The organism is Bacillus sp. FSL R5-0820 (genome assembly GCF_038593385.1).
Classification (GTDB): Bacteria; Bacillota; Bacilli; order Bacillales; family Bacillaceae; genus Bacillus; species Bacillus altitudinis.
In genome coordinates this window covers 590,435-821,120 of sequence record NZ_CP151991.1, presented here as the reverse complement: position 1 = coordinate 821,120, position 230,686 = coordinate 590,435, and the positions used below count along the sequence as shown (strand labels likewise).

Genomic DNA, 230,686 nt, shown 5'->3' with positions numbered 1-230,686 from the left:
AATCGCAAGTAGGCGTTCAGATGGCTGTCCGCTACATGGTGAATGAGCTGACGAACGGTCCATCCTCCTGGCCGATATGGGGTATCCAGCTGATCATCTGTCAATGGGACAACTGCCTCTTCATACTTTTGAGGAATGAGTGCCAGCTCATCAATCCATGCCTCCAGCTGCTTTTTCGTTTGTTGGTCCACCGGTTCATATAAGCCAATCGGATATTGTAATGATGTCATCTACTGCCCCTCCTTAAAATCCTTCTAGAACAAATTTACCTATCATCTTCCCTTGCTCAAGTGTTTGATGTGCCTGCTTCAAATTAACTGCATTGATGGGGCTGAGCACCTTTGTTAATGTATGTTTTAACTTCTTCTCTTCAAATAATGTACTCGCTTCTTTTAAAAGCTCGTGCTGCTTCAGCATATCCGAGGTTTTGTACATCGGCCGTGTGAACATGAATTCCCATACAAATGCAGCACTTTTATTTTTGAGTAATTGAATGTCTAAATGGTGTTGATTTTCAACAATGGTACAGATCGTCCCTTGAGGTTTAATCGCTTCTGCCATCCCTTTGAAATGGCCATCTGTATCATTTAAGCATAAAATGTAATCCACTTCGCCAATCCCTTTTTCCTGAAGCTGCGCTAAGAGCGGCTCGTGATGGTCAATGATATGATCAGCCCCTAATGAGAGACACCATTCATTTGTTTCAGGTCTTGAAGCAGTGGCGATCACAGTTGCTTTCGCTAATTTGGCGAGTTGAATGGCAATGGAGCCTACTCCGCCTGCACCACCGATGATCAGCAGGGTCGAGCCTTCTGCATTCCGCTTCATATGCATTCGGTCGAATAGCGCTTCATATGCCGTAATTGTTGTAAGAGGCATGGCAGCTGCTTCGGCAAAAGAGAGATTTGCAGGCTTTTTCGCCACAATTCTCTCATCCACAAGCTGGTATTCACTATTTGAGCCTTGTCGCGTGATATCTCCTGCGTAATAGACGTGGTCACCAGGCTGAAACAACGTACACGCTTCGCCCACTTCCACCACCGTACCGCTTGCATCGTAGCCAAGAATTTTCAGTTCTTCTTCTTTCTGATTCTTCGGTGACCTCACTTTTGTATCCACTGGATTCACCGACACGGCCTCTACTTTCACCAAAATATCCCTGCCAGCTGCTTTGGGCTTTGACACCTCCTGATCGATCAAGCTTTGTTCATGCTCAATTGGCAAATACTCAAATAATCCAACTGCTTTCACTCGCTCGCACTCCCTTTCTCCATGCTTCTTTTCCACATTTTATCATACATTTCTGATGCTGATGGATCAGTCAGCAAGCGATTGCACATTTAGGATTTCTTCAAAGCCCTTCGTTCCCTCACGATGTAAGAAGGACGAGCCTTTTGTAAAGAGAGGACATAGGTGAACCAGCCGCTCGATTTAAAAAAGTACTGAACATAATAAAACTGAATGTGCTGCAAGAAAACGACGATGAACAGAAAAATTGTGAATGATAGCGTTACAATGTCTCCCTGCATCCATCCACTGATCAATAACATCACAAAACCGAGCATCATGAGCTGTTCGAGCCTCTGCACGATCTGGACAACGAGATGTCCCCGTTTGGTTAGGTCACCTGATTGGCGCTTTCGAATGTTTCTCGATTTATAAAACCATACGATACTTGTCACTAGATGATGAATGATAAAAAGAGCGATCATGACCATAAATAAAGGAGTTGATTCAAAAAGGTCTTTTATAATGAATGGGATCACCAAAAAATAAAATGCGGTAAATACGTGTCTAGCTGATAAGAGAAATAGTTGTTTTTCTATGTATCGCTGCATGTGTCTCACCTCTATATGTAGTACGTCTCATTTGTCATAAGGTTCCTTCTGCCTATCAAAAAAGGATGCCCTGAAAAAGGCATCCTTCATGAATCAAGCTTAAAATGCAGCACTCAGTACGACAGGACCTTGCGGAAGCTTGTTATCCTTTTTTGGTTCAAGGGTTACAGCCACAGTATCCCATGATTCGTTTGCTTCTTTTTCAGATAACGCATAGGTGACGGTGCCCTCCCCTTTGCTATCTGTTTTAAAGGCACCGGCCGGAACAGGCTGATCTCCTTTAATGAGCCATACTTGATAAACAGCTGATGAATCAAGCTGATCTTTTAATCCGTCGGCACTCACGACAAGCTCTTTTTTGCCGTGATGCTCAATCACTGAAAAAGCACCCGTTGTTTTTGCTGATTCGGCAGATGCCAGTGATTTTGTCGCAACAACTTTGATAGATTCTTCTGCTTGATCTGTTCCATTTGTTAAGAAATACACGTTCCCAGCTGCAGAAATGAGAAGCAGTGCGGCAACGAGAGGCAAAAGCCATTGATTTTTTTTCTTCATTGGCGGTTTCATCTCATTTGCATCACGAACTATTTTGAGATCTTGAGGCGGGTTCGATGTTGCAGCGATTGTTGTCTCTCGTATCTCTTCTTCAAATACCCTGGATAAAATGCGGTCTTTCATCCCTGCGGGAGGCGTTTCGTCCTCTGCTAGAAACGGAATATCAGACATGAGCGATGTCAGTTCTTCAAGCTCTTCTTTGCAATCCGAGCAATGTTTGATGTGCTCTTCAAACTGCGCCTTTTCTTCTCCTTGTAAATGCCCGTTAAAGTAATCAATGACTTGATGTTTACACTGAGTCATGCCTCTTCCTCCTTTCCTCCGCGAGACAGTTTCGTTCGTAAATGCTTCAATGACAATCGAACTCTTCCCTTCACCGTTCCAATAGGAATGCCAAGTTTTTCCGCAATGCTCTTTTGTGTCATTCCTTTAAAATAGACATCTTCGATGATGGTTTGCTGTTCTTTCGACAATGTTGATACTGCTTCACGTATGATTTGTTTTTCTTCGTTCCATTCTACTTCTTTTGACACATCTTCTTGATGATCTGCCAAGTATTCAATATGCTCATCTTCAAGAGCTGTTTCATTTCGGTGTTTCCTTAATAGATCAATTGCCGTGTTTCGTGACATCATAAATAACCATGAGGAAAATTTCCCTTTATCTGTATTGTATTCTCCTATGCCGCGCCAGAGCTTGATAAAGACTTCTTGAAGCACTTCCTCCGCTAGCTCACGGTTTCCAGTCATTTTATAAATAAACGAATATAACACACGTTCATAGCGATCATACAATATTTCAAGCGAGGGCTTGTGTCGATCATGTTTGATCTTGTGATACAGCTCAAAATCCTTCAGTGTGTCCATGGTCATCTCCTTCCTTTTTCATGAGAAAGAGCATTATGCATTCATCATGAAATCTTCACGTATGGCTCATCACTCAAATTGCTGAGATAAGCCTCCTTTGTACTTTACTCTTTTTTCAAGGAGAAAAAAAGAGCGCTGAAAAAGGAAATGTGTTCCTCATGAGAATGTACTTACTAAACGGATGGATTGACCATTTGGATCACCCACCTCAAGGAAAGTCAAGAATGCATGTGTTTCATTCACTGTTCAGTTGATTTTAGCAAACTCTCGTCAGGCTCTCAATTTACATCAGGTAGAACGCATCCTTTCATCATGTCATAATAGAACGAAACAGGAGAACTGGAGTGTCCGAAAATGATTGTAACGATTGTTCTTTTTTTATTAGCTGGTCTGGCTGAAATAGGCGGCGGTTATCTTGTCTGGCTGTGGCTGCGTGAAGCAAAACCCGTCAGCTACGGAATCGCAGGTAGCCTCATCTTGGTCGCTTACGGCGTCATTCCTACATTCCAGCAGTTCCCGACCTTTGGGCGGGTTTATGCGGCCTATGGCGGTGTTTTTGTCGTTCTCGCTGTGTTTTGGGGCTGGTGGGTCGATCGCAAAACCCCTGATCTGTACGACTGGGTGGGTGCTTTGATCTGTTTAGCTGGTGTCAGTGTGATGTTATTTGCCCCCCGCAGTTAATGGTCGGATGATGATCACACGCTAAAAAGCCGGCAATATGCCGGCTTTTCCTCTTTTACATTCTAAACTGTGTTTCATACAAACGCCGGTACATCCCGTCCATTTCCAGCAGGTCTTCATGCCTGCCTTGCTCCTTGATGCCCTCTTTTGTCAAAACCACAATCCGGTCAGCATGCTGGATGGTCGCTAGGCGATGCGCAATAATAAACGTGGTTCGTCCTTCAGATAGTTCTTCAAGTGAGCCCTGAATAAAGGATTCTGTCTCCGTATCCAGAGAAGATGTGGCTTCATCTAAAATAAAAATTGGCGGATTTTTAAGAAAGATACGTGCAATGGAGATACGCTGTTTTTGTCCGCCAGATAACATCATTCCGCGTTCACCGATGATCGTATCAAGCCCATTTGGCAAGCTATTTACAAGATCCTTCAGTTGGGCTTTCTCCACTGCCTGCCACACTTCTTCATCAGATGCATCGAGTTTTCCGTATAAAATGTTTTCTCGGATGGTCCCATGGAATAAATAAATATCTTGCTGGACGACACCAATTTGTCTACGCAGCGAAGGCAGTGTCATCTTTCTTGTCTCTATGCCATCAATTGTAATGGTTCCCTCCTGCCATTCGTAAAAGCGTGGCAGTAAACTGCAAAGCGTCGATTTTCCAGCACCAGAGGGACCTACGACCGCAATGGTCTCTCCTTGTTTCACCTCAAGATTGATGTCATGAAGAACCGGTTTGTCTGATTCATATTGAAAAGACACGTGCTCAAAAACGATATCCCCTTTTAACTGATCAACTTCAATGGCATCATCCGCGTCCTTTTCATCAGGTGATTGATCGATGAGTGATGCAAATCGTTTAAAGCCCGCTGCACCTTTTGGATACATTTCAATGACTGCATTGATTTGTTGAATGGGGCCTAAGAAGATGCCTGTTAATAGTACAAATGACACAAATTCCCCATACGTCATATTTTTTTGCAGCACAAACCATGCGCCGCATACAAGGCCAAACACTGTCACACTCTTAATAAGAAAATGACTAACAGCGGTATGCACAGCCATCATTTGATATGTGGTTAGCTTTGTCTTTCTAAATTGCTCGTTATGTTCAATAAATCGGTCCATTTCATGTGATTCATTTCCGAATGCTTTCACAACACGTATGCCACTAATGTTGTTTTCCACACGTGAATGGAATTGACCAATACTCGAGAACATTTTATCAAAAGCAGCAGACATTTTTTTCGTAAAGTAGACGGATAATCCGATCAAGAATGGAACGACAATAAATGTGAGAACTGCCAGCTGCCAATTAATCGACAGCATCAAGCCAAAGGCACCCGTAAGTGTCATGATAGCGATAAATAAATCCTCCGGGCCATGATGCGCAATTTCTCCAATATCCATTAAATCATTTGTCATACGGGACACGAGTTTTCCCGTTTTCTTTTTGTCAAAGAAGCGAAAGGACATTCTTTGTACATGAGAAAATAGCTGATTCCTCATATCCGTTTCAATATTAATGCCTAATTTGTGCCCAAAATAGGTGACGACATAATGCATCGTAGAGCTGATCACGTATAAACTGAGGAGCAGAATGCCCCAAAACCAAATGGCATCCCAATCACCATTTGGCAGCAAATCGTCCATCACTTTACTGATGGCAAGGGGAAAGGATAATTCGAGTAAGGCTGCCAGTACTGCACAGGAAAAATCTAATATAAACAGCCCCATATATGGTTTGTAGTATGAGAAGAAACGCTTTAACAATTGACAGACCTCCTACCGATCAGACATTTCTGTCAATATGTCAGCAAACTCTTCCGCTTGATTGGCTACTGCAATCGGATCGTAAGGCCAGAAGAACTCTGTATCCATTTGATAGGTCTGCTCTTTTTTGACAGATTCTAGACTCTTCCAAATAGAATTGTTTTTATCAAATGTTCCGCCGTTGCTTTCATCAATGAAAATGTAGTCTCCTGCATATTCAGGAAGGGTTTCATAAGAAATGACTTCATACCCTGTTTTACTTTTTAAAATTGTATCTCTGACCTGTTTTGGCGGGTTTACCTGTAATTGCTCATATAATGCCTGCCCGCCTCGGTAAATTCCGTTACCATATACATAGACATCATTTTTAAAAGCGCCCATGATCGAGACCGTTTCATTCTCTTTTAAAGCAGACTTCACTTTTTTCCTAGCAGCCTCAATTCGTTGATCGAAGGCGGTGAGAAATGCTTTTCCTTCCTCTTCTTTATTTAAAATTTTTGCCAGCGTCGTTAATTCTTCATGTGCATCTTTGAAAGAACCGTAAGGATACACGATGGTAGGGGCTATTTTTTTGTACACATCATAGACTTTTTCATCCTGTACCGCTGTGATAATCAGATCAGGCTTTAAGCTAAGTGCTTTTTCAGCTGAACGCTCGTCACTGATGTCCTCTATTCCTTTTATCTTGCCCTTTAAGTGTACGTTCTTTAAATCCTGCGTTGTCGATCCAACAGGCTGAACGTCAAGTGCAATCACACTCCCTAAATATCCATCTACGAGAATTCGTTTAGGTTCAGCTGGAATCTCTATCTTTCCTTTCACTGTTTCAACCGTTTTCGTTTCTTGCTTTGATTCTGCTGTTTTGGCCTGTTCTTTATTGCCACAAGCCGTCAATATCATTAGAAGAATGACAGCACATATCCAATACGTCTTTTTCATCTCCATATTCCTCCTTCATTTTCGCCACTACAAATGAGAATAGTTATCAATTACTAGTCTCATGTATTCTATCAACCTCATCTGTCGTGGTCTATGGAGGATTCTCGCAACTTACATATGGACAATTGTTGGATAGGCTGGCTGTGTCAATTGAGAGACAAACCGGTCCATCAAAAGAAGTGCACGCTCTCCTTCATCAAATCGAAACTCCTCCAGTTTTACTGGATAAAAGGTACCATTTTTCACAGCCGATAATTGACGAAGAACATCACTTTCTTCCATTCGCTTGTCCATTTGCTTATACCACCCATATTGGTCAGAGACAATAAAAAACATATGATCCGCCTCGTATTCTCCAAGTCTCTCTAAAGGAATGACTGTATGTTGATTAGGAAGAAGAACTTCTTCTAAAATGGCTTTTGGAGGTTTTAAGCCAAGCGTTTCGTAAAGATAGAAGGCGCCTCTTGCCTCATAGGACCACATATACACTTTGTCATGTCCTCTCATTTCATAGATCGCAACGGTCTCGCCTTTTTCTCTAAAGGAAGACAGGTTGTTTCTTGCCTGTTGACTAAGCTGTTCAAATCGCTTCACCCAATCGTTTGCCTCATTTTCTCTTCCTAAAAGGCGTCCAATAGACAGTACCTCTTGTACAGCATGATGACCGGCGTATGGCAGAACAAGAACTGGTGCGATTTGCTCCAACCGCTTGATCAATGCAGGTTTTGAATAATAATAGTTAGGGACGATGATGACATCTAATTGAAGTGATTTAAAGACGTCATCAGGCGTATGTTCATTTATGACGAGCGAACTGGCCAAATGTTCTTTGAGTATATCTGAATGGAGATCGGTTTCTTCGTCAATACAAACAGGCTCAATGCCAATTGCGACCAATGACCCGACAAATTGAAAAGCCGCAATCCGCTCTGGTCTTCGGTTCATTCGAAACTGACTGGGCGTTCTTCCTGTTTTTTGACGGAACTTCCTGCTGAAATATAAACTGTCTGCATACCCGACTTGCCGTGCTATGATTTGAATTTGATCGTCTGTTTGCAGAAGACGTTTTTTGGCTTCGTCTATTCGAATTTGTGTAATGTATTCTGTCACACTCATCCCCATACTTTGTTTGAAAAAGGTAGAAAAGTAACTCTCATGAAACCCCATCTTATGAGCTAAGTCTTTTCTTGTTAGTTTTTGATCATAATGCGCAGCCATATACTGCAAGATCATGTTAATCGAATAATGCACTTTTTCGTTGTATGGCTTGGATTGTTTGCGGAAAATGAACATGATTTCTTCCAGCCATTTCGCCTGTTCTTGTACGATTTGGCTCGTCTGTATTTGTTTGATGTAAGAAAAAAGGACGGCAGAGCCTTTCACCACTTCCCCGTTATCAGGGAGATGATCGTGATTCACCTTATAGACCAATTCATTTTGTGCATCATGGGCCAGAGTGAATTGGTCAAATGTGACCGTATAGATCACTACTTGCTCGCTGGACAAAGATTGAATCATGACATCTATACCTGAGCGGATCAATACACTGTCTTTGGCGTTTAGCTCATATCGAATTCCTTCCATGTCAAGTCTCACCGCACCGTCCGTTGTCAAGAACATAAGTGAAGATGTTTGCCATGAGTCCGTTTGTTTCACAGAAAGAGATCGTTTACTGCTTTCTTTCATGCGAAGAATTGTATGAGTATAGGCGGTCATTTTCTCTTTCTCCTTCCATATAAAAAAGTGCTAAAATAAACCATTTTAGCACTTCAATGTCTGACTGAATGGTGATTATCGCGCTCCAGCCGTTTGTAATTCTTTGTTTTTCTCTTTAAAGCGTTCATTATGTGAAGACACGTACGCTACTTTTTCTGCTTCTGGTTCGATGTATAGCTTTGCGCTATTGAGTGCATTAACTCCATCAACAAACGTACCGGCAATTAAACGCACTTTACTTTTATGAGTGCATAAGTCGCCAACTGCATAGACGCCAGGTAAATTGGTTTCCATCTTTTCATTGACCTCGATGAGTCCCCACTCACCTTGCTTGAGTCCCCATTCTGATAGAACACTTAAATCACCTTTCATGCCATGGTTCACGATGACAGCATCGGTTTCGATTCGTTCGATGTCGCCTGTTTCTAAGTGCTGTATGGTGACGGCTTCAATTTTGTCACCTTGACCATGAAGCTCTGTGAGTTCATGCGGTGTGAGAATGCGAGCACTGGATGCTTTCATGTTGGCGACGTTTTTTTCATGTCCGCCAAACATATCACGACGATGCACAACGGTCACACTTTCAGCAATTGGAACGAGGGCATTTGCCCAATCAACAGCTGAATCTCCGCCTCCAGAGATGACTACTCGCTTCCCTGCAAACGTCTTTAGCTCCTGCACGGTGTAATAAAGGTTTGTTACCTCATAACGGTCTGCATGCTCGATTTCAAGTTTTCGCTGAACTGGAATTCCGTGACCCATGGCTAAGATGAGGGTCTTTGTCAAATGACGATCGCCATTTTCAGCCGTCAGCAGGATATGACCATTCTCATCCCGCTCGAATTGCGTGATTTTTTGATTCAACGCAATCTCTGGTTCAAATGTTTTCGCCTGTGTTTCTAGCTGCTGAATCAGCTGTTCACCTCTTGTTGGCGGCAAACCGCCCACATCCCAAATGACTTTTTCAGGATATAGAAGGATTTTTCCGCCAAGACTTTCGTTATACTCCAGTACCTTCGTCTTTAAATCCCGCATCCCACTATAAAAGGCGGTGTACATTCCTGCTGGACCGCCACCAATAATGGTGACGTCAAACAATTCAAGCTGATCTGTCATTTGAGTCCCTCCGTTTTTCATTGAATGATCTATTTATCGTTGATATTGATTCTCATTATCATATGTATCTATTGTAGTCTACTGTAGCGAAGGGAATCAATAGCTTTCTATAAAAAAAGAACAGGACGAGCATTTACTCGTCCTGTCAGCGTGTAGACAAACCCTCGCATCCTTTGTCAATCCTGCGTTCCGGTGCTCACGAATGTCAAATTCGCTCCGCTCCAGTACTCGTCCTTCCTAGATTGCAAAGGTTTTCTATCACGCTGAAACGAAGACAAAGGGCTAAAATAAAGTTCATTTTAGCCCTTTGTCTTCGTTACACAATCGTTAAACCGAGGTCCTTTAGTTCAAGAGAGACAAGCCTTGCAATCGCATCTGCCCCTTCTTTCGTAAAATGTGTGCGATCCTCAATGCCTGTCGACAACATGAAGAAAGACGTCGTTTTCTCTATGCCGGAAATTTGATAAAACTGGAGACTAACTGTATTTAAATCAACGAGAAGAACTTCTTCTTCATCGGCTAGTTCTTTCATCGCGGCACAGTAATCAGGAAAATCGTTGATATATTCTCCGTCTTTCTCATGAAAACGTCCGACAGGGGTTAACAAAAGCGGTGTTGCCCCTTTTGCCCTTGCTCCATGAATATATTGTGACAAGTAACTTTTATACGTTGTAAAAGGCTCTGTATGACGCTCTGGCTTCTCCTTGGAAGCATCATTGTGTCCCATTTGTGTGAAAAGCCAGTCTCCCGGCTGAATGACGGACAATATCTGATCAAGGCGTCCTTCTTCAATGAATGTCTTTGAACTTCTTCCACCGATCGCCCGATTCTCGACTTTGACATCATGCGCTGTATAACGGTGTAAAAACTCTCCCCACCCTCCTTGAACAGGACGATCTGGGTAAGATGAAACGGTTGAATCACCAGCTAAATAGATGGTTGTCATGTTCATACGCCTCCTTTTTCATTGAGCCACCTCTTCAAGAGCGATGCAGACGCTAGTGGCTACTGAAAAGATATGAAACCATTCACATCGCTTATTCAATGATTCTCTTTTTTGTGCTGAAAACCCTGCTTACGAGGAGATATGAGTGTATGAAATATGCGGCGGAAGTTCTATTTTTGTCTCAGTCGCTCTCTTTAATGCCTGAAGCATATAGCCAATGCCTTGATAGGGAGCGAGCGGATAATTCGCCTTTTGGTGAGGCTGTAATAAAGGATCGATCACTTTCCGATATTTCTTTCCGCCTAGTATGACTAACTCATCATATGCGGCGAGATTTTTTTCATCAAATTGATGACTCAGTTCTTCTCGTGTCACCTGTTCTTTATGCGGTTTGCCAAATGCCACATCATAATTTTCATGAATCATGTCCCCCGCCTTTAGGAATCCGTGCTTTGCGGATAAAATCATCCAGTCTGAAAAGAATGTTTGAGCATAGATTTTTGTTCGCTGATGCAGCGGACTCAAGTAGACGAGACCCGCTGGCTGGCTTCCTGCCTCTGAATTCACGTCCCATATTTTCTTGGCGCCGCACGGGATGATACATATTCGCTTCATCTCTTATTCTCCTTTCTTCGCCGGTACGTTACATAGACGATACAGCCTAGTGCCGTTCCAAGTGTATTTAAGATCATATCATCTATATCACTGCTTCTTGTAATCATACCAGATTGTGAGAATATCCATTGAAGGATTTCGATGATCGCTGACAAGATCAACCCAGCCAGCACCGCCTTTTGAAAGCGACATGTCCGAAAGGCTTGATATAGAAAAAAACCAAGCGGCACAAATAAGAGAATGTTCCCTGCCAAATTTAAAAAGACAAGGTTTGGATAGCCATGCTGAAAGGCGTGTAGGTTTTGTTGAATGGAGTGGAAGGGAATCAGATTGACGCTCACTTGATCTTTTGGTGCCGAAAAGCGATTCGGAAAGACCGTTAAATAAAAGAGAACATTCGTATATACAAATAAAAAAGCAAGGACCATTTCTGTTCGTAAATAGATAAAACGTTGCTGCTTTTTTGCCAGTCTATATCTCATATATAGATAGAACGGGACGAGCAGAAGGAAATAAGCCATTGAAAACATAGCACTGGATGTCATACAAATAGCTGCCCCTTTCTCACGTCATGCTTGACCATATTACAGGTTATTCAAGCTTTCCTGTATCTATTCATCACTTATTCTCACAATCCATGCGATATTGACAAATCGTCATTTTCTCGGTATACTGACTGACATTCAGTCATTTTAAGGTCGGTGATCCTGTGTCAAAACGAGAAAAAATTATGCTTGCTGCGATTGATGCCTTTAAAGAAAAGGGAATTGAAAAGACGACCATATCGGATATTGTGAAAACAGCAGGTGTTGCGCAAGGGACTTTTTATTTATATTTTCCTTCAAAGCTGTCTGTCATGCCTGCCATCGCTGAACATCTGATCGCACAGATGGTCCCTGCCATTGAAAAGGAACTCACTCAGCATGCGGATGTACTTGATCAAGCAGATGCGCTAGTTGAGTTTATTTTCTCTTTCACAAGGCAATACCGTGATGTCCTTGCCCTGACCTACTCAGGCTTAGCCGCCACCGAGCATTTAAAGGAATGGGAAGATATTTATGAACCGATTTACAAATGGGTCGCTTCTTTTTTAGAAAAGGCAAAACAGGACAAAAGAGTACGTGCGAACTTGAACTGTCAATATGCTGCGAAATTCATTATCGGTTTACTTGAATCATCAGCTGAGCAAATGTACTTATTTACAGAAACAGATACAGAAGAGGTTCTGATTCAAAAACGAGAGGTCAAGCAATTCCTTCTTTACGCACTCGGCATAGAGACACCTTAACTTAGTACAGCACTTGCTGTACGCTCTTTTTTGGCTTCAAAATGACGAATCGTCAGTTTTAAGGTTTAGGAGGAAATACGATGAAAAAAAGCTGGATGTATGTTGCACTCACATGTTTATTTGAATTACTTTGGGTGTTTGGTTTAAATAGAGCTGATGCTGTGTGGGAGTGGGCGATCATCATCTGCCTGATTCCGGTTGATTTTTATTTTTTAATGAAAGCCTGCGAGAAGCTGCCGACAGGGACTGTGTACGCCGTGTTTGCAGGAGTTGGAACGATTGGTACATCTTTGATGGATTATGCGCTGTTCGGCGGTTCGTTTTCATTAGAAAAGCTTTTATTTATGGGCATTTTAATTCTCGGAATTATTGGACTGAAAGTGTCTGATGGAGATGCACATGAGCAGAAAGGAGAAGCGGTATAAATGGGCTGGTTTTTTGTACTGTTGGCCTCTGCCTGTGAAATTGGCGGAACCATTGGTCTCAATATGTTTAGTAAGAAAAAACAACTCACGACAGGTATTATATTTGTCGGCGGATTTGCCTTATCCTTTTTGTTTTTGTACGCCTCGTTCTCTTCCGTTCAAGTCTCCGTTGCCTATACGGTCTGGATTGGACTTGGAACAGCGGGCTCTGTCTTGTTTAATATGATTCTATTTAAAGAACCGAAAAACATGATTCGTATCCTCAGCTTGCTGCTGATTGTGATTGGCGTCGTTGGGCTGAAGTTGTTTGCGTAATAGAAAAAGCAATGGAAAATCTATTCCATTGCTTTTTAAGTTAATTTATATACTTTTCTTGGTACGCTTTAAATTGTTCTTCGTATTTTTGTAACTTTTTCACATCGACTTTTGAATTTAATTTCGGTTTCCGCTTTCCAATCACCATCACATCTTTATCTACAATAGGACTTGATAAAAAGATGTATGGTGCAAAACGATCACACTTCGTATTTGGAAGGGTGACGGATAATCTAGCATATTCTTCTGTCGGGAATTGGTTTGAAATGTCAAGTTCCTTGAGTCCCTCTAATGCCGATATTGGCTCTAAAGACTCGTCCTTCACTTTTATATTTGATAAGCACAGATATTTTAAATTCTTAAGGTATCTTAAAGGTTGTAGAGTATTTAAATTTAATGAATTCCAAATCCCACCTGACAATTGCAACCATTCTAAACCAGTGTTTTTTTGCAAAGGAGCTATGTCATTCAACTTTGAAAAATCTGTTAAGGATAAAGATTTTAAAAAAGTGTTTTTTGATAGATCCCATAAACTTTGTGCCTTTGTATTCCATTCAAGTGCCAATACCTCAACATCTTGAAGAGAACTGATGATTGATAAATCTTCTACTCTCAGTTCACGCATATAGAGCATTTTAGGGTTAACTAAGCTCAAGATCGTATTGAATTCTTTTGGCCCACTTTGTAAATCCACAATTTCGTCAGGTTAGAGAAAGAGTTCAACCTTTCAATATTTTTTGTTTTTCCTGTGATTACTAACTCAGTGGCATTTTCATCTACGTCGGCTAAATCATGAACAGCTTCTGGTCGTGCATCATGACGAAAAATATATTCAGGGTCTTCTTTTAACATTCTTTTACCTCCACACCTACTAATGATGGATATCTAAATGAATTTTATCAGATTTTTTCCGAAGAAACAGGGAAAGGGATAAAATCGAGATGGTCTTCTTTAGTCCGTTTAACCACAATCCGCCGATGATTAAGTCTATTTTCAATCCATTTTATAAAATCTTTATCATCTAAAATATGGAGCAACAACATATCAACGACTTCGCTTTCACTATACTCCATATATTCTGCACAGGTCTTGACGATAGCTCGTACTCTTTCATATAAACAAATAAAAGAACTCCAATTCATATACGAATTAGAGTCCTCATTATATGACTAATACAATTTTCCCACCTTAAAACCGAACCCGTTAATCAAAGCCCTTCCTTTTTTATTTCTCGTTTAATGTGGATCATGCTGCTCAAGCAAGAGATCCATTGCGTAAATCGATTCGCCTTTTTCATCCAATAAAAAGTATACAATCAAAGGCTCTCCAAAGGACCCTGTCTGCTGCGTGAACAAAACACATGTGAATTTTTCAATACCTATCGGAATCTTTCTTCTTAATAAAGGATGAAGAATAGGCGAAGTCCGAATTGTATCTATATCCACATCCCAACGTTCGTTTTTTAAAGTGGGATAATGCTCTACTAACAATTGGTGTAACATGTCGGTCGTGAACGCTGCTTTTCCATCAAACTCATCATCTATTATGTTGGTGTTATACATCCGACGGTTGCTTATCCTTTGAAGCATTGATTCTTATTCCTTTTAAGACAAATCGTTTCTGGCCATCAAGAGTACAAGTGATCAATGTCAGTTCATTTTTCCCACGATCCTTTAGTACATCAACATCCGTCGGTTCTATCGTAGCTGAGCTGACAATTTTGTATTCGTATGTTTCTGCTTGATGATGTAAGACGACTTTTTCTCCTTTAGGCACCTCTGGCAGCTGTCGGAAAAGCCGGTCGCCTCTATACCCTCTATGGCCTGCAATCGTGAAATTTCCTTCACCTGGCATTTGATGAGATTTGATTTGAGTCAGTGCAATACTTAAATTTTCTTTTGATGTAACAGGTAGCACTTTTTCATTTAAATCAATTGACGGTATCTCAAGCTCCATCGTATCTCGCAGGTCTTCTTCTGACACAGTTAAATGTGGAATAGAAGAAAGGGCATCACTGTCATTTTCTTCAATCATTTTCAATGCCTCTTCCATGGCTGCTGCCTCTTGAGACGTTCGCCACTCATATAGAAAAGGAACGGAGATGAGCATTAGTCCTGCGACCACCAAAAAGCTGCCTAATAAGGTTCTTTTTTTCATCAATACACTCGTTCCTTCCTTTTACTGAATGGTCCTTCTTCTGACTACAAGAAGAACAGTTCCAGACACTACTAGTAAAATCCCTGCATACATCAAATAACGTAGCCATTCTTCTCCCGTCTTCGGCAATTCACCGTTTGAATCATGAGGCGGATGTTGATCCCCTTGATCTGAGGCTGGGGGATTCGTGTGGTCCTCTTCATTCTTCATTGGAGCATTTTTTACAATCAATGTCTTGATCTCCACTTCGCCCATTTGAATTGTAAAAGCGAGTGGTTTTTTTAATGCTACATAACCATTTGGCGCTTTCGTCTCTGTGAGTGTATATTCACCAGGTTTAAGCCCTTTGACAATGGCTTCTCCGTCTTTTCCTGTTGTCACAGATTTGATGATTTTCCCGGCTTTTGTACGAATGTCAAAGGCTGCACCTTTTAAGGTTCTATCAGTCTGCTGGTCTACCTTTATGATACGCAGACTTCCTAAAATCAAGTGATTCTTCGCTGTTACTTGAAGAGGCTTCTGCTGATTTTTCTCAATCGTAAACCGGATCGGCTGATCATCTAATTCATAGCCGTGAGGCGCTTTCGTTTCAACGAATTGATATTCTCCCGGTTTTAGATCGTTGATGTGAAGCTTTCCTTTTTGATCCGTTACAAGTGATTTCTTCAGCGTTTTCCCGTCTTTACTCTGAAGAGCAAACTCTGCGTTTTCCAACGTGTGTCCTTCAGCATCCACTTTGGTCAGTTCCACTGCTCCCGGCGTCAGTTTGTTGATCATTTCTACTTTTGCTGGTTTGTCTTGACCTAGACGAATCGTAAATGAGACAGGTGTCTGATCCAATTCATAGCCGGCAATGCTTGCTGTTTCGACAAATTGGTAGGTTCCTGGCTTCAGTTGATCGACTGTCAGTTGACCGTTTTTGTCTGTCTTTAAGTCTTTCTTCACACGCTGATCGTGCGCATCAATCAGGTCAAAGGTCACGCCAGCGAGCAACTGACCATCCTCCCCTTTTTTCTCAAGCTTCACAGCACTTGTCGTCCGAATATTTTCTTTCGTCACTTTCACCAGTTGATTTGGATTGAAATCAATCTTGAAGTCTACTGGTTCTGCATCAAGTTGATGTCCAAAAGGAGCCTTCGTTTCAACCAATTGGTAAGCGCCTGGTTTCAAATCGTTGACAGTGATGATGCCTTTTTCGTTGGTTGTTAAACCTGACATCAATTCTTTACCATCATCATTGAAAAGGGTAAATTCTGCGCCTTTCAATCTTTCTTGTTCTTCCCCTATTTTTGTGAGTTCTACAGAACCTTTCTTGAGCTGATTGATGGCTTCCACTTGAATCAATTCTTTTTGACCTAATTCAACTTCAAAGACAAGTGGTTTCGCACTCAATTCATAGCCTTCAAGACTCTTTCTTTCAACAAATTGATATTCCCCAGGTTTTAAACCTGTGAAGGTAATCTTTCCATCCTGATTGGTTGTAATCCCTTCTCCTCCTGCCACAATCTTTCCTTTGGCATCAGATAGATCAAAGACAACCCCTTCTAATGATTTCCCATCTTCACCTTTTTTGTGTAACAGCACTCCGCCAGTGGTGCGGCTATTTTCTTTTGTCACACTGACCAGCTTCTCAGGGTTAAATGGAATAGCAAAAGTGACAGGTGTTTCGTCAAGCTCATGACCGAATGGCGCCTTCGTTTCAACAAACTGATAGGTTCCAGGTTTCAGATCGTTGACGATGATTTCTCCGTTCTCATCTGTGACGAGACCTGTTTTTATCTCTTTTCCATTTGCATCTACTAGCTTGAATTCTGCTGCTTCAAGCACATCATTCTTTTCACCGAGTTTCGTGAGCTGGACAGCTCCAGTTTTGAGATCATTGATCACTTTGATCTCTGCCGGTTTTTTTTGTGCGATTTCGATGGTAAACGGATAAGGTTTATTTTTCTTTTGGTAACCATCAACACTCTCTGTCTCCACAAGCTGATATTTGCCCGGTTTGAGGTCATCGACCAACAGCTTCCCATCTTCATCTGTTGTCAAATCTTTACGCACGACTTTGTCATTTTGATCCAAGACTTCAAATTGAACACCTTGAAGCTTCTTGCCATCTTCCCCTTCTTTCATCACTTCTAATGCATTTGTTTCATAGAGGTTCTTTTGTGAAATGACGACTGGTTCCTTTGGATCAAGTGGTACTTCAAATTTAATTGGCATTTCATCTAATACATAACCGTCTGGTGCGTTTGTCTCAATGAGCTGATACGTACCCGGTCTTAGTTCGTTGATCGTGATCTTGCCATCTTTTCCTGTGACAAGCGCACCATTTAGCTCATGCCCATCTTGGTCTAAGAGCTTGAACTGTGCACCTTCTAGTCTCTCTCCGCCTTCACCTATTTTGCTCAATTCTGCAGAGCCTTTGATGATGTCATTTACTGCGGTGACAACCGTTGTTTCTGTTTGATTTTCTTTAATGGTGAACGGCCATTTTTGCTGATTTAATTGATAGCCTTTCGGTGCGTTTGTCTCAACAAAGTAATAAGAACCTGGCTCAAGATGTTTGAAAAGGATTTCTCCTTTTTCATCCGTTTTCAAATGGGTTTGAACGGTATCTCCAGATTCATTTCTCAGTTCAAATTCTGCATTTTCTAATGCCGTACCCGTTTCTTTGTCTTTTTTCGTGAGCTTCACATGCTGGCGGATTTCTTGGTTTTGCACCGTCATGCTGTTTCCTATTTTCGTTTGATCTCCTGATTCGTAAGGCTGATCAATCGTGACATTGATCGGTTCCTTCGTTTTCAAATAACCATCAGGTGCTTTCTCTTCTGTCACGATATAGTCACCATACAGAAGACGATCAAATCGAAGAGCTCCTTCTTCATCTGTTGTCTTTGTTCCAATGACGATACCACTCGCAGCATCTGTCAGAGAAAAGGTTGCTCCTTTTAGCGCTTTTCCACTACTCGCATCTACCTTATGAATGGTTAAAGCGCCAATCGCTCCTGTGCCATCTCCCATGCCAGCGGTACGTTTGACCACAATTGAGGCTTCGGATTCCTTTTTGATTTCTTTTACATTTTCACCTCTAAACGTTACTTCGTTTTGAAGTGTACTTCCCACCTTATCTAAAATGAGAGATTGGTATTCTAAAATATAGGGTCTCGTGATTTCTTCTTTAAATTTGATTTGAAAAGAATCTGGATCGAATTCAAGATCTAGTTCATAATCCTTCCCTTTTTCCAGCTCTTCCTTTTTGGTCACTTGCCCCTTTTCATCTATTGTTGTCGAATACAGATGAAATGAGTTTTCTATTATGGCTTGGTTACTGCTCGGATGGTCGATAATCGTCGCATCTTGGACTGTTGATTGACCAAAGTTGATATTCAGTTTCCAATCAATGACTTTCCCTTGTTGATTTCCTGATTTGCTCGTGTATTTCCCTCCATTTGGAATGGACACCACAGCATTCACGTCTGATTCTTTCGTCTTTCCATCATAAAGGGTTGCTTTATTTTCGTAGGTTTTCTGTACTAAATCCATTCCTTCAACACTTGTTTGATACGTGATTTTGTATGGGGAATCAATGGCATGTTTGAAAATGACTTCGAAGCCTGATTCTCCCTTTTCATTTTCAAGGAATTTGATGTCATAATGTTCTTTTGCTAATACCTCTTTTTCTTCTGCTCCATTTTCTCCGCCTTGTAAATCAAGCGAGTAGACGATAATTGAATCTTTAAGCAAACGCTGATTTCCTTGAATGAAATCCTCGATTTTCGCCTCTTCTAGATGTTTCAAATTATAGTTCACACCAATATTCCATGTGATCTCTTTTTTCTTTGCATCATATGTTCCATTCTTGAACCCATTTGACTGCGTGTATGTGTCAGGCGTAAAGACAGATTGGTTTTCCTTCGTCAAATCCTTGCCATCTTCATTTACCCATTCAAGTTTTACATGGTTACGCAGGTTCTTTTGATCTTTATCTGCTCTTTTTTCATAATCAAAAGACGTTGTATATGTGATGGTATGTTCTGTCTTGATTTCTTTCGTAAATTGAATATCAAATCCATTTGCATGTTCAACGATTTGATAATCTGTGCCTTCTTCAAGCACTGTATTACCTGTCGTCACTTTTAAACTATCTTTTTGCAGCGTCAATCCTTCGTTTGTAAACGTATCTTTTAATATTACGTTGTTCATGGTTTGTTGATCTTTGTTGAAGATGATACGCCATGGAATGGTCTTGTTCTTGTAATCCGGTGTTCCGTGGTCTTTCGTTAGGATTTGCTGATCAATTCTTTGCTTCCCTTGTTCGCTCTCTTTGCCAGCTGTTACAGTATTGATAATGTCTTCAGCTTCGAAAATTCGCTCGGTTGCTTTTGTTTGATATGTGATCAGGTAAGCCGATTGGATATCTTGATTGAATTGCAAGGTAAACCCGTTTTGTTCATCCTTTTTTTGAGGTTGAACCACATAATCTTCAAACGCTTTTGTTCCTGATTCTTTGCCATTCTCATCAATTGTGACTTCTTTGACTTGAATTGAATCAGATATTAGCGACTGTGTACCGTTAAAGAAGTCTTCTATTAAAGCATCCTTTTGAGCCAGCTTTTTTTCGTTATAGTTATACCGAATTTCCCAAGTAATCGTTTGAGTGACTGGATCGTAGTGGGCGGCTTTTTTATTTAAAGGACTGCCTCTTGTCACATTCACTGTTCCTTCTGCTGAACTAATCTCTTTATCAGCAGAGACAAGGGACGCTTTATTACGAAACACAGACTGATCTTGATTCGTAATGTCCGTTTCATACATTAAACGGTAAGCGAGATGCACGTCATCTTTAAATTCGATCGTGAAATCTTGACCATCTGCTGTTTGGCCGATGGTGTAGTGATTTTCGTCAAGCAGCTGTCCAAGCGATGTTTCACCATTTAGCTTTGTATCTACACGATAAAGCTTGATTGAATCTTTTTTTAACGCTTGACCTTCTTGAATCGGATCTAACAGTTTCGCTTGTTTCACATCATCTAAGTCCATATTAAAATCGACTGTCCATTGAATGGTTTCAGCATTGTAAGATCGATTGGGTTCTCCCTTTTTAGAGACATTTGGACCATTTGGAATGTATTGAATCGGAATCGATATCGTATCTTTGCCTTCAATCGGGGTAATCACCACTTCTTTTTCTTCAGTGATCACTGTTTGTTTATCTAATTGTGTCCATACTTGAAGTGTTCCTTGGATATTTGAATATTGTTTAATAAAATCTGTGAACTCGATGGAGGCATTTCCGCTTTCATCTACAGAAAAATAACCGATGATCGATTGATTAAATTTCATCTCGAGACGATCGATTTTTTCGTAAATGACTAATTCCTCTGGAACCTTGAAATGGAATTCATCCCCGCCATTATAGTTATGACCATTCGGGATGGCCCACTTATAGTTAATGGAAATCAGTGAGTTGATATCAGGCCTTTCTACTGAATTACCTTCCTGATCTTCAAAAATTAATTTCGCATCAGTAAGGAGATTTTCTTGTATCTGCATTTGTTTTGAAACACTTTGCAGCCCTACACGCTTAGACACGTTCACTTTGTTTTTTAGTAACTCATCTTCATCACTTTGTTTCGTTTGAGCGGCTTCTTGATTCTTATCTTCTTTTTCAGATAAGGTTGAATCATCTTTTGGAAGGCTTTCTTCACGCTCGTTTTGCTTTGTTTTTTCTTTTTGCTCAGCTATACTGGTGACATTGATGTCTATTGATCCTTCTAAATTTGGATTAATCTCAACATCGTCTTTAAATATGACTTTCACTTCATTTTGTTTTGAAACAGTATACTCGCCAACAATGATGTCATCCACTGTAATGGATTCCTTTTGCTCCTTCTCTACCTGTATGGCTGAAGGAAGAGTGTGAACATACGGATATTGTTTTTTTAGATCTATTCCTTTAATCGACCAATGCACAATGGCCTTTCTAACTTGCTGATCTTCTATGTTTGATAACTTGTTTCCTTCGCTATCAGCAAACTCAATATCCCCATAGATATTCTCTTGAATGTCTTTAGCTTGTGCCCCTGCTAAAGGCAAGATTCCTAATATACTAGACTGTATGACTAACACCGCAATGAGAGCCAATGACAATATTCTTTTCAATACATCCACCCTTTTCTAAAATTAATTTTCAACAATGATAAAAAAATCAGTTGTATACTGTCAGATCAATCACTCCGCTTCTGATCAAATATTTTCTAAAAAAAATGCACCTTAAGACCCTATGAATAAGATGAGTTGATCAATCATGAATTGAAAGGAAATCATGAGTAGTGGGAATAGTAACTAGATAGGGGTCTATAGAAATGGGGAATAGTGAGAGGGATCGTGAAAAGATTAAATGTGAAATTTTCTATTTATACTGGAATGAACAACAAATGATTATTACATGCATATATAAGCATGTATTCACATATAGAACGTTCATATAAAACAAGCATGACTCATATGGTATGTATGGTGAGATAGTTCAGCATCATATAGATCGCATTCCTTCTACTCCCTTCCATATGGTAATCAAAAAGCCGATGCTTTTTATTCTTACTTTTACCGTTTGAGCAGCAAAAAGATAAACAAAATGATCCATTTTTATGGGATTCATGGCATACTTATCATCTTTTAAAAGAAAGATATGGAGAATCAGGGTATAACATTTGTTTTCGTCTAATTTTTTTCTCTTTTATTATGAAAAGTGAAGACAAAACGATTTAGCCTAAACATTACAATCATTTCATGCCTATTTTGAGAATCAAATGTTCTTTAAGTGAACTTCATAATATAGAGGCAAGCTAAAGGAAGGAGTTAGTTGTTTGATGGAGCTCATTGATAATAAATCAAAGAGATGGATAAACATTTTAAAATTGCTTGTATCCAAAAATAAGTGGTGGAGCCTTCAAGAGATATCGAATGAACGTATCGGCTCGGTTCGTGCGATTCAAAGCGATTTAGAACAAATGAAATCGTTCCAAACAGAGAATGGAGAACCGTTAATCCACATAAAGCCAAGACAAGGCATATCCATTTGTAATACGCAGACGATACGCGTGGATTACTATATCAAAGAAATTCTAAAGGATACGATTGAAATTCGATTGATTGACGGCATTTTTTTTGAAGAAAACAGATCTTTCTATGAATGGATGGAAACGCTGAATATCAGTAGATCCACATTGTATAACACGATTCATAAAATCAACTCGATCCTTACATCCTATGACATCGAGTTACGCCCAGATAGTATGCAGTTTCATGGAAATGAGAAGGAGATTCGTCAATTCTTTGTTGAATTTTTATTTGAAGTGTATGGAAGCCGCCTTTGGCCATTTGATGATATTCAAAAACAAGACGCAGTTCATTTATTACAAGAACTATTTCAGGTGCTCGAAGTCAATGTACCAGATGTCGCGATAGATAAATACTGCCTGTGGTTCGGCGTTTCCATTCACCGAATGCGAAAAGGTTTTACAATCAGCCGTAAATATACGTACTCAATGAATGAAGAAAAACAAACCTCTACAGCTAAAGGGATCTATGATCAAATCAAAAGATGGGAAGAGCACATCTGTCGAATGACCAAAGACGTATTTGATGTGACGCTGGATCACCATGAATTTGTCTTTTTGCTATTGATCGAACCAGCTATTGGGCACTTTAAATCAATTGAAACTGTCGAAGAAAAATTGACGTTCTTTCAGTCACATACACCACGCCTCTATGATGCCATTCATTCATTTATCACCCAGTTGGAGTCGATTTTTCATCAAGAAATAGCGAATCGTAAGGTGATGACACTCGTTCTTCTCCAATATTATGTGTATTCCAATGAAATTACCGTGAGAGATGGATTCCTTTTCAAAAAGAAATCGAGCTATTTATCAGAGGTGAAAAAACAGTTTCCTTACTTCTATTCGAGGATTAGTCATATCATCCAAGAGTTAAAAACAGACGATATCCTCGCTTCTTTTGTGAAAAATGAACGGGAATTGATTCGTATGATTACATCTTCATGGAGAGGACTTGTTCATTTGGAGATGGAACGGAGAAACGCGCTGAACATTTTTGTTACTTCAACATTAGGCTATTATCATAGTTTGTTTATTGCTGATTTAATTAAATTAAGTGTGCCTCCTCTCATTCACATTTTCACAAGTCCAGAAAATACGTTAAATGATGTCACGATGGATCAACTTGGGATTGATATGATTGTGACCGATACTGAGCTTCCTCTTCAGTTCGGGCGATCCACGCTGCTGATCAGCTCTTTTCCAACAAAAAAAGAATTGGACAACTTACACCGAAGATTGGTTGATATGACAAACTAATGTTCATCATAAAAAAAGCTGCTGAGACATTCTCAAGCAGCTTTTTGGTTCTGTATTAATGAAGCACGATTTGTTCATTCATCAAATCAATGGCGTAAAGCGATTGCCCATATTCATCTAATAGAAGGTATACTTTGAGCGGGGCAGTGGTTTGATCTGTTTGCTGCGTGAATAGGACACAAGTGAATTTTTCAATCCCATCTGGCAGCTTGCTTTTCAGAAAAGGATGAAGAATAGGAGAGATTCGAAGGGTATCAACATCTTTCAGCCAAAGCTCATCTTGTAACGCAGGATAATGGTCAACCAAAAACTGACGAAACACTTCCAATGTACTCAAGGTAGATATCCTCACTTTCTTCTAACTTGGCTTCAAACTCACCTAAAAACAAACGGAACCAACTCATCATATGATCTCGGTACACGTATTTTCGCATACGGCTTGAGACATGATCACTCACTTTTTAGACTTGATACTGTAGATCAACTGTACTGTCACGAATGTTTAATATGTATAACGTTTCCTATGTCTTCTCATTGACTCCACCACGAATCCAAACAATGGACCTATGATCATATTCTTACCTGTTTTCTTTCGTGATGAAACGACAACTTCCTGCTACAATATTCCATTTTTCTGCAAAAAAGAGGGAGTTGGGACAAAAAAAAGAACAGCACTGACTGTTCTTTCAATAGCGTAAAGTGCCAATTCAAATATCCTGTAAAGGAATGACTTCCCCGCTCACTGCATCCACTCCATCATGACAATCTAGTTTTCCACATAAGACATACTGCTTTTCTGTAAAATCATATACATAGATGGGGGTCAGCTCTAACCGATCTTTTAATTTTTTGAAGGCTTCTTGTTTTGTCATGGTGATTTTACCAGGAGGTTGGAGTTCATCCAACATGCCACACTCCTTAAACATTTCTTTTCTATCTATGTAATTAACGGCTTCAAATGTAAGGGCATCAATGAATATCAAGATTTTATCTGTAAGCAAGCTTCTCTCTTGTCTATTTGCTTTTACTGTTGCATGAATGTAATGATCACGATGAAGAGAGATGCAAACCCATTTTCCGGTGTCATTAGGATATTCCTGCCTCAACAAGGTTTGAACTGCTTTCAAACACTTATCTTTTTCTTCCTCTGTTATGGGCATTGTATCTGGTGAGGGTTCAATTGAAAAGGCTTGGTCATCTGAGATGTCTTCTTGAATATTTAATTCCTTTCTTACAAAAGGTTCCGTTATTGGTTCATCCCATTTGATGATTTGGTTGATATTGAAACATTGATGTTCCTGTATCGTACCTTCAAACGGGAGGATTCCGGTTCCATCATTCTTTACATACACTTCTTCTAACGCATAAATTGGACGAATTTTATTCTGATCAAAGGAAGGCCATTCGATTCGTTGCACTTGCTGAAGGGCTAAGCTTTCAATCTTCTCAATGAGCAGCGTATATTTTTCAGCCCTGTGCTTTTTTATAGAAACAAATGGGCCGTGAAGAACAAAGTAAATGAGTTGTCCATGTTCATCCCATTTCACATCAATCATGCCCGAAGGGGTCACTGGTACACCAGCAATTTTTTCTTCAAAAATAAGCTCCCCTTTTTCCTCTTTATGCAAGTGAAAGTGCTCTCCATATATCAACCCTGTTTCTTGTTCAATCCATTTGATGGCGCCATTCTGGCCGCTATCAAAGCACACACCCTCCTTTGCATATGTTTTACCCATGACAAAAACAGCACTCTCAACCTTTCCTGTATTCAAATTCACTTCTATCACGGCTGTGCCATCCGGGTTTAAATCTTCGTCCACAGGTGCCGTTTCATGTGGAGGAAACCATTCCATACACAATTTATAAATTGTTTCATTAAACATATTGACATTTCGGTAATACTCGTATTTTTTTAAACGATAATCATCTAAGCCGAACTTCTTTCTTGTATCATCTATTAGATGCTGTAGAGTTTCATTCATTTGTTTCACCTCAATCTGTTAAGTGATTATCTTATGGAAGGACGAAAATAATGATAAAGCCGAATAGGATGATAGCTGATAAAAGGCCTAAAACCAAACCCATCATATTTGATTCCTTTGTATACCCTTTTAATTCGTGTTCCTCAGTAGATCGATCAATTTTTCTAAAGCGAAAAAGCATGCTTACATTCATAATAACTAGAAACATAGCCACTAAGAAAAATAGAAATGCAGGTTGTATTTCAAAGAATGGGTTCGTTACATCTCGGAAGCTAAATGACTGAAAAAACATCAGACCACTCAACACTACTCTCGAAATATTTTCTGTTCTCTGTTCTTTCTCCCACTCTTTTCCTAACTTCTCTTTTTCATAAATAGCTACCTGCTCAAAAATGGGAATGAAAGATTTTGTTGATTTCCTTTTAAAAAATCCTAAAATACTTTGAAAGAGCATGACAATTCCTAGACAAAAAAACAAATGAGTTAATTGAATATGTAAGAATTGAAAAAAGATTGAAAACGTCACGATCATGATGCCAGCTATTAAATTACATGTGACTAATTGGTTTGTTCTCATTTTTTTCAGTGCTACTTGTTCCATACAATACTCCTCTCCGTCTCTATTGGTTCTAATAAAAGCTCTATCTGTACTACGTTTTTATCGAAAAAATGTTTCAATATTTTTCCTTTCTATTGTGAATTTGGTTTTTCACACGAAAAAAGTAAAGAGTAATCCCCTTTACTTTTTCGCTTGCCTCTATGGGTTTAATCCTATTCTCAAACCGCTGAATTGACTGCTTACTCATTTTCATGAACTGTCTAATCAGTTGATATTAGTGTTCAAAAATTCCCCTTCACAATCGTTCTTTTGGCTTTCTTGACAATTCTGCTAGTTGCTTTTGTATCAGAATCTTTTAACCACTGTTCACACAGGTTTATGACCCAATTTGGTTGTGTTTTACTAGCGTCATTGAGCCAGTTTCCTACAGAATCTTGAACATATGTTGATGGATCAGATTTGAGCAAGTCTAGAATAGGCTGTGCCCTCATTGGCTCTTGTTTTAATGACTCAATATGCTTTGTCCAAACACCTCTTGGACGAATAGCTTCTACTGAGAATCGGCGAATATTTTCATCTTTACTTTTAGCCCATGCTGTTAAATGTTCTATACTTTGATCGAGCTGATCCGTTAGACTTTCTCTCACTGACATCCACGCAATTTCTCGAACTCCAAAATGATGATCAGCTGCAAATGGCTGAATGTACGCCAATTTCTCTTCCAAAGTTGATAAACGGTGTTTGTTCATATAAGCAGCCCAACAGCGAACGCTATCAGATATGTGGTGAGTAAACGCATGTAGCACTTCCGCTTGTTTTTCCCCATTCTCTTTCTGTAACACTTCATCTAACAATTGACCGATGAGACGAATTGCTTTCATTCCAGACTCAGCCTTTTGTTGAGTGATCTTAGATGTTAAACCGTCTAAATGATGGTCTAAACCAACGGATGGCAACACATGATGTAATAACGTCAGATGATTGACAGCCAGCCATTCAGTTAAATTCACACTCTCTATTTTCCCCTGATTCAAAAGGGTCAAGACGTCGTGAGGGATATCGGCCCCCTTTCGAGCGCCTTTTCGATTGATGATCTCTTCGCTTATTTGCATTTATTTTCTCTCCTTGTCTAGTGGTTCTTTTGTTTGATATTCATCATTTTTAAAAGAAATATATGAATCCCTTCAATCTTTGGATATTGCTCCCTATTGTATCAAATAAACAACTTTACTGGTGCATTCTTCAAATCAAAAAGGAACTACCTGAAATAAGTAGTCCCTTCCATACAAAATTGAATTTAAGTTACCTTCCTTGCAAGATCACCCTCAAACTCTTATGTTGAGAAAATCGGTCAAACGCCACCATGAGAATGGTCATGAGTAACGCAAGGAAAACCGTACCGGCGCTGAGCCAGCTTAGGTTCAATACAGAGGTTCCGTTTAACACAATCCCCCCTAAACCCGATCCTAAAGCAAATCCGAATTGAATAAATGATGTATTAACACTTAATGCGATATCAGGAGATTTTGGAACAAGGGTTACAAGATATAGCTGCTGAGCTGGTGATGTACTCCATGTTGCGATCATCCATATCATGATAACACCCACCATGACCACGGGATTCCCTGTGACAAATGCTAGTAGCATGAGCATCATGATTTGCAAGATGATGCCAGAAAAAATCGTGAAGATGGGTCCTTTTTTATCAGCTGCAACCCCTCCAAGGCTTGATCCCAAAAAGCTGCATATTCCCGCTAGTAATAAAATGCCACTGATTTCTGTGATGCTAAGGTTTGCTGATGCTTGCAGGAAGGGCGTTAAATAGGTAAATAACGTGGAATATCCCCCTACATAGAATAACGTGACTGCCACTGCAAGCAATATTCGCTTGTCTTTTAAAATCGATAATTGCATACGAAGCGTCACCGATTCTTGTTCTTTCATAGAGGAGATTCGCCTGTACACAACAATCAGCGGAATAAGCGTGATCACTCCAATGGCTGCGAATAATGCTTTCCATCCGATCATACTGCTTAGAAATGTCCCGATTGGAACGCCTAAAACCAAGGAGCTGCTTAATCCCATTAAAATGATGCCAATGGCTGTTCCTCTTTTTTCCCGTTCTACAAGACGAGTTGCAACCGCCATCGCCACTACAATCGCTGTTCCCCCACTGATTCCTTGTAAAATTCTTGTGATCATGACCATTTCAAACGAATGGCTGACACTTGTGATGAAGTTACTTAAAATAAAAATGATCAGCATCCATGTTAATATTTTTCTGCGGTCCATATTGATGGTTAGTGCGATGACAATCGGTGCACCGATTGCGGCCGAAAGTGCTAAAGATGTGACCAATAAGCCAGCAGTAGACGTTGTGACATGTAAATCATGTGCGACCATTTGAATAATGCCAGTAATGATGTATTCGATCGTTCCGATTAAAAAAGCTGCTAAAGCAAGTAAATAGACAACGGTTTTATTTTGCATCGTGACGTTTCTCCTTTGGGCCATGTTTACGATTTGATTTCATTTTTAATAGGAATTTGAATTTCAATGAGTCTGCCTTCTTCATTTTCTGACAATGGATAATAGATTTCTCGTCCCGGCTGATCATCTTTCACGCGGTATCCGTTATGTTCGATCCATGTCGCCAGGTCAACACAAGCAGTTTGTGCGGATGGAGAATGTGAATGAAATAAGAGTGTTGCCATGGTGTCTTCTGAAGGTAACGTGCGAATTGTCATTCCCTGAGGAAGCGAGCATCTTAACGATTTGACGGAATACCCCACCTCAAATTCGAACTCACTTTCTTTATCCAGTGATTCTCTCCATAGCACCACTTGTGGTCCCGAGATCGATTCTTGTTGATGTTTATGTAATAAATGATGAAACATTTGGAAGAATGAAGGGATTTCGTCAACAGTTCCGTTGGATTGAAAAGACATGATGCGTTTGCTTTCAACAGATTTGATGATGACCTCCTGTTCTTTTTCAACACACCCCTCTCGTTTGATGAGGTGCATCCGCTCCTTAATACGGGCTAATTTCTGTTGTTCTTTTTCGATCAATTGCTGAATCTCACTCTCTTTCAAGAGAAACATGCCCTGAATTTGCTCTACTGAGATATCTTCACGAAGAAGCTGCCCCATTTGTTTTAACGTAAAGCCTAATTCCTTATAAAGAAAAATTCGATTGACCTCAAGCAGCTGCTCAGCTGAGTAATAACGGTATCCCGAATCTTGATCGATCTGCTTAGGCTTTAATAAATCAATTTGGTCATAATACCTTAAAGATTTGACAGGCACTTTACTTAACATAGAAAAATCGCCGATCTTGAACATCCTGCATCTCCTCCGATTTGTTGATCTGATCACAGTATAAACCTTTCAGTTAAGGGGAAGGTCAACATGAAGTTGATTAAATTTTTCAAAAGCACGAAAAAACCTAGATTTCTCTAAAATCTAGGTTTTGCTCATTATCCTACTATTTTTTCTAACAATCCCATCTCTTCAACAATCTTTATATCATCCATAAATCGTTGCAAACTTACTTTATGCTCTTTCTTTTGTAAATCTGTTGAATAACCTAAGCATAGATTAAAGATACAATCTAACCTTTGTCCGACTCCACTATAAAAATAATTCGTCAATATTCCATTATTTTCACTTGCAAGAACCACAACTGTAGCGATCTCTAATACATATTCTATATCTTCTATAGAAATCGTTCGATCCTTTTTCTTAGCAGACATGAATTCATGACTATGAATAGAACGAATCCTACCTTCAAGTAAATTGAGTATAGACTTCTTATAAATAACATACACACTGTGAATATGATGTTTATCAGGACAATAAGGATCTTGTAAAATGAATTTTATACGTTCATCTTCTTTTTCAATTTTTATTGCATCAAGATCATATAATAAAATATGATCAATTTCTTCTATTTTCATAGGAGGAAACATGTGGGCTACATCTGTTTTGTTTTTCATTTGATCACCCCGAAATCTAGTCTCTCTTACTCCAAACGTTCCAATCTTTCAAGCCACTTGACAATAGTTCCTTTTGTAAAGAAATCGAGTATGACACCCTCGCAAAATCGTTCAGCTCTCAGAACCCCCATGATGAGAGCCAGTACACACTGCGCATTTACATTTGAGGTGTCCACATTCTCCATATCGTTCGTTCCACCCTCAATGCCATTTTCTTTGAGGATCTCACTGTAGCGGGTAAGCTCCATTTCTTGATGTTGTTCTGCAAAGGTATAGACATCCTCGATAAAACGACGAACCGTTTCGGAATAATTCACAAAGGGCATCTGAATCGGGTGTTCTGCTGTTCCATCATTTTCTTGATCTATGACCCATTCACCAATATCATCGCCTTGAAGCATAGAGATATAGTTTGTTAAAACTTTAAATTGACTCAATCTCATCCTCCTCCATTTCATGAATTAAAAATTCTTTGATCGACCTCTCTGAATAAGTTGATAAAAAAAGTCCGTGATGATCCTACAAGCTAGAAGCCAGTATTCAAATCACGGACCGTTTTATTCATTTCACTTTTTATACTCTAACCATCGATACCACGGTCTCCACATGCGCCGTATGCGGAAACATATCCACTGGCTGCATGTATTCGATTTTGTAGTCTTTTGACATGTATTCGAGGTCTTTTGCTAGTGTAGATGGGTTGCAAGAGACGTAGACAAAGCGTTTTGGTTTGACTTGTTTGACGGTGTCTAAGAAAGTGCGTTCACAGCCTGTTCTTGGCGGGTCGACGACGATGACGTCAGGACGGAAGCCTTCTTTGACCCATTTTGGCAGCCAATGTTCAGCTGTTCCTGTGACATAGGTCGCGTTTTTCATGCCGTGTTTTTTGGCATTTTTCTTGGCATCATCAATTGATTCTTTGATGACATCCATTCCTCTTACTTCTTTTGCGCCATCTGAGAGCCACATCCCAATTGTTCCAACGCCGCAATACGCATCGACGACCTTTTCTTTGCCAGTCAGTTTGGCCGCTTTTTTCGCTTCATCGTAAAGCTTTAGCGTCTGCTTCGGATTCAATTGGAAGAAAGCCCGTGCACTCAATTCAAAGGAGACGTCTCCTAAAAATTCTTGGATGACCATGTTGCCAGCTAGGTACGATGTTTTATGCCCAAAGATGACTGACGTTTTTTCGCCATTGATATTATGCATAATGGACGTCACTTCAGGCAGACGTTTTTGAATGGCTTCGGCAATTTCTTTTTTCTTTGGAAACTCAGGTTTTGATGTGACCAGAACGACCTGTACTTCACCTGTTTCAAAGCCGACACGCACAACAATCGAGCGTACGTCGCCTTTTCTTGTTCGTTCATTGTAGACCGATACGCCGAATTTCTCTAAAATTTTGCGGACAACGCCCGTTGTTTTGTTTGTTTTTGGATGCTGCACGATACATTCCTTGATCGGTACAAGCTTATGAGAATTAAGTCCGTAAAGTCCTGCAATGATGTCTCCGCTGTGAGAACGTCCTACTTGGAACTGACTTTTGTTTCGGTAATGCCACGGGTCTTCCATGCCGATCGTTAGCCTAATATCAAGCTTTTCAACCGATAGCTTTGTATGGCGCTCCATTGATTGAATGACAATATCACGCTTTTCATTTAGCTGCTGCTCATACGCCAAATGCTGAAGCTGACAGCCGCCGCACTGCTCGTATACTGGGCACGGCGGTTTCACTCGATGTTCTGAGCGCTTGCGGACTTTCCTCACCGTACCTTCTGCATATTTTGCTTGTACATTCGTTGCTTCAACTACTACTTCCTCACCTGGAAGTGCACCTGGGACAAAGACTACTTGCTTTTTAAAATAACCGACCCCTTCCCCATTAATGCCAAGGCGTTTAATGGTAAGCGGGAACTGCTGTCCCTTTTGCAGAAGGGCTCCTTGCTGTTTTTCTTTCACGTTTATTCTCTCCGTTCTATTTAAACCTTTATCGGTTGTCCTCATTTTATTCCATCTGAATAGTATATCACGACTTGGACGAAGAGCGAAAATGCCTTTCAATTATTTATCTGTCTCTATACTTCTCCATAAATAAAGGGAGGCGTAGCTTAAATACGGTGCCCACTCCTTGCTTAAAACTGCCATCTCTTCTTTTGTTGGCTTTTCTGGCAGGTCAAAGTGACGTTTGATCGCATTTTGAATCCCGATATCTGCCATTGGAAAGAGATTTGGTCTTCCAAGTCCATTCATGAGGACATTTTGAACCGTCCAAGGTCCAATCCCTCTAATCGGAAGCAGACGTTCTTCAATTTCAATATCCGTTAAGTCGTGTAATTCTTCTAAATCCAGAGAGCCGCTCACTATTCGCTTTGAGACATCAATCACATATTCCGCTTTTCGCTGACTGAATTGCAGTTTTCTCAAATCATCGGTTTCAAGTGATGCAATGGTTTCCGGTAAAGGGTCAAACCAGACGCCGTCGATTTGCTCACCATACGTATGAACAAACCGTTTCGTCAGCTCATAAGCAAATGCAAGATTGAGCTGCTGATGAATGATGCATTTCATCAAGCAATGATATAGATGGAAATCCAGCATAAGCGGCGTTCCGATATGACGTTCAAAAATGGGCGCAAGATTTGTTTGAGCAAAATGGTCATGCACGGCATGTAATTGATGCTCCATGCCAAATATCCGCTTCACCTCAGAAAGGATCGCTTCCTCCGGCCCGTTAGCCTGTACCCGGAACGAAGGCGCTTCTTTTGTTCCTGTCGCTTGAACGACTGCAACGTACGGTTTATGATTCAGCCTCATCGGTACTTTGATTTCTCTTTTATCCAGATCGACCGCCTTTAATGGATCGCTCGACAAACGTCTCAGCACTTGATCGAAGTGATAGGGCGGTTCAACCAATAGGTGTTTTTCCCACATGTTTTTCCTCTTCCTTTCTGTCAACACACGCAGATGTGATTGTTTCACTTTGCATGAATGATTCTCTATATTGAATACTTTTAAATATAAAGAGTACAAGAATTTATCAGTTATATCTTCCTTATTTATGGTCATTCTCCTTTTGGATAGATGAAAATTTTTAGTCGAATTTAGCTAAAATTCGACAGCAATCTTCAACATTTTAGGATCATTTTCCTTAAATTAGAAATAGAACCTATGGGTGATATCTTCTATTCCAAAAATATTTGTATAATTATGACATATCAAGGAGGTGAACAAAGGAATTAGCGGATTAGGCAATCATTTGTTTCATCTTGCAGGAACATATTTACCTCATTGATAACCGGCTTCACCTAGTTTCACGTTTTACTAAAAGAAGACCCAAAATTTAAAAACAAAGGAGATCCGACCAATGAAAAAAACAATTCTTTCTGTTGCCCTTGCCACTGCTGTTTCTTCGACACTACCAGTATTCGCTGACGCTGCTGAGCAAAAAACTGCTCCAGTTTCAACAACTATTCAGCAAACTGTGTTAAACAAAGCTGCTGAAGGTAAAGCAACGACAAATGCGACAAATGTTAACATTAACTTTGACGTACTTGGAATTGCCAATGCATTAATTAATGCTGCAAATGCTAACACAAACCGTGAAGGCTTTGTCAAAGGATTAATGGAGTCTGCTTTCTATGCTGCTGGCGCAAAATACAATGTTATGGTATTTAACTTAAGCCAAGGCTATGAGACTCGTTTCAACGGTGTTAAAACGTTTGCTACTGTTAAATACGGAAGCATTACGTACGGAGTTTGGGTATTTGAAAATGGATCTTTCACAAACAAAGGTGATGGCGGTTACATCAACTGGGCATTTAGAGGTTGGTTCGACCGTAACGGTGGTTTCGTCAACTTCCGTCGTCCTTAATTCTCGCTTTATCCATCAATCATACACGCACATTGGACCGATCTCAGCGATGAGATCGGCTTTTTTATGGTGAAAACGTATAAGTTCACCGCTGCTGCTTCATGATATAATGCAAGTCTGGAGGGGTGCACATGCTGAAAAAACTTGCAGTGACAAAAAACGGCGACTTGATTGAACATGCAACATTGCAGCAGCTTTCAAGCCCCGATATTGCCTGGTATTGGATTGATTTTTATGCGCCAACGGAAAAGGAAGCAGCACTGTTAAAGGAATTTTTTCAGTTCCATCCGCTTGCGATTGAAGATTGCTTCCATTATTTACAGCGGCCGAAGCTTGATTTTTATGAAGGGTATTTATTTTTCGTTCTTCATGCCCTCAATCAAAAAACACTTCGATCTGAGGAAGTCGACCTGTTTGTTGGAGAAAACTATATCGTTACTTTTCATTTGAAGGAAGCACCCTACATTGATCGAGTCATTCGAAAGCTCAAAGGGTCTGATAAAGCACGAGAGAGCGGTCCAGAGCATATGGCTTATATGCTGATTGACCAGCTCGTCGATGATTATTTTCCTATTATTTATCAAATTGAGGACAGGCTCAATGAAATCGAGGATGAAGAAGGGCATAAAACGTATGGTACATTAATGAACGAAGTATTCGGGATTAGATCCGATTTGCTCAAACTGCGCAGAACCATTATCCCGATGAGGGACCTCTTATATCGAATTGTGAACACGAATATGATGAAAAGCGATGCAAACCGGCAAGCATATTTTAATGATATTTATGATCATTTATTGAAACTAACAGAAATCGTTGAGTCAAACCGTGATATGACCGCCGATTTACGAGACAGCTATCAAACACTAAATTCCAATCGAATGAATGCCATCATGATGACACTGACCATTGTCTCGACGATTTTTATTCCACTGACCTTTATTGTTGGGGTGTATGGGATGAACTTTGATAACATGCCTGAATTACACTGGAAATATGGCTATTTTGGCGTACTGATTTTCATGGGTTTGCTTGTCTCAGGGATGCTTTTGTGGTTTAAACATAAAGGATGGTTTAGGATTTTCAAATAGTTTTTTGAGAGAAGTACTTGAAAGGGAGATACTATGGAAAACTGGATTCCACTGACAGACAAAGAACTAAAGTACGCATGGAAAACATTTGATCAAAAGTTTAAATTTAAACCAAGCATCTCTCGCTTTCCTGTTTTTCAAGCACCATCTCCTTACATCACATATGATATCTCTGCTTATTTCGAGGACCCTTCTCTTCTAAGTGCGGATGAAGATCTTGAAAAGAAGGCACTGCTGTCTTTTCAGGAGAATATCACTGGAACGGACGAATATATGCAGGTACTTGATTGGCAGCACGAATGCTATTGGATCACACCATACGGCTCATTTGAAAAAGATGAATTTGGAGAATGGAGAGTTCCTGTGCTCCCAAATGGGGATTACTATTTCTTTTTATCAAAAGAGATGACCTGGGGTTTACTAGGACACCCTTGGGAGCAAAGCATCACGATTTTCGGTGAGGGCTTGATTGACTCCTTTACTCGTCATCGCCCCCTTTTGTTCCAGCGTAAAATAAGAGAAGGATAAGTCAAAAAGCTTGCAGATGTCTGCAAGCTTTTTTCTATAGCTGAGGGAGATGCCATACTTTTTCAAGCATGAGATCGTCTAAGCTTTTAAAGGTATATCCTTGTTTTTTTAAAGCAGTGATGGCATCATCAAGTGCCTCGGCATTGTCCCTTGAAACGGTATGAAGTAAGTAAATGGCACCCGGATGCGCCTGTTTCATCATTTGATTGTACGCATACTGTTTTCCTTTTTGATGGTGGATGTGCCAATCTACAAACGCTACTGACCAGAAAACGCTTTGGTAGCCAAGCTGTTTCGTTTCCTTTAGTACCCTTTCACTGAACACCCCGCGCGGTGGACGAAGGTAGAGGTTATCTTGTTTTCCTGTGATTTTGTATACCGCTTCATTGACACGATCCAGTTCTTCTTTGATTTCTTTCGTGCTCTTTGTTGTTAAATCTGGATGGTGATAGGAATGGTTGCCAATAATATGACCTTCCTCTGCCATACGTTTGACGAGCTTGGGCTGGTCCTTTACAAAGTGCCCAGTCACAAAAAAGGTGGCGGGTACTTGATGTTTTTTCAGTACGTCCAAGATTTTGGGTGTGTACCCATTTTCATAGCCATTATCGAAAGTAAAATAAATCTCTTTCTTTTTCGTATTTCCTAAATAGAAAGCATCATATTTCTTTAAGAGTGTCGTCAGTTCCTTGCCGGCATCTGCTGGCTTGTGCCCTTTGCTTTTAGCAAATCCCCAATGAATCGGCTGATTAGACACGGCTTCTAGTTTTGAAAAAGGCATCGATACAAAAAGCGCACATAAACAGATCAGTATGCATTTTTTCATTTACGTCACTTCCCGGTTTTTCTTCTATTGTGCAGATTATACCGGGTACTCATACACTTTTTGACCTGCCAATTTAAAGAAAAAAGCCCGCATCAGCGCGAGCTATTCTTCCTTCCAATCGGTTTTAAACCGTTCATATTTCGCTTCTAGGTCGTCAATCATCTGGATCAGTCTGTCTATATCCTCAACGTCTGTGGATTCAGGATCTAATGAATCAATCACATTCATAAACATATCTAATCGGTTCTTTAAATAATCAACCTGCTGCTCTTTGCTGTCTGCTGCCTTGCCCATAGATACACTCCCTTTAGCATTTGTTTATAGCTTATCTTTTTTTCCTTTGTAAATCAATTGGGTCCCCTCTTGCGTATAACGGTGATGGGGCTTAAAATTAACTGTTGGCGGGTCTATGTTTGCCCGAATGAAAAGGAGATAGATACCATGAACCAAAAAACAGCACTTCGTCCGATTACACCTGCATTCGACCCTTGGGAAGCCTATCTCGATGTGCAGGATTACGGAGAAATGAAGCTGACAAATATTGAATTGACGACAACGACGTTGTGTAACATGAGATGTGAGCACTGTGCGGTTGGCTATACGCTTCAGCCTAAAGATCCGAATGCACTGCCACTCGATTTACTGCTTCGCCGTTTAGATGAAGTACCGCTCTTGCGTTCCCTTAGCATTACAGGAGGAGAGCCGATGCTGTCTCTGAAATCTGTACGGGAATATGTCGTTCCTTTATTAAAGTATGCCCATGAACGCGGCGTCCGTACCCAAATTAATTCGAATTTAACGCTTGATTTGGCTCGATATGAAGAGATTATTCCATACTTGGATGTCCTACACATTTCACATAACTGGGGAACAGTCGAAGAGTTTGCTACGGTTGGTTTTGCAATGATGGACCGAAAGCCAACCTTTGAGCAGCGTGAGAAATTGTTTAACCGCATGATTGAGAATAGTCAAGCACTTGTGAAAGCGGGTGTAACCGTATCTGCTGAAACGATGCTGAATAAGCGTACGCTTCCTTATATTGAACACATCCATCGTCAAATCGTGGACGAGATGAAATGCCAGCGTCACGAAGTTCATCCGATGTATCCAAGTGATTTTGCCAGCGCCCTTGAATCATTGTCGCTTCCGCAAATGCGGGATGCGATTCATCAGCTGCTCGATGTTCGTGATGAGAACACTTGGATGCTGTTTGGCACATTGCCATTTTATTCATGCAGCACAGATGAAGAAGACCAGCGCCTCTTGACTCGATTGCGTCAAGCGAAAAATGTGACAGTACGAAATGACCCTGATGGCCGTTCACGGTTGAATGTGAATATTTTTGATGGGAATATTATTGTGACAGACTTTGGCGATACACCGCCATTAGGAAATATTGAAACCGATACGTTGCAATCAGCTTATACACGCTGGATGAACACAAAATTGGCAAAAGAACTGAATTGTCATTGCCCAAGTGTGCAATGCCTTGGTCCGAATGTTCTTGTGAAAAACAGTTATTATCAAGATGTTGATTTTACTTCTCGTACAGCCAGGGGGTAACCGATAGATGGACGAAACATTTCTGACAGTGGTCAAGAACAAATACATTGAAATTCTCCTTGTTGGACTCATTCTTTGGCTTGCCGTCTTTATGATCAACAAAGCGCTTCAGATTTTCTTTAAACGAACTGAATTCATTGAAGATAAAAAGAAAAAAACGATTGAGAGCTTGGTCAAATCGGTTTCAAAGTATACAGCTTCCATATGTTTTGTCTTATATGTGGTTTCTCTATTCTTTCATGACTTTGGGAAAATCCTTGCGGGGGCTGGTGTTGCTGGAATTGTCATTGGTTTTGGTGCTCAGACCTTAATTCGTGACATTTTAGCTGGCATCTTCCTCATTTATGAACGTCAAATTCATAAAGGTGACTATGTGACGGTCAATAATCTTTTTAACGGAACCATTGAAGAAATTGGTCTCCGGTCTCTGCAAATTAGAGAATGGAGCGGCAAGCTGTTAACCATTTCAAACGGAGACATTCGTCAAATCCAAAACTACAATATGCACTACATGCGTATCACAGAGTCAGTCTTGATCAGCGCAAACCAAAATCCTGACATTGCTTTCAAGGCGCTAGAAACAGCATGTGATCAGTTAAATCAAATGCATCATGATTTACTGAAAAAAGATGAATTCCAAAACGCCATTGAACCTTTTCAGGTTCATGGCATTATGGGGCTCAATAAATTGAATCGCGGGATTGAGATCACCGTAAAAGGAATGGTCGAGGATGAAAAATACTTCGAAGCCGCCCTCGCTGTGCGAAAAGAAATGATCACACAACTTCATCAGCATGATGTGAAATTGCTTGAGGATCTCGTCTATCCACAGCCTGCAAAATAACCTCATTTGTGATGGGGTTATTTTTTTTGATCACTTTTTGTTCATCATGCATTTAGTTCGCCAGTTAACTAAATACCGGGATCATTTGGTGTGATGAGCTGACTAGACCGCATGAGAAAAATAAGACGCTTGAACAACTTGGACATATCAGCTAAGGAATTCTTTTCTTTTCAGCCCTCTTACTTCTATCCTCTTGACTGATTCATGTATAATAGAAAGCAGATTGATTTCATGCAGCATGGGGACCCTCATACTGTGTATTTACTAAGTGAAAGAGAGTGAATAAGATGGGTCGTAAATGGAACAACATTAAAGAAAAGAAAGCATCAAAGGATGCCAATACAAGTCGTATTTACGCAAAATTCGGGCGTGAAATCTATGTGGCTGCCAAGCAAGGTGAGCCAAATCCAGAATCAAACCAAGCACTTCGTTTTGTCCTAGAACGTGCAAAAACATATAGTGTCCCAAAACACATTGTGGACCGTGCGATTGAAAAAGCAAAAGGCGGCGCAGAAGAGAACTTCGATGAGCTGCGTTACGAAGGATTTGGTCCAAACGGATCTATGGTGATTGTTGATGCCCTGACCAATAACGTCAACCGCACAGCGTCTGATGTTCGTGCAGCATTTGGGAAAAACGGCGGAAATATGGGCGTCAGTGGATCTGTTGCTTACATGTTTGACCAAACAGCGGTGATCGGTGTCGAGGGGAAAAGTGAAGAAGAAACGCTTGAACTTTTAATGGAAGCAGACATTGATGTACGTGACATTATGGAAGAAGATGATACGGTGATCGTCTACGCTGAACCAGATCAATTCCATCAAGTTCAAGAAGCGTTCAAACAGGCAGGCGTAGAAGAATTTACTGTAGCCGAAATCACAATGCTGCCTCAAAACGAAGTGACATTAGATGATGAATCGAAAGCACAATTTGAAAAACTCATCGATGTATTAGAAGAGCTTGAAGACGTGCAGCAGGTTTATCATAATGTGGATTTAGGGGAATAATCAGCTAAGCCATCGTAGTTGTTGGATTCATTCAACTTCTGCGTTGGCTTTTTTATTGTCTAGGTAAGGTTTACGTTCTACTCAAGACCATGTAATATGAAGAAAGAGTCGTTTCCACAAATAACCAAGGAGCTGAGTTTCATTTTTAAAACATGGTGGTTTTCGTATTATGGCTTTATGATCCTCCCTTTTATTGGCCTATGCTTAATTTTCAACAATTTGACGATATTCACTAAAGTCTTTCTCTTTCTTTTCTTTGTATGGTTTTTATATAACGCCTTTGATTTTTACATTCATGAAATGAAAAAGAAAAAAGATAGGACATCTTAATCAAAAAACAGTCATCTCCCCTTGGTAAGAGGAGATGACTGTTTTTAATTCATCCCTTGAAACCCAAACGTCAGGTGATCTTGAACAGGAATCCAAGCGCCGATTCCTTGTGAGGTCACATTTTTCACGACAAGTTTGCGTTTATTTCCCTTGAGCACAAGATACACTTCTCCGTAAGTAACCTTTCCTTTTTCGTTAATCGCTGGAGCGTATGCATGCAGGGTTGCTGCTTTTTTCGGAGATACGTGGTAGGACTGATCTCGCTTTGTTCCTGCACCAATCACTGTGTCGAAGGCGAGCGGAAGTTTTGTTTTTTGGATGGCTTTTTGCATCATCAATGTTTTCACATCTTCTGGGTTTGGTACTTTTGCTGTGAGCCCTCCACTTACTTTTACTTGTTGCTTTTGCACATATTTGCCGATGGCTGTTTTGTTTCCGCCTCTATTATCAATGTGATTCGTGTTCACTTTTTTGTATTCCCAATTGGCGACGGTTTCGTTTGAATCATAGCTGAGTGCCCATCTTCCAAGAAAAATCGTTGCCCTGTAGCCAACTGCTAGCGGTGTACCTGAGATACTGGATTCATTCAGCATTTTAATTAAATGTGTATTTTCAATTGGTACACTTGTTGTTTTAAATAATTCGGCCGTCAGCTCGCTTGGCTGTAGCAGCGGTTGATCTTGTGAAGCATTTGGATACGTATTTTCCTTTGAGATACTGGCGACAGACGATGGCACCTTAAACGGCTTTGCTGCCTCGGCTGGAAAGCTGTATAGAAAACTTAAGGTTAAGAGAACAACAAACATGATGCGGGGCATCTTTTTCATATCATCACTCTTTCTCATTCATTTTTCCATAGTATTTTCCCGAAAGACGTCCCTTATCCACAAAAGATTATAAAAGGAAAAATCCAATCGAAATAATGAAATAGGCAGCGAGCAATGTAGCACCTTCAAACCAGTTCGTATCCCCATCATTTGAGAGGATGACCGTTAGTAATACAGAGGATGCCATGGCAATGAGCTCTGGTAATGAGAAGATCAGTGGCATTTGCTTTTCAAAAAACAGAGAGCTGATCACAAGGATCGGTGCGACCATCATGGCGACTTGAAGCGTAGAACCGAAAGCAATTTCGACCGCGACATCCATTTTGTTTTTATACGCCATGATGACGGCAGATGCGTGTTCTGCTGCATTACCGACAATCGCAACAATGATGACCCCGATAAACAGCTCACTCCAGCCAAACTGTTCTCCGACTGTGTCAAATGTATGGACGAGCCGCTCTGAAATATACGCCACAGCAATTGTCGCAAGGAGTAAAATCGCCGTGGCAAACTTCCCAGACCATTCTGGTGTTTCTTCTTCCGTCGCTGCTTCCCCTTCCGCAATTTCCTGCTTGGCAACATACACACCCCTGTGGCTGACCAGTTTGAAATAGAGTGCTGCGACATAAAGCAAAATCATCACGATGCTAATGCCGATACTTAAAACAAATTGACGATTTTCTGCCATCCCTATGGAAAAGACTTCTGGAATGACAAATGCCACAATAATCGCAAACATAAGAAGCCCAGAGTTATGCCTTGCATCGTGGACATTGAACTCTTGTCGTTTAAATTTCAATCCGCCAACGAAAAAAGACAGTCCAGCCACGAGCAGTAAATTGCCGATCACTGAGCCAGTGAGTGAAGCAAGGACAATAGCGGTGAGTCCTTGTTTTAATGCAAAAAATGAAATGATTAATTCCACTGCATTTCCAAAAGTAGCGTTTAATAACCCACCAATTCTTGGTCCCGCTATAATGGCAAGACTCTCTGTCGCTCTTCCCATAAAACTTGCAAGACCGATGATGGCGATACAATAGACGGCAAACATGACAGCCTGCGGAAAATGAAGAAAACTGCCAATTACAGATAATGGAACACCGATTGCGACAATCACAAGAAACAAACGATTCATACAGCCAATCTCCTTTACATCATATCTGACTGTTATTCTTTCGTGAGTGCCGGCATCATATACATTTAGATTCGTTCGTGTGAAAGGGTGATATCAATCGTTCCTTTCACGGATTGCACCATGGAGCAATGCTTTAACGCAAGTTTCATTACTTTTTCCAGCTGTTCATCAGAGGTGCTGATGCTTTCAAAGATCATATGTAAATGAATATGAGTGATTTTGTTTACAGTTCCTTCTCTTGTCGTTTCAGGTGTAATGGTCAGCCCTTGATAGGATATTCGTTTTTTCCGACATACATGAATGACCATTTCTCCAAAACAGCCCGCAATAGCCGAGGTGAACAATTGATACGGCCTGTATCCCGCTTCTTCATTTCCCGAAATAGGCAGCTGCCTATGATCAGCATTTGCGACCCACCGATCATTTTCGTATATCAGCTTCATTCCTTTTCCACCTTTCTATTGAAACCCCTATGGTTCCATTGTACGATGAAAGCATGAACTTGTAAGGAGCTTCTTATGTCGAGAATTCATTTTATGATTTTAATTTTACTTGTATCCGTATCTGGTTTTTCGCAGGGAGCGTTACTGCCAGTTATTTCGATTATTTTCGAACATGCCGGCACTTCCCCGACGTTAAACGGACTGCATGCCACCGGCTTATATCTCGGCGTGCTGCTTGCGTCTCCTTTTATGGAAGCGCCGCTGCGCCGCTTCGGATTTAAACCATTGATCGTCATTGGGGGCGCTGCTGTCTTTTTAAGTTTATTTAGTTTTGTCTTTATTGAATCTTATGTCGTCTGGTTCTTCTTGCGGCTGATGATCGGCATCGGTGATCATATGCTTCATTTCTCCACACAGACGTGGGTAACCTATGCCTCTTCATCTAGAAATCGCGGGCGAAATATTTCATTGTATGGGTTATCCTTTGGACTCGGTTTTGCCGCTGGCCCTTTTTTAACACCACTCATTGAAATCAATCCATCCTTGCCGTTTATTGTGTCTGGTGCAGTTAGTTTGTGTATTTGGCTGCTTGTGTTTGTTTTAAAAAATACATATCCTGATACAGGTGAAATGCAGACGTCAGAGCAGACAAATAGTTTGAAGCGCTTCAAGAAGGCGTTTCAATTTGGCTGGGTAGCGTTTATGATGCCGTTTTGCTATGGCTTTTTAGAAACGACGCTCAATAGTAACTTCCCTGTGTATGCGCTGAGAAGCGGGGTGACGATAGATGCTGTTGCGTTTATTTTACCTGCGTTTGCGATTGGGAGTATTGTTTTTCAGCTTCCTCTCGGGATGCTGAGTGACCGTTTCGGCAGACGACGCATGATTTTAGTTGTGACACTCGTCGGTTCATTCTTTTTCCTTTTAGCAGGGATTTTCATTCAGTCCGTTTTGGCTGTTGCGATCTGTTTCTTTATCGCAGGTATGGCTGTAGGTTCGACCTTCTCACTTGGCATCAGTTATATGACAGACTTATTGCCAAAGCATCTGCTGCCTGCTGGGAATTTGATGTGCGGGATGGCGTTTAGTGCAGGAAGTATTCTCGGTCCGGTTCTTGGCGGATTCTTTGTGCAGACGTTCGAGGGCATGAATTTACTTTACCTTGTCAGCATTGTGATTTTATTTGTGTTTTGTTGTGTTCGATTTGGGAAGACGCTGGCAGTGGTTGAAAGTAACTAAATGGAGGATCTATTTTGTTTACATTTAACATTTCAGATGACTTAAAATTGGCGTGTTTACAAGTAGCCGATGCAGAGGCATTATTTGCACTTATCCAGCAGAATAAAGATCACTTGGGAGAGTGGCTACCTTGGGTGAATCACTGTCATCGCATAGAAGATGTTCAATCATTTATTCAATCTGCCCGCACTGCCTATGCTGAAAAAAAAGATATAGAAGCGGGTATCGTATTAAACAATCAATTAATCGGTGTATTCCGCATGACGTTTCAGCATCGGATAGGCAATATTGGATATTGGATTGGTGAAGATGCGCAAGGGAAAGGTATTGTGACCAAAACAGTGAAATGTATGACAGATGCCTTTGCTCCTGAAGTCGATGGATTTGAAATCTTTTGTCCTGTTGGGCATGTCAGAAGTGAACGTGTTGCGATGAAAGCAGGCTTTCAGCTCGATCCAAACTATCAGCCAAAGCCTGATGCAACTTTTCTCCTGAAGCGTTATATACGGAAATTGAATCATTAAAAACTCCCCTGCACCTATGCAGAGGAGTTTTTTCATCTAGTGATACCCATTTTGCCCATTCGCACTTCCACTTGTTTTGTGCTTTGGCTGATGGCCTTTGTTTTGTTTTGTGTTGCTTCCGCCTTTTTTCGATTGTTTAGACATTCGGTATTCCCCCATCCATTAAGATTGAACAAGTTCGTTCTTCTTTAGGATGCCCGGTTTTTTTCACACCTTGCCTGGTACGATTTTACGCTTATGTAAAAGCGCATTGAGCTCGCCGCCGAGGATGATCATAATGCCGGTTAAATAAAACCAGATCATTAATATAATGATTCCCCCAATGCTTCCGTACATCGCACTATAGTTGGCAAATTCGCCTACATAAAATGAGAACAGCATGCTGACGAGAATCCAGCCAACAGATGCGAATATGGCCCCCGGCAGCACAAATTTCAATTTCAGCCTGATGTTGGGGGCAAAATAATATAGGGATGTAAAAACAATCAGTAAAATCAGTGGACTAATAATCCATCTCATGGCGGTCCAAATGGTGAGAAACGCATCTGACTGCCCTACTAATTTGGCAACGAATAAACCAAGCTCTTTTCCAAAGACAGGCAACATCAAGGCAAAAATAATCGTAAGCACCATCGCAATGGTTAAGATGATTGATGTTAAACGTACGAGAATGAAGGAACGATTTTCTTCAACTTCGTAAGCGTGGTTAAATGCTCTGACCACCGCATTAATGCCGTTGGATGCAGACCAGAGTGCCGCAATAATCCCGAATGACAACAATCCGCCGTTACGGTTATTCAGCGTCTCTTCGGCAATGGATTCAATCATCGAAAGCGCTCCCTCTGGCGCATAACCAGAAATGACGCTTAGAACATCCTTTGATGTCAGCGGCAAATAACCAACAAGCGTCAGCACGAAGATGAGAAACGGAAATAATGAAAGCAAAAAGAAATACGCAAGTTCAGCTGATTTTGCCGGTCCTTCATGCAGCAAAAAGCGTCCAATTAACGCTTTAACAAAACCCATACGCCTCATCTCCAATGATCAATCTTTCTGTTTCTTTTGAAAGTGATCCTTTGTTTCTTCAATAATCTCTAATACCTTTGGTGTTGTTTCCTTTAACTGATTCACCTGTTCATTCAGAAAAGACAAATCATCTGAGACCGTTCTCATCAATTGCTTCGTTTCTTCCATTTTTTCCTTCACGCAAGCAGACATCCTGCCAGGCTCCAGGCGGTATTCATCCAGCTTTTGCTGGCAGTCATTCCATTTTTCTTTTAATGCAATCCTTGTTGGGCGATGAAATAATGTCAGCAATATGCCGCAGGCTGCGCCTATAACAGCTCCCCGAAGCACGATTTGATTGTTCTCTTCCATCTCATCTGATCTCCTTTCAGTTAAAGGTGTTTCTCTTTTTTTACATACGTCAAAAAACGATCAATTCCTGTTTCGATTAAATCATGTACTTCCTCAAAATTCCCAGTGTAATAAGGATCTGGCACATCGTCTCGATCGTCGTCTTCTACAAAGTCAAGAAGACGGCCAATAAAGTGATGTTTTCCATAGCCGGCTAAACTGCGGAGGGCGCCAACATTTTCAGCATCCATCGCAATGATATAGTCGTATGTGGTGATATCCTTATCCATGATTTGTCTTGCAGTCATTCCTTCATAGCTGATACCCTTTTCATCAAGCAGCTTTCGTGTTCCTTCATGCGGAGGACTGCCTTGATGCCAGCCGCCAATGCCTGCTGAATCAATCACAAAGTGTTCACTCAGCCCTTCGTCTTCGACTCGTTTTCTAAACATCGCCTCTGCCATCGGTGACCTGCAAATATTGCCGAGGCACACAAATAATACATGAATCATCCTTCTTTCTCCTCCTATCTTTTCCCTAAGAGTCCCTTTGGAAAACCTTTTCTCTATCATATCAAGCCCTTTTTCTTTTGGAAACTTTGCAAGAAAAACTTCCATCGGCATTGACAAATTACACAAAAACAGGAGAAACTTTAGGAGAATTACACAAACAAAGGGGGACATTAGATGGGAATCATTGAGCAGTTTGTCACGACGATGAACAATTTTTTGTGGGGGCCTCCCCTGTTGATTTTAATTGTTGGTACTGGAATCTACCTCACCTTTCGCATTCTCTTCATTCAAATTAGATTACTTCCTTATTCTTTAAAGCTCGCTTTTTCAAAACAAGACAAAACATCAGAGGGAGATATCTCCCATTTCCAAGCATTAATGACGGCTCTTGCTGCAACTGTCGGTACAGGGAATATAGTCGGTGTTGCCTCAGCAGTGATTGCAGGTGGTCCTGGAGCTGTATTTTGGATGTGGTTTGCCGCATTTTTCGGAATGGCCACCAAGTTTGCAGAAGCAGTTCTTGCTGTGAAATACAGGGTCAAAAACGAAAAAGGCGAAATGTCTGGCGGACCTATGTATTATTTAGAGCATGGCTTAAAACAGAAATGGCTAGGGGTGCTATTTGCTGTTTTCGGTGCCAGTGCTGCCTTTGGGATCGGCAACCTGGTACAGTCTAATTCCATCTCAGGCGTCATGAATTCTACTTTTCAAATTCCAACATGGGTAACAGGTATCATCATTACTGCCTTTACGGCACTCGTGATTTTAGGCGGAATTAAAAGTATCGGCCGAGTGACATCTATTTTTGTACCAGTCATGGCTTTATTTTACGTCATTTGTGGTCTGATCATTCTTGTCATGAATGCTGATCTTGTTCCAGGCGCAGTTGGGCTGATTTTTTCAGATGCCTTTACAGGTCAAGCCGTAGCAGGTGGTGCGATTGGAACCGTCATTCGCTGGGGTGTGGCACGAGGCGTCTTCTCGAACGAAGCAGGTCTTGGTTCCGCACCAATCGCCGCAGCTGCTGCCAAAACGGATTTGCCTGCCCGGCAAGCTCTTGTGTCTATGACACAAGTATTTATTGATACAATCATTGTTTGTTCCATTACTGGCATTACCATTGTCATGGCAGATATGTATTTAACAGAAAAAAGTGATGCGCTGACTTCGTTATCCTTTGCTCACTTCCTCGGTCCAGCTGGCTCAACCATCGTGGCAATCGGGCTGCTCCTATTTGCCTATTCAACCATCATTGGCTGGTCCTATTATGGAGAGAAATGCTTTACATATTTGGCGAAGGATTCGTACGTCATGTATTACCGCATCGTGTTTGTGATAGCTGTCTTTTTCGGTGCCGTGTTTAAGAATGACTTCGTCTGGGGCGTAGCAGATATGCTCAATGGGCTGATGGCCATTCCAAACTTAATTGGCCTCATCGGTTTATCAGGTGTTGTGGTGTTTGAATCCAAACGAATCATTGATAAGATCAAAGAGGAGAAAAAGGAAAAAAACATTTCAGTGTCGTCATAATAGCCCTTTTATTCTTTTGCTTTTCTGTTAAAATAGACATATTATTCGACACATGCAGGAAAGGACGTGCCGCCCTTGTCACAGCAAAAAGCGGCTGAAGTCAATCAGCTGATTGAAGACATTTCGCAAAAGCTCAATATGCTGAATATTGGAGTCATCAAAGCCGAAGACTTCAGTCCAGATAAGTATGAAGATATTGAATTTCTTCACCAAATAGTGATGAAAAAATCTTCATTCAGCCCAAGTGAAATGCAAGCCATTGCAAGCGAGCTGAAAAGCTTAAGAAAATAATCGTGCACCTGATACTGAATTGCGGTTGACGCCGCTTTCTTACATCCATGCACAGAAAAAGCCAGCACCTCGCAAGGTGCTGGCTTTGTTTATCCTGTCAAAACTACTTATTTTGCGAGCAGTTTTAATGATTCACGGTTAAATGCTGGAATGTCATCAGGTGTACGGCTTGTGACAAGCTGATCCTGACAAACGACAACTTCTTCATCTTTGAATTTGGCGCCTGCGTTTTCCATATCTACTTGAATGGATGTATAGCCGGTCGCGCCTCTTCCTTCCAGCGTCTTCGCTGTAATAAGCAATTGCGGTCCATGACAGATCGCAAATACTGGTTTTTTCTCGTCCATAAAGGCTTTTGTGAATTGCACGTAGCGATCATCCGCACGCAGAATGTCTGGTGAGAAGCCGCCAGGAATCAGAAGTGCATCGAAGTCTTCTGGTTTCACGTTATCGATAGACGCATCGACTCTTACTTCTGCCTCTCCTTGCTTTCCTTTCACTGTTTTTCCTTTTTCGTTTTCAATGACTGTGATCTCATGGCCTGCGTCTTTAAAGGCTTTTGCAGGCTCGGTGAATTCAACATCCTCAAAGTAATCTGTTAAGACAACTGCAATTTTCTTACCCATGTAGAAACCCTCCTGCTTGATTATCGTTTACACTACACACTATACCCCCACCAATTGAAATCAAACATCCTATCCCTATGAGAAAACCCCCTTTCATAAAAATAAGCATTTAGACTCATTCACATTCCCTTAACAAGGTAATTCGTATGATTTATGTTATCTTTACAATAATCTGCAAAAAATAACTACAAAAGTTAACGAAACATTTCTACAATAGGTATTGTGGTCAAAAAAATTAGAAAGGCGGAGATCAGGTGAAGAAGCAAGCACATAGGTCTAAACGAAGGAAAAACCTGTCTATTCTGCTCACTTCCATTATGTTGATTAGTCTCATTCTCCCAGCAGTACCTACTCATGCAGAAACAGAAAGCGGCAGTGCCGTAAAGGTCAGTATCTTAGCCACAACGGATGTTCATGCGAACATGATGAATTATGATTACTACAGTGACAAAGAAACAAATGAATTCGGTTTGGCAAAAACAGCCGAGCTGATTGACAAGCACCGTTCACAAAATCCCAATACACTCCTTGTTGATAACGGAGACCTGATTCAAGGAACCCCTCTTGGAGAATACGTTTATAAAAATGAAAAAGACAGCATCATCAATCAAACAAAGGTTCACCCCATTATTCATACACTCAACAAATTAAAATATGATGCAGGTACACTCGGCAATCATGAATTTAACTACGGTTTATCTTTTCTTGACGGTACCATTGCGGGCGCCAACTTCCCGATTGTCAATGCGAACGTCAAAAAGTTAAACGGAGAACACCGATTTACTCCTTATGTCATTCAGGATAAAACCTTTAAAGATGCAAACGGAGCCTCCCAAACTGTGAAAGTCGGTTACATAGGATTCGTACCACCACAAATTATGACGTGGGATAAGAAACATTTAGATGGACAAGTTCAAGTGCAAGATATTGTGGAGTCTGCCAATGAAACCATTCCAGAAATGAAAGCAAAAGGCGCAGATGTCATCGTCGCTCTTGCTCATACAGGAATTGAAAAAACAGCTTCACCTAAAGGATCAGAAAATATGATCTTTGACCTTGCCACGAAAACAAAAGGCATTGATGCGATTGTGTCTGGCCACCAGCATGGCACATTCCCAAGCGCTGAATATAGCGGCGTTGACAAATTTGATGTCGCAAAGGGAACCATTAATGGCATTCCTGTCGTCATGTCAAAAAACTGGGGAAGCTACCTCGGGGTCATTGATTTAACGCTAGAACCAGACGGAAGCAACTGGAAAGTCACAGACGGAACAGGCAAAATCGAATCCGTTGCCGGGGTGACATCTCAAAACAGTACAGTGAAAAATGCCATTCAAACAACTCACCAAAACACCCTAGATTACGTCAGAAAGCCAGTTGGAAAAACAGAAGCAGACATTAACAGCTTTTTCGCTCAAGTGATGGATGACCCTTCTATTCAAATCGTGACAGATGCCCAGAAATGGTATGCACAAGAAAAAATGAAAGATACTTCGTACAAAAACTTGCCGATTCTCTCTGCGGGTGCGCCATTTAAAGCCGGCGGACGCAACGGTGTGAACTATTATACAAATATCGCAAAAGGTGATTTAGCGATTAAAAACATCGGCGATCTCTATCTTTACGATAACACCGTACAGATTGTAAAACTAAAAGGCAGTGAAGTAAAAGACTGGCTTGAAATGTCTGCTGGTCAGTTTAACCAAATCAAACCAAACACTTCAAATGAACAGCCTATTTTAAACGAAGAATACCGCTCATATAATTTTGATGTAATCGATGGTGTGACGTACCAAGTAGATGTCACACAGCCTGCTAAATACAGCACAACGGGCACACTTGTTAACGCTAGTGCGAACCGCATCAAAAACTTGTCTTACAACGGAAAACCCGTTTCTGACAATCAAGAATTTTTAGTCGTGACAAACAACTACCGTGCATCTGGCGGCGGAGGCTTCCCGCACCTCACACAAGATAAAGTCGTGCTTGCCTCAGCAGATGAGAACCGCCAAGTGCTGATGGATTATATTATTGAACAAAAAACCATTAACCCAAGCGCAGATCAAAACTGGTCCATTGCACCGATCAAAGGCGCAACCGTCACTTTTGAATCTTCTCTTTTAGCCAAACCGTTCGCAGAGAAATCAAGCAGCGTCGACTTTATTCGGAATGCCAGCACAGACGGACTTGGCGTGTACAAGCTAGCGTTTAAAGATGATGGTACAACAGAACCACCTGCAACAGACAATTGGCATTTAACGGTGATGCATACAAACGATACACATGCCCATCTGGATGATGCAGCAAGACGCGCAACCAAGATCAAAGAAGTTCGCGCCCAAAGCGAAAACAATATTTTATTAGACGCTGGAGATGTCTTCTCTGGTGATCTCTATTTCACAAAATGGCAAGGACTTGCCGATCTGAAACTGATGAACTTAATGAAATACGATGCCATGACGTTTGGGAATCATGAATTTGACAAAGGTCCATCTGTCCTTCGTCAATTCCTGACAGGTGATGCATCCAGCGTAGATGCTCAAAACCGTCATCAGTTTGAAAAACCGAACTTCCCGATCGTGTCATCAAACGTGAATGTCTCTAAGGAAAAACAGTTAAGCGACTTAGTGAAAAAACCAGCAACATTTAAAGCTGGTGAGAAAAAAGAAGCTGGCATTTACCCTTACATTCTGCTTGATGTAAATGGTGAAAAGGTCGCTGTATTCGGTCTCACCACTGAAGACACAGCCATTACATCCAGCAGTGGTCCCAACATTCAATTTCAAGATGCATACAAAAAAGCAAAAGAAACAGTCAAAACCATTCAAACTGAAGAAAAAATCAATAAAATTATTGCGCTCACACATATTGGCTATAACCGTGATCTAGAGCTGGCTCAAAAAGTAGATGGCATTGATCTCATCATTGGTGGTCACACCCACACCCTTGTTGAAAAATTAAAGGTCATCAATAAAAAAGAACCAACGATTGTTGCACAAGTAAAAGACTACGGACAATTTTTAGGAAAAGTAGACGTGGCCTTTGACAAAAAAGGCGTCGTACAGCCAAAAGAATCTACTTTTGACCTCATCACGATCGACGACTCTGTGAAAGAAGATGCGGACGCAAAAGCGATTCTTGATCAGTACAAAGCAGATATCCAAGATTTAAAAACCGAAAAAGTCGGGACGTCAGATGTCTTCTTAGATGGACAGCGTGAACACGTCCGTGCAAAGGAAACGAACCTTGGAAACTTTATTGCAGATGGCATGTTAAAGAAAGCACAAGAATCTGCTGGGGCTGACCTTGCCATTACAAACGGCGGTGGCATTCGAGGCAGCATTGAAAAAGGAGATATCACATTAGGGGATATTTTAACCGTGATGCCTTTTGGAAACACACTATATGTCGCAGATTTAAAAGGCAGTCAAATTAAAAAAGCGCTTGAACAAGGTCTTTCAGGCATTGAAGAAGGCGGAGGCGCATTCCCTCATGTAGCTGGCATTGAATATACGTTTACACTGAGTAAACCGGCTGGCAGCAGACTGATTGATGTCAAATTGAAAGATCAAAAGGGCAATCTGACTGACATTGATGATCAGAAAACATACCGCGTGGCGACTAATGCATTTGTCGGCACAGGCGGTGATGGCTACAGCGTCTTTACAGAAGCGTCTCATGGTGAAGACTTAGGCTATGTTGACTATGAAATTTTCAAAGAGCAAATTGAACAGGCAGACGGTCATATTTCTCCAGTCATCGACCATCGAGTGAAAGAAGTATTCCTTCCTCGCTTGAAAGGAAAAGGCGCCTATGACATTCAAGATGATGAGAAATTCCAAACGTATGTGCAGCATACGAACAAAGCATTGCTCTATTTAGACAAAGCAACCGAAGCGAAAAAGGTTCAATTGTCTCTATCAAAAGGGCAAGTAGCTGAACTGAAGAAACGAGAGCAAGATCCAAACGTCACCATCTATCATGACAAAGTCGGTCTAGCATTACCGCTCTCCAATTTGTCAGAGCAACAAGCAGATATATCAATGGCAAAAACAAATAAGGTGAAAAACGCATTAACCGACACTTACGATTTCCAAATCAAACAAGATCAGAAAAATGTGTCTACCTTTAAAGATCCCGTCACACTGTTCTTTACATTAGATGCGCCTGAAAAAGCGAAAAAACCAGGTGTCTATTATGTCGATCGTGAGAAAAACCACTATGCCAAAACAAGTAACGGTTCATTCGAAAACGGGATTGTCTCAGGTAAAACGGAGCACTTTAGTGAATACACCGTACTCAATCAAAGTGAAGCGGCTGGAACAGCTCCAGACCAAAATGGCGGAGACGGTGGAACTTCTGCTCCAGGCGGTTCGAATCCAAATCAGGATGGAAGCAGCTTACCAGGCGGCACACTGCCGAATACCGCAACAATGATGTATACAGCGGTATTAATTGGCTTGCTCATGCTCGCCTCAGGCGGTATCCTTTATTACTACCAGCGCAAGCGCACACGAGACAAAGTATCATCTTAATAGAAAAGGACAGAGCATTGGCTCTGTCCTTTTTCCATCTCACTATCAATCTTGGGATAAATAAATCCAATGACGGTTATCAAATTCTTTCACATCATCTGACCCTATATGACGCAGCATTCTATTAAAGAACGTGATATCATCTTCATCATCAACGGCATATAAATCCTCTTGAACATATTCTCTCGTAATGAAATTCGTTAAGTTCGTGTTATTCACAAATTCAGCAAAGTACGATTTCACAAGGGTTAAATCTTCTTCATTTAATGTTTCATCACTGATAATTGAAAGATGAAACACATTCAAAGTCGCTTGAATGTCTTCTTCATCCATATAACATAACGGCTCTAATTTTCTATCTTCTTCCGTAAACGGTTTTCGCGTGTCTTCAATGATGACATAACATAAAATCCTGTGATCTTTCATCACGCTAAAAATTTCTAAATCTCTTAATTTTAATGGTCTATTCAGTCTGATCATTTGTCCTCCTAGAATGTTGCTCTTGTTTCCCTAAAACCTGAAATAGACAGAGCCTCGGCCCTGTCTACTTCTCTCTTCTAGCAAAATCCACGAACCTGAAACGATCTAGGCGGTGGCGGCTTTCTGTGTATTGGAATAGACTCGTATCCTCCAAGAACACATAATTCTTCACCACTACCACATGATCAAACCCGTTCAAATCGAGATACCTTTCATCTTCTTCAGTACATGGCTCGACCACAAATTCCTTTTGAGCATAACTAATCGAGACCCCAAGTTCTCCTTCAATATACTCGTAGATCGATCCTTCACAAATGTCCTTAGACAAGAACGGCACATGTTTTTGCAAGAAGTAATCTTTGTCTAAAATGACTTCTTCTCCGCTAATATTGCGAGAGCGAATGACTTCCCAAACGTCCTCCTGCCCACTGATTTTCAGCTGTGACTGAATATACTGATCTGGCTTGATTAAACCGAACTCATGAACCGTTGTTACCGTCTTTCGCCCAAGCGTTTGGGAAAGCTCTTTAAAGCTGACAAGACCCGAAACTGGGAACTGCATTTTCTCTCGATTCAGCAATACTGAGCCTTTCCCACGAATTTTTTGGATATAGCCATTTTGCACAAGGATGTTTAATGCCTTTCTCACCGTCTCACGGGATGTGTCATACATGACAGACAGCTCATGTTCTGATGGGAGGATGCCTTTATCCTGCCATTCACCTTGTTCAATTCGTCTTGCGAGCTGATCATAAATCACTCGAAACTTATTCTCTTTCATTTTCCTTCCGCCCCATTTACTAGCGTTTGGTTAAATGATAAACGATTGACTCATATGGACGCAACGTAAATCCCTTGATATCTGCCGGCACATCCTCATAATTGGACAGCAAGACTTGCCCTTCCATTTCATTGACATCCTTTGCAAGCTCATCTGGAAGTGTAAAGTCCGTCTCGCCTGCATAAAAATGGTTGATCACGAGAATCTTCTCATCTTTGCCTTCTCGGACATATGCAAACACCTTTGGATCATCTGAAAGCAGTAAAGTAAAGCTTCCATAGGTGATTACATCAAGTTCCTTACGAAGCCTACAAAGGGCTTGATAATGATAAAAAATCGACGTCTCATCTTTTAAGGCAGCTTCTACTGAAATGCCGTTTTGAGCTGGTTCAATCCAAGGCGTACCTTTTGAGAACCCCACATTTTTTTCCGACGTCCATTGCATAGGTGTCCTTGCGTTATCTCTTGATTTGACCTGTAAAATCGCCAAAGCTTCTTCCTTTGTTTTCCCTTTTTCAAGCATGACTTCGTACATATTGAGTGATTCGATATCGCGGTATGACGAAATGTCCTCAAAACGAGGATTCTTCATCCCAATTTCTTCACCTTGATAAATATAAGGAGTGCCTTGCATCAAATGAATGGTGGTCGCCAGCATCTTCGCTGATTGCTGATGGTACGTGCCATCATCACCGTATCTAGACACGATGCGTGGCTGATCATGGTTGCACCAAAATAGTGCGTTCCAGCCGCCGCCCTCATGCATTTTCGTCTGCCATTCTGACAGAATTGATTTCAACTCTAGAAAATCAAATGGCGCAATGGCCCACTTTTCACCGTTAGGATAGTCAACTTTTAAATGATGAAAATTAAACGTCATATCCAGCTCCTGCCGATCAGGTCTTGTATACCGAATGCAGTCTGCAATATTCGTTGAAGACATTTCCCCCACGGTCATGCTATCGTATTTCGAAAACACTTCCTGGTTCATTTCATGCAAGAATTCATGAATTCTCGGCCCATCTGTATAGTACATACGCCCGTCACCTTGCACTGATTGCCCGGCATCATCTAAAAAGCGTTGATCCTTTGAAATGTTATTGATGACATCCAGTCTGAATCCATCGATCCCTTTTTCAAACCAAAAGTGCATGATGTCATATACTTTCCTGCGCACTTCATCATGTTCCCAATTGAGGTCTGCCTGGGTAACATCATATAAATGAAGATAATAGTCACCTGTCGCTTTATCTAATTCCCACGCTGGCCCGCCAAACTTTGACTGCCAGTCATTCGGAGGAGAGCCGTCCGCTTTCGGCTCCTTCCAAATATAATAGTCTCGATACGGGTTCTCCTTCGACTCTCGGGAGGCTTGAAACCACTCATGGAAAATCGACGTATGGTTCACGGCTAGATCCATGATGACACGGATCCCTCGTTCATGTGCTTCTTTCAGCATGTGTTCAAAATCAGCCATTGTGCCGTACATGTCATGTATTTTTGTATAATCACTAATATCATAACCATTGTCATGCTGTGGTGACTCATACATTGGGGTCAGCCAAATACAATCCGCCCCTAGCTCTTTGATATAGTCGAGCTTTTTCGTCACGCCATTGATATCACCTGTACCAGAGCCTGTTGTGTCTAAAAAGCTCTTCGGATAGATTTGATAGACCACGGATTTTTTCCACCACGGTTCGTTTGTTTGTTGATTCAATTTCCTTCACCACCACTAGTTAAGTTCTTGTGATACATCCTTCTTCTTAAGTTTTGCATATAAAAGGGTACCAATGAATGGGACGATCAGCACAATCACCATTCCGATGGCAAATGCACCCCAATATTTCGGAATGATCGAGAAGATTCCTGGAATGCCTCCAACGCCGACTGAACTTGCCAGTACCCCTTGTGAGGCAATAAACATACCAGCTATCCCTGAACTGATCAGGGCAAAAATAAACGGGAATCTATAGCGCAAGTTCACCCCAAACATCGCCGGTTCAGTAATGCCCAAGTAAGCAGAAATACTTGATGTCAGCGAGAGCCCTTTTTGCTTTTCATCTTTTAAGACAAACATCATCGCAAGTGCCGCCGACCCTTGAGCAATATTAGATAGCGCGAGCATTGGCCATAGGAACGTGCCGTGCAGTTTTGAGTTAATCAGCTGAATATCGACTGCTAGGAACGTATGGTGCATGCCTGTAATGACTAACGCTGCATACAATCCGCCATATAAAAGACCACCAAGTGCTGCGAATTGCTGGAATACAGTGACGAGTCCAGATGTTAATACGTTTCCGATCGCAAATGTAACGGGACCAATGACGATAAATGATAAAAATCCAATGAGTAGTAATGTAATTGGTGCAACAACTAACAGCTGAATACTTTCAGGTGTCCTTTTTGTTATAAATAATTCGAGCTTTGCAAGTAAATAGGAGGCAACGAGTATCGGAAGAACCTGTCCTTGGTAACCTACCTTTTGTACTTCAAGTCCAAACAAATTCCATACAGGTATGTCACCTGTCTTTTCCGCCGCTCCATACCCCCACGCATTCAACAGATCTGGATGTACAAGCATCAGTCCGAGGACCATCCCTAAAAGCGGATTTCCTCCAAACCGCTTGACAGCCGACCAGCCGATTAATGCTGGCAAAAAGGTAAAGGCAGTGCCTGCAATCAAGTTGATCATATTTGCTAAATCCGCCCAAGCCGGATACACATCCACAATGGATTTTTGATCAAAGAAAATATCAGGAGCTGTTAAAATATTATTAATCCCCATCAATAAACCGGCTGTCACGATAGCTGGAAGGATTGGAATAAAGATATCTGCAAGCGTTTTCACCGCACGCTGAAGTGGGTTTAATTTCTGATCAGAGGCACGCTTGACGTCCTCTTTTGTCGCTTCGCCGATTCCCGTCTGTTTGACCATTTCGGCATAAACCCGATTCACCACTCCTTGACCAATGACCACTTGGTATTGGCCATTCGCTGAGAAAGATCCCTTCACTTCATCAATTTGTTCTAGTGCTTTCTCATCCACCTTACCTTCATCTTTTAGCACAAAACGAAGTCTTGTCACACAATGTGTGGCTTGATCAATGTTTTCTTTGCCTCCAATGGCTTTCACAATCTGATCTGCCGCTGCCTGATAATCAGCCATGCTATCCCCTCCGAGATCGTTTTTTTATAAGAAAAAAGAATCAAAACTTGTATATACATGTTCACTTCATATTTTATATTTGTATATACATGTAGTCAACAAGAAAATGTAGCGCTTTCATAAAAAAAGCTCCCTCAATGTGCTCAGAGAGGCAGCGTGTCATCATCTTTTTTTATGCTCCGTTAGTTTTTCATAGACCCTATTCTTATAAAAGGAGGAGGCTGGACAAGCAAATGTTTGGCGCTTGGATGTGAGTTCATCGAGGCGTTTTTGTTTTTCCTCACATACGAGAGAGAGTTTTTTTCTTTCTTCTCCATCTATACTCGTTTTCAGTAACTCTTTGACCGTCATTAGTTCTTTATTCAAAGCGGTTTCTTCCCCGGCAAAGCCAGCATTTTTCATGATTCGATAGGCCATCCTCAGTTCTTCTGGTACATGAGCAGCATCATCCTTTGGCAGAGGTTTCCCAAAACCTGCTAGTCCTTCAAAAGCTCCATGGTCCATCGCCTTTTTGATCCGTTCTTCTGACAATCTCTGCGCAAAATCCATGACACGTCTCCTTTCAGATCGTCTGTTATTTTGGTTAAGCATAGCAAAAAAGCTGACTCTCTCACAAGAGCCAGCTTTCTCGTTATTTTTTGTCGATTTTAAAAGTAGATACCATTTGTGCCAAGTCCTCTGACATGTCAGAGAGCTGTTCAATCGCACTTGAAATTTGCTGCATGCCAGCACTTTGTTGTTCTGTTGCTGCCGCTACTTCTTGAGAGCTTGCCGCATGTTCTTCTGACACGACCGAAATTTGTTCAATCGATGTAGAAATTGTTTGATATGCTCGTTCTACCTGCTTAATAGATTGAAGCAAATTGTTCGTTCTGCTTGCAAATTGAGACACTCCATCATAAATACCAGCGAAGTTCTGCGAGGTGCCTTTCATTTGCTCACGGCCTTCTTCCACAGCTTTACTGCTTTCCTCCACGCTTTCAAGGACACGCTGACTATTTTCCTGTGTGCCAATGACTAAGTCTGAGACCGTTTTAGCTGCATCAGCTGACTGTTCAGCTAACTTACGGACTTCATCAGCCACAACAGCAAATCCTTTTCCTTCTTCTCCTACACGGGCGGCTTCAATAGAAGCATTCAGTGCAAGCAGATTCGTTTGCGCTGAAATGTCCGTAATAATGGAGATGACACTTTCAATTTCTGTTGAATGTGATTGCAATTCTTCTGCCGCCTGCTTTGAGCTTGTCATCATGTCGTGTAACATGTTGAGATGTTCAAGCACATGCTGCACTAATTTTTGACCAGATTCTGACTGCTCTTGTACTTCTGATGAAACAGATTTCATTTCATCCACTTCTTTTGTCACGCCTTCGATTTGAGTATCGATTTCCGCAACAGATGTTGTGCAGTCTGTAATGTTTGTGACTGAATCATTGATTCCTTCACTCATATTCGTCATCGCTTCTGACACTTGTTGTGCACTTTGACTAGATTCTGTTGTCACTGTGCGAAGCTGTGAAGACATTTTCGACACTTCACTTGATGAGTTTGAGATCTTTCCAATAAGCTCTTTGATCCGTCCCTGCATTTTCTGGAAGGAAGCTGCTAATTGACCGATCTCATCTTTACTTTGAACTTCTACCATGCCAGTTAAATCACCATCTGCAATTCGATCTGCTGATTCCATTAATGAACGTGCTGGTTTTGCAATTCTTCTTCCCATGAAGAATGAGAAGAGTAATCCACCGATGAGCACAATCGCAGATGCTACTGTGATATAAATTGTCAACTTTTTCGTTGTTGCTGGAACAACAGACGCATCTAAGTCAATTCCTAAAATCCCCGTGAGTTCACCGCCTGAATCTTTAATTGGTAAAAAGACGGATTTATGAGTCCCATACGAATCAACGTAAATGTCACTTTTGACCATTTTATCTTCAGAAAGAGCTTGTTTCATTTCATCTGAAAAGACATAATCTTGATCAAAATCATTGTCTTCCCCTGTTAGTACGATGATTCTTTCTTTGCCGCCCTTATTTGATAACACGTATAAGTTCTCAAGCGTATGATCTTTTTGTAGTTCTGTGAATTTCTTTTTGATCTCCACATAAATAGGATCATCCTTCCCGCTAATGCTAAGGACATTTCCATCAATTTGATCGATTTCTTTTTTCGCTGTATCAATATCTGTTGTTAATCGATAATCAAATTGCTTTAATAATTGGGAAGATAAATCCTGGCTAACTAAATAAAATGTTAGAACGAATAATGCAACGGTTGCGAGTAATGTTACGACAACGACTGACATGATTTTGGAGGATATCGTAAGTCCTCCAAACTTCCTTTGTTTCGCCATTTTTTTCTACATCTCCACTCTCAATTTTAATTTAAGCCTCTACACTTTCAAATTGTCCACAAACAGATGCAATCACATCTTTTAAATAAGATACGATATGAGGGATATGCTCCGGTAACGTATAAGGTGAAATCACAAAAAATTTACTCACACTTAGATAGAATTCTTGACCTTCTTTGGCATTGACTTGTAAAAACTTCGTTGTATCGCCAAAGAACATTTCGTCTCTTTTCTCTCCAAGCTTTTCAAAGAGGATTTTGTTCAAATCATTGTTGCGCTCAATTTCCATAGCAGTTGCTTCTCCAGACACTTCTTCCTTAAAACGAGGAGAGCCGTCTAGGTAAATTCTAAACAATGTAGCCATTCCGACATTGTCATCATTGACGACTTCTGCTTGTGGAATTTCCTGACGAAGTGCTTCTCTAAATGCAAGGTTCACCTCTAAAAATTGACCGAGCAAGCGCTGGTATCCTTCAATTCCAAACGTTAGCAGCACACTTAGCATGCTGATGGAGCTTCCCATTCTTGAGCATTCCAGTGTATAACCGGTATGGTATTCCCCGTATCCTCTATGTCCAACGTATGGTGTTTCTTGTTCTTCTAGGTCCAAGCGCTTTAAGTCAGCAGCGTTTTTCACCAAGAATAAACTAGATGTGTACGGTGTTTGTCCGAGCTTTTGAAAGTCAAAGCACATCGTGTCAGCAAGAGAAAGATGCTGGAATTTCGCTTTGATTTCTTTTAGCATACGAAGAACACCGTCTGAGAATTGCAGCGGGTTTTCAGATACATCATACTCATTAAAGAAAGCAAAGAATCCACCAAGCGCCGAATCCGCATGAATATGCGGCACCTTGAGACCATACTCCTCAGCAATGGCTTCTGCCGTTTCACGTACCCCTTTTACATCATCAATTGCAATGGCATCTGTTGTTCCGGTTGTTGCCACAATATAAACGGGAATTCCGCCATTTTGGGCAACACGTTCCATTTGACAACGCAAATCTTCCATATCCATCGAATGATCTTTATTCGTCTTAATTCTGATTAAGTTGTCTGTGCCAAGCCCTGTTGCTTCCATTGACTTAAATAAGCTGTAATGTGCTGCATCAGAACAAAACGCATAAAGATTTTGCGGGACACCTTTTCGTAATGACTCCGGTGCAACTTTCGAAATTGCTAAACGAAGCCCCGAGAAAATAGCCCCTTGACCTCCCCATGTTGTGTAGCCCCCGCTCACATTTGGATCATATCCGATGAGCTTAGACATCATTGAGACCACTCTGACCTCAGCTTCTGCGCCTGCTGGTCCATACACATCCCATAGGTTGTTTCCGTTAACCAGCATAGCCGTCAGCATGCCTAGAATTCCTGGTGTACTTGCCATTGGCAAAATGTTCGTGAAGAAATACTTCGTGTGGTATGGATGATTATGTAAAAGCTTCAGTAATTCTTCATTCACAAGTTCCGCTTGTTGTCCGTTCATCGGAATTTGACTTGTTTCAGTGAGCTTTTTGTAAAAGTCCTCCTCACGATTCTTTTCACCTTTTAGGTGAGCACGGTTCGGATCCTTCAGGTCATCGACCCCTGAAATGATCTGTTCCATTAATTTAATGAGTTCTTTCCGCTCTTCTGCATTTCCGTCCTCACTCGGAAACCAGTTCTGAACGAGGTTCTGTGCTCGTACAGTCATATACTATCAATCCTTTCAATGGAAGATTTCCTGTCACTGTCTATATCGACCCCGTTTCAAAAGTTTATAGTGTCGAACTGTTCGCTTAAGTATATTTAGATAATTTGTTCGCTCGTCAAAACGAATAAAACCCTTAAACTACACATCAAAACCTTTATGTTTATGAAGCAATAAAATATATCAATATATTTTCATGAAGGAATTATTATCCAGTGATTTCAACCATTCATTCCCTCATTTTTTATACTTAACCTGCATAAACATTAATAAACACTGGAAATTCACCTAAAAGCACCATTGTAGAAATCAAATTAATTCTTTAGACTTGTGTCTTTTTACCTGTTTTATTGATATAGCAACAGGAAAATACCAGAATTTTCTGTCAATAATAGGATGAATTTCATAAAAAGTTTTTCGAAGATCGAACATTTCCGATGTCTTCCCATTTTTAGCGCGGACAGGCTGCTTTACCGGCTCATCGGTTATGACTTTTCTATTTGTGCATTTCATGGTATATTCTAATGGTTCGTTTTCTTTCGTTCCGCCTCTTCCGTTTAACGGAGAAAAGGAGTGTTTAAATGAAAACATTTATTCAAAAAAGAGGCCTCGGCTTCTTTGTAATTGCAGCCATCTTGTTATGGCTCAAGACGTATACAGCTTATTTAATCGAATTTAAACTTGGTATATCAAATGTGCTTCAGCATATTTTGCTTTTTGTGAATCCTATTAGCTCCAGCTTGTTCTTTCTTGGCTTTGCTTTATTGTTCAAGAAAAAATGGCAGCCTGCCGCTATCATTGTGATTCACTTTTTCATGTCTTTTTTACTTTACGCAAACATCGTGTACTATCGATTCTTCAATGACTTTATCACGCTGCCTACAGTGATGCAGGCAGGAACGAATGGCGGACAATTAGGTGATAGTGCATTTTCACTCATGCGTTGGACTGATATGTTTTACTTTCTCGATACCATCATCTTGATCGTACTCGCAGTCCGCATGAAAAGACAGCAGCAAACAAGTACAGCGACTGTACCTGTTCAAAAAACAAAATCGTTTAGACTCGTTCTTGTGTCCTCTGTTCTGATCTTTGTTGTCAACTTAATCGCAGCAGAAATTGATCGCCCAGAGCTTTTATCAAGATCGTTCGACCGCAATTATTTAGTCAAATACTTGGGTGCTTATAATTTTACGGTGTTTGATGCCATTCAAAATGTGAAATCAAACAGCCAGCGTGCCCTGGCAAATTCAAGTGATGTAACAGATGTAGAGAATTATCTAAAGGCGAACAGCGCTGATCCTAACCCAGCTTATTACGGGAAAGCGAAAGGCATGAACGTCATTACGATTTCTCTTGAATCACTGCAAAACTTTGTCATTGATTACAAGGTGAATGGAAAAGAGGTCACTCCTTTTCTAAATTCATTAGCCCATGACAACAAAACGTTTTATTTTGATAACTTCTTCCATCAAACAGGACAAGGAAAGACATCTGATGCGGAATTTATGATGGATACGGGGCTTTTCCCATTATCACAAGGCTCTGTGTTTATTAACAAAGCTCAAAACACATATCAGGCGCTTCCTGGCATTTTGAAAAAGGACCAATACACGTCCGCAGAATTCCACGGGAATACGAAAACGTTCTGGAACCGAAATGAAATGTTTAAGTCCTTTGGATATGACAGATTTTACGATTCTGAATACTACGATATGAATGAACAAGATACGAAGAACTATGGATTGAAAGACAAACCGTTCTTCAAAGAATCCATGCCAATGCTTGAAAATCTGAAACAGCCGTTTTATTCAAAATTCATTACGCTGTCAAACCACTTCCCATTTGGTATGGATGAAGGTGATACTGATTTTGAACCTGGCGACTTCGGAGACTCCGTCGTTGATAACTACTTCCAATCTGCTCATTATTTAGATGAAGCCATTGAACAGTTCTTTAATGACTTGAAGACATCTGGTCTCTATGACAATACCGTCGTCATTATGTACGGTGACCATTACGGCATTTCAGAAAACCATAATGAAGCGATGGAAAAAGTGACTGGCGAAAAAATTGGAGACTATGAAAATGCCCAGCTTATGCGTGTGCCGCTCTTTATCCATGTGCCAGGCGTAAAAGGCGGACAGATTCATAAATACTCTGGTGAAGTCGATGTTGCGCCTACTCTTCTCCACCTGCTCGGAGATGATACGAAGAACTATTTAATGTCTGGTTCTGATATCTTATCGAAGAACTTTAAAGAGCTTGTGCCATTTAGAAATGGAGACTTCGTGTCTAAGGACTACACGAAAGTAGGCAACAACTATTACAGCAACAAAACAGGTGAAAAAATCGAGCCGACTGAAAAGGCATCACAAGAAAACGAAACGGTGAAAAAGATGCTAGAGACATCTGATAAGATTGTCACGGAAGATTTACTCCGTTTCTACAAACCTAAAGGCTTTACACCAATTGAACGCAATGATTATGACTACACAAAGAAAGTACAGGATGAAAAAGATTCCTCTTCCGCCAAAGATGAATCCAGCTCGTCTTCCAAATAACTTTTTCATTTAAGGCCCCAGCCGATCCAAGATCAGCTGGGGCTTTTTACGTTTGATCCACATGGCACCGGGTATAGTTGAAGAAGGAGGGATTGATTAATCATGAAAAAAACAGCAGCTTTTGTCGTGACCGCTTCACTCGCTTCTTCCACCTTATTCGGTTTTAGCCCGGCGATTTCAGCGCACGCCTTGACCCAAACGCAGGCAGAACAGTCCATTCCTCAAGGGCCGAAAGCAGCGCTAAACAGCATTTATCAGCTAGCACATCAAGGACAAATGCCATACTATGCAGAAGGACTCAAAATAGGGGTTCAAACAAAAAAAGACGTTCGGCATAAACTAGGACAGCCTTATCCAGAAACCGGTCAAAGCGGCTTTGATTTGTATCATGCTGAGATGGGCAACCCTGGATTTGCTTTTCACTATGACAAAAAAGGCAAGATTAACGAAATCCGTTATTTTGGAACAAATGTAGAAAAAGAAACGAATATCGGAGGAATGACTCCTTCCCTATTAAAGAAACAGCTTGGACCAGCAGATTCAGTCAGCACCATCCCACAAACAAAAGAGAAGAAATACGTTTATCAGACCGGTGATTATGAGCTCGAATTTATCGTCGGACATGATCCAGATATCAGTCAGCACGAGCTGACTGTGGTGCATATTAACCTCATCAAAGCCAGTTCCTAAATAAAAAGCATCCTGAGTTTTCGCTCAGGATGCTTTCTTTTATTAAGATGCCACTTCTAAATGCGGCTTTCTTTTCAGTTTTCGCTTAAGGACTGGACCTGCTACATAATCAAGGCCAAGTTTTCCGGCATTTCCTTTCGCTGCCATAATGAAGACGGCGATCAGAAGAAGAAGCGGGTTAACAGAAACGGTTCCAGCTAGTAAGAAAGAGACATTCATCACGCTTCCAAAAAAGGCTGCTGTTGTTGTGAACAATCCAACAATTAGTCCTAGACCAACTAAGATTTCTCCCCACATGACCATGGCACTGAAGAGTCCGGCATTTGGCAACGCGACATTTTCTAAAAACCAGACATAGAACGGATAAACAAGATGTCCATCTTTCACAACAGGTTCAGCTATGGCAAATTGCAAATATCCTGATGCATCGAATCCGCCTGTTAGTTTTCCAATACCAGATGTCAGCCAAGTCCATCCGATATAAAGTCTTGCTGCCAAAAGGATAACCGCTGCCCATACATTCGTTTGTAAGAATTTTGTAAACATGATGATGCCTCCTTTTAAATTATGTGAAATATTTCACATTTTCTTTATGATCTTATTATACTACTTAATATACATTTGTGATCCTTTTCACATATATATTCACAAATTGTTCATGAATATCTAGTCGAGGCAAACTTTTCCCTTGTTATCACCGTCTAAGTTATTTCAGACAGTGAAAAGGGGTTACATTTTGTATGAAAACATTATTGCAGAGGCTGGGATCTGATCTGGATTGAAGATGATGAGGTAACTAATGAGACTTTTGAAGTCATTGCGCATTGGCTGTTGGTATCAATAATTAAATAGTTGCTAAGGAAAAGCAGGCTGACTGGAGCCTGCTTTTTTGTCTTTGATAACAAAGATCTTATTAATTAAGATTTACTATGTTTTTTTCTTTTATTTTTATATTAGATGACTTTTCAGAATCTTGATTTTTCCACTCTATCTCTATTTCTAATTTGTGTCCTTTTATTTTTTCTTCTGGTATGAAATCAAATGTTGTTATATGATCTGGAGCATTTTCAGATTTATCTGTGGCATATTCCGCCAAGTCATAGTTCTCATTTTCTTCATATACTTTTCCATCTATTTTTAGTTTTAATGTTTTAATTTTTATTTCTTTTTCTATATTTTTGTTTCCTTTCCAATAAAGTTCCAAATAATAGTTTGGGCCTATACTTGTCTTGTCACTTCTCGTTAGTTCTGCTTTCCAATACTGATCTTTACTTTCACCCATGAATTTTGGGTAATTGTTTTTCGCATAAATTATTACGCATGTTGCGGTAATAAATAGAATGAATATGGTTGATAGAAGAATGACTTTTTTAATTTTCATATTTTTCTCCTTAAATTTAATCAAAATAAATACAAATATACCAAAGTTATATTTAAAATATAAGGGTGAATGAGATTTTTTTGCTCCTAATTGTTGAATATCCAAAAACAGCCGTTTCCTTTCAGGTCGGTTCATCGACCTTTCGCATGCCGCTTGTTATCTCGTTTTTGCTGATTGGCTTTTTTATTTGGGTGGACGAAAATGTCACGACCTTTTTAGGAGCATGGCAATATCCAAATCAGCAGCATGCTTGGTCTCTCGTCCATCTTGGTAAAATCAGTTCATGGTTTTTACTTGTTGTCATCAGCATTGTACTGGTGATCGAACAGCGAAAACAAAAAAACGTTCAGCCCATTTGATCTGGCTGAACGCTTTTTTTAGTCCCGATCGACTTCCTTGCGAAGATCATCGGCGACAAATTCGACATTTGTTCCAATGATGATTTGTACGGAAGTTTTTCCTGACGTCAGTACCCCTTTGGCACCTGCTTTTTTCAATGTACCTTCATTTAATAAATCGGTATCTTCTACTGTTAAACGAAGACGGGTCGCACAATGGTCAATTGTGGTGATATTGCCTTTGCCGCCTAGTCCCTCTACGAGCATACTTGCTCCGGCAGTATGTGTATCATCCCCTGAAATATCTTCGATGTCATCATCTTCCCTGCCCGGTGTTTTTAGCTTTAACAATTTAATCAGGAAATAGAAAACAACAAAGTAAATCACGCCATAGATGACCCCAACCACAAGTAACAGAATGGGTTTTTGCGCAATTCCAAAACTTAAAACGTAATCAATCGCACCCGCTGAAAAAGCGAAACCGCTATGAATGCCTAAGGTGTTGACAATAAAGAGCGAAAGACCAGTTAATATCGCATGAACACCATATAAAAGTGGAGATAAAAACATAAATGAGAATTCAATTGGTTCTGTGATTCCTGTAATAAATGACGTCAGTGCCATTCCAATCATTAGACCGGCTGTTGCTTTTCGTTTTTCAGGCTTTGCGGTCACAACCATCGCGAGACATGCCGCCGGCAGCCCAAACATCATCACTGGGAAGAAACCAGTCATAAAGACACCTGCACTTGGATCTCCTTTGAAAAACCGCGCTAAATCACCTGTCGCTCCGCTGAATTCACCGAATTGAAACCAAAATAGATTATTCAACACATGGTGAAGTCCTAATGGAATGAGCAAGCGGTTAAAGAAGCCAAACAGCCCGGCACCCGTTGCTCCAAGACTTAAAATCCACTCCCCTAAATCATTGATCACACTTTGAATTGGAGGCCATACATAACCAAAAACGGCTGCTAATAGAATGGTAAAAAGTGCTGTCATAATAGGCACAAGCCGTCTTCCACTAAAGAAACCTAAGTATTCAGGCAGTTTTGTGTCCTTAAATTTATTGTAAACGTAACCTGCCAAAAGTCCGCACAAAATACCACCCAATACCCCCATATTGTTGGTCGAATTGATCGACGTGGTACCAGCTGACAAAATAAAATAAGAGATCGCTCCAGATAACGCCGCTGCTCCGTTACCATCCTTTGAAATACCAATCGCTACACCCATAGCAAAAATTAAAGCCAAATTCGCAAAAATTGCATTTCCTGCCGCATGAATAAACGGGATGTTGAATACATCTTCCCGCCCAATAGCCAAAATGATACCCGCTGCAGGAAGCACAGCGATTGGAAGCATAAATGATTTTCCTAACTTTTGAAAAAACTGAAACACCATCTTATTTCTCCCCCCTTCGTCATCATCATGAACAAATCTCTCATGATGTTCATAAAAAATATATCATATGCACATCTAGTTATCTATACCAATTTGTCCACATCTCACCCAAATCTCAGCCTTTACTCTTTTGGCGTAAAATGTGGTAAGCTATTGAATAGAATGAAGTTATAGAAAGCGGGAATGAACAGTGATTGTCAAACATGATCATGAGTTAGAAGCCTTAAAAAAAGTCGGCCGAATTGTCGCTTTGGCAAGAGAAGAAATGAAAAGCCAAGCGAAACCAGGCATGTCTACAAAAGAATTAGATTTGATTGGGAAAAAAATATTAGAAGAGCATGGAGCCAATTCAGCTCCTGAAAAAGAATATGATTTCCCCGGTACGACTTGCATCAGTGTCAATGATGAAGTCGCACATGGCATTCCAAGTGAAAAAACCATTTTACAAGAGGGCGACCTTATTAATATTGATATCTCAGCAGAGCTTGATGGATATTATTCCGATACTGGGATTTCATTCGTTTTAGGTACAGGAGATGCTCGTCTTGAAGCATTATGCCAGTGTGCAGAGGATGCATTCCTTGAAGGATTAAAGCACGCGAAAGCCGGAAAAAGACAAAATCAAATTGGCCGTGCAGTCTACAATACAGCCAAAGAACAAGGATTTACCGTCATTAAAAACCTGACAGGACACGGCATTGGGAAAAGCCTGCATGAAGCACCTAACCATATTTTGAACTATTATGATCCATTCGATAATGCTTTGTTTAAGAATGGGACAGTCATCGCCTTTGAACCTTTTATTTCAACAAATGCTGAATCGATATATCAAGCGGATGACGGCTGGACATTTAAAACACCTGATAAGAGCCTGGTCGCACAGATTGAACATACGATTGTGATCACAAAAGACGAACCGATTATTTTAACAAAGCTGTAAGCAAGCGGGTCCCTTCCTTCACTGGAGGGGATTTTTTCATGCCCGTTTCACGAATCTGTCACGACTAAACAAAAATGCCTGTGGTAAAATAGGCAAAGATATGCGAAAGGGGTCTTATTTGATATGTGGTTCATCATCATCGGTATTATCTTCTTTATTGAAAGTATTATTTTAACGGTTGTAGGTATTAAGAAAAAACAATCCATGATGACCTACCTCGGGATTGTCATCATGATTATGACAGTCGGCATGATCATCGTTACCCTCAACCCGCCAAATTCATAAATGATTATTTCCAGCATATACATGGATCATAGGCAGATAGAATCAGTTTTCATTTCTAAACACCTGCACACTTTTCACGTCCTTTTTTGAGATGTTACAATGCAGGCAGTTTCCATTGAAAGGAGTTTTCTATCATGCATTATGGTAGCAAAGGCTGGTATGTCGAAGAATTAAAGAAGCTTGGTGTGACCAAGCATGAAGGAAGAAAGCTTCAAAGCTTTAAAACTTATTTCCTTGCAAATCTTCTTGAGCAAAAGAAAACGAGCTCTTAAATGTTGAAAAGCCGTACATCCATATCAGATGTACGGCTTTTTTATATGGGCTGAACACGTTTTTCTAAAGACTTCCTGACCACATCTGCTAAGGCATCTACGTCAAGAACTGCTTTCAGCCTGTTTTGATCTACTTGACGGTATTTAACTTCATTGACTTCGTGGACAGTGATGGGATGGGGCGCTTTTTCGACTAACACAAGAGCTTCATCAGGAGAGACCATTCCTTCTTTCAGCACACGCAAATAAAAACCGGTATATCCCGTTTGCTGCACTTCCTTCACAAGCTTCATGTTTCCATGCTTAAGAGAGAGCTTCACACATGGCTGTCTTGGCTGACTGACCTCAACAATCGCTTCCCCAAACTGAAATACATCTCCAATACGGACTTCTGTCTCTACAAGCTGATGCACGGTCACGTTCTCACCGAAAGCTGCCTCCTGTAACGACACTCCTAAAAATTGCTCAAAATAAGTATAGTGATCATATGGAAAGACGCAAATGGCTTTATCATCACCTCCGTGATGGACCAAATCACCCTGACCATCTCCATCAAAATTGAGCTTACTCAAATAAACAGGCTCGTGAATACGCTTTTTGTTGATGGCTGTTTTGATTTCTTTACCATTCACATAGGTGGTGATAGGTTGTCCTACTTGAATTCCTTCGATGTCGTACCTTGTCTGCCCCACTCTCGCCATCTCCTTTGATTGTCTGATTGCTTTTATTTTACATGGTTTGACAGTCAAATCATAGTCGGTACGTGAAGGAACGAGACAGGTTATGGTACGATGAGAAAAAAGGAGAGATGACATTGGTTCATTATCACGCTATTGTAAAAGGACGAGTTCAAGGAGTCGGTTTTCGTTATTTTGTTCAAGGAGAAGCCGTCAATCGAGGGATAAAAGGCTGGGTACGCAACACAGATGAGGGTCACGTGGAGTTAAAAGTAGAAGGAGAGCAGCAGGAAGTTTTTGACTTTTTAGAGACCGTCCGTAAAGGCAGTCCTTTTTCAAAAGTCACACATTTGGACATGGAGCCGCTCACCGAGTTCGCCCATTATCAAGACTTTCGGATTAGAGGATAGTTGATGTGTACTCTTTATTTCACAACAGTAAATGGGTTTGCAACATCATAACCAATCAAGGTTGTACGTGAAGCATCTTTGTAGAGACTCACATGAACATCATAGTTGGCTGACCCACTGTTAGGAAGTAATAAACGAGTAGGTGCTGCGAAAGCGTTTTGTCCAGAGATAGACCCTTCGTGTGTAAAGACTGGTGTCACTGGGAAAGTAAGTTTTCGAATAGCAGCTGTATAATAAAGTGTTTCATTTGTTGTTGCGGTCATGTTGACGTTGACCTGAGGATGGAGCGAAGTATAAGTTGAACGATCGGTTGTCACCTTTAAATCGATGACATTCTGAACCATTGTTCCAGTCGTTGCTTTAGCTCTTTCATTACCTAGTGGTAGAAATCCGTTGAAACTGAATACAGCCAAAAATATGAGCAACGTTATTTTTTTCATCTATATTCCCCCTTTTTGATTTCACCGACATTAAACCATCATTTTCCAAATTAAACAACATTCAAAAGACTCATTTCATACAAAAAAACCTAGCTTTTCGCTAGGCTCTTTCCGTCCCGTGGTATGGTTTTTCCTGATAAAAATAATTCGGTTTCACGATCGTATTGTCATAGTGACGATGGAAGATATGCGTAGCAGCTGGTGATACTGGCGGAATCAGCCATGTCCAATCACCAGTCAGCTTACGGTCAGCCTTTTCTTCCTGTTTTTCAAATTGTTTGAACTGATGGGCAGCTGTATGATGATCCACAATGGTCACCCCTGCCTCGCGATAAGAGTGCAGAACCGCGACATTCAACTCGACAATGGCTTTGTCCTTCCAAAGTGACGCATTCTTTGTCGTGTCCAGTCCTAAAATAGAAGCGACTTTTTTCAGCATATTGTAGCGGTTTTCGTCAGCTAGATTTCGTGCGCCAATTTCTGTTCCCATATACCATCCATTAAACGGTGCCGCATTGTAATGAATGCCGCCAATTTCTAATTTCATATCAGCAATAATCGGAACAGCATACCATTTCAGTCCTAAATCACCGAACCCATCATATTCAGGATGAGTGATCTCTACCTCTTGAACGATCTCTTTCGGAAGATCATACAGAACCGGCGGCTGATCTTTTAGCTGAAACATAAGTGGCAGAAGGTCAAAATGCGTGCCTTCGCCTTTCCAGCCATGCGCTTCACACAACTTGGTTAATTCAAGTGATGCCTCGTCCCCAATGATGCCATATTCCGACTCATATCCCGCATAACGAACGAGTTGATGATTATAAATAACGACTTCCTTCCGTCCCTTATTCTCTGGTGGGAAGATGGTAATGGACGGTTTGATTTTACCCCCATTTGTCGCATACTCAATATGATGAAAGAGTGCCTCTTTCACCTCATCTTCTGTTGTCACGTGCCGGCAGTCATGCACATGCAGTGTTGACCAAAACAAGCGCCCAATGCACCGGTTGCTGTTGCGCCATGCCATTTTTGCCCCGTGAGCTAATTCTTCCTGCGTATGAGTATACATACCGTCAGACTCAATTTCTTTTTTTATTTCATGCAGACGTGCTGCTTTTTCTTCATTTGACTTGCCTAATTCTTCATAGCATACAGAAATAAAAGCTTCTGCTTCATTCCACAACGCTTCTTGGTTACTCAAACATACTCGCCTCACTTTAATACGAATATATCCATTGTAGCGGTTTCTATTAATAAATTCACTTGTTTCAAACCATTTTTTATCATATCGTGCGACGATTGTCCTTAGACAATGGATGAATCAATGACTTCAAGGGTCTTTTGGAGCCAGCGAACATACCCTTTTTCCCTTTCAATTGCTCTTGTCAGCACTAAATAATGCCCGAATTGTGTTGAATGCAGTGATTGGGCAGATGGATCTTCTTCTGTTAAAACGTTCAGTTTCTGTTCAAGCATCTCTACTTTCTTTGTTCGCTCCTGCAGCTGATGTGAGAAAAGACCGGCCGCTTCTTTTTGATCCATAGATGAGATAAAGAACGTTTTTAACATAAATTCATCTTTTGTTGTGTCTGGAATCGGGCATTTTTCCCTTAACCACTCATGCAGTTCTCTTTTTCCTGCATCAGTGATTTGATAAACCTTCTTCTCTAGCTTCTTTCCTTGTATGTGAATATCAAATTCAATAAAACCCTCTTCTGTTAGCCGCTTTAATTCAGGGTATATTTGACTATGCTTCGCACTCCAAAACTGTCCAAGGGAATCTTCAAAGTGTTTCTTCATATCGTATCCCGTCAGCTCACGCTGATCTAGTAAGCCAAGAATGGCATATTTCAGTACTCTCATGACATGCCTCCAACGCATATTCTTTGACAATAGTATACCATACACCCTAAAATAAACATGTAAATCATGACATGTTTGAAACAACATCATTTTAATTGAAAGAAGGAATAAACATGGATCAATTCGTTGGACTTCATATGATTTATACGTATGAAAATGGCTGGGAATATGAGATTTACATTAAAAATGATCACACCATTGATTACCGCATTCATAGCGGAATGGTTGGAGGCCGCTGGGTTCGTGATCAAGAAGTGAATATTGTGAAACTGACAAAAGGGGTATACAAAGTTTCCTGGACGGAACCGACTGGGACAGACGTGTCTTTGAATTTTATGCCTGAGGAAAAACGCATGCATGGCGTCATTTTCTTCCCAAAATGGGTGCATGAACGTCCAGATATCACCGTTTGCTATCAAAATGACTATATCGACCTCATGAAAGAATCCCGTGAAAAATATGAAACCTATCCGAAGTATGTCGTACCAGAATTCGCAGACATTACGTACATCCACCATGCTGGGGTAAACGATGAAACGATTATCGCAGAAGCACCGTATGAAGGTTTGACAGATGAGATCAGAGCTGGACGAAAATAGAAAAAGCGGCACGCACTGTGCCGCTTCTAGGGTGGTTGACAAAGGGCTAAAATGAACTTGATTTTAGTCCTTTTTATTTATACCTAACGTCTTTTGAGATAACAAGAATCGGTAAACTGGTAGTTCATCGCCTACTTTTGATGCAATAAAACCTGATGACATATAGCTGTCTTTTGATTCTGGTTCAAGGGCAAGTGACAACAAATTGGTCTCTGGCTGTGCAGTCACATATACCTTTGTTCCTTTTGGCAGTTGACGTTTCTTTTCAACGAGCCTCGTTTCAAGCTGAATATCTGTTTTGCTTGTTTCCACTCGTTTTGTCACCTCATAGGCTTGAACTGGCACTTTCATGCCAACAGGCAATGTCACACTTTTTAACCCTAAAGTTCTGAGCTTTCTATCTACTCCTTCATGTCCTGGGAGAATAAGATAAGCTGTCGGCCGTTCTCTTGTCAATACAGGAACCGCATCACTTGCACTATGAAAACGTACCGGGACATTGGTGGTTTGTCCTTTCTCAATATCCACCATTTCAAGTGAATCGTTCACAGGCGCCTTGAAAGCATCTTGAATGACTACTTGATCATCATCATTTGGTTGAAGACCTTTTTTCACAAGTTTCAGCCGCTCCGTCACCATTTGCTGCTTCACCTGCTTAGCATGCTTCACTGTTGTCTCAATGATTTTTTCATGAGTGGTGACTTGTGCTGCCACGCGCCGGGTAAAGTCCTCTCTGCCAATTCCAATCCCCCTACTTTCTACAAGAAATGAAATAGCTGGTGAAAGCGCTAGGGCATTTCGGCCAATTCGTGCATCAGTTCCGCCTTCATAAAGATCGATTTTTCCGTCCTTCCCTCTTGTGTTTGTATAATATAAATCGTTGGAAAATCCCTTATTCGTCAATGTTTCACGCACTCCGTTGACGTACAATTCATTTGACGTGAAACGAATACTTTCAGGAATGTTCAAATTCTTACCGGATAATATCAGCAAATCGTGATACTTGAGTGCACCTGATGCACCGATGTCTTCAAACTGCTTTTGACCAACATCATATTCATGGGCATCGATGACGACCTCGGGCGCAAAGCGATTAAATTCTTGATGAAGGGCTGTCAGCTCTGGAGATTCTAGTGTCATGTGGTCACGGTTGCCATCCATTCCGTTTGCAAGCCTGCGGTCAAATGCATAAGAACCATCTGGATTGATTCTTGGAACAATGATGACGTTGACATGGCTCAGTATACGCTCTCCTTCATCACCTGCTAGTCGTTTGGCGATGACAAGGGCAGATTCACCGGAGGCTGGTTCATTTCCGTGTATTTGTGCTTGAAGCCAGATCGTTGGCTTTTTTGACAGTGGAGAGATGTGACGATCCTTTGTAAAATAGAGGGCTGGAATGGATCTGCCTTCAATGGATGTTCCAATCTGTTTCTGCGTGGCGTAAGGACTTTTACTGACAATGTCACGTAAAAAATCTTGAAGCTCTTCTTGTGTGGTAAATGCTTTTCCTTTTTTCTGAAAAGCAGGGGTATCAAACGTTTCGTCAGGCTCAGGATACAGTTTTTGAACCGTGGCTGGCTGCTCATAGCTTTTTCCATAATAAGGGGTCTCTGCATTCGCTGAAGCTGGTGTCACCATCGACAAACTTCCTGCCATGAGGCATATAGCAGCAAAAAGAATGGTACTTTTCTGTTTGGACATGCTATCCTCTCCCTTCGTTGATTTGCATTATAAAGAAAAAAACAGCAAAAGTGTCAGCATTTTTCAAAAATATATCTTTTGGAGGAATCATGCATGTCTTTATATAGGGCAAATGAATGGATGTTGCCCTGCAATAGGACCTAAAGAAGAGCGCCTGCATGAGCAGCAGACACTCTTCTCATTACCAGATCGAAATGGCCCCAATGAGAACCGCCATCACTGTCATGGCGACGACTGCAAGAACCGCCCATTTCATGCCAAATTTCTGATGCTGATCTAGTGATACCCCAACGAGTCCCACAAGTAAATGAGTCGATGGAACAAGTGGGCTTAACATATGAATCGGCTGACCAATGATAGATGCTCTCGCAATCTCAATTTTATCGACACCGTATGCTGCCGCTGTTTCTGATAGGATCGGCAGTACCCCATAAAAGTATGCATCATTCGGCATAAAGAAAGTGAAGATCCCGCTTGTTAGCGCGACAATGACTGGAATAAACCCGCCAAGCTGCTCTGGAATAGCCGAAACAATCGAAATCGCCATTTCATCAACCATTTTCGTCCCAGTTAAGATGCCTGTAAAAACACCTGCCGCAAAAATCATCGAAGCAATCGCTAAGACGTTGGTTGAGTGAGCCGCAATCCGCTCACGCTGCTGTTCAAGGTTCGGATAGTTCACGATAATGGCAACACAGAAGGCAAGAACAAACAGAACCGTTAAGCTTACTTTTCCAGACACAAGCAAGAGAACCAAAAGCAAAGTCAGTGTCAGGTTAAACCACCAAAGTTTCGGTCGCTTAATATCATCTTGCAGCGCTGCTGCCATTTCATTTGCATGAATCGGCTGTTCGAGCTCAATAACACCAAGACGTTTTCTTTCAGACTTCCCAAGAAAGTATGCCACCACAATCATGCTCAAAACCCCTGCACCAATGACTGGAATCATCGGGCCAAATAAAAGTGATGGATCAACGCCAAGTGCACTTGCCGCTCTAGGTGTTGCCCCTCCCCATGGAATCGTATTCATAATCCCCATGCCGACTCCGGCGATACCCGCTAAAATAATCGGACGAATGCCAAGCAGTGTAAATAGTGGAAGCATGGCTGTTGTTGTAATCATGTACGTTGTGGTTCCATCACCGTCAAGTGCGACAAGCATCGTCAGGACGGCTGTTCCGACAACAATTTTTAATGGATCGCCTTTGACGATCTTTAAAATTTTCGCCACCATTGGATCGAATAAACCTGCATCAATCATAATCCCGAAGTACAAAATGGCAAACATGATCATGACCGCCGTTGGAGCAACTTGCTGTACACCTTTGACAATCATGTCTGAAATTTCTGTAAAATGAAAACCTGCAATAAGAGCAAATGCAATCGGTGTTAATACCAATGCCGTTAAAACAGACATACGTTTCGTCATAATTAAAACCATAAATACAATCATCATAAGAAATCCTAAGATCGCTAACATTTCGTTCACCCCTTATGTTGTATACGCTTTCATTAAATGTTGGTATCCCATTTCCAACCCTTTCTGTCATGATATCTGACGCCTGAATTGAAGTAAATATTATGAATTTTAATTCTTTTTTGGTCGATAAATGCTTTTTGTTCATTTTGTGCAATTGTTGTTGTTTGTTGGTTCCATGAAAAAAAGCGGTCTCATTTGACCGCTTGCTCTCCTTGTATAAATTGCTCATAACGCCTTAATTGATCTTCCATAAAGACCTTTGCTTCTTTACTATTCATATAACGGCCTGTCCAGCCTTTTTGTTTTAACTGCTTTTTCCATGACTTCGTTTGCGTCATTTTTTGAAGAAGCTGATCCCATGCTCGAATGTCGTGCTGATTCATTTGCTTTGGTCCCATCACACCACGCCAATGAGAGAAGATGAGCGGAATCCCTTGTTCTTTCCAAGTGGGCACGTCTTTGAATCCTTCTAAACGCTGATTCGTTGTGGTTGCAACGAGCTTCAACCTTTTCTTTTCATAATCATGGCGAACCTCTGTAATGGTTGTAGTCGCCGCATCTACCTCATGGTCAATGAGTGCTTGAAATAAATCATCTGCACTGTCAAATTTTAAAAACTGAATGCGGTACGGATCTATCCCTGCCATTTCGGCAGCCCGTGCGAATGAGATTTGATCATCATTTCCAAAGTCCGGGGCAAACCCAATTTTTAAGGAATCCGGTTTCTTTTTTAGTGCGTGTAATAGCTCTTTTCCATTTGAGAAAGGAGAATCAACTGGCACTGCGACTACCTGCCACTCTTCCGCAAGAATAGCGAGCGGGGTAACATCATTCATGGTCACGTTACTGCTGCCCAGCAAATTACGGCTTAATAATAAGCTTGAATTTAAACTGATATAATTGGCATCTCGCTCCATCATATAGGTCCATCCTTTATCAACCGTTCCGCCTCTTTGATAAAGAATATGCACAGGCTCTTCCACTAGCTTTTCTTGTTCTAGCACGGTTTTCATCACTTGAGCTGTTTGGTCAAATCCGCCGTCAGGTACACCTGATACCACAATGTATAATGGGCTGTGCTCCAGGAAAGAATCTTTTGCTGTTTTTTCATTAAAGGTGAGCGTTGTACAAAGGCAGACCAAAATGAGTAAGAGTATTCCTTTTTTCATTTTTATGACTCCGTTTGTTTTTTGGCGGGATAATATTTTCGTTCTGGTCTACCAATGATTCCATACGCCAGCTCTGCCCGGCATTCTCCCGTTGTCACAAGATACTCTACGTATCGTCTTGCTGTTGTGCGTGATGCGCCCATTTTTTCTCCGAGTTCTTCCGCTGTAATTCCGTTCATCTCTGCTGCCATGAATGTTTTCACTTTGTCCAAAGTTAATGAATTAATGCCTGTTGGCAAGTCTCGTTCATCCTTTTGCTGCGATTCTTCCTGTATTTGACCAAAAAACAGATCAATCATCGTTTGATTGACTTCATCTTTTGAATTGATTAACTCTCTCTTCTCTTTATATTCGGTTAAAACCTGCGTGAATTTTTGTGCGGTCACTGGTTTGATTAAATAATGAACGACTCCATAATGCAGTGCGTCTCTTAACAGCATCGTTTCCGTTGCAGCCGTGATAATGATCACATCCACTTCAGGATGGCGCTCTCTTAACAGCGGCAAAAGGTTCGTGCCGAGCTCATCAGGCATGTAGACATCAAGCAAAATGAGATCCACTTGTTCTTTTTGAAGTGCCTCCCACAGATCCTTTGCACTCTTTGCCTTGCCGGCCACTTGAAAGCCTTGTACCTTTTGTATATAAGATTCATGAATCGCAGCGATTCGAAAATCATCTTCCGCAATGAGTACCTTTATCACAACCTATTCCCCCTTTGTGCCTTTCGGTATGTAAACAGTGAAGATGGCACCGCCTTCTTTTTGGTTCGCAACTTCAATCCAGCCCCCAAGTTCATCTAGCACTTCTTTGACATTGGCAAGTCCATAACCTCGCCCTTCTCCCTTTGATGAATGTCCTCTTGTGAAAAGTTGTGAAATGGCTCCTTCATCTACACCATCCCCTGAATCAGATACCTCTATGATAATATCAAATCCAATATCTGTGATGAACAAGCTGACTTCTCTTTTCTCCTTATTCAATACAGCCTCAAACGCATTGTCTACGAGATTGCCAATGATGGTAATAAAGTGAGATAAACTTAAATGGGCTGGGAGCGGCTCCAATGAACTATTTTCATCAATGTGAAAATGAACCTTTTTCTCAGATGCCTTTCCTAACTTCCCAAGTAAAATGGCTTGTATCTTCGGAGAGCGAATTTGCTTCATGAGTAAATCATGCTGGCGATTTTGAAGTGTATACTCTTCTTTAATTAACTCAATGGCTTCATCCACTTGTTTCAACTCAAGCAAGCCTAAAATAGCGTACAGCTTATTCGAAAATTCGTGTGTTTGTGCTCTAAGGTCTTCTGAATATTGACTGACCTCTGTCAATGTATCCAGCAGCTTTGTCAGCTCGGTTTTCTCCCTGAAGCTCACAATTCCTCCAAATACCCGATTGTCCTGCACCACTTTTTTGACATTTAGCACGAAGGTTTTATCATTGACGACTGATTCTATGTTAGGTTCAATCGTCTCTACCTTTAGATAGGAAAGAAGATTGGCATTTGGCAACACTTGATCAATATGAAGAGGCAGCGTTGAAGAGACGCGCAGCATCTGTTCAGCTGACGTATTCATCATCGTAATGGCACCTTTACGGTCAAATGCAATGATTCCCTCTTTAATCGCATGCAGCATCGCTTCTCTTTCTCGATATAATGAAGCAATTTCATGCGGTTCAAGCCCTAATATATCTTTTCGAATACTCCTTGTTAAAAAAATCGCTCCAAAAACCCCAGGCAAGAGCACAAGAAGGGCAATATAACTTAATTTGAATAGTTGATGAGCTGTCGCTTGGTCGATATCTCTTTTTAAAAATTCGACACTGACTGTCCCAATAATCTCTTCATAACTGCCAGTTTCTTTCATGATCGGAGCACTTCCTCTGACAACGGTTTCACCATCAGAATCACCCGTTGATATGGAAGTTCCTCCAAATAGCAGTGTACTTCTTCCTTCCGACACACTGATGGTTTTCCCTACATCCTCATGATTCGTATGAAAAAGAACCTTTCCTTTTTGATTGGTGATAAAAATGGCATGCGCTCTTACTTGCTCTTTCATTTGCTCAAGCACAGCCTGTTCTTCATTTTGCGAATCTCCCGTGGCCACCGATGTTTTAATGGGCGGCATATAAGATATCGTTCTAGCAGTTTGCACCGCCAGCTGTTCAGCTTGGTTCTGCCTTTCTGATGTCTGCAAAAAACCAAAACAAATGGTTAATAAGGCAATAACAACAAGCAAAAGACCAATAATTAACCCCAAAATTTTTGTTTGTAAAGTGACTTTCCTTTTGCCCATCCTCACCGCCACAACCCCTAATTCAGTAGATTCACCCGAATAGACTCTAAGAAAATCATATCATTTTTTCTCATGAAGTTAAGAGAAAATTCACACAGACAAAAAAGGATGACTCAGTATTGAGTCATCCCTGTGTGCCTATTACGTGATGGATAAACCAGCACTTGCATAGCCTGCTACAGTATTCACTAAGGAAAGACCAGTAGCTGTTGCCGAGAATACAACAAGCAATCTTGTTTGCGGTGTGACTGGTACATTTAAACCAGTAGCGATACCGTTTGTAATAGCCCCTATCGTTAAAACACCGGTTAACGCTGGAGCCAATGTAACGCTCGCTACTTGAGTGAAGCTGTTATCTGGTGTTGGTGAAGCAAACAGACTAGCAGTTACAGTAATACTCGTGCCAACTAAAGAAAGGGCTGCAGTCGTGCTAAAATAGCCAGCAAATGACGTAATGGTTCCAGCTCTTGGAACGGAGAATGCCATGTTTAACAATGTTCCTGCTGCTCCGGTTAAATCAATGATTCCTCCTACAATACTGACACCAGTGGCTGAGTTACCGAATCCGACCAAGCTAGATGTTCCAACTAGACCGCCTGCGATTGTGGTTAAAACAGCTGGCGTACCAGATGCAAATGGAATAATCGCACTTGATCCTGTCGCACCTGTGGCGCCTGTTGCACCGGTTGCTCCCGTGGCGCCTGTTCCTGTAGCCCCTGTTGCACCCGTATCTCCTGTTACACCTGTGGCGCCTGTGACTCCGGTCGCTCCTGTTGGACCTGTATCTCCGGTGACACCGGTTGCTCCCGTGGCGCCTGTCACACCTGCGGCTGCCAATAACGTATAATCTGGAGACGTATCTGGTGTGCCGGTTGGTGGTGCTGTATTTACGACATAAGTTCCACCTTCATATGTCACCACTTGACCTACTGTATAGGTTGGAGCTGTTGCTGGGTCAAATGCCAAAATACCAGCTAACCCTACTCCGGTTGCTCCGGTATCTCCCGTTGCACCAGTGGCTCCGGTTACTCCAGTCGCTCCCGTATCTCCTGTTGCACCTGTAGCTCCGGTTACTCCGGTCGCTCCCGTATCTCCCGTAGCACCAGTGGCTCCGGTTACTCCAGTCGCTCCCGTATCTCCCGTTACACCTGTGGCTCCGGTTACTCCAGTCGCTCCCGTATCTCCTGTTGCACCTGTAGCTCCGGTTACTCCGGTCGCTCCTGTATCTCCCGTTACACCTGTGGCTCCGGTTACTCCAGTCGCTCCCGTATCTCCCGTTGCACCCGTGGCTCCAGTTACTCCGGTCGCTCCCGTATCTCCCGTGGCGCCTGTCACACCTGCGGCTGCCAATAACGTATAATCTGGAGACGTATCTGGTGTGCCAGTTGGTGGTGCTGTATTTACGATATAAGTTCCACCTTCATATGTCACCACTTGACCTACTGGATAGGTTGGAGCTGTTGCTGGGTCAAATGCCAAAATACCAGCTAACCCTACTCCGGTTGCCCCGGTATCTCCCGTTGCACCTGTGGCTCCGGTTACTCCAGTCGCTCCTGTATCTCCCGTTACACCTGTGGCTCCGGTTACTCCAGTCGCTCCCGTATCTCCCGTTACACCTGTGGCTCCGGTTACTCCGGTCGCTCCCGTATCTCCCGTTGCTCCTGTGGCTCCGGTTACTCCGGTCGCTCCTGTATCTCCCGTAGCGCCCGTGGCTCCGGTTACTCCAGTCGCTCCCGTATCTCCCGTTACACCTGTGGCTCCGGTTACTCCAGTCGCTCCCGTATCTCCCGTTACTCCTGTGGCTCCGGTTACTCCGGTCGCTCCCGTATCTCCCGTTGCACCGGTCGCTCCGATTGCTCCTGTCGCTCCTGTATCTCCCGTTGCACCCGTGGCTCCTGTTCCTGTTGCCCCTGTGGCACCCGTATCTCCTGTGGCTCCGGTCGCTCCAGTAGCACCTGTATCTCCAGTAGCGCCGGTCGCTCCTGTTCCTGTTGCCCCTGTGGCACCCGTATCTCCTGTGGCTCCGGTCGCTCCGGTTGCGCCTGTATCTCCAGTAGCACCGGTCGCTCCTGTTCCTGTTGCTCCCGTGGCACCCGTATCTCCTGTGGCTCCGGTCGCTCCAGTAGCACCTGTATCTCCAGTAGCGCCGGTCGCTCCTGTTCCTGTTGCCCCTGTGGCACCCGTATCTCCTGTGGCTCCGGTCGCTCCGGTTGCGCCTGTATCTCCAGTAGCGCCAGTCGCTCCTGTTCCTGTTGCTCCCGTGGCACCCGTATCTCCTGTGGCTCCGGTCGCTCCAGTAGCACCTGTATCTCCAGTAGCGCCGGTCGCTCCTGTTCCTGTTGCCCCTGTGGCACCCGTATCTCCTGTGGCTCCGGTCGCTCCGGTTGCGCCTGTATCTCCAGTAGCGCCAGTCGCTCCTGTTCCTGTTGCTCCTGTGGCACCCGTATCTCCTGTGGCTCCGGTCGCTCCAGTTGCGCCTGTATCTCCTGTTGCTCCTGTTCCTGTTGCTCCGGTTGCACCCGTATCTCCTGTCGCACCCGCAGCGGCTAGAAGCGTATAATCTGGTGATGTATCCGGTGTACCCGTTGGTGATGCTGTGTTTGCAAGATACGTTCCACCTTCATATGTCACTACTTGACCCAATGGATATCCTGGTGCCGCTGCCGCATCAAAAGGAACGACTCCAGTTAGACCTACACCAGTGGCTCCTGTTGCACCCGTCGGACCTGGATCTCCGGTGACACCTGTTGGTCCTGTACCTGTTGCGCCCGCAGCTGCTAAAAGCGTATAATCCGGCGATGTATCAGGCGTACCTGTTGGTGGTGCTGAATTTACCACATACGTACTGCCATCATATGTCACCACTTGACCTACTGGATACGCCGGGGCTACCGCTGGATCAAATGCTACAATCCCTGTTAACCCAACGCCTGTTGGGCCTTGTGGACCTGCCGGGCCGGCTGGACCCGCTGGGCCAACTGGACCCACTGGACCTGCCGGACCTGCTGGGCCTCTCCTTCCTCTTCCCCCTGGCGGTCCTTGAATGACACACACACAAGGATCTTTTCCACAGCATGGATTTTTTACTGGTTTCCTTGGTTTGTCTGATTTACCTTTCTTACAACTATCACATTCCCAGCCATCATCCTTATACGCATCATACCAGCTTCCTTTTTGGTAGTGGTCTGTCGAATGAGTTGGGTATATCTTTCCGCATTGTCTACATTTTCTCATAGAATCACCCCAATCCATCGTATTCATCATGATCGATAAAGGTGTATGTACAATTTTATTTTTATCAAAAAATTTGAAAGGCCTTGCACTCTACGTGCAAGGCCCTCTCTCCATCGTTAAAATGTCATCGTCATTTTTAAATCTTTTCCTACCATACTATATTCAATATCCGCTGGACGGATCGCCTTTTTTAGTTTTTTTACCCCTTCTCCTTCAAAAAAAGTAGGTGCATCTTTCCCTCCGATTAATAAAGGTGCCATATAGATAACAGCTTCGTTCACAAGGGATGCTTCTAAAAATGACGCACTCACACTGCCCCCTGCCTCTACAAGCACTGACATCACAGAGCGCTTCTTCAACATGTGTAACACATCCTGAAGATCTGTCCGGTGTTCTCCGCTTGTAACAAATACTTGATGACCTTTTTGTATCAACTGTTGATACTTTTGATGATCATAATCTTGTGATGTACAAATTATGGTTTCTGCCCTATGATCTGTTAAGCATTTGGCATGAAGCGGTATCCTTAATGTTGAATCTAAAATGACACGAATGGGCTGATGGTTGAATGAATCCTTTACAATTAAGCCGGCATCATCTTGACTAATCGTTTCCACTCCTGTCAGCACCGCATCTGCTTCTTGACGTAAGCGCTGCACTTCTGTTCTCGCTTCTATTCCAGTGATCCATTTGCTTTCTTGATCAGCCGTGGCAATTTTCCCATCTATCGAAATAGCTGATTTTAAGATGACATAAGGAAGGTTTGTTTGCATCAAATGAAAAAAAGGAGCATTTAAACGATCTGCTTCGTGTTTACATATACCTTGCTCCACTTCAATTCCAGCCTTTTTCAAAAAGGCAATTCCTTTACCTGCAACAACCGGATTCGGATCTTGGGTGGCAATCAACACTTTCTTCACACCACTTTTGATGATCGCTTCGGTGCAAGGGCCTGTTTTTCCGTGATGTGTACAAGGTTCGAGTGTCACATACATGTCAGCTCCCTTCGCCTTTTCTCCTGCCATTTGCAGCGCATGAATTTCAGCATGAGGCTCGCCCGCCTTCATGTGCGCACCAATCCCAACAATCTCACCGCTCTGAACAATCACTGCACCAACAAGCGGATTGGGTGAGGTTTGTCCTTTCATCGCCTTCGCGTTGGCAATCGCCAGCTTCATATAAAAAACATCGTCTTTCATCTCGGGCTCCTTTCTTCTCTCAAGGGAAAGAACTCCTTCAGAAAATGAAGGAGTTCTATTCTCATGTGCTATACTTTCTCAAGCCGTTTCTTTTCAGATCGATCATAGTAAGGCAAGGAATAAAACAGTTTATATGATGCTCGTTGTTTACAAAAACAGCATTTGCGACATTCATATTTATTAATGAGGAGCACATGCGGACAATTGAGTACAGTCAGACCTTTTTTCATATGTTCCTTGCAAACACTTATCATGAGAATCCCCCGCTTACATTCTTTTTCTTAATGAGAGATTACTTCTTTCGGAAATTGTTCAAATAAGCGCAGTACTTCCGTATGTGTGCCATCTTCTCGAATATGATAAATACCACCGTCATATGAGCTTGCATACACATCATTTCCTAGTTGTCTAATGGCACTAATACCATTCTTAGCAATTCGAATCGGACCTGTATTGACATCTAGCTCTGGATTCCATACCACAATATACCCCCAATAGTCTCCGCTCACAATATAGCCAGAGTCTGTCACAGTGATGGATTTAATGGAATATTGATGCTCGTTGTGCTGATTTAAAATTCTGCCTGTATGCAAATCAAACAATCGGACGTTTTTATCACGGCTGACAATGGCAATACGATCTCTTTTGCTATCAATAAATACATCATTTAACAGCTCTGTCGCCCCGATATATTCTGCTGTTAAGGACAAACTCTTTTTATCGAGAAGACAGATGGTTCCTTCAACTGCCGCTGTGATGATATGATCTCCTTCTACCTTTAATGCTTTGACCGCGCAATCATGTGCTTTAGAACGGCCGATTTCCTTTAAGTGTTCTGTCGAAATGACATGCACATAACCGCCATAAGTGCCGATATAAAATTGACGATCCTCCTCATGGAAATACACACTATTGACAGGACCTGTGTTGAGATCAAAAGAGACCATTTGCTGCAATGACTCGTGTACAATATGCACCTGACTCGCATGATCGCCCCATGCATAATAGCTTCCATCCCGTGCAACAGCCACTCCATTTGTGAGAACACCTGTTGACTTTGCGATTTCGATTCCATTTTTTCTGAATTTTCCGTCATCTGATGCAGTGATAATATCACCCGCTTCAGTCAACGCAATATCATTAATAGAAGGTGTCGCCAATTCCTGCTCATCAGAGATCACTTTTCCTTCTTGAATGGACCATTCACAATACGTTTTCCCAAAGCTGGCTCCTAAAATGGCCTGCTCATCTTCTGTCCAAACAAGCGAGCGCTCCCATTGATATTTATGAGGCAGCAGCGTATCAATTAAATCACCGGTTTCATAATTCCAGAGCTTAATTAAATGGTCATATCCCGCTGTGAGCAAGTAGTTACCGCTCGGCGAAAAGTTTACACGTTTCACACCTTGTAAATGAGCTTTAATGATTTTTTTCTCCTGTAATGTAGCGGCATCATAAATGATGACCGTGCCATCGTCTCTACCAAGGGCGAATACTTCTTTTTGATTGCTGCCGCTGATGGTATCCAGCTCATAATCAAACGGGCCAATTTCACCTACAATTTCTCCTGTTTCATAGAGCCATACAAGGACATAGCCATCGTCACCAGTTGTATAAGCTTTATCCTCATGAATCCATACAGCTAATACATCCTTGCTATGTCCATGAAATTCTCTTAAAATGGCTCCCGTTTCAATATCCCAAACTAAGCATCTTCTGTCTCTGGACACTGATACAAGAAGCGTATCCTGCTTTGCAAATGCGACAGCTTCCACATCATCCGCATGACCATATAGCGTACGAATTCTTGTATGTGTGCCAGTATCATATAATTGAATGGTATAGTCTGACGATGCACTCGCTAAATACGTTCCATTTTCCGAAAGGGATAAAGAGTTGATGATATGCTCGTGACTGCCAATGAATGTTCCTTCTCCCGTGGCACGGTCCCATTTATAAATACAGCGGTCATAGCCACCTGTGTAGACAATTTGGTCATGCTGAGTTGATAAAACGGATGTAATCGGTCCTCTATGCATGGTTTTACACTCCCACCTTTATATGTTGTTTTTGACGAGTAACTACACGAAAACCAGTAAATCGAAAAACAGGGTCTGGGTGTTTACCGTGTCTTCTTGCGACTCTGCATAAATCTCCGCCTCTTGCGAAGGAGCCACCTTTTAAAATGTAGTAATCACTGCCGAGTGTCTCGGTTAAATCATCTACAACCTCAATTCCGCCTTCATATATGTGATACTTGGTGTTGACCCATTCTTCGACATTGCCACCCATATCATATAGTCCAAATAGAGATCTTCCTTTTTCGTAATGACGGACAGGTGTCGTTTTTTCAATATTTGATTCGTGTGTATTACAGTAAGAGGGGTTAAACTCATCTCCCCAAGGATATTGATGTCTCGTATTGCCCCGGGCAGCATATTCCCATTCTTCCTCAGTAGGAATCGATACCTCATATCCAAGCTTCCCGCTCAGCCACTGACAAAATGAGAAAGCTTCCTCGATGTCCATGCCCCAAGCTGGATGGTCTTTTCCCCCGCCAAGTTCTAGGTTCGTCAAGCTCTCTGGATAAGGCTTTCCTGTCTCGTCGCAATAGCTTTGATACCATTCATTGGTGACGACCGTATCTGAGATGAAAAATTCACTCATATACGGCTGATAAGATGGAAATTCTTTGTACAGCCATTTTTGAAATTTTTTCTCACGGCCATAGGCTGGATTCAGAAGTTTGTCCTTCCAAAATTCTGATGCCTTTTTCATATCTTCTTCATTACTTCCAATCGTCGCATAGCCGCTTGGGATTTGAATCCAATTGATATCAGGTTTCACGCTTTTCTCCCGCCTTCTTTAAATAAACTCATCTACTGATTAATTAATTTCTTCTCATCGACCATATGCCCTGATGCTGCTTTTGCCTTTAAATATGCTTCATTATATAGAGAGGCTTCTACCGTATGATCAAACCGTAAAACCGGAAGACCGTAAGCAGCAATGGAATCGACTTTATCTGGATTATTGGTTAAGAGATGCAATGGTTTCCCTTTGTTTAAATAGTGCAAGACAGCCGCTGCTTCCTCGTAATGCCGATCATCATCTCCGCAGCCGATCAACCTGTTCGCCTCAAATGTATCTAGTTTCATTTCCTGTAATTTATACGTGAAGGCTTTGGCCATTAACCCAATAGAGCGCCCTTCTTGATTGGCCATATACACAAGCATGCCTTTTCCGTAATCGGTGATTTTTTTTAGCGATGATGCAAGCTGTGGACCGCAATCACATTTCAGTGACCCAAACACATCCCCTGTTTGGCAGACACTATGAATTCGCACAAGCGGCGGCACTTCATTTTCAAAGTCGCCAAAAAGGAGACAAGAGGAAAATGTTTGCTGCTCGGTACTCATTTGTACAATAGACTCAACCGTTGGCGTTGTATCAGCTTCTACAGACGCAAAGGCATACCATGTAAACTGCACTTCTTCATGTTCAATAGAGATCGGCAGGTTCACTGGCCCCACGAGCAAATAGTGTTTTTCTTGAAATGTAAAATGATGAATCATTGATTGTAGTTCAGCTACAAACTTGTTCATTTGTCTCCCCCTATTCATCACTGCACCCCATTGAACTCTCTCAGCGCAGTGATGGCGTGATGAATATGTGTATGCACTCCCTTTGCATCCTGAGCACCGGTTCCAGCTAGAATCATGGCTCAGGAGAAATTTCCTGTCATACTGGCTGAATAGATGTGCGATGCCAATCATCCATCAGTACCTTTCATAAAGACTCTTTTTAGACTGTCACTTGTCCAGTACAAAGGAGCAGAAATCGAGCTTCATACGCTGTATTCTCTGTAAGAGAGCAACACCATTTGATGATTCTTGAATGGAAACTGACATGCTCTTTCTCTAAAAGAATATCTCTGCTAGCTTCGAGCTGCTTTCTCCTTTACTAGAAGCTCTGGTTCTTCAAATGCACGTCATCCGGTTGTACCCTTTGATTGGATGAATAGTCCGTACTTCAATTCAGCTACATTGATTGAAGCATGACACCCGCCTAGGTATGCACCAAGAACCATCACATCAAACATCGCGTTTATCCTCCTTTGCACTAGATTTTGACAGCAATGACATGATGCTGGCTGATCCCAGCCTTCGCTTGTAATGGTGTAATCGAAACGAGCTCAAGTCCTGATGTACAAATCTTTTCTCCAAGCTGAGTATCTGAGAATGAAAAATGGAAGCGTCCATCTTCTCCGATTAAGCCTGTTTTCCACTCTTCTCCCCATACAACAAGGGAAAACACACCACCTTCATGAAGCAGCGAGGAAATCTGCCTTAAGTATCGTTCGTGGTCATCAGGGTGCTGATGGTGAAAGCAGCCATGATCTAAAATCAGATCAAACGTCAGCTCGCGCCCTTGATTCATCGACCAGGACATAAAATCTTGATGATAAAAATGGACAGGAACCTCTTTTCTCTTCTTTAATCCTTGCCATTCCTCATGCTCATAAAGATCAATGCCGGTATATGCCGACAGTCCTTGTAAATGTTCAAGAGCCCTGCCGTTCCCGCAGCCGATATCCAGCACAGAAGCAAGTGCATCCTTTTCCCTGGAACGCCATGCCTTCAGAGACATCACAGCAGCATCTGTTAATGATGGATCAGTGGACCACATATCTGTTCTTTGCTCATAGTGTTCTTGAAAAGCCATACGCATTTTTTCTAAATACAACCCGCTGTCTTCATGATACAAAGCCTTTTTCATCACGTGACCTCCTTCAATTCACAATCACCTTTCCTAATAAAGGTGGTTTTCAAGCAAAAAGCCTTATGATAAAATGAAAGATGGATTTTTTAGGAAATCTATTTTCTGAAAAAGGAGAGAAGCATCCCACATGTCACTCTTCTTTTTCAACACTCATCTTCACATACAACCACAGCCATTCAACTGTTACAGCGCCTCAGTTTGTTATACATTTTCTTCATATGGGTTCACCTCCTTAACAGCGTTTAGAAAGCGTTTTCTTTATGATGATCCTCTGAATACCCTGAATCATATCATTGAGAAATAGGCATAGTAGAAAAACGAATCTACCATTCTAAGTTATCTATCATCCATTTCTTTTTGTCTAATAGATATTTCTTCCGTATCGCTCTGCCTCAGAAGCGCTCTCCCTTAGGTCTTAATGCATCATCATTTACCGAATTGATCCTGAAATCCACCTATCGAAAATTTAACAACTACTTCCATAATGACTTGATTAAGCCAAATATATTGTTTTTAGATTATTTTGTCAACAAATTATTTCCTAAACATTAGAATGATTTTCTAATTGAAAATACAGGTATATTTCGTGGTTTTTTGACCTTAAAACACTTATTTCTACACAAAAATACAACTTAAACCAATAGAACTAAGAAATTTATCTACTAAATTACACAAGATTTTTATTTCATTTTGAAATAAAAATAAAGATATCATAATTATTTCCCGAATGGTTTTTTGTGATATTTTCACTACTTTTTTCATTTTTTTGATGGTATCCTTTGATATTTCTATATTTTCAATTAGACATTTTACTGTTTATCCCAATTTTTTAACCTTTCTTATTATAGTGAAAAAGACAGATGGTAGATTTTAATTATCGCAGCATGAAAAAAAGCCCCTTACAAAAGTAAGAGGCTTTTTACGATGGCGTTTATGCCCAATTTTTCACTTTTTCATGGTCAGTCACAAAGAGAAGAACTTTTCCTTCGTCTAAATGTTCTTCAAATGTCTCAGCTTCTTCTTTTGAGAAACCAATTTCGTGAATCTTATTGCGGAGTTCATCTCCCTTTTTGCTAAAGATGTTTCCAACCGCATGCTTGAGTCCAACTTCTTTTGGACCTATCGTATTGGCATCTGCGTTGCTTGCAATACGCTCAGTTCGATCATCGTCATGGGACAGAACATAAATGTCCTCTCTTGCAACACCGAGTTGTTTTAATTGCTCCACATCTCTTTGAAGTGTTTCATCATTTGAATACTCTCTTACAACAGGTTTCATTTATTATTCCTCCTTTAACGTCTTACGAATCTTTTACCCGTCACTTTTGTCATTAAACCTTCCTCCAGCACATCCATTTTTACTCTGTGAACTTAGTGCGTCTATGGACTTATTTTTGACAAAAAGACTGTGAATATGACTAAATTTTCTGAAAAATTGTATTCATTCCTTGTCATTTGTTGTACAATTCTTATACTGGAGGCTAGAAATGGGGTGGAGCTGATGTATTATTTTTCAGCTGAGCAGCAGTTTAATGCATGGGTTGTCAGTGATTTGGTGAAACAGCTTTTTCAAAAATGGAATCCTGAAGAATCAAAAGCAAAGCCGCTTACTTTGTTTGCTGAACAGCACTTTCACATCTGCATCGATTATCTTTTTTCTATTATTATTAACATTGGAGATATCGAGTCAATCGAACAAGATCCACAAGACCTGTTATCCTCATATTTAAATATCCTTTTTCCTTTTGTGACGCACGATATGATGAAAGCCTCCATGCAAAATGCAAATGAATATTTGTTAAAAGAACGTGATGCGGATGAGTATCAACTGTTTGGTTGTCTCCCGCCGCTCCTTTCTGTCTCTCTTCAAAAAAAGTAGTCCCCTTCTTTTAGATGGTGGCTGCTTTTTTGTATGTGCTTGGAAAAGACCGTATGTTTTGAACGAAAAGAAGCATCATGTTAATGTAAATCTAGGTTGCAAGTGAAAGGGAGGATTTGACATGAGTCAACAAAAACAAATTCAATTAGCAAAACGTCCAAAAGGGTTACCTACTAAAGATGTTTTTCATTTTGAAACAGTTGATATACCAACGCCGCAAGATGGCGAAGTCTTGATTCAAACGAAATATGTGTCTGTAGATCCTTACATGAGAGGACGAATGCAAGATACAAAATCCTATACACCTCCGTTCAAGCTGAATGAAGTCATTCAAGGTGGTGTGGTCGGAGAAGTCGTCGAGTCCAAATCTCCTCAATTTGAGAAAGGTGATTTTGTACTTGGATTCCTTGGCTGGCAGGAATATTCTACTGCCAAAGCAGAGTCTCTGACAAAAATTGATCCATCCATTGCGCCGTTATCTTATTACTTAGGGATTTTGGGCATGCCAGGACAAACCGCCTATTTTGGACTTCTTGCGATTGGTCAGCCAAAAGAAGGCGAAACGGTTGTCATTTCTGGAGCCGCAGGTGCCGTTGGTTCTGTTGTCGGACAGATCGCTAAAATCAAAGGTGCCCATGTCGTTGGAATTGCCGGATCTGATGATAAGCTAGCTTATTTAAAAGAACTGGGCTTTGATGAAACCATTAATTATAAAACAACAAATGATTTAGATGACGCCATTGCAAAAGCCTGTCCAAACGGTGTCGATGTGTATTTTGACAATGTGGGCGGCGAAATCTCTGATGCCGTGATGAATCATTTGAACCGTTTTGCACGTATTCCAGTCTGCGGCGCCATTTCTTCTTATAACATTAGTGCAAGCGAAGATATTGGGCCTCGTGTGCAAACAAAACTCATTAAAACAAGTGCATTAATGAAGGGCTTCATTGTTGCCAACTACTCTGATCGTTTTGAAGAGGCGGCAAAAGATCTCGCACAATGGGTAAAAGAAGACAAACTGACTTACAAAGAAACCATTATCGAAGGTTTTGACCATATTCCAGATGCATTCCTTGGACTATTTAAAGGGGAAAATGTCGGAAAACAACTTGTCAAAATTTCATAACAAAAAAGGACCCTGCCAATTATGGAGGGTCCTTTTCTTATGCCTGCTTGGGTGCAAGGTGCAGCTGACCTTGCTTATAAATAATTTCCTGAAGCGAAAGATTTAGCTTTTTCGCCATTTTTTTAAGCATTGAATGCTCTTGAGGTGTGACTAGGCTGATAACAGCCCCTTCTTTTCCTGCGCGGCCGGTTCTGCCTGAACGGTGGATATAGCCTTCTTCGTTTGGCAGGTCGGCATGGATCACGTAAGGCAGATCGTCAATATCGATCCCTCTTGCTGCGATATCTGTTGCAAGAAGAAGCGGGAATTCACGCTGTTCAAATTCCTTTAAGATGATAGCTCGCTCTGCTTTTTTCGCTTCACTGTGAAGCACACCAAGGTCGACATGGTGATACGCTAATTTTTCTGCATAAATGCTCAAATTCGTAATATCTCGCACAAAGACAAGTGCCTGCATGTCCTCAAGCCGTGATAGCTTTTGCAGTAATTTCACCTTGTCACGCTGATCACATAACAGGTAATAATGCCCTACCTTCTGCGCTTCTTCTTGGCTTCTGCTAATTTTCAATACTTCTGGTTTAGATGCAATGTCTTTAATCTGTTGAACGGTTTCCTCTTTCAACGTCGCAGAGAAACAAAGGATTTGTCTTTCTTTTAATGTGGATTTAATGATCGCTTGGATCGTTTTCATATGCTCTGGGACAAGAAGCTGGTCTGCCTCGTCTAACACGATCGTTTTCACTTCATGCATTTTCAGTTTCTTGATTTTGATTAACTCTTGTACGCGACCCGGTGTCGCCACCACGATATTCGGGTGTTTTTTTAGCTTTTCCTGCTGCTTCTTGATGTTTGCCCCGCCTATTAAGGAAATAGCTTTGATGTCTGAACCTTGTTTGAACTCTTGCACGACATCAAAAATTTGCATCACAAGCTCTCTTGAAGGTGCCAAGATTAAGACTTGCGGGTGTTTGATACTCACATCAATTTTATTTAAAAGCGGCAGAACATACGCTAGGGTCTTCCCTGTTCCAGTCGGTGATTCTGCGATCACATCGCGTTTTTCCGTAATCCACTCTGCTGTTTGTTCTTGTATCGCTGTTGGCTTCTCAAAGCCAGCCGCTTCAAAGTTCTTTTGAATAAATGGCTTTGCTTCTTTCAAAAATGCCCAATTTTCCGTCATGTTGATCTCCTTTATCCTCATTCAATCTATCCTTAAGTATCTCAAAATCGGCTTTGAAACGCAATTTTTCTTTTGATGCTTTTATCGAGCCGGACAGTTCGATATAATCATGAGAGGCACTAGCCGTTTTGAATCTATTTGAGGTGTAAAAAATGATATTATCTGTTAAAGATTTAAGTCATGGCTTTGGCGACAGAGCCATTTTCCACGAAGTCTCCTTCCGGTTATTAAAAGGCGAGCATGTCGGCTTGATTGGCGCCAACGGTGAAGGAAAGTCAACGTTTATGAATATTATTACTGGCAAGCTTGAGCCAGATGCAGGAAAAGTCGAATGGGCAAAAAATGTCCGTGTCGGCTACCTCGATCAGCATACCGTGCTTGAAAAAGGAAGAACCATTCGTGAAGTCCTTCAAGATGCATTCCATTATTTATTCTCAATGGAAGCCGCAATGAATGACATTTACGAAAAAATGGGTGAAGCAGATCCTGATGAGCTAGAAAAGCTTTTAGAAGAAGTAGGCGTCATTCAGGATGCCCTGACGAACAATGATTTTTATATCATTGATTCCAAGGTAGAGGAAATTGCAAGAGGTCTTGGGTTAACAGATCTCGGGCTCGATCGTGATGTGACAGAGCTGAGCGGCGGACAGCGGACAAAAGTACTGCTTGCGAAATTGCTGTTAGAGAAGCCTGAAATTCTTCTTCTTGACGAGCCGACCAACTATTTAGATGAACAGCATATTGAGTGGCTGAAGCGCTATTTGCAGGAATATGAAAATGCATTTATCCTCATTTCACATGATATCCCGTTCCTAAACAGTGTCATTAACTTGATTTATCATGTCGAAAATCAAGAACTCACGCGATACGTTGGTGATTATGATCAATTTAAACAAGTATACGAAGTGAAAAAGCAGCAGCTAGAAGCAGCGTATAAAAGGCAGCAGCAAGAAGTGGCTGAACTAAAGGATTTTGTTGCAAGAAACAAAGCACGTGTCAGCACTCGAAATATGGCGATGTCCCGTCAAAAGAAACTGGATAAGATGGATATGATTGAACTGGCGGCCGAAAAGCCAAAACCAGAATTCCACTTTAAACCGGCACGTACGTCTGGGAAACTGATTTTTGAAACGAAAGATTTAGTCATCGGTTATGATGAACCGCTCTCCCGCCCATTGAATTTGAAAATGGAACGTGGTCAAAAAATTGCGTTATACGGTGCCAACGGTATCGGAAAAACGACACTGCTCCGAAGCTTGCTTGGAGAAATCTCCCCCATTTCTGGTGAGGTGGAACGCGGAGAATTCCTGCATATTGGTTACTTTGAACAAGAAGTAAAAGAGCAAAACAGCAACACTTGTATCGAAGAGGTGTGGAGCACCTTCCCATCGTACACACAATATGAAGTCAGAGCCGCCCTTGCCAAATGCGGTTTAACGACAAAACATATTGAAAGCCGTGTGTCTGTTTTAAGTGGTGGTGAAAAAGCGAAGGTCCGCCTTTGTAAGCTCATTAACGAAGAAACCAATTTGCTTGTTCTCGATGAGCCGACAAACCACTTGGATGTCGATGCAAAAGAAGAATTAAAGCGCGCGTTAAAAGAATATAAAGGCAGCGTCCTATTGATTTCCCACGAACCTGAATTTTATCAAGATGTGGCCACTGAAACTTGGAATTGCGAATCCTGGACAACCAAAGTATTATAACGACAAAAAAAGCCTCATATCTTTTCAAAAGATATGAGGCTTTTTTCTATTAATGACCTGGTTGGATATTCACCAGATGCTTACGGCCAAGAAGCAGGATGACCATTCCTAAGAGAACAACTGCCGCCCCTACATAATAAGGGGTGCTTGCTGTGTAAGTTTCAGCGAGAACTCCCGCAATCCAAGGCGCAATCGCACCACCAATAAATCGTACAGCACTGTATGAAGATGATGCAATTGAACGCTCAACAGGAGCTGATCCCATCACAGCCGTCGTCAGCACCGTATTGATCATGCCGAGGATTCCCCCAGCAATGACAATACCGCAAATGACCACGACCACATGTGATGTCCATATTCCAATGCCGAATAAAATCACAGCAAATGAAGCAAAGAGAACAACAAGAGCTGTTAATGTACCCAATTTGCGATGAATGACCGGCGCTGAGAAGACAGATGTCACAGCCAAAAATAATCCCCATCCAAAAAAGACATAGCCAAGACCATGCTCATCAAGATGAAGCACAAATGGCGAATAAGCTAGAAGAACAAAGAATCCAAAATTATATAAGAAAGCAGCAGATGCCATCGTTAAAAGCCCCTTATATTTCAAGGCTCCAACAGCTTCAAATAACTTCACCTTTTTCTGCGGCTTTTGTATAGGTGGAAGCATAAAAATAATAGCTAAAAGAGCAACGAGCATTAACACTGCCACACCAAAGAATGGCCCGCGCCAAGAGATCGTTCCAAGCTCACCGCCAAGGAGCGGCCCGACAGAAATCCCAAGACCTAGTGCCGCCTCATATAAAATGATGGCTTTCGCACTTCCTCCAACAGACACACCGACAATCACTGATAATGCCGTTGAAATAAATAAGGCATTCCCAATGCCCCATCCGCCTCTAAAACCAATTAATTCATTAATGGTTGAAGAAGTACCGCCTAAAGCAGAAAAGACAATAATAAAGATGAGTCCTAATAATAACGTCCATTTGGCACCAATACGACTAGAAATAAAACCGGTAAAAAACATCACAAAGCCGGTGACAAGCAAATAGCTCGTAAATAAAAGAGACACCTGACTTGGAGATGCATGTAATTGTGATGCAATGGCTGGCAAAATCGGGTCTACAAGCCCTATTCCCATAAATGAAATCACACAAGCAAAGGCCACCGCCCAGACGGCTTTTGGCTGTCTAAGCAAACTCGTACGCTGTTTCAATACTTCTTCTTCCTTCATTCCATCAGAACCTTTCCTACAGTTGATTAACAAAATAAAATAAACACGCTGAGGTGTTTATTTTATTTTGTTGACAAAGGGCTAAAATGAACTTTATTTTAGCTCTTTGTCTTCTTTTTCAGCGTGATAGAAAACCTTTGCAGTCTAGGAAGGACGAGCACTGGAGCGGAGCGAATTTGGCATTCGTGAGCACCAGAGCGCAGGACTGACAAAGAATGCGAGGGTTTGTCTACACGCTGAAATAAACACGCTGAGGTGTTTATTTTTGTAATTGCTCAATGGCATGAGCCGCTCTTTCTTTCATCATTTCAAGATCCTTTTTAAAGGATTGAATCGTTTCTAGCTTTTTTGTAATCAATTGATGCTGCACAGTCAGCTGCGCATCAATATCTAACAGTTTCTCTAATCGTTCCTTCGGGTCAAGAGATAACAGGTAGCCTTCTTTATTCAGCTCAAGCTGTTTTCCTATTTCCATAAACGACTGAAGCTCTTGTAAAGAAAAGCCAAGTACTTCTTTGGCCTGCATCACTTTCTCCAGTTCTTCCATGTCATCCTCTGAGTAAAGTCTGACTCCGCCCTCTGTCCGCTTTGGTGCTGATAATAAACCAATCTCTTCATAGAAACGAATGGTCCGTTTCGTCAGACCGCTTCTTTTCGCCACTTGATCAATTTTCATCCATTCCATCACCAGTGCCTCCTGCTCATCAATTCATGTTTTATTATACACCTTTGTGACCTTAACGTAAACGTTAATGTTTGATCACTTGATTTCTATTGTGGTTTGATGCAGAATAAATAGGAATCATTACGTTTTAAAGGAGGTACCCTATGTGTTCATTTCCATCCAAAAAAGAACGACACGCACAATTCGGTTCTGTCCCGCCAAGCGCTAGAACAAAACCTTGTCAAAAAGAGGACATGATAGACATCCAACAAACCGAACAGGACTTTTATTTTGATCTGGAACAGGTCGGAATTTGCCGTGTGTCGTACCCTGTACATATTTTGTCTAAAACGGCTCCACAGCACCAAACCGCTTCCGCTGATTTTACGCTGAGTACATATTTGCCAGCTCATCAAAAAGGCATTCATATGAGCCGTCTCACCGAGCAGCTTCACTCATTTTATGAGAGCGGAAAGCCGGTTGATGTGGATTCCTTAAAAGAATTGACAGCACAGCTTGCCAAGCATATGAATCAGCCATCTGCCTCGATTCAAGTTTCCTTTCCGTGGTACATGGAAAAAAAGAGTCCCATCAGCGGAAAGTCCGGTTTGATGCATGCAGACGTGCAATACGACATCCACTTTCATGAAGAAAACGGATGGATTTGTCATATTGGCTGCACTGCTCAGGTGACAACGTTATGTCCTTGTTCAAAAGAAATCAGTGAATACGGCGCACATAATCAGCGCGGCACTGTATCGATTCAGGTAGAGCTGTTTGAACAAGGTCAACTCCCTGATGACATGAAAGCAGATCTACTGCAGATCATCGAGTCTAATGCGAGTGCGCCTCTTTACCCTGTACTCAAAAGACCAGATGAAAAACAAGTGACAGAAGAGGCCTATGAAAATCCACGTTTTGTAGAGGATGTTGCGAGATTAATTGCAGCAGAGCTATATGAACAAAACTGGATCAAAGGCTTTCAAATTGAGTGTCGAAATGAAGAATCCATTCATCAGCACGATGCTTATGCCAAATGTTCTTATCAAAAAAAACTGTAGAATGTCTCTACAGTTTTTTTGCCAACCTTTATTTTTCATTACTTTCTAATTCTTCAATCATCATCGACAGTTCTGTCCAGCGATCCATCGCTTGTTCTAATTCTTCAGCGACGGCTTTTTGCTTGTCCATCAGCTCTTGAATTTTCCCAAAATCACTGCCAGCCTCTGCAATGCTGGCTTCGAGCTGCTGGTGTTTGTCCTCTAGTGCTTGTATCCGATCTTCAATCCCATCCCATTCAAGCTGGTCCTTATAGGATAGTTTTTTCCTCTTTTTCGGTGCAGCTTCTACTTGTTTTTCAGCTGGTTTTGTCTCTGTCCGCTTCTGTTCTTTTTCTTGCTCCATGTAATCGCTGTAAGCACCTTGGAAGTGTGAAATACGTCCATTTCCTTCAAACACAAGCAGACGATGGACGACTCGGTCTAAGAAATAACGATCATGCGACACGGTGATGACTACGCCTGGGAACTGCTCCAAATAATCCTCTAAAATGCTCAGTGTCTCTGTATCCAAGTCGTTCGTCGGCTCATCTAAAAAGAGAACATTCGGCTCTTCCATCAAAACCTTCAATAAATACAATCTGCGGCGCTCTCCCCCTGACAGCTTGCGGATAAACGTGCGCTGCATGGATCTAGGGAATAAAAATCGCTCCAACATCTGCTCTGCTGTCACAATGACGCCATCTGCCGTTTTGACAATTTCAGCTGTTTCTTTAATGTAATCAATGATATTCAGCTCTTCATTCATTTCGTTATGGTCCTGCGTGTAATAGCCAATGCGAACTGTTTGTCCAATGGTCAATTGTCCATTCGTCGGTTCTATTTTACCCGCCAGGCAATTGAGTAAAGTCGTTTTGCCCACTCCATTCGGTCCGATAAATCCGATACGATCCCCTGGCACGACTAAATCGCTGAACTGGTCCACAAGGGTTTGACCAGCAAATGTGATGCTGATCTCTTCTGCCTCAATCACTTGTTTTCCAAGCCGGTGAGAACCGATCGCAAAATCAAGCTCTCCCTTTGCATCAGGTCCCTTTTGATCCTTCAGCTCTTCCACTCTGCCGATACGTGCTTTTTGCTTTGTTGTTCGAGCCTTTGCCCCTCTTCTCAGCCATGCAAGCTCACGTCTAAGCAAATTTTGACGTTTCGTTTCTTTTACTTGAGCTTCTGCTTCTCGTTCCGCTCTTTTTTCTAAAAAGACTTCATAATTTCCTTTATATGTGTAAAGCTGCCCCTGATTTAATTCATAAATCCGATTGGCGACACGGTTTAAGAAATAACGATCATGGGTTACAAGAATGACAGCCCCGCTGTATTGACTCAAATATCCCTCAAGCCATTCAATGGTTGCGTTGTCTAGATGGTTTGTCGGCTCATCTAAAATCAGCAAACCCGCAGGCTGGATTAAGTTTTTGGCGATCGCCACACGCTTTTTCTGTCCGCCTGATAACGCATGAACAGATCGGCTCACATCTTTGACACCAAGCTTTGTCAAAATCGTTTTCGCCGAAAGGTTCGCATCCCATGCGTCGTCCTGATCCATTTTATTTTGCATACGCATAAGCGCTTCTTGTTTTGCCTCGTTTTGTGGATCATGCTCTAAATCAGCCAGCGCCTGTTCATAGGCTTTCATCGTTTGAATCATTGGTGCTGTTCCTGAAAAAATATAGTCGAGAATCGTTTCATCTCCGCTCATTTCAGGATCTTGCTCAAGAAATTCGATATCAAGTGTCCCTGCCTTTGTAATGTCGCCTTCCTCAAATGATTCAAGTCCTGCAATGACTTTTAAAAGCGTTGACTTCCCTGTTCCATTCGGTCCAATTAACCCGATGCGTTCCTTTGGTTCTATATGAAAAGAGATATGATCAAACAGCGTTTTTTCGCCATAGGTTTTATATAATCCTTCTACATTCAATAAACTCATTTTATCAGCCCTTACATAGATTCTTCCTTTATTTTAAATCAGCCAGTAGCAGAAAACTAGTTTTAAAAAAACCCGCTGCTGAAAAGAATGTTTCCTTTTGATGCTCGATACACTATGAAGAGGTGATCTAAAGATGATAACCATTAGTTTATGTATGATTGTGAAAAATGAAGAGGAGGTTTTGGCTGACTGCCTATCTTCTGTTCAAGACATTGTAGATGAGATGATCATTGTTGATACAGGATCAACGGATCAAACAAAGGACATTGCTCACTCCTTTTCAGCAAAGGTGCTCGACTTTGAATGGGTCCAGCATTTTGCAAAAGCACGCAATTTCGCTTTTTCCCATGCGACAAAAGAGTATATCTTATGGCTGGATGCCGACGATGTCCTACTTGAAGAGGACCGGCAAAAACTGCTTCAGCTCAAACAGACGCTAGATCCCGCAGTAGATGCCGTCTCGATGTTTTACCACGTTGGATTTAGCGAGGACGGTCAGGTGAATTTTAAATATAGAAGAAATCGGCTCGTCAAGCGTGCCTTGAACTTTCAGTGGTATGGGGCCGTTCATGAATTCCTTCAAGTGTATGGCAACATTTTTCCTGCTGATATCGCCGTCACCCATCAAAAGCGTAAGAAAACAACCGCTGGAGAGCCTGGACGCAATCTGCGCATTTATGAAAACATGCTTGCAAAAGGCGAAGAGATGACGCCTCGTGATCTCTTTTACTTCGCCAATGAATTACGAGATAACAAGCAGCATGTGAAGGCGATTCGCTTTTATCACAAATTTTTAGCCACAAAACAATGCTGGATTGAGGATGAAATTCGCACATGCCAAAATTTAGCTGACTGCTATTATGCAGTCGGTTTTGAGGAAGCCGCCTTATCCTCCTTATTGCGATCCTTCTTATATGATCAGCCCCGTCCAGAATTTTGCTGCCGGATTGGGGATCATTTCAAAGCACAAAATAAATACAAAGCGGCCATCTATTGGTATGAGCAGGCACTGAAGGCACCTGAAATCGAAACAGCCTTTACACTGACACAATATAAAACATGGTATCCTCACCTTCAGCTTTGCTATTGTTATTATCAGCTCGGTGATTTGGCTCAAGCCAAAACCCATCATCTTGCATCCTCAGCCCATTACCCAACCCATCCGAGTGTGCTGTACAATGAAAAAATATTTGCAGAACAAACGTAAATCTCCTGTTATCACATCCGCCTGTCACATGACGGCGGATGTCTTTTGATACACATTAGACTATTGTGACATTTAACACTTTAGTGATTTAAAGCGTTTTTCAACCAATTGACTAAATTGTCATTTACGCATATACTAACATTCGTCTTACGAAAAGATTTATCCATTAGGAGGTCAACATGAGTTCTTTATTTAGAAAAAAATCTCTCGATCAGCTCATGCTTGAAAGTCAAACGAAGCGGCTGAGCCGTTCTTTGAATACATTTGATTTAATCTTGCTTGGCATTGGCTGTGTGGTCGGGACTGGAATTTTTGTGATAACGGGGGTTGCGGCTGCGAAAGATGCGGGACCTGCGATTATTATATCTTTTATTTTGGCTGCGATCGCATGCGCCCTTGCTGCTTTTTGCTACGCTGAATTTTCCTCGTCCATTCCAGTGTCAGGAAGTGTCTATACGTATTCTTACGCAACACTTGGAGAATTCCTCGCCTTTTTAATGGGCTGGGATTTAATGCTTGAATATGTTGTTGCGCTCTCTGCTGTGGCAAGCGGATGGTCATCCTATTTTCAATCACTGCTCAGTGGATTTGGTCTGCACATACCGAAGGCTTTATCGGCTGCACCCGGAGCCGCTGATGGGGCCATCTTTAACCTGCCAGGCGCACTCATTATTTTACTCATTACCTTTATTGTCTCAAGAGGCGTAAAAGAGAGCACGAAGCTGAATAACATCATTGTGCTCATCAAAATTGCCATTGTCCTCCTCTTTATCATTTCAGGCTTTGCTTACGTTAAACCTGAAAATTGGACACCTTTTATGCCAATGGGCTTCCATGGCGTGATTGCAGGAGCGGCAACTGTCTTTTTTGCTTACCTTGGATTTGATGCAATCGCTAATGCATCAGAAGAAGTCAAAAACCCGCAAAAAGCGATGCCAATCGGAATTATTGGCGCGCTCGGTGTTTGTACAATTTTATACATCGGGGTATCCTTTGTCTTAACCGGCATGGTTCACTATACGAAACTGAATGTCAGTGACCCTGTCGCTTTTGCTTTACAAGTGGTTGGACTGAATAGTGTCGCTGGTATTATATCGGCAGGTGCTATTATTGGGATTACGACCGTGTTAATTGCACTTGTCTACGCTCAGGTTCGTTTAACCTTTGCCATGAGCCGAGATGGACTCATGCCAAAAATCTTTTCAAACGTTCATCCAAAATCGAAGACACCGGTTGCCAACACTTGGCTGACAGGCGCTGTTGCGGCATGTATCGTTGGTTTCGTCAACTTATCAACACTTGCTAATTTAGTCAGCATCGGTACACTTGCGGCCTTTACGGTGATCTCGATCGCTGTGATCATACTCCGGAAAAAACATCCGAATATGAAAACAGCGTTTAAAGTACCCTTTGTTCCTGTTCTTCCCATCATTAGTGCGGTCATTTGTATGATCTTGGCTGCCACACTGAAATGGGAGACATGGCGAGCCTTCCTCATCTGGGTAGCCATTGGTGTCGTTGTGTATTTTACCTACGCAAGACGCAAAAGCCATCTGAATCAAACACAATAGAAAAGAGACACGGGGAATCCCGGTCTCTTTTTTTGTTTAAATCACACTGTTTTTCACTGAATTCGAGTCCACCATATCTGGATCGAGTACGCTTGAAATCGGAATGACAAGCGGTGAACAATCTCCATTGTCCTCACCAAAACCTTGGTTCAATTTCATCGAGAGAAAATAATCGATCTGCTGATAAGGTCCTAGCGTCAGTGATGCCCCCCGATCCATTGCATTGATTTTAAAAGCACCGACATTGACGACTGAGGGTGAGAATAACATCACACATCACTTCCTTGGAATAGGTTTAGCTGCTGGCGAAAAAGAGGCAGGTGAGTCCACTTGATCTCGATCATCTACATGGCTCTTTGTTCCGACAAAACCGCTGGCATCTCCAAAATTCTGTCCGTACCCCTGATTTTTTTTATCTGAGTTTTGCCACTCTGCTAACAAATTTTGTCCGACATTCACCGCCGACGCATTTTCAAAGGAATTAATTTTTAACATGAAAATATTAATATTGATATACGGAGTTGGTTGAACCACAGATAAACCTCCTTTTTATAGGTATATGCGAGCACCCATCAAGTATGTTAACAGGAGGTCTTCACATGGACTTCGAAAAAATGAAGCAGTGGATGGACATTGCCCAGCAAATGCATGGAGATGATTTTTGGAAAATGATATTCGATGATGAGCAAAGATCTCCCTTTATGGCAAATGGTCCGTCTCCCTTTACATTCTCGCAGCAAGATCAGCGAGGAACAGATGCATCGTTTCCACCAGTCGACATTGTGGAAACCCCTACTGAATTTCAGTACTTAATTTATCTGCCTGGCTACCGGAAGGAAGATGTTCAGGTGCTGTCATATGGTGAATATTTAGTTGTAAAAGGACAGCGTTTTTCCTTTTTTAACGAACAAGATTTTCGCCAAAAACAAGGAAAGTATGGTCCGTTTGAAAGAAAAATTCGGCTCCCAGATATGATTCTTGGTCAAATGAATGCGGCCTTTAAAGACGGCGTGCTATACATTCGTCTGCAAAAGGATGAAGGAAAAGCAACTGCGATTATCATAGATGACGAATATTAATACTGACTGCGTCTATTAGATCACGATCATCAATCGTTTCAATCGGCAAGATCGTGATCACGCCATCGGCATTTTGTTCACCAAAACCATTGTTTCTTTTGATCGTCGAGCAGTGATTTCGTACGATCGTCGAACCGAATGTCATCGAGGACCCTGTACCAATCGTATTCGTCTTCATATGGGTAATCTGAATGCGTGTAGGCAGCATGCCCTTCTCCCCCTTCATGTATCTCTATAAGTATATACTTGGTAGCTTTTCCATAGACTAGAGCAAGGCGAAAGAAAAGGTTGTGGTCCACTTGAAACATTTCATTCAATCACTCTTTAAAAAAACCGAAGCAAGTCCATCCCCATCTGTCGTCGAGCTGGAAAAAAGACTCACCGCTCTTGAGCAGAAAATGTCTGCACCTGCTCCGCCTGTCTCGGAGGATACGCACATTCACATTGAATCACTGCATGTGGACAAAATTGACTACCATTTAGAGTTTGGTGAGCTTTCCATTGATCAGCTTAAAGGCAGACTCAACATTGGAGCCACCTATTACACGCCAAAGGACCCGCACCTCAAAAAGGCAGCTTCAGTACCGAAGCCAAAAGAAACAAAAACACCAAAAGTCTCCATTCGATCAAAGTCTTCATCTCAGCACGACCGGAAGCCAGAAATAAACCGCAAGCACAATCGCTACAATACTGATCACATTTAGCCAAAAGCCAGCCTTGACCATATCAGATATTTTCAGCACGTCCGCACTAAAGACAGCCGCATTTGGCGGTGTGGAAATTGGCAACATAAACGCACATGAGGAAGCTAACGCAGCCGCAGCCATTAAGCCGTACGGCTCCATGCCAATTGCAAGTCCAAGCCCTACTGTAATCGGAATGATCATGTTCGCAACTGCTGTATTGGACATAATTTCGGTCATAAATAAAATAGAAGCCGTTAAAATAATCAGCAGCATGAGATACGACAGCCCATTTAAATGCTGTAAATTTTCCCCGATCCATCCTGTTAGATTCGTTTCCGCAAATCCTGTAGCGAGCGAAAGCCCGCCTCCAAACAAAAGCAAAAGCCCCCACGGCAACTGCTTCATATCCTGCCATTCTAGTATTCTCTCTCCATTTGTCGCTGGAATGAGAAATAACAGCATCGCCCCAAAGATTGCGATCGACGTATCCGAGACAGGAAGCCCGCCAAACAAAAAGATTTTAAAGATCCATAAAAAAGCCGTCATAAGAAAAATAGCAAAAACCCATTTTTCTTCTTGTTTCATTTTGCCTAAATCCTCTAAACCCTTCCGTATAAACGCTGCTCCCATTTCCCCTGTGTGCTCTACCTTGAATTGTATCTTGGTCAAATACAGAAATAAGAGAATAAGCAGGACAGCCGCTACCGGAAAACCAAACAAAAACCATTCAAAAAACATAATTTCTCGATCCAACAGCTTTTTTGACATCGCCGCAAAAACAGCATTTGGCACAGACCCAACGAGTGTCGCCAGTCCGCCAATTGAGGCTGAATAAGCGACCGATAATAGGATGCTTTTACTGAATCGGTCAAGAGATGCACCAGACAAAATATCGTTCGCCTTCACCTCTTTAATCACAGCCAGTGCCACCGGCAGCATCATCAGTGCTGTGGCTGCATTTGAAATCCACATAGATAGAAAAGCCGTTGCCATCATAACCCCTAATACAATGCGGTCACTTCTTGTGCCAATGATGTTTAAAATATGTAAGGCCATTCTTCTATGTAAATTCCATTTTTCAATGGCAATGGCAATCATAAATCCGCCCATGTACATAAAAACAATCGGGTCTCCATACGCTCTTGATGTTTGCTCCATCGATAGCCCGCCAAGTGTAGGCAAAAGGATGATGGGCAATAAAGAGGTCGCCGGTATAGGCAAAGCTTCTGTGACCCACCATGTCGCAGTCCAAGCCGTAACGCCCAGTACCACTCTTGCTGCATAGGTCAATTCACTTTCTGGAATGAGCAAAAAAATAAGCAAAAAGAAGATCGGTCCAAGAACAAATCCAGTTAGATTCACTTTTTTATAAACGATCACAATTCCCCCTTCATGAAAACGCTTTTAAAATTTTTCTAATTTTTCACATTCGATGATCACATAAAAAATCCTTTAAATCATAAGAAAAAATGAAGAGATTCTTCAGCAGCAACTGTGTCTTGCTTCATATTTCCACTTCATGTCTTAGTCTATTTTCATAGGAGAAACTATACAAATCCTACACAGTAACTGTAAACTATAGAGGATCTAATCAAAAATTGAGGTGTTTTCATTGTATACAGATCAACGAAAATCATTTTGGAAACAGAAAAAAGTCATCATTCCCCTTCTTAGCATCATCGTGATTGCTGCTGCTCTCTTTTTCTTAAAAGATTCGCTTTTCTCAAAAGAAAAAGAGGCGCTGAAAGCCGCTGAATCCTTTACGAAACATCTGGAGAAAAAAGAATTCACGAAACTGGCAGATGAGGTCACAAGTGGCTCTCTGAAAGCCAGTGACTTTTCTAAAAAACAACTTGCCGAAAAATACGATAAGATCTTTAGCGGCATTGGTGCAAGTGATCTAAACGTCTCAAACGTCAACGTAGAAAAACAGGACAAAGGAAATGGGTATCAATTCACCTATGAAGTCACGATGAAAACGTCACTTGGAAAGCTGAACAAACTCTCTTACAAGGGCGTTCTCTCCGAAGAGGATAACGAGTGGAAAGTAGACTGGAAACCAAATCTCATCTTCCCGCAAATGGAAACGGGTGACACCATCAAAGTGACAACGGATCCTGCGGTACGCGGAAATATTGTAGATCGAAAAGGGCGCACGTTAGCCGAAACAACTGGTGGACACGCACTTGGCATCATCCCTGGAAAGCTCGGGACAGGTACGGAAAAAGAAAGCAACATCAAAAAAATCAGCAACGCTTTTGATATAGATGAAGAGCTGATTCAAAATCAGCTGAAACAAGCATGGGTCACAGATGACACATTTGTCCCGCTAAAGTCTATGTTAGAGCAAAAGCCGATTCCAAAAGACATAAATGGCGTCACCTATCAAACGAAGGAAATGCGCTACTATCCATATAACGAAGCCGCTGCCCATCTGACAGGCTATGTGGGAAAAGCAAATGCGGATGATATCAAAAGAAATCCAGCTTTAAAGGCGGATCAAATCATCGGCAAAACCGGCCTTGAATTCACATTTGACAAGAACTTAAGAGGACAAGATGGCGGAAGCATCCTCATTATCCATGATGAAACAGGTATTGAAGAAACATTACAAAAAACAGACCGAAAAGACGGAAAAACAGTCAAGCTGACCATTGATGCATCTTTACAGAAAAAAGCCTATCAACAGCTGAAAGGTGAAAAAGGGGCTGTCACCATTATGAACCCATCATCAGGTGATTTATTAGCGCTTGTTAGCACCCCTTCTTACGATGTCAATTTAATGACCAACGGGATCACGCCTAAACAATATCAAGCATACAGTGAAAATCCTGATCTCCCATTCCAAGCTCGGTATGCGAGCAGATATGCACCAGGATCCACATTCAAAACCATTACAGCAGCGATTGGACTGGAAACAGGTGTCACAAAACCTAATAAAGTACGCACCATTCATGGACTGAAATGGCAGAAGGATCAATCTTGGGGAAATTATCGCATTACACGGGTACATGACAAAGAACAAGTCAATATGGTCGATGCCCTCGTGTACTCAGATAATATTTATTTTGGACAGGAAGCCCTTGAAATCGGCAAAGATACTTACGAGAAAAAAGTGAAAACATTTGGATTTGGTGATGATTTAAACATGCCGTTTACAATGAAACCGGCACAAGTGTCTAACGACGGAATCAAATCAGACATCTTACTTGCCGACTCAGCATATGGCCAAGGAGAATTACTCATGTCACCAATTGAACAAGTACATGCCTATTCACCATTTGCAACAGGAGGAAAGCTTGTGTACCCTCGAGTCATTCAGGATGAAAAAACCGCATCACCAAAACAGATCATCAAAGAAGATACAGCAAATACGGTGAAGGATGCACTAACTCAAGTCGTCACCAATTCAAACGGAACCGCTCACTCGTTGCAAATAAAAGGGGCTGATATAGCCGCTAAAACCGGAACAGCGGAACTAAAGAGCAAACAAGGTGCGACAGACGGGACTGAAAATGGATTTTTACTTGCGTTTAATCCTAAAAAAGAAGATTATGTCCTCGTCGGCATGATTGAAGGTGTGAAAAACCGTGGAGGCAGTGGACTTGTCATTCAAAAAATGAAGCCTGTCATCGCTTCTTTCTATAAATAACCCTTAAGAGACACACGCTCCATCAAGCGCATGTGTCTCTTTTTTTCTAAATCATGACAATTTGCTATTGTTTTATAGTTCACCTTATGAATAAAATGAGGAGAATGAAAAAAGAAACAAGTTGAATGAAAGGAGGAAGTCTCATTGGCTATTGCTGCTCAAACAAAGAATAAACCTCAAAAAGCGGTCACCGGTTCAACGGTTTATCCTATTTTATTGATTATTGGTATTTGCCATATGCTCAACGACACATTGCAAGCCGTGATTCCTGCCATGTTCCCTATTTTAGAACGCTCAATGGGGCTGACCTTTACTCAATTAGGGCTAATCGCCTTTACATTAAATATGGTCTCCTCTGTCATGCAGCCTGCGATCGGGTGGTACACAGATAAACGGCCGATGCCCTATGCACTGCCTATCGCATTATTTTCAAGTGCTGTCGGCATTTTCGGCCTTGCGTTTGCACCATCATTTGCGACCATCCTACTGTGCGTCGTCTTTATTGGACTCGGCTCTGCGATTTTCCATCCAGAGGGCTCACGGGTTGCCAACATGGCAGCTGGTCCTAGACGGGGTCTTGCTCAATCCATCTATCAAGTCGGCGGAAATACAGGTCAAGCCTTTGCTCCGCTAATCGCTGCATTAATGCTCGTCCCTCTCGGTCAGCCAGGTGTGGCTTGGTTTACGATTGTTGGAATGATTGCTGTCGGTTTCCTTCTTTATATTTCAAGGTGGTACGCAGGAAGACTTCAAACCATTCGAGCACAAGCGAAAAAAGCGCCTGCAAAAGCAGCAAGATCTGAACTTCACCGCAAGTCAGCGCTCACAGCACTTGGCATTATCGTCTTTCTTATTTTCGCGCGTTCTTGGTATGGAAATGCGATCTCGAATTTCTATGCGTTTTATGCGATTGAACAATATGGTTTGACGATTAAAGAATCACAAACTTATATTTTCTTATTTCTTATATTGGGTGCGATTGGGACATTTTTAGGCGGGCCGCTTGCAGACCGCTTCGGCAAGAAAACCGTCATTTTAATTTCCTTATTAGCATCCTTTCCGCTTGCCCTACTTCTCCCATTTGCCGGACCAGTTGTTGCTTATGTTTTACTTGGACTTATTGGGATCATTCTGACTTCAAGCTTCTCTGTCACCGTAGTCTATGCCCAAGAACTATTTCCCGGGAAAATTGGCACAATGTCTGGTTTAACTGTTGGACTTGCGTTTGGTATGGGAGCGATTGGATCCGTTGCCCTCGGCTCATTAATTGATGCAGTCGGTTTAACGCCTACCATGATCGGTGTCGCCTTTTTACCGATATTAGGCATCCTAGCCTTTTTACTGCCAAGCGATCAGACCATAGCGAAATGGAATGAATCATAAAAGGTAAAAACCGCTCAATAAATGAGCGGTTTTTTCATAACTTATAAAAATGCGTGTCAGGAACATGCTTCTTTGCAATAAACCCCTGCTGAAAGTCTGGAAAGACCTTTTGCACCTGTTTAATTTTCAGATGAATCAAATCCGCATACGGAATATACAAATGATCCACAAGAGTGTGTTCTGTCATATAGTAATACCAATTCAGATTAAAGTTCTTTTCATCAATGATCGTAAAGGCAGAAAAATGATAGAACAGCAGTGGACATTCGTCGAGATACATATCTCCTTTCACAACGGAGAGCTTATAGTTTTCAATATTCCAAATCGCTGCATTGGCACCTTTAGATGCCACCACATGGACACCCTCAAAATCATCGACCCATCTTTCAACATACCGCTGATCACCATATGTCTTTTTTTCCGTATCCATTTCTACTGTACAGTGCGCAATGCAGTTCTCTTTCCACTGCGTCACAGCCCGTTTGGCCACATCTGTGTTTCGACAGCCTACAAAGCCAGTATTAAAACGGCCGGATAATTCATAAAAGTGATAGAATCGCTTGGAATTCATATGATCTGTCAAAAATACATGAGCGAGTGGATTTTCTGCAAATATCGCCTCTGGATCATGATAAAAATACAAATCCGTATCCAAATGAGCGAGATAATCTGCATCAGAGGACTCAAGAATTTTGAGTAGAAACGCAGGCTTAAGCGTCCAGCAATACTCGTGGAACGTACGATCCGCCTTTGCTTTTCGCAGCGAATCATCTTCCACATCTTCAAGCTGTTCATATTGGACATGTGGATGAGGAAACTGACTTAACACCTTGTAAGCCAAAGGATCAGCACATAAGACAGAAAGTTTGTATGATTGAGCCGTCTGCTCAAGTGAATGAATCAGCGCCAGCAGCTTAAATACATGGGTATTGGACACAATGGTTGTGAAATGATAGGATGCCATCTACAACACATCCACTTGGAACAAGTCAACATGCAGCAGCTCTTTTGTGAGCCCTTGAATGGCTTCTACCAGCACCGTGCATCCATGTTCCTGTTTGGCAAGCTGGGCCGCCTCTGACAGCTTTTTCAAAGGGAAATGCTTTGCCGTCAGCACGTCCTTTTGATCACGTTTAATGCCCACATTCCGCTCTGTGATCATATGAAGTAGCTCCAAAAAATAAGCAAGCAGATCATCATATGCTGCATTCTTACGCAGCTGGCGAATGTCTTTCACGATATCATTTGTCACGGTATGAGAAAATGGTCCAGAGAAAGCCAAATGAACATCAATCGAATCAATATTGTTGTACTTCTCGCACATATACAAAATGTTATATTTGATGTCATCGAATGACGTTAAATTACTTGGATGTTCCTGATGCACACTTAAAATATCCTCACGCAGCTCAAATGAGAGGCCAAGCTGATGCAGACGAATGCCTAAATCATAATCCTCAAACCCGTATCGAACGATTTTTTCATCAAACATCCCTAGTTCCATGACATGCTTTCGCTTGACGGAAGAGTTATTTGTGATAAAAAATCGCCACGGCAATTGATAAGAACTTAAATCATAGTCGTACGTGTTTAAAATGTCTTTCAGAATATCAATAAATTCGGACTGCAAGTCGAAGCTTCTCTCTAGAAATGCTCCGTTTTTTATTTCCTCCATCGACACAAGAGACGTTTTGTCTTTCATTTTCCGCTGATACAGCCCTTGTTTTTTTAATCGCTTCACATGATCTTTATCAAAACCGGTGTAAAAATAACGGTAGATTCGCTTCCAGCATACACCGCAAATGACACGGTCCTCATGATCAGCATGTGCCTCTGCGTGCTTTTGAATAAATTGGGGCTCTGCCAGCATATCGCTGTCATGGAATATTAAGAGGTCTCCCTCTGCCTCATGAATGGCATGATTGCGCCCCTTGGCAATTCCTTGATTGACAGGAATACGCACCTTTTTGAATGGAAAGTTCACCTCAATGTTTTCGAGCATTTCCATCGTGCCGTCCGTTGACCCATTATCAGCAACAATGACCTCAAATGGAATATCGGTTTCCTGAAGCGTTAAGGAAAAGAGGCTCCCTTCTAAACGCTCTTTCGCATTATAACTCGGAATAATGACGCTGACCTTCGGCTTTTCATTCATGCGCCATCCTCCTCCAGTTTGGCATAGCCGTTAAACATCGGATTGACTTGTTCTACCGATTCAATCACATGACGCAGCACTTCCCGATAGGCTTCTTGGAAAAATGGCAAATCATCTCTTCCTTTTTCATGGATTTGCTGCATATCATCTTTGCTTAAGATCCGAAAACCACTGAAATGATAGCAAATGAGTGGGCTTCCATCCTCAAGCAAAATACGTCCATTCTCTTCCTGATAAGAATGCTGGCCATAATTCCAGTGACCAATATTCACACCCTTTGTTTGAATATCTTCTACTTTTTCAAACAGCATCGGCATATGATCCAAATACCCTTGATCGCCAAATTTCCCCTCTCCAGGCGCATTTTTGCATTCCTTTAGACATTCTTCTTTCCACCAGCTCAGGCACTTCCGGCCGGCTTCATCTCCTTTAAAATGGAGGAATCCTGAATTGTAGCGCCCTAAAAGTTTCTGAAGCATCTTCACTTCCTCTGGATCAAAGCTTGGAATGACAATATCCCCTCTTGATAGAAGCACAGACGCATCAGGCTGGTTTTGAAAAATCACTTGCGGACGCTCATAAAAGAACAAATCCGCATCTAGATACGTCACTTCCTCCGCCTGGTCCTGCTTAAATAGCCACTCAATCCAAATCGGTTTTAATGTCCAGCAATATTCCGAATCATTTCGTTCCTTTTTGATCTCTAGAAGCTCCGGCGTTTCAAGCTCACGCACATGAACAAGATCGACATGCGGGAAATTCATTTGATGAAGCAAATCAAATGCAGCATCATCCATACATAACGTCTTGATGACAGCATCATCTTCTACTTGCTTCAACGATAAGAAAAACGCAATGGCTTGATAAAGTCTTCCACTTGATAGAACCGTACAATATATGCTGTTCATCTGTATACACCTCTATTTTTGAAAGAATTCGCGATACCATTCAATTGTCTTTTCTAACCCTTCATCAATGGAGTAATCAGGCTTCCAATCAAGCAGCTTTCTCGCCTTTTCTGCTGATAAATATTGATGCTTAATCTCATGCGTTCCTTGATTCAAAATACGAGGTTTTAGTTCACTGCCCATCGCCTTTAAGATTTTATCAACGAGCTCAAGCACGGTCAGCTGAATTTCATTACTAAAGTTAAATGCTTCTCCTGCAAGCCCTTTTTCCTCCATTTTTTCAGCTAGCAGTAAATAAGCCTTGACCGCATCTTCAATATAGAAATAATCACGGATAAAGGTTCCGTCACTTCTAATTTCTGGCGCCTTTCCCTCTAACACAAGCTGGATGGTTTGCGGAATGATTCGGTTAAAATTCAAATCCCCGCCTCCATATAAATTACCGCAGCGCGTAATACAAACCGGAAGACCATATGTGTTGTAGTACGTGTGAGAAATTAAATCTGCACAGCTTTTTGACACATCATATGGATGCTTGCCGTTAAGCGGCATGTCTTCATCATAAGGAAGCTGCTCTTGATCCCCGTATGCTTTATCACTCGATGCCACAATCACTCGTTTGATAAGCGGCTGTCTTCTGCATGCCTCCAGCACATTCCATGTTCCTAAAATATTGGCTTCAAATGTAGAGACCGGGTGACGATTTGCGACCCCAACAATCGCTTGGGCGGCCAAATGAAAGACCGTATCAATCTCATATTCTCCTAACGCACGTTCTATCGTTTGCATGTCCTCAAGTGCGCCTTGGACGACATTCATCTTTTCAAATTGACTGCCTTGATATAAGTTCGATCTTGGCACCTGATCACGTACAAGCCCTGTTACGTTTGCTCCTTGATCTATCAATTCCTTGACGAGGTAACTCCCTAACAATCCCGTACACCCAGTCACAAATACGTTTTTCCCATTCCAAAATCCGCTCATGCTGTCACCAAACCTTCCATGGTTGTTTTCCTTCATTCCACATGCCGTTGATTTCTTTCAAGTTTTTATACGTATCAATTGCTGTCCAAAATCCGTGGTGCTCATATACTGCAAGCTCGCCATCATTCGCCAAGTTCTGAAGAGGCTCTGCTTCAAAGACGCACTGATCATCATCTGTTAAATAATCAAAAACCTTTGGAGACAACACAAAAAATCCTCCATTGATCATCCCGATACTGTCTGTCTTCTCAGAGAAGGATTGTGCCATCCCGTTATACACCTTCAGCGTGCCGTACTGTGATTTCTTTTCAATTCCTGTGACAGTGGCAGCTGCTCCAAGCTCTTGATGGCGCTTGAGCAAATGAAACATATTGATATTGGCAAGTCCGTCACCGTACGTCATCATAAATGTCTCATCACCAATATAATCCTGTACCTGCTTTAACCGCCCGCCTGTCATCGTATTCTCACCCGTATCTAAAAAGGTGATTTTCCAATTCTCCGAATTCCCTAAAAGCTTCATTTCCCCTGTCGACATATCCAGCTGCATGCTGTGATGCCGCCAGTCGTAGTTGAGAAAATACTCTTTGATTTTCTCTCCTTTATATCCAAGCAATAAGATAAACTCGTCTACACCGTAATACTGATAGATTTTCATAATATGCCATAGAATAGGCCGGTCTCCGATCATAGCAAGTGGTTTAGGAAGCGCTTGTGTGACCTCACTCATTCTCGTTCCCTTTCCTCCGCAGAGAATGACTGCTTTCATCTTCTCCCCTCATCTCTCTATGAAAATTTTTGATTGAAAACCCTATCTTCATGCGGAAAATCAGTACATGTACCCTTATACTTTGTCCGACATCAGGTTTTGAATCTACTCTATTCATATGTCGGAATAAGAGAGGGTGCCACCTAGCATTTAACTATTTTTACAAACAAAAAAGAGCGAGATTTGCATTCTCGCTCTTTCAAAGTTTAAATTGTATATTTTCAGGGTAGATGGTATGATAAACATGTGCATATACAGCACAAACAGACTCTTTCGATAAAGAGACTACTAGATTGAATGAACTCAAGTGGCAGCTTGCTTCATTCTTAATATGAATCACGGAGGTGAATTCCCATGGCACAAAATGTACTTTGTGAAGTGAACTCTTGCCGTTTTTGGGCTGACAACAGCTGTACAGCCTCTACAATTAAAATTGGTAAAAGCACAATGACTGACGTGACTCGCAATGCTGAAACGGATTGCGAAACATTTGAAACAAAATAATACATGATTTTCTGAGATGAAGGAACTGGCAGGTTCCTTCTTTTCTTTTATCATTCTATCAAGAATGATAATTATTATCAAGCGTTTTTCACGAAACATTTCTCGGGAAATAATGACACGATATTTCTCCATTCGTTGACGATTTTCACTCCTTTTTCTATACTCAACATATCCAAAGAAGAAAAAGTGGTGACCAATCAGTGGATTTTACGATACGATTTCTATCATTCTATGTCGTTGAAATAGAAGGCAAAGAGGAACAAGCAAATAAACGGTTTAAACATTATCAAACATTAGACCAAGAAGAATTTGAACAAAGTGAGCTGAAGGACTTTCTAGACGGTGAGCTTAAAAAAATCGTCAAACGAAAAGTGGACAGACACCCTAAGTCTGAGCAAGTACCGACTAAAATTGGCCGATTTATTGTCGAACCCGGGCATGAACTCGATTCAAATCCAAACTACAATTTATTTCATCAGACGAGATTTGCAGATACAAAAGAAGTATTTAACGAATGCAGTGAACAATTTGTTCGCACCTATTTAGATACAAGTGCTGTAAGAGGCGGCGTGTTTTTGGTTGCATCTGCGGCTCCTAAAAAGTATTTCGATGACTCTTTTGTCTTTATCATGAAATGCGATTTTGAACAGAAAGTCGCTTCTATTGCTGATACATCTACCTTGATCAAAAAAGTAGAAATGGCGATTACAACAAAAAACATGAAATCGATTCAATACCCGTTTATGCCAGAAGAGGGCATGACAGAGGAAGCCGAAGTGAAAATTCACCAATCCTCACACGCTCGTTATTTTGAAGACTTTCTGAAATTCGTCGAATACGGGGAATCGATGCCTGAAATCATGAAATCACAGGTCATGAATATGGTGCAGGAACATGTATTTGAAACATTTCAGGATGAAAGTGAAGAATTAAAACAATTTGAAGAGGACCTTGAAATATGGGAAGCAAGTGAAAAACGGGAGATTCGGGAAACACTCGATACAGAACAGGTCACGCTAGCAGCTTCTCATATTGTGGAACAAACCCCTGATATCACGATGAAGATGCGTCTAGGCGAAACAGAAATTAAAGGACTTTTAGCCGACTTCGGCCACTCGATTCATATCGCAAAGGTCAACAATCGATATGTCGTGCTCGTTGAAGCAGATCAAATTGTATTTGAAAAAGGAAGCACACCTGTTGAATTCCATAAACCCAATGGATTGAAAGAGGTCGTCAGCCAACTCACGCAAAAAGCCTATGATTCAGACTTAGAATAAGAGAATATGACTGCCTCCTGCGATCAGCTGCATGAGGCAGTTTTTTATATAACGCTTTATTTTTTACACTGCACTAGAAGAAACATGCTACCCGCTTCTTATCCACATGCTGACGAGCATTAAGCTTATGATAAGCATCAGCCAAAAGACGCTGTTTGTTCCGAAAAACTGGATCAACGTATACCCACACAAAGGTCCTAAAGCAGCCCCCATATCTTGAACAAAAGAATAGCTGGCGAGAAAGCGGTTCTTATCTGTTTGAGCAGAAGCTTTTTGAAAGGCAAGTGTATCGGTGAACGTTGTGACTATTGTTGCCATCAGCTGCATCAAAAGCAGCATCAATAGGAACCAGCCGCTTACCTTCAGCATGATCACAAGAAAACTGAGCCCTCCAAATGAAAGAAACATCCAGCTTAACATTCGTTCCTTCATCACAAGACGATCAAACCATTTACCCGTTCTCGGTGCGAGAAATGGTTCCCATCCCCACCTGAGCGCTTGAATAACACCGCTTAAAGCCGAAGCTCCGATGACAAAGCCAAACAAAGTCAATTCATCTTGGTCAATCTTTGCTTCAATGACATGACTCAGCGTGGATGCGAATAAACCTTGGATGATCAGTGCGATCAGCATGCCTGTTATCAGTACTTTTACCACATCTCGTGTCAACCACTTCTGTTTGATGCCATGATACACCTGCGTGCCTTCTCTCTTTTCAATTTCTTCTAACGATACATAAAAAATGCAGCCCATTAATGTGAGTAAGCCAAAGACAAGCGTCATGGACTGAAAACCGATCAAGCTGGCAAGGATTCCACCAAATAACATGCCAAATAAACTGCCAAGCCGGTAAAGCCCATTATAAAGACCCGTCAAATGTCCTTGTGAGCCTTCGTCCATTTCAGCCAAGACCCTCATCCCACTCATACGGAGTAACGTCCAAGCGAGACCCCATGCACAGCGGCAAATCAATAGCAGCCAAAATCCACTCATACCATATAATATCGTGGTCACTGACGCGATCAAAATTGCGATCAGTACACCGGTCTTCATTGGAATATATCGATAAAGCCACCATACGACAGGTGCTAGCGGGATACGAATGAATCGGTTGATAGACAGCAGTAACCCCACCTCCCAAATGGATGATAAACCAATCTCTTTCCAATAGACCGGGAGAACAATATAGAGCATTGAATCCCCAATAAGGGCAAATGCTGTGATGAGCGCAATTGACACCACTTGCTTTTGACGATGATCCATTTTTCTTCCCCCTTCGCTACCTTTACGATAAGGGATACCTTATAATAAATCTAATGAATGTTTTTGATTGAATCATCAAAATAATTGATAGGCGGTGCAAAGATGAATTTACATGCCCTCCGTATTTTTGCAAAGGTAGCCGAAACAAAAAGTGTCACTCAAACGGCAGACGTGCTGTCTTTGACGCAGCCTGCTGTGACGGCACAATTACGAAGCATTGAACGAGAGATCGGCTTTCGTCTTTTCAAACGAAACGGCCGGGGGATTACATTGACGGAGATGGGAAAGATCCTGTATCCATATGCCCGGCAAGTATTCGAGGCGGAAAAAGAAGTAGAATATCAGATCACCCTTCTGCAAAACGGAAAAAAAGGAAGACTCAGAATTGCTTCTACCTACGTACCACTTAACTTTTTGCTGCCTGATTGGCTTGCCTCTTTTAAAACAGCATCGCCACAGACAGACATTGAATTAAAAAGTGGAAACTCCGCTCAAGTGATCGAAAGCCTGCTTCAATATCAATCAGATGTGGCGATCGCCGTAATAGAGGATCTGCACCACGAAGATCTTCACACCTCTCACTTAACTGATTTAAGTTATGACTTTATCGTGCCTGTGGATCACCCGTTAAATGGACAAACCGTCCCCCTAGAACGCCTAAGCCATGAACCCTTTTTAATGCGAGAAGAAGGCAGTTCGACGAGAGACAAGCTTTTTTCCCTTTTTACCGCTAAAGGAATTAAAAAACCGACCGTTGATTTACAATTCAGTGGTGTCCACGAAGCCATTCAAATGATCAAAGCTGGCTATGGCATTACCCTTGTTCCTCGTGACGCCGTTCAGCGAAGCTTAGAACGTGGAGAAATTGGGCGTGTGTATATCGAAGGAATTGACATTATCAGGCCTGTTGTGGTCTGCAAACGGGCGAATGACCTTGAGGAAAATAGGACGGTGAATGCTTTTCTGCAAATGAAAGACATCGGACCCTTTACAACACCTGACTCCAATTAAAAAAGTGCCTGCTTCAGCAACAGGCACTTTTTTCTATTCGGATGGCTGAACAAGATCAAATGGGACCGCCTTTGAGGCTATCACTAATTGTTCTGGTGTGATGAGGATTTCATTTCCCCATTCTCCTGCTCCAACGCCTAATATCTCTTCTTCTAATAGCGATGCTTCGATAATCGTGCGGAACCCTTCAGGTTGCCAACAAAATGGCGGAATAGAGCCAATCCGATAGCCCGTCACTTCAAGCACCGTGTCAGGTGAAGCCATTTTGATATTACGAGAGCCGGCGGCTTTCTTTAGTTTCCCTGATTTGATGTGCTGGTCAGCACCAACCATCACAAGCAGCTGCTCCCCTTCCCCTGTTTCAAAGATCAATGTTTTGATCATTTGTCTTTCTCTAAAACCAAGAGCTGCCGCTACATTCGCTGCGCCCTTCTCTGTGTCGGCAGAAAATGTTTTGATGTCATACGGGATGCCATGCTTGTCCAAAAAGTCATGTGCTGGTAATTTTTTCAATGGATTGAACCCCTTTCCTTACGATGTTCTTTCATTTAGCTTATCACAATCCTCTCATCCTTAAGATGTATTTTTCAATGGAAAACCTCTGCACACTTCGCCAACATGCTATACTGAACTTGTTTTTGAAAAGGAGTCGGTTGGATATGGGAAATAAGTTTTGGTGTTATACAGGCAGTAAAAGCCTTCTCATGCTAAGTGATATTCTATTTTTGATGACAGTCACATTGGTTATTTATCAAGATACACAATCTGTCGCCTATGCGGCTGTATTTCCGCTCATAAGAACACTATGTCAGCTATTGGCTGGGCTCCTCTCTCCTGTTTTGACAGAACTCTTTCAAGCCAAGCGTCTATTGAAATGGGTCCCTCTTTTACGTATTGGAATGCTCGTCGTATTCACGACCCAATTTGATTTCTTTCAGCAGCACCTGATCTGGCTGTTTAGTGCGTTCGTTTTGATTTCCATCACAGGTGGGTTCATCAGCCCTTTATTACAGGCCATCATGCCGATACTTGTGCCAGAAAATCAGCTTGTGAAAGCGAACAGTACAGCCTCCGTTTTTTATCAATCTGTTCAAATCGCCGGCTATTCGTTTACTGGAATGCTCGTCCTGTTGATTGGTCCATCTTATTTAATGTGGGCCTCTTGTTTCATGATTGTGTTGTCCTATCTATTGATCATCCCTGTTTTTTCTCTACTCAAGCAAGAAGACACGGTTCAAAAAGAAAATAAGATGAACGGGTTCAAAGATGGCTGGAAGATCATTTGGACAAACAAAACGGTTCGCATCCTGACTTTCATGGATGTTAGTGAAAATATTGCAGGTGCTTTGTGGGTCGGACCAGTTACGCTTGCCTTTGTCACACTTGTTTTAAATGAAGGTGCGGAATGGTGGGGATATATCAATGCCGCATATTATATAGGTGCCATTATAGGCGGACTCATGGCTGCATGGCTAAGTCAGTTTATTCAAAAACAACTTCTCCTCTTTATGGCAGCGGGCTCTTTTATTTATGCAGTGCTGACGATCCTATTTTCACTAAACAGCCTGCCATGGCTTGCATTGCTGCTCTGTATTTTAATGGGGCCTGCCTATCAAATTCGAGATGTCTCTCAGCAAACCATTCTCCAAACGGAAACACCAGTCCATGAGTTATCAAAGGTGTATTCGGCTCAATACGTGCTCTCTTCTATGTCTGTCAGTTTATCTATTTTCTTTGTTGGATTAATTGCGGATACATTCGGAGCGAGATTTGTGTATTTGTTAGGCGGACTGTTTGTACTCATCTGTTCCGGGATTGCCATCACCGCTTTCATGATGCAGAAAAAAAGAGCCACTGTTTAAGGCAGCGGCTCTTTTACTTTTCTTTTAACATCGCAAACATGTCACGCGCCATTGCTTCTAGGATATACACAACGGGTGTCTGTGTGGTGATGTTGGCTCTATGGACTCGTTCGTCTGTGACGTAATAAGCAATATTCAAGTCAGAAATACGAGAAATTGTACAGTGCTGATTGTTTGTAATACTAATGATCGTGCTGCCTTCTCTTTTTAGTTTCGAAATATGATCAATCGTAATACTGTTCTCTCCTGATACCGACAGCACAATGGTGACACTATTGTCTAAATACTGCATATTCATCGGGAAAAACGGATCGTTGATGTAGAATGAAAATTTCTCAAGACTTGAAAAGTACCTTGCCCCATACTGCGCCAAAATACCAGAACTGCCCGTCCCAATAAACAGCACATTCTTTGCATCCGCAATGAGCTTCGCTGCCTCTTTAATCTTCTCTTCAAAATCTCCTTTAAGTGTCCGTTCGATAAATTCATACAGGAAATGCTGCGTGCTTTTCAAAGAAGGTGTTTGTTCTGCTTCTAAATACATTTTGAGCTTCACCTTAAATTCTGAAAAGCCTTCACAATTCACTTTTCGACAAAAGCGAAGGACAGATGAGGTCGATATATGTGCGGCATCTGCCAAATCACGAATTCTCATATAGACGACTTTTTCACTGTTTTCCATAATGTATCGGTATAAAGCGCTTTCTAGTTCATTAAAGCTGGAAATGACCTCACTTGAAAACATCTGACTTCCCCTTTCTCCAACAACATGACACAAGACGTTTCTTTTATGTAACAAATCTCTAAATAGGGCACCCTTGCCTAAAGACGCTGAAACCGTTTACGCACAAGGTACTCTCACGATAAGCTATAAATGTACAAACAAATGATAAAAGATTGATTCACTCTATTATAACATTGTGCGTTACATTATTCGGAGGTGCAGAACATGACAAAAGGATTAAAGGTTGTCACAATCGGCGGAGGATCAAGCTATACACCAGAACTTGTCGAAGGATTCATTAAACGGTACGATGAATTTCCAATTAGCGAACTTTGGCTCGTCGATATCGAAGCAGGTAAAGAAAAGCTTGAGATCGTCGGAAATCTTGCAAAACGCATGGTAAAAAAAGCGGGACTTCCAATCGAGGTTCATTTAACTTTAGATCGCCGGAAAGCACTGGTAGACGCTGATTTCGTCACAACACAATTCCGCGTCGGATTACTGGAAGCACGTATGAAGGATGAACGCATTCCTTTAAAATATGATGTCATTGGTCAAGAAACAAACGGTCCAGGCGGTCTATTCAAGGGTCTGCGCACCATCCCTGTCATTCTTGAGATTGTGAAAGACATTGAAGAATTATGCCCGGATGCTTGGCTTGTGAATTTCACAAATCCAGCTGGTATGGTCACAGAAGCCGTACTTCGCTATTCAAACCACCGCAAAGTCGTTGGCTTATGTAACGTACCAATCGGCATTCGCATGGGCATCGCCAAAGGACTTGATGTCGACGCAAGCAGAGTCGAAGTCAGCTTTGCTGGATTAAACCATATGGTCTTTGGACTGAACGTGTTCTTAGATGGCAAAAGCATCATGGATCAAGTGATCGAAGACATGGCAGATCCAAACTCCACCATGTCCATGAACAACATTCAAGCGATTCCGTGGGATGCAGATTTCTTAAAAGGGCTTGGTGTGATTCCTTGTCCGTACCACCGCTACTATTACAAAACAAGTGATATGCTGGCTGAAGAGAAAAAAGCAGCAGCGAATGAGGGAACTCGTGCAGAAGTCGTCCGTGCACTAGAAAATGACCTGTTCGAGCTTTACAAAGATCCTGATCTTGATATTAAGCCACCACAGCTTGAAAAACGAGGCGGTGCTTATTACAGTGATGCAGCATGTAACTTAATCGCATCCATTTATAACGACAAGCATGACATTCAGCCTGTAAACACCATCAACAATGGCGCCATCAGTGACATTCCAAATGATTCTGCCGTTGAACTGAACTGTGTCATCACAAAAGACGGCCCAAAACCAATCGCTGTTGGTGAAATGCCGGTCGCTGTCAAAGGACTTATTTCTCAAATTAAATCTTTTGAACGTGTAGCCGCTGAAGCAGCCGTGACAGGTGACTACAACACAGCACTTGTCGCCATGACCATCAATCCGCTCGTCCCATCAGATGCCATTGCAAAAAGCATCCTAGATGAAATGCTAGAAGCACACAAAGACTACTTACCACAGTTTTTCAATAAAGTAGAAGCATAAAAAGAAGCCGCACTTGTCAAAAGTGCGGTTTTTCTTATTTCCCGGCAAACAACTGATCCATCTGAGCACGGTCATAGTCTAAGAGCCAGTGCTGTAAACCTTCATAAACTGGACGCAGATGTTCTGGATCTGCCGCAATAAGATCACAACCTCGATCATCATATAAGTGGAAAATCATCTGTTTTGAGAGATTGATGAGATAAATGTCATAACCAAGCTTTCCTTTCAAGATTTGATTCGGTTTGTAGAAATCCTCTTGGCATATGGCTTGTAATAGCGGGCGCAATCGAATATCTTGCAACTGACACTTGAGTGTAAATCTCTCTATTTTCATTGTTTCTTCTTGTTTTGGTTGTATATAGGTCAAACGCTCGTGACGCAATCGATGACGCACTTGTCGGTCGGCATATTTCTGATAAACTAGGAGCTTTTGCTTCGTTAATTCATGTTCATGCTGCGTATAGACATCCGTGACAAGTAGAATATCGTCTTCTGGATCAAAAGCATATCTGATAATTTTTAAAGCCCGATCGCCTGCTTTTTCTAATACAACCGATTCTTCTCCTAATGACCAATCTGCCACTTCAAAGCGAAGACCAAAAGGCCACTTATAAAAAAGAGGCGGCGCGAGGACAAGTTCAGGAAAATGACTTTTTAAAAAACGATTGGTTTGATCGCTCATCTCATGTCCTTCCATTGGTTTTATTTCTTATTTTACCGTTGAAACTGATGGAAATTCAATTGGAAATAAACTGTCATTTCTTATATGATAGAAAGAGATGGAGGTGTGACCAATTGAAAAAATGGTTTTTACAGGTGTTCCTCACCGCATTGATCACGATGTGGATACAGGCTGGACTTGATCAGGCGAACATCATTCAAATCAACAATGTATGGGTCGATGTCAGCAGCTGGATCCTGATCTTCTTTGTCATCTACGCACTTTTTGAATGGACTGCTCACGTCTTAGCAAAACGGAAAATCGCTCATCGCTGAACATCTCTTTTTACAGAGATGTTTTTTGTTGAAACTCTTCCTGCACAAGTTCATGAATCACGCCCATTCCTGCCTGACTTCCAGCTGCTGCTGCAAGAACAAGCTGAGCAGGCCCGCCTAAATTATCACCACATGCAAAAATACCGCTGACGGTTGTACGCCCAAGAATATCTGTTTCAATGCCCCCATTTTTCGTCATTTGACAGCCTAGTTTTTCAGCAAAAGGGGTTGACTGCTTGAAATCACTTGCGACAAATCCGCCTTCTCTTTTCACCGTTTCCCCATTCGCAAGGTGAAGAGAGTGAAGCTGCCCATTGTCATGATTGATCGCTACAATTGGTACATCAATGACTTGAATAGAATGCGCTGATAGCAGTGCTTTCTCCTCTTCAGCTAACACTTGCTGTCCATTTGTAAACACAATCAAATCCTTTGTCCAATTGGAAAGAAGTTTCGCCATATGCAAAGCGCGCTGGTTCTCAGCAATCAGAGCCAGCGGCTTGTCCTTTAGCTCCCAGCCATCACAGAAAGGACAGCTAAACAACGTCTTTCCATACACTTCATGAATCCCCTTCATTTCTGGCAGTATATCCTGAAGTCCTGTTGCCAATATGATTTTCTTCGCTTCGAATCTTTCTCCCTCTTGTGTCAGTAACGCGAAGTTGTCCTCATGATTTTGTATCTCCACAATTCTGCTTCGTTTGATTTGGATATTGGGGTAGTTTTGAAGATCCGCTTCTCCCGCTTGTCTGATCTCAAACGGTGTCATTCCATCGTTTGTAATAAATCCATGTGATTCCTGAGTCACTCGATTTCTTGGCATCTCATCATCGAATACCATGACCTGTTTTCTGCCCCGCCCCACAACAAGAGCTGCATTTAATCCGGCTGGCCCGCCTCCAATAATGGCACAATCTAATAACATATAAATCTCCCCTTTTATCAAAGACTTTAAAGACTCTTAATATCTATAATTAATTCAAAAAAATCACATGTTGAAAAATGGATTTTTTTCTGTCTGCTCTATTTGGCTTGCAATATCAACTAACCGCTTTTGACTTAACGTCTCCTGCATTTTCATTTCAACATCCTGCATGACTTGTTCAATCAAACAGCCATCGTGAGGCATGAAAGAATCATGTTCTAAAGAACAACGAAATAAATGGGTTTGTCCTTCTACCGCCTGAATGACGTCTAGAAACGAAATGTCCTCCTTCTTTTTCAGAATGGTGTAACCACCTTTTGCGCCAGGTGTTGATTCAATCAATCCCGCCTTCACAAGCTTTGTTAAAATTTTGGATAAATAAGTGGGTGAAAGATCTTGCATCTTGGCGAGAGGCTCAACGCCTATTGCTTTCCCCTTTGGTGCAAGGGTTAAAAATACCATCGTATGAAGCGCATAGTTGGTCGCTTTAGAATATTTCATAGAAACATTCCTTTCTATCTATTGTAGACCTTTTATATCTGTAAATGATCATAAAAGATTCAAGAAGAAAAAGCAAGTATTGTGGATCTGCTTCTTTTTTCATTCCACATTTCGCATTTCCTTCCGATAATAGAAGTAAGCACGAATAAAAGCTTGATGAAGACTAGAAGGAGTGAAAAAAATGTCAGATCAACAGCACAATGCAGCACACGAAGAAGAAGAGGAATTTAACGTATACGACATGCTTCCACCCGCAGGAACAATCATTGGCGAAGCAACAGAAGAAGAAATGGAGGCTGCGGCAGCATTAGAAGTGAGACATTACGCCTTTATGCGTCTGCAAGACTCGTACATTCAATTTGATGGATCTTCTTATAAAGAATTGCTTAAAGACTTTCAAGAAATAGAATTTGATTCTGCAAAGTTTTGGAGAGCCATCGCACGACGCCTGCAAGTCCCATACGAATGGCCAATCCGAATCGACCATGCAAACGGTCCTATTTATATTGGTGAAACAGAAGATAGCCGTGATGTTGAGGAGAGTGCGGAGTAAGTTATAAACTATAGTAAACACCTTATGTTAAATATGACTAATGTCTAATAAACTTAAGGTGTTTATATATGAAATTTTCAACTTAGATACGCCTGTTTTCATTACTGATTTTATTATATTCAATAATACAATCTTTAAGTAAGTCACTTAAATAATATCTTCTATCCATGTTTTTTTCTCTATTCCTCACATAAAGAATGTAAAATACGCCAAGTATCACAAATGCAATTAAAATCATATAGAGTGAAAGTTGAAAGACCGGTGAAGGGTCTAGACTCTTTAACCATTCAAATAGCTCATCTTTACTTATTTTTTCTTCCCCTAAATGATTTTTAAGAAGGGTATTAAACATAGTAAAAGTCACAGTAATCATTCCAATTATAACTGTAGTTAATACTGGCAAAAGTACTGTTATAAAGTTGAAAACAATATTATGGAGAGGCTGTATATCTTTGGCCCTTTTAATTTGAGATTCTGAACGTCTTAACATTCTTTTTAATTCAGACTTATCATGATCTAGTATTATTGATTCTCTCAGTTCTTTTTGGTCTTTAAAATTCAACTCATAAATTTCTCCATACCTAGCACTAAGATAATTTGAAACGTATTTAGATTCTCCGTAATCTCTAGTCATTTTTTTCACCTCCAACCTTTATATCGACAATCTAGAAAAAAATCAAAATTAATAAAATCTCATTTTGAATTCATTTGTGTCCCAAAATGGTTTCAAATAAAATACCTCAAATTGTTATTTCTATCTCATTTTACCATTTGAGAGAACTAGTTTAATAGTCCTATTCATAAAAAAGAGAAGGGTTCCCCTCCTCTTGTTGATTATGATTGTTCCTGATTTCTCGCCTCAAATTCATCTAGCATTGCACGCACTTCATCTGTTGATGATGTGTTCATTAATTGGTTTCTTAGGAAGCTCGCTCCTCTGAATCCTTTTACATAAATCTTAAAGAAACGATGCAGTGCCTTGAATGGACGCAAGCCTAATGAGGAATATTGATCATGAAGATCAAGATGCAACCTTAAAAGACCTAGCAGCTCATCACTCGTATGCTCCTTCGGCTCTTTTTCAAAAGCAAATGGGTTATGGAAAATCCCACGCCCAATCATCACACCGTCCACTCCATACTGCTCAGCGAGCTTTAAACCAGTTTGACGATCAGGAATATCACCATTGATCGTTAAAAGCGTATCTGGTGCTACTTCATCACGCAATTTCTTAATCTCAGGAATGAGCTCCCAATGCGCATCCACCTGGCTCATCTCTTTTTTTGTGCGAAGGTGAATCGATAAATTCACAATGTCTTGCTCCAAAATGTGTCTGAGCCAACCACGCCATTCATCGACCTCTGTAAACCCTAGTCTTGTTTTCACACTAACAGGTAATCCCCCTGCTTTTGCCGCTTGAATCAGCTCTGCGGCAACATCTGGACGAAGAATCAATCCACTACCCTTCCCGTTTTGCGTGACATTTGGGACAGGACAACCCATATTAATATCAAGCCCCTGAAATCCTAACTCCGCCATTCCAATACTCATTTGTCTAAAGTTCTCAGGCTTGTCTCCCCAAATATGAGCAACAATCGGCTGCTCATCCTCTGTAAACGTTAAACGGCCTTTCACACTTTGAATACCATCAGGGTGGCAGTAGCTCTCACTGTTCGTAAACTCTGTAAAAAACACATCCGGTCTCGCCGCCTCACTCACAACATGACGAAACACAACATCTGTCACTTCTTCCATTGGTGCTAATATAAAAAATGGCCGTGGTAAATCACGCCAGAAATTTTTACTCATCTTTCATCCAATTCCTCTCATGACATAGCGCCTAAAGGGCATGTCCCTCTGTAAATTCTTTCAGCAATTTTTATCATTATATACTTTAATATGAACTAGGCAAAATTGCAAAAAAGGAATTTGGTGATGAAGTAGGGTTTAATGCTGATTTGATCATTAAAATATTGGTTTTATGACTAAAGACTACAAAAAAAAATCCTGATTTGGAGGACCCCCTAAAGACGCGATTTTTTATGAGACAGCTTTCGGGGGGCATGAGTTCGATATTGTACCGGACTCATGCCTTTTAGTTTGGTCTTTATACGTGTGTGATTTTAGTAGTCAATATATTGTTCAAGTTCTTGCTTGAAGTGTTCGATGTTCTCAAATTCTTTTAGGTATAGAAATTCAGACTTTAAGATACCGAAGAAGTTCTCGATAACTGCGTTATCGTAACAGTTCCCTTTTCGGGACATACTCTGTGTAATCCCACGCTTTTTAAGGCGTGTCTAAATTGCTTCATTTGGTAATGCCATCCTTGATCAGAATGTATCATTAGTTTCTCCTCTTCATCTAAACGGTTGAACGCCTGATGAAGCATCGTTGGGACGAATAAACAGGTCTTAAACCGACTGTATAGGTAATGATTTCACCATTAAATAGATCTAAATCAGCTTGAAAATGACGAGCCAAAATATTAGGCGCTATTTTGTTCACTGTGCCTCTGTATGAACGATATTTCTTCACTCGGACCAGCATTTTAGTCCTAGAGCTTTCATGATGCGCTGGACTTTTTTGTGATTCACCTTTTGTCCCCGGTTGATTAGTTCATCACGAATCCGGCGATATCCATAACGTCCTTGATGTTCCTGATAAATGGTTTGAATCATCTTTTTCAGTTCGACATCCTGATCAGGACGAGCTAAATGCTTGATCAAGTATTAGTAAATACTGCGCAGAATACATGCGAGCTTAAGAAGTAATTTCACCGGATACTGATACCTTAAATCGTAGACTACTTGCGCTTTGTCTTGTTTGGTGATTGTTCCTTGTTTTGAACTAAGGCATTCAACTTTTTTAAATACTCATTTTCCATGCGCAAATGTTCTACTTCTGCCTGTAACGCTTCCATTAATCCTTTCATTATTTCTTGTTTTCCAGTTTTCTTTTTCATAGACGGACGCCCCTTTTTCTTAGATTGAAGGGCGTCTACTCCTTGTGTTTCCAAGATGCGCTTCCAGTTCCAAAGCGTGGTATCAAAAGGCAGATTAAAGAGTACAGCTGTATCCAAGATAGACGTCACATGTTCATTCATATAATCAAGACGTCTAGTTTATATTGGACTAGATAATTTGTATATGACTTTGAAAAAGCTTTTTCTCTTATAGCATTTATAAATTCCACTCGGAATTTTCTTATATTATTTTCATATGTTCTATACGTATAGCAGATTGATTAATTAAATCAATTTGCCAACGTTTCCATTTAAAATTAAGATTACCTATCATTGCAACTCTATGTACTTTATTAATATCAACTACGTCTTTATTTCCCCCTCTGTAAATTTGTGTTCTATATTTCCATTGCCCAAGTTTATTCAAAGTCCATAATTTTAATAGATAATATTTGTAACTTTCCCCATCATCATTTACTTTTTCTTTTTCAACTACCTCTAATTTTACTTCCCCATAAAATAAATAAAGATTCGTTCCATCAGACTCATCAATCCAACTCGATAAGCTTTTTCTTCTGAGTGATTTTAACTCAATAACATCTTTTTTTACTTCAGGAATTAACATTGGACTAGAGTTGTTTTTACTATTAGAGATATTTTTTTTAATTAAGATATTAGATTTTTGATTTTTCACTTTAAATAAAATATGCATAATAGAATTTAACTTATCTTGGATTTGACTATTAGTTAATCCTTTAACATAATTTTGAATAGTTGTCTTAGAAGCATATTCGTATATATATGAGCAAGTATCGTCATGAGAAGATGACGGTTTCTTTTTTAAATGCGCCCTTTTACCAGACGTTTCTCTCACTAAAAACAATTCTGCTTTTTCGCACTCTGGACAAAACATAGCCCCTTCAAAAGGAGTGTAATTACCGTGATTTTTTTTTGAATAATCCACTACATCTTTAACATTACAGGTCCTACCCGTCTTACTATAATAAAATTCTTCAAAGCTTTTAGGTTTGGCCATTATATCACCTTATCGTAATTATTTAAAATGCTTCATTCCTTAAAATTACAAATGTTTTTTATCTTAACTTTTTCAGTTGCACTAATAATTCCTACACTATATTTAGCCCTTGTTAGAGCAACATAAAATTTAGCTAAAGTAGTTTCATCTAAATCTAACTCCCCAGATTCCATATACTTCTCCATCTTAACCGTAGGTTTTATAAGCACCCTATCAAATGTTAAACCTTTTGAATCCCCAAAATTAATCGCTTTGGGTAAGACAGTTCTAGCGTTGTATCTTAAACACTGTGGATTATATCTTTGAATATACTCTTCCAGATTATTTGGATGAACAATAAATACGCCATCGTGTCCAGTTCGTTCTTCATTTGTTGATACCGTACTAGCCATACTCTCGAATAAACTATCAGCGAAATCACATATCAACTGATTGCATCTGTGGCTAATATTTAAACTTTGATCAACCTCACAGATGTTTGTTCTTTCTAAAAAGTAATCAATAATATTTATGCCTTTATATTTTTTGTTCTTATTAGTATTATTTGTAGCATAAGTTGCTTGTCTAATATCACCTACAAATAATACATTTATAGTAGAATGCATTAAAAAATTAAATATCTCTAAATCATAGCCAGCCATATCTTGTACTTCATCTATATAAATAGAGTCATATAATTCGCTAATACGATTAATATTCTTATACTCAGTATTTTGCGCAATTAACTCTGCTAATTCAGAAAGTCTATCCTTGTTAACCTCATTTTTTGCATTTAAAAAATAAGCCTTAATGTTAGTTTTCGTTGCAAATCTATTAATAGGTCCTGCAGGGAAATATACACCTTCTATAAATTCTTCATAAACGAAATTTTGATATGGTCTTATTAAGTCGGATAATAAAAATGTATACCAGCTTTTCACCATAATATGATTTGGTATAAATCCATATAACTCTATAATTTTTTTCTCAATCTCTTCACGATTCTTATTAGTATAAGTAACAATCAAAGTCTTTTTGGGAGTATTATTAAGAGCTTCTTTCACTATATATGTTGTTTTTCCGGAACCAGCAGCTGCGACAATTACTTTATTCTTCAATTGCATCTAATATATACCTCGGCATTTGAATAATTTGATCAGATTCAAATATCTTTAATGCACACTTTGTTTTATTGTTTAGCATATACTCTAACAAACGTTCATCTGTGTATTCAGGATGAGCTAAAATCTCTTTAATTATTGATAGATTTTGTTCGTTTGCCTCAACAATATTTGGCTCAAGTGTTTTTAGCGTTTCATCTGAACCATAGTAGATTTTCACTAAATTATTTGATGAATATTTTTCGTACTTCTTATGAATATTTTGTTCAATGTTTCCATCATTATCTGTAATTATCGTTATTTCTTTTTGAAGGTTAGCGGATATCTCTATAAACCTTTTAAAGGACAAACCATCTATACAAAATACATCCACACCATCTTCTAAAGGTAATTTCCCATACAAATCTTTATAGGCTCTTTGTACTATTAAATCTTCAGATGGCCCCTCTACTAAAATAACTTTTCGGCTTAAAACAAGGCGCAGCGTATCATATCCAGGCAACCTAATAAAGAACTCTCTAGTTTCCTCTTCAAGATCATTGAATGTTGTAATTTTCTTATCGTTTGATAGTAAAATCATCTTTCCAATGTCTAATTTATTTAAAATAAAACTACTATGCGTTGTAATTATTAATTGTTTATTTTTATTCTTAGTTTTGATTACGTTTAATAATTTATTTAAATTTGAAAGTGATAAATGATTTTCTGGCTCTTCAATTAAGACTACCGCTTCTACATCTTTATTTGCTTCTAATGCTAATTTCATTTTAATAGCACTTTGTTCGCCTTTCCCTATGTAATCAAATGGAACTTCATCTAAATATGCAGTAATAATTTTGTCCCAATTAGATTTGCTCGAGATATCGACCGATACATTTAAATTTTTATCAGTAATATCTCCCTTCTTTTCATTTAAATTTTTATTTATTGTTGAAATGGATTGGTTTTCTGAGAACGTTTCTTTTAACTTTCTATAATGAACAGTTAATTCAGTGCGTTGTGAAGGTTCTAAGGAGTCATTTAAAATCTTGTGCAGGTATATATCTGTACCATTTTGATATTTCGAAGTGGATGTATCTATTAATGTAGATCTGGCAGGTATACTTCTAGAAGTTAGACTATTCCCAGCGAAAGATCGCCAAACTACTTTGTAATATTCAATTGGTAACGTTTTAATTGTACTTACATCTTGAATATAAGCTTCGTACTCAGCTTGGTATGTTGAATCAAATTCAATGCTTATAGAGACCCCTGGAGTATCAATTCTTAATAAGTTATTTGTGCCTTTTAATTCACTGTATATGTTGTTTGGGTTATCAAAATATAATTCAACATTGATTTTAGGTAATTCGGCTTGTGGATTTGTTAATAATTGCTGTAAATACGATCTTACGCTATTAATGTTAAACAGATATGGACTTAATTCGTTGTGAAGCAGCCTATTATTCAATTGACCTGTCAAAGCTAAATTTATAGCTTCTAATAGTGTTGATTTACCAGTTTCATTATCTCCAATGATAATATTTAAATCAGGATTTAAATTTAATTCAAAGTCCTCGTAAGATTTGTAATTCTTGATTTTCAATTTATTAATCATTTAAACACCTCAACTTAACCTAAACATAATCACTATTATATCACCTAAAACAATAATCATTAACAAATTTTGTAATAATATGAAAATAAATTATAACACATATAAGTAGACCAATATGGATGACTTTCTAAAATTTCATTTAATTTTCAGGAGGTTTTCGATGGTAGGATTAAAAAATGATGCATGTGGAGTCAATCCAGTAATTCGAATAAGAAAAAGTGTGTGTTAATCTTTAAGTATAACTACTTATTTATTTACTTTTTGCCTTTTTGTTTAACGATGTCTTAGGTTCTTTGGGAACCACCTCATTTTTAACAATCCATTTTTCATGGGTGCAGACGGCCATTAAAGGTGCATTATCGCACTTCTAAACCGTCTGCTTTTTATGTTTAAACAAATATCAAGTTAGTATTTCAAATCCACATCCGAGTATTATACATGTAAAAAACATGTTTAACTTAGGATTTGTCAACTAGTTCAATTAACGCACAGCACTCCACATGACTCGTATGCGGAAACATATCCACTGGCTGCACTTCCTCCGTCACATACCCACCATCTTCAAGAATACGCAAATCACGAGCTAGCGTCCCTGGATTACAGGACACATATACAACACGGTTTGGTTTCATCTTTAAAATCGTATCAAGCAGTGCTTCGTCACAGCCTTTTCTTGGTGGATCAACCACTAGCGTATCTGCTTTGATGCCTTCTTTGTACCAATTTGGGATAACGATTTCTGCTTCGCCGACTGCGAATTCAACGTTGTCAATCCCGTTTAAGGTAGCGTTGCGTTTTGCATCTTCAATTGCTTCTGGCACAATTTCCACGCCATATACTCTGCCTGCTTTTTGTGCGAGAAATAAGGAAATTGTACCGATTCCGCAATACGCATCGATCACGGTTTCTTCTCCTTGCAGCTCGGCATATTCAAGGGCTTTGTCGTAAAGCACCTTTGTTTGAGCTGGATTCACTTGATAAAACGAGCGGGCTGAAATAGCAAATTTGATGTCGCCAATCGTGTCATAAATGTATTCTTCTCCCCATAAAACGGTCGTTTCGTCTCCGAAAATGACATTTGTCTTCTTTGAATTCACGTTTTGCACAATTGACCGAACGTGTGGGAAGCGTGCTATAATCTGCTCAATCACTTGTTGCTTTTGCGGAAAATCAGACGTTCTTGTGACAAACACAACCATCATTTCACCTGTTGCCATGCCGTAGCGAACCATGACATGACGGAGCCAGCCTTTATGCCGCTCTTCGTTATATGCTTTGATGCCAAACGCATTGCAGATGTCTTTTACTGCTTGTACCACTTCGTCATTTTCTGATTGCTGGATCAAGCATTTTTCCATATCAATGATTTCATGGGTACGTTGCTGATAAAATCCTGCAACAAGTCCGCCTTCCCGTTCGCCAACTGGTACTTGTGCTTTGTTTCGGTAATTCCAAGGGTCTTCCATGCCGAGTACAGGATGAACTTTTACACGGCTCATATCAAGCTTGCCGATCCGCTCCAATACGTCCTTTACTTGTTTCTGTTTAAAAAGCAGCTGGCCTTCATAGCTCATGTGCTGAATTTGACAGCCTCCGCACTGCTTATAGATAGGACATGGCGCATCTTGCCTGTGCTGACTTTTCTTTGTCAGCTCCATGAGTCGTCCAAAAGCAAATCCTTTTTTGACACGTGTGACTTTGATTTTCCCTTGTTCGTCAGGAAGGGCATTCGGTACAAACACAGGGAAACCCTCAATTTTCGCTACTCCTGCACCTTCGTGCGTTAAATCTTCGAAGGTTACATTGTAGTATTCATTCTTTTCAACAGGCGGTTTCATTTTCACCAATTTTATCACCTCATTTGCAAAGAAAAACTTGGTCGCCATAAGGAACCAAGTTCAGTCTTCACCCTATTTTTTCAGCTGTTGCTTTTGGCACAATAAATTCAATATGGCGATACAAGTTTTCAAATTCACCTGGCAGCATGCCGCCGTATTCGCCATCTAGATTTAATTGCATTTTATCTTTTACATCTACCTTTACGCGATTCGCTTTTGCGTAGATGACATTGTTATCATGAATATGCTCGCCTCTGAGTGCAAGGCTGACCACTCGAATGGCTTCTGCTAGATTGACCTTCTTTAGAATGATCAGGTCAAACATCCCATCATCTAGAATGGAATCTGGTGCGAGCTTTTCAAAGCCGCCTACTGAGTTTGTTAGTGAAACAAGAAACAGCATGATTTCTCCATGAAACAATTTGCCGTCATATTCAATTTCGACTTCTGTCGGGCGAATGGAAGGAAGCATCTCCATGCCTTTCAAATAATACGCAAGTTGTCCTAGCATGGTTTTCAGCTTACTAGGCACTTCATAGGTCAGCTCTGTTAATCGGCCGCCTCCCGCAATATTAATGAAATACTGTCCATTCACTTTACCAATATCAAGCGGCTTTGCTACACCATCAATGATGGCATCTGTCGCTTTTAAAATATCTTCTCTTGGAATGCCAAGTGCTCTTGCGAAGTCATTGGTCGTTCCAACTGGAATGATTCCTAATTTTGGTCTTTTTTCAAGCGGTGCTAATCCATTGACGACTTCATTAATCGTGCCGTCTCCACCAGCTGCTACAATTAAATCAAAATCTCTCTGTGCGGCTTTTTCGGCTGCTTGTGTTGCATCTCCTGCACATGTCGTCGCATGACAAGATGTTTCATAGCCAGCCTGTTCAAATTTTTGCAAAACCTGCGGTAAATTCTTCTTAAAGAGTTCACGTCCAGATGTCGGATTGTATATAATTCGAGCACGTTTCATTCATCATCATCCTATTATCATTATGCAATCTATTTTCACCACTAACAACCTTTAATTATACTATGAGATTTGAAAATGGCAACAGAACAACCCCCTAATATTTGAAATCTCACGGTACGTTTCCCTCAGCAGATCAGCATTCTGATAAGATAAAAGAAAACGATGAAAAGGATGGTATGCCATGAAAAAGCCTGTCTATTTCAATCATGACGGCGGTGTTGATGATCTCGTGTCCTTATTTCTGCTTCTTCAAATGGAACACCTGAAAGTGATCGGGACGTCTGTGATTCCTGCTGATTGTTATTTAGAGCCTGCGCTGAGCGCCTCTCAGAAAATTATTGATCGTTTTAGCCCTTATGAGATTGAAGTAGCCGCTTCCAATTCTAGAGGTGTGAATCCTTTTCCAAAGGAATGGCGCATGCATGCTTTTTATGTAGATGCCCTGCCGATTTTAAATGAAAAAGGCGCTGTTGATACAAAAGTATCTAAGCTTCCTGCACATCTTCACCTGATTGAAACGGTGAAAAAGTCAACCGAACCTGTTACGCTGCTCTTTACAGGACCGCTCACAGACCTTGCACGCGCCTTAGAAGAAGATCCTTCCATCTCAAATAAAATTGAGAAACTGGTGTGGATGGGCGGCACATTCCTTGAAAAAGGCAATGTCGAAGAACCCGAACATGATGGAACAGCAGAATGGAATGCCTTTTGGGACCCTTATGCTGTGAGCACCGTATTTCAAGAGCGTTTTCCAATTGAAATGGTCGCACTGGAAAGCACGAATCAAGTCCCGCTCACACTCGATGTCCGTCAACGCTGGGCTTCCCTTCGCTCTCACATCGGGATTGACTTTATTGGACAATGTTATGCCTTTTGTCCGCCTCTCATTCATCACGAAACGAACTCGACTTACTACTTATGGGATGTGCTGACAACGATCACTCTTGCATCCACCTCATTTACCCGTTCAAAAGAAATGAATGCAATTGTTTATACCGAAACACCAAGACAAGGACGTACTGAAGAACATCCAGATGGAAAATCGATTCAAGTCATTGACCACGTCGATCGGGATGCCTTTTTCGAGGCATTTGAAGAGCTGATGAGAAAAGCGGTTTGTCAGATTTCATCATAAAAAAGCCCCGCTTATTAGCGGGGCTCAAATTGTTGACACAGGGCTAAAATGAACTTGATTTTAGCCCTGTGTCTTCTTTTCAGCGTGATAGAAAACCTTTGCATTCTAGGAAGGACGAGTACCGGCGCATAGCGAATTTGACATTCGTGAGCACCAGCACGCAGGACTGACCAAGAATGCGAGGGTTTGTCTACACGCTGAAGCCCCGCTCATGAGCGGGGCTTCCTCTTACTCTTCTTCAGCGTACTTTTTCTTACGTCTAAACTTGCTTAAGATTTCATACACGATTGGCACGATGACCAATGTGAGAAGTGTAGAACTTGTTAAACCGCCAATAACGGTGACGCCAAGTCCTTTTGATACGATCTGACTTCCGCCTTCAAAACCTAATGCGAGTGGCAGCAATGCACCAATTGTCGCAAGTGCCGTCATTAAGATTGGGCGTAATCTTGTTGTACCTGCTTCAAGTAAGGCTTCTCTTGTTGAAAGTCCTTCTTTTTCTTTATGAATCACTCGGTCAATCAAGACAATGGCATTTGTTACAACGATTCCGATTAGCATCAGCAATCCAATCATGGCATTTAAACTGATGGTTTCTTTCGCTACAAACAATCCAACGAGTGCCCCAATAACCGTAAATGGAAGTGAGAACAGAATCGCAAATGGTGCAAGACCTCCGCCAAATGTAATGACGAGAACGAGGTATACAATCGCAATCGCTGCAAGCATTGCGAGTCCTAGCTGTGTAAAGGATTCCTCAATATCCGCACTTACACCGCCTGTATCAATCGTAACGCCAGATTTTAAATCAAGCTTGTCAACTTTCTTCTGAACATCTTGTGTCACACTTGATACGTCGTCTGTTGTCATGTCACCAGATACTTCAGCGTAAATCTTCCCATCCCGCTTTGTCACAGTGTTTGCTGTTGTGCCATCTTTCACTTTCACCACATCGCCAATTCGAACTTGTTGTCCTGTTGGTGTTGTGATCTTTTTATTCTCTAGATCTTTTTTACTCTTGTATTCATCTTTTTCGGTTTGAAGCTTCACATCTAGTTCTTTGCCGTCCTCTGTTACTTTCGTCAACGTTGTTTCATTACTTTGAGGAGCGATCGCCTGTGCGATTTGTGAAGCGGTTAAGCCTAGTTTCGCCAGTTTTTCTTGATCTGCATTAAACGTATATTCGTCATATTTCTCAGATAAGCTTGTGCTGACGTTTTTCAAGTTCTTTTCATCTTTTAAAATGTTCTCGACATCTTTGACTGTGCCTTCAATATCACTTGCTTTGTCACCGTACACATAGTACGTCACTGTATTGCTTGCGCCAGCAGATGAGAAGTCTTGTGATTTCCATTCCCCTTTAGACGTTTTGTCTTGAAGGGCTTTAACCATACGATCTTTTTCTTTATCAAAGTTCGGTGTGTCCTCGTCGTATTGTACGAAGAATAATGCACCGTTAGAGTTTCCGCCAACACTTGCTGTCATTGCATTTGAAGAGCCTAATGAATATTGAACCGTATTGACATGATCACGTTTCATTAAGTAATCTTCTGCCTTTTTCGTTTCAGCAATGGCTTGTTCTCTCGTTTGTCCAGGCTCTGGCGTGTATGTCACCATTGCCGTTTTTTCTGCTTCCTGTGGTAAGAAGCTGACACCGACAAGTGGTGCGAGGAATAAGCTTCCGACCAGCATCAAAATCGCAATTCCTGACGTGATCCATTTATGGTTCAATGTCCAATTGAGTACACGTCTATAACCACCAGCAAGTTTGCTTGGTTTGTGTTCTTTCACCTTTTTCGCTTTGCCGTACAGGTTCTTTTTAAATAGGCTGTGAGCCATCATTGGAACGATTGTAATGGCGACAAGTAGTGAAGCCATTAGAGCAAACACAATGGTTAATGCAAATGGGATGAATAGTTCACCAATCATTCCACCCACTAGCGCTAATGGCAAGAATACCGCAATTGTGACAATCGTCGAAGACATAATCGGAATAAACATTTCTTTTGTGGCTTCTCTAACGAGTGCTTTGCCCTTTAACGGTTCATCCTTTAACGCCATTCGTCGATAGATGTTTTCTATGACAACAATCGAGTCATCGACAACACGTCCAATGGCGACTGTCATGGCACCAAGTGTCATGATATTTAATGTGATATCCAGCTGATTTAATAATAAAACAGCAATCAACAGGGATAACGGAATGGAGATGACCGAAATTAATGTTGATTTGATATCTCGAAGGAACAACATGATGATAATGATCGCAAAGATTGCTCCGATGATCGCCTTGTTCAGCATTGTGCTGACAGATTCTTTAATCGGCTCTGCTTGATCATATGTCGTGCTGACTTTGATTCCTTTATTGTCTTTCTTGAATGTATCAAGTTCTTTTGTGACTGCTTCTGCTACACTCACTGTGTTGGCATCAGAGCCTTTGACAATTTGCAAACCGATACTGTCTTTTCCGTTCGTTCTAGAAATCGATTCTGCATCTTTCACGACTTTAATATCTGCAATCTCAGAAAGTTTGATCGTCGGCAGCTCTACAGATTGACCGCTTGCTGCACCAGTTTGTTGCTGAGCTGCTGCTGCTTGCTGCTGACTTGCACTTCCCGCCTGTTGATCAGCACCTTGAGCTCCTGCATTTCCTGAGCCGCTAGCAGATGCACCAGCTCCTGCGCTTGCACTTGGTGTGACAGGAATTCGCATGTTTTTCAAATCTTTAACACTTAAAATATTGCCATCCACTACGACTGATTTTTGCTTGTTGCCAAATGTGTATAACCCTAAAGGTACATTGACATCAGAGCCTTTGATCATGTTTTGGACAGTTTCTTCATCTAAACCATATTCCTTCAATTTCTTTTGTTTAAAAGAAAATTCTACTTCTTTGATTTGTTGTCCAGAAGCTTCGACAGACGAGACACCCTCTAAGCTTTGAAGAGAAGGAATAAGATCATTTTCCACTTTTTGTGTCAGGTCTTGTAATGATTCTTTATCACCGGAAACACTTAGAGCTAAGATTGGAATCGCATTGATGCTAAAACGTGTGATTTTTGGTTTTTCTGCATTTTCTGGAAAATTGATATTGCTAATGGCATCTTCAATTTCCTTCTTTGCTTCATCCATATCTTTATTGTAATCGTACTCGATTTGAATCGATGAGGCATTTTCAAAAGAATTAGAAGTGACCACATTCACCCCATTGAGATTTTGTATCGACTTCTCAATTGGGTCTGTCACCTTATCTGATACTTCGTCCGGCGTTGCGCCAGGATACGTTGTAGAAACCGTAATGACTGGAGTGTTGATATTCGGGATTGATTCTTGTTTCATATTCAATCCGGCATATAGACCAGCAACTGTTACGATAATCGTCATGAGCCATACAGCGAACTTGTTCTTTAATACAAAATTGATGATCGAATTCATTATGTCCTCCATTTTCCTTTATGTATTGACTGACTGGTCATTCTATATCATAATAAACGGTGATATACAATGCCGTCAACCATTTCACTTGCGTTTGACGTAACATTCTAAAGCTGAAGGGGCCTTATTTCATGAACGAAAAAAAAGAAAAAATCATTAAAGCAAGCATTCAGTTGTTTGCGAAAAAAGGTTTTTCTTCTACGACCATTCAGGAAATTGCAGATGAATGCGGAATTTCTAAAGGTGCATTTTATTTGCATTTCAAATCAAAAGAACAGCTTTTCAACAGAGCGTTTGAATATTATATCGACACGTCTATGCAAAGTATTGAAAAGATTCGAAAAGAAAATCAACATCTTGCGCCTAGAGATATCTTTCAGAAACAAATCGCTGAACAGTTCCAGCACTTTACTGAGAACAAGGATTTTATCATTTTGATCCTCAGCGAGAACATTATTCCGGAAAACCAGCAAATTAAAAAGTATTCCAAAACGGTTAAAAAGCAGATGAATGATGAAATCCAAATTTCTATTTTGACCACGTATGGACAGGAGATCGAACCATACATAACTGACCTGTCAGTCATGATTCAAGGAATCATCCAATCTTATGTGCAGGTACTGCTTTTGCAAGATCAGATGCAATTATCATGTGATGAGCTCTCATCCTTTATTCTCGATCGATTTGATGATTTGGTGCATGGGCTTCTCCGTTCTCATGCGAAGCCGATTCTAAAGCAAAACATTTGGGATGACGAAGCGCCAAATGCCGCTACTCTTCAAGAAGAGCTTCGATTGTTAAAATCTGAGCATCTGCTTTCGGATGATACCCTTGTATCCATTGAAGTTATTGAAGAAGAATTGGCCAAAGATGAGCCTCGCAAGCCGGTCATTCAAGGGATGCTGACAAATTTAGAAACGTGTGAGGACTCCGCTGTCCAAAGAGCTGTGGAACAATTGAAGCTATTCCTCCAATGACAATACGTGGCGATGTTCACTTTAGTTCACCTTTATCCCCTTCGAATATGTGCTAAAGCTTATGCTTCATTATAAAAAAAGAACCAATGAATTGATATACGGCGGTGGTCTGAATCTGTGATAAGACCCTGTCATATCCATCAACAAAAAAACCGCCTCTTCCATGAGGCGGTTTTTGCGATTTATCGTTTTTTGATTTCTTCAAGAAGAATCTTGTTGACCATCGGCGGGTTTGCTTGGCCCTTCGATGCTTTCATGATTTGTCCGACTAAGAAACCAATTGCGCGGTCTTTTCCATTTTTGAAGTCTTCAATGGATTGCGGGTTGTTATCAAGAGCTTCTGTGACAAGTTTGAGCAGTGCACCTTCGTCAGAAATTTGGACAAGTCCTTTTTCTTTGACGATTGTTTCTGCGTCGCCCCCATTTTCGATAAGTTCTTTAAATACCTTTTTGGCAATCTTAGAAGAAATCGTTCCTTTTTCGATAAGCTTGATCATGCCAGCCAGTCCTTGCGGCGTTAGCTTCGTATCTTCCAGCTCTTTTTGAGCCGAGTTCAAGTAGGCAGATACTTCACCCATGAGCCAGTTTGATGCTTGCTTCGCTTCAGCACCTTCTGAAATGGTCGCTTCAAAGAAATCAGACATTTCTTTTGTCAGCGTCAGTACCATTGCGTCATATGCAGGAAGTCCAAGTTCATCAATGTAGCGTTTGCGGCGCTCGTCTGGAAGCTCTGGAATGGATGCTCTTACGCGTTCTTTCCACTCGTCATCAATATACAGCTCCACTAAATCTGGTTCTGGGAAGTAGCGGTAATCATCAGAACCTTCTTTGACACGCATGAGGATCGTCTTTTTAGACGCTTCGTCATAGCGGCGAGTTTCTTGTTCGATCAAGCCGCCAGAAAGCAATACTTGCTCTTGGCGTTTTTCTTCGAACTCAAGACCTTTTTGGACGAAAGCAAATGAGTTTAAGTTCTTCAGCTCTGTTTTCGTTCCAAACTCTTCACGGCCGATCGGACGAAGAGAAATGTTGGCATCACAGCGCAGTGAGCCTTCTTCCATCTTACAGTCAGAGACGCCTGTATATTGAATAATAGATTTTAATTTTTCTAAGTAAGCATACGCTTCTTCTGGCGTACGAATGTCTGGCTCAGATACGATTTCAACAAGTGGTGTTCCTTGACGGTTGAAATCGACGAGTGAATAACCGTCGCCTGTGTGCGTCAGTTTTCCTGCATCCTCTTCCAAATGAAGACGTGTAATACCAATTCGTTTTGTTTTGCCGTCTACTTCAATTTCAATCCAGCCGTTTTCACCGATCGGTTTATCAAATTGAGAAATTTGATACGCCTTTGGGTTATCAGGATAGAAATAGTTTTTACGGTCAAATTTTGTATCAGTTGCAATCTCACAGTTCAGTGCCATTGCTGCTTTCATCGCAAAGTTCACCGCTTCTTTGTTCAGCACAGGCAGTACGCCAGGATAACCAAGATCGATGACACTTGTTTGCGTATTGGCAGCCGCACCAAAAGGCGTCGGTGAGCTTGAGAAAATTTTTGATTGTGTTTTGAGCTCTACGTGGACTTCAAGTCCAATTACCGTTTCAAAGTTCATTCTGATTCACCCCTTACAGTTCAGGTTTTGCTTTATGATGATCTGTTGCTTGTTCGAAAGCGTGAGCCACGCGGTAAACGGTTCCTTCATCAAAGTGTTTACCGATGATTTGTAGTCCTAGCGGAAGACCATTTGCAAATCCACAAGGTACACTGATTCCTGGAACGCCTGCAAGGTTAACAGGGATCGTTAAAATGTCGTTTGCATACATTGTGAGTGGGTCGCTTGTCTTTTCACCAATGTTAAATGCCGGAGTTGGTGTTGTTGGTCCTACAATGACATCATACTTTTCGAAAACATCTTCAAAGTCTTTTTTGATCAGCGTACGGACTTTTTGCGCTTTTTTATAGTATGCATCGTAATATCCTGAGCTTAGAGCGAATGTGCCAAGCATGATGCGGCGTTTCACTTCGTCTCCAAAGCCTTCAGAACGGGTATTTTTATATAAATCAATCAGGTTGTCTGCATTGTCTGTACGGTAGCCATAGCGAATACCGTCAAAACGAGCAAGGTTTGCAGATGCTTCTGAAGATGACAGTAAGTAGTACGTCGCAAGCGCATATTTAGAATGCGGAAGAGACACTTCTTCCCATGTGGCACCAAGTCCTTCTAATACTTTCAATGCTTGAAGAACAGACTCTTTTGCTTCTTCGCCAACACCTTCGCCAAGATATTCTTTTGGCACAGCGATTTTCAAGCCTTTGATGTCGCCAGTTAATGAAGAAAGAAAATCTGGGACATCGACATTTGCACTCGTTGCGTCCATTTGATCAACACCAGAAATCGCTTGAAGAACATATGCGTTGTCCTCAACATTACGCGTAATCGGCCCAATTTGATCTAATGATGAAGCAAATGCGATTAAACCGTATCTAGATACACGGCCATACGTTGGTTTAAGACCAACAACACCACAGAATGATGCCGGCTGGCGAATGGAGCCGCCTGTATCTGATCCAAGAGAGAATGGTACTTCTCCAGCTGCAACAGATGCTGCTGAGCCACCACTTGACCCACCTGGAACGGTGTTTAAATTCCACGGGTTCTTCGTTGCTTTGAAGCCTGAGTTCTCCGTAGAAGATCCCATCGCAAATTCGTCCATGTTTAATTTACCGATTGTGACAGCTTCCGCTTCTCTTAAGCGGTTCACAACGGTTGCATCGTAAATAGGATCGAAGTTTTGCAAGATTTTACTTGATGCCGTTGTACGTAAATCTTTCGTCACGATGTTATCTTTGACACCGATCGGCATACCGAACAATAGACCAAGCTCGTCCTTTTCACCAACGGCCTCGTCCAATTCCTTTGCGTACACACGTGCTTTCTCTTCGTCCAGCGCTAGGAATGCTTGTACTTTCCCGTCTACTTCATGGATTCGTTTATAAGACTCGTCCACTAAATCAGAAACAGACAGTTCCTTTTTATGTAAAAGCTCTTTTAATTCAGAAATTTTGTGGTCAAACAGTGACATGCCTCAGGCCTCCTTTAGTCCAAAATTGATGGCACACGAATATAGCCGTCTTTATGATCAGGCGCGTTTTTGATGACTGCCTCAATGGAAAGACCTTTATTCGGAACATCTTCTCTCATGACGTTTTTCATTTTTAATACGTGTGTTGTTGGTTCAACGTTTTCCGTATCTACCTCGTTTAACTGCTCTGCAAATGAAATGATGCTATCAAGCTGTTCTGTAAACATCTCAGCTTCTTCTTCTGTAATCGCAAGCCGTGCCAAATGCGCAACATGCTTTACTTCTTCTATTGAAATTCTTGACATGCAGGTTCACCTCCAAAAATGATACGTGTTCGTGGTCATGATCATAAGTCATATACACTTTATCATATCAAATTTTACTGTTCTAAAGCAACTTTACGAGGACGCCCAGAAAGGCTTTGTCCACTAATATGTCATTGTGGTGCAGCCAGTGTCTAAAATATTCATCAAGTTGACTTTTTATTTTTCAGAAAATTTTTTCTTTTATTTAATTTAGTAAACGCTTACATATAGACGCTTATCACGCATACACGTATTTTTTTGTCTGATGGGGATGTTTAAGAAGGTTGATCACTTGGGAATACTCTGATAGGTTAAGTAACCATAGCAGTGAGCAGGCAGTTCAATAGGCTGTTCTTTGTATATTTTGATTGAGGTGATGTCAAATTAATACGAAAAAGGTGATATGGAAACATGAGTATTGAGATTGTAATTTCTCTATCTATTTATTTTATTGGAATGCTGGCTATTGGCTGGTATGCATTCAGAAAAACAAATGACTTGAATGATTATATGTTAGGCGGACGCGGGTTAGGTCCTTATGTAACGGCTCTATCTGCTGGTGCAGCTGATATGAGTGGGTGGATGCTGATGGGGCTTCCAGGCGCTATGTATACAACTGGCCTTTCATCTGGATGGCTTGCTGTTGGTTTAATTAGTGGTGCTTACTTAAACTATCTATTCCTAGCGCCACGATTGAGATCGTACACAGAAGTTGCTGATGATGCGATTACCATTCCAGACTTTTTTGACAAACGGTTTAAAGACTCATCTACTTTATTGAAAGCTGTCTCAGCTGTCATCATTATGATTTTCTTTACACTTTACACCTCATCAGGTATGGTATCAGGCGGACGCTTATTTGAATCAGCGTTTGGTGCTGATTATATGTTTGGTTTAATCTTAACTTCTAGTATCGTGATTTTGTACACACTATTCGGCGGCTTTTTGGCAGTTAGTTTAACTGATTTTGTTCAAGGAGCTATTATGTTTTTAGCATTAGTGCTCGTGCCGATCGTTGCCTTTACTCAATTAGGTGGACCTGTTGCCACATTCAATGATATTCAACAGATTGACCCTAAATTGCTTGATATTTTTAGAGGAACGAGCGTCATTGGCATTATTTCCTTCCTCGCTTGGGGACTCGGTTACTTTGGACAGCCGCACATTATTGTTCGCTTTATGGCGATTACGACTGTAAAAGATTTAAAGCCAGCACGTCGTATCGGTATGAGCTGGATGATTGTGTCTGTCATTGGTTCACTATCTGTCGGTTTAGTCGGCGTGGCGTATGTTCATGAAACAAGCACCACTTTGGCAGACCCAGAAACCATCTTTATTGTGTTTTCTAAAGTGTTATTCCATCCATATATTACTGGATTTTTACTTTCTGCCATTTTAGCTGCGATTATGAGTTCAATTTCTTCTCAGCTGCTTGTCACTGCAAGTGCGATGACAGAGGATTTATACCGTACATTCTTTAGAAGAAAAGCCTCTGACAAAGAACTTGTGATGATTGGACGTATCTCTGTACTAGTCGTAGCGATTGTTGCTATTGGTCTCTCTCTAAACCCAAGTGATACGATTCTTGACCTTGTCGGTTATGCGTGGGCTGGATTTGGATCTTCATTCGGTCCCGTCATCTTGTTATGTCTATACTGGAAACGAATGAATCATCATGGCGCTTTAGCCGGAATGATTGTTGGAGCTGTTGTCGTTCTCGTTTGGATTTCAACAGGCTTAAACAACACGACTGGATTGTATGAAATGGTTCCTGGATTTATTTTAAGTGGTTTGACTGCTATTATTGTCAGCCTCTTAACAAATAAACCGTCTAAAGCTTCTAAAAAGCTATTTAGTAAAATGGAAGACCATCTCGAAGAAGAAACAAAATAACCAGACATGAGGAGTCATCTGCATTATGCGGATGACTCTCTTTATTTTTCAATAAAATGCTTTTCTTTCTCCCGTTTCTGAATAAAATAGAAGTTGTGCAGCCATATGGGCTGTGAGAAGATCATATACATGATGTGAAACGTACATGAAGTGAAAGGAGCGATACGCATGTTTTGGACAATTGAATGGGATACGGTCTTGAAATTAGCCGTTGCCACCTTAATCGGTTTGATCATCGGTCTTGAACGCGAACTTAAGAAAAAGCCGCTTGGGCTGAAAACGTGTATTGTCATTGCTGTCAGCTCCTGCGTATTAACCATCATCAGCATTGATGCAGCCTACAATTTCCCTCGAGTCTCTAAGCTTCAAATGGACCCACTCAGGTTACCGGCGCAAATTATATCTGGTGTTGGTTTTATTGGAGCAGGTGTGATTCTTCGCAAAAGCAATGACGTCATCTCAGGTCTTACGACATCTGCGATGATTTGGGGAGCAGCAGGACTTGGGGTTGCAACAGGTGCAGGTTTTTATAAAGAAGCCTTCCTCAGTCTTTTCTTTATTCTCGTCAGTGTGGAATTTTTACCTTGGCTCTTCCAGCGAATTGGACCCATTCGCTTACAGGAAAAAGAAATCCGCATCAGAATGTCACTTTCTGATCGAAACCGCATGACAGAGATTTTAAAAGAAATGAAAGCACTCAATATTCGGATTCATTCTGTACGTATTGATGATTTAAAGGAAAAAGACTATCCGATCATGGAAGTACGTGTTCGCGTACATAAAGACCGCTATACAACCGATGTGTACTTTGATATTAAAGATTTAGAAGGCGTTGTTGGTGTGAAGTGTGATACGGTGTAGGATAAAAAGCCCCTTGCTATGTGAAACAGCAAGGGGCTTTCGATTTATGTTGTTAGCTGATGAAAGTCAAAAGGCGTAATTGGGGTTTTGTCCTCAATCTCCTTTCGAAAACGCGCCAGCATGGCACTTTCGTCAGCGCTTAGTGTTCGGAGATCAAATGCTTGATGTAAAAGCCCATAAATAAGCATATGACGCAGCATAAGGAAATCTGGTATTGTCGCCAGCCATGCGTCATCAAGCTCATTCTCCTGTCGATAGCCTTTGAGAAAATGGCTCATAAATTCACCCGTAAATTCAGCTTTATCCTCATACGGAATCACCGGATACCAAAGAACGTTGTATAGCAAAATGCTCATATCGTTGATAAACCAGTGATACCCACAATCATCAAAATCAAATGCAATGATTTCTCCATGATGATAGTGGAAGTTCCCGTGATGTAAATCCGCATGCACCAGTCCATAGACATCCTTGGATATTCGGAGCTGGTGAAGCTTTTGCATCAGTTCATCTTTTCGCTGCAACACAACCGTTTGATCAGAAGGAATATACGTTTCAAGCTTTAATTGCTCCTCCTCATACCACTCTTGACGCTTATAGCGAGGATCTTTCACTTGATATTGTTTAGTCGTTTGATGCATACGCCCTGTATAGGCTCCTAACGCTTGAAACAACTGTCCATTCCAATCTGCTTCGGTCACTTTTCTGCCGGGCGCCTTTTCGTACACTCTCAGCAAAAAAGCGCCTCCTGCTTGATCGGGAATCGCTTCAACATCTTTTCCTCTTGTGGATAAAACCGGTTTAGCTACTGAGATTCCATGTTGAGATAAATACCGAATCCAGTCCATTTCTCCCAAAATATATGTGCGGGAGCGGCGAATGGTATGGGTGATTTTCAATATATAACTCGACCCTTTTTCATCCGTATATTCATACACATAATTTTCTGCATCGGCTAGAAATGTGACCTGTTCTGGCTGAAAATGATAGAGTAGAGCCGCTTTCTTTAAGACCATTTGTTCATCGTATCGTGCTTTTACTTCTTTATGCATGCTGATTCTCCTTTTATCGTCTTTTTACTTATATATGACGGTAATCAGCATTTATACGAGCATCAACATACCTGCCTTTCCTTTTGGTTTCTTCACATACTTTGACAAAAGTTGAAAGATTCCTCTAATTAGAAATAAAAAAACCGCCAAAAGGCGGTTTTTATTTAGTCATATATATGGACCGTTGGTTCTTTATCTTCAGCATTTTTTGTGATGAGGGCTTCTTGCTGATCAGAAGAGGTGATGTTGATTTCTATATTAGTGCTCTTATAGTAATCCATGACTTCACCTGTTAAGTATTGCGTGAATGCCACGACTTCTGTTTTTCCGTAGAATTGCATTGGAATTTCTACTTTCATTTTTTGCAAGTTCCCGTTTTTATAGAAACCTTTGCCTACCACACCCGTGTAATTCGGGAAGTAGTCTTCTACCTTTGTCTTGAAGCGGTCAAATCGCTCTGAATCATCTTTGTAGCTGCTCTTGGCATTATCTGAAGGGAAGAAGACATTCTCTTCTTTAATCGTATCCCAACTGCCAATATCAGCTGATCCTGCTTTTACATCGGTTTTAGCGATGAAGTTTCCTGGAACAATAGATGATTTTGGCGCTTGTTTATAAAGGGCAATCATGACTGGGACTTTTTGCAGTCCGTCCATTTGACGAAGTCGTTTAATGACTTGTTCCGCAATTTTTTCGCCCTCTGCTAAAAGTTTCTTTGAATTTTTCGATGAATCGATGGTCACCTCTTGCTGAGGATCCCCGATATTTTCGCGATAATAATAGACAGAGTTAAGCGCAAGACCGATGACAACCCCGCCAAGCTGTAAGCTATTTTTATCTTTTCTGATTAAGTAATTATGCTCTAGCATGGAAGCTAAGTAGATTGGACTATTTTCATTTTTTGACTTTGTTGAACCTGAGTTTGGAAGAGCAGGGTTTAAACCTAAGTTCTTAAAGTCTTTGTCTTCTTTTTCAGCTTTTTTCAGATCACTGCCTGTTTTTTTGCGGGCAAGCCAGCTGAGAACAGTATCTTCATCTAAATGCTGGCCTTCTTGGAACAGATAGTCGTTTGTATTGAATGATTCTGTTGCCAGGCGCATGAGTCCTGTTTCAAATTCATCAATGTCTAAGCGTGTATTGAGACGCTCTGCAGTTAGTCCTCTTGCCGCTCCTTGTTTAAACGGCAGCACCATTTTGTAATAGGAATCAGAGATGTTGTACATTGGGATGATCGCTGTTTCTTTCGTTTCATCCGTTTTTTGTGTGACCTCTTCCTCATCCTTTCCCCCAAAAGGTGCACACGCTGACAATACCAGTGTGAGCATTGTCAGCAGCAATAGCAACTTTTTCAATAGAAAACACTCCTCTTATTTCTTTAGCTCCTCGAGCATTTTGGCTTCGTCCCAAATTTCAATATTGAGTTCTTCTGCCTTTGTCAGCTTACTTCCAGCTGCTTCGCCGGCAATGACTAAGTCTGTTTTTTTACTTACGCTACCTGCTAACTTGCCGCCTAATGCTTCGATCGCTGCCTTTGCATCATTACGAGACATTTCTTCTAATTTTCCCGTCAGCACAATGGTTTTTCCTGCAAAGTAGGAATCACTTTCTTCTACTTTCACCGGTTTTGGCCCTGTGTAGGTCATATTGACACCAAGTTCTTTTAGTTCATTTAGCAGATCTAGTATTTCTTCTTTCTCAAAGTACGTGACGACTGCATCGGCCATTTTTTCACCAATTTCATCTACTTCAAGTAATTGCTCTTTCGTCGCTTGTTTTAACTGATCGATATCCTCAAAGTGCATGGCCAATGTCTTCGCCGCTTTAGAACCAATAAATCGAATACCGAGTCCAAATAATAACCGTTCAAGAGAGTTTTCTTTCGATTGCTCGATCGAACGCAGTAAATTATCGACTGATTTCTCGCCCATTCGTTCTAGCTGAATCAACTCTTCTTTTGTTAAACGGTACAGGTCTGATACACGAGAGACAAGCTGTTCTTTGAAAAGTTGTGTAATGACTCGCTCCCCTAACCCATCAATATTCATCGCATTACGAGACACAAAGTGAATGAGTCCTTCACGTATTTGGGCGGGGCATTGTGGATTGATGCACCGAAGCGCCACTTCTCCTTCTATTCTGACCAGCTCACTATGACACTCTGGACATTCAGTCGGCATGTGAAACGGCTTTTCTTCTCCTGTTCGCTGATCGACAAGGACACCTGCAACCTCTGGGATAATATCGCCCGCTTTTTTGACAATCACTTGATCAAAAAGGCGGATATCCTTCTCTTTGATCAAATCTTCATTATGAAGAGAAGCACGCTGCACTGTCGTTCCTGCCACTTTTACAGGCTCAAGAATCGCTGTTGGTGTGATGACGCCAGTACGCCCAACACTTAGTTCAATATCAATCAGCTTCGTCACGACTTCTTCGGCCGGAAATTTGTACGCAACAGCCCAGCGTGGACTTTTTGCTGTGAAGCCTAGTTCTTCTTGCTGTGCCAATGAATTGACTTTAATGACAATGCCATCGATTTCGTATGAGAAATCAGCACGCTTTGTTTTCAGTGTTTCAATGAGATCGATCACTTCTTCAATGGTTTGGCACATCCGTCTTTCTTTGTTGGTTTTAAAGCCAAGCTCATCGAGAAGATCAAGTCCTGCGCTTTGCGTTTCAACACCAATTTCATCAAGCTCCGCTATACTGTAGACGAAGATATCAAGGTTTCGTTTCGCTGCAATTTTCGTATCGAGCTGACGAAGTGAGCCAGCAGCCGCATTACGCGGGTTCGCAAACGGCTCTTCTTCGTTTTGTAATCTTTTTTCGTTAAGGGCTTCAAAAGAAGGTTTTGGCATAAATGCCTCGCCTCTCACTTCAATCGACAGAGGCCGATTGATTTTGAGCGGGATGGAACGAATGGTTTTGAGGTTCTCGGTAATATCCTCACCTGTTGTCCCATCACCCCGCGTGGCACCCCGGACAAACACGCCATTTTCATAACGGAGAGAAACAGCGAGTCCGTCAATTTTCAGCTCGACATTGTAAGCGACGTCGTCACCGACTGCTTGACGAACCCGGCGGTCAAAATCAAGAAGGTCCTGTTCATGAAACGCATTGCCGAGACTGAGCATCGGTGTACCGTGACGTACTTTTTGGAAGGCGTCTAAAACAGCACCTCCTACTCTTTGCGAGGGTGAATCGGCTGCTTTTAAATCAGGGTATTCTTCCTCCAGAGAGATCAGCTCACGCATCCGCGCATCATATTCAGCGTCAGGAACACTTGGACGATCCAGTGTGTGATATTCGTAGTTGTATTGATTCAAAATCTGGTGTAGTTCCTCGATCCGGCGTTTCGCTGCTTCTTTATCCATCTGCTTCTTCCTTTCACTTCATCCGTTTTGTCAGTCCTATCAGTTTATTGCTTTTCGATTGGCGCAAATGCGGCAAGGAGACGCTTAATGCCTGTAGGGCTTGGGAAGGCAATATCAAGCTCTGTACTATCCCCACTACCTTTTACACTTACAACCGTGCCAACGCCCCATTTTTTATGAGCGGCTTTATCACCGACAGCCCAACCAATGCTGCCGCCGCCTGTGTTTTGAATGGTTTGCGTTTGGGGACGTGAGACAGGCCCTCGTCTTTGCGGTCTTTCTCTCGTTTGGCCAAACGGTGTTTTCGTTTCTTTTTTCTCATTTAGGTTGTCCAATAAATCAGCTGGTATTTCTCTGATAAATCGTGATTCCAGATTCATGTTCGTCCGGCCGAATAACGTTCTCATCTTCGCACTTGATAAATAAAGCTCTTCTTCGGCCCGTGTGATCCCCACGTAAGCGAGACGGCGCTCTTCTTCCATCTCGGCATCTTCCATTAATGAACGGCTGTGCGGGAAGACACCTTCCTCCATGCCCATTAAGAACACAACGGGGAATTCCAGCCCTTTTGCGGCGTGAAGCGTCATTAAAATGACCGCATCCTGATCTTCTTCCTCAGCCTCATCCAGCTTATCAATGTCTGCGACGAGGGCGAGGTCTGTCAGGAAGGTGACAAGTGATTTATCTTCATTTTGTTCTTCAAAGTTTTTAGTGACCGATAGAAACTCGTCAATATTTTCTAAACGGCTTTGTGCTTCAATCGTTTTTTCGATCTTCAGCGCTTCACGGTAACCTGTTTTCTCTAGGATCTCTTCCGTTAATTCTGTGACAGATAAATAATCCTGCATATTTGTCATTTGATCAATGAGCTGTTTGAACTCATCAAGTGCATTGGCTGCTCTTGCACTGAGTCCAATGAAATCCACCTGACCAAGTGCTTCAAACATAGAGAGATCATTCATTTCTGCGTATGCGGCAATTTTATCAACAGAAGTCGCCCCAATTCCACGCTTTGGTACGTTGACAATGCGTGCAAAACTAATATCGTCATCTGGATTTGACACAAGGCGTAAGTAAGCCAAAATGTCCTTGATCTCTTTTCTGTCATAGAACTTCGTACCGCCGACGATGTTGTATTGAATGTTCGCCTTCATTAACGTTTCCTCTATGACACGTGACTGAGCGTTCGTTCGATAGAGGATCGCAAAATCAGATAATTTACGCTTGCCGCTCTGATGAAGCTGACGAATCTTGCCAGCGACAAATTGACCTTCACCGAATTCATTATCTGCACGGTAATAGGCAATCTTCGCTCCTTCGTCATTTTCTGTCCAAAGGTTTTTTGGCTTACGGTTTGAATTGTTTTGAATGACCGTGTTTGCGGCATTCAGAATACGTTTAGTCGATCTGTAATTTTGCTCAAGCAAAATCACTTCACTGGACGGATAATCTTTTTCAAAGGAAAGAATGTTTGTAATATCCGCTCCACGCCAGCGATAGATAGACTGATCCGAGTCACCGACCACACATATATTTTGAAAACGCTGAGCGAGCAATTTCACAAGCATGTACTGCGCTCTGTTTGTATCCTGATACTCATCGACATGAATGTATTGGAATTTTCGCTGATAGTGTTCTAATACTTCAGGGATCCGCTCAAACAGACGAATCGTCATCATAATAAGATCATCAAAATCGAGTGATTGGTTCTTGAGTAATCGTTTTTGATAATCTGTGTAGACGTCGCTGACCACTTGATCATAGAAATCACCAGCAGTTTTAGCGTATTCCTCTGCGTCAATGAGTTCGTTTTTTGCACTACTGATTGAACCTAAAATGCTACGTGGATCAAACTTTTTAGGATCGATATTTCGTTCTTTTAAAATGTTTTTAATGACTGAAAGCTGATCAGATGTGTCTAATATAGAAAAGTTGCGATTCACACCAATACGGTCAATATCGCGTCGTAAAATGCGTACACACATGCTGTGGAACGTAGAAATCCAAATGTCATCCGCACCAGGCCCTAAAATGGCTTGTACACGCTCACGCATTTCTCTTGCTGCTTTATTTGTAAAGGTAATCGCTAAAATATTCCACGGTGCCACATGCTTTTCTGCCATTAAATACGCAATTCGATGCGTGAGCACTCGTGTTTTTCCACTACCTGCTCCTGCCATCAGTAGCAGCGGCCCGTCTGTTGCTTTGACCGCTTCTTTCTGCGCGTCATTCAGCCCTTCTAATAGATGATTCGATATTTCATTCATTTCATTCACCGCCAATTCGAACTTATGTTCTATTTTAACCCGTTTCGTCTTGTTTGACTATGATGACTTTTTCACTGCGTCGACTGTCTTTAACGCTTCTTTAAAATTGTCATAAATGACGTTTCCCACTACGACAACGTCTGCGTGCTGTGCAAAGTCTTTCGCCTGCTCTTCGCTTTCAATACCGCCGCCATAAAATAGAACCGTTTCATGTAGCACTGCTTTGGTTTCTTTCACAAGCTCTATATCTCCAAGCATTCCGCTGTATTCTAAATAAAAGATGGGCAGTTTCATCAAGTGCTCTGCTACTCTCGCATATGCCCTTACGTCATCTATATCCAGTGACGTATTGGCCTCTGTCAGCTTAGCCGCTTTACACTCTTCGTTTAAGATGACATATCCTTCCGGCACAATCTCTTCCATTGACATCAAATCACCGTATTCCTTCATCGCATCCTTATGCAGACCAACAATCCAATCAGGATGAGCGCTGTTTAACACAGTGGGGATAAAATACAGGTCAAAGCCAGGCACAATCATCTCATGTGTCGAGATTTCAAGGACACATGGCACAAGAAAGCGGCGCACCTTTGACATCAGTTGCAGCACGTTGTCTTCTGTCACATTGTCACTGCCGCCAATTAAAATGGCATCCGTACCGGATTCACAAATCGCTTCAAGTTGTTCATCGGAAATCTCTTTATTTGGATCGAGTTTAAAGACATGCTTCCACTCGGTAACATCATACATGAAAAACGTTCCTCCATTCGTTTCATTCCATTTAAATATTATAACAAAATCAGACACCGCAAAAAATGGGTAACCTCCTTCAGCTAAAAGTTTCATTCTTTTGAAAATAGTCGATTTTCACTTTAGGCGAGGTGAATGGAGACTATATGAAAAGCTCCACTTCAATAGGAGCTGAGTGAGATCAATAGATGGATACTGAACTGAAATGAGAGCTACTTCATCTCATCACATGATATTATACATGAAAGGAACATTTGACTATCGACCAAGCAGGTGAATGATTTGAAAAGAACCATCACATATGATCAAACGATCGACATCGGATACATCTATCTCATCCCGCCTCGAATCGGGACAATTAAAGAAACCATTGAATTAGACGTGAATGAATGTGTGAACGTAGACATCGACAAAGAGGGCCGAGTAGCTGGGCTGGAGTTATTTGCAGAAGAAGCCAAGGTGTTGAAACACACACCCGTTTATGAGGACGAGCTTTCGTTACGTTTTACGGATCAGGAAGTTCTCTCAACCTATCATTTATTGGGCATTGAATTTCTTTTCTCGACGCCTGATCACGAAGGGTTGATCGGTTTTACGATTGTCGATCCTCTTCGATATCACATCAAAAATAAGACAAGAAAAAACCGTTTTGAATGGTCAAAACGGTTTTTTAAAGCTATTGTCTCACTTCATTAAAATAATGAACAGATGTCATGGCCCCTTCATCGACCATCTTGTTGTCTTGAATATCTAACGGATCAGGGTGTCCAGCTTTTTCAGGAACCTTTTCATCTGATCGGAACATGCTTACCCATTTTTTGAGATGCTGTTTATTTTTCACTGCTAATAACACTGCACCACCAACCCCTAATCCTGCAAGTACATACGCATTCGGACGCTTATTCATGTATGTTCCCTCCCCTTATGATCTTATTTGTAAGTTACCCCGCCTTTTCATTTCTAAACGTCACAAGCTGTTGAAGTGGTTTCTCTTTCAATGAAAAGTGGAATAACAACAGTAATGATAGAGAAAAGAGGGGATTTTCGTGACAACAACTTTCATTGTCATTGGCGCATTATTAGTGATTTTTTTCATCATACCAATCATTTTATTCATCTGGATTTGGATGCGAGATGAAAAACAGGAAGAGCATTCTGTCCTACGAAATTATCCGGTCATTGGAAAATTGAGGTTCATTTTTGAAAAAATAGGACCTGAGCTTCGTCAATATCTGTTTCTAAATGATCGAGAGGAGCTTCCTTTCTCAAGAAGAGAATACGAGCAAGCTGTCATGTCTGGGAAGTACAAAAGCCGGACAATGGGCTTTGGATCAAAACGTGATTTTGACAAGCCTGGTTACTATATTCGCAACGTCCTATTTCCAAAGCAGCGAGATGAGTTACGCATCGATCAATCTGAAAAAATCCAAACAAAAGTGTATCAGATCGATCAAGACAATTTACTGAGAAGAAGTGAACACACGAAAGAAGTCGAAGCAAAACCTTATTATCTCCATGAAGAAGATGTACAAATCATTGGTGAACATACGTGCCAAAAACCTTTCCGCGTCAAAGGATTGATCGGTCAATCAGCCATGAGCTACGGCTCATTAGGCGACCGGGCGATTACGGCTCTATCCTCCGGTTTAAAAATGGCTGGCGGCACATGGATGAACACAGGTGAAGGCGGGCTTTCGCCTTACCATCTCGAAGGGGGCGCTGATATCATTTGCCAGATTGGGCCTGGTTTATTTGGGGTTCGAACAGAGGATGGCACATTTTCGTTTGAAGAGTTTAAGAAAAAAAGTGAACATGATGAGGTAAAAGCCTTTGAACTCAAGCTAGCACAAGGAGCGAAAACACGCGGGGGACACATTGATGGTGAAAAAGTCACAGAAGAAATTGCCCAAATCCGTAAACTGCCGCCACACCAATCCATTGACAGTCCGAACCGGTTCGAGATGTTTCACTCCATTCCTGACATGCTTGATTTTATTGAACAACTGCGAAACATCGGCGGAAAACCAGTTGGAATCAAGCTAGTTGTTGGACATAAAGAAGATATCGAGGAGCTTGCTCTCTATATGAAAAAAAGCGGAAAACATCCTGATTTCATTACAGTGGATGGCGGAGAGGGCGGCACAGGTGCTTCCTTTCATGAACTGGCTGATTCCGCAGGCCTGCCCATTTTCACCGCACTACCGATGGTCCATCAAATTTTGAAGAAATATGGGGTTCGAGATCAACTCAAGCTGTTTGCGTCTGGTAAACTTCTCTCCCCTGATAAAATCGCCATTGCCCTTTCCATGGGAGCGGATTTTGTGAATATCGCACGGGGCTTGATGTTCTCGGTTGGCTGTATTCGGGCGCAAGTATGCCACACGAATAAATGCCCTGTTGGGGTTGCCACCACAGATCCAAAGCTGCAAAAAGGTTTATCCATTGAAGAAAAGAAATACCGCGTCTGCAATTATATCCTGTCCCTTAGAGAAGGTTTGTTTAATTTATGCGCAGCAGCTGGAATCGAATCACCTATTCATTTTAACGAAAAACATATTATTTTTAGACAAGAAAACGGCCAGACAAGTGAAGTCCCTATGTTCTCAGGCACAGAGCAGTCTGTCTAGCTTAAAAAGGTGCGTTTCCGCACCTTTTTTCGTTGACATTCTTGCTCAATCACGTATAAAGAACTTAATAGATCTTTGATAAGGAGAAAGAGTATGCGTGAAAAAAAGGTCCGCGGTATGAAACGAAAGACTCAACAGATCATAAAAGAAATGAACGCAAATACACAGTCGTTTCCGGAGAATGTTTCTGACTACTGGCACCTGCCTCTACCAGCGGCTTATGATTTTATGACTTCCAACAGAACACCGAAAAAGATCAAACGTCTATGCATTCAAACTCTATTGAATAGAGCTGAGCATCTCATTGATTTGAAACCAAACGACGGGGACATATATCGTGTCGTGGTCGCAGTCGATCTGCCTGGATTATGGCATTCACAAATCATTGTGTTTAAAGGGAATTCTTATGTGAAAGATTTCTTCAACAGACAAGATGAGTATCAGACATGGCTTCCCCTTTCCGATCAGAGAAATATTCAAAAAGAATGGGATATATCTGTTGCACAAAATATGCGAACCATCGGTTTTAAGGAAGTGATCACTGATGACGATGAAGTGTCCTATGAAGGTGAACGATGGTTTATGGGAGAACTTGATGACATCAAATAGAGCCATTTCAACTGAAATGGCTCTTACTTGTTCAACTTCAAAACGACAAATCATAAAGAATGTTTGCAGTGAAAGCTGCTTTATTTTGTTTCGTCCGTTGCTTGTTGCTCTGCTACGCGGTCAAGTGCCATCGTATAGGCATCATTTCCGTAGTTCAAGCAGCGTTTGACACGTGAGATAGTGGCTGTACTTGCACCTGTTTCCGTTTCAATTTTGTGATACGTATTTCCCTCGCGAAGCATACGCGCTACTTCAAGACGCTGTGATAAAGATTGGATTTCATTGATGGTGCACAAATCATCAAAAAATCGATAACATTCTTCCAGGTCTTTAAGGGATAAGATGGAGTTGAATAGCTGATCTAAGCTTTTGCCCCTTAATTTATCAATTTGCATCTTTATACATCTTCTCCTTTACTATTGGCACACCGCTCCGCACTGACTTTTCCGAGAAAGCGGTATCTTTCCTGACTCATTTTTTTCAACCTCAGCAATGAGCTTTGAACGAATCATGACAGGTTTGGTTCTACGCTGAAAATGCCATCAGGTTCTTTCGTAAGCCGAAGCTTCTTTATCGTAAACAAATTCGACAAGTTTTGTCATATTCCTTGTGCGACAATCTGACAAACTTGTTTGCCTCCGATATCTAGAACACTTCTGCTCTGTTAAGTCTTTCCCTAAAAAACAGTATGTGTAGAAAGCTTGGCGAGACGACAAACCTGCGCCCCGCCTTGCTTAATTATTCAAAATATGTTGGTCGGCCAGCGTAACCGACAGATTCATTTTACAATTGGGCACTTCATTCGTCATGTCAAAGCCCTATGCTTTGTCACCATATCTAGCAGCGAAGAGATCCATTGCTCACTCCTGCCCTATAACAGCGGTCAGAAATCTAGCAAATATGATACAGCTCCACTCTGTTATATTTTAACGCATTATAGACGGAAAGAGTACAGTTTTTTTCATGACATCAAATATTCCTCTTGGTGTCACCCGAATATACGGCAAGTGTGTGCTTTGGAAAAAGACAAGTGTATCAATCGGGCAGTCAAATGGATACCCGCGCTCAATGAGTAGCTCGCGTAACGTTTGCTCCTGCTGAAGAACCGTTTCAAACGATTCAGCTGATGCACAGCCTGATAATTGCAACGGGATTTCATGCAAAATCTTTCCGTTTTCTGCGAGCACAATTCCCCCGCCAATTTCTTTCATTCGCTTATGAGCAAGCATCATATCATCTTTATTTTTCCCAATCACTAAAATGTCACCAGTGGTTGAAAATGAGCTGACAAATCCTTGCACCTTGTTTGCAAATCCTTTTAACATTGTGTTCACGCGCCACTCGCCTTTTCGATCAATCAGACTGAAGAAGCTTTGATCATGGTCACAGGACAGCTGATTGACAGAGTTATCAATCTCCACTGTATAAGGCTCCATAATAACAGCATTTCGCATTTTGACACCAAGCGGCATTGAGAATTGCAAGTCACTCATTGTCAGGTCATAGCTTAAATCTAATGGTTCAAGCCCGCCATTTTCCCATTTTGTCTCTTGGAATTGATGCTGGTTCTCCCCCTCTAATTTAAGGATTACCCCTTTAGAAATAACCGTTTCTGGATTTGGATTCATCGGATCATCTAAAATATTCAAAGAAGCCAATCGGCCAGGACCGACCACCCCTAATAAGTCATCAATTTGATAGTATTTCGCAATGTTAAAAGTCGCCATATTGTACGCATCAATAGTAGGCACGCCTTCTTCAAGGGCAATGGAAATGAGACGATTGATCATGCCTTCTTCATAAAAGTGAGGCGCTGATCCATCTGTTGTATAGAAAAAGTGATCGTAGTGCCTAAAGTCACGCTCATGCAATTCCCTTAAAATGTTCACTAAATCTGGGCGGATGGAAGAATGACGCAAGGACACATGATAGCCAAGAGACAAGCGTTTGAGCACATCGTCTGCATTCATTGCTTCATGATCACTGTCCGCTCCAAACAGCTTCATTTTTGTTAGCGTTTTCTCAGAAGCCCCAGGGAAATGCCCTTCAATTCGTTTTCTCTGCTTCTTCGTTTCTTGCATGCAATATAAAATGAGATCATCACCGTCCATTAATCTTGGCCAGCTCGTTAATTCGCCGCCTTGAAGGACGTCAGGATGATCAATCCATTCTTTCCGATAGTTAATAGGAAGCATCTCATCTTCATACCTGACCTCTGTTTGAAGATCGTATCTAGACCACCAGAAGTACTGAAATGGCTGCTTTTTTAATTCGCATAGAGTGGAAAGCGCTTTCTTTTCGTTGCTTTGCAAAAGAAGAAATAAGTTATCGCTGACCATTGTTGTTGTGCCAAATTGAGACACATATTCTGCAAGTGATTGGGGATTATAAATATGGAACGGATGCGCGTGAGGTTCAATATACCCCGGCACAATGTATTTACCTTCACAATCAATCACACGTTTAGCTGATTTATTTTGAGGAAGCTCTGCTCCGACATAAACAATTCGATCATCATGTATCCAAATATTTGCCTTCACCCATTGCTTCAAAAACGGGTTTAGCACGAGTCCATTCGTTAAAAGGAGTGTTGGAACTATTTTTGAGTCGACTACATCGATTTGTGTGCGGATGTCATTGTTTCTCCAATTAAAAGTACGTTCGGACATTCACATACTCTCCTTCATTTGTATTAGCCCTATCGTAACATAACGAACCACGTTACGCATTAATGAAACGTTACAATTTCTTGAAATCACACTTAAAATAATTTAAAAAAGGAGAATCACTTGCAATGAAACCTAATCTTGGCTTAATGGAAGCGCTCATGAGAATTGCCTGCGGAATGACGATATGTACTGTAGCTGGATCCTTATATGCTCGAAAACCATGGAGTAAAATGCTGCTTTTTGGCATCATGCTCGGCGGATTAAAATTGGGTTCTGGTATTCTTCGTTTTTGTCCAGTGACCTATATGTGTGAACAGCAGAATACACATAAAGAGAAGGCTGAGTAGACAGCCTTCTTTTTTTGTGTGTGAATCATTCCGCTGCTTCGCACCATTTGACCAACGTACCAGCAATGATTTCTGCTGCTTCAATCACATGTTTGATCTCAATGGATTCATTCGGGAAATGGGCAAGCTCTGTCGTTCCAGGTCCAAACACAATGATTGGGATATCCGCTGCTTGTGACAGTAATCCGCCATCTGTCCCCCAAGGGGCGGCTTGCACCTTTGGCGGGTGCTGCATGACCTCTTCATATTGTTCCTTCAATAGACCTAAAAGCGGGTGATCAGAGTCGATTGACCCTGGAAGCCATCTAGCACCAAACCACTCCACCTCCACAGGATGTTCTTGAAACCAATCATCCTTTTCAGCGAGTCCAGTCATCCAATTTTCTAATTCCTTCTCTGCCTTCTCAACTGTCTCACCTGGCATCACACCAAGCCTGCCTTCCATTGTGACAAGATCTGCGACAGAGGACGGCCAATCACCGCCTTGAATTTTCCCAATGTTGATAGGAATTGGAATCGGGATATGCTGAAACAGAGGCTCCGTCACTCGCTGATTTCTTTCTTTTTCTAGTGCCGCTATATGAGAAAGGACCACCGTGCTCTTTTCAATAGCCGAAACACCGTGATACCTTGTTCCGCCATGAGCTGCCCTTCCTTTAATATGCAACCTGAACCACTTTGACCCTTGCTGAATCGGAAAAATGTTCATATGACTTGGCTCTGGAATGATGGCAGCATCCGCTGTGTACCCTTTCAATATTGCTGCAAGTGTGCCTGCTCCGCCACTTTCCTCTTCGACGACACTATGAAACACCACATCTCCTTTCAGGGGAATCTGAAGCGCATGCAGTGCCTCAAGCGCAAAGAGTAAAGAAACGTTTCCACCTTTCATATCTGTTGCCCCGCGTCCATAAAGTCTCCCGTTTATGATATGCCCGCTGTAAGGCGGATATGTCCATTGATTCTTATCTCCTGCCGGAACCACATCTACATGTCCGTTTAATAAAATCGATTTGCCGCCACCTTTTCCTTTCAATCGCCCAGCAACGTTGGGACTCCCTTGAAAAGATCGGCGCGGGGAATAAAAATAAGGATGCTCTAGTAATTCATCGCCGCCAATTTCCCAAACGTCTACATCAAAGCCAATGGCGGACAGTTTATTGGCCACGATCTGCTGAACCTCTTCTTCATTTCCTTGGGTGCTGTCACATTGCACCATTTGCTGAAGAAGCGTAATGGCTTCATCCTGATGCTCTTTCATCCAGTTTCTGATACGTGTCATTGGCTGCAAGTCGTTCATCCTTTCTACACAACAGATTTGACATCAGGCGCTAAAATTAATGGCGCTTCAGTCGCCCTGATGACATCTTCCGGCTGAAATGGCGGCATGACTTCACGTAAAATGAGCAGCTGAGACTTGACCTCAATGACCGCCATATCCGTAATAATCAAATCGACACACGCTTTAGCGGTTAAGGGCAATGTACAAGCCGATTTCACTTTAGATCGACCGTGTTTATCCAGATGGCTCATCACCACCACCACTTTTTTTGCTTTTTGCGCCAGTTCAATCGCTCCGCCCATACCCGGTACTCTTTTCCCCGGTACAATCCAATTGGCAAGATCCCCTTGGCTACTTACTTCAAGTGCACCCAAAATCGTCATATCCAACATTCCTTTTCGGATGATGCCGAAAGCAGTCGTACTGTCCATGTACGAGCCGCCCTTTGTCAACGTAATGGGAAAACCACCGGCATTGCACAAATTCGGATCTTCTTCCCCTTGCAGAGGCGAGGCTCCTGCCCCCATAATGCCGTTTTCTGCATGCAGCCACACCTCGTAATGTGATGGAATGTAATCTGCTGCTAGGGTCGGAATGCCGATCCCAAGATTCACAATCATGCCGTCTTCAATTTCTTGTGCTGCTCTTTTGGCAATGCGGTGTCTTAAATCGATGTCTCCCATGCCCATGTCCAGTTCACTCCTTTTGATTGCACGATTTGATTCACAAATACGCCTGGCGTCACGATTTCTTCTGGATCGAGCTGCCCCGCTGCCACAATTTCTTCTGCCTCCGCTATGGTCCAGTCTCCTGCCATCGCCACAATCGGGTTTGTATTCCGTGCGCTTTTATCAAAAATCAAGTTTCCCACTTCATCTGCTTTGTAGGCATTGACGATGGCAATATCCGCTGTGAGCGCAGGCTCTAACATATAATTCTTCCCATTCAGCTCAACCAATTGTTTCTCATCGAGATTCAGGCTATCCATCCCAACATCTGTCACAATGCCCGCCAGCCCCATTCCGCCTGCTCTGATTTTTTCTGCAAGAATGCCCTGCGGATAAAAATGAACGTCTAATGTACCAGCCTGCATTTTCTGTCCGGCAATGGGATTTGAGCCGATATGAGAGGCGATGATTTTTTTCACTCTTCCTTCTGTGATGAGCCGGCCCACACCAATTTGCGGGAAACCTGCATCATTTCCGATCAATGTCAGATCTTGAATATTTGCTTCCAAAATGGCATCAATCAACGATGGTGGTGAACCTACGCCGCCAAATCCGCCAAACATGATGGTCATGCCATCTTTTAATCGCGTCATCACTTCATCCAAACCCACAGTTTTGTTCATGTTCGTTCCTCCTTACATAGCAGATGGGAAAAATCCTCGATTGATCACTTCTTGTTCGACTTGTGTGATGGTCTGCCCGAATAAATCAATCAGTTCATCCATTTCCTGCTGTGTGATGGAAAGCGGCGGTGCGATCATAACCGCTGCTCCTCCGACTCCATCCTCTCCAGCGCTTGCTGGATACACCAGCAGTCCATTTTGTTTTGCCGTTTCAACGACAAGATTGGTTATCTGAGCATGTGCAGGAAATGGCGTTTTGGATAAACGATCTGCGACAAACTCAATGCCAATCAGCAATCCCTTCCCTCTCACATCTCCTATGATGGAATGATTTACTTGCAAATCTTTTAAAGCATTCATCAGATATCGCCCAGAAAGATCAGCCCGGTCGGGAAGCTGATGCTTTTTCATATATCGAATGACCGCTAATGAAACGGCTGCTGAAAGTGGATTGGCACTATATGTGTGCCCTGCCATGACAGAGCCGGAGCCGCTGATAATCGGTGCCATCACACGATCCGTTGAGACAACTGCTGCGATTGGAGAATAACCAGCGCTCATGCCCTTTCCAAGAACCATGATATCTGGTACGGTGCCCCAATGTTCCATCGCAAACATTTTCCCAGTTCGTCCAAAGCCCGTCATGACTTCATCTGCGATCATTAAAATGTCGTTTTCTTCACAGACACGCTTCATCGCTTCGAAATATCCGTCTGGCGGCAGGAGCGCCGCTCCTGCTGCGCCAACAATCGGTTCAGCAATCAATGCGGCAATCCTCTCTTTTCCTATACGCTGGATGACGGTTTTAAATTCCTGGACATACCACTCGACCTGCTTGCTGTCTTCCTTTGGAAGCCATGACCTGTAGCTATAGGGCGGTGACAGCACTGGATGCTTTTCAAGCAGTGGTTCAAAACGCTCTCTCCTTGCAATATGACCTGACATTGACAACGCCCCTAATGTAATACCGTGGTAACTCATCCACCTTGAGATGATATGATTTTTTTCCGTCTTCCCCTGCTCCTGCCAATGCTGTATCGCCATTTTCATAGCAGTCTCCGTTGCCTCTGAACCGCTCCCTACAAAAAAAGACCAGTTCAGATCACCTGGGCAAAGTGTACTCAATTCATACGCTAGTTCTTCCGCTGGTTCATTCGTAAATTGTGACCTGTACGTAAAGCTCACCTTTTTCGCTTGCTCCGTCATCGCATCAATAATCTCTTGTATGCCATGTCCAATACTTGCCGTGACTGCCCCTGATGAGCCATCTATATATTTTTTTCCGTCCCGATCATATAAATAAATCCCCTCTCCTCTCACAGCCACAGGATATTGCTGATTTAACATCGGTTTGATTAAGTAATCCCGGGTCTCCACTTTGTCATTCCTCCCTCTCTTGTCAGCAGCTGCACTTTTCTTTTTACATGAATCGCAAGAAAATTTTGTATACTTGGTATAAGATTAGCTTAATCAAGAGGGCAGTCATCCTCCATTCGCCATATGCCCGAATTTCACACGTGTTTTTTATACATGGTGTATAAGAGTGTTCAAAAGGAGGTCATGAGTCTATGGCGATTCTCGTCAAAGATGCACTCTCGCTCGATATGATGAAAGAAACCAAACTGCTTGCTGGAGAAAATGGACTGAATCGTCTTATCCAGTGGGTGACCATTGTGGAAATTATTGAAGACACGTCTAGACTTTCCGAAGGAGAATTACTTGTTACAACTGGGTTTGGACTGACAGAAAATAAAGAAAGACGCATCCGGCTTGAAGAATTGATTCAATCTCATCGTCTTTCAGCCATTGCCATTTATAAAGGCGTGTACTTAACGGAAATTCCCGCATCACTCATTGAAGCCGCCGAAAATAGCGGTATTCCGCTCATCGAGATTCCGCCCCATGTCAATTTTTCAGACATCACAAAAGCCGTTCTAGAACAAATCGTCAGCAGTCAGCTCCATCAGCTCAAATATTCTTCCGCGATTCATCAAAGACTGACCCATTTAAATGTGAGCAATAAAAATGTCACGCAAATTACAGATGAACTGGCACATCTCACAGCGGCAAATATCGTCGTACTGGATGTGTTTTTGCACCAAACAGCAGCTCATCTCGAAACAGACGAAGTGACCTATTCTCATGCTTTTGGCTTTCTAACAGATGACGAACCGATTGAAACCTCTTCTCTGCTCAAGCAGGCAGAGGAAAAAGGCCGGCTCGTCTATGACACATATGGTGCGTTTGTTCTAGCCGCATGCCCTGTGATTGCAATGGGGGATATTTTCGGGTTCATTGTGGCGTTAAAGAAAAAAGAGACGTGGCACCATCTCGATGCCATCGCCATTGAGCATGCCGGTGCGGTGTATGCGATTGAATGGTTGAAACAAAAAGCCATTCAAGATACAGAAAACCAAATGCAGGGGCATTTATTGGATGATATGCTGCAACAGCAATACACAGAAGAAAGTTATGTCATCGAACAAGCAAGAAAGCTGCAATATGATATGAGTGAGGAACAAGTCGTCATCTACTTTCAATTTCAGCATCAGCACACACAGCTCGATCATCAAATGGTGCAGCGCCTATCCCAATTGCTCACATCCATTTTTGAACGCAGACAAATTCCTTTTTTATTAAAGGCAAGGCTTGATTCCATTTTCGTCTTGACACCCGCAGGGAAAAGCACGTATCAAGAAACAATTTGGTATCGCGCAGCAGAAGAATGCCGCAGCACTTGGTCTTATTTTTTCCCCGTCCATCCGATTGTGATTGGCATCGGAAGAGCCTACGACCAGATCAGTCTCTTTGCTAAAAGTGCAAAAGAAGCCCAATATGCAGCAAGGCTTCTTCCTCTTTTGAAAACAGATGACAGCATCATTCATTATCAGAAGCTCGGTCTATATGGGATGCTGCTTGAAATGAACGAAGCCGGAATGAATTTGCATGACTTTTATGTGGAGCTGTTAAGCCCGCTGCTTTATACAAAAAAACAAGGGGCTGACCTCATTCATACACTCGAAGTCTATTTGGCACACAATGAAAATATTCAAAAGTCAGCGGGGGAATTGTTTATTCACCGGCATACGTTAAGCTACCGGTTGAAACAAATTGAAACGAGAACAGGCTGCAGCCTCAAATCCACTGATGATCGGATGAAGCTGCAGCTGAGTATCATGGCGTACCGCCTATCTGGTCTGCTTGATCAGATGAGAACCATTTCATGATTCATTTGGCGTTTTGACCCATAGATTCATATCTTCAATTTTGTCAAAAATATAGCAGTTGTTTTGAAAGCGTCCGGTGTATGTATACCCGAGCTGATAAAATACTTGATTCATTCCATAGGACAGTGCACGGGCGAGAGAATAAAAGACATAAATGTGCATGGATTGAAGCTCTTGTTCGAGGGCTAGAATCAAATGATGCATGAATCCTAGTTTTCTGTATGTGGGAAGGGTTGCACAATCTGTTAATTCTGCATGACCATACGGTACATTGATTTCAGCAGAAGCGGCACTTACAAGTTGACCGTCATGTTCAACGGCATAAAAAACCGTCCCTTCCTCCATTACCTTTCGGATGTAATCTGGCTCATTCATTGGTGTGGGGTACGTTTCAAAGACCGTATCATAGAGCGCTGCCAGCTTGTGCACATCCTCTGGACCGGCTTTCCTCATCACATACTCATCCTGCCACACGCCTTGATTTTTTTTAATCGGCTTTTCTTGAATAGACGTAACGATTTCATCTTCCTTCAGCCAAAACGGGCTGTTCATTCGATCTTCGGTCAGAAAGAGCGACATGCCGTATGCATCACTTCCGAGGAAATAATGAGAAAACACACCTTCAAGCCGAAAGCCTTTTGCTAAAAAAAGCGGCATATGCTCACGCCTTACTTTTACAATGACCTTAGACGCCTTGCAGTCCGCCGCTTCCTGAAGCACGGACTGAATCACATCCTGCACCTTGCCGCTATAGTCATCCAAACGAATTCTCTCGTTAAATGAATCCATACAGATCAAAGCAGAAAAACGATCGTTTGCAAGCTTCTTCAATTGCACCATACACTCATTCCCCTCTTAGCTAATGAAAAACTTCCAAATTAAAAATGAAGAAATAGCAATGCCAGAAAAAATGGATAGGATCATATAACTAATGGCTGAAGCTTTTTTCATTTTATTGTGTTTAATGGCAAATAACATAATGTTATTTATATTTATGAGAAATAAAATGATCATGAATATTGCAAAGAGAATAATTGCCTTAAATTCCATGTTGCCTCCTCGTGAATGGGTCATCCAATAACACTTCTCCATATTCGGGCTATATCCCTTCTAATCATCAAAAGAAGAAAAAACACCTTTCCATCTCGTCAGATAGAAAGGTGTTTTGATTAAACGTTTTTTCCCGCCGCCTTCAGCGCACGGGCGCCAATGTCACGGCGATAAAATAAACCTGGCTGAATGATTTCTTCAACCGCTTCATACACTCTTGATCTTGCCGCTTCAAATGTGTCGTCAAATGCGGTCACATTTGCTACACGGCCGCCATTTGTGACGAATTGATCGTTTTCCTTTTTTGTTCCTGCATGGAAGGTTACGACATTAGAAACCGTTGTTTGCAAAGCACCGATTGGTGTGCCTTTTGCGTAGTCTTCCGGGTATCCTTCTGATGCAAGAACGACACTGACAGCGGCTGTGTCTTTCCACTGCAAGTCCACATCTTTTCCATCTAGAATGTCGAGGAATACTTGGACTAGATCTGATTCAAGACGAGGGAGCACTACTTGCGTTTCAGGGTCGCCAAAGCGTGCATTGAACTCAATGACCTTAGAGCCTTCTGGTGTTAGCATTAAGCCTGCATATAAAATGCCTGTAAACGAACGCTCTTCCTGCACCATCGCGCGAGCTGCTGGTTTAACGACGTCTTCCACCGCTTTTTGTACGACTTCATCTGAAATTTGTGGAACCGGTGAATAAGCGCCCATCCCGCCGGTGTTTGGTCCTTTGTCATCTTCAAATGCCCGTTTATGATCCTGTGCGATCACCATCGGATACACCTTTTCTCCATTGACAAAGGCCATCAGAGAAAACTCTTCACCTGTTAAAAATTCTTCAATGACAACCGATGCACTCGCATCGCCAAACTTTTCATCCTCTAAAAAGTCATGCAGGCAGTTGATCGCCTCTTCAAGCGTCATTGCCACTGTCACGCCTTTTCCTGCGGCAAGCCCATCTGCTTTAATGACAATTGGGGCACCCTTTTCTTCCACATATGCCTTCGCTTCTTCAAACGATGTAAAGGTGGCATAAGCGGCTGTCGGGATATCATAATTTTTCATTAAATCTTTTGCAAATTCTTTTGAGCCTTCAATGACTGCGGCTTTTGCATTCGGTCCAAATACCTTTAGACCTGCTTCTTCAAATGCATCGACGACACCTGCAATTAAAGGAACCTCTGGACCGACAATTGTTAAGCCGATGTTATTGTCTTTTGCAAAACGAATTAACGCCTCATGATCTCCCTCGTCGATTGGGACAAGCTTCGCAACATCTGTCATTCCATCATTGCCGGGTGCGACAAATACTTGGCTGACAAGTTCGCTTTGATTCACTTTCCATGCGATGGTATGCTCTCTTCCGCCTCTGCCGATAATTAATACGTTCACACTGTCATCCCCTTAATGTTTGAAATGTCTAACGCCAGTAAAGACCATGGCGATGCCGTATTCATCTGCCTTTTGAATCGATTCTTCATCACGAATAGATCCGCCTGGCTGAATAATCGCTGTGACGCCTGCCTTTGCAGCAGCTTCCACTGTATCGCCCATTGGGAAAAATGCATCAGAACCTAGTGCACTGCCTTTTGCCTTTTCACCTGCTTGCTCAATCGCAATGTTAGCCGAGCCAACACGGTTCATTTGACCAGCACCAATACCTGCTGTCATTTGATCCTTCGCTAGAACGATGGCATTTGATTTCACATGCTTGACAACTTTCCAAGCGAGCTTTAAGTCTTTCCATTCGTCTTCAGTCGGTTCTCTTTTCGTTGGAATAGAGATCGTTGCTTCCTCTAAGCCGTATGTGTCGATATCCTGAACGAGCAATCCACCATGAACACTTGTGAGCTGCTTTTCTTTTTTCCCAAGATCTGCTTCTACATCTAATGTTAGTAGACGAAGGTTCTTTTTCGCTGTTAGCACATCAAGTGCTTCTTGGCTGAACGATGGTGCGATGACGATTTCTAAGAAAATCGTATGGAGCACCTCAGCCGTTTGCTTATCTACTTCACGATTAAGCGCCACAATGCCGCCGAAAATAGACGTTTCATCTGCTTTAAATGCACGATCAAATGCTTCTGCAATCGTTTCTCCTGTCCCAACGCCGCACGGATTCATATGTTTTACAGCCACAGCCGCTGGCTCCGAGAATTCACGTACAATTTGAAGAGCAGCATCTGCATCTTTGATATTGTTGTAGGAAAGTTCTTTTCCATGTAATTGCGTTGCAGTAGCTAAAGAGCCTTTGCTTGGAAGCGCATTTTCATAGAACGTCGCCGCTTGGTGCGGGTTTTCTCCATAACGAAGAGATTGTTTTTTCTCAAATGTGACTGTGAACTGTTCTGGCTCTGTTTCGCCAACAAAGTTCGTTAAATAATCCGCAATCAGGGCATCGTAAGCAGCTGTATGACGGAATACTTTTGCTGCAAGCTCACGTTTTTTCTCTAGTGAAACGCCGCCTTCTTTGATTTGTTGAACGACAGAATCATAATCACGCGGGTCTACAATCACCGTGACATCCTGATGGTTTTTAGAAGCAGCACGAAGCATACCCGGTCCGCCAATATCAATGTTTTCAATCGCTTCTTCATACGTGACATCGTCTTTGGAAATGGTCTCTTTAAATGGATATAGATTCACAACGACAAGATCAATCGGTTGAATGCCGTGCTTTTCGATCTGTGCCATATGCTCATCGTTTTCTCTCACTGCTAACAGTCCACCGTGAATGTTCGGATGAAGCGTTTTGAGTCGTCCGTCCATGATTTCTGGGAAGCCAGTCACTTCAGAAATACCAATGACATCAATGCCGTTCTCTTGAAGAAGTTTGTGTGTACCACCAGTTGAAATCACTTCAACGCCAAGTTCTGTTAGTTCTTTCACAAAAGGTACAAGATTTGTTTTATCGGAAACACTGATTAATGCGCGTTTGATCGTCATGCCTTTGTCACCTCATTAAGATAATTCTAAAAGTGATTTGATCACTTTTGGATATAGTGTGTGTTCTAATTCATGCATTCTTTTTTCAATGGATTCAAGGTCTTCCCCTTGTTCAATATGAATGGCTGCTTGATCAATAATCGGGCCGGTATCCATGCCTTCGTCGACATAATGAACCGTGATACCAGCCACTTTGACTCCTGCTTGATAGGCTTGTCCAATCGCATCGAGTCCAGGAAATGCTGGCAATAAAGAAGGGTGGATATTCACGATTTTCCCTCTAAATGCATCAAGCAATGTCGGACCGATCAGTCGCATATACCCAGCGAGGAAAATCCATTCCACTTCATGCAGCTTCAGCTGTTCAATGATGGTTTGCTCAAAAGCGGCTTTACTCGGGAAAGCCTTCGGCGTAAAAGAAAAGGACGGAATGCCCTCTTTCTCTGCCCGCTCCAGCACCTTCGCACCCGGTTTATCACAGATCACAATGGCGGCTTTTGCCGGCCACTGTTCTTCTTTTAACGTATCAATAATGGCTTGAAAATTTGTCCCGCTTCCAGAGGCGAAGATCGCAAACTTTTTCATGAGAGGCTTCCACCACCGAAAGTGACGCCTTCTCCTTTTTGAACTCGTCCGATAAGGAAGGCTTTCTCTCCGTCTTGTTCAAGTCCGCTGATCACATCGACGAGATCATCCTCTTTGACGGCTAGGACAAAGCCGATACCCATATTAAATACATTGAACATCTCTTCTGCTTTCAATTGCCCTTTTTCTTGAATAAAGGAGAAAATAGGCGGAACTGGCCATGAGCCGTTATCAATCTCCACACCAAGTCCTTCAGGCAGCATACGTGGTAAATTCTCAATAAAGCCGCCGCCTGTCACATGTGCCATACCATCAACTTTGCCAGCTTTCACTTGTTTAAGAACAGGCTTGACATAAATCTTCGTCGGTTCAAGCAGCTCTTCTCCAAGTGGTCTTGTAAAAGGTTCATACGTTTGGTGAAGATCTAGGCCCGCATCTTCAAGCAATACTTTTCGTACAAGAGAATAGCCATTGCTATGAATTCCGCTAGAGCTGAGTCCAATCAGCAAATGCCCTTCCTTGATATTCTCCCCTGTGACGATTTCATCCTTTTCAACGACACCTACAGAAAATCCAGCAATATCATATTCTTCTTCTGTGTAAAGACCCGGCATTTCTGCTGTCTCTCCGCCGACAAGCGCTGAACCAGACTGCTCGCATCCGTCAGCTACACCTTTGACGATGGATTCAATTTTCAAAGGATCTGCTTTTCCAACTGCTAAGTAATCTAAGAAAAAGAGCGGCTCTGCCCCTTGTGCAAGTACATCGTTCACACACATAGCAACAGCATCTACACCGATCGTATCGTGTTGATCCATTAAAAAAGCGAGCTTTAATTTCGTACCAACACCATCTGTTCCTGAGACAAGAACGGGCTTTTTGTATGGCAGTTCAGATAAATCAAACATCCCGCCAAATCCACCTAGAGCGCCCATGACACCTGCTCTTTTTGTACGTTCTACGTGTGTTTTCATTCGTTTGACGGCTTCGTATCCTGCTTCGATGTCGACACCGGCGTTTTTATATGCTTCTGACATCCCATTCACTCCTTTTATCTGCTTGTCTTTCATGTATTTTCGGCAGAATGAAAGAGCAGCATATCAAATCACGTTGACTGCTGCTCCATTATTCGATTATTTCGTCAGGACTGTTTCCTTCACATGAGGAAGGACAGTATCTTCATAAATTTCGGTCGGGTATTTTCCAGTAAAGCATGCTAAACACTGACCGCGCTGCGGATCATCATACTTTCTGCCAATCCCGTCCATTAAACCGTCTACAGATAAAAATGCAATGGAGTCTGCACCGATTTCCTGTCTAATTTCTTCCACTGAATGAGATGACGCAATCAGCTCTTCGTGTGTAGACGTATCAATTCCATAAAAACACGGATGAGCAATTGGCGGTGAACTGATGCGTACATGCACTTCCGTCGCACCTGCTTCTCTTAGCATCGTCACAATTCGGCGGCTTGTTGTTCCTCGTACGATGGAATCATCCACCATGACGACACGTTTGCCTTCGACCACCCCACGCACAGCAGACAGCTTCATGCGCACGCCCTGCTCACGCAATGCTTGAGACGGCTGAATAAATGTCCGGCCGACATAACGGTTTTTAATTAAACCTAGCTCATATGGAATACCTGTTGCTTCGGCATAACCAATCGCTGCAGAAATACTGGAGTCTGGCACACCTGTCACGACATCTGCTTCGACATGTGCTTCTTCTGCAAGCTTCTTGCCAAGATTCTTTCTCGCACTATGCACATTGATGCCATTGATATTGCTGTCCGGTCTTGAGAAATAAATGTATTCCATGCTGCACATGCTGCGGTTAATGTTCATCGAGAAGCGCTCAGATTTTAAGCCTTCATCATTAATGATCAGCATTTCGCCAGGCTCTACATCTCGTAAATAGGTAGCACCAACGACATCAAATGCACATGTTTCAGAAGCGACAACATAAGCATCTCCAAGCATACCAAGTGAAAGTGGGCGTAATCCGTTCGGATCAAGTGCTACGATCATTTCTGTTTCCGTCATGATTAAGAAAGCATAAGCTCCTTTTAACATAGACAGAGCATTTTTGATTTGATCCTTCAAATCCATATATCCGCTGCGCTTAATTAAGTGAGCAAGCACTTCTGTATCAGAAGACGTTTGAAAAATACTTCCTTGGTTCTCTAGCTGCTGTTTTAATTGCGTTGCATTGACCAAGTTTCCATTATGAGCAAGGGCAAGACTGCCATTGTTTTGCGAGCGGAAGAAGAGGGGCTGCACATTCTCAAAGCCGCCTCCGCCTGCTGTCGCATACCGAACGTGTCCGATCGCACCTTTTCCCTTTAAATCCTTAAGCTCACCATTTTGGAACACTTCCGTAATCAGTCCAAGGCCTTTGTGTGACGTCAGGTTTTCACCGTCTGTTGCAATAATTCCCGCACCTTCTTGTCCTCGGTGCTGAAGGCTATGCAATCCGTAATAGGTGATTTGCGGGGCTTCTTCGTGTCCCCAAACCCCAAAGACGCCACATTCTTCGTTTAAGCCTCTGATTTCAGCAAGCATGGGATCGCTCCTTTCCATGCGCGTTCAAGCTCGTTGACTGCCGCATGAATCCATTGTTGTCCTTCTTGATTTTTGACAGTGAATACACCATCATTTGTGACCGTTCCGACTTCTTTTGCATCTTGCACAGCCGCAGCAAACGCTTCGCGATTTTCTGGTTTCACTGTGACGACAAAACGTGACTGTGATTCACTGAATAGTGATGCTGCGCTGTTTAGATCGAGCTGGATATCAGCGCCAAGACCGTCTGTTCCAAATGTACTTTCAGCTAGTGCTACACCAAGACCGCCTTCAGACACATCATGTGCTGACTGAACAAGTCCGTTTTGAATCGCTGCTAATAGGGCTTCTTGACGCGCCAGCTCTACATCCAAATCAATTTCTGGTGCTTTTCCGTAGATACGGCCTTCTGTCATTTTTTGAAGCTCACTGCCTGCGAATTCTTCCTTCGTTTCACCAATGACGAAAATCACATCACCTGCCTGCTGGAACGATTGAGTCGTAATATGAGCTGTATCTTCAATCAAACCAACCATGCCAATGACTGGCGTTGGGTAAATGGCTGTTCCATTTGACTCGTTATATAAAGAGACGTTACCGCCGATGACCGGTGTACTTAATGTACGGCAAGCTTCGCTAATGCCATCAGCAGATTTTTCAATCTGCCAGAAGATTTCTGGTTTCTCCGGGTTACCGAAGTTCAAGTTATCTGTTACTGCAAGCGGACGAGCGCCTGAGCAGACAATGTTACGTGCGGCTTCTGCAACGGCGATCTTACCGCCAACCTCTGGATCAAGGTAGAGATAACGTGCGTTACAATCTGTTGTCATCGCAAGAGCTTTTTTCGTCCCACGGATTCTGAGCACACCCGCATCAGAGCCAGGTGCAACGACTGTGTTTGTACGAACCATATAGTCGTATTGATCGTAAACCCATTCTTTACTCGCAATCGTTGGCTGCTTTAACAGCTGTTTCAATGTATCTGCTGCATCTGTGATCGCTGGAGCTTCCACTTTTGTTTCTAAAAACTCACGATAGTATGCAGGCTCACTTGACGGCTTGTGATAAACCGGTGCTTCTTCTGCAAGTGCATCAACTGGAAGCTCACACACTACTTCTCCTTGATGGAGTAAACGAAGCATTTTATCGTCTGTCACATGACCGACTGAGACTGCTTCAAGATCGTATTTTTCAAAAATATCAATGATTTCTTGCTCACGGCCTTTTTCAATGACCAACAGCATTCTCTCTTGGGATTCAGACAGCATCATTTCATACGCTGACATGCCTGTTTCACGCTGCGGGATCAGGTCTAGGTTCATTTCGATACCTGAACCAGCTTTACTTGCCATCTCTGCACTTGAGCTAGTTAAGCCAGCCGCTCCCATATCTTGAATGCCCACAAGCGCATCATTTTTGATGACTTCAAGACATGCTTCAAGCAAAAGCTTTTCCATGAACGGATCGCCGACTTGAACCGCTGAACGTTTTTCTTCTGATTCATCAGAAAATTCTTCAGACGCAAATGTTGCACCGTGAATCCCGTCACGTCCCGTTTTAGCACCAACGTACATGACCGTATTGCCGACACCTTTTGCCTGCCCTTTCTTGATGTCTTCATGGTTGATTAACCCTACACACATCGCGTTAACGAGCGGGTTGCCTTCATAGCTTTGATCAAAATGAACTTCTCCGCCGACTGTTGGAATACCGATACAGTTTCCATAGCCTGCAATCCCTGCCACTACTTCTTCAAACAAGTACTTCACGCGCGGTGAAGTCAGTTCACCAAAACGAAGAGAGTTTAATACCGCAATTGGACGAGCACCCATGGAGAATACATCACGGATGATTCCGCCGACACCTGTTGCCGCTCCTTGATACGGTTCAATTGCAGATGGATGGTTATGTGATTCGATTTTAAATACAACCGCTTGGTTGTCTCCAATATCAACGATTCCAGCGCCTTCCCCAGGACCTTGAAGAACATGCTCTCCTTTTGTCGGGAATTTGCTTAAAACAGGCTTTGAGTTTTTATAACTGCAATGCTCTGACCACATGACAGAAAAGATACCCGTTTCTGTGTAGTTTGGCAGCCTGCCAATAATGGATTCGATTAAAGCGAATTCTTCATCACTCAATCCCATTTGCTGATACAATTTCTCTTCTTTAATTTGCTTGTGACTTGGTTCAAGCAGTAGTGACATGAGTGTCCCTCCAATTTTTCACGATAGATTGAAACAATTTAAGTCCGTCTGCGCTGCCTAGTAATGAGTCAACCGCGCGCTCAGGGTGCGGCATCATGCCGAGTACATTGCCCTGTTCATTCGTTACACCTGCAATTCGATTGACACTGCCGTTAATATCGTCACCGTAAGTGAAAGCGATTTGGCCTCGTTCAATCAGCTTCGCTAACGTGTCTTCGTCACAGTAGAAGTTGCCTTCTCCGTGTGCTACAGGAATCGTAATCGATTCACCTTTTTGATAACCGCTTGTAAATTGCGTTTCGTTGTTCTCTACAATGAGTTCAACTGGACGACAGATAAATTTTAGATCTTTATTTCGTCTCATTGCACCTGGCAGAATGCCAAGCTCCTGAAGAATTTGGAACCCGTTACAAACACCAAGAACAGGTTTTCCTTCCGCAGCTGCTTTTTTCACAGCCGGCATGATGTTAGAAAAACGAGCAATCGCACCGCATCTTAAGTAATCCCCATAAGAGAAACCGCCTGGTACGAGTACACCGTCAAAACCATCAAGACTCGTTTCGTCGTGCCATACATATTCAACTTGTTCACCTAACTCATCTTGAATCGCATGGTACATATCGATATCACAGTTAGAGCCAGGCAAGACGATCACTGCAAACTTCACTGTGCGACAACCTCCTCCACCTCATAGCGGTAATCTTCAATCACCGTGTTGGCAAGCAATTTTTCACACATTTCTTTGACCACTGTATCTAAGTCACGTTCTGATTTCTCAATGACTAGCTCCATATATTTCCCGATACGGACATCCTTTACTTCCTGATAAGACATGCTGTGCAAAGCGTGCTGCACGGCACTTCCTTGTGGATCAAGAACGCTCTCTTTTAAGCTGACAAAAATTTTCACTTTATACATGTTTATGGCCTCCAAGTCTTTTGAAAATTTCTTCGTATGCATTTGTTAAGCCGCCCAGGTTTCGTCTGAACACGTCTTTATCAAGCTTTTCGTTTGTGTCTTTATCCCAAAGCCTGCACGTATCAGGTGAAATCTCATCAGCTAGCAAAATACGATTCTCGTGATCTATTCCGAATTCAAGCTTGAAATCAATTAAATTCACATGGCAATCTGAGAAGATTTGCTTCAATTCTTCATTCACTTGTCTTGTGATTTGTTTCATTTCCTCGACCTGCTCAGGTGTCGCTGCATGTAAAATGCGAATATGATCTTCTGTAATGAGCGGATCGCCAAGTGCATCATCTTTGTAGTAAAACTCGATCAAAGGTGTGTCCAGTTTCGTTCCCTCTGGAATCCCAAGACGTTTTGACATACTGCCTGCCACCACGTTTCGCACAACGACTTCAAGCGGTACGATGTCTACCTTTTGAATGAGCTGTTCTGTTTCAGATAGGCGTTTAACAAAGTGATTATTGATCCCTTTCTCATGTAGCATTTGAAAAATCAAGCTGGAAATTTCGTTATTCAGTCTGCCTTTGCCTTCAATTTCCGCTTTCTTTTCACCGTTAAATGCTGTAGCTGAGTCTTTATATTCAACATATAAAATATGCTCGTCATCGGTCTGATAGATTCTTTTCGCTTTGCCTTCGTAGAGAAGTTCTTGTTTCACAGTCATTCAGATTGGCCTCCTAATTTGAATGTTGGCAATTTTCAGGATTAGGCGCCTGACTAGCAGGCGGCCCATTTCTTACGCAAGACCTAGACGTTCGAAAATCATATCGACATTTTTCAAGTGATAGTTGTAATCGAAGCAGTCAGCGATTTGTTCAGGTGTTAAGCGTGAGGTGATTTTCTCTTCTGCTTCTACTAATGAACGGAATGGTACTTGTTTTTCCCAAGCTTCCATCGCCTTTGGCTGAACCGTGTCATATGCTTCTTCACGTGCCATACCTGTATCAATAAGTGCAAGAAGAACGCGCTGAGAGTAGATCAAGCCAAGTGTGCGGTCCATGTTGCGTTTCATATTCTCAGGGAAGACCGTCAAGTTCTTCACAATATTAGAGAAACGGTTCAGCATATAGTTCAGTGCAATCGTTGCATCTGGTAAAATGATGCGTTCAGCAGATGAATGAGAAATATCACGCTCATGCCAAAGCGGTACATTTTCATAAGCAGTCAGCATATAACCACGGATGACGCGGGCAATTCCCGTCATATTTTCAGAACCGATTGGGTTTCGTTTATGCGGCATCGCTGATGATCCCTTTTGTCCTTTTGCAAAGAATTCTTCTACTTCACGTGTTTCACTCTTTTGAAGACCACGAATTTCAACAGCAAATTTCTCAATGCTTGTTGCCACTAAAGCAAGGGTTGCCATGTAATCTGCATGACGGTCACGCTGCAAGGTTTGGGTTGAAATTGGTGCAGCTTTGATGCCAAGTTTCTCACATACATATTGCTCAACAAACGGGTCGATGTTCGCATATGTGCCAACAGCACCAGAGATTTTGCCGTATTCGATGCCGGCTTTTGCTTGTTTAAAACGTTCTAAGTTACGCTTCATTTCCTCGTACCAAAGAGCAAGCTTCAAGCCAAATGTTGTCGGTTCAGCGTGTACACCGTGCGTACGACCCATCATGACTGTATATTTGTGCTCTTTTGCTTTTTCTTTTAGTATGTCAACAAATCTCTCAATGTCCTTGAGCAAAATATCGTTCGCCTGTTTTAATAGATATGAAAGCGCCGTATCCACTACGTCTGTAGATGTTAACCCGTAATGAACCCACTTTCTTTCTTCTCCTAGAGATTCAGATACAGCACGCGTAAAGGCAACCACGTCGTGGCGCGTGTCTTGTTCAATCTCCAAAATACGTCCAATATCAAAGCTTGCATTCTTGCGCATTGTCACAACGTCTTCTTTCGGAATGATGCCAAGTTCTGCCCAAGCTTCACAAGCGAGAATTTCTACTTCAAGCCATGCATTAAATTTGTTTTCCTCTGTCCAGATTGCTGACATTTCTGGTCGTGCGTAACGTTCGATCATTTCCCGTTTCCTCCATCTCTTTCAGTCCATATCTTTGTGATGTTTGCCATCCATTCATCATCAAGCTGTTTCATAAATGTCATATGCCCCATTTTACGGCCGGCTTTTACTTCATGTTTGCCATATAGATAAAGCTTCGCTTCCTTTAGAAGCTCAGGATGTTCTTTTGGGATGTCCACTTCATCGCCCAGCAAATTCACCATCATGCCCTCTGATAAAAGAGCTGTTCCGCCAAGAGGCAAACCGCATATGGCGCGAATGTGCTGTTCAAACTGACTCGTCTCACATAAATCCAATGTGTAATGTCCAGAGTTATGCGGGCGCGGTGCCAGTTCATTGACGAGCAGCTTCCCTTCATTTGTCAAGAACAGTTCAACAGCAAGCGTACCGACTAGCCCTAGCTTTTCAGCAAGCGTTGTTGCCAGTTCTTTTGCTTTCTCCTGAATGCTGCCATCTACCCGTGCAGGCACGATGCTTTGGAATAAAATATTGTGCTTATGAATGTTCTCAGCGACTGGGAATGTCGCAATTTCTCCATGAACAGACCGCGTCACAATCACGGACAGTTCCATTTGGAAAGGAACCCAGCTTTCTAAAATACATGTCCCATGAGTGAGAAGTGCAACAGCTTCATGAAGCTGATCCTTCTCTTTAATGACGTACTGTCCTTTACCGTCGTAACCACCTCTGCATGTTTTCAGCACAGCTGGCAAACCAAGCGCATTTACTGCGTCTTCCAGCTCCTTCTCATCATGAACGATGCGATAAGGGGCGACTTCACAGCCTGCATCTACAATCCCTTTTTTCTCCGTTTCACGGTTTTGGGTTAAAAGAAGGAGTTCGCTTCCTTGCGGTAAATACGCCTCTTCCTTCAGTTGATTGAGTGCATCATAATCAATGTTTTCAAATTCATATGTGACCACATCACTGATGTCCGCCAGCTGCCTGATCGCTTTAAGGTCACTGTATGCGGCTGTGATTTCTGTATCAGCAACCTGTCCACAAGGTGAATGTGTGACGGGGTCAAGAACTGCTGCACGGTAACCCATTTGCTTTGCACTGACGGCCATGTATCTGCCAAGCTGTCCGCCGCCGATGATACCAATGGTTGCGTTTGGAAAAATGGTCTGCTTAGCCAAGCTGATCACTGCTTTCTAATACAGTTTGTTTTGTTTGCTCTCTTCTTTCTTCAAGGCGTGCTGCAACGGCTTCATCGAATGCTGAAATCATTTGTGCGGCTAGAAGCCCTGCATTTGTTGCACCGGCTTTGCCAATTGCCACTGTGGCAACAGGTACACCGCCTGGCATTTGAACGATGGATAATAAGGAATCCAGCCCGTTTAATGCTTTTGATTGTACGGGCACACCAATGACCGGCAGTGTCGTTTTTGCTGCGACCATCCCCGGTAAATGTGCTGCGCCTCCAGCACCGGCAATAATGACCTTGAGTCCTTTACCTCTTGCTTCAGTCGCATATTCAAACATCAAATCAGGTGTCCGATGTGCGGATACAACCTGTTTTTCATACGGAATGTTCAATTCCTCTAAGATATCGCACGCATGTTTCATTGTTTCCCAATCAGATGTACTTCCCATGATGACACCTACAAGCGGCTTCATTTTGTCCCCACCTTTAAGCTATTATTCGATTTTGTATCGTTTGACACGCTTCCCAAACCTAAGTAGCTTGTCAAACGCCGAACAAAAAGGCCCGGTTTGTATTGCATTGTTAGGAAGCAACACAAACCGGGCCATGGTAAGCGCTGTTCGCTTTTAAAACGCCATGTCAGTTTTGTTCACTATCCTGCATAGTCCAGTCATTTACGGTAACTGGGTAGAAACTTATGGGCCATATTCCCAAGATTATATGAGGCTCGTGTTTTGATTTCATGTTTATCTTAACAACGGATGTTCATGATGTCAACGGATTTATCGAACAATCTATGAAGTCGTCGTTTTAATGTTCGGATTTAGAGTATTTTTCCCTCAAATACGATTTTTTTCCCAATCGGAATGATCTGAATCGACCCATTTTCCTTCTTTTCCTGAAAGATGGGCTCCTCCATTCGTCGGACAGGTGAGTAGCCTTCCTCCGCCATCTGGGACAACACTTGATCAATCGTCATGTTGTCTTCCACGTAGAATTTCTTTTTCTTTGGTTTTGCGGTCATTCTTTAATTCTCCTTTTCTTCACAGCCTTCACCCAGAAGCCGCCATGAATCGTTTTGGGCTCATACGAAATGATAAACGCCTTTGAATCAAGCGTTTTAATCGTTTCATATAATTGCAGTTCATATTTTCTCGGTGTTAAAATTTGCATCGCTGACCGGTCTCCTTCAAGACCTCCTACTACCCAGTTGGTGACGCCATATCCTTTTTCTCTCAATTGTTTTGGGAGATCTAGATCGATTTCTTTTGTAATCACGTTCACAGTAATGTAGCCAAGTGCCAGCTTCTCTTCAATTTTCATCCCGACAATGATTCCAATTCCATAACCTAGCGCATACGCAATGACATTTTGTACTTGATCTAAGTTATCTAATACGATACTCAAACCAATGACATAAATCAGCATCTCGACAGTACCAGCAAAAGCGGCTGCATACCTTCTGCCTTTCATTGTTAAAATTAAACGCATAGTGGAAAAAGAGACATAAACAATGTTAATCACTAAAATAATCAAAACCATGGTGAACGCATTGGATAAAAGTTGTTGAAGCACGATTCGAACCCCCTGCACTAAAAATCAAATAAAGCACCCCATATTCTACTAGAGAACAAACCTTGATACAATCAAATTTGCGCGAGAAAAACACATATATCTTTCGACAACAAGGGGTGGTCTTTGTTACCAAGAGTTTACCCGTTTTTTCCTCTTCTCAACATGAAAAACCTCCTTTTTCAAAAGGAGGCTTTAGATGGTTGATAAAGGGCTAAAATATACTTTATTTTAACCCTTTGTCTTTTTTCAGCGTGATAGAAGGCCTTTGAATTTTAAAAAGACCGAGTACACGCTGAAACGTGTTTTATCCAAACCGAACTGGAACAAGTGATGGGATCAAATACTCTCCGACAATGCCCCATAAAAGGGCAATGATGACGAGCTCAATCAACAAAAAGACCCAGCCGGCATACATCAAGTCTCCCCGCACAGCTTCTTGCTCTGATTGAATGGAGCGGAAGAGCACAATGGCAATCAGCTGAAGACCGAAAAACATCATGACGGATAAAATCACCGTTACATATGGAATATTCAGCATGGCAAATACAAGCCAAAGGATAGATAAAACCAAAACCGGCACAAGCACGGCACCGAACTTCATGATCACTTCTTTCAGCGATATGTTTCCTTTCAGCATGTACTTACCGAGCACCCAAACCGTCAGCATCATCAGTGTCAACAAAATGAGTGTAAAGACCGCTACCTTTAAAAAGGCGTCACCAAAAGAATAATGAATACCAAAACCTAATAAACGGGTCTTTGACGCCTTTAATTGAACGTAGTTGCCTAAAGCAAAAAACACACTGAATAACACAATTGAAATCCAGGCGTACTTCATGCGTAAAGTGTCCGCTTGATGGATCGCACGACTCGGTGATTTTAACATCGCAAACCCATATGAGCCGTAGCGCTTAAACGCACCTCCAACACCTCTTGCGATGCGCTGAATGGCTGAACCCTCTTCATCAGCTGGCTTAGCCGTTCTTCCTCGTTTTGCAGCACTGCGGCTGAGGCGGGACTGCCTTGTTTCTTGATCTATTGATGGCTCTTCGTTTTTCGTTTCAGATGTGACCTGCTCTTGATCTTTCTCTAACATCCCATATCAACTCCTATCTCAGACAATCCGCACAGGCTCAGGTGACCTGTCCGGATGACTCCTATTAAAGTAGCGGAGTCTCTCTATTCAGTCAAGATTCCTTGACGTTCATACGAATAGACGGATAAAAGAATGTAGAGGTTTTAAATGGAGAGAAAATAAGACAAAACAAAAAAGCTGATGAGTGGATCAGCTTTTCATCATCTTTCATCACTTTTCATGAACGATAGCGCGCCTGCTTTGCTTTCTGAATCCGAAGATTCTCTTGGTGTGCGGGGAAACGAGTCTTTTCTGTCGTATCGACTTGTGTAATTTGTCCATTATGAATGGTGATCACCACCGACCCGTATTCAATCCCTTTTAAGGCAGATAAAATAAAATTCAGCTTTTGTTCATCCATCGCTCATCCCCCATCCCACTAATTTTGCTTTCGCTCTTTTAAATAGAGAACCTCATTTTCCAGCTCATGAATCGTATAATGCATGAGCGCTTCATGTTTTTCTTCATGCCCCCATAAAAGGAGCTGCTCAATCAATACCTGCTTTTTCCGCTCAATCACCTGCCTAAGCCAGCGTGACAAGTCATCCCCTCCCGTTATGATGAATGCAAGAAAAAAGGCACTCTGAACCCTTCTATAGAAAAAAGGAAATCAAAGCGCCTTTGGTGATCCAATCAGCGAATTATGTCTTTTTATCATAAACACATAATTCCTATAAGTCAACTATGTTTTTAAAATTTCCCTACAAAAAACAGCAGCCTTCATGAGCTGCTGTTTCAGACAAATGATTAATGATTTAAAAAAGCAAAATATAGAATAAAGATGACAAACAGGCCGTACATAATTGGATGCACTTCTTTTGCTTTTCCTTTAAAGATCATGGTGATCGGGTAGAAAATGAAACCAATCGCAATCCCTGTTGCAATACTATATGTGAGTGGCATCATAATCATCGTTAAGAAGGCCGGTACCGCAATTTCAAAACGATCCCATGCGATCTTCGCAAGAGGTGCTACCATCAGTGCACCGACAATGATTAAAGCAGGTGCCGTTACATTCGATGTCACGACAGATAATAGTGGCGAGAAGAACATCGCAAGTAAGAAGAAAATACCTGTCACGACGGCTGCAAAACCAGAGCGAGCACCCGCAGCAACACCTGAACTAGATTCAACATAAGACGTCGTCGTTGATGTTCCAAGAACAGAACCGACGACGATAGAAGAAGAATCCGCCAGAAGCGCTCTTCCTGCACGAGGCAGCTCATTATTTTTCATTAAACCAGCCTGCGTTGCCACAGCCACAAGTGTACCAGCTGTATCAAAGAATCCAACGAATAGGAACGTTAAAATAACCACAAGCATTTGAATGGAGAAGATGTCTGGCAAGTGAATCAAAGCTTGACCAAAGGTTGGAGACAAACTTGGAATGCTTCCGATAATTTGAGATGGAACTGGCACAAGACCAAAGATCATTCCAGCAATGGCTGTCACAAGCATCCCAATGAAGACACCTGCATTCACTCGAAGAACCATTAAAATGACAGTCACAACGATTCCAAATACCGTCAACAGGACAGGACCACTATGAATGTTTCCAATCGAAACGAGCGTATTATCGTTATTGGCAATAATGCCAGAGCCTTGAAGACCTACGAATGTAATGAACAAACCAATCCCTGCACCAACTGCCAGCTTCAGCTCAGCCGGAATGGCATTGATGATTTTTTCACGGAAACCTGTTAAAGAAAGAGCAACGAAAATCAATCCTGACACAAACACACCGGAAAGTGCTGCCTGCCATGAGATCCCCATACCAAGAACCACCGAGAAAGCGAAGAACGCATTCAGTCCCATACCTGGTGCAATCGCAATCGGATACCTGGCGATCAATCCCATGAGGAAACAACCTGCCGCAGAAGCTAACGCTGTAGCTGTAAAAACAGCCCCCTGATCAATTCGTAATTTATCTGGAAAATCCGGTACTGCTACTAAAGCAAGTGTGATCGGATTGACAAACAAGATGTAAGCCATCGACAAAAATGTCGTTAAACCGCCGATGATCTCTCTGCGATAATTCGTACCTAACTCATCAAACTGAAAAAACTGTTTCAAAGCCAACTGACTCCCTTCATGTCCTTTTGCTTTAGTCTGTCCCATTCACAAGTCAAATAAAAAACGCCCCAACAGTTTTTGGGACGCTTGACTACAATGTGAATTCAGACCGTGACATCAAACAAGAACAATGCATGATTTATATCAAACGAGTGTGAATTGACGTAGTCAAGCCATTTACGGTAGCTTGGTAGAAACTTGCGGGCCATATCCCCGCCATTATACGACTTCTATCTATTTGATTTCTGTGTCTATTGTACCAACTTCATTTTTAAAACACAATACAAAAAGCGAACATTTTTCAAAGAAATGTCCGCTTCATTCGTCTTATTACACGAATTTGGAAAATCACATCTAGTTCTTTATACACCCATCACTGAATTCTGGAAAAAACCGTTTCTGCTACATCGAAAAATGCCTTCACAGCAGGAGAAGCTTGCGTGAGCGATGGACAGGCAAGCGCCACCTCACGATGATGCGATACATTCAGATGACTGATCTTCACAAGTTGCTGCGTTTTTAGGAATAACTCAGGACCTATCGTCACACCAAGTCCTTCCCCAACCATGCGGGCAATGGTCGTACAATCATGCACTTCAAATAAAATAGACGGCTTGATTTGCGCCTCTGCAAAAATATCCTCTACATGGGACTGATACATGCCAGTTGGCATAATAAACGGTTCGTCCGCTAATTCTTCCATGTCTACAATTGGCTGCTGCTTAAAACGATGATTTTCGTGATAAGCGACCACCATTTTATCTTTCATAAGTGGCAATAGATCAAACGATTCATCCGCTTTACCTTTTACAACAAACCCAACATCAATAATGCCAGAATCGAGCCACTCCAATATTTCTTCATATGTCCCCTCATAGAATTTAAATTCAATCTTTGGGTGCTTTTTCTGATAGCTCACAAGTAGCTTTGGCAATAAACAAGCGGATGCACTGGCAAATGTTCCAATCCGAATCAAGCCAGATTCAATATTTTTGGTGAGCGCAATTTCCTGTTGAATTTTCTCTACTCGATTTAGCACTTCTCTTATATGCGGAAGAAGGGTTTCGCCGGTGTCTGTCAGCGTAATGCCCTTTTTTCGGTCACGCACGAATAAAGACACACCCCACTCCGTCTCTAAACTTGCCACCGCATGACTCACGGCAGACTGTGTCATATTTAATGCTTCAGCTGCAGCGGTAAAACTGCCTAGCTCGACCACCTTAGCCATCGTCTCGAATCGAACAAAGCTCATGAGTATTCACTCATCCCTTTCATGAAAAACATCAATTTTACTTATGTTAGCACGGAATTTAAAATGAATACAACGTTTCAACATAAAGGAAGGGTTCAAAATGAAAAGTACATCATATCCATTGCTCATATTTCTTTTAGCCGTCGGTTCTTTCGTCACAGGTACTTCAGAATTCGTCGTATCAGGCATACTGGACATCATTTCTGACGATCTGCGCATCTCCATCCCGGTTGCGGGACAGCTCATCACCATCTATTCTCTTTTTTATGCCGTGGGTGCCCTCTTTTTAGTCATGGCCACATCGAAATTGAATCGAAAAAAGGTTCTTTTATCGGCGATTTCCATGTTTATAGCAGGTAATGTGCTTGCCTTTTTTAGCCATCACTTTATGCTGCTCATGCTCTCGCGAGTCATCATGGCCATGAGTGGCGGCTTATATATTGTGCTCGCAACAAATTATGCAGCGCAGCTCGCCCCGCCAGAAAAAAAGGGGAGTGCGATGGCAACGGTGATCACTGGATTTACAGTTTCACTAGTACTCGGTGTACCGATTGGAACATTTTTAGCAGGATATGTAGATTGGCATGCCATTTTTCTCATCATTGCAATAGGGACCGCTTGTCTCTTGTTTCTTCTGTATCGATTATTACCGCCTATGGAGGGACATTCCCATGTGCCATTCAAACAGCAAATGCAAATTCTTCAAGACCGTAGGGTGTTAAGCGGCTTAGCCACGACAGCCTTTTGGATTTTAGGTTACACGATGGTATTTGCTTACATTTCACCATTATTGCGGCAGACATCCGGATTTACACTTGAACTGACAAGCATTGCCTTGCTTGTCTTAGGCATCTCCGCTTTTATTGGCTCGCGCTTTGGTGGATACGCTGTCGATCAATGGGGACCAAACCGAACCATTTCAATCAGCATCACGGTTCAGATGCTCATGCTCTTTGCATTATCCTTTACACAATTTTCTGTAGTTGGCGTCTTCATCACGCTCGCCATTTGGGGCACCGCCACATGGACAACAACACCAGCGAAGCAATTTTATCTCATCTCCCTAAAACCCGAAACATCGGAAACCGTGCTGAGCTTTAATACAGCGATTATGAATATCGGCATGATGCTCGGCTCGTCAATGGGTGGTCTGATTATTCAATATACAAATGTAACGAATTTAAGTTGGATTGGCGGGTTAGCCAGTTTTGTTGCGTTGATGTTGATTCGGTACTCGTTCAATCAGCTGGTTCAAAAGCAGACAAAAAGCGAACATGTGTAATCATGTTCGCTTTCTTATTTATTGACTAGCTTTTGATGTTTCTTTTTTGACTGGAATGGTTACCGTTATCGCCTTCTGTGGTGCCAACATATTCAGTTCTGACAAATCAAGGTAAAGCCCATATTCTTTAAAAGAAAAATGTTTTAATGATAAAGTTTCTAAATTCTTATCATCAAATTCAAAGGTGGATTGCATGGAAGCTGTCTTTAAATTCGTCATCTTCGCATGGTTCCCCTTCAAGTAATATCCGCTTTCATAGTCTGCTTGTGGATTGGGCCATGATTTCATCTTTTCAACATCGCCTAATCCAATGAATTCACCGATATTCTTCATCACATCCTCATCTAATTCTTTCTGGTCTACTCCAGTAAATTGATAATCAACAATCACAGAACGTCCTTTTTGCTCTATTTTATTGATTTTGATCCCAATTCCATGATGCTTTGTTTCGAACTGCACAGGCAGCTTTGTCTTGAGAGGAATGATGTGGCTGTATTCTCGTTCGATATCCACAGATGTGTCAAATGTCAATTCAGTCGCCTTTGGATTGATTGGCTGATTCAAAATGGTTATATGATCGACTCTATTTTTTTTAGGAGAAAGTGGTTTTCTTCCTAACCTTGTTCCTAATTCTAACTCGTACTCATTCCCTAAATTATCCTTCATTCCATCTATACTGACTCTATCATCTTTGGCAAAACCATTGTAATCAATGGCATATTGAATAACAGAGCCATTCACTCCATTTTCTACCTTTACATTTCTTATTTGATAACGTCCATTTAAAATAGACACGTCTTTTTGTCCTGCTAATAGTGTGGTTTTTTGCTTCACTACAGGTAATTCAAAACGCCAATTCCCTACAATATCTCCAATTTTTGAAATGACGATTGGGGCTTTTTGACCTTGCTTAATTGTCTGTCCATTTGTATAGACTTCCATTTGTCCAACATATCGGCCATCCTTTAATTTTTTCAATCCCTGATTGTCGTAACTCGGTTGGAAAGTTTCATTTATATGATCTAAGTTGCTAACGATGAATGGTACAGAATCTTCCTTTGTATTCAAATTCTCCACAGTAAACGTATAAACAAGCCGCCCGGCATCATAGTACACACTGTTCACTTTCACAGTAACCCCTCTTGATTCAGCCCCCTCATTCACATGCTTCACCAACTCACTCTGAAAAAGAGACATTCCTACTTTATCATGAAACATCATATATAACTGTCCAACCAATGGTACTCGAGCCATCGCTGTATTAAGAGAAGGAAAAAGGAAGCCTGATGAAAAATAAAGAACGATTAGTACGATGGCAGAATATATTGGCGTTCTCCAATTCCATGTGAACCAACGTCTTTTCTTTTCCGCTTTCACATCTCCCATTGCTTGACGAATTGCAGAGGTCAATTCAACTTTTGGTACATCAATCTCTTCATAAAGCTTTTTCATTTCTTTTCGTTCCATCGACACTCTCCTCCTTCTCCAACGTTTGCTTTAATAACTTTCTTGCTCGATACAAATGAGTTTTGACCGTTCCTTCGGGCACACCCATCTGTTCAGAAATCATTGAAATCGAATAATCTTGAAAATAAAATAGCTGAATCACGAGCTGATATTGCTCATCTAACACATCTAGTGCATTTTTTAAATCGAGCTTGTCTTCCAAAAAATCATGTTGCTCAACGCTTTCATGATGCTGTTCAAACGGAACAACATCATGCTGCTTTTTCTTCATCGCAAAAATCGTATGAATTAAAATTCGAGTCAGCCATGTAGAAAAATAGGCTGGTTCTTTTAAGCCAGATAAATGCTTAAACGCTTTAATGACCGTCTCCTGAACAGCATCTAACGAATCCTCTTTATTTCTTGTGTAGAGAAAAGCCGTTTTATATAAACGCTCTTGATACATCAGCATTAATTTCTCAAATGCCAGGACATTCCCTTTTTGTGCTTTTTTAATTAGACGCACTTGCTTCATCTCATCCACACCTCCTACACCTGTTAGAGCAAGGTTTCTCTCAAACGGTTTCAACAAACAGAAATTTCTTTTACTTAGCATATGTCGGACAAAAATAGAGAAAGTGAAGGATAGGCCGCAAAGATCGTATTGAACTTTTGATATAATGGAAGAAATATCCACAAAAAGGAGGATATTGATTGTTTTTATTTGAAGAACCCACGTGTGCTAGCTGTCAGAAAAAAATAGAAGGTAACGAAGAAGTGTACGTTAAGCTGGTCTATCCAAAGAGACGAGGGATGACAGAAGTGAAGGCTTGGCTAAGGAATGAAGGGGTTTTTTATTGTAAGGCATGTTATGAAAAAACAACATAAAGACGAGCACTTCAATAGAATGCTCGTTTTTACTTTCTACTATTTCACTCCCGCTTACTGCGAAGTTCAATGAGTGCTAGTGTCTCGTCATTGAAAAAGAACTCCAAAATGATGTCATTTGATTGATCTTGGTATTGTATACCTTTGCTATACCCTTCGACAAACCAAAGCTGCTTGAATTGATTTCCATACATTTGTATCACAGATGAATAATCTGCCCCAATTGTAACACCCTTAGATGTTTGAAACCTTTTTGAGTTGACTGATTGTAAATAGATGTTACTCGATGATGTTGATCAACTGATACGACAAAATCTTCATTTTCTTTTTCCATGTAGACCGTCTGTTTTTGCTGAGAGAATTGAGAATTCTCAACAAAATGATGATCTCCCTTAAATGTTTGACCGATCTTAAAATGACCTATCGATTCATCTGTTAAAGTGATAGAGTGAAAATTAAAAAACATAGCTATCCAGACAACTAGTATGGCTCCACCTAAAACAGAACCTATTATCACTAACACCTTAGAACGAAAGGCTCCCTTTTCAAATAAATAAATCATGAAAGATACGGTGATCATCATGATACAAATCATGATCAGAAAAATGCCCATTTCTTTTATCCTCTTTTTTTAAAGTAAAATTCGAATGTACATGATTACCCCAATGATAAATTCATATTATATCAGAGCATTCCACAAATTGTACCAATACAGGTATAATTTAAATAAAATAAACTATAGGAGATACATATGACTAGACATAAACTGATATTTCCACAATCATTTCCAACGATACAGACCGAAAGACTGATCTTAAAACAAGCAACGATCGCAGATGCTGAGGATATGCACATCTATTTATCCAATGAAACTGTCTGCCGCTACATGGGCATTGATGCACATGAATCCATCGAAGACACAAAAGGTGAAATCAAGTGGTATGACAATATCTTCAAAGAACAAACAGGCATCCGCTGGGGAATATCTCTAAAAGAAAATCCAGCCATCATCGGTAGCTGCGGCTTTCTCAATCTAGAAAAACAGCACCGCCGTACGGAAATTGGCTATGAATTACACCATGATCATTGGAGAAAAGGCATCATGAAGGAAGCGATTACTGCGGTGTTGCGGTATGGATTTCAGGAGATGAACTTGAATCGGATTGAAGCCATCATTGATCCAGCAAATACGTCTTCTGTTCAATTATTGGAGAAGATACATTTTGTACAAGAGGGTTTATTAAGAGAGTATGAATTGGGTCAGAAGGGATTCGATGATGTGTATATGTATTCAATTTTGAAGAGAGATTACGAAAAATCCTATTAAACAGAGGAGAAACAAATGAAAACGGATATTCATTTCATCCAAAAGCCAAAACCAGAGTATGTTTCTTTTCACATTTATGAGCTGAATCCAGCGATTGAAAAACTTGTCCAGCAAGTGGAGCAGTCAGCTCCCTATTTCTTAGCACAAGAACCAACGAAAGAAAGAGTGAAAAAGGTCTATTATCACGACATTTTATATATAGAAAGCGTTGATAAAAGATCGTTCTTGTATACGTCAGATGGAGTGTTTCTCTTAAAGGAAAAGTTATTTGAACTTGAAAAACAGCTTGAAGCGCACGATTATGTCAGGATTTCAAAATCGATGATTCTGAATATCGATTCTATTGCCGCTATTTCTCCTAAAACAAGCGGTCGTTTTGAAGCAAAGCTTACAAATGAGGAAAAGGTGATGATTTCACGTTTTTATATCCAATCATTAAAAGAGAAACTTGGGTTACGAAGGAAGTGAACAGGATGAAACGTTATATCACAAATCTTTTGATCACATTTTGTATGATCTTTACTGCACTCGTGTTGATTTACTGTTTCACGTTTGGAACGATGCCCATCTATATTTTACAAGCCATCATGTTCAGTTCCTTTTTTTCAAGCGCCCTGACCTTCTTGCTATACCCAAAACAAACGTACAGCCATCAACGGATTCTTTTTCAACAAATTCTATATATCGTCCTTGTGATGTGTATGATTATGACCACCATCATCATCGTCAGCGCTGAAATCAGTCTCCTTTCGTTTATCGTGAATTTCCTTGTGGTTATGGCATTATTCTTTGTGATCAAGTACCTATTGTATAAAAAAGATCAAGCAACCGCTGAGGAAATCAACGACCTTTTACAGCAGCGAAAGAAACGAACAACATCTTAAAGCGCATCTTAGGGCTAAAAATTGACATGTTAGGAAGATTTCATTGCGACCTCTGCATGATTCCACTACTCTGACGTTAGAGGAGGAATCAACACATGAAACCAATCACAATCATTCGAAAATCAGTACTTCTACTGCTCTTTTCTTTAATCATTCCAACAAGTGCAGGTGTCTATTTATCCATTAAAGAAGTAACCGACCCGATGACCATCTATCTCATCAATGGTTGTGCCATGCTAGCTGGATGTCTTTTACTTCTATTCATTATTCAAAAAAGTCGTTTTCACTTGAAAGAAATAGGTTTTCGAAAAGGGTCTCTTGGTATGTGGATATTTCCGATCCTTATCATCGAGGCCATTCCGTTTATTGCTGGATTCAACAAGGATTTAACTGTTTCTTCCTTTCTAGCACTTTGTTTCTTCATGGTGTGTGTCGGTCTTTTTGAAGAAGGAATCTTTCGAGGCATTCTGTTTCAATATTTAAAACAAATCAACTTGAACACTGCCATATGGGGCTCCGCCGTACTATTCGGACTTGGTCATGCTGCGAATCTTTTAAGTGGAAAAAGCCTCACCTTAACCGTTGCTCAAATCCTATTCGCCTTCTTATTTGGATTCGTTGCAGCTGAAATTGTGGCACTCACAAACAGCCTGCATTGGGTCATCATATGGCACGCAGTGCATAATATCGTGGATCAAATGACAAATGGGCAAACATCTGTGGAATTGCAAATGCTTTTACTGTCAATTCAATGTGTCATTTTGCTTGTTCTTGCGGTGGTGTTGTGGAGAAGATAAAGAATGGAAAGTTGAATCAACTCCTCAATCTATGAAGCGAAGAACGAAGTCAATCAACTCTTTGTTTATTTATCCTTTCATATGGTTAAGATCGAAAAAACATATAATATTTAATTTAGTTTCTGCACAATAAAGCCAACTCCTACTGTAAAGAAATTGGCTTTTCCCCTTGTTGTTTTCTGATGAAAAATGTTATTATATTCCAAAAAAATCAAAGGATTGAGTATTCTACTAAAAAATTAAGAATATTAAGTGCATAATTCTATATGAGTTAATTTCTTTCGGATAATCATTTTTCTCTTCAGGCATTTGAAAGTTTGAACTATCAAATGTCATTCAAGGCCCTTTAATAATTTTAACTATCAAATTTGAATTTCAAAGCAATCTCATCATATTTATCTCTAACCAACAGCTTACCCTCAACATTAATCTTATTGTAACTATCTACAAACTCTAAATGTTTAAGGTTTTCAGAAACGATTGAAAAGAAAGACTGATTAGTGTCAAAAAAATATTTTTCTATTGCTTCAAACATCTTTTTTGCAGTCTCACCCGTAATTTCATTTTTAATAAACGAATCCATACAAAAGGGAATTATATAAGAGCTATACTTTCTCAACAAACTAAAATAAATTAAATAGTAAGCTAAAAATTTTTTATTTTTATCCATACCACTCCCCGATATTTTCTTAAATTCAAGAAATTTAAGTTCATCCAGATTTAATTCAGATAAATCCAGCTTTGTATCATTTAAATCATTCAACACTTTTTTTATTTCAAATACCAAATCAGTGTAATCTCGCTCAATAATCTCTCTTAAACTTTCTTTCTCTTTCTTCAGTTTATTAATTTCCCTTCTTAATACTTTAATTTTTTCTTCTAAATTATATTTAGAAAGAACTTGTTTATCAACTAAACTTTCCAATTCATTTGATGCTTCTTTTTTAGCAGTTGCTTTTACATAATCATCAATCGTAAGTAGATCTTTAGAATTTTGAATCCTACGATGAATTTCATCAATTTTAGATTCAATAGAATTTTGTTGTGATTCGAATATTATAATTTCATTAGTCAATTTTACTACTTCTTTTTCTATTTCCTCTTTCAAAAGCGATATTTCAAAATAATTATTCGATAAATCAAGTCTTGTTAAAGATTGTTCTTTTGTTAATTTAGAATGACAATATTGACATTCTGTTTCAATAGAGTTATATCTCTTTTTGTTCATTTTTAAAAGCTGCTCTAATTCAGACAATTCTTGCTTTTGTAAATCCAACATTTCTTGCTTGTTTAATAGCTTCATTTTATATTTTACTATTTGTTCATTTAATTCATTTTGCATCTGCAAGTAGCGATCGATATCTTTATTTAAGGCTATTTTATCAATTTTTGAAACAGTAGGGACATCTGCGTTTTCATGTCTATAATCTTCCAAAACATTTAATAAACTCTTTATTGTAGACACTACCGTATTCTTTTCTTTACTATAATTAGTAAGCGAATTTTGCAACTCCAGAAGTTCGTAATTGGAGAGATTAAAAACACTTTTGAAAATATCTGCCGGTATGCGAGTATATTGATTCAGAGTATTAGTTACATTTCTATAAATTCCGCCATCCCAAGAATCGTCTTGATCTATGTAAAATGGTAAAATTACTGCCGAAGAATATGCCTCGTATAAGTGCTTAGTATGAGTATTAGCTAACTGCATTTTAATCTCAAGTTTATGTTGAAGCCACTCTGAATACTCTTTTACATTCAAAGGTACTTCTACATCACTTACTCTAAAAATATTTTTTTGTCTAGTTATATTATATTTAACATTATTTATTAAGACTTCTATTTGGAAATACATAAAATTTATGTTCCAGTTACTAGGAAATTGATGCACATTAAATCCTAATGTATAATACATTGATTTTAAAAGACTTGATTTACCTTTGGTATTTCCTTTACTAACAATTAGATTAGTCCCAGCTTTAAAGTCAAAATTTTGTGCTTCTTTATTTTTAAAATCAAGAATAGAAAAAGCAATTATTATCATAGATTTTATTCTCCCAACTCACAAAAACAGTCTATTGCTAAAGCAATAGATAGTTCTGTAGGCTTCATATCTGGCACTATCTCTACCAATAGATCTCTGAGATAGTTAATAGCACCCTCATCATTCTCCCTCATAAGTAAATTAATATCTGCCTTTTGCTTCGTTTGCTCTTTAATATTTTGATACAAGAGTGGTATTCTTAATTTCTCCTTCTTTACTTTTTTTTTCATAATTGTGTTGATAGAGAGATTATCTAAAATTTCATCAAACATCTCTTTTTGCTTAATATTAATGAATACCTGCTTAAGATAATTCCCGTCGATTTTTTTCCTTTCTACATCACTTTCAGTAGAAACTACTATTTCACTTTTACGATCTATTTCCAATGATAGTTCTCCTAAAACTAATTTAGCTCGATCGTTAGAAACCAGCAAGTTTTCATTAACCATTTCTCCTTTTAAAAATGTTAAAGCCAAATTTATATCGTTTGGAAAAGGGGTTATATATATATATTGATTGTTCATTCTATTTTTCTGTTCTTCATCTAAATCAAGAGTATTTATAATCTCTGTCTTTTGTTTCAATGAAAGGCTGTGTTTCATAGGAATAAGCGTTCCTTCTTGGCTTATCAATTCGTTTTTTGTTAACTCCGCTATATCCCAGAGAAATATTTTCCTTATATCTCCAACATTACCAGGAGAAAGATTTTTCTCTATGATTGAAGCTTTTCCGCTAGGCCTTGACTTCAACTTACCTATGGAAAGTTTTTTTGTTCCTTTCACTTGTATAAAATAAGTATCTTGTCCAAGATGAATTTCAAAATCTTCTTGCGATTCAGGTATGACTATAAAATTATCTTTTTCAAAATTATGAATCATTACAAGTATGATGGAAGCTTTTTGATAGTTAAATCCTTTTAGTGCGATGGCTCCCCCGTTGTCAATTTCAATCATTGCGCTCCTCCTGATATCCTCTCTCTTATTTATATGATATCAGGATTTTCAAAAAAATGGTACTATTTATCAGGAAAATTTTATTATGTTTTCAATAATATAGATTTTGAACTATCAAATATAAATACCTAATTTTTTTCATTATCAGACACAGAATGCATGAGCGGATCTTATGTTACTTTTATTAGCTCCCATAAAAAAACTATGATACCAATAAATAAAGACACCTCCCAAATGAGAAAGTGTCTTTAAAAGTTTTTTATCAAGATGGATATCAAGAGATATAATTGACTAGTGGAGAATTGCAAAACTATTTGCAATAGATTAACACTCGCCTCAACACACAATTATAAATATGCACTACTCCCACTCAATGATTTTACAAATTCATTTAAAGCTAAACACTTGTATTAATAGCTTTTGGACTGTTTAAAGCTGATTCCTGAAATAAGATTTTATTACTGTTGTTTGCAAATCGTTTGCAGAGATGATATTATGTGTTAAGACAACTTCACAATTTATTTGAAAGGAAGATTCTTTTCTTTATGGTTAGAGAGTATAAAACAGTACGCTTATCTGCAGAAGCAAAAGATTGGATCGATCAACTAATAGAACGAAGAGAGATTCTTTTACAATCTGATATTAAAGATGGATTAGTAACGCGTTTAGAGGATGATTTATTCGAGCGACACAAAGATAAATTAAACGGCGTTTCATTTAATGTTGTTTTAAAAGTTTCAAATGGGAGCGTTATAGAAGAGGCATATAGAAATACAAAAAATTTATCTAATGCACAGTGGTTAGAAAAGTTAAGGGAATTGGAAAGCTTATCACGAGCTAAAAATTTAATTCAAAACACCTCTTCGGTAACGCCTCGACTTTATATGGATATTGATGTTATGGAAGGTTTAGAAGAATACCGAAAAAGATTCATGACATTAGATCGTGAAAGAATCGGCAAGAGACCTTTAAAACTTAGTTTTGTAATTAAATTAGTTGTCTATGCTTACCTTTCTGAAGTAACCACAAATAATTAATAATTATGTCATATTATATATGGCATTCTCCTTTTATATTGTATAGTTGTTCTACAACAAGTTTTGAAATTTTAGGAGGTGGTAACTCAAAATTGTTGAATTAGTTTTTATTAAAGGCAATAACAAGCTGATTTTTGCTAATTAATATTTATTAGGAGCGATTTATATGAGAGCACAAGAAATGATACAAATCATTCGACAAGCAGAACATAACCTTCATGGAATACCTTTTATGGACAAATCAAGGATTAAATACTTTCAAAGAAAGAATTGGGACATTATGAAAGGTGTTGAATATGATAGCTCGTTTTATGCTTTTGTTAGGGAGCTTAAACAAGTAATGGGTAGTAATATAGCTGAAATTACAGCCAAAAAAATTCTTAACAATTGGTATCTATGGGCAGAGGATAATATCAAGTCACTCGAACAGATTCAACCATTTGAGTTTAGTGCAGATGCTATCGACTTTTTAATAAATAATAACTTTCGTGTAGATCATAAAACTTTTTCCGAGTTAGCAAAAGATCCGATTGCTATAACATCTGTGAAAGACAAAATGCCCAAAGACTCTATCTTATTTCTTAAGTTAAAAACAGTAGCAGATCATGCTTATCCTAGTCCTCGTGGCTTCACATATGAATATTTAGTGAAAGTAGTGGCTGGATTCTCAACAAGTTGGAATCAGAACGCAGTAACAGAAAATGAAAATCAGAAAAGAGGACATTAAAACATGGCAATCAGACCCGTAATTAATAATATGGACACGTTAGGAACGAAACTATTACTTGTAGATGTTAAGCCTGCATATGAACGTCTAAAAAAAGACAATGGGCAATATGAGAGAACAGATAGGATTACACATTATAACTATACAATCGTTTGCCTAGAACGAAAATTCGAAAAGATTTCTATTAAAGTTGAGGAAGCCCGCCCTCTTTTTGACACTGAAAAAACAGAAGTTCCAGACAATACATTAGTGCAATTTGAAAATCTTGAAATAACACCTTATGTTTCTAATAATTGGATACAACTTTCGGCGAAAGCAGAAAAATGCACTATCGTAAAGGAAGGATAAAAAGTGAGAGGAAACGATTTTGTTCAAGTAAGTTATTTCTCAAAAATTCCCTTTCGGTATAGATTATCAAGCCTACTATTCTCTATTTGTTTATTAGTGTTGATTACAATATTTCTTGATAGTCTATTAACTGGTGGTTTACAAACACTTCTTCTACTTCTCTTCTTCTTTGCTTTAGTTCAGATAATCAAAAAGTGGATTGTATCTAAAAGAGAATTTAATCTTTCTCCTTTTAATAAACTAAAGCGATTTATATCAGCGAATAAATTATATGAAGAAGAAACTCGTGAAGTCGGTGCTAACCAAAATGGCAATCCAAGAAGAGAAAAAATAGTGGTTAACTCTGCTTATTTCTTGTACATGGTGACTGATGATGAATTAATTATTAGAGCGTGGAAGAAAGCTGACAAATTTTCTGATAAGGCTAATTCATATGACACGCTGCTTAGCGCATTATTTGGATTAGAATTATATAAAAAATACGACGATATTCAATATTGTGATTATGTATTTGAACTCGTGAATGATCAACGAATTGTTTTTGGAAATGAATCGTTAACTCTTCTAAATAGTGACGTTATACAACTAACATCAAAAATTAACTGGGAGCTTGGAAAGCCACCACATGCACTAATTGTTGGAGGTACTGGTTCAGGGAAAACTTACTTAGTAAATACACTGATTTTGGATTACCTTCGTAAAGGTGCAGAATTATTTGTTGCTGATCCAAAGTCTGCTGATCTTGCTTTGATTGGTAGGTTAGTTAATAAAGAACATACAGCTACTACCGAAAATGAGATTGCGAAATTATTGCGTGAAGCAAGCGATGAAATGGAAAAACGTTATAGAAAATTGTTTACGGATGAAAATTCATTCGGTAAGACATGGAAAGACTTCTCAGGTATGAAACCTTTAGTTGTAGTGATAGATGAGTATGCCGCCCTATCATCTGTAAGTTCACCTAAAACATTGAAGGAAATTAATAGTTATTTAACTTCTCTCATATTGAAAGGACGTCAAAGTGGAATCGAGATCTGTATGATTATGCAAAGGCCAGATGCCAATATACTAGCTGGTAACCTTAGAGATCAGTTCGGGGTACGCATTGGATTAGGGAATATGACTGATGAAGGAAGAAAAATGTTATTTGGTTCAGTTGATATGAAGTATAAGAGTGTAAATGAGATCGGTGGTGGTTTCGTCATGATAGACGGGCAACATAATGCGCCTGTCTACTTTGAATCGCCACTTGTTCCTAAAGACTTTGATTTTATAGGGGAACTACGAAAAATTCGTGACAAGAACCCTGACTCAACCCCTTGAAGTGAATGAAATAGGGAGGTAGGCGCCTCGACGCCTAAACGGAGTGCCCGATTCTTTTCATTCACTTTGAGGGGTGTAGACGAGCGCTCTTTGCTCGGCTTATTTAACTTGATATATAGAACAACATCTAGAGAAAATAGGATTCTGGAAGGTATGGCAGGAATTTGGAATGAGTGGTTCCTATCAAAAAAGCGATCAAAAGTTATAAGTACAAAATAATTGAAACACCTACTACTGTTGAAGTTTGGGAATATATTGATGCCCCTGTCTTTTATCACGTTAAGGATGATGTAGAAATTGTACATACTGATAAGGATTGGATAAAAGAAGACTTCACCTGCAAGGATACTCTTCAACAATACGACAGTTTGAAGCGTAAACAAAAACATTATGAACAGATGCGTTGGGAAATTGCTCGTATTGTTGATTGTAATTTTGATGACGCAACAAAATTTATGACATTAACATTCAAAGCGAATGAAAAAGATATATCTTTCACAAATTCAGAGTTCAACAAATTTATAAAAAGACTTAATTATCGTTTGTACAAAATTAAAAAACAGCAGCTGAAATATTTGGCTGTGTGGGAAAAACAAAAACGTGGTGCAATTCATTATCATGTTATCTTTTTTAACTTCCCTTTCATCAAAATAAGTGATTTGGAAAAGTTATGGGGTCATGGTTTTGTTAAATTAAACAAGATTGATGTAGATAGTCAAGAAAATCGTGGTCGGTATGTGAGTAAATATTTTTCTAAAGATTTAGAAAGAAAAGAGCATAAAAAAAAGGCATTTTTCAAATCCCAAAATTTAAAAACACCTTTAGTGCGACGAACTAATTCGTTGAAATTGACTGATTTGTCTGATGGGCAAATTCTATACAGTAAAGAGTATACACGAAACATTCCTGACTTTCACTCAACAATTAATTCGTATAAGGAATCAACTGTTCGCTATACCAAATTTAGAAAGGAGTGTACTAATTGATTACAATCACTAAACAAGAATTAATTAGCTTAGGTTTTGGACCTAGTCAATCAGCAGACATTATTCGTCAGGCTAAACGATTAATGTTGAACAAAGGTTTTTCATATTATTCAAGTAAACGTCTAGGAAGAGTACCTGTCGCCGCAGTTGAGGAAATTTTAGGATTCTCAATGGAAACAACAGGAGATAAATCTAATGCCTAAGATTTCAAATGTATATCAAGATAAGAATAATGGCAAATGGTATTTTGTTGCTAGCTTAGGCTATGATGAAAAAGGAAAACGGGTACAGCACTGGGAACGTGGTTTCTCTACACAAAGAGAAGCTAAAAGAGCTTATGATGAATACATGAATAATCATTCCTCTACTTCTTTACAGAAAAACAGTACAATGTCATTTCAGGAGTTTTACGAAACATACTTTAAACCTGATTATAAACGATCTGTTAGTGATAGGACTTATGAAAACAGAGCCTCATCTATGGATCTTCACTTTAAATTTTTCTTTAACAGGAAATTAAAAGATATTAGTCCGCCTTTAATTAAGCAGTGGCATAATAAACTGTCCGAGAAATATTCAAGTTCCTATATACGGAACCTTCATGGAATGTTACAAAAAACATTAAATTTGGCTGTCACATTAGGATTGTTGCTTAAAAATGCAGCTAAAACTGTCGGTAATATTAAGAAAGTAAAAAAGAAAGTAGACTTTTGGACAAAAGAAGAATTCGAAAAAGTCATTGCAACTTTTAAAATGGATGATTACTATGAACATTTTTCTTTTATCACAATATGGCTATTATTTATGACTGGATTACGCTTTGGTGAAGCACAAGCGTTAAATTGGGAAACTGATATTGATTTTAAAAAACAAACATTAACTGTTAGTAAATCAATGTATTATAAAAATGCAAATAAATTTACAATTACTGAACCTAAAACAAAAGCTAGTAATCGTGTAATTGCTTTAGATGATGATACAATTAATTTCCTAAAAAAATGGAGAGAAAGGCAATTAGATGTCTTTCCCTCTAAATATGTTTTATCTTATAACGGACTACCGACTAATAAGAGCGCAACCTTTCATATGATCGAGCAGCACTCCAAATTAGCAAAGGTGCATAAAATTAAAACACATGCTTTACGTCACTCTCATGCTTCTCTACTTATTTCACTAGGTGAAAATGCTTTAGTGATACGTGATCGATTAGGACACGAAGATATACAAACAACCTTAGGAACTTATGGACACTTGTATCCTAATATGAATCGTGAGGTTGCTAATAGGCTGAAAAATGTTATTACAGTCAAAAAAGATAATACAGCTAAGAGAAAGTTAACTTCTAATCAGTATATTTCAAAAAGAATGTAATTTATAGACTTAAAGAAATTCATTTGAATAGTTATAGAAAGATAAGCTTAAACCTTTTATTGTAAAGGAGTTAAGCTTTCTCTATTTTTTCTCGAAATTGGTAAGTTCTCTTCTTATAGTTATTTCTAACTCTTTTCTCAACTTATCTATATTTCCCTTTACTCGTTCAATCTCATCTAGTGATTCGTCCATAGAAGTTGCATCAACATTGCGATAAATAGGCTCATAATTAACCCAAAGTTCGTAAATATTTTTTAATAGTTCATTAGCGATTTTGACTAATTCCTCAGAAAAAAAGAATCGATTTAATAATAAATAGTCCCATGCCATTCCATATTCTTCTCCAGCCTCATTATATTTAATATTTTCTAATCTGTAATTTAATTTCTGGATTGCTTCTTCTTTTCTAGTTTCCCATAATTCTAAAATTTGAGTTGTATCTTGCTTAGTAAAAAGTTTTTCTTTCATATATTCTTCCACATCTTCTTTTCCTACATTTTCGAAAGAAGGAGCTCTTACAATTCCTCTCAAGCTCATGACTTTACCTAGGCATAATTCAATTCTTTTATACAATTCTGGATAATGTTGATGTTTTTTTGTTGCATACAGTTCAAACTCTTTAAATATTATACTTTGATTAAATTTAACATCTTCTATTTCTTTACTTAAATCACTCTTGCTTTGCTCTAATGATTTTTGAAAACGATTGGTAATAAATCCTTTAAACCAAAAAACAATTAAACCACTCATTCCAGTTGAAACTAAAATATTTATTATATTTTCTTTTATCCAATCCATTGTCACAAGTCCGCCCCTTCTATTCTTTGTTCTGACTATAATAATAATATATAATGTCTCTTCATACTATATTGGAAATTAAATAGTAAATTTTCCGAATCGTACTTGTTGTTTGCAATTTGTTTGCAAAACCAAAAAAAAGAGCCTCAAACCCTTTTAAATAAGAGCTTGAGGCTTTCTTTTTACTACTCCCACTCAATCGTAGCAGGCGGCTTACTCGTAATATCATACACCACGCGGTTCACATGATTCACTTCATTCACGATACGAGTCGAGATCTTTTCAAGTACATCCCAAGGGATTCTTGCCCAGTCACTCGTCATACCATCAATAGAAGTAACAGCACGGATACCGATTGTATAGTCGTATGTTCTTGCGTCACCCATGACACCTACGCTGCGGATGTCTGGGAGAACCGTGAAGTATTGCCAGATGTCGCGCTCAAGGCCGAAGTTGGCAATTTCTTCTCGTAGAATCGCATCCGATTCACGGACGATTTCTAGTTTCTCTTCAGAAATTTCACCTAGTACACGGATTCCTAGTCCTGGACCTGGGAATGGCTGTCTCCAGACGATGTCGTCTGGAATACCTAGCTCTGACCCTAGAGCACGAACTTCATCCTTGAATAGTGTATTGAGTGGCTCAATCAATTCAAACTGCATGTCTTCTGGAAGACCGCCAACGTTGTGGTGAGATTTGATTGTTTGTGCCGTTGCTGTTCCACTCTCAATGATGTCTGTGTAAAGAGTTCCTTGTGCTAAGTAGTCGATTCCTTTAAGCTTGTCCGATTCGTCATCGAATACATAAATGAATTCGTTACCGATGATTTTACGTTTTTGCTCAGGATCAGACACACCTTTTAGCTTGTTTAAGAAGCGATCTTTCGCATCTACTTTAATCACGTTCATGTTGAAACCTTCGCTAAATGTTTTCATAACCCCTTCTGCTTCGCCTTTGCGAAGAAGACCGTGGTCAACGAAAATACATGTCAGCTGATCGCCGATGGCTTTGTGGATCAATACCGCCACAACAGATGAATCTACACCGCCGCTTAGTGCGCACAATACTTGTTTGTCGCCTACTGTTTGACGGATTTTCTGCATTTCGATTTCAATGAAGTTCTCCATTGACCATTTGCCATCGCAGTCACATACGCCGAAGACAAAGTTCTTCAATAGATCATTTCCGTACTCAGAGTGACGTACCTCTGGGTGGAACTGAACGCCATAGAAATTCTTCTCAGCTAAGCTCATGGCTGAGTTTGGACAATGTGCACTTGTTGCATCAACTGTAAAGCCTTCTGGTACTTCAACGACAAGGTCACCATGGCTCATCCAAACGACTTGATCCGTTGGAAGGTCTTTGAATAAAGCCGGTGTTCCGTTAATATGGATGTCTGCTTTTCCATATTCACGCTGGCTAGCCGCTTCTACTTTCCCACCTAAATAGTGAGTCATCAGCTGCATGCCGTAGCAAATGCCTAGAACTGGAATGCCTAGATCAAAAATCTTTTCGTCACAGCGGAAAGATCCTTCATCATATACACTGTTTGGTCCACCAGAAAGGATGATTCCTTTCGGCGCCATTTCTTTAATTTCTTCAGCAGTTAAAGTGTGCGGATGAAGCTCACTGTACACACCAAATTCACGAATACGGCGAGTGATCAGCTGATTGTACTGACTACCGAAATCGAGAACCAAAATCATTTCATTTACTAAATTTGTCATGGTGTCACCTCTATGTCCAATATAGTTTTTATAAACGCACAGAAAAAATGAGAGGAGAAAACCTGCTCTCAGTGTAAATCACGCTTTTGAAGCGCCCAGACTCACATCCGAACGCTTCAATTTCATGTATTTTAGAAGGTTTTAATATTCACCTATTCTAACAACAGGAAGGTACGGGGTCAAGACTATCTCCTGTTTATTAAATTTTCCCATAACTTCGCCGACTGCTGCCAAAGCGCCGACGCATCTTCTCGCCTGTAGAGCGCCCGCTCATAGAACTGCGTTAGTTCAGACATGTGATGATTCCCTTCCTTGTCATCGATCAAAGAAGCGAATTCTCTTAGCGTCATGCCTGGCTTTTTCTCGATCCCTCTGCGCCTTAGCTGTTTTAATAGAGCAGCATATGCGTAAAAAAAAGCTTCCTCATCTGGCAAACGTTTTACCTTTCTCACAATAAAGATTGGCAGCCATCTTGCTCTGAACCGGTAAAGCATCCAGCCTATGAAACCAAGAAAGACAATGACACCTGCTGCGTAGCCCAAGATTGAACCAACATGAACCATACTTGGCTTTGCTTTAGCTGCTTGTTCCTCTTGTTTTGCCGCCTGTTCTGGTTCTTGTTGCTGCGGCTGCTGTGTCTGCTCGTTTTCTTGTTGATCAGATGCGGGCTGATCTTTTTCATCCTCTTGATCATCTGTTTGGTCGTTGTTAGCCGTGGTTTCATTCGTAAATGTCTCTGGGTTCGTGAACCCTTTTGTCGGTTCAAAAGTCACCCAACCACGGTTTGGAAAATACACCTCTACCCATGAATGGGCATTGTTATTGGTCACTTCATACACATTGCTTCCATCCATCTGTGTTTCATATAACTGACCAGACGTATATCCTTTCACCCATCTCGCCGGAATTCCAATCGAGCGAAGCATGACAATCATCGAGGTTGAAAAGTTATCACAATAGCCAATCATCGTATCAAATAAGAACTGATCCACATAGTCTTCGTCACGCCCAGGCACAGCGACATTTTGGGTTTCATATGAAAACTTCGCAGATCCTAAATAGTCCTCAATTGCTTTTGCTTTATCATACATATTATCCTTCGTTTCCGTTAAGCTGTTCGCCAATGTTTTCACACGCTCTGGCAGCGAGGATGGGAGCTGCAAGTATTCACGTCCGACCTGCTGGTTCACTTGCTGCTTGGTCGGTACTTTGATCCGCTGCAAGTCCTCTAGGATAAATGTAGGTGATAAGAAGCTGACTCGATAGTTCCCTAAATTTTTAGGCGGGTTTTGAGTAGACGGGACAATTTTCTCCGTTTTGCCCATCATTTGCAGTGGAATGTTTTCCATCGGCGTCAGCATAACCGTACCAATCGGATAAACAGCATGATTAAATCGATAATTTGATTCCATATCGACTCTCGTTTCATGCTCCTCTGTTTTCACGCGATTGGTAAACCACTGGTTCGGCACTTCATTCCCTTTTAACCGAGTAGGTTTCGTATCATTTGAAGCATCCTCCCAGCCTTTCCCCGTGTAAATACTTTTTGTTTCTACACGAAAATAAGACGGCTCTTTTCCGCTCCATTTAAATACCGGTGTACGGTCCTCACTAAACGGTCCCCCAAGCGACGAATCATCCGTACTATATCCCACCTTATTCTGCCCGGCAGAACCATCTTGATTCGTGACCGCTTTAAAAAACGGGACAGGGTCAGGCCATTTCGGATCAGATTTTGGCAAAGACGCACCGAGTGATGCTGATACAAGAACAAGTGCCAGCATGGGTAAGAACCAATTGAGACGCGCTTTCTGTGACACCCGCACACCTTCAGCCGAACGAAGCCTGTCGAAATAGAGCAGACCAAGCAAACAAAAGCCAAATACCATAATTCGAACGATCGCAAAAGTCGCATCATAAGGCGTAAACGTATCAAGAATCGTGACATATACAATCGTCATCAGTAAAAAGAAAAAGATACGCTGCTGATACACAACCCAATAATGAAGCAAATAAACAAGTAGCCAAAGCAAAATATAAAACAACAATGTGCGGAAAGACGGATACATGTCACTCCACATGCCCATGCTCATCAAAGAAATATTATCTTGAATATCAGCAAACAGCGCAGGCAGATAACTTGGCTCTGATTGATAAAAAATCAAATATAATGCGAGCAAGATCAATCCAGCACAAATAGGAAACGTCACATACCACTTCAATCGAAAGAACGTAAACAAACACGTAAGCCCTATAAAAATGATGAAATAAGACGTATGACTCGTCTCTGTAAAATCTTGAAGCGGACGAAGCCACTCCCAAAGCAGCAGAAATGCGACAGCATAATAGATGAACAACTCAAAACGGCTTTGCCGCTGATGCATATGCAGCATAAATGTTTGTCACCTCACAGTTCTTTCGTGCAGCCGGTCCTCAAATAAAAGGGTCGTGTGTATCCCAGAAGCTTTAAGCCGGTCCACAAGCTGTTTTTCTTTTGCCGTCAATCGATCAACGGCTCTCTTCACTAAAAGAACAGTGATGTTCTTTCTGTTTCGATTCCCAAGTAAAATGGCAGCAAGCTCTTCTTGCAGATGACCTGTCACCACATACTTTCCTGTCTGCTGGTGCTCACTCGATGTTAATGATTGATAATCAGGTGCACGAGAAGGCTGATACTGCACCTTTGTTAAATAGTAGAGCATGTCCTGTAAATGCCTCTCTCCTTGATCCACTCGAAATAAGTGCTGATCCCCAAGCGGGACAAAGCCTACCGGCACCCCTTTTTTCACAGCCGTTTGCAGAACCGATGCGGCCATAGACACAATCGTTTCAAAAGCGGCTTCATCTGTAAAATCAGCAAACACCACCAGATCCTTTGTCTGATTCTGTTCAAACTCCTTCGTCATAAGCTGACCTCTTCTAGCTGTTGTCTTCCAGTCCACCCAAGCGAAACGGTCTCCTTGCTGGTATTCACGCACACCTGTTGTCACATTTGTCGGTTCATTTAACCAAGAGTGCAACGCTTTGCCTCCATTTTCATTCACCGATGCAGCAGATTCAACAGGAATATCCAACATTTTCGGATACACAAGCAATGTTTTCTCTAGTGGAAGAATCACTTCTTTTTCAACAAACCCAAACATATCACCCGTTTTAATTCTAACCGCCGTCAATTGATGCTCTCCCCGCACAATGTCATTGAATTGATACGAAAATCGCCACGTTTTCCGAAACCAAGGAAAGATCATTCGCTTCATTTCAATCTGTTCCTGTAAATGGAAGGTATCCGGCGGGTCATCCTCAAGTATGACGTACACGTACGGAAATAAATTCGTCCGCTTGATTTCAAGGTCCACAGACAGCACTTCCCCTGCCTTTAACCGGGTATGCTGTAATGTCCTTTTGGCTGTTGCACGAAGTGGAACAAGGGCAAACAGCAAAGCATACAAAGCATATGGTGAAAATGCATAAAAAAGGAACCAGCTCACAAAGCCGCCCTGAAACATGGCATAGCAAAAGGCTGCTGCCGTGAGGAGAAAGAGCATAAACACCCGTAACCATAGTGAAAAAGCGAAACGGTCACGTGACTTCATTGAGTCATCGACTTTTGAACTGGTACGCCAATATGCTCAATCATCTGTCGTAGCAGTGTCTCCGCCTTCTTCCCTTCATATGTTGCTTCTGATGTCAAAATCATGCGATGCGGCAATGTGTAAGGCGCCAAATACTGTACATCATCAGGAATCACATAATCTCGCCTGTTCAACAGCGCATACGCCTGAGCCGCTTTCATCAATGAAATTGAACCCCTTGGGCTCACGCCTAAATAGACAGACGAATGATTTCGCGTCGCTTGGGCGATTTCGACAATATATTCTTTAATCGACGCATCCACATGTACGGTCTGAACCGCTTGCTGCAAAGCATGGATATGATCTTTTGTCATGACTGCCTGAAGCGTGTCAATTGGCGATTGTTTCTCCTGCAAATTCAGCACCTCAAGCTCCTCCAACATGGTTGGATACCCCATCTGCAGCTTAAATAAGAAGCGGTCCATTTGCGCTTCTGGAAGTGGATATGTTCCCTCATACTCCACTGGATTTTGCGTTGCCATCACAAAGAAAGGATCTGCCAGCGGCATCGTTTCTCCGTCCACTGTCACACTGCCTTCTTCCATCGCTTCAAGAAGGGCTGATTGTGTTTTAGGAGAGGTTCGGTTGATTTCATCAGCCAAAATAATCTGCCCCATAATCGGTCCTTGTCTAAATTCAAACTCGTTTGTCTTTTTATTATAAATCGACACACCTGTTACATCTGAAGGCAAAAGGTCAGGCGTAAATTGGATTCGCTTAAACTCACACCCAATGGATTTTGCCAGAGCACGAACCATCATGGTCTTCCCAACGCCAGGCACATCCTCTAATAGCACATGCCCCTTCGCCAAAATCGCAACAAGGCTTAATATCGCAATATCTTTTTTCCCCACCATCACTTTATTGATGTTATCTACGATTTTTTGTAAATCTGAATGCATCGGTTCATCAAATGCCATCCTGATCCTCCTATCACGTTTCCGTCAATTTTCATATAGTCTAACTTTACCATACAACACGCATTTGCATGAAACATCAACACGTAGAAAAAAGAAGCCTTCTCACGACGGAAAAGACTTCTGCTCCTCTTTAGACTCACTTGCTGGTTCCATATGAACATGAGAGTGTAGAATATCATGTTCCTGCTTCATTCTGCGTTCAATTTCATCTGCAATATCATGGCTTTCTGCGATGTTTAAATGCGGTTCTACTTCAACGACCACATCCACATGGACAGTGCTTCCAAGATAACGAGCTTTAATGTCTTTCAAATCGCCCACTCCTGGTGTCGCTTCAATCGTCTCTTTATATTTAGACATATCTTTTATATGAAAACCGTCCGTTAACGAATGAGACGCATCTCTGAAAATCTCCCACGCCGTTTTACAGATAATTAAGCCAATCACAAACGCAGCAAGCGTATCAACCCATGCCAGCTGAAATTGAGAGGCGATAATTCCGACAAACGTCCCGATACTCACATAAGCATCTGATTTATTATCAGCCGCTGCCGCATATAGGGCCTGGCTATTAATTCGTTTAGACAGTTTACGGTTATACATATACACGCCATACATCACAACAGCACTTCCTGCTGCCGTCCAAGCTGCAATCATATCAGGCGTTTGATGCTCTGATGAGAAAAGCGACTGGCCTGCACTCAGCAAAACCTGAAGCCCGACAAGCATCATAATAAAGGAAGCCACAAGTGACGCAATATTTTCAGCTCTAAAATGACCGTATGGATGATCCTCATCAGGTGGCTTCTGAGAAATACGCAGCCCAATTAATACGGCAAGCGAAGCAATGATATCTGTCGTATTATTCAAGCCATCTGCGGAAAGGGCTTCTGAATGAAACACATACCCAATGATCAGTTTGACAGCAGATAAGATCACATAGGCTATAATGCTGACCCAAGCACCTGTTTCACCTTGTCTTAATTCGTTGTAGCGCTCCATACCGAACAGCGCCTCCTCACACATTACTTTTCTATATTTATCTTACAAAGCCAAGCCCGTGTGGGTCTACAGCAACATGATTCGCTTGAATCAGCAAAATAGGATACATAGAAATGTGTTGACCTAAGCAAACTTATTTTTATAAGGTCAATTGACCTCAAGACCTACTCCCATCAACGTTTTTCAAAACCACCCCGAAAAATGAAAAAGAACAAAATCACTCTACTGTACAATTGTCAGAATAGTTTTATTTTAAAACACAACTTTTCTTTCTTCCTTCTTATGCTATTTTTAAGAATGGGCAGAGGAAAATGAGGGAACATAATCTCTCAAATCCTTTATACTTTTTAACATCATGTTAAGAGGTTTGAAATGTCAGTTTGATAACCTGTCCAATGCTGAATGACAATTCAGTATGATAAAATTTAAAATATTCTAAAAACAAACTCTCGAATAAAAGAGAAATGTTTGGAGGTAAAGAAATGTCCAACATGACAAACGGTCTTCAAAAAAACCTTAAGACAAGACATATTTCAATGATCTCCATTGCCGGGGTCATTGGGGCAGGGCTATTTGTTGGTAGTGGTGCTGTCATTCATTCTGCAGGGCCTGGATCGATTCTTTCCTATTCATTTGCCGGACTTCTGGTCATCTTTATTATGAGAATGCTTGGAGAAATGGCATGTGCCTATCCGACAAGCGGCTCTTTCTCACAATATGCGAGCGACGCCATCGGCCCGTGGGCTGGGTTTACAATCGGCTGGCTTTACTGGTTCTTCTGGGTCATCGTCATCGCCATTGAAGCCATTGCCGGTGCTGCCATTATTCAATATTGGTATGGAGATGCACCTGTTTGGCTCACAAGTCTTATCCTCACAATCCTCTTAACTTTGACAAATATCTTTTCTGTTAAATCTTTTGGCGAATTTGAATATTGGTTTTCATTGATTAAAGTCGTCAGCATTATTCTCTTCCTACTCATTGGTTTTGCATTTATCTTTGGTTTTGGCGGTCATCATACTGCAGGTCTTGCCAATTTAACGGGGAATGGCGGTTTCCTTCCAAACGGGTTCGGCTCTGTGCTCCTCGGGATTGTCGTTGTCATCTTTTCATTCATGGGAACCGAGATTGTGGCAATTGCCGCAGGTGAATCAGCAGACCCTGTCAAATCTGTGACAACAGCTACTCGTTCAGTTGTATGGCGTATTATTGTTTTCTACGTCGGATCGATCGCTGTCGTTGTCACGTTACTCCCATGGAATTCAGCGAATATTTTAACAAGTCCGTTCGTTGCAGTATTAGAATACATCGGTGTCCCATCAGCCGCTCAAGTCATGAACGTCATTGTTTTAACAGCCGTTCTTTCTTGTTTAAACTCCGGCCTATACACAACGTCCAGAATGCTTTATTCATTAGCAGAAAGAGGCGAAGCACCAAAACGTTTTATGAAAATCAGCAAACGCGGTGTCCCAGTAGCAGCTACAGTCGCAGGTACCTTCTTTTCCTATATCGCCGTCATGATGAACTACTTTTACCCTGAAACCATCTTTCTATTTCTAGTCAATGCCTCTGGTGCCATTGCACTTCTTGTCTACTTGGTCATTGCCGTTTCACAATTAAGAATGCGTCGTAAAATTGAAAAAGAAAATCCAGAACAACTCAAAATCAAAATGTGGCTGTTCCCATACCTTACGTACTTTACCATTTTGGTCATCTGCGCCATCTTGGCCTCTATGCTGTTTATCGAATCAATGAGACCTCAGCTCATACTGACAAGCATCATTACTATCAGTGTACTAGCCGCCTACTTCATCTTTAAACCAAATAAAAAAGTGCCTGCAAGTGCAGCGCTTGAAAATAAACACCCTTAATTCTCCCGCTGAAAAGCGGGTTTTTTTTATTTTATTCACCTATTTTGATGTCCGCACTTATAATGTATCAAATTGATTTTAAGTGAGGATTAGTCAACATGAACCTAGAAAAGTTTGTTGACGAGCTGCCAATTCCAGAAGTCGCAGAGCCCGTCAAAAAAAACCCAAGACAAACATATTATGAAATCGCTATGGAGGAGGTGTTCCTAAAAGTTCATAGAGATCTGCCCCCAACCAAGCTATGGACCTATAATGGCAGTTTGCCTGGTCCAACCATTAAAGCGAATCGAAATGAAAAGGTCAAAGTGAAATGGATGAACAAATTGCCGCTGAAACACTTCCTGCCTGTCGATCATACCATTCACGCTGGACATCATGATGAACCCGAAGTCAAAACAGTCGTTCACCTGCATGGGGGCGTGACACCTGCAAGCAGTGACGGTTATCCAGAGGCTTGGTTTTCGCGAGACTTTGAAGCGACTGGCCCCTTCTTTGAACGAGAGGTTTACGAATACCCTAATCACCAGCAAGCATGCACATTGTGGTATCACGATCATGCCATGGCATTGACACGATTAAATGTATACGCCGGATTAGCTGGCTTTTATTTGATCTCAGATGCGTTTGAAAAATCGCTCGAATTACCGAAAGATGAATATGATATCCCTTTAATGATCATGGACCGGACGTTTCAGGAGGATGGCGCACTGTTTTACCCAAGTAGACCAAATAACACACCAGAAGATAGTGACCTTCCAGATCCCTCCATCGTGCCATTTTTTTGCGGGGAAACGATTTTAGTCAATGGAAAAGTATGGCCATATTTAGAAGTAGAGCCGCGAAAATATCGTTTTCGTATCTTAAACGCGTCCAATACAAGAACTTACGAGCTTCATCTAGATAACGACGCCACAATCTTACAAATTGGATCTGATGGCGGCTTTTTGCCAAGACCTGTTCATCACCAATCTTTTAGCATTGCACCTGCTGAACGTTTTGATGTCATCATCGACTTCTCAACTTACAAAAACAAAACGATTGTTTTAAAAAATACGGCAGGCTGCGGTCAGGAAGTCAATCCAGAAACAGATGCGAACATTATGCAATTTAAAGTCACTCGTCCGCTCAAAGGAAGAGCAGCTAAAACATTACGTCCGATCTTCAAACCACTGCCACCGCTCCGGCCGAGCCGAGCTGATAACGAGCGAACGCTGACCCTTACTGGCACACAAGATAAATATGGGCGCCCGATTTTATTACTAGATAACCAGTTTTGGAATGATCCTGTAACAGAAAATCCTCGACTTGGCAGTGTAGAGGTGTGGAACATCGTCAATCCAACAAGAGGTACACACCCTATTCATTTACATCTTGTTCAATTTCGAGTGATTGATAGAAGACCATTCGATACAGACATCTATCAATCGACAGGTGAAATCGTGTACACGGGACCAAATGAAGCGCCTCCTTTGCATGAACAAGGCTACAAGGATACGATTCAGGCGCATGCCGGTGAAGTCATTCGCATCATCGCTCGGTTTGTCCCATATAGCGGACGATATGTGTGGCATTGTCACATTTTAGAACACGAGGATTATGACATGATGCGGCCGATGGATATCATTTAGTAAATATGAAACCTCCTCTCTGTTAATTGCGTAATATGAAAAAGGGCTAACAGCTTTTATTTATTAGCCCTCTATTTTCTTTTCAATCTCCATGAGAAAAAACGAACAATGTATCGCATGAATGGCATTTATTTGAACATTCCACACTTAAAAAGTTGACGAAGCAAACCGATAATACTACTATATACCCATTACCTCTATCAAAAGGCACTTAAGAAACCATGCACGAACAAATAGAAAATCGTCATAAAAAACGGAGGAGTTCAATTTGAATGAAGAAAAAGAGACTTGCCAGGTCAAGCAAGAAACAGTGGCAGGTAACAGGGAGAAGCTTTCAATTCATGAAAACGAGAGCATTCGATCAAACATTGAACAACTAACAATTGAACTCGGTGAACAAAAAGAATTCAATCACTTCATATTAGATGAAAAACAGAAGGCCATCAGCACATTATCGGCTCTCATTGCAAAAGGTGATTGTGATGAAGAGTTAAAAGCTCATTTTGTACAAGCATTACATATCGGGCTCTCTGTTATAGAGATTATGGAGATCATTAAGCACTGTACAAAGGTTGCAGGATTCCCTCATTCCATTAATGCCTTGTTTATTTTTCAAAACTTACTAGATGAAAACAATAAATAAATAAGAGAAAACGAGAAGTCTTCTGTCCTCTCGTTTTTTTATTTCCACTTACTTTACTCTCTTACACTGATTCTGTCACAGCAGCAAAATATCAAAATACCACTCATTTCCTTATTTAAAAAGTGCTGTTCATTTCACAAATCCGCATTTTTCACCGACACATCCCATAACAAAATAAAAAAACGTCCAGTTATATGAAATAACTGAACGCGCATCTTTTACCGATTGACAGTGAAATTGTTAACAATCCCGCCTTCTTTCTCCCAAGCGGTTTCTACTGTTTTCTTCTTAATATCGTATTCAAAAATGGTTCTGACCTTCGCCTTTCGTCCTGTGTCATCCTTTAATTCCTTTGCGTTCTTTGCAACACCTAAGAAATAAACAGATGTACCATCCGCAGAAAATTGCGGCTGGGCAGCACTTAAAATACGCACATCTTGGCTGTTTTTAACGAGTGTCTTCGTTTTTCCTGTATCTACATCCATCACCTTAATAGATGATACTTCTTTCTCATTTCGAACCTTCACTTCTGTATAAATTAGTTTTTTATGATCTGGTGAAAAAGAAATATCATTGATGGTTTGAGAAATACGTGCAATTCGCTTACCCTTCTCACCTGTTTGAAGGGTAATTGTCATGGTCGTTGGTTCAGGATCCATTCCTTTTTCATTTGCCTCATCCGTCTTTTTATAATCCTCTTTTAACGAATAATGCTGAATGGCCAACAGATTTGATGCTGGATCATAAGCAAAAGAACTCACCGTATCATCATCACTTTTTTCTGGATATAACACTTTCACTTTCTGTGTTTTCAAATCAAAAGACGCTACATAAAATTGCTCACCTGAATCCTTGTTATACCTTAGATATAACTGTTTTCCGTCACCAGAAAGTCTCATACTGTCGATTGAATCGTCACTCGTAAAGAGCGTTTTTTCTTTATCCGTTTTCACATTCAATTCCCGTATACTTACTTTTTGTGTGTCTTCATCTGTATACGTGTAGTATAAAAGCTGTTTCGCCTGATCATAAGCAATTGAAGGATATGCTGTCAGTTTTTCTGTATGAAGCGCCTTGTCATGCAAGTAATAAGTATTGTTTAACTTTTGATCCGTAAAAGAAACAAGCAATTCGTCTTTTGCATCTTGATTTGTTTTCACATTTCCTTCCTGTTTCGCCTCTTGCCCAGGCTTCATCATGAAGAAAATAACGGCCGCAATCACTGCGACTCCAATTACTGTGATGATCCACCATGTTGATTTTTTCATTGACTTTCAGGCCCTCTCCACAAGAAAAGAAGCCAGAAAATGAACTTTTCCCGCTTCTTTGCATGCCTATGTATTAATAAGTGTAATGCCCTTTGACGACACCTTTACTTGTTGAATATCCAAGTGCTTTGAATGCTTTCGGACTTACGTCTAATACTGCGTTTGGCATTCTACCTACATCATATTTATATACTGTAATCACTTTATGTGGTTTCGCTTTTGTTGTCACTCTTAGTTTTGTACCTTTTTTCGGTACGTCAAATCCCATTTTTGTTGCTGCATCCCAATGACCGAGTTTTTTTCCATCTGCGCCTTTTTTACCGACACCATTATACCAAGTAATATTGCCGCTTACTTTTTTTGCACTTGCTCCATGTGAGAAACTAAACGCTAAAAATAAACTAGCTACTGTTACGATTGTCGCGATAAGCTTTTTATTCATTAAAAAATCCTCCGTATTTGGTTTCTGACCCTATTATACATGAAGATGCACCCAGTTATTTTACAGTCACATTACAATTCGAATACAAGTTGACCACTTAATGACCGATTTTGTTCATAAATTTCACCAAAAACAGCCAGAACATCGTAAGTAGACCTCCCCTTTCGTTTTATATAATAGAAATGAATCAAAGATAAGGAGGAATTTTCATGAAAAAGTGGTTCATCGTTTTGAGTGTAAGTTTGACCTTCGTTTTGATGCTTTCAAGTATTCCCGCCTCTGCGGCTGGTCCTCGTCACGGCGCCATCGTGACACAAACGGATGAAGCCAAATGGTCAGGTATCTCGGCTGATATTGTGCTGCCAAAAACAGCCACCATTAAAAATGGTTATGCTGACTGGTATCTTGGTCTCGGTTCTGCCGTTGTTGAGAGCGGAATTTCAAAAACATCTTCTGGCTATAAGGTCTTTTTAGGCAGCGGCTCCCAAGGCGGCAGTCAATATTGGAACAGCGAATACGATTCAAGTATTAAAGATGGTGCACGTGTCAACTTAAAGCTCATCAACAACGGTGATGGCACAGTGTCACTATACGTCAACGGAAAACTGCGTTATAAACAGCCTGTTTTCAATCCTAGTCGTCTGAAAGACCTCGATGTCGTCAAAATGGTACATGGCGTACAAGATAATGGAACAAACAGCTACTCGCAAGCAAGTTTCTCTAATGTACAGCTTCGTGCAAATACATCTGGAAGTGTCTATAAAAAATGGGACAGCACCATCAAATCATCCCTTTTACGCAAAAATCTAGAATCAGGTGCTCCGACTCCAAAATTCACGGTCATTTCGTCTATCCCACTTAGTACAACCCTTTCAGCACAATAAAACATGAGCACCCACCTTTGGGTGCTTCAACATTGCTGACAAAGAGCTAAAATGATTTTATTTTAGCTCTTTGTCTTCTTTTCAGCGTGCAAGAAAACCTTTGCAGTCTAGGAAGGGCGAGCACCGGCGCGGAGCGAATTTGACATTCGTGAGCACCGGCGCGCAGGCCTGACACCGAATGCGAGGGTTTGTCTACACGCTGGAGCACCCAACTTTGGGTGCTTTTGATTGTTCACAGCTTATCAACACTTCTCTTTTAATCAAAACATCGATTCGTGGTAACATAAGCATACATACTTTGAAGAACAAAGGAGAAAGAACGTGAGAAAAAGTCTACTTGTTTTCATGAGTCTTGTTGCAACCTTCTCTATCCTAGCAGCTTGCTCAAATACGGCAAAAGAAGAAAAAACAGAATCTACGGCACTTCCAACGATTAATCAACGCATTCAAAATGAAACGAAAGAGGTCATGGAGCAGTCTAAGCTCGTAAAAGACACAACAATCACCGTTGATCAAAAGAAAAAAGTCATTTCCTTAAACGTGACAGCTTCATCTGAGACCAATAGTGATTACGCTGAAGTCATTGGTTTGAACTTTGCCAAAACACTAGCTATTGGTGCATCCACTGAAAAGGAAAACAACCTGCATAAACCGGAAAATGACAGCCTCGGCGCCCTCTACTCCTTTTATGACCTAAACATTACCGTGAAACAGGAAAACGGAAAAGTACTGGCAAAAGGAAAGAAAACAACAAATGAAACAAAGATTACCTGGGAGAGAACCCAGTAATTGGACAAGAAAATTCTTTATGGATTTTCTTGTTTTTTTTAACAAAACTATTAACATTGTGAAAAGAATGCCGATGAGTAAGATTGTGTTGGTTCTTAAGTACCAATAATTCTTATTTACATATCGGAGGAAAGTATCATGAAAAGAACAACGGAATTTGTTTTAGGCTTAATTGGAGGAATTTTTGGATTTTTCGGTGCAATGTTTGCCATTGCCTTTGGAGGACTCGATGCCGCATTTAGTGAATCAGGTACGAGTCAAATCACAGGATTAGGCTGGGCAGCGATGCTTTTCTCTATTCTTGCTATTGTGGCATCTGTTATCGTGAAGAAAAAAGCAAAGCTTGGCGGGATTTTATTATTAGTATCTGCTGTTGGTGGTATTATTTCTATTTCTATGTTCTTTATCCTTCCAGCTGTATTAATCCTCATCGCAGGATGCATGGGTGTGTTTAGAAAAGAGCCTGTCAAAACAGTTCCTGCTGAATAACGTGGATATATAAAAGCTTGTAGAGGGTCGCTCTACAAGCTTCTTTTATTGTATATTTTCGTTTAAATCTTCTCTTATGATATCAATCAGTGTGTCAATATCCGAGTGAGTTCTAGATGCTAATCGTACCAGCAAATGATCGATATACTCATACAAATGACGATCTTTCAACATATACTTCCCATAATACGGAATGACAAAGAAATAGAGCAAATCAGCTACTTCTAGTGCAACGTCATCACCAACTTCATTCTTTAGCGCCTCCCCAACACATTGGATCAGCCAATTCAAATCTTCTTTCTTTTCAATCGGAACGTACATCAGCTGATGAATACGGTCCGTATCTCCCGTTTGTAAAATCTGCTCCGCTACTCCCTTTGATAGAGCACCAATCTCTTTAGAAGATATATTAAGAACCGCGAATTCATTCTCTGATCTGTCTTGATCCATTTGCAGCACGTTTTGGTCCATCTCGACTCACTCCCCGTTCTCAGATACTTTTATTATAAGGAATTCATCTGATTTTTTATGGAAATAGTGGATTTTTTTATGTAATTTTAAACAAAAAAAGAACCAAATGATATGATTCAAGCTCAATTGACATAAAAAAACCATTGCACTTTATTTCAATCTATCTCAATATATGTATGTTAGTAGATTGAAAGGGATGAGAGAAATGAAGATGAAGCACCCGTGGATCAAAGGAATTATTGTCAGTGTGGTTCTCGTACTTGGGCTTGGAATCTTTCCTGTCCAGCTGCCCTTTTTACACATGACTCATGCGACACCAGTCGCAAAAGCAGCCGCACCGAAATACGTGACAACAGCGAATGTTCATCTTCGCAAGGGACCTGGAACAACATATTCAGTGATATTGACCATTCCAAAAGGGAAAAGGATTCCTTATCTTAAAAAGAATGGTTCATGGATTCAAACAAAGTATAAAGGAAAGACGGGTTACGTCAGCTCTCAATATATCAAAAAAGCAGGCAAAAGCTCACCAGCTTCATATGCTGCTCCTTCCACTAAAACGCCAGGTACGTATGTAAAAGGGATATTGGTTGTGAATAAGAAACATAGACTCCCATCTTCATACAATCCCGGAGAAAACAAACAAGCGAGAAAAGCAGTAAACGCTATGATCGCGAAAGCAAAAAAAGCAAACATCCGACTCACCGCTTTTAGCACCTTCCGTTCATACGACCGTCAGCGTGTCTTGTACAACAATTACGTCGCCTCTCATGGCAAAAAACAAGCAGATCGATTTAGCGCAAGACCAGGCTATTCCGAACATCAAACCGGCCTTGCTTTTGATATCGGCGGTGCCAATTCAAAACATTGGGCTGAAGATTCTTTTGCCAATACAAAAGAAGCGAAATGGCTGGCCAAACATGCCCATGAATTTGGTTTTATCATCCGTTATCCGAAAGGTAAAGAAAAAGTGACAGGCTATCAATATGAACCATGGCACCTCAGATACCTCGGATCAACCAATGCGAAAAAAGTAAATAAGAGCGGTAAAACCCTTGAAGAATATTTAAACATAAAAGGATAACAACAAAAGCACTCTTTTTCTTCAGAGTGCTTTTTTCATATATTCTCTTCTCTCTTTTTCATCGCAGCCGCCATTTCCACTTCACCCTCTGCTTCCAGCTGTTCAATAATGCGAGCATAATCTCTTTCATGGCGATTTTGACTTAACTTAAAAGCAGCTTGAACTTCATCAATGATGATTTTGAAGCCCACAATCCCTTTCATTTGTTTCTCTAGCATTTCCTCAGACAACGTATCCCATAACACTGGCTGATCTCTATGACTTTCATATGTCTCCAGCATCGCTGTTAATTCCTTGACCAGTTCTGATTTTTCGAGCAGTGCAGCCTTTCCATATACATGTACAGCTTGATAATTCCACGTCGGTACGGCTTCTTTCTCATACCATGAAGAGGATATGTAGGCATGCGGCCCTTGAAAAATGACGAGCACCTTCTCGTTCTCTTCAAACGTTTTCCACTGAGGATTTCCAATCGCCATATGCCCTGAGATCACATACGAATCGCCAATTTGATGAAAACTCACTGGAATATGTGTCGCAATGGGCTTTTCATTCGTTGTCGTCACAACTGTAGCAAATGAATGAGATTGAATAAATGATTTGATTTTCTCCATATCTTTCACTTGAAAAAATGATGGTACATGCATGTTCCCTTCCCCCCTTATTTAATTAGTAGCTTCTCTTTTTGCCTTTTTTCACATCTTCCCAATCTTTTTCGATATTCTTTCGCACCCTTAGAAGATACTCATAAATCTGTTCCGCTTCCTCTTCAGAAAATCCATCCAGCGCTACCCGATTTGAATGATCATGTTCTCGTTTGATCATTGGATAGACGACTTTCCCTTTCTCAGTTGGAAACAGCTTCTTGATTTTTTTATTCACTGAGTCATCTTTCTTCTGAATAAAACCATGCAGCTCTAATTTTTGAATAGCCCGGGCAGCCGTTGTTCGATCTACCTTGATCATCTCCGCTAGTTTCTCCTGAATGATGCCAGGCTCCTCACAAATACGCACAAGATACAAATACTGCCCCTTCGTTAAATCATACTCTTTAAATTCAATATTACTAATTGAATCAAGCGCCCGAGCAATCACGCCAATCTCCCGCAAAATTTCTTTCATTTATCACGCCTCTTTTTTATTGTATTTACATAAATTTTAAAAATTAGTATAGCTCATGAATATTGTATATGCAATAAAAAGCCCACTTCCTCTCTGGAAGTGGGTTCAACCTCTTATTTATCACGCCTCTTCGATCCAAACAATCCAAACACGACAGCCAGTGCAACAATAATCGCCACCCAAGTCGTAAAGCCCATATGATCACCGCTTTTCTTTTAAAATCATCTCATCTCTTTATGTTAGATAAAACCAAAAAAATCACTGTCTCTTTAGTTAACGGATGTAAAGCGGTGAAAGTTTCAATTCATTTAACGCTCTTAACCAAAAAATAGACAAAACAAAAACCCCTATATTTCAAGGGGTTTTCGAGGGGTGTTAATAGCAATAGGTAAGGCTTTGAGTCACAGCTCTCCACCTTTTCCCCTGCTCCACACCGTACGTGAGACTTTCACCTCATACGGCGTTCCATCGTATAACTTATCTAATCCAATTTATCGTTTCCAGCACTCTTACGCAACTTGTTAAGTTTAGCCAATTGCTTTTTGTTAAGGTTCAACATAGTCATGTATTTCGTAATGATCTCGTTATTCTTGGCATGGATTAGTTTGTGGACGTTGGTCGAAACAAATACCAAATTTTCATATTTATCACTGCCCCCACTAGCTTTCGGTAGAATATGGTGACATTCCATATCTCCAACGACAAGTAGTGAACCTGTTATGGCACATTTACCATTCTGACCTACATATCTTGATATGCGGTTATCATTGTATTCTGCGCTCATATTAGGTATCGGGTTATGCATTAGATAGTGAATCAGCCACATGTCTTGATTCTTCAGAGAATCATGAACCAATTTCCTACCTTCGACCGTATAATTGCATATGTCTCGATTGAACCCCTGTGGAGGTGAAGTCTTTCTGTCTCCTATCGGGAACAATGCGATTCCGAGTACAAAAACCTTCTTATAATTATTTTTGTAAATCTTGTCATATGCTTTGCTTGTTCGTCCTGTTTTTGACCTAATATTTTTAAGTCTATTTCTAATCTTTGTCGCCAAACGATGCGCTAATTTGTTCATATCCAAACTGACATGTGTTGCTATTTTGTAATAGTTTTGGATGCCTAAGACTGTGGAGTTGTACTTCCCAACACTCTGTGGTGTAGGATGTTTTTGTATTGCAATTAGTCTTTCGGCTAAGAGTTTTTGTGCGTTTCTAAATGCCTTATCAGACATATTAGAATGTGCTACATATCTACTCCCTTTTTTGTGCGCTATTATCTTGAAACCCAAAAATTCTGTGGGTGATTTACGCAGATTTGTGATTTTTGACTTTTCAGGACTGATTTCCAATCCTAATCGTTCTTTTAACCACGACTCTGTAGCTCGATACATGATTTTTGCTGTGTTTAAGTCTCTACATACTATTTTGAAATCGTCAGCATATCGGACAAAATAAAATTCTTTTAGTCTGCTTCTATCTCGTTGAGCTTTATATCGTGTGGCGTTGTCTTTCCCACCCCGATCAAAGTACTTCGTTCTTGTTTTAAAAGTCATCCACTGGTCACTTAACCACCAATCTAACTCGTTTAACACGACATTAGATAGTAGTGGTGATAAAATACCTCCCTGTGGAGTTCCTTTTTCGGGGAAGCCAACACTCTGTATTTCGCTTTTTAACAGTTTTGAAATTATACTCAACAGTTGTTTATCGTGGATTCCTAAAGTCCATAGTTGCTTTAGTAACTTTCCATGATTAACGTTGTCGAAGAAACCCTTTATGTCTATATCCACAACAAAATGTGTCTTTGATACATTCACAAATCTTGCCAGTGTAGATATAGCGTGTTCAGCTCGTCTGTTCGGTCGAAACCCATAACTGTTAAAATGAAATTTACTCTCTAAGATAGGCTCTAAAACTTGTTTTATACATTGTTGTATTAGACGATCTTCTATGGTAGGTATTCCTAGCGGGCGAGTCTTACCGTTACCTTTTGGGATATACACCCGTCTAACAGCTTGCGGTGTATAATTGGCTAACCGCCTACGAATATATGTTATTAGGTCTTTACTACTCTTATTCGCCCAATAGTCAATTGTGTGACCATTAACCCCTGCTGTTTTACTACCGTTATTACGTTTGATCGTCCTGTAAGCCAACAATATGTTTTGTTCTGTGATGATAATCGGTAACAAGTTTTTAAGAATTTTTCTTGCTTTGCCCTTCTGATATAATTCATCAAAGATATGTTGAGTATCGTAATACTCATTGTACCTTAACTGATTTTTCTTTTTCATTTCTTGTTGCGATTGGATGGCTGTCATAAGTCGACCTTCACCCCCCTATATGGTGGCAAAGTTCTCTCTTAGTCTCACCAGAACCTTATGAATACGATTTAAATTTGTAAAAATTGAATTTGTCAAAGTTATACGACTTGTGGCTATCCCTCCGCACCTTATTATCAGTGTTTCATAGGTACTGTGCCACTACTTTCACTAGTATTAATCTAAGTTATATATACTTGGATAGTCTACTTTCCTTAGAAAATGGTTAATCACGAGTCGATATACTCTATTCCACTACTAGCTTACCACGTTTCGACAGTTCTATCTGTTTCATACATAACCTGTAGGTCGTTTCCTTTGTGCCTGTTTATACATCCAAGCCTGTAACTCGGATAGGGCTTTTACCATGATGAAGTACATACACCCCATAAACATTCCAAATAAGAACGAGGGGCATTTCTACCCCTCGGCGGTATAGACACGTTCATTCGGAAACTTCGTCATCCATGTTGGAATTCTAACCATAGTTATCTTCATATACCCTTAGTCCGTTCCTCTAAGCCTGTATGAACAATATCACCATTTATGATATGAGGTTTTTCACAACTAAAATGTTTACTAGACCTTTCATACATCCCCATTAAGGGAAAGCGTCTTTTCAGATACTCATTCCTTTAGACCCGTACATTCGGAACTTCGTCAGACTTTTTGTCATTCTAGACATAGATATTTTATAGACCCCCGGCATATCACGACCTTACTCACCTCTGAGCACATTTCCTCTGCATTATCAGTTAGGAGTCGCTCTCTGCCGACTTCACCGAGCTTTGAACCCCTATATTTTATCGTATATAGACGCACATCGGAGTATTAGGGAGGACCCTTCGAGGTCGTTACTCCTCTCATTTGATCCTTCGATACTGTCAATTCTCAAAATGGTTTTTGTCAACCATTAAGGCAACACCTTTTCAGTGTTGAACGTGTCACCCCATCATTCCACCCATGCCACCCATTCCGCCCATATCCGGCATTCCGCCGCCTGAGCCGCCTTCTTCTGGTTTGTCAGCTACGACTGCTTCAGTTGTAAGAAGCATAGCTGCTACAGAAGCTGCGTTTTGAAGTGCAGAGCGAGTGACTTTTGTTGGGTCAACGATTCCTTTTTCGATCATGTTTACCCATTCGTTTGTTGCTGCGTTGAAGCCTACGCCAATTTCTTCGTTTTTCAAGCGCTCAACGATGACTGATCCTTCAAGACCTGCGTTGTGAGCGATTTGACGAATTGGCTCTTCAAGAGAACGTAGAACGATGTTGACACCTGTTTGAACGTCACCATCAGCTTCGATGGAAGCGACTTTGTTGTATACATTCACAAGTGCTGTACCACCACCGGATACGATACCTTCTTCAACTGCTGCACGAGTTGAGTTCAGTGCATCCTCGATGCGTAGTTTACGTTCTTTTAGTTCTGTTTCAGTTGCAGCACCAACTTTGATGACAGCAACGCCGCCAGCTAGTTTTGCAAGACGTTCTTGTAATTTTTCTTTATCGAATTCAGAAGTGGTTTCTTCTACTTGCGCACGGATTTGGTTCACACGTGCTGCGATTTGAGCAGAATCTCCTGAGCCTTCTACGATGGTTGTGTTTTCTTTTGTAACAACCACTTTAGACGCACGGCCAAGCTGACCAATTTCAGTTGATTTCAGGTCAAGTCCTAGGTCTTCAGTGATGAGTTCTCCGCCAGTTAGAACAGAGATGTCTTCAAGCATTGCTTTACGACGATCACCGAATCCAGGTGCTTTTACTGCCACTGCGTTGAATGTTCCACGAAGTTTGTTCACAACAAGTGTTGCAAGTGCTTCGCCTTCTACATCTTCAGCAATGATCAATAATGGTTTTCCTTGTTGTACGACTTGCTCAAGTACAGGAAGGATTTCTTGAATGTTTGTGATCTTTTTATCAGTGATTAAGATGTAAGGATTTTCAAGAACCGCTTCCATCTTATCAGAATCAGTTACCATGTATGGTGAAGCGTATCCACGGTCAAACTGCATTCCTTCAACCACTTCAAGCTCAGTTGTGAAACCTTTAGATTCTTCAATTGTGATTACGCCGTCGTTTCCTACACGCTCCATCGCTTCCGCAATGAGGCTGCCGACTTCTTCATCTGCTGCAGAAATAGACGCAACTTGAGCAATTGATTCTTTACCTTCGATTGGTTTAGAAATCTCATGCAAGCCTTCAAGTGCTACTTTCACTGCTTCTTCGATCCCTTTACGCACGCCAACAGGGTTTGCACCAGCTGTTACGTTTTTAAGACCTTCACGGATCATCGCTTGAGCTAGAACCGTTGCAGTAGTAGTACCGTCACCAGCTACATCGTTTGTTTTGCTTGCAACTTCTGCCACAAGTTTTGCACCCATGTTTTCAAATGCATCTTCTAATTCGATTTCTTTTGCAATCGTTACACCATCATTTGTGATAAGTGGAGAACCGAATTTTTTCTCAAGAACCACGTTACGTCCTTTAGGTCCTAAAGTTACTTTTACAGCATCTGCAAGTGCATCTACACCACGTAACATCGCACGACGTGCTTCTTCACTGAACTTAATATCTTTTGCCATAATAACGAAACCTCCTCAGTCTTTTTAGAAATATATCTCAATCTTTGTTTATGTGATTAACCAATAACAGCTAAAATGTCGCTTTCACGAAGGATTAAATATTCTTTTCCTTCATATTTCACTTCAGTGCCTGCATATTTTGAGAAGATAATGCGGTCGCCTGTGTTTACTTCTAACGCAACGCGCTCACCACTTTCAAGTACACGACCTGAACCTGCTGCAACAATTTTACCTTCTTGCGGTTTTTCTTTTGCAGAATCCGGTAAGACAATACCGCTAGCGGTTTTTTCCTCAGATTCAACGAGTTCAATGATTACGCGATCGCCTAATGGCTTTAACATAAGAAACAACCTCCTCAATTTTTATATGTAGTCTTTTTTAGCACTCATCATCAACGAGTGCTAACACATTTATTATAATAAAGAATGTCTTCTGTAATTTCAAGTAAAAACCTTTAAAATTTTTTACGCTTTCATGATCTTTTTTTATCACCGATTCTTTCCTTTTCAACGAAAAAGAAGACTTGTGTTACAATAAATCTAGTTCTTTTAGTAAAGGGGTTTTCGTTACTTGAAAAAACAATATTGGTACATCATCTTAACGTATATATTGGTACAGGTATCTGCGTTTCCTTATTTTCTCATGATGAAATGGCTGGGATTCATCCAATCACCGATGACTCAAACAGAGCTTTCAAAATTATCAGGAACGTGGACAATCATCAGTTTCTGTATCGGATTGATTATTATTCTGCTCATCCTTCGAACCGTCCCAAAAGCTTCACTGCGAAATGAAGCACCGGTTTCCATAGGGTCTGCTATCGCCTGGATCATTGGCGGTTTCTTTCTTTCTCTTTTCACGCAATCGATTGCAGGCATAATTGAACAATATGCATTCGGCATTGGCCGTGAGTCAGAAAACACGCAAAATATTTTATCTATTATGGATGCTTTTCCTTTTCTTGTTATCATTATTTCACTGATTGGACCAATACTTGAAGAAATTGTTTTCCGAAAAATCATGTTTGGTGTAATTTATGAAAGAACGAATTTTTTTATTGGAGCACTTGTGAGTTCAGTATTTTTCGCTGCTGCACACTCTGATTTTCCCCACTTCTTTCTATATACCGCAATGGGCTTTACATTTGCCTTTTTATATGCGAAAACAAAACGAATCATTGTGCCAATCGGTGCTCATATGCTGATGAATTCGCTCGTGATCCTTGTGCAGATTGAGCCAGTAAGAAAAATGATTGAAGAACAATCTCAAACAATGCAAATGATTATTGGAGGCTTTTTCTCATGAGAAACCCTGTCGTATGGGGCATTATTTATTTTGCCGTAGGTGTGGCGTTCACCTATATGGCCATTCAAAATCCAGGTGACATGTGGTCATTTTACAGCATTTTGCTGATGGTGTTTGCGGCCTATAATATTAATATCGCGTTAAAAATGTTTGCTTTTTCTGTCAAAATGAAAAAACAGCAGCAAAAATAAACCAAAAACCATTTTCCGCCGTTTGGAAAATGGTTTTTTTATGGAGGTCATGTTTTGATGGAACACGAAAAACTGAACATCATGAACAATCAGCATGAAACGATTGGTACAGCCGCTCGATCTGATATCCATGCTGAGGGCCTTTGGCATGAAACCTTTCATTTCTGGCTTTTAAAAAAGGAAGATGACACAGTGTTTCTCTATTTTCAGCTGAGGAGTCCCTCCAAAAAGGATTTCCCTTCTCTATTTGATATCACAGCAGCAGGCCACCTTCTCGCAGATGAACAGCCTTCTGATGGCATCAGAGAAGTCGAAGAAGAGCTTGGTCTCTCCATCTCGTTTGAGAACCTTACCTTTGCTGGTGTCATTAAAGATGAAATCCATCTGCCTTCGTTTACCGATCGTGAGTTTTGCCATGTGTATCTTTATATGGATCAAAAAGAGCACATGGATGTCCATCTACAGAAAGAAGAAGTTGCTGGACTTTATAGAGCAAGGCTGATGGATGCACAGCAGCTTTTAAGTAGAGAATGCGAAAAAATGAAAATCGAGGGCTTTGAAGTGGATGCAGACGGCAAGCGACGTGAGGAAAAGAGAGAGGTCCGTGTACATGATTTTGTCCCGCATGAACCTGCCTATTATGAGCATCTCTTTCAAGCAATCAATCAATTTCTTTCGCAATAGAAAAAGCATCGTGATCCCTATTTGGATCACGATGCTTTTTTATGAGACAACATCATTTTCTTTCTCCTCTGTCTCTGTTTGCTGCATTTTGCGATAGGTCACTCTTGAAATGACAATACTCACTTCATACAAAACGAGCATTGGCAAGGTAACCATGAGGTGAGAAACGAGCTCTGGCGGTGTAATAAGTGCGGCAATGACAAGGAGGACAAAATAGGCATACTTCCGTATTTTCGATAAAAACATCGGTGTAATGATGCCAAGTCTAGTGAGAAACATCAACACGACAGGCATCTGAAACAAAAAGCCAAATGGAAGTGTTAACTGCATCAGAAATGTAAAATACTCATGAATCCCAATCACTTGCTCCACATGTAAATCATTTGACATCCGCATCATAAAGTCGACGACAAACGGAAACAAAATAAAATAAGAGAAAGCCACACCGCTCAAAAATAAAAGCAGTGCAATCGGAATATAAGCAAGTGTCACCTTTCTTTCTTTTTCATATAAGCCAGGACTCACAAACGCCCAAAGCTGATATAAAATTACGGGACACGTCAAAACAAGAGCAATGACAAAAGCGAACTGCATAAACACGTACAGTGGATCTGTGAGCTTAAATGCGTTCAATGTCAGTGTGGCCGCTTCATCGGTATTTTGTAAATACACAATGACCGGCTTAGCGAGAAAAAAACCTGCCACCATAAAGGTGACAAAAAACATCGCAATGATCACTAAACGTTTTCGCAGTTCCACAATATGCTCCATAAGCGGCATATCTTTGACATTCATGAAGCTCATCCTATTCTACTGATCTTCTTTTTTCTTTTTTTCTTCCTGATCATCAGCTAAACCTTTTGTGGCATTTTTGAATTCACGTAATGTATCTCCTGCTGCTCTTCCTAATTCAGGAAGCTTTTTCGGCCCAAAAATAATGAGCGCAACAACCGCAATCAGAACCAAACTTCCAGGACCGATCGGACCCATTTGCTCCACCCCCTTTACCCCTTTTCGTCAGTCCTCCTGTGTAACAGAGTAATGCTTTAAGAAATACACAAGAGACTGAAGTTCAACCGCCAAATCTATATGATGAATTCGAATGTGTTCCGGCACATTCAATCGAGCCGGCGTAAAGTTAAGGATTCCTTTGATGCCAAGGGCAATCAAACGATCTGTAATGGATTGAGCTGCTACGGCAGGCACTGTCAAAATCGCAACAGGAATATCTCCTACCTCTTTCACATGCTCTTCAAGCTTATCCAAATCATAGACAGGCACGCCGCCTATCTCACTTCCTATTTTACTCTCATTGACGTCAAAAGCCATTGAAATTTTTGTATTATTATTTTTAATGAAATTATAATGTAAAAAAGCAGTCCCTAAGTTCCCGACACCGATGAGCATAACATTCGTCATTTCATCTTGGTCAAGGGTCTTTCTAAAGAAGGTCAAGAGGTAATCGACGTTATAGCCATACCCTTTCTTCCCAAGTGCACCAAAGTAAGAAAAATCTCGGCGAATGGTGGCAGAATCCACTTTGACTGCATCACTAAGCTCTGCCGATGACACCCTTTGTTTTCCTGATGCATGCAGATTTTTTAAAAAACGGTAGTAAAGCGGCAAACGTTTGGCTGTCGCTTGTGGAATTTTTGACTGGTCTATATTCATATAAGATCCTCCAACTTAAATATCAGATGCTCTGTGAAAATCACCGTTTTTCCCGCCTGTTTTTTCTACTAGATAGGTCGGGCCGATGATCATCCCTTTGTCTATTGCTTTGCACATGTCATAAACGGTCAGTGCACATACTGAGGCAGAAGTGAGCGCTTCCATCTCCACACCCGTACTTCCTTTTGTTTTCACTTGTACTTGTATGTTCAGAATGTACGCATTTCCGTCTTCCTCCCAATCAAAGGAGATATCGACACCTTTTAATGCAAGCGGATGGCACATTGGAATGATAGTAGATGTTTGCTTTGCTGCCATGATGCCAGCTACCTGTGCGACAGATAGTACATCCCCTTTTCCAATGTCATGCTTTTGTATTTGATGAAATACTTCTTTTATCATACGAACGCTTGAAACAGCAACGGCAGTTCTCACTGTAGACGATTTGTCACTAATGTCGACCATCTTTGCTCTTCCTTGTTCGTTAAAGTGGCTAAATTGACTCATCTTTCAACGCTCCCTCACTCAAATCATACACTATTTTTTCCTATCTGTCTTTCATTTGACCATGGCAGCCGTATGTAAGATTTGCCGGTTTACTGCTGATAAGCTACACTTAACATATTATAGCAGAGGTGAAGTTACATGATGATTCTACAAGTGAATCAGCTGTCCAAATCGTTTGGCGCTGATACCGTTTTAACGAATATAAAATTGGAAGTCAAAGCGAGGGATCGTATTGCCATTGTCGGTCGTAACGGTGCAGGAAAATCCACGCTTTTAAAAATCATTGCCGGTCAAATGTCTTACGAACAAGGTGAGATCATCAAACCGAAAGACCTATCTATTGGATATCTAGCACAGCATACAGATGTGACGTCTACACGTACGCTAAAAGACGAACTACTATCCGTTTTCGATCATTTAAAAGAAATGGAACAAGAGATGAGAACCATAGAAGAGAAAATGGCTTCTTCCACAGGAACAGAATTAGATTCTCTAATGAAAACCTATGACAGGCTGCAGCAAGCATTTAAAGATCAAGGCGGCTACCAATATGAAGCAGATGTCCGCTCCATTTTACACGGACTCGGCTTTAGTCATTTTGAAGATCATACAACCGTCCAATCCTTAAGCGGCGGTCAGAAAACTCGTCTAGCGCTTGGAAAGCTATTATTGATGAAACCAGAACTCTTGATTTTGGATGAGCCAACCAACCATCTAGATATTGATACCTTATCATGGCTTGAGCAGTATTTGCAAAATTATACAGGAGCCATTCTCATCGTTTCCCATGACCGATACTTCTTAGACAAAGTCGTGAACCATGTATATGAAGTGTCAAGAACAGCGATGAAAAAGTTCGCTGGGAACTATAGTAAGTATCTTGATCAAAAAGCTGAGCAGCTAGAGCGTGATATGAAGCTGTATGAAAAACAGCAAGAAGAAATTTCGAAGCTTCAAGATTTCGTGGATCGCAACTTAGCAAGAGCCTCCACCACAAAGCGTGCTCAAAGCAGAAGGAAACAGCTGGAACGGATGGATCGTTTAGATAAGCCGTTAGGAGATGAAAAATCCGCAAACTTCCATTTCGATATTATGAGACAAAGCGGAAATGACGTGCTGAAGGTGCATGATCTCGATATTAGTTACGATGAAAAAACGCCGCTCCTCTCCTCC

219 protein-coding genes, 3 pseudogenes and 2 riboswitches (2 of these 224 cut by a window edge) are annotated in these 230,686 nt (G+C 41.0%); of the genes and pseudogenes, 74 read left to right on the top strand and 148 right to left on the bottom strand.

Translation table 11 applies throughout. The features are described 5' to 3' along the window. The 5 genes from NST15_RS04085 to NST15_RS04065 form a co-directional block, all read right to left on the bottom strand. A protein-coding gene (locus NST15_RS04085) for a YfiT family bacillithiol transferase (protein ID WP_342498886.1) crosses the window boundary here: on the bottom strand, positions 1-230 show its 5' end (the start). It extends 298 nt beyond the left edge of the window; 230 of the gene's 528 nt are visible here — the first part of the coding sequence; the start codon lies at positions 228-230; its stop codon lies beyond the left edge, outside the window. Between the two features lie 13 nt (positions 231-243). Beyond that, positions 244-1,251, bottom strand: coding sequence for a zinc-binding alcohol dehydrogenase family protein (locus tag NST15_RS04080; protein WP_342498885.1), 1,008 nt, complete (start codon positions 1,249-1,251; stop codon positions 244-246). Between the two features lie 89 nt (positions 1,252-1,340). Further along, positions 1,341-1,838 (bottom strand): hypothetical protein, encoded by a 498-nt coding sequence (locus NST15_RS04075; RefSeq protein ID WP_342498884.1) that lies wholly within the window; start codon positions 1,836-1,838, stop codon positions 1,341-1,343. 99 nt (positions 1,839-1,937) lie between these two features. After that, entirely contained in the window at positions 1,938-2,696 is a 759-nt protein-coding gene (locus tag NST15_RS04070; protein WP_008341680.1) for an anti-sigma factor, read from the bottom strand. Further along, on the bottom strand, positions 2,693-3,259 hold the full coding sequence (locus NST15_RS04065) for a sigma-70 family RNA polymerase sigma factor (protein ID WP_008341682.1): 567 nt from the start codon (positions 3,257-3,259) through the stop codon (positions 2,693-2,695). The genes NST15_RS04070 and NST15_RS04065 overlap by 4 nt, the downstream gene beginning before the upstream one ends. A 354-nt stretch (positions 3,260-3,613) precedes the next feature. On the opposite strand from NST15_RS04065, the gene NST15_RS04060 reads away from it, so the two are divergent. Then, the gene (locus tag NST15_RS04060; RefSeq protein ID WP_008341684.1) at positions 3,614-3,940 is read left to right on the top strand and encodes a YnfA family protein; all 327 of its coding nucleotides are present in this window, start codon (positions 3,614-3,616) and stop codon (positions 3,938-3,940) included. A 55-nt stretch (positions 3,941-3,995) separates the two neighbouring features. Here NST15_RS04060 and NST15_RS04055 read toward each other — a convergent pair whose 3' ends face one another. From NST15_RS04055 to NST15_RS04025, 7 genes are all read right to left on the bottom strand, one after another. Next, positions 3,996-5,711, bottom strand: coding sequence for an ABC transporter ATP-binding protein (locus NST15_RS04055; RefSeq protein WP_125590536.1), 1,716 nt, complete (start codon positions 5,709-5,711; stop codon positions 3,996-3,998). Positions 5,712-5,723: 12 nt separating this feature from the next. Next, the gene (locus NST15_RS04050) at positions 5,724-6,650 is read right to left on the bottom strand and encodes an ABC transporter substrate-binding protein (protein WP_175387078.1); all 927 of its coding nucleotides are present in this window, start codon (positions 6,648-6,650) and stop codon (positions 5,724-5,726) included. A gap of 111 nt (positions 6,651-6,761) precedes the next feature. Then, positions 6,762-8,366, bottom strand: coding sequence for an AraC family transcriptional regulator (locus NST15_RS04045; RefSeq protein ID WP_342498883.1), 1,605 nt, complete (start codon positions 8,364-8,366; stop codon positions 6,762-6,764). Positions 8,367-8,441: 75 nt separating this feature from the next. Next, on the bottom strand, positions 8,442-9,482 hold the full coding sequence (locus NST15_RS04040) for an NAD(P)/FAD-dependent oxidoreductase (protein WP_024720272.1): 1,041 nt from the start codon (positions 9,480-9,482) through the stop codon (positions 8,442-8,444). 316 nt (positions 9,483-9,798) lie between these two features. Then, on the bottom strand, positions 9,799-10,428 hold the full coding sequence (locus NST15_RS04035; RefSeq protein WP_008341695.1) for a rhamnogalacturonan acetylesterase: 630 nt from the start codon (positions 10,426-10,428) through the stop codon (positions 9,799-9,801). Between the two features lie 129 nt (positions 10,429-10,557). Continuing rightward, positions 10,558-11,043, bottom strand: a complete 486-nt coding sequence (locus tag NST15_RS04030; protein WP_008341697.1) for a DUF6884 domain-containing protein — start codon at positions 11,041-11,043, stop codon at positions 10,558-10,560. After that, positions 11,040-11,588, bottom strand: coding sequence for a VanZ family protein (locus NST15_RS04025; RefSeq protein WP_065460038.1), 549 nt, complete (start codon positions 11,586-11,588; stop codon positions 11,040-11,042). Before NST15_RS04025 ends, NST15_RS04030 begins: the two co-directional genes overlap by 4 nt. A 164-nt stretch (positions 11,589-11,752) precedes the next feature. Here NST15_RS04025 and NST15_RS04020 point away from each other — a divergent pair, with 164 nt between their 5' ends. From NST15_RS04020 to NST15_RS04010, 3 genes are all read left to right on the top strand, one after another. Continuing rightward, complete coding sequence (locus NST15_RS04020) at positions 11,753-12,331, top strand: TetR family transcriptional regulator (protein WP_008341700.1); 579 nt, start codon at positions 11,753-11,755, stop codon at positions 12,329-12,331. An 80-nt stretch (positions 12,332-12,411) separates the two neighbouring features. Further along, positions 12,412-12,756, top strand: a complete 345-nt coding sequence (locus tag NST15_RS04015; RefSeq protein WP_003217798.1) for an SMR family transporter — start codon at positions 12,412-12,414, stop codon at positions 12,754-12,756. Continuing rightward, the gene (locus NST15_RS04010; RefSeq protein ID WP_017358818.1) at positions 12,757-13,071 is read left to right on the top strand and encodes a multidrug efflux SMR transporter; all 315 of its coding nucleotides are present in this window, start codon (positions 12,757-12,759) and stop codon (positions 13,069-13,071) included. A gap of 40 nt (positions 13,072-13,111) precedes the next feature. Here NST15_RS04010 and NST15_RS04005 read toward each other — a convergent pair. The 4 genes and pseudogenes from NST15_RS04005 to NST15_RS03990 all read right to left on the bottom strand — a co-directional run bounded on the left by NST15_RS04005 (position 13,112) and on the right by NST15_RS03990 (position 21,396). Continuing rightward, positions 13,112-13,923, bottom strand: a pseudogene (locus NST15_RS04005) (leucine-rich repeat domain-containing protein). A 383-nt stretch (positions 13,924-14,306) separates the two neighbouring features. Next, on the bottom strand, positions 14,307-14,633 hold the full coding sequence (locus tag NST15_RS04000) for a hypothetical protein (RefSeq protein WP_035391310.1): 327 nt from the start codon (positions 14,631-14,633) through the stop codon (positions 14,307-14,309). Further along, positions 14,626-15,228, bottom strand: a complete 603-nt coding sequence (locus NST15_RS03995) for a class D sortase (protein WP_008341713.1) — start codon at positions 15,226-15,228, stop codon at positions 14,626-14,628. The genes NST15_RS04000 and NST15_RS03995 overlap by 8 nt, the downstream gene beginning before the upstream one ends. A gap of 21 nt (positions 15,229-15,249) precedes the next feature. Further along, positions 15,250-21,396 (bottom strand): SpaA isopeptide-forming pilin-related protein, encoded by a 6,147-nt coding sequence (locus NST15_RS03990; RefSeq protein ID WP_342498882.1) that lies wholly within the window; start codon positions 21,394-21,396, stop codon positions 15,250-15,252. A 701-nt stretch (positions 21,397-22,097) separates the two neighbouring features. On the opposite strand from NST15_RS03990, the gene NST15_RS03985 reads away from it, so the two are divergent. After that, positions 22,098-23,606 carry a helix-turn-helix domain-containing protein gene (locus NST15_RS03985; protein ID WP_342498881.1) on the top strand — a complete coding sequence of 503 codons (1,509 nt, stop codon included), beginning with the start codon at positions 22,098-22,100 and terminating at the stop codon, positions 23,604-23,606. Positions 23,607-23,661: 55 nt separating this feature from the next. Here NST15_RS03985 and NST15_RS03980 read toward each other — a convergent pair whose 3' ends face one another. The 10 genes from NST15_RS03980 to NST15_RS03935 all read right to left on the bottom strand — a co-directional run bounded on the left by NST15_RS03980 (position 23,662) and on the right by NST15_RS03935 (position 33,075). Next, the gene (locus NST15_RS03980) at positions 23,662-23,943 is read right to left on the bottom strand and encodes a hypothetical protein (protein ID WP_017366847.1); all 282 of its coding nucleotides are present in this window, start codon (positions 23,941-23,943) and stop codon (positions 23,662-23,664) included. A gap of 370 nt (positions 23,944-24,313) precedes the next feature. Then, positions 24,314-25,588 carry a hypothetical protein gene (locus tag NST15_RS03975; RefSeq protein WP_342498880.1) on the bottom strand — a complete coding sequence of 425 codons (1,275 nt, stop codon included), beginning with the start codon at positions 25,586-25,588 and terminating at the stop codon, positions 24,314-24,316. Positions 25,589-25,619: 31 nt separating this feature from the next. Then, positions 25,620-26,189, bottom strand: a complete 570-nt coding sequence (locus tag NST15_RS03970) for a hypothetical protein (RefSeq protein WP_342498879.1) — start codon at positions 26,187-26,189, stop codon at positions 25,620-25,622. A 239-nt stretch (positions 26,190-26,428) separates the two neighbouring features. Beyond that, on the bottom strand, positions 26,429-27,259 hold the full coding sequence (locus NST15_RS03965; protein WP_342498878.1) for a DNA alkylation repair protein: 831 nt from the start codon (positions 27,257-27,259) through the stop codon (positions 26,429-26,431). 190 nt (positions 27,260-27,449) lie between these two features. Next, complete coding sequence (locus tag NST15_RS03960) at positions 27,450-28,637, bottom strand: MFS transporter (protein WP_058214333.1); 1,188 nt, start codon at positions 28,635-28,637, stop codon at positions 27,450-27,452. Positions 28,638-28,663: 26 nt separating this feature from the next. Next, complete coding sequence (locus NST15_RS03955; RefSeq protein ID WP_058214334.1) at positions 28,664-29,491, bottom strand: MerR family transcriptional regulator; 828 nt, start codon at positions 29,489-29,491, stop codon at positions 28,664-28,666. A gap of 134 nt (positions 29,492-29,625) precedes the next feature. Further along, entirely contained in the window at positions 29,626-30,144 is a 519-nt protein-coding gene (locus tag NST15_RS03950) for a hypothetical protein (protein ID WP_281215891.1), read from the bottom strand. 26 nt (positions 30,145-30,170) lie between these two features. After that, positions 30,171-30,581 (bottom strand): DUF6508 domain-containing protein, encoded by a 411-nt coding sequence (locus NST15_RS03945; RefSeq protein ID WP_342498877.1) that lies wholly within the window; start codon positions 30,579-30,581, stop codon positions 30,171-30,173. 136 nt (positions 30,582-30,717) lie between these two features. Then, entirely contained in the window at positions 30,718-32,109 is a 1,392-nt protein-coding gene (rlmD, locus tag NST15_RS03940) for a 23S rRNA (uracil(1939)-C(5))-methyltransferase RlmD (RefSeq protein ID WP_342499049.1), read from the bottom strand. Positions 32,110-32,205: 96 nt separating this feature from the next. After that, entirely contained in the window at positions 32,206-33,075 is an 870-nt protein-coding gene (locus NST15_RS03935; RefSeq protein WP_046342956.1) for a DNA-3-methyladenine glycosylase, read from the bottom strand. A gap of 433 nt (positions 33,076-33,508) precedes the next feature. Here NST15_RS03935 and NST15_RS03930 point away from each other — a divergent pair, with 433 nt between their 5' ends. From NST15_RS03930 to NST15_RS03920, 3 genes are all read left to right on the top strand, one after another. Next, complete coding sequence (locus NST15_RS03930; protein WP_007496625.1) at positions 33,509-34,015, top strand: hypothetical protein; 507 nt, start codon at positions 33,509-33,511, stop codon at positions 34,013-34,015. Between the two features lie 131 nt (positions 34,016-34,146). After that, complete coding sequence (gene corA, locus NST15_RS03925; RefSeq protein ID WP_007496624.1) at positions 34,147-35,106, top strand: magnesium/cobalt transporter CorA; 960 nt, start codon at positions 34,147-34,149, stop codon at positions 35,104-35,106. A gap of 33 nt (positions 35,107-35,139) precedes the next feature. Then, a complete protein-coding gene (locus NST15_RS03920; protein WP_144684857.1) occupies positions 35,140-35,634 on the top strand; it encodes a DUF2716 domain-containing protein in 495 nt (164 codons plus the stop codon). Positions 35,635-35,668: 34 nt separating this feature from the next. On the opposite strand, the gene pdaA is transcribed toward NST15_RS03920, so the two are convergent. Together pdaA and NST15_RS03910 are read right to left on the bottom strand one after the other, a co-directional pair. Further along, a complete protein-coding gene (pdaA, locus tag NST15_RS03915) occupies positions 35,669-36,460 on the bottom strand; it encodes a delta-lactam-biosynthetic de-N-acetylase (RefSeq protein WP_065460022.1) in 792 nt (263 codons plus the stop codon). Positions 36,461-36,562: 102 nt separating this feature from the next. Beyond that, positions 36,563-36,754: an SE1561 family protein gene (locus tag NST15_RS03910; RefSeq protein WP_003218031.1), complete on the bottom strand. Its 192-nt coding sequence runs from the start codon at positions 36,752-36,754 to the stop codon at positions 36,563-36,565. A gap of 147 nt (positions 36,755-36,901) precedes the next feature. On the opposite strand from NST15_RS03910, the gene yfkAB reads away from it, so the two are divergent. The 3 genes from yfkAB to NST15_RS03895 all read left to right on the top strand — a co-directional run bounded on the left by yfkAB (position 36,902) and on the right by NST15_RS03895 (position 39,874). After that, positions 36,902-38,023, top strand: coding sequence for a radical SAM/CxCxxxxC motif protein YfkAB (gene yfkAB / locus NST15_RS03905; RefSeq protein ID WP_017358799.1), 1,122 nt, complete (start codon positions 36,902-36,904; stop codon positions 38,021-38,023). Between the two features lie 7 nt (positions 38,024-38,030). After that, positions 38,031-38,867 carry a mechanosensitive ion channel domain-containing protein gene (locus tag NST15_RS03900; protein WP_035703689.1) on the top strand — a complete coding sequence of 279 codons (837 nt, stop codon included), beginning with the start codon at positions 38,031-38,033 and terminating at the stop codon, positions 38,865-38,867. 287 nt (positions 38,868-39,154) lie between these two features. Further along, positions 39,155-39,874 (top strand): YebC/PmpR family DNA-binding transcriptional regulator, encoded by a 720-nt coding sequence (locus tag NST15_RS03895; RefSeq protein WP_007496614.1) that lies wholly within the window; start codon positions 39,155-39,157, stop codon positions 39,872-39,874. A gap of 374 nt (positions 39,875-40,248) precedes the next feature. Here the strand turns inward: NST15_RS03895 and NST15_RS03890 are convergent, their stop codons facing one another. From NST15_RS03890 to NST15_RS03880, 3 genes are all read right to left on the bottom strand, one after another. Further along, complete coding sequence (locus NST15_RS03890) at positions 40,249-41,010, bottom strand: YfkD famly protein (RefSeq protein WP_241511948.1); 762 nt, start codon at positions 41,008-41,010, stop codon at positions 40,249-40,251. Positions 41,011-41,098: 88 nt separating this feature from the next. Then, positions 41,099-42,166, bottom strand: a complete 1,068-nt coding sequence (gene cax, locus NST15_RS03885) for a calcium/proton exchanger (RefSeq protein ID WP_342498876.1) — start codon at positions 42,164-42,166, stop codon at positions 41,099-41,101. 65 nt (positions 42,167-42,231) lie between these two features. Next, the gene (locus tag NST15_RS03880) at positions 42,232-42,609 is read right to left on the bottom strand and encodes an OsmC family protein (RefSeq protein WP_039168023.1); all 378 of its coding nucleotides are present in this window, start codon (positions 42,607-42,609) and stop codon (positions 42,232-42,234) included. 75 nt (positions 42,610-42,684) lie between these two features. Here NST15_RS03880 and NST15_RS03875 point away from each other — a divergent pair, with 75 nt between their 5' ends. Then, a complete protein-coding gene (locus NST15_RS03875) occupies positions 42,685-43,848 on the top strand; it encodes an MFS transporter (protein WP_008341750.1) in 1,164 nt (387 codons plus the stop codon). Between the two features lie 14 nt (positions 43,849-43,862). Then, entirely contained in the window at positions 43,863-44,372 is a 510-nt protein-coding gene (locus NST15_RS03870) for a GNAT family N-acetyltransferase (protein ID WP_072367758.1), read from the top strand. A 207-nt stretch (positions 44,373-44,579) separates the two neighbouring features. Here NST15_RS03870 and NST15_RS03865 read toward each other — a convergent pair whose 3' ends face one another. The 3 genes from NST15_RS03865 to NST15_RS03855 are packed head-to-tail and all read right to left on the bottom strand — an operon-like array spanning position 44,580 to position 46,240. Continuing rightward, positions 44,580-45,398 (bottom strand): YhjD/YihY/BrkB family envelope integrity protein, encoded by an 819-nt coding sequence (locus NST15_RS03865; RefSeq protein ID WP_008341753.1) that lies wholly within the window; start codon positions 45,396-45,398, stop codon positions 44,580-44,582. 18 nt (positions 45,399-45,416) lie between these two features. Next, positions 45,417-45,749, bottom strand: a complete 333-nt coding sequence (locus NST15_RS03860; RefSeq protein ID WP_284724983.1) for a hypothetical protein — start codon at positions 45,747-45,749, stop codon at positions 45,417-45,419. A gap of 20 nt (positions 45,750-45,769) precedes the next feature. Next, positions 45,770-46,240, bottom strand: a complete 471-nt coding sequence (locus NST15_RS03855) for a low molecular weight protein-tyrosine-phosphatase (RefSeq protein ID WP_008341755.1) — start codon at positions 46,238-46,240, stop codon at positions 45,770-45,772. 174 nt (positions 46,241-46,414) lie between these two features. Between NST15_RS03855 and NST15_RS03850 the strand changes: the two genes are divergently transcribed. Further along, positions 46,415-47,770 (top strand): sodium:alanine symporter family protein, encoded by a 1,356-nt coding sequence (locus tag NST15_RS03850; RefSeq protein WP_270108998.1) that lies wholly within the window; start codon positions 46,415-46,417, stop codon positions 47,768-47,770. A 75-nt stretch (positions 47,771-47,845) separates the two neighbouring features. Then, on the top strand, positions 47,846-48,061 hold the full coding sequence (locus NST15_RS03845; RefSeq protein WP_342498875.1) for a DUF1128 domain-containing protein: 216 nt from the start codon (positions 47,846-47,848) through the stop codon (positions 48,059-48,061). 107 nt (positions 48,062-48,168) lie between these two features. Here the strand turns inward: NST15_RS03845 and NST15_RS03840 are convergent, their stop codons facing one another. Continuing rightward, positions 48,169-48,687: a type 1 glutamine amidotransferase domain-containing protein gene (locus NST15_RS03840; RefSeq protein ID WP_007496591.1), complete on the bottom strand. Its 519-nt coding sequence runs from the start codon at positions 48,685-48,687 to the stop codon at positions 48,169-48,171. A 254-nt stretch (positions 48,688-48,941) separates the two neighbouring features. Here NST15_RS03840 and NST15_RS03835 point away from each other — a divergent pair, with 254 nt between their 5' ends. Continuing rightward, positions 48,942-53,222 (top strand): multifunctional 2',3'-cyclic-nucleotide 2'-phosphodiesterase/3'-nucleotidase/5'-nucleotidase, encoded by a 4,281-nt coding sequence (locus tag NST15_RS03835; protein ID WP_342498874.1) that lies wholly within the window; start codon positions 48,942-48,944, stop codon positions 53,220-53,222. Positions 53,223-53,267: 45 nt separating this feature from the next. On the opposite strand, the gene NST15_RS03830 is transcribed toward NST15_RS03835, so the two are convergent. The 7 genes from NST15_RS03830 to NST15_RS03800 all read right to left on the bottom strand — a co-directional run bounded on the left by NST15_RS03830 (position 53,268) and on the right by NST15_RS03800 (position 61,698). Then, positions 53,268-53,702 (bottom strand): terpene synthase, encoded by a 435-nt coding sequence (locus NST15_RS03830; RefSeq protein ID WP_342498873.1) that lies wholly within the window; start codon positions 53,700-53,702, stop codon positions 53,268-53,270. 64 nt (positions 53,703-53,766) lie between these two features. Then, positions 53,767-54,483: a trehalose operon repressor gene (gene treR / locus NST15_RS03825; protein WP_017358787.1), complete on the bottom strand. Its 717-nt coding sequence runs from the start codon at positions 54,481-54,483 to the stop codon at positions 53,767-53,769. 19 nt (positions 54,484-54,502) lie between these two features. Continuing rightward, positions 54,503-56,203 carry an alpha,alpha-phosphotrehalase gene (treC, locus tag NST15_RS03820; protein WP_108611414.1) on the bottom strand — a complete coding sequence of 567 codons (1,701 nt, stop codon included), beginning with the start codon at positions 56,201-56,203 and terminating at the stop codon, positions 54,503-54,505. Between the two features lie 15 nt (positions 56,204-56,218). After that, positions 56,219-57,652, bottom strand: coding sequence for a PTS system trehalose-specific EIIBC component (gene treP / locus NST15_RS03815; protein ID WP_017358785.1), 1,434 nt, complete (start codon positions 57,650-57,652; stop codon positions 56,219-56,221). Positions 57,653-57,814: 162 nt separating this feature from the next. Beyond that, complete coding sequence (locus NST15_RS03810) at positions 57,815-58,201, bottom strand: DUF1992 domain-containing protein (protein ID WP_342498872.1); 387 nt, start codon at positions 58,199-58,201, stop codon at positions 57,815-57,817. 82 nt (positions 58,202-58,283) lie between these two features. Then, entirely contained in the window at positions 58,284-60,008 is a 1,725-nt protein-coding gene (locus tag NST15_RS03805; RefSeq protein WP_342498871.1) for a methyl-accepting chemotaxis protein, read from the bottom strand. 31 nt (positions 60,009-60,039) lie between these two features. After that, the gene (locus tag NST15_RS03800; protein ID WP_008341763.1) at positions 60,040-61,698 is read right to left on the bottom strand and encodes a pyridoxal-dependent decarboxylase; all 1,659 of its coding nucleotides are present in this window, start codon (positions 61,696-61,698) and stop codon (positions 60,040-60,042) included. 578 nt (positions 61,699-62,276) lie between these two features. Between NST15_RS03800 and NST15_RS03795 the strand changes: the two genes are divergently transcribed. Both NST15_RS03795 and NST15_RS03790 read left to right on the top strand, forming a co-directional pair. Beyond that, positions 62,277-64,259, top strand: a complete 1,983-nt coding sequence (locus NST15_RS03795; RefSeq protein ID WP_008341764.1) for an LTA synthase family protein — start codon at positions 62,277-62,279, stop codon at positions 64,257-64,259. 102 nt (positions 64,260-64,361) lie between these two features. Next, positions 64,362-64,949, top strand: coding sequence for a YjgB family protein (locus NST15_RS03790; RefSeq protein ID WP_342498870.1), 588 nt, complete (start codon positions 64,362-64,364; stop codon positions 64,947-64,949). Between the two features lie 42 nt (positions 64,950-64,991). Here NST15_RS03790 and NST15_RS03785 read toward each other — a convergent pair whose 3' ends face one another. Together NST15_RS03785 and NST15_RS03780 are read right to left on the bottom strand one after the other, a co-directional pair. Then, positions 64,992-65,495, bottom strand: coding sequence for a DoxX family protein (locus NST15_RS03785; protein ID WP_007496570.1), 504 nt, complete (start codon positions 65,493-65,495; stop codon positions 64,992-64,994). A 367-nt stretch (positions 65,496-65,862) separates the two neighbouring features. Beyond that, a complete protein-coding gene (locus NST15_RS03780; RefSeq protein WP_008341766.1) occupies positions 65,863-66,330 on the bottom strand; it encodes a DUF4944 domain-containing protein in 468 nt (155 codons plus the stop codon). A gap of 74 nt (positions 66,331-66,404) precedes the next feature. On the opposite strand from NST15_RS03780, the pseudogene NST15_RS03775 reads away from it, so the two are divergent. Beyond that, positions 66,405-66,689: pseudogene (locus tag NST15_RS03775) on the top strand (DUF817 family protein); the annotation flags it as partial. A gap of 18 nt (positions 66,690-66,707) precedes the next feature. On the opposite strand, the gene nagE reads toward NST15_RS03775, so the two are convergent. Next, entirely contained in the window at positions 66,708-68,072 is a 1,365-nt protein-coding gene (gene nagE, locus NST15_RS03770; RefSeq protein WP_008341768.1) for an N-acetylglucosamine-specific PTS transporter subunit IIBC, read from the bottom strand. Between the two features lie 190 nt (positions 68,073-68,262). Here nagE and map point away from each other — a divergent pair, with 190 nt between their 5' ends. The 3 genes from map to NST15_RS03755 all read left to right on the top strand — a co-directional run bounded on the left by map (position 68,263) and on the right by NST15_RS03755 (position 69,569). Further along, positions 68,263-69,012 carry a type I methionyl aminopeptidase gene (map, locus tag NST15_RS03765; protein WP_008341769.1) on the top strand — a complete coding sequence of 250 codons (750 nt, stop codon included), beginning with the start codon at positions 68,263-68,265 and terminating at the stop codon, positions 69,010-69,012. Positions 69,013-69,135: 123 nt separating this feature from the next. Continuing rightward, a complete protein-coding gene (locus NST15_RS03760) occupies positions 69,136-69,297 on the top strand; it encodes a hypothetical protein (protein ID WP_017366810.1) in 162 nt (53 codons plus the stop codon). A gap of 134 nt (positions 69,298-69,431) precedes the next feature. After that, positions 69,432-69,569: a YflJ family protein gene (locus NST15_RS03755; RefSeq protein WP_008341771.1), complete on the top strand. Its 138-nt coding sequence runs from the start codon at positions 69,432-69,434 to the stop codon at positions 69,567-69,569. A 41-nt stretch (positions 69,570-69,610) separates the two neighbouring features. Here NST15_RS03755 and NST15_RS03750 read toward each other — a convergent pair whose 3' ends face one another. Continuing rightward, positions 69,611-70,261 (bottom strand): MOSC domain-containing protein, encoded by a 651-nt coding sequence (locus NST15_RS03750; protein ID WP_017358777.1) that lies wholly within the window; start codon positions 70,259-70,261, stop codon positions 69,611-69,613. Positions 70,262-70,383: 122 nt separating this feature from the next. On the opposite strand from NST15_RS03750, the gene NST15_RS03745 reads away from it, so the two are divergent. After that, the gene (locus NST15_RS03745; protein WP_017358776.1) at positions 70,384-70,656 is read left to right on the top strand and encodes an acylphosphatase; all 273 of its coding nucleotides are present in this window, start codon (positions 70,384-70,386) and stop codon (positions 70,654-70,656) included. A gap of 14 nt (positions 70,657-70,670) precedes the next feature. Here the strand turns inward: NST15_RS03745 and NST15_RS03740 are convergent, their stop codons facing one another. The 3 genes from NST15_RS03740 to NST15_RS03730 all read right to left on the bottom strand — a co-directional run bounded on the left by NST15_RS03740 (position 70,671) and on the right by NST15_RS03730 (position 72,965). Next, the gene (locus tag NST15_RS03740) at positions 70,671-71,096 is read right to left on the bottom strand and encodes a hypothetical protein (RefSeq protein ID WP_017358775.1); all 426 of its coding nucleotides are present in this window, start codon (positions 71,094-71,096) and stop codon (positions 70,671-70,673) included. A 100-nt stretch (positions 71,097-71,196) separates the two neighbouring features. Next, positions 71,197-72,303, bottom strand: a complete 1,107-nt coding sequence (locus NST15_RS03735) for a nitric oxide synthase oxygenase (protein ID WP_024719345.1) — start codon at positions 72,301-72,303, stop codon at positions 71,197-71,199. Between the two features lie 104 nt (positions 72,304-72,407). Continuing rightward, on the bottom strand, positions 72,408-72,965 hold the full coding sequence (locus tag NST15_RS03730; RefSeq protein ID WP_342498869.1) for a PadR family transcriptional regulator: 558 nt from the start codon (positions 72,963-72,965) through the stop codon (positions 72,408-72,410). 113 nt (positions 72,966-73,078) lie between these two features. On the opposite strand from NST15_RS03730, the gene NST15_RS03725 reads away from it, so the two are divergent. Continuing rightward, positions 73,079-73,564, top strand: a complete 486-nt coding sequence (locus tag NST15_RS03725; protein ID WP_025206914.1) for a phenolic acid decarboxylase — start codon at positions 73,079-73,081, stop codon at positions 73,562-73,564. A 63-nt stretch (positions 73,565-73,627) separates the two neighbouring features. On the opposite strand, the gene NST15_RS03720 is transcribed toward NST15_RS03725, so the two are convergent. The 12 genes from NST15_RS03720 to NST15_RS03665 form a co-directional block, all read right to left on the bottom strand. Further along, positions 73,628-75,268, bottom strand: coding sequence for a M14 family metallocarboxypeptidase (locus NST15_RS03720; protein ID WP_342498868.1), 1,641 nt, complete (start codon positions 75,266-75,268; stop codon positions 73,628-73,630). Positions 75,269-75,449: 181 nt separating this feature from the next. Next, positions 75,450-76,748 carry a citrate:proton symporter gene (locus NST15_RS03715; protein WP_008341779.1) on the bottom strand — a complete coding sequence of 433 codons (1,299 nt, stop codon included), beginning with the start codon at positions 76,746-76,748 and terminating at the stop codon, positions 75,450-75,452. A gap of 191 nt (positions 76,749-76,939) precedes the next feature. Continuing rightward, a complete protein-coding gene (locus tag NST15_RS03710) occupies positions 76,940-77,917 on the bottom strand; it encodes a tripartite tricarboxylate transporter substrate-binding protein (protein ID WP_017358771.1) in 978 nt (325 codons plus the stop codon). A 2-nt stretch (positions 77,918-77,919) separates the two neighbouring features. Further along, entirely contained in the window at positions 77,920-78,618 is a 699-nt protein-coding gene (locus NST15_RS03705) for a response regulator (RefSeq protein ID WP_041506621.1), read from the bottom strand. A 3-nt stretch (positions 78,619-78,621) separates the two neighbouring features. Beyond that, positions 78,622-80,217, bottom strand: coding sequence for a sensor histidine kinase (locus tag NST15_RS03700; protein ID WP_008341782.1), 1,596 nt, complete (start codon positions 80,215-80,217; stop codon positions 78,622-78,624). Positions 80,218-80,358: 141 nt separating this feature from the next. Further along, entirely contained in the window at positions 80,359-83,451 is a 3,093-nt protein-coding gene (locus tag NST15_RS03695) for an exosporium glycoprotein BclB-related protein (protein WP_342498867.1), read from the bottom strand. A gap of 116 nt (positions 83,452-83,567) precedes the next feature. After that, positions 83,568-84,650 carry a bifunctional diaminohydroxyphosphoribosylaminopyrimidine deaminase/5-amino-6-(5-phosphoribosylamino)uracil reductase RibD gene (gene ribD / locus NST15_RS03690; protein ID WP_342498866.1) on the bottom strand — a complete coding sequence of 361 codons (1,083 nt, stop codon included), beginning with the start codon at positions 84,648-84,650 and terminating at the stop codon, positions 83,568-83,570. Between the two features lie 281 nt (positions 84,651-84,931). Further along, positions 84,932-86,689, bottom strand: a complete 1,758-nt coding sequence (locus tag NST15_RS03685) for a WD40 repeat domain-containing protein (protein WP_008343181.1) — start codon at positions 86,687-86,689, stop codon at positions 84,932-84,934. Positions 86,690-86,693: 4 nt separating this feature from the next. After that, complete coding sequence (locus tag NST15_RS03680) at positions 86,694-87,497, bottom strand: SUMF1/EgtB/PvdO family nonheme iron enzyme (RefSeq protein ID WP_017360403.1); 804 nt, start codon at positions 87,495-87,497, stop codon at positions 86,694-86,696. 32 nt (positions 87,498-87,529) lie between these two features. Beyond that, positions 87,530-88,255: a GTP cyclohydrolase II gene (locus NST15_RS03675; RefSeq protein WP_017360404.1), complete on the bottom strand. Its 726-nt coding sequence runs from the start codon at positions 88,253-88,255 to the stop codon at positions 87,530-87,532. 517 nt (positions 88,256-88,772) lie between these two features. Then, complete coding sequence (locus NST15_RS03670) at positions 88,773-89,429, bottom strand: methyltransferase domain-containing protein (protein ID WP_342498865.1); 657 nt, start codon at positions 89,427-89,429, stop codon at positions 88,773-88,775. A 934-nt stretch (positions 89,430-90,363) separates the two neighbouring features. After that, a complete protein-coding gene (locus tag NST15_RS03665) occupies positions 90,364-90,711 on the bottom strand; it encodes a general stress protein (RefSeq protein WP_007496775.1) in 348 nt (115 codons plus the stop codon). A gap of 222 nt (positions 90,712-90,933) precedes the next feature. Between NST15_RS03665 and NST15_RS03660 the strand changes: the two genes are divergently transcribed. Both NST15_RS03660 and NST15_RS03655 read left to right on the top strand, forming a co-directional pair. After that, entirely contained in the window at positions 90,934-91,311 is a 378-nt protein-coding gene (locus tag NST15_RS03660) for a YfmB family protein (protein WP_017366799.1), read from the top strand. 121 nt (positions 91,312-91,432) lie between these two features. Then, complete coding sequence (locus NST15_RS03655) at positions 91,433-92,437, top strand: NADP-dependent oxidoreductase (protein WP_342498864.1); 1,005 nt, start codon at positions 91,433-91,435, stop codon at positions 92,435-92,437. Between the two features lie 37 nt (positions 92,438-92,474). On the opposite strand, the gene NST15_RS03650 is transcribed toward NST15_RS03655, so the two are convergent. Further along, the gene (locus NST15_RS03650; protein ID WP_342498863.1) at positions 92,475-93,617 is read right to left on the bottom strand and encodes a DEAD/DEAH box helicase; all 1,143 of its coding nucleotides are present in this window, start codon (positions 93,615-93,617) and stop codon (positions 92,475-92,477) included. 152 nt (positions 93,618-93,769) lie between these two features. Between NST15_RS03650 and NST15_RS03645 the strand changes: the two genes are divergently transcribed. Beyond that, on the top strand, positions 93,770-95,323 hold the full coding sequence (locus NST15_RS03645; RefSeq protein ID WP_008343192.1) for an ABC-F family ATP-binding cassette domain-containing protein: 1,554 nt from the start codon (positions 93,770-93,772) through the stop codon (positions 95,321-95,323). A 49-nt stretch (positions 95,324-95,372) separates the two neighbouring features. Here the strand turns inward: NST15_RS03645 and NST15_RS03640 are convergent, their stop codons facing one another. Together NST15_RS03640 and NST15_RS03635 are read right to left on the bottom strand one after the other, a co-directional pair. Continuing rightward, complete coding sequence (locus NST15_RS03640; protein ID WP_342498862.1) at positions 95,373-96,563, bottom strand: MFS transporter; 1,191 nt, start codon at positions 96,561-96,563, stop codon at positions 95,373-95,375. 259 nt (positions 96,564-96,822) lie between these two features. Then, positions 96,823-97,248, bottom strand: coding sequence for a MerR family transcriptional regulator (locus tag NST15_RS03635; RefSeq protein WP_017366797.1), 426 nt, complete (start codon positions 97,246-97,248; stop codon positions 96,823-96,825). Between the two features lie 143 nt (positions 97,249-97,391). Between NST15_RS03635 and folE2 the strand changes: the two genes are divergently transcribed. Then, positions 97,392-98,288 (top strand): GTP cyclohydrolase FolE2, encoded by an 897-nt coding sequence (folE2, locus tag NST15_RS03630; RefSeq protein ID WP_057078344.1) that lies wholly within the window; start codon positions 97,392-97,394, stop codon positions 98,286-98,288. Positions 98,289-98,316: 28 nt separating this feature from the next. Here folE2 and NST15_RS03625 read toward each other — a convergent pair whose 3' ends face one another. Further along, the gene (locus NST15_RS03625; RefSeq protein WP_025206900.1) at positions 98,317-100,209 is read right to left on the bottom strand and encodes an ABC-F family ATP-binding cassette domain-containing protein; all 1,893 of its coding nucleotides are present in this window, start codon (positions 100,207-100,209) and stop codon (positions 98,317-98,319) included. A 133-nt stretch (positions 100,210-100,342) separates the two neighbouring features. Here NST15_RS03625 and NST15_RS03620 point away from each other — a divergent pair, with 133 nt between their 5' ends. Both NST15_RS03620 and NST15_RS03615 read left to right on the top strand, forming a co-directional pair. Further along, positions 100,343-101,416, top strand: coding sequence for a glycosyltransferase family 2 protein (locus NST15_RS03620; protein WP_144626167.1), 1,074 nt, complete (start codon positions 100,343-100,345; stop codon positions 101,414-101,416). A 179-nt stretch (positions 101,417-101,595) separates the two neighbouring features. Continuing rightward, the gene (locus NST15_RS03615) at positions 101,596-102,987 is read left to right on the top strand and encodes an amino acid permease (protein WP_008344176.1); all 1,392 of its coding nucleotides are present in this window, start codon (positions 101,596-101,598) and stop codon (positions 102,985-102,987) included. 36 nt (positions 102,988-103,023) lie between these two features. Here NST15_RS03615 and NST15_RS03610 read toward each other — a convergent pair whose 3' ends face one another. Continuing rightward, positions 103,024-103,257 (bottom strand): hypothetical protein, encoded by a 234-nt coding sequence (locus tag NST15_RS03610; protein ID WP_008344178.1) that lies wholly within the window; start codon positions 103,255-103,257, stop codon positions 103,024-103,026. A 6-nt stretch (positions 103,258-103,263) separates the two neighbouring features. After that, positions 103,264-103,521 carry a hypothetical protein gene (locus NST15_RS03605; protein WP_008344180.1) on the bottom strand — a complete coding sequence of 86 codons (258 nt, stop codon included), beginning with the start codon at positions 103,519-103,521 and terminating at the stop codon, positions 103,264-103,266. A gap of 65 nt (positions 103,522-103,586) precedes the next feature. On the opposite strand from NST15_RS03605, the gene NST15_RS03600 reads away from it, so the two are divergent. Next, complete coding sequence (locus NST15_RS03600) at positions 103,587-104,066, top strand: Hsp20/alpha crystallin family protein (protein WP_008344182.1); 480 nt, start codon at positions 103,587-103,589, stop codon at positions 104,064-104,066. Here NST15_RS03600 and NST15_RS03595 read toward each other — a convergent pair. Then, positions 104,047-104,274 carry a hypothetical protein gene (locus NST15_RS03595; RefSeq protein ID WP_017360415.1) on the bottom strand — a complete coding sequence of 76 codons (228 nt, stop codon included), beginning with the start codon at positions 104,272-104,274 and terminating at the stop codon, positions 104,047-104,049. The two genes, NST15_RS03600 and NST15_RS03595, sit on opposite strands and share 20 nt — an antisense overlap. Positions 104,275-104,365: 91 nt before the next feature. On the opposite strand from NST15_RS03595, the gene NST15_RS03590 reads away from it, so the two are divergent. Continuing rightward, complete coding sequence (locus tag NST15_RS03590) at positions 104,366-104,770, top strand: hypothetical protein (protein ID WP_056705609.1); 405 nt, start codon at positions 104,366-104,368, stop codon at positions 104,768-104,770. Here NST15_RS03590 and NST15_RS03585 read toward each other — a convergent pair. Then, positions 104,702-106,132: a DASS family sodium-coupled anion symporter gene (locus NST15_RS03585; RefSeq protein WP_052320789.1), complete on the bottom strand. Its 1,431-nt coding sequence runs from the start codon at positions 106,130-106,132 to the stop codon at positions 104,702-104,704. The two genes, NST15_RS03590 and NST15_RS03585, sit on opposite strands and share 69 nt — an antisense overlap. Positions 106,133-106,364: 232 nt before the next feature. Here NST15_RS03585 and NST15_RS03580 point away from each other — a divergent pair, with 232 nt between their 5' ends. Next, the gene (locus NST15_RS03580; RefSeq protein WP_138825329.1) at positions 106,365-108,404 is read left to right on the top strand and encodes a penicillin-binding transpeptidase domain-containing protein; all 2,040 of its coding nucleotides are present in this window, start codon (positions 106,365-106,367) and stop codon (positions 108,402-108,404) included. Positions 108,405-108,548: 144 nt separating this feature from the next. Next, positions 108,549-109,787: an MFS transporter gene (locus NST15_RS03575; protein WP_342498861.1), complete on the top strand. Its 1,239-nt coding sequence runs from the start codon at positions 108,549-108,551 to the stop codon at positions 109,785-109,787. Positions 109,788-109,821: 34 nt separating this feature from the next. On the opposite strand, the gene NST15_RS03570 is transcribed toward NST15_RS03575, so the two are convergent. The 5 genes from NST15_RS03570 to rfbF are packed head-to-tail and all read right to left on the bottom strand — an operon-like array spanning position 109,822 to position 114,603. Continuing rightward, a complete protein-coding gene (locus NST15_RS03570; RefSeq protein WP_017360420.1) occupies positions 109,822-110,751 on the bottom strand; it encodes a putative nucleotide-diphospho-sugar transferase in 930 nt (309 codons plus the stop codon). Further along, positions 110,752-111,942 (bottom strand): glycosyltransferase family 2 protein, encoded by a 1,191-nt coding sequence (locus tag NST15_RS03565; RefSeq protein WP_342498860.1) that lies wholly within the window; start codon positions 111,940-111,942, stop codon positions 110,752-110,754. Continuing rightward, positions 111,939-112,850, bottom strand: a complete 912-nt coding sequence (locus NST15_RS03560; RefSeq protein ID WP_060780857.1) for a putative nucleotide-diphospho-sugar transferase — start codon at positions 112,848-112,850, stop codon at positions 111,939-111,941. Before NST15_RS03560 ends, NST15_RS03565 begins: the two co-directional genes overlap by 4 nt. Before the next feature lie 12 nt (positions 112,851-112,862). Next, positions 112,863-113,834, bottom strand: a complete 972-nt coding sequence (locus NST15_RS03555; protein WP_025092661.1) for a GDP-mannose 4,6-dehydratase — start codon at positions 113,832-113,834, stop codon at positions 112,863-112,865. A 4-nt stretch (positions 113,835-113,838) separates the two neighbouring features. Further along, complete coding sequence (rfbF, locus tag NST15_RS03550; RefSeq protein WP_243824989.1) at positions 113,839-114,603, bottom strand: glucose-1-phosphate cytidylyltransferase; 765 nt, start codon at positions 114,601-114,603, stop codon at positions 113,839-113,841. Between the two features lie 354 nt (positions 114,604-114,957). Between rfbF and NST15_RS03545 the strand changes: the two genes are divergently transcribed. Both NST15_RS03545 and NST15_RS03540 read left to right on the top strand, forming a co-directional pair. Further along, complete coding sequence (locus NST15_RS03545) at positions 114,958-115,107, top strand: DUF1540 domain-containing protein (protein ID WP_008344201.1); 150 nt, start codon at positions 114,958-114,960, stop codon at positions 115,105-115,107. A 200-nt stretch (positions 115,108-115,307) separates the two neighbouring features. Continuing rightward, positions 115,308-116,387 (top strand): DUF3900 domain-containing protein, encoded by a 1,080-nt coding sequence (locus NST15_RS03540; RefSeq protein WP_046342898.1) that lies wholly within the window; start codon positions 115,308-115,310, stop codon positions 116,385-116,387. Positions 116,388-116,474: 87 nt separating this feature from the next. Here NST15_RS03540 and NST15_RS03535 read toward each other — a convergent pair whose 3' ends face one another. Continuing rightward, on the bottom strand, positions 116,475-117,650 hold the full coding sequence (locus NST15_RS03535; RefSeq protein ID WP_342498859.1) for an MFS transporter: 1,176 nt from the start codon (positions 117,648-117,650) through the stop codon (positions 116,475-116,477). A gap of 102 nt (positions 117,651-117,752) precedes the next feature. Between NST15_RS03535 and NST15_RS03530 the strand changes: the two genes are divergently transcribed. Continuing rightward, a complete protein-coding gene (locus NST15_RS03530; RefSeq protein ID WP_255233699.1) occupies positions 117,753-118,661 on the top strand; it encodes a LysR family transcriptional regulator in 909 nt (302 codons plus the stop codon). 33 nt (positions 118,662-118,694) lie between these two features. On the opposite strand, the gene NST15_RS03525 is transcribed toward NST15_RS03530, so the two are convergent. Beyond that, on the bottom strand, positions 118,695-119,174 hold the full coding sequence (locus NST15_RS03525) for a YbaK/EbsC family protein (protein WP_017360428.1): 480 nt from the start codon (positions 119,172-119,174) through the stop codon (positions 118,695-118,697). A 146-nt stretch (positions 119,175-119,320) separates the two neighbouring features. Between NST15_RS03525 and NST15_RS03520 the strand changes: the two genes are divergently transcribed. Further along, positions 119,321-120,523, top strand: a complete 1,203-nt coding sequence (locus tag NST15_RS03520; RefSeq protein ID WP_331833193.1) for an MFS transporter — start codon at positions 119,321-119,323, stop codon at positions 120,521-120,523. A 13-nt stretch (positions 120,524-120,536) separates the two neighbouring features. Here NST15_RS03520 and NST15_RS03515 read toward each other — a convergent pair whose 3' ends face one another. Next, entirely contained in the window at positions 120,537-121,268 is a 732-nt protein-coding gene (locus NST15_RS03515; protein ID WP_017366780.1) for a MurR/RpiR family transcriptional regulator, read from the bottom strand. 204 nt (positions 121,269-121,472) lie between these two features. On the opposite strand from NST15_RS03515, the gene NST15_RS03510 reads away from it, so the two are divergent. Next, a complete protein-coding gene (locus tag NST15_RS03510; protein ID WP_135226981.1) occupies positions 121,473-122,801 on the top strand; it encodes a 6-phospho-beta-glucosidase in 1,329 nt (442 codons plus the stop codon). Positions 122,802-122,835: 34 nt separating this feature from the next. On the opposite strand, the gene NST15_RS03505 is transcribed toward NST15_RS03510, so the two are convergent. Further along, positions 122,836-123,483: a DUF3885 domain-containing protein gene (locus NST15_RS03505; protein WP_144684832.1), complete on the bottom strand. Its 648-nt coding sequence runs from the start codon at positions 123,481-123,483 to the stop codon at positions 122,836-122,838. A gap of 113 nt (positions 123,484-123,596) precedes the next feature. On the opposite strand from NST15_RS03505, the gene NST15_RS03500 reads away from it, so the two are divergent. Then, entirely contained in the window at positions 123,597-123,797 is a 201-nt protein-coding gene (locus NST15_RS03500) for a hypothetical protein (protein ID WP_039168553.1), read from the top strand. Positions 123,798-123,807: 10 nt separating this feature from the next. Here the strand turns inward: NST15_RS03500 and NST15_RS03495 are convergent, their stop codons facing one another. Together NST15_RS03495 and NST15_RS03490 are read right to left on the bottom strand one after the other, a co-directional pair. Then, positions 123,808-124,722, bottom strand: a complete 915-nt coding sequence (locus NST15_RS03495) for an NAD(P)/FAD-dependent oxidoreductase (RefSeq protein ID WP_035703587.1) — start codon at positions 124,720-124,722, stop codon at positions 123,808-123,810. Positions 124,723-124,785: 63 nt separating this feature from the next. Then, on the bottom strand, positions 124,786-125,223 hold the full coding sequence (locus tag NST15_RS03490; protein ID WP_144626158.1) for an Rrf2 family transcriptional regulator: 438 nt from the start codon (positions 125,221-125,223) through the stop codon (positions 124,786-124,788). A 181-nt stretch (positions 125,224-125,404) separates the two neighbouring features. On the opposite strand from NST15_RS03490, the gene NST15_RS03485 reads away from it, so the two are divergent. Further along, on the top strand, positions 125,405-125,776 hold the full coding sequence (locus NST15_RS03485; protein WP_311754486.1) for a hypothetical protein: 372 nt from the start codon (positions 125,405-125,407) through the stop codon (positions 125,774-125,776). Between the two features lie 82 nt (positions 125,777-125,858). Here the strand turns inward: NST15_RS03485 and NST15_RS03480 are convergent, their stop codons facing one another. From NST15_RS03480 to NST15_RS03445, 8 genes and pseudogenes are all read right to left on the bottom strand, one after another. Continuing rightward, positions 125,859-126,410 (bottom strand): hypothetical protein, encoded by a 552-nt coding sequence (locus tag NST15_RS03480; RefSeq protein WP_017360436.1) that lies wholly within the window; start codon positions 126,408-126,410, stop codon positions 125,859-125,861. 200 nt (positions 126,411-126,610) lie between these two features. Next, on the bottom strand, positions 126,611-127,585 hold the full coding sequence (locus NST15_RS03475) for a tRNA-dihydrouridine synthase (protein ID WP_076822801.1): 975 nt from the start codon (positions 127,583-127,585) through the stop codon (positions 126,611-126,613). Positions 127,586-127,800: 215 nt separating this feature from the next. Beyond that, positions 127,801-128,944 (bottom strand): annotated as a pseudogene (locus tag NST15_RS03470) (IS3 family transposase); the annotation flags it as partial. A gap of 35 nt (positions 128,945-128,979) precedes the next feature. After that, on the bottom strand, positions 128,980-129,774 hold the full coding sequence (locus tag NST15_RS03465; protein WP_083693056.1) for a hypothetical protein: 795 nt from the start codon (positions 129,772-129,774) through the stop codon (positions 128,980-128,982). A 32-nt stretch (positions 129,775-129,806) separates the two neighbouring features. Beyond that, positions 129,807-130,877, bottom strand: coding sequence for a UvrD-helicase domain-containing protein (locus tag NST15_RS03460; RefSeq protein WP_342498858.1), 1,071 nt, complete (start codon positions 130,875-130,877; stop codon positions 129,807-129,809). Continuing rightward, positions 130,861-132,471, bottom strand: coding sequence for an AAA family ATPase (locus NST15_RS03455; protein WP_017359795.1), 1,611 nt, complete (start codon positions 132,469-132,471; stop codon positions 130,861-130,863). The genes NST15_RS03460 and NST15_RS03455 overlap by 17 nt, the downstream gene beginning before the upstream one ends. A 458-nt stretch (positions 132,472-132,929) precedes the next feature. Next, positions 132,930-134,315, bottom strand: a complete 1,386-nt coding sequence (gene rlmD / locus NST15_RS03450; RefSeq protein WP_206116031.1) for a 23S rRNA (uracil(1939)-C(5))-methyltransferase RlmD — start codon at positions 134,313-134,315, stop codon at positions 132,930-132,932. Positions 134,316-134,376: 61 nt separating this feature from the next. Beyond that, positions 134,377-135,285 (bottom strand): diacylglycerol kinase, encoded by a 909-nt coding sequence (locus tag NST15_RS03445; protein WP_007496845.1) that lies wholly within the window; start codon positions 135,283-135,285, stop codon positions 134,377-134,379. 181 nt (positions 135,286-135,466) lie between these two features. On the opposite strand from NST15_RS03445, the gene NST15_RS03440 reads away from it, so the two are divergent. Beyond that, a complete protein-coding gene (locus NST15_RS03440; RefSeq protein ID WP_007496847.1) occupies positions 135,467-136,420 on the top strand; it encodes a nucleoside hydrolase in 954 nt (317 codons plus the stop codon). Between the two features lie 228 nt (positions 136,421-136,648). On the opposite strand, the gene NST15_RS03435 is transcribed toward NST15_RS03440, so the two are convergent. Next, on the bottom strand, positions 136,649-139,855 hold the full coding sequence (locus tag NST15_RS03435; RefSeq protein WP_342498857.1) for an efflux RND transporter permease subunit: 3,207 nt from the start codon (positions 139,853-139,855) through the stop codon (positions 136,649-136,651). Between the two features lie 131 nt (positions 139,856-139,986). Between NST15_RS03435 and NST15_RS03430 the strand changes: the two genes are divergently transcribed. Beyond that, positions 139,987-140,832: a TetR/AcrR family transcriptional regulator gene (locus NST15_RS03430; protein ID WP_113747743.1), complete on the top strand. Its 846-nt coding sequence runs from the start codon at positions 139,987-139,989 to the stop codon at positions 140,830-140,832. Between the two features lie 182 nt (positions 140,833-141,014). Here the strand turns inward: NST15_RS03430 and gatB are convergent, their stop codons facing one another. Genes gatB through gatC form a run of 3 tightly spaced genes read right to left on the bottom strand, consistent with a single transcriptional unit; the run spans position 141,015 to position 144,221 of the window. Then, on the bottom strand, positions 141,015-142,445 hold the full coding sequence (gene gatB / locus NST15_RS03425) for an Asp-tRNA(Asn)/Glu-tRNA(Gln) amidotransferase subunit GatB (protein ID WP_007496855.1): 1,431 nt from the start codon (positions 142,443-142,445) through the stop codon (positions 141,015-141,017). 13 nt (positions 142,446-142,458) lie between these two features. Further along, complete coding sequence (gatA, locus tag NST15_RS03420) at positions 142,459-143,916, bottom strand: Asp-tRNA(Asn)/Glu-tRNA(Gln) amidotransferase subunit GatA (RefSeq protein WP_268439381.1); 1,458 nt, start codon at positions 143,914-143,916, stop codon at positions 142,459-142,461. A 14-nt stretch (positions 143,917-143,930) separates the two neighbouring features. After that, positions 143,931-144,221 (bottom strand): Asp-tRNA(Asn)/Glu-tRNA(Gln) amidotransferase subunit GatC, encoded by a 291-nt coding sequence (gatC, locus tag NST15_RS03415; protein ID WP_003213898.1) that lies wholly within the window; start codon positions 144,219-144,221, stop codon positions 143,931-143,933. Between the two features lie 411 nt (positions 144,222-144,632). Here gatC and putP point away from each other — a divergent pair, with 411 nt between their 5' ends. Further along, positions 144,633-146,114 carry a sodium/proline symporter PutP gene (gene putP / locus NST15_RS03410; RefSeq protein WP_019743299.1) on the top strand — a complete coding sequence of 494 codons (1,482 nt, stop codon included), beginning with the start codon at positions 144,633-144,635 and terminating at the stop codon, positions 146,112-146,114. A 162-nt stretch (positions 146,115-146,276) separates the two neighbouring features. Then, positions 146,277-146,975 (top strand): MgtC/SapB family protein, encoded by a 699-nt coding sequence (locus NST15_RS03405; protein WP_169476135.1) that lies wholly within the window; start codon positions 146,277-146,279, stop codon positions 146,973-146,975. 44 nt (positions 146,976-147,019) lie between these two features. On the opposite strand, the gene NST15_RS03400 is transcribed toward NST15_RS03405, so the two are convergent. The 5 genes from NST15_RS03400 to NST15_RS03380 form a co-directional block, all read right to left on the bottom strand. After that, the gene (locus tag NST15_RS03400) at positions 147,020-148,027 is read right to left on the bottom strand and encodes a phosphotransferase (RefSeq protein WP_008344249.1); all 1,008 of its coding nucleotides are present in this window, start codon (positions 148,025-148,027) and stop codon (positions 147,020-147,022) included. 164 nt (positions 148,028-148,191) lie between these two features. After that, on the bottom strand, positions 148,192-149,352 hold the full coding sequence (locus NST15_RS03395; protein WP_223255677.1) for a CamS family sex pheromone protein: 1,161 nt from the start codon (positions 149,350-149,352) through the stop codon (positions 148,192-148,194). Between the two features lie 42 nt (positions 149,353-149,394). Next, positions 149,395-151,401 (bottom strand): NAD-dependent DNA ligase LigA, encoded by a 2,007-nt coding sequence (gene ligA, locus NST15_RS03390; RefSeq protein WP_007496867.1) that lies wholly within the window; start codon positions 151,399-151,401, stop codon positions 149,395-149,397. A gap of 44 nt (positions 151,402-151,445) precedes the next feature. Further along, positions 151,446-153,668 carry a DNA helicase PcrA gene (pcrA, locus tag NST15_RS03385; RefSeq protein ID WP_039168527.1) on the bottom strand — a complete coding sequence of 741 codons (2,223 nt, stop codon included), beginning with the start codon at positions 153,666-153,668 and terminating at the stop codon, positions 151,446-151,448. Between the two features lie 57 nt (positions 153,669-153,725). Continuing rightward, entirely contained in the window at positions 153,726-154,418 is a 693-nt protein-coding gene (locus NST15_RS03380; protein ID WP_024719409.1) for a heptaprenylglyceryl phosphate synthase, read from the bottom strand. Between the two features lie 282 nt (positions 154,419-154,700). Between NST15_RS03380 and NST15_RS03375 the strand changes: the two genes are divergently transcribed. After that, positions 154,701-155,114, top strand: coding sequence for a DUF2283 domain-containing protein (locus NST15_RS03375; RefSeq protein WP_342498856.1), 414 nt, complete (start codon positions 154,701-154,703; stop codon positions 155,112-155,114). On the opposite strand, the gene NST15_RS03370 is transcribed toward NST15_RS03375, so the two are convergent. Beyond that, positions 155,095-155,325: a hypothetical protein gene (locus tag NST15_RS03370; protein ID WP_098680486.1), complete on the bottom strand. Its 231-nt coding sequence runs from the start codon at positions 155,323-155,325 to the stop codon at positions 155,095-155,097. The two genes, NST15_RS03375 and NST15_RS03370, sit on opposite strands and share 20 nt — an antisense overlap. Before the next feature lie 139 nt (positions 155,326-155,464). Between NST15_RS03370 and NST15_RS03365 the strand changes: the two genes are divergently transcribed. Together NST15_RS03365 and NST15_RS03360 are read left to right on the top strand one after the other, a co-directional pair. Further along, positions 155,465-157,045: an FMN-binding glutamate synthase family protein gene (locus tag NST15_RS03365; RefSeq protein WP_342498855.1), complete on the top strand. Its 1,581-nt coding sequence runs from the start codon at positions 155,465-155,467 to the stop codon at positions 157,043-157,045. Positions 157,046-157,138: 93 nt separating this feature from the next. Continuing rightward, a complete protein-coding gene (locus NST15_RS03360) occupies positions 157,139-157,654 on the top strand; it encodes a DUF3916 domain-containing protein (RefSeq protein ID WP_342498854.1) in 516 nt (171 codons plus the stop codon). 80 nt (positions 157,655-157,734) lie between these two features. On the opposite strand, the gene NST15_RS03355 is transcribed toward NST15_RS03360, so the two are convergent. Both NST15_RS03355 and NST15_RS03350 read right to left on the bottom strand, forming a co-directional pair. Beyond that, entirely contained in the window at positions 157,735-158,049 is a 315-nt protein-coding gene (locus NST15_RS03355; protein WP_007496879.1) for a YerC/YecD family TrpR-related protein, read from the bottom strand. Between the two features lie 531 nt (positions 158,050-158,580). Next, positions 158,581-160,323 (bottom strand): adenine deaminase C-terminal domain-containing protein, encoded by a 1,743-nt coding sequence (locus tag NST15_RS03350; RefSeq protein ID WP_007496880.1) that lies wholly within the window; start codon positions 160,321-160,323, stop codon positions 158,581-158,583. Positions 160,324-160,448: 125 nt separating this feature from the next. On the opposite strand from NST15_RS03350, the gene NST15_RS03345 reads away from it, so the two are divergent. Next, positions 160,449-160,670: a DUF2892 domain-containing protein gene (locus NST15_RS03345; RefSeq protein ID WP_008344274.1), complete on the top strand. Its 222-nt coding sequence runs from the start codon at positions 160,449-160,451 to the stop codon at positions 160,668-160,670. A 25-nt stretch (positions 160,671-160,695) separates the two neighbouring features. Here the strand turns inward: NST15_RS03345 and NST15_RS03340 are convergent, their stop codons facing one another. From NST15_RS03340 to NST15_RS03325, 4 genes are read right to left on the bottom strand one after another with little or no spacing between them, the layout of a single operon-like run. After that, a complete protein-coding gene (locus NST15_RS03340) occupies positions 160,696-161,961 on the bottom strand; it encodes a peptidase (protein ID WP_065459942.1) in 1,266 nt (421 codons plus the stop codon). 14 nt (positions 161,962-161,975) lie between these two features. Continuing rightward, positions 161,976-162,641 (bottom strand): 3-oxoacid CoA-transferase subunit B, encoded by a 666-nt coding sequence (locus NST15_RS03335; protein ID WP_008344276.1) that lies wholly within the window; start codon positions 162,639-162,641, stop codon positions 161,976-161,978. Then, positions 162,617-163,303 (bottom strand): CoA transferase subunit A, encoded by a 687-nt coding sequence (locus NST15_RS03330; protein ID WP_008344277.1) that lies wholly within the window; start codon positions 163,301-163,303, stop codon positions 162,617-162,619. Before NST15_RS03330 ends, NST15_RS03335 begins: the two co-directional genes overlap by 25 nt. A 12-nt stretch (positions 163,304-163,315) precedes the next feature. Continuing rightward, positions 163,316-164,680, bottom strand: coding sequence for an aspartate aminotransferase family protein (locus NST15_RS03325; RefSeq protein WP_017359813.1), 1,365 nt, complete (start codon positions 164,678-164,680; stop codon positions 163,316-163,318). A 191-nt stretch (positions 164,681-164,871) separates the two neighbouring features. Here NST15_RS03325 and NST15_RS03320 point away from each other — a divergent pair, with 191 nt between their 5' ends. Then, the gene (locus tag NST15_RS03320; protein ID WP_342498853.1) at positions 164,872-166,530 is read left to right on the top strand and encodes a PucR family transcriptional regulator ligand-binding domain-containing protein; all 1,659 of its coding nucleotides are present in this window, start codon (positions 164,872-164,874) and stop codon (positions 166,528-166,530) included. Here the strand turns inward: NST15_RS03320 and ablB are convergent. The 20 genes from ablB to NST15_RS03220 form a co-directional block, all read right to left on the bottom strand. Next, positions 166,525-167,370, bottom strand: coding sequence for a putative beta-lysine N-acetyltransferase (ablB, locus tag NST15_RS03315; protein WP_342498852.1), 846 nt, complete (start codon positions 167,368-167,370; stop codon positions 166,525-166,527). The two genes, NST15_RS03320 and ablB, sit on opposite strands and share 6 nt — an antisense overlap. A 329-nt stretch (positions 167,371-167,699) precedes the next feature. Next, positions 167,700-168,974, bottom strand: coding sequence for a phosphoribosylamine--glycine ligase (gene purD / locus NST15_RS03310; protein WP_025206864.1), 1,275 nt, complete (start codon positions 168,972-168,974; stop codon positions 167,700-167,702). A gap of 12 nt (positions 168,975-168,986) precedes the next feature. Next, positions 168,987-170,525: a bifunctional phosphoribosylaminoimidazolecarboxamide formyltransferase/IMP cyclohydrolase gene (gene purH, locus NST15_RS03305; protein WP_012009147.1), complete on the bottom strand. Its 1,539-nt coding sequence runs from the start codon at positions 170,523-170,525 to the stop codon at positions 168,987-168,989. Positions 170,526-170,540: 15 nt separating this feature from the next. Beyond that, positions 170,541-171,110: a phosphoribosylglycinamide formyltransferase gene (gene purN / locus NST15_RS03300; RefSeq protein WP_008344288.1), complete on the bottom strand. Its 570-nt coding sequence runs from the start codon at positions 171,108-171,110 to the stop codon at positions 170,541-170,543. After that, on the bottom strand, positions 171,107-172,147 hold the full coding sequence (gene purM, locus NST15_RS03295; protein ID WP_017366751.1) for a phosphoribosylformylglycinamidine cyclo-ligase: 1,041 nt from the start codon (positions 172,145-172,147) through the stop codon (positions 171,107-171,109). The genes purN and purM overlap by 4 nt, the downstream gene beginning before the upstream one ends. A 96-nt stretch (positions 172,148-172,243) precedes the next feature. After that, entirely contained in the window at positions 172,244-173,674 is a 1,431-nt protein-coding gene (gene purF / locus NST15_RS03290; protein WP_008344290.1) for an amidophosphoribosyltransferase, read from the bottom strand. After that, complete coding sequence (gene purL / locus NST15_RS03285) at positions 173,650-175,881, bottom strand: phosphoribosylformylglycinamidine synthase subunit PurL (RefSeq protein WP_024719398.1); 2,232 nt, start codon at positions 175,879-175,881, stop codon at positions 173,650-173,652. The genes purF and purL overlap by 25 nt, the downstream gene beginning before the upstream one ends. Further along, positions 175,865-176,548, bottom strand: coding sequence for a phosphoribosylformylglycinamidine synthase subunit PurQ (purQ, locus tag NST15_RS03280; RefSeq protein WP_008344292.1), 684 nt, complete (start codon positions 176,546-176,548; stop codon positions 175,865-175,867). Before purQ ends, purL begins: the two co-directional genes overlap by 17 nt. Next, complete coding sequence (purS, locus tag NST15_RS03275; protein WP_008344293.1) at positions 176,545-176,799, bottom strand: phosphoribosylformylglycinamidine synthase subunit PurS; 255 nt, start codon at positions 176,797-176,799, stop codon at positions 176,545-176,547. Before purS ends, purQ begins: the two co-directional genes overlap by 4 nt. After that, positions 176,792-177,514, bottom strand: coding sequence for a phosphoribosylaminoimidazolesuccinocarboxamide synthase (purC, locus tag NST15_RS03270; RefSeq protein WP_007496901.1), 723 nt, complete (start codon positions 177,512-177,514; stop codon positions 176,792-176,794). The genes purS and purC overlap by 8 nt, the downstream gene beginning before the upstream one ends. Before the next feature lie 72 nt (positions 177,515-177,586). Next, the gene (gene purB / locus NST15_RS03265) at positions 177,587-178,882 is read right to left on the bottom strand and encodes an adenylosuccinate lyase (RefSeq protein ID WP_008344295.1); all 1,296 of its coding nucleotides are present in this window, start codon (positions 178,880-178,882) and stop codon (positions 177,587-177,589) included. Further along, positions 178,879-180,021 (bottom strand): 5-(carboxyamino)imidazole ribonucleotide synthase, encoded by a 1,143-nt coding sequence (gene purK / locus NST15_RS03260; RefSeq protein WP_255233684.1) that lies wholly within the window; start codon positions 180,019-180,021, stop codon positions 178,879-178,881. Before purK ends, purB begins: the two co-directional genes overlap by 4 nt. After that, on the bottom strand, positions 180,014-180,502 hold the full coding sequence (gene purE, locus NST15_RS03255; RefSeq protein WP_017359824.1) for a 5-(carboxyamino)imidazole ribonucleotide mutase: 489 nt from the start codon (positions 180,500-180,502) through the stop codon (positions 180,014-180,016). Before purE ends, purK begins: the two co-directional genes overlap by 8 nt. 169 nt (positions 180,503-180,671) lie before the next feature. Further along, a riboswitch (purine riboswitch) is annotated at positions 180,672-180,773 on the bottom strand. 79 nt (positions 180,774-180,852) lie between these two features. Next, positions 180,853-181,053: an NETI motif-containing protein gene (locus NST15_RS03250; protein WP_008344299.1), complete on the bottom strand. Its 201-nt coding sequence runs from the start codon at positions 181,051-181,053 to the stop codon at positions 180,853-180,855. After that, on the bottom strand, positions 181,050-181,604 hold the full coding sequence (locus NST15_RS03245; protein ID WP_008344300.1) for a DUF5698 domain-containing protein: 555 nt from the start codon (positions 181,602-181,604) through the stop codon (positions 181,050-181,052). Before NST15_RS03245 ends, NST15_RS03250 begins: the two co-directional genes overlap by 4 nt. A 304-nt stretch (positions 181,605-181,908) precedes the next feature. Next, positions 181,909-182,700, bottom strand: coding sequence for a hypothetical protein (locus NST15_RS03240; RefSeq protein ID WP_057078371.1), 792 nt, complete (start codon positions 182,698-182,700; stop codon positions 181,909-181,911). Between the two features lie 217 nt (positions 182,701-182,917). Continuing rightward, a complete protein-coding gene (locus NST15_RS03235; protein ID WP_025206857.1) occupies positions 182,918-183,100 on the bottom strand; it encodes a YezD family protein in 183 nt (60 codons plus the stop codon). Between the two features lie 18 nt (positions 183,101-183,118). Next, entirely contained in the window at positions 183,119-183,280 is a 162-nt protein-coding gene (locus tag NST15_RS03230; protein WP_008344307.1) for a hypothetical protein, read from the bottom strand. Positions 183,281-183,486: 206 nt separating this feature from the next. Further along, positions 183,487-184,812, bottom strand: coding sequence for an NCS2 family permease (locus NST15_RS03225; RefSeq protein ID WP_255233683.1), 1,326 nt, complete (start codon positions 184,810-184,812; stop codon positions 183,487-183,489). 145 nt (positions 184,813-184,957) lie between these two features. Beyond that, positions 184,958-185,059: riboswitch (purine riboswitch) on the bottom strand. 126 nt (positions 185,060-185,185) lie between these two features. Continuing rightward, entirely contained in the window at positions 185,186-186,064 is an 879-nt protein-coding gene (locus tag NST15_RS03220) for a LysR family transcriptional regulator (RefSeq protein WP_255233682.1), read from the bottom strand. Between the two features lie 100 nt (positions 186,065-186,164). Between NST15_RS03220 and NST15_RS03215 the strand changes: the two genes are divergently transcribed. Further along, positions 186,165-187,346, top strand: coding sequence for an MFS transporter (locus NST15_RS03215; RefSeq protein WP_255233681.1), 1,182 nt, complete (start codon positions 186,165-186,167; stop codon positions 187,344-187,346). A gap of 18 nt (positions 187,347-187,364) precedes the next feature. On the opposite strand, the gene NST15_RS03210 is transcribed toward NST15_RS03215, so the two are convergent. Continuing rightward, on the bottom strand, positions 187,365-188,813 hold the full coding sequence (locus NST15_RS03210; protein WP_058214250.1) for a DUF4179 domain-containing protein: 1,449 nt from the start codon (positions 188,811-188,813) through the stop codon (positions 187,365-187,367). Further along, positions 188,782-189,327 carry a sigma-70 family RNA polymerase sigma factor gene (locus NST15_RS03205; RefSeq protein WP_058214251.1) on the bottom strand — a complete coding sequence of 182 codons (546 nt, stop codon included), beginning with the start codon at positions 189,325-189,327 and terminating at the stop codon, positions 188,782-188,784. Before NST15_RS03205 ends, NST15_RS03210 begins: the two co-directional genes overlap by 32 nt. A gap of 179 nt (positions 189,328-189,506) precedes the next feature. Here NST15_RS03205 and NST15_RS03200 point away from each other — a divergent pair, with 179 nt between their 5' ends. Further along, a complete protein-coding gene (locus NST15_RS03200) occupies positions 189,507-189,680 on the top strand; it encodes a hypothetical protein (RefSeq protein ID WP_050827016.1) in 174 nt (57 codons plus the stop codon). 44 nt (positions 189,681-189,724) lie between these two features. Here the strand turns inward: NST15_RS03200 and NST15_RS03195 are convergent, their stop codons facing one another. Both NST15_RS03195 and NST15_RS03190 read right to left on the bottom strand, forming a co-directional pair. Next, positions 189,725-189,883, bottom strand: coding sequence for a hypothetical protein (locus NST15_RS03195; protein WP_342498851.1), 159 nt, complete (start codon positions 189,881-189,883; stop codon positions 189,725-189,727). Then, on the bottom strand, positions 189,880-190,293 hold the full coding sequence (locus NST15_RS03190; protein WP_227820680.1) for a hypothetical protein: 414 nt from the start codon (positions 190,291-190,293) through the stop codon (positions 189,880-189,882). The genes NST15_RS03195 and NST15_RS03190 overlap by 4 nt, the downstream gene beginning before the upstream one ends. Positions 190,294-190,431: 138 nt before the next feature. Here NST15_RS03190 and NST15_RS03185 point away from each other — a divergent pair, with 138 nt between their 5' ends. The 4 genes from NST15_RS03185 to NST15_RS03170 all read left to right on the top strand — a co-directional run bounded on the left by NST15_RS03185 (position 190,432) and on the right by NST15_RS03170 (position 192,688). Further along, the gene (locus tag NST15_RS03185; protein ID WP_058214252.1) at positions 190,432-191,007 is read left to right on the top strand and encodes a GNAT family N-acetyltransferase; all 576 of its coding nucleotides are present in this window, start codon (positions 190,432-190,434) and stop codon (positions 191,005-191,007) included. Between the two features lie 15 nt (positions 191,008-191,022). Then, complete coding sequence (locus NST15_RS03180) at positions 191,023-191,475, top strand: LytTR family DNA-binding domain-containing protein (protein WP_058214253.1); 453 nt, start codon at positions 191,023-191,025, stop codon at positions 191,473-191,475. Positions 191,476-191,480: 5 nt separating this feature from the next. Further along, on the top strand, positions 191,481-191,891 hold the full coding sequence (locus tag NST15_RS03175; RefSeq protein WP_058214254.1) for a hypothetical protein: 411 nt from the start codon (positions 191,481-191,483) through the stop codon (positions 191,889-191,891). Between the two features lie 95 nt (positions 191,892-191,986). Next, a complete protein-coding gene (locus NST15_RS03170) occupies positions 191,987-192,688 on the top strand; it encodes a CPBP family intramembrane glutamic endopeptidase (protein WP_058214255.1) in 702 nt (233 codons plus the stop codon). 355 nt (positions 192,689-193,043) lie between these two features. Here NST15_RS03170 and lmuB read toward each other — a convergent pair whose 3' ends face one another. Next, positions 193,044-194,732, bottom strand: a complete 1,689-nt coding sequence (lmuB, locus tag NST15_RS03165) for a Lamassu anti-phage system protein LmuB (RefSeq protein ID WP_342498850.1) — start codon at positions 194,730-194,732, stop codon at positions 193,044-193,046. A gap of 5 nt (positions 194,733-194,737) precedes the next feature. Continuing rightward, on the bottom strand, positions 194,738-195,685 hold the full coding sequence (gene lmuA, locus NST15_RS03160; RefSeq protein ID WP_056408235.1) for a Lamassu anti-phage system protein LmuA: 948 nt from the start codon (positions 195,683-195,685) through the stop codon (positions 194,738-194,740). 545 nt (positions 195,686-196,230) lie between these two features. Between lmuA and NST15_RS03155 the strand changes: the two genes are divergently transcribed. From NST15_RS03155 to NST15_RS03125, 7 genes are all read left to right on the top strand, one after another. Further along, complete coding sequence (locus NST15_RS03155) at positions 196,231-196,722, top strand: hypothetical protein (RefSeq protein ID WP_342498849.1); 492 nt, start codon at positions 196,231-196,233, stop codon at positions 196,720-196,722. Between the two features lie 166 nt (positions 196,723-196,888). Then, a complete protein-coding gene (locus NST15_RS03150) occupies positions 196,889-197,449 on the top strand; it encodes a hypothetical protein (protein ID WP_342498848.1) in 561 nt (186 codons plus the stop codon). Between the two features lie 3 nt (positions 197,450-197,452). Next, positions 197,453-197,797: a hypothetical protein gene (locus NST15_RS03145; RefSeq protein ID WP_047946412.1), complete on the top strand. Its 345-nt coding sequence runs from the start codon at positions 197,453-197,455 to the stop codon at positions 197,795-197,797. 3 nt (positions 197,798-197,800) lie between these two features. Continuing rightward, positions 197,801-199,120: an FtsK/SpoIIIE domain-containing protein gene (locus NST15_RS03140; RefSeq protein WP_342498847.1), complete on the top strand. Its 1,320-nt coding sequence runs from the start codon at positions 197,801-197,803 to the stop codon at positions 199,118-199,120. A 173-nt stretch (positions 199,121-199,293) separates the two neighbouring features. Beyond that, a complete protein-coding gene (locus NST15_RS03135; protein ID WP_342498846.1) occupies positions 199,294-200,106 on the top strand; it encodes a Rep protein in 813 nt (270 codons plus the stop codon). Continuing rightward, positions 200,103-200,309: a DUF3173 domain-containing protein gene (locus tag NST15_RS03130; RefSeq protein ID WP_342498845.1), complete on the top strand. Its 207-nt coding sequence runs from the start codon at positions 200,103-200,105 to the stop codon at positions 200,307-200,309. Before NST15_RS03135 ends, NST15_RS03130 begins: the two co-directional genes overlap by 4 nt. Next, on the top strand, positions 200,302-201,477 hold the full coding sequence (locus tag NST15_RS03125) for a tyrosine-type recombinase/integrase (protein ID WP_342498844.1): 1,176 nt from the start codon (positions 200,302-200,304) through the stop codon (positions 201,475-201,477). The genes NST15_RS03130 and NST15_RS03125 overlap by 8 nt, the downstream gene beginning before the upstream one ends. Before the next feature lie 81 nt (positions 201,478-201,558). Here the strand turns inward: NST15_RS03125 and NST15_RS03120 are convergent, their stop codons facing one another. The 6 genes from NST15_RS03120 to NST15_RS03095 all read right to left on the bottom strand — a co-directional run bounded on the left by NST15_RS03120 (position 201,559) and on the right by NST15_RS03095 (position 209,556). Next, positions 201,559-202,281, bottom strand: a complete 723-nt coding sequence (locus NST15_RS03120; RefSeq protein ID WP_342498843.1) for a hypothetical protein — start codon at positions 202,279-202,281, stop codon at positions 201,559-201,561. A 179-nt stretch (positions 202,282-202,460) separates the two neighbouring features. After that, entirely contained in the window at positions 202,461-204,002 is a 1,542-nt protein-coding gene (guaA, locus tag NST15_RS03115) for a glutamine-hydrolyzing GMP synthase (RefSeq protein WP_056408238.1), read from the bottom strand. A 185-nt stretch (positions 204,003-204,187) separates the two neighbouring features. Further along, positions 204,188-206,395 (bottom strand): transglutaminaseTgpA domain-containing protein, encoded by a 2,208-nt coding sequence (locus NST15_RS03110; protein WP_342498842.1) that lies wholly within the window; start codon positions 206,393-206,395, stop codon positions 204,188-204,190. Positions 206,396-206,404: 9 nt separating this feature from the next. Beyond that, complete coding sequence (locus NST15_RS03105; RefSeq protein WP_342498841.1) at positions 206,405-207,595, bottom strand: DUF58 domain-containing protein; 1,191 nt, start codon at positions 207,593-207,595, stop codon at positions 206,405-206,407. Further along, the gene (locus NST15_RS03100) at positions 207,592-208,554 is read right to left on the bottom strand and encodes a MoxR family ATPase (RefSeq protein WP_035391483.1); all 963 of its coding nucleotides are present in this window, start codon (positions 208,552-208,554) and stop codon (positions 207,592-207,594) included. Before NST15_RS03100 ends, NST15_RS03105 begins: the two co-directional genes overlap by 4 nt. 102 nt (positions 208,555-208,656) lie before the next feature. Further along, positions 208,657-209,556 carry a cation diffusion facilitator family transporter gene (locus tag NST15_RS03095; RefSeq protein WP_113747717.1) on the bottom strand — a complete coding sequence of 300 codons (900 nt, stop codon included), beginning with the start codon at positions 209,554-209,556 and terminating at the stop codon, positions 208,657-208,659. A gap of 482 nt (positions 209,557-210,038) precedes the next feature. On the opposite strand from NST15_RS03095, the gene gabP reads away from it, so the two are divergent. The 3 genes from gabP to NST15_RS03080 all read left to right on the top strand — a co-directional run bounded on the left by gabP (position 210,039) and on the right by NST15_RS03080 (position 213,698). Further along, positions 210,039-211,427, top strand: coding sequence for a GABA permease (gene gabP, locus NST15_RS03090; RefSeq protein ID WP_017359846.1), 1,389 nt, complete (start codon positions 210,039-210,041; stop codon positions 211,425-211,427). Positions 211,428-211,525: 98 nt separating this feature from the next. Continuing rightward, complete coding sequence (locus NST15_RS03085; protein ID WP_342498840.1) at positions 211,526-213,055, top strand: multicopper oxidase domain-containing protein; 1,530 nt, start codon at positions 211,526-211,528, stop codon at positions 213,053-213,055. Positions 213,056-213,323: 268 nt separating this feature from the next. Next, complete coding sequence (locus NST15_RS03080) at positions 213,324-213,698, top strand: carboxymuconolactone decarboxylase family protein (protein ID WP_007496965.1); 375 nt, start codon at positions 213,324-213,326, stop codon at positions 213,696-213,698. A 218-nt stretch (positions 213,699-213,916) separates the two neighbouring features. Here the strand turns inward: NST15_RS03080 and NST15_RS03075 are convergent, their stop codons facing one another. Together NST15_RS03075 and NST15_RS03070 are read right to left on the bottom strand one after the other, a co-directional pair. Continuing rightward, the gene (locus NST15_RS03075; protein ID WP_243824934.1) at positions 213,917-214,966 is read right to left on the bottom strand and encodes a hypothetical protein; all 1,050 of its coding nucleotides are present in this window, start codon (positions 214,964-214,966) and stop codon (positions 213,917-213,919) included. 73 nt (positions 214,967-215,039) lie between these two features. Continuing rightward, on the bottom strand, positions 215,040-215,408 hold the full coding sequence (locus NST15_RS03070; RefSeq protein ID WP_008344356.1) for an RlpA-like double-psi beta-barrel domain-containing protein: 369 nt from the start codon (positions 215,406-215,408) through the stop codon (positions 215,040-215,042). 209 nt (positions 215,409-215,617) lie between these two features. On the opposite strand from NST15_RS03070, the gene NST15_RS03065 reads away from it, so the two are divergent. The 3 genes from NST15_RS03065 (at position 215,618) to NST15_RS03055 (ending at position 217,570) form a co-directional block, all read left to right on the top strand. Next, complete coding sequence (locus tag NST15_RS03065) at positions 215,618-216,292, top strand: hypothetical protein (RefSeq protein ID WP_035703504.1); 675 nt, start codon at positions 215,618-215,620, stop codon at positions 216,290-216,292. Between the two features lie 321 nt (positions 216,293-216,613). Next, positions 216,614-217,081, top strand: a complete 468-nt coding sequence (locus NST15_RS03060; RefSeq protein ID WP_035703502.1) for a hypothetical protein — start codon at positions 216,614-216,616, stop codon at positions 217,079-217,081. 138 nt (positions 217,082-217,219) lie between these two features. Then, positions 217,220-217,570, top strand: coding sequence for a DUF4064 domain-containing protein (locus NST15_RS03055; RefSeq protein WP_008344359.1), 351 nt, complete (start codon positions 217,220-217,222; stop codon positions 217,568-217,570). Positions 217,571-217,615: 45 nt separating this feature from the next. Here the strand turns inward: NST15_RS03055 and NST15_RS03050 are convergent, their stop codons facing one another. After that, positions 217,616-218,041, bottom strand: coding sequence for a hypothetical protein (locus NST15_RS03050; protein WP_019743783.1), 426 nt, complete (start codon positions 218,039-218,041; stop codon positions 217,616-217,618). 205 nt (positions 218,042-218,246) lie between these two features. On the opposite strand from NST15_RS03050, the gene NST15_RS03045 reads away from it, so the two are divergent. Further along, on the top strand, positions 218,247-219,125 hold the full coding sequence (locus NST15_RS03045) for a D-alanyl-D-alanine carboxypeptidase family protein (protein ID WP_035703499.1): 879 nt from the start codon (positions 218,247-218,249) through the stop codon (positions 219,123-219,125). A 35-nt stretch (positions 219,126-219,160) separates the two neighbouring features. On the opposite strand, the gene NST15_RS03040 is transcribed toward NST15_RS03045, so the two are convergent. The 5 genes from NST15_RS03040 to groES all read right to left on the bottom strand — a co-directional run bounded on the left by NST15_RS03040 (position 219,161) and on the right by groES (position 225,496). Beyond that, positions 219,161-219,772, bottom strand: coding sequence for an FMN-binding negative transcriptional regulator (locus tag NST15_RS03040; RefSeq protein ID WP_035703496.1), 612 nt, complete (start codon positions 219,770-219,772; stop codon positions 219,161-219,163). 22 nt (positions 219,773-219,794) lie between these two features. Then, entirely contained in the window at positions 219,795-220,247 is a 453-nt protein-coding gene (locus tag NST15_RS03035) for a MarR family transcriptional regulator (RefSeq protein ID WP_035703494.1), read from the bottom strand. A 481-nt stretch (positions 220,248-220,728) separates the two neighbouring features. Continuing rightward, entirely contained in the window at positions 220,729-222,573 is a 1,845-nt protein-coding gene (gene ltrA / locus NST15_RS03030; protein ID WP_342498839.1) for a group II intron reverse transcriptase/maturase, read from the bottom strand. A gap of 944 nt (positions 222,574-223,517) precedes the next feature. Next, positions 223,518-225,155, bottom strand: a complete 1,638-nt coding sequence (groL, locus tag NST15_RS03025) for a chaperonin GroEL (protein WP_342498838.1) — start codon at positions 225,153-225,155, stop codon at positions 223,518-223,520. Positions 225,156-225,211: 56 nt separating this feature from the next. Then, positions 225,212-225,496, bottom strand: a complete 285-nt coding sequence (groES, locus tag NST15_RS03020) for a co-chaperone GroES (protein WP_003214120.1) — start codon at positions 225,494-225,496, stop codon at positions 225,212-225,214. A 229-nt stretch (positions 225,497-225,725) separates the two neighbouring features. Here groES and NST15_RS03015 point away from each other — a divergent pair, with 229 nt between their 5' ends. From NST15_RS03015 to NST15_RS03005, 3 genes are read left to right on the top strand one after another with little or no spacing between them, the layout of a single operon-like run. Then, on the top strand, positions 225,726-226,460 hold the full coding sequence (locus NST15_RS03015; RefSeq protein WP_041093268.1) for a CPBP family intramembrane glutamic endopeptidase: 735 nt from the start codon (positions 225,726-225,728) through the stop codon (positions 226,458-226,460). Continuing rightward, entirely contained in the window at positions 226,457-226,651 is a 195-nt protein-coding gene (locus NST15_RS03010; RefSeq protein ID WP_017366710.1) for a YdiK family protein, read from the top strand. The genes NST15_RS03015 and NST15_RS03010 overlap by 4 nt, the downstream gene beginning before the upstream one ends. Before the next feature lie 57 nt (positions 226,652-226,708). Next, positions 226,709-227,335, top strand: a complete 627-nt coding sequence (locus tag NST15_RS03005; RefSeq protein ID WP_058214262.1) for an NUDIX domain-containing protein — start codon at positions 226,709-226,711, stop codon at positions 227,333-227,335. Positions 227,336-227,374: 39 nt separating this feature from the next. Here NST15_RS03005 and tatC read toward each other — a convergent pair whose 3' ends face one another. From tatC to moaC, 4 genes are read right to left on the bottom strand one after another with little or no spacing between them, the layout of a single operon-like run. After that, a complete protein-coding gene (tatC, locus tag NST15_RS03000) occupies positions 227,375-228,139 on the bottom strand; it encodes a twin-arginine translocase subunit TatC (RefSeq protein ID WP_090756407.1) in 765 nt (254 codons plus the stop codon). Positions 228,140-228,145: 6 nt separating this feature from the next. After that, positions 228,146-228,325, bottom strand: coding sequence for a twin-arginine translocase TatA/TatE family subunit (locus NST15_RS02995; RefSeq protein WP_008344374.1), 180 nt, complete (start codon positions 228,323-228,325; stop codon positions 228,146-228,148). A gap of 27 nt (positions 228,326-228,352) precedes the next feature. Continuing rightward, the gene (locus NST15_RS02990; RefSeq protein ID WP_007496025.1) at positions 228,353-229,006 is read right to left on the bottom strand and encodes a redox-sensing transcriptional repressor Rex; all 654 of its coding nucleotides are present in this window, start codon (positions 229,004-229,006) and stop codon (positions 228,353-228,355) included. A 15-nt stretch (positions 229,007-229,021) separates the two neighbouring features. Further along, positions 229,022-229,513, bottom strand: coding sequence for a cyclic pyranopterin monophosphate synthase MoaC (moaC, locus tag NST15_RS02985; RefSeq protein WP_029575453.1), 492 nt, complete (start codon positions 229,511-229,513; stop codon positions 229,022-229,024). Between the two features lie 138 nt (positions 229,514-229,651). Here moaC and NST15_RS02980 point away from each other — a divergent pair, with 138 nt between their 5' ends. Then, positions 229,652-230,686 carry the 5' portion of an ABC-F family ATP-binding cassette domain-containing protein gene (locus NST15_RS02980; RefSeq protein ID WP_108611739.1) on the top strand. 888 nt of this gene lie beyond the right edge of the window, so only the first 1,035 of its 1,923 coding nucleotides appear in the window; it begins with the start codon at positions 229,652-229,654; its stop codon lies beyond the right edge, outside the window.

Coding starts and splice junctions, on each gene's coding strand:
- NST15_RS04075 (WP_342498884.1), bottom strand. CDS start 1,838: ATGCAGCGATACATAGAAAAACAACTATTTCTCTTATCAGCTAGACAC.
- NST15_RS04070 (WP_008341680.1), bottom strand. CDS start 2,696: ATGACTCAGTGTAAACATCAAGTCATTGATTACTTTAACGGGCATTTA.
- NST15_RS04065 (WP_008341682.1), bottom strand. CDS start 3,259: ATGGACACACTGAAGGATTTTGAGCTGTATCACAAGATCAAACATGAT.
- NST15_RS04060 (WP_008341684.1), top strand. CDS start 3,614: ATGATTGTAACGATTGTTCTTTTTTTATTAGCTGGTCTGGCTGAAATA.
- NST15_RS04050 (WP_175387078.1), bottom strand. CDS start 6,650: ATGAAAAAGACGTATTGGATATGTGCTGTCATTCTTCTAATGATATTG.
- NST15_RS04045 (WP_342498883.1), bottom strand. CDS start 8,366: ATGACCGCCTATACTCATACAATTCTTCGCATGAAAGAAAGCAGTAAA.
- NST15_RS04040 (WP_024720272.1), bottom strand. CDS start 9,482: ATGACAGATCAGCTTGAATTGTTTGACGTCACCATTATTGGTGGCGGT.
- NST15_RS04035 (WP_008341695.1), bottom strand. CDS start 10,428: ATGACAACCATCTATTTAGCTGGTGATTCAACCGTTTCATCTTACCCA.
- NST15_RS04030 (WP_008341697.1), bottom strand. CDS start 11,043: ATGAAGCGAATATGTATCATCCCGTGCGGCGCCAAGAAAATATGGGAC.
- NST15_RS04025 (WP_065460038.1), bottom strand. CDS start 11,588: ATGACATCCAGTGCTATGTTTTCAATGGCTTATTTCCTTCTGCTCGTC.
- NST15_RS04015 (WP_003217798.1), top strand. CDS start 12,412: ATGAAAAAAAGCTGGATGTATGTTGCACTCACATGTTTATTTGAATTA.
- NST15_RS04010 (WP_017358818.1), top strand. CDS start 12,757: ATGGGCTGGTTTTTTGTACTGTTGGCCTCTGCCTGTGAAATTGGCGGA.
- NST15_RS04000 (WP_035391310.1), bottom strand. CDS start 14,633: ATGTATAACACCAACATAATAGATGATGAGTTTGATGGAAAAGCAGCG.
- NST15_RS03995 (WP_008341713.1), bottom strand. CDS start 15,228: ATGAAAAAAAGAACCTTATTAGGCAGCTTTTTGGTGGTCGCAGGACTA.
- NST15_RS03985 (WP_342498881.1), top strand. CDS start 22,098: ATGGAGCTCATTGATAATAAATCAAAGAGATGGATAAACATTTTAAAA.
- NST15_RS03975 (WP_342498880.1), bottom strand. CDS start 25,588: ATGAATGAAACTCTACAGCATCTAATAGATGATACAAGAAAGAAGTTC.
- NST15_RS03970 (WP_342498879.1), bottom strand. CDS start 26,189: ATGGAACAAGTAGCACTGAAAAAAATGAGAACAAACCAATTAGTCACA.
- NST15_RS03965 (WP_342498878.1), bottom strand. CDS start 27,259: ATGCAAATAAGCGAAGAGATCATCAATCGAAAAGGCGCTCGAAAGGGG.
- NST15_RS03960 (WP_058214333.1), bottom strand. CDS start 28,637: ATGCAAAATAAAACCGTTGTCTATTTACTTGCTTTAGCAGCTTTTTTA.
- NST15_RS03955 (WP_058214334.1), bottom strand. CDS start 29,491: ATGTTCAAGATCGGCGATTTTTCTATGTTAAGTAAAGTGCCTGTCAAA.
- NST15_RS03950 (WP_281215891.1), bottom strand. CDS start 30,144: ATGAAAAACAAAACAGATGTAGCCCACATGTTTCCTCCTATGAAAATA.
- NST15_RS03935 (WP_046342956.1), bottom strand. CDS start 33,075: ATGTGGGAAAAACACCTATTGGTTGAACCGCCCTATCACTTCGATCAA.
- NST15_RS03930 (WP_007496625.1), top strand. CDS start 33,509: ATGAAAAAAACAATTCTTTCTGTTGCCCTTGCCACTGCTGTTTCTTCG.
- corA (WP_007496624.1), top strand. CDS start 34,147: ATGCTGAAAAAACTTGCAGTGACAAAAAACGGCGACTTGATTGAACAT.
- NST15_RS03920 (WP_144684857.1), top strand. CDS start 35,140: ATGGAAAACTGGATTCCACTGACAGACAAAGAACTAAAGTACGCATGG.
- pdaA (WP_065460022.1), bottom strand. CDS start 36,460: ATGAAAAAATGCATACTGATCTGTTTATGTGCGCTTTTTGTATCGATG.
- NST15_RS03910 (WP_003218031.1), bottom strand. CDS start 36,754: ATGGGCAAGGCAGCAGACAGCAAAGAGCAGCAGGTTGATTATTTAAAG.
- yfkAB (WP_017358799.1), top strand. CDS start 36,902: ATGAACCAAAAAACAGCACTTCGTCCGATTACACCTGCATTCGACCCT.
- NST15_RS03900 (WP_035703689.1), top strand. CDS start 38,031: ATGGACGAAACATTTCTGACAGTGGTCAAGAACAAATACATTGAAATT.
- NST15_RS03895 (WP_007496614.1), top strand. CDS start 39,155: ATGGGTCGTAAATGGAACAACATTAAAGAAAAGAAAGCATCAAAGGAT.
- NST15_RS03890 (WP_241511948.1), bottom strand. CDS start 41,010: ATGTTTGTTGTTCTCTTAACCTTAAGTTTTCTATACAGCTTTCCAGCC.
- cax (WP_342498876.1), bottom strand. CDS start 42,166: ATGAATCGTTTGTTTCTTGTGATTGTCGCAATCGGTGTTCCATTATCT.
- NST15_RS03880 (WP_039168023.1), bottom strand. CDS start 42,609: ATGAAGCTGATATACGAAAATGATCGGTGGGTCGCAAATGCTGATCAT.
- NST15_RS03875 (WP_008341750.1), top strand. CDS start 42,685: ATGTCGAGAATTCATTTTATGATTTTAATTTTACTTGTATCCGTATCT.
- NST15_RS03865 (WP_008341753.1), bottom strand. CDS start 45,398: ATGGGTTTTGTTAAAGCGTTAATTGGACGCTTTTTGCTGCATGAAGGA.
- NST15_RS03860 (WP_284724983.1), bottom strand. CDS start 45,749: ATGGAAGAGAACAATCAAATCGTGCTTCGGGGAGCTGTTATAGGCGCA.
- NST15_RS03855 (WP_008341755.1), bottom strand. CDS start 46,240: ATGATTCATGTATTATTTGTGTGCCTCGGCAATATTTGCAGGTCACCG.
- NST15_RS03850 (WP_270108998.1), top strand. CDS start 46,415: ATGGGAATCATTGAGCAGTTTGTCACGACGATGAACAATTTTTTGTGG.
- NST15_RS03840 (WP_007496591.1), bottom strand. CDS start 48,687: ATGGGTAAGAAAATTGCAGTTGTCTTAACAGATTACTTTGAGGATGTT.
- NST15_RS03830 (WP_342498873.1), bottom strand. CDS start 53,702: ATGATCAGACTGAATAGACCATTAAAATTAAGAGATTTAGAAATTTTT.
- treR (WP_017358787.1), bottom strand. CDS start 54,483: ATGAAAGAGAATAAGTTTCGAGTGATTTATGATCAGCTCGCAAGACGA.
- treP (WP_017358785.1), bottom strand. CDS start 57,652: ATGGCTGATTATCAGGCAGCGGCAGATCAGATTGTGAAAGCCATTGGA.
- NST15_RS03810 (WP_342498872.1), bottom strand. CDS start 58,201: ATGGATTTTGCGCAGAGATTGTCAGAAGAACGGATCAAAAAGGCGATG.
- NST15_RS03805 (WP_342498871.1), bottom strand. CDS start 60,008: ATGGCGAAACAAAGGAAGTTTGGAGGACTTACGATATCCTCCAAAATC.
- NST15_RS03800 (WP_008341763.1), bottom strand. CDS start 61,698: ATGACTGTACGAGCACAGAACCTCGTTCAGAACTGGTTTCCGAGTGAG.
- NST15_RS03795 (WP_008341764.1), top strand. CDS start 62,277: ATGAAAACATTTATTCAAAAAAGAGGCCTCGGCTTCTTTGTAATTGCA.
- NST15_RS03790 (WP_342498870.1), top strand. CDS start 64,362: ATGAAAAAAACAGCAGCTTTTGTCGTGACCGCTTCACTCGCTTCTTCC.
- NST15_RS03785 (WP_007496570.1), bottom strand. CDS start 65,495: ATGTTTACAAAATTCTTACAAACGAATGTATGGGCAGCGGTTATCCTT.
- NST15_RS03780 (WP_008341766.1), bottom strand. CDS start 66,330: ATGAAAATTAAAAAAGTCATTCTTCTATCAACCATATTCATTCTATTT.
- nagE (WP_008341768.1), bottom strand. CDS start 68,072: ATGGTGTTTCAGTTTTTTCAAAAGTTAGGAAAATCATTTATGCTTCCA.
- NST15_RS03760 (WP_017366810.1), top strand. CDS start 69,136: ATGTGGTTCATCATCATCGGTATTATCTTCTTTATTGAAAGTATTATT.
- NST15_RS03755 (WP_008341771.1), top strand. CDS start 69,432: ATGCATTATGGTAGCAAAGGCTGGTATGTCGAAGAATTAAAGAAGCTT.
- NST15_RS03740 (WP_017358775.1), bottom strand. CDS start 71,096: ATGAAAAAAATAACGTTGCTCATATTTTTGGCTGTATTCAGTTTCAAC.
- NST15_RS03730 (WP_342498869.1), bottom strand. CDS start 72,965: ATGAGAGTACTGAAATATGCCATTCTTGGCTTACTAGATCAGCGTGAG.
- NST15_RS03725 (WP_025206914.1), top strand. CDS start 73,079: ATGGATCAATTCGTTGGACTTCATATGATTTATACGTATGAAAATGGC.
- NST15_RS03720 (WP_342498868.1), bottom strand. CDS start 75,268: ATGTCCAAACAGAAAAGTACCATTCTTTTTGCTGCTATATGCCTCATG.
- NST15_RS03715 (WP_008341779.1), bottom strand. CDS start 76,748: ATGTTAGCGATCTTAGGATTTCTTATGATGATTGTATTTATGGTTTTA.
- NST15_RS03710 (WP_017358771.1), bottom strand. CDS start 77,917: ATGAAAAAAGGAATACTCTTACTCATTTTGGTCTGCCTTTGTACAACG.
- NST15_RS03700 (WP_008341782.1), bottom strand. CDS start 80,217: ATGGGCAAAAGGAAAGTCACTTTACAAACAAAAATTTTGGGGTTAATT.
- NST15_RS03695 (WP_342498867.1), bottom strand. CDS start 83,451: ATGAGAAAATGTAGACAATGCGGAAAGATATACCCAACTCATTCGACA.
- ribD (WP_342498866.1), bottom strand. CDS start 84,650: ATGAAAGACGATGTTTTTTATATGAAGCTGGCGATTGCCAACGCGAAG.
- NST15_RS03685 (WP_008343181.1), bottom strand. CDS start 86,689: ATGCATAGAGGACCGATTACATCCGTTTTATCAACTCAGCATGACCAA.
- NST15_RS03675 (WP_017360404.1), bottom strand. CDS start 88,255: ATGAACAAGTTTGTAGCTGAACTACAATCAATGATTCATCATTTTACA.
- NST15_RS03670 (WP_342498865.1), bottom strand. CDS start 89,429: ATGAAAAAGGCTTTGTATCATGAAGACAGCGGGTTGTATTTAGAAAAA.
- NST15_RS03665 (WP_007496775.1), bottom strand. CDS start 90,711: ATGAAACCTGTTGTAAGAGAGTATTCAAATGATGAAACACTTCAAAGA.
- NST15_RS03660 (WP_017366799.1), top strand. CDS start 90,934: ATGTATTATTTTTCAGCTGAGCAGCAGTTTAATGCATGGGTTGTCAGT.
- NST15_RS03655 (WP_342498864.1), top strand. CDS start 91,433: ATGAGTCAACAAAAACAAATTCAATTAGCAAAACGTCCAAAAGGGTTA.
- NST15_RS03650 (WP_342498863.1), bottom strand. CDS start 93,617: ATGACGGAAAATTGGGCATTTTTGAAAGAAGCAAAGCCATTTATTCAA.
- NST15_RS03645 (WP_008343192.1), top strand. CDS start 93,770: ATGATATTATCTGTTAAAGATTTAAGTCATGGCTTTGGCGACAGAGCC.
- NST15_RS03640 (WP_342498862.1), bottom strand. CDS start 96,563: ATGAAGGAAGAAGAAGTATTGAAACAGCGTACGAGTTTGCTTAGACAG.
- NST15_RS03635 (WP_017366797.1), bottom strand. CDS start 97,248: ATGGAATGGATGAAAATTGATCAAGTGGCGAAAAGAAGCGGTCTGACG.
- folE2 (WP_057078344.1), top strand. CDS start 97,392: ATGTGTTCATTTCCATCCAAAAAAGAACGACACGCACAATTCGGTTCT.
- NST15_RS03625 (WP_025206900.1), bottom strand. CDS start 100,209: ATGAGTTTATTGAATGTAGAAGGATTATATAAAACCTATGGCGAAAAA.
- NST15_RS03620 (WP_144626167.1), top strand. CDS start 100,343: ATGATAACCATTAGTTTATGTATGATTGTGAAAAATGAAGAGGAGGTT.
- NST15_RS03615 (WP_008344176.1), top strand. CDS start 101,596: ATGAGTTCTTTATTTAGAAAAAAATCTCTCGATCAGCTCATGCTTGAA.
- NST15_RS03610 (WP_008344178.1), bottom strand. CDS start 103,257: ATGTTATTCTCACCCTCAGTCGTCAATGTCGGTGCTTTTAAAATCAAT.
- NST15_RS03600 (WP_008344182.1), top strand. CDS start 103,587: ATGGACTTCGAAAAAATGAAGCAGTGGATGGACATTGCCCAGCAAATG.
- NST15_RS03595 (WP_017360415.1), bottom strand. CDS start 104,274: ATGCTGCCTACACGCATTCAGATTACCCATATGAAGACGAATACGATT.
- NST15_RS03570 (WP_017360420.1), bottom strand. CDS start 110,751: ATGGCATCCTATCATTTCACAACCATTGTGTCCAATACCCATGTATTT.
- NST15_RS03565 (WP_342498860.1), bottom strand. CDS start 111,942: ATGAATGAAAAGCCGAAGGTCAGCGTCATTATTCCGAGTTATAATGCG.
- NST15_RS03560 (WP_060780857.1), bottom strand. CDS start 112,850: ATGAACAGCATATATTGTACGGTTCTATCAAGTGGAAGACTTTATCAA.
- NST15_RS03555 (WP_025092661.1), bottom strand. CDS start 113,834: ATGAGCGGATTTTGGAATGGGAAAAACGTATTTGTGACTGGGTGTACG.
- rfbF (WP_243824989.1), bottom strand. CDS start 114,603: ATGAAAGCAGTCATTCTCTGCGGAGGAAAGGGAACGAGAATGAGTGAG.
- NST15_RS03545 (WP_008344201.1), top strand. CDS start 114,958: ATGGCACAAAATGTACTTTGTGAAGTGAACTCTTGCCGTTTTTGGGCT.
- NST15_RS03535 (WP_342498859.1), bottom strand. CDS start 117,650: ATGGATCATCGTCAAAAGCAAGTGGTGTCAATTGCGCTCATCACAGCA.
- NST15_RS03530 (WP_255233699.1), top strand. CDS start 117,753: ATGAATTTACATGCCCTCCGTATTTTTGCAAAGGTAGCCGAAACAAAA.
- NST15_RS03520 (WP_331833193.1), top strand. CDS start 119,321: ATGGGAAATAAGTTTTGGTGTTATACAGGCAGTAAAAGCCTTCTCATG.
- NST15_RS03515 (WP_017366780.1), bottom strand. CDS start 121,268: ATGTTTTCAAGTGAGGTCATTTCCAGCTTTAATGAACTAGAAAGCGCT.
- NST15_RS03510 (WP_135226981.1), top strand. CDS start 121,473: ATGACAAAAGGATTAAAGGTTGTCACAATCGGCGGAGGATCAAGCTAT.
- NST15_RS03505 (WP_144684832.1), bottom strand. CDS start 123,483: ATGAGCGATCAAACCAATCGTTTTTTAAAAAGTCATTTTCCTGAACTT.
- NST15_RS03495 (WP_035703587.1), bottom strand. CDS start 124,722: ATGTTATTAGATTGTGCCATTATTGGAGGCGGGCCAGCCGGATTAAAT.
- NST15_RS03490 (WP_144626158.1), bottom strand. CDS start 125,223: ATGAAATATTCTAAAGCGACCAACTATGCGCTTCATACGATGGTATTT.
- NST15_RS03485 (WP_311754486.1), top strand. CDS start 125,405: ATGTCAGATCAACAGCACAATGCAGCACACGAAGAAGAAGAGGAATTT.
- NST15_RS03480 (WP_017360436.1), bottom strand. CDS start 126,410: ATGACTAGAGATTACGGAGAATCTAAATACGTTTCAAATTATCTTAGT.
- NST15_RS03475 (WP_076822801.1), bottom strand. CDS start 127,585: ATGAGTAAAAATTTCTGGCGTGATTTACCACGGCCATTTTTTATATTA.
- NST15_RS03465 (WP_083693056.1), bottom strand. CDS start 129,774: ATGGCCAAACCTAAAAGCTTTGAAGAATTTTATTATAGTAAGACGGGT.
- NST15_RS03460 (WP_342498858.1), bottom strand. CDS start 130,877: ATGCAATTGAAGAATAAAGTAATTGTCGCAGCTGCTGGTTCCGGAAAA.
- NST15_RS03455 (WP_017359795.1), bottom strand. CDS start 132,471: ATGATTAATAAATTGAAAATCAAGAATTACAAATCTTACGAGGACTTT.
- NST15_RS03445 (WP_007496845.1), bottom strand. CDS start 135,285: ATGAAACGTGCTCGAATTATATACAATCCGACATCTGGACGTGAACTC.
- NST15_RS03440 (WP_007496847.1), top strand. CDS start 135,467: ATGAAAAAGCCTGTCTATTTCAATCATGACGGCGGTGTTGATGATCTC.
- NST15_RS03435 (WP_342498857.1), bottom strand. CDS start 139,855: ATGAATTCGATCATCAATTTTGTATTAAAGAACAAGTTCGCTGTATGG.
- NST15_RS03430 (WP_113747743.1), top strand. CDS start 139,987: ATGAACGAAAAAAAAGAAAAAATCATTAAAGCAAGCATTCAGTTGTTT.
- gatB (WP_007496855.1), bottom strand. CDS start 142,445: ATGAACTTTGAAACGGTAATTGGACTTGAAGTCCACGTAGAGCTCAAA.
- gatA (WP_268439381.1), bottom strand. CDS start 143,916: ATGTCACTGTTTGACCACAAAATTTCTGAATTAAAAGAGCTTTTACAT.
- gatC (WP_003213898.1), bottom strand. CDS start 144,221: ATGTCAAGAATTTCAATAGAAGAAGTAAAGCATGTTGCGCATTTGGCA.
- putP (WP_019743299.1), top strand. CDS start 144,633: ATGAGTATTGAGATTGTAATTTCTCTATCTATTTATTTTATTGGAATG.
- NST15_RS03400 (WP_008344249.1), bottom strand. CDS start 148,027: ATGCATAAAGAAGTAAAAGCACGATACGATGAACAAATGGTCTTAAAG.
- NST15_RS03395 (WP_223255677.1), bottom strand. CDS start 149,352: ATGCTCACACTGGTATTGTCAGCGTGTGCACCTTTTGGGGGAAAGGAT.
- ligA (WP_007496867.1), bottom strand. CDS start 151,401: ATGGATAAAGAAGCAGCGAAACGCCGGATCGAGGAACTACACCAGATT.
- pcrA (WP_039168527.1), bottom strand. CDS start 153,668: ATGAATGAAATATCGAATCATCTATTAGAAGGGCTGAATGACGCGCAG.
- NST15_RS03380 (WP_024719409.1), bottom strand. CDS start 154,418: ATGTATGATGTTACCGAGTGGAAGCATGTCTTTAAACTCGATCCAAAT.
- NST15_RS03370 (WP_098680486.1), bottom strand. CDS start 155,325: ATGAATAAGCGTCCGAATGCGTATGTACTTGCAGGATTAGGGGTTGGT.
- NST15_RS03360 (WP_342498854.1), top strand. CDS start 157,139: ATGCGTGAAAAAAAGGTCCGCGGTATGAAACGAAAGACTCAACAGATC.
- NST15_RS03355 (WP_007496879.1), bottom strand. CDS start 158,049: ATGCAAATTGATAAATTAAGGGGCAAAAGCTTAGATCAGCTATTCAAC.
- NST15_RS03350 (WP_007496880.1), bottom strand. CDS start 160,323: ATGTCCGAACGTACTTTTAATTGGAGAAACAATGACATCCGCACACAA.
- NST15_RS03345 (WP_008344274.1), top strand. CDS start 160,449: ATGAAACCTAATCTTGGCTTAATGGAAGCGCTCATGAGAATTGCCTGC.
- NST15_RS03335 (WP_008344276.1), bottom strand. CDS start 162,641: ATGGGCATGGGAGACATCGATTTAAGACACCGCATTGCCAAAAGAGCA.
- NST15_RS03330 (WP_008344277.1), bottom strand. CDS start 163,303: ATGAACAAAACTGTGGGTTTGGATGAAGTGATGACGCGATTAAAAGAT.
- NST15_RS03320 (WP_342498853.1), top strand. CDS start 164,872: ATGGCGATTCTCGTCAAAGATGCACTCTCGCTCGATATGATGAAAGAA.
- ablB (WP_342498852.1), bottom strand. CDS start 167,370: ATGGTGCAATTGAAGAAGCTTGCAAACGATCGTTTTTCTGCTTTGATC.
- purH (WP_012009147.1), bottom strand. CDS start 170,525: ATGACGATCAAACGCGCATTAATCAGTGTTTCCGATAAAACAAATCTT.
- purN (WP_008344288.1), bottom strand. CDS start 171,110: ATGAAAAAGTTTGCGATCTTCGCCTCTGGAAGCGGGACAAATTTTCAA.
- purM (WP_017366751.1), bottom strand. CDS start 172,147: ATGTCAGAAGCATATAAAAACGCCGGTGTCGACATCGAAGCAGGATAC.
- purF (WP_008344290.1), bottom strand. CDS start 173,674: ATGCTTGCTGAAATCAGAGGCTTAAACGAAGAATGTGGCGTCTTTGGG.
- purL (WP_024719398.1), bottom strand. CDS start 175,881: ATGTCACTACTGCTTGAACCAAGTCACAAGCAAATTAAAGAAGAGAAA.
- purS (WP_008344293.1), bottom strand. CDS start 176,799: ATGTATAAAGTGAAAATTTTTGTCAGCTTAAAAGAGAGCGTTCTTGAT.
- purC (WP_007496901.1), bottom strand. CDS start 177,514: ATGACTGTGAAACAAGAACTTCTCTACGAAGGCAAAGCGAAAAGAATC.
- purB (WP_008344295.1), bottom strand. CDS start 178,882: ATGATCGAACGTTACGCACGACCAGAAATGTCAGCAATCTGGACAGAG.
- purE (WP_017359824.1), bottom strand. CDS start 180,502: ATGAAGCCGCTTGTAGGTGTCATCATGGGAAGTACATCTGATTGGGAA.
- NST15_RS03250 (WP_008344299.1), bottom strand. CDS start 181,053: ATGACCGCAAAACCAAAGAAAAAGAAATTCTACGTGGAAGACAACATG.
- NST15_RS03240 (WP_057078371.1), bottom strand. CDS start 182,700: ATGTTAGAGAAAGATCAAGAGCAGGTCACATCTGAAACGAAAAACGAA.
- NST15_RS03235 (WP_025206857.1), bottom strand. CDS start 183,100: ATGGATGAACAAAAGCTGAATTTTATTTTATCTGCCTTAAAAGGGATT.
- NST15_RS03220 (WP_255233682.1), bottom strand. CDS start 186,064: ATGAGCTTTGTTCGATTCGAGACGATGGCTAAGGTGGTCGAGCTAGGC.
- NST15_RS03215 (WP_255233681.1), top strand. CDS start 186,165: ATGAAAAGTACATCATATCCATTGCTCATATTTCTTTTAGCCGTCGGT.
- NST15_RS03210 (WP_058214250.1), bottom strand. CDS start 188,813: ATGGAACGAAAAGAAATGAAAAAGCTTTATGAAGAGATTGATGTACCA.
- NST15_RS03205 (WP_058214251.1), bottom strand. CDS start 189,327: ATGAAGCAAGTGCGTCTAATTAAAAAAGCACAAAAAGGGAATGTCCTG.
- NST15_RS03190 (WP_227820680.1), bottom strand. CDS start 190,293: ATGGGCATTTTTCTGATCATGATTTGTATCATGATGATCACCGTATCT.
- NST15_RS03185 (WP_058214252.1), top strand. CDS start 190,432: ATGACTAGACATAAACTGATATTTCCACAATCATTTCCAACGATACAG.
- NST15_RS03180 (WP_058214253.1), top strand. CDS start 191,023: ATGAAAACGGATATTCATTTCATCCAAAAGCCAAAACCAGAGTATGTT.
- NST15_RS03175 (WP_058214254.1), top strand. CDS start 191,481: ATGAAACGTTATATCACAAATCTTTTGATCACATTTTGTATGATCTTT.
- NST15_RS03170 (WP_058214255.1), top strand. CDS start 191,987: ATGAAACCAATCACAATCATTCGAAAATCAGTACTTCTACTGCTCTTT.
- lmuB (WP_342498850.1), bottom strand. CDS start 194,732: ATGATAATAATTGCTTTTTCTATTCTTGATTTTAAAAATAAAGAAGCA.
- lmuA (WP_056408235.1), bottom strand. CDS start 195,685: ATGATTGAAATTGACAACGGGGGAGCCATCGCACTAAAAGGATTTAAC.
- NST15_RS03155 (WP_342498849.1), top strand. CDS start 196,231: ATGGTTAGAGAGTATAAAACAGTACGCTTATCTGCAGAAGCAAAAGAT.
- NST15_RS03150 (WP_342498848.1), top strand. CDS start 196,889: ATGAGAGCACAAGAAATGATACAAATCATTCGACAAGCAGAACATAAC.
- NST15_RS03145 (WP_047946412.1), top strand. CDS start 197,453: ATGGCAATCAGACCCGTAATTAATAATATGGACACGTTAGGAACGAAA.
- NST15_RS03125 (WP_342498844.1), top strand. CDS start 200,302: ATGCCTAAGATTTCAAATGTATATCAAGATAAGAATAATGGCAAATGG.
- guaA (WP_056408238.1), bottom strand. CDS start 204,002: ATGACAAATTTAGTAAATGAAATGATTTTGGTTCTCGATTTCGGTAGT.
- NST15_RS03110 (WP_342498842.1), bottom strand. CDS start 206,395: ATGCTGCATATGCATCAGCGGCAAAGCCGTTTTGAGTTGTTCATCTAT.
- NST15_RS03105 (WP_342498841.1), bottom strand. CDS start 207,595: ATGAAGTCACGTGACCGTTTCGCTTTTTCACTATGGTTACGGGTGTTT.
- NST15_RS03100 (WP_035391483.1), bottom strand. CDS start 208,554: ATGGCATTTGATGAACCGATGCATTCAGATTTACAAAAAATCGTAGAT.
- NST15_RS03095 (WP_113747717.1), bottom strand. CDS start 209,556: ATGGAGCGCTACAACGAATTAAGACAAGGTGAAACAGGTGCTTGGGTC.
- gabP (WP_017359846.1), top strand. CDS start 210,039: ATGTCCAACATGACAAACGGTCTTCAAAAAAACCTTAAGACAAGACAT.
- NST15_RS03085 (WP_342498840.1), top strand. CDS start 211,526: ATGAACCTAGAAAAGTTTGTTGACGAGCTGCCAATTCCAGAAGTCGCA.
- NST15_RS03075 (WP_243824934.1), bottom strand. CDS start 214,966: ATGAAAAAATCAACATGGTGGATCATCACAGTAATTGGAGTCGCAGTG.
- NST15_RS03070 (WP_008344356.1), bottom strand. CDS start 215,408: ATGAATAAAAAGCTTATCGCGACAATCGTAACAGTAGCTAGTTTATTT.
- NST15_RS03065 (WP_035703504.1), top strand. CDS start 215,618: ATGAAAAAGTGGTTCATCGTTTTGAGTGTAAGTTTGACCTTCGTTTTG.
- NST15_RS03055 (WP_008344359.1), top strand. CDS start 217,220: ATGAAAAGAACAACGGAATTTGTTTTAGGCTTAATTGGAGGAATTTTT.
- NST15_RS03050 (WP_019743783.1), bottom strand. CDS start 218,041: ATGGACCAAAACGTGCTGCAAATGGATCAAGACAGATCAGAGAATGAA.
- NST15_RS03045 (WP_035703499.1), top strand. CDS start 218,247: ATGAAGATGAAGCACCCGTGGATCAAAGGAATTATTGTCAGTGTGGTT.
- NST15_RS03040 (WP_035703496.1), bottom strand. CDS start 219,772: ATGCATGTACCATCATTTTTTCAAGTGAAAGATATGGAGAAAATCAAA.
- NST15_RS03035 (WP_035703494.1), bottom strand. CDS start 220,247: ATGAAAGAAATTTTGCGGGAGATTGGCGTGATTGCTCGGGCGCTTGAT.
- ltrA (WP_342498839.1), bottom strand. CDS start 222,573: ATGACAGCCATCCAATCGCAACAAGAAATGAAAAAGAAAAATCAGTTA.
- groL (WP_342498838.1), bottom strand. CDS start 225,155: ATGGCAAAAGATATTAAGTTCAGTGAAGAAGCACGTCGTGCGATGTTA.
- groES (WP_003214120.1), bottom strand. CDS start 225,496: ATGTTAAAGCCATTAGGCGATCGCGTAATCATTGAACTCGTTGAATCT.
- NST15_RS03010 (WP_017366710.1), top strand. CDS start 226,457: ATGAGAAACCCTGTCGTATGGGGCATTATTTATTTTGCCGTAGGTGTG.
- NST15_RS03005 (WP_058214262.1), top strand. CDS start 226,709: ATGGAACACGAAAAACTGAACATCATGAACAATCAGCATGAAACGATT.
- tatC (WP_090756407.1), bottom strand. CDS start 228,139: ATGAGCTTCATGAATGTCAAAGATATGCCGCTTATGGAGCATATTGTG.
- NST15_RS02995 (WP_008344374.1), bottom strand. CDS start 228,325: ATGGGTCCGATCGGTCCTGGAAGTTTGGTTCTGATTGCGGTTGTTGCG.
- NST15_RS02990 (WP_007496025.1), bottom strand. CDS start 229,006: ATGAATATAGACCAGTCAAAAATTCCACAAGCGACAGCCAAACGTTTG.
- moaC (WP_029575453.1), bottom strand. CDS start 229,513: ATGAGTCAATTTAGCCACTTTAACGAACAAGGAAGAGCAAAGATGGTC.